The following is a 230,686-nucleotide window of genomic DNA, read 5'->3' as shown; positions in this document are numbered from 1 at the left end:
GCCCAATAATCCCCATCAATAGTGAGAGCAACTAAATCTATACCGGTGTCGCCACTACCTAAATCATTTTTTCCGGGAAATTCATCCCACATCCAAACTTTTTTGAATCTGTAAGCATATTGAGGGTCGGTTAAAAGATAGGCTTGCATTAATCTTTCAAAACGAGCTCCTTTATCACGTTCGGAAAATGAAATTTTACGATATTTTTCTAGTATTTTATTAAAGCTCATTTGATTTTTTTATATGTAGGAAAATGATTTGCCGAAGGTAATATTAAATTAGGGGAAAATAAATTTGTAAGATCTGTTTTTCCTTGGTTAATATAATCTAATGATGATTTAGCCGTTTTGTTTGAGCATAGAACTGACTTAAATAAATTAAAATTAAGTATTGGGGAAAATTACCCTAATGTAAACAAGTTTATGGACTTGGTTTCGAATCTACTAACATAGCTCCATATTAATAAAAATAAGAGAGGGTGTTGTTTTAAGAGATTTTTCTATCTGCTATTTAATTATATTTGTAGAAAATGAGTACTAATATATGGATGATATTCTAATAATCGAGCAGAAGGTTAACTATACAGGATTAATAAACAGCATTGATATTAAACCGGATGAATATTTATTGCCTCTTCACGAAGTTATTGTAAATTCTATCCAAAGTATTGAAGACAGGACTAATCCCACTGATTCTGGATCGATTATTATTAAAATTCATAGAATTTCTCAAGAAAAATTAGACTTAGATGATGCTGATGATTATCAACCTATTACTGGTTTTACCGTAACCGATAATGGTGTAGGCTTTACCAACAAAAGAGAAACGGCTTTCAGTACGCCATTTACAAATTTCAATTATGAGAAGGGCGGTAAAGGAATGGGTAGGTATACTGTTCTAGCCTGTTTTGGTAATATGGAAATAGAAAGCTCTTTTACCGATGGAAAAAGTGTTTATAATAAGAAATATAAATTTGATAACTTAACAGGTCTTCAAAAATATCCTGATAGTTTTGAAAGTTTTAGTGATGATTTTAAAAATAAAACTATTGTTAAATTAAATAATTACCGTCCCGAATATTTCAACTTTGCTAATAAATTAAAAATAAGTATAAAAGATATTGCGGATGATATAATACAGCATTGCCTACTTTTTTTTATTGGTTCAGCGGATATACCTACAATAAGAATATTATATGATAATGAAAAAATTGAAGATGCAATAGTTTTAAATGATATATATAAAACTGTAATTGAAGTAGAAAAGAACGAGCTTAACTTGAAGTTTTCAGATATTGAGCAAGATTTTAATTTAAGATATATTAGAAACTACAACGGAGTCCATTCGCACTCTATACATTTATGTGCAAATAAAAGAGAGGTTGGAAAAAAACAATCTCTTACTAATTATTTACCTTCTTTTAAAGAACTTTACAACGAAGACAAAAAATATTATTTATCAATATATGTTGAAAGTAAATTTCTCGATGACAATAATCACCCTCAAAGAAATAGATTTACTTTTCCTGAGGCTTCAAATAAAAAAAGTGACTACGATTTATTCTCGTTGGAAGAATTATTTACTCATGTATCTGATAATGTAAGACTCAATTTTTCAGGACACATACAAGAGGCAGAAAAGGAGAAAAATAAAAGAATCGAAAATTATATTTTAAATCCTCAGAAGCCTAGATTAAGGTATCGCCACTTATTAAGTGTTGACAATGCCTTTTTAGATATCCCAATTAATGCATCAGATGAAACTTTAGAGGCGAAACTTCACGAAAAGGAGTTTAAATTAGAGCAAAAAAGAAGCAAAGCATTTGAAAAAGTATTTAAAAAAAATGAATATGATAAAGAAGCTTTTGGTGAAATAGTCCATAAAATATTAAATGAAGAGGCAGCATTTTCAAAGGATAAATTAGCCGATTTAATGATTAAAAGAAAATCGGTTATTAAATTGTTTCAGAAGTATTTACAATGGCGTACCGACGAAAATTTTATGCTCGAAAAAGATTTACATAATATTATCTTTACGATGGGTTCTGAGACTAATATTATACCCATTGATTATCATAATTTGTGGCTTTTAGACGAAAGATTTACTTTTCATTCTCACACTTCTTCAGATGTTAAAACAAAATCGGTTAAAAATGTCCTAAGTGATGGAATAAAGGAAGCAGATTTGTTAATATATGATGTTCCTTGTGCATATTCAGATAATTTAGATAAAATTAATTCGCTTGTAGTTTTCGAATTTAAGAAGCCGGGAAGAGAAATAAGCGGCAGTAGTAATTTAGATGATTTGGTTTTGAAGTATTTTAGAGATCTTATGAAGAGTAAGGCTCGAAGTAATAAAGGGAAAATTCTAAATATTGAAGATAATACCCCTAAATTTGGTTATATAATTTGCGAATTAAACAAGGATAACATTGAGCATAATATAAAGTGGAATGGCTTTAAGAAAAGTGCTCATGGTCATTTATATAAAATTAATCCTGAATTAAATCTTCACATTGAAGTTATGTCTTATGAACAGATGTTAGATTTTTCAGAAAAAAGACATGAGGCGTTTTTTAAAGCCCTTGGAATAGATAATGTGTAAAAGGACTTGAATGTTATTAGATACTTCTGCTCTAATTGCACAACTTTATTTAAGTAAAATAAATTTTATTCCAAAATAGCTTGCTCTAAAAGTTTACGGTTATAGAGTATTCAACTTTTGCTTTAACAAATGTTTGTCAGGTAGCTGAATTTTATATTCAGCAACCATAGTAGGGGAAAGACTTCTACTTAAAGCATATTCTACCACTGCATGGTCTTGGTCTTTACATAATAAAATACCAATACTTGGGTTTTCATTCTCCTTTTTTACATCTCGATCCAGAGCTTCCAAGTAAAAATTTAACTGACCCAAATGTTCCGGTTTAAACTTATCTGACTTTAATTCAAATGCTACCAAACATTGTAAGCCTCTATGATAAAAAACCAGATCAATATAAAAATCACTATGCCCCACCTGAACTTTATACTCTTCCCCTATAAATAAAAAATCCTTGCCTAATTCAAGTATGAAATTTTTCATCTGATCAATCAAGCCCTTTTGCAAATCACTCTCGGTGTAGGTATCTGAAAGGTTTAAAAAATCAAATATATAGCTGTCCTTAAATGTGTTTGTTATATCGGGATGTAATTCTCTCATCACTGATGAGACTTTTGTATTTCCAATAATGGTTCTTTCAAAAACACCACTATTTATTTGCCTTTCTAATTCCCTTGAACTAAATTTCTCCTGAATTGAAAGGCGCAAATAAAATTCCTGTTCTTCGATTGACTTGGTTCTGCTTAAAATGATAAGATTGTTTGTCCAGCTAATTTCTCTCAGCAGTGCTGAGAGTTTTGGAGAAGCTTTGTATGTCTGGTAAAACTGTTTCATTCTCCAAAGATTCTTATCCGAAAATCCTTTTAAATCAGGCTCGCTTCTTTGCAAAAAATCAGCCAGTTCTTTTACTACTGATTTCCCCCACTGTGCTGTTTCGATACGATTGTAAATGTATTGTCCAATATTCCAGTACAGATTGATCATTTCAGTATTAACTGCTTTAATAGCTCTTGATCTGGATTGTTTTATTAGTTGAATAATATCGGTAAATTGTTCCTGTATCATTGTTTCTGAGTTTAATTTTTTATCATTACTTCTTAATAACTAAATGGCTTAGTTCAATATCATTTAATAGCCTTTCCTTCTCTGCATAAATAATATCCTTGATGTCCTTTTTTATCTGTAGATAATTGCGCTGTACCATCGAATTATCAACTTTGCGAATGACAGGAATATCGATGTAATTATCCTGTTCTTTTTTTAATGCTTCGTGGTTATTTACTATTTCAGAATGAAAGGTTTTAAGTTCTATTTTACAATCAGGGTCATCCGCTACCATACCCACGAATTCACCGGAACTAAGTCCTGAAATTTTGGATGGAGGCACTGCGGATTCCAATTGTTTGGACCGGCTTATAGAAGTATCACCGCTATTAATGGAAAGGCTTTCCCTGTCCTGCATGATTTTTCCAAAACGCTCCGATAATTGTTTGGCTGTATCACCTGTGACCTGTCCGCTGACTATGTTTCCAACAATATTCATAATCACGTCCGCCTGTTCTCGTCCATAATCTTTACGCAGCTGGCTAAAATCCTGAATACCTAAACACGTTGCTACTTTATTGCTCCGAGCTGTAGCAATTAAGCTGTCCATATTGTTGAGGTAAATAGTTGGAAATTCATCGAATATCAGACTGCTTTTATGTTTGTTTTTTTGGTTCACCTGCTTTACCAGTCGGTTTACGTAAAGTGACAATACAGCTCCATATATCTGGATTTTCTGTGGATTATTGCCCATACATACAATCTTAGGATCGTCCGGATTATTGATGTCCAATGTGAAGTCACTACCCGATAAAACATAATACAATTGTGGAGAGGAAAGCCGTGCCATGGCAATTTTTGCAGAAGCAATTTGCCCCTCCAATTGGTCCATAACATTATTTAGGTAGGCATTAACAAAGGGATTAATAAGTACTTCGATTTCTTTTTCAGTCCTAAGCAGGGTAAAGAGACTATCATAATCTTCCTGCATGAGTTCAATTACATGGGGAAGGGTGCAGAATTCGCCGTCTTTATATTTTCGTAAATACCATATTATGGCTGATAGAAAATTAATCGGTGATTCCACAAAAAAATCACCTTGTCTTTTGATCCATTCCCTGTTGAGTCCCAGCAAAATGGTGCGTGCTGATTCTGAAGCATCCGTAATATCACTCATACCTGATGGCTCTAAAGGATTACACCGATTGGTCCGGGTCAGATCATCAAAATTAATGACATAAAACTGAGGTAATTTTGGATAGAGATGTTTGTATTTAAGCCAGCTATTATAGACAATTCTGGTCAGGTCATCAAACTTGAAATCATAGACAAACATGGTGAATTGTTTACGGATGTGCTGGGTAATGACATGGCGTATGACGAAATAAGATTTCCCAGATCCTGGTGTGCCGGAAACAAGCAATCCCCGAAAGGGATTAATTATGTTTATCCAACTGTCCTTTATCTTATCCTTTAAGTGATAGCGGGCCGGAAGGTTGATGGAATATTCATTATCTAAGAATCTTTCTTCCTGGGGGAAAGTTTCATTTTCTTTATTAAAAACATCCTTGCTGTTGAGCCTGTTTTTTATAATACGCGATAATAATGTACCGCCGGAAAGCATCAGAAGAAAGCCACTGGAAGTTAGGATCATATAGGCAATTGCTGCCAACATTAATTCTATTTTCAGGTATAGTGAAAGACAACTTATAAAGTAAATCAGAATCCCCGTAATGATGTAAGCAAAAGCTGTTTTGTAATTCAGTTTTTCATCTTTTCTTCCTTTTGCACCAATTAAAGAAATGATTAAAAATCCCAGTGCAAAGAGTTTGGATTTATGAAAATTATTGAATAATCCCGTATGATAAATATTGCCCATAATTTTATCACTAAAGCTGCTGACAAGATGCCACTGCTGAAAGGCAGCATAGCAGTAATAATAAAAATGGATTACTAAAATAATGATGCTTATAAGTCTTGTCATATCCAAGATCTTTCTAAGCGCCTGTTCGTTTTCTCCTGTCTGCATAGCCATGATGTCAAGTTTTATCGATTATTAGATTGTCCTTTTCTTTTTTTCTTTTTGTTTCTCAGCTCATACGGAAGATAATTAGCCGTTTGTTCTGATTGCATGAGCATCTCTGCTAATTGCCCCATTATAGTGCTGGATCCTATGTATTTGTTATCCCTAAAATCATCACCAAACAGTGCTACAATTATTTCCGATTTCGGTGTTTCAAATGTGATTTCGTGTAATTTTTCACTAACCAAATTTGTCGTTTTTTGTTCGGCTGGATTAACGTACGCGCAACGTTCCTGTATCGTTTTAGCACTGTATTGTTTACCAAGTGTACTTCCATTAAAAACACATTTTGTGGTATGGTCAACGTAGGTAATTCCATAAAGCAATCCTTCTGCGTTTTTTCTAAAAACAGTATTGATTCCATCTTTTTGCAATACTTGAACCAGTTCTGCGAGTGATATTTGAGTTTTAAAGAATGCCATATCAATGGCATTTTTTACCCTTCTTATATCTGAGATTTCATTTGTTTTATTAGACGCAAATTTTTCTTCTAAAAATTTCATTGTTGGCTTGTTGTAAAACAGACTGGCTTTTATGGGGACTCCGATAGGTTTACCGTCATCATCAAGTATTCTATACATCAATCCTTTTGCTTTAAACATTTTTGAATCTTCATTGCCCCGGTCTGCTAAAACATTGTATTGTTTAAGCACAGCATTGAGTTCTGGAAAGCTGGCATATTTATAAGATGAAAGTACCTGACCCAGTACATTTGCAATAGCCTTTTTCGATTCGCTTCGCCCGTATTGAATCTTTTGTGAGATGATTGGCTTAAGCGTAAAATCAGTACTGTTTTTATTCCCTTGCGCCTTAACAAGTCCAAAGCGTTCTTCGATTTCTTTTCTTGCCGGTTCAGATCGGTTTTTGCCAATGTTTTGCATGTCAATACGTCTACCATCTCTCTGAATATTTATGGAGACCAGATGGATATGTTCATGCCCGGAATCATGATGCTGATACACGAGATAAGGCTGCTGGCCAAATCCGATTTTTTCCATATAAGTATCCGCGATAGCCATTAATTTTTCTTTGGAATGATTTTCTGAAGGATCAAAATTGATCGAAATATGTACAGTGTTTCGCTTTACATTTTCATTTAGTTCCAGCTGTTTTAAAAACCGGTTTAGTTTTACGTCACCCCTCATTTTATCTACATCAATCGGATAATTTCCGGCTCCAATACATTCTGCAACAGCCTCTTTTACTTTGTTTTCATTGTAATAGAAAACCTTGTGTATAGCGTATCCTGTTTTTATGATCGCAACCATCTTTCCGAGATTTTCCGGATGTAATTTTTGATTTCATCAATCTTGTCAAAAAGGTTTTTTTTATCGAGTTCAGCACTCAAAATCCATACTTTAAATTCCGGAATTTGATTTAGTGTATGTAGTTTTTTTACTGCCTGATTGAAGTTGTTTCCAATACCATTTAATTGCTTGAACAACTGGGTCATTTCATGGATCATATCATCTAAAGACTGATTCCTGTAAGTGGTATTTATAGATTTCTCAAATAGGTGTTTGCGAATGTAATCGCTCAGCTTGCGGCAAGTACTGGCTTTCCATTTTTTCTCAATTTTCGCATACTCTTCGGGTGTAAACCTTAACCCAACAATGCGTGTTCTGTTTGAATTTTCTCTTTTCATTTTCTCTCTTTTTCATTGTTATCAAACCTTAATTTATGCTTTCAGTATCACTGCTCACGAGTTCCGAGTATAGAGTAGCAAGAAGGCTGTTGTTTAACAACAGGACATCTTGCCGATTGCAGGAACGTTGCAATCCTGCTGATACTTTAAATGTCTTTCTGATATTCCTATGTTTCCAAAATACTCAAAACTTAAATTTCTCTTTTACAGACTTCTTTTATACTATTTGCTGTACTTATTGTAGTATTCCGGAAATTCAAAGCTGTATTCATTAAGTCATTAAAATTTCAATATCCTTTTATAAAATCTGTTTCATTTTATTTTGGAACTCAAGGAAAGTGCACACTGCATAAAATTCAGAACTATTATAACTGGGTAGCAATTATGCCAATTTATCTTCCGAATCTTAGATTGAAAAATGTGCTCTTTCAAAGCAATAAACCAACTTTAAAACAGCAAAATCCTGACTGTTTTAGGGAAGGTTTTTGGTTGCTCATTTTAACCTTTCCTTTTTATTTCAGAGACAAAATTAAGTAAGCGAAATGGATTTTACCTATGATGGACATATTATGTCCATGACACTTTAAGACTGGCTTTATACCTTTGTAGAAATAAATTATTAATTAAAACCGTGAAGATTATGACAACAAATGATGTGGCCAAGGTTTTTGATACTGTACTCAGTATTCCAAGCATGAATGATGTAGTAAAGCTTGATTTGAAAATTTCACGAAAAAATGTATTATTATTGAACCATGTTATTGAACGTGGATTATCTGCTAAGGACAATGACAAACCCTCAATTCTCTTGATGAGTATCCCAGACGAAAATCTTCAGGATTTAAGATTCTTTGGAGATGAATGTTTACAAAAAGCCGGACTGATTGAACTTAGTGAAAAACTAAATATGTTGAGTGAAACGGGTAAGTAATTTTCTTTGAATTGAATTATTTAATCAAGGCATTGCTAAACAAAATAGTTTAGTAATGTCTTTTTTTATTTTTTTAACTATGATTGATTGTTTTTGAAAAATCTTGGCTTGTTTTCGGTAACAGTTTATTGCAGAGGTCACTGTAATTTTGTCTTATCAAATTCTTATTAGTAAAACTTCAAGTTAAGATATCCTTTCTAGAATTTGAAACAGGAATGATTTTCAAAATCTATGAAGATGAAAAAATTAAATTTACATAGTAAAATAGCAATTGCGGAGATCATTTGTCTCTTGTATACAATTCTTTTTGTTTATGCAGCAGTAAGTAAATTATTGGATTTTGAGAATTTTGAAGTGCAGCTTGGTCAGTCTCCATTATTAAGTATATATGCCTCGTGGATTTCGTGGCTGGTAATTAGTATTGAACTATTAATCGCTGCAGCACTGCTAGTACCCAAATTGCAATCAATAGGTTTGTATGCTGCACTGGGTTTGATGACAATGTTTTCTGCTTATATTTTTATAATTCTAAATTTCAGTTCTTTTATTCCCTGTTCCTGCGGAGGGATTTTAGAGAAAATGAGCTGGAATATGCACTTGATTTTCAATTGTATATTTATTGTCCTGGCCCTTTTTGCAATTGTGCTAGAAAAACAAACCAACATTAATGCTACTGCATCTATAACAGGCAACAGAACGGTTAAATTAACAGTTGGAATTATTGTTGGCAGTATACTGATTGTGTTTGCTTTATTTCTTTCCTCTGAAAATATCATACATCATAACAACCCTTTTATAAGAACATATCCAAATCATCCAGCTGAGTTTTCAAATACAATAGATTTAAAACATCATTCATATTATATTGCCGGTTTTGCAAATAACCGGATCTATCTTGGAAACTATCAATATCCAATGTATGTACTTTCATTGGACCAAAATCTAAAGAACAAAAAATTAGATAAACTGCATTTCGATGCAAAAAAAATCCCCTTCCAATCAATTACGATAAGTGTCAGAGAACCCTATTTTTATTTATCGGATGGGAATGTTCCTGTGCTCCTTAGAGGAGATATGAAAAACTGGACCATCACTAGAGAATTAAACTCAGTTCCTTACTTTACAAGGATAGTCCCAATTGACAGCAGCATGGCGGTATTCAGATCAAACAATTCAAAAAAACTGGCAAATGTTTTGGGGATTTATAATGCTGACGCCGAACAAAAAACAACATATAGCAGAGAACTTCTGCAGAGCCGCAATGATGGCATTTTTGATACTGATGGAACGCTTCTGTACAGTGAAGCGGCAAAGAAAATTGTCTACCTATACTATTACCGCAATGAATTTATGACCGCTGAAAAAAACGGAAAACTTATCACCAGAGGACATACCATTGATACTATAAGCCATCCAAATTTAAAGGTTTCGCTCCTCAGGGATGGAAAACAATATGCAATGTCCACGCCATCATTCGTAGTAAATGCAAATGCCGCAGTAGTCGGCAATCTTCTCTTCGTGCATTCCAGGGTAAAGGGCAGGTATGAGAATAAAAAGTTATGGGATAAATCTTTTATTATAGATGTATACAATCTAAAAAAAAATACATATTTGCTCAGTTTTCCTCTCTTTCACACTTCGAGCAAAGTCCTTAATTCTTTTGTGATAACCGAAACGCATTTGTATGCTATAATTGGGAATGACCTTGTGGTTTATGAACTAAAAAAAATAATTAAGAATGAAATTAAATAAATTAAAAATTTACCAGCGCTGGTGACAGGAAACAGATCGAAACCTGTAGAAAAAGTAGATCAAATTATAATTTTAAATTTAATATTATGAAAAGTTTATTTTTAAAAAATGGAATGCCTGTGGCTGCCGTATTATTGGCAATGGCAGGAGCTTTTGCAACTACCTCCATGCAGAGTTCGCCAAAAGCAGATACCCTTGCCATTCGACCAGGATACTTTCCTGATTCAAATGGAGACTGTACTGAAGAAGAACCAATAGATTGCTCTAACATTCAAAAGCCGCAGCTATGTCGTCTTAACGTAACATCAGGTCCTGTTGCTTATGAAAAAGATGACCAAAACAATTGTGTTCAACCTTTATATCGTGTTGTAAATGGTCAGTAATTTTCGTTTTCATGGAAGAATGCAGTCCCATTTGGGACTGCATTTTTATATAAATTTCTATTGTACTCCTTTGTTAATCCAAGAATAGGAATGATCATCCTTCAAGAAGTAATTAAACCATTCTATCATGCGTATCGTAATGTCTTTTTGATTGTCTGGTTTTGTAAAAACATGACCTTCATCAGCATATAAAAGCATGATGCTTTTTTTCTTTAATCGGCGCATTGCCAGGTAAAATTCCAGGCTCTGGTGTATGTCTACCTGCTTGTCATTTTTACCACTCCACAGCAGTAGAGGTGATTGAATATTTACAGCATTTGGAAGAGGTGAATTAGCATGATAGCTTGATGGTATATCATGTGGAGATCCACCCATATTCCATTGTTCGCCCTCAAAGCGCCACATTTCCGGATTTCCAGATCTGCCGACAGAATAATAAAGGCTTACCAGGTCCGTTATCGCCCCACTGGCAATTGCAGCAGCAAACATAGGGGTCTGTGTAATAGTAAAAGCGGTCTCATATCCGCCGAAAGAATGTCCCATAAGCCCGGTAAACTCTACTCTTTCGTGCTGGATTATAATGAAGATTTCCCGCAACTGAATCTTACATTGAATAAAACTAAGCCAGATGGACAGGGAATTTATTTTTCAGATGAAATTATTAATGATCAGGATATTGAGGAATATTCAAAGTTAGCGCTATACGACAAAAAAAAGCTGCGAGGCCAGAAGGAAAGTAAATACGATATTGATTTGAGGCTGAACGGAATTTTTATTCGTGACGAGGTTATGTATTACAGGATAAAAGTAACCAACCATTCTAAAATCAATTATGAGATCGATCAGCTTCGTTTTTTTATTCGCGACACTAAAAAAATAAAACGTACTGCTTCACAGGAAATTGAAATTACGCCCATTTATGTCCTGAATGATATTGATAAAATTGAAGCTGAAGCAGAAAACATCTTTGTATTTGCGCTACCAAAATTTACAATTCCGGAAAAAAAATACTTAGCCATCCAGCTAATGGAGAAAAATGGCGGCAGACATTTAGAAGAACATGTCAAGAATACAAAACTGGTACAGGTTACTGTACTTCCAAAATTATAAACTATTTAATAATTAAAAAATTGAAATCATGAACGAGAAAAATTTTGAATACTTACGCGACCAGTTAAAGTACACTGGTTTTGGAGATGCATTAGAATCTGAATTAAAAGAAAAAATGCAGAAAGAAGAACCTAATTTTACTTTGACACATAATACGCAATATGGTAATGATACTGCTGCAGCTACATTAAATTTCAATAAGTCAAAAGAAAGCGATATGTATTTCTTTAATTCTTATAAAGTGGAATTGCAAAAAGAGAATTCCAAAGAAAATTTGGAGCAAACCTTTTATATCAATAAAGGCAGCAACATCACCATGAAAGAGGCTTACAATCTTATGGAAGGCAGATCGGTAAATAAAGATCTCACCAGTAAAGAGGGGGAAGTTTATAATTCTTGGGTTCAAATGGACTTCAAACAATCCGAATCTAATGGAAACTTTAAACTAAACCATTACCACCAAAATTACGGTTATGATTTAGAAGTAGCACTGTCCAAACATACGATTAAAGAACTGGAAACCCCGAAATACAAAGAAGACTTGATAAATTCTTTGAAAAAAGGAAATCTGCAGAGCGCTACTTTTTTAAAAGAAGGTAATGAAATCAAGCAGTATATTGAAGCCAGCCCGCAATTCAAAACAATTAATATCTATGATAATAATATGAAAAGGATTGACAATCGTAAAGCTCAGGAAGAAAAGCAATCCGAAACCCAGCAAGCTTCTGAAAAGCAAGGCAGTAAAAAGCAAAACCAAACTGCTGATGATGATGGACCAGAAGTGCCAAAGGAAGCTAAGAAGAAAAAGAAAAGTCAATCCATGTAATTAGTAATCATGAACCAACAACTTCCCATAAACAGAGTAGAGATGGAATTGAACCAGTGGCGCTCCAGGGAAGAGCGTTTTAGTAAACTGTTTAATTTCAGTCTTTCCAACAATAGGTCACTGATTAAAGAAAAGCTGCATCATTACGAGCGAATTGGAACAAAGTATAAGGGAACAAAAAATTTGGAAGAACGTTTCGCTTTGCAGATGCTCAAGCAGGAAAAGAACAAGATTCTAAAACAGCTTTATCCTAATTTATTGGTAAGACTCATTCGTAAACTGATCATTGCACCACTGGTAGACCAAATTGCAGTGCGTAAGGATGTAAAAGAAGAGCAGAAGAATAACCAAGCGCTGTGCGATCAAGTGCAGCGTATTGGTTTTAGAGATTTGTCAAATCAAATTGATCAACAAATCAAACAAGGTCATGAGCAGTTTACTATTCCGGTTTCCTATTACGTCAACGAAAAAGAACGACTGGATCATGAGTTGTCCTTTGTTAAAGACCAAAGCGGACAGTATCAATTTGAGGGTTATAAAGCTAGTCTGCATAATGAGTTAAAACCTGAAGAAAACAGGAATCAGTACTTCAAAGTTGAGCAAGAAAATTCTGTTGACACAACACAGGCTTATAATTTGTTGGCAGGGCGAGCGGTTCAAAAGGAAAAAACTTGGATCCAACTAGATCTTAACGACAAAGATGCTAGTGGCAATCATAGAATCAAAGAATTTCATTCCGGGTATGGTTACGATCTTGAAAAAGCTGTACAACAACTTCCTTTAAAGGAATTATCAAATAAAACTCAAGCCGATAAATTAAAGAATGATTTAAAACAAGGAAATCGGCTGCCTGTAACCTTGATTAAAAATGGAAATGAACATCGGTTTTACATTGAAGCAAATCCTCAGTTTAAATCGGTAAATATTTATGATGAGCATTCGAGAAAAATAACGCTCTCAACTGCATTGGGTAATAAAACAATGGAAACTGTAAAGCAAATTCAAAAAACGAGTGAGAGCCAGCAGGAGAAATATTCGAAAAGGAATAGCATGCGTATAAGCTGATAAACTTAAATAGAATGAAAACACTAAAACCTTTATCTGATTTCTTTAAGGCAATCGAAAAAGATTACCGTATCAGTGTTACCCATATTGGTATATATGCCGCATTACTTCAATTTAGGACGCAAAAGGGATTTGTAAACCCTATTGAAGTCTATAGGTCTGAAATTATGAAGTTAGCTAAGATAACCGGGCCTGTAACATACCATAAATGCATGCGTGAACTAAATGAGTATGGTTATATAAGTTATCTTCCAAAACGCAATAGAAACCAAAGGAGTACGATTTATTTCAATTCATAGTGACATTGATAAAGAAATAAAATGGCAAAAAAAGTTTATGTTATGAAGAAGTTTGCTTTTGAAGAACTTCCCGATGCGGTTTCAAAATTGTATGGGAGGATGCAAGAAATAGAAAGGTTTTTAGAAAAAAATAATCCTAACCTCGGTAAAAGGAATTCGTCACTTAATGCCTTAACAAGAGAGAAGTGCAGTTCTAATTTCAACAAGAGCGATTTGGCACAACTTTTTTATATTCTTATGGATGAGAAAATTTTATTTTTTGATGATCGAAATCAAAAGTGCAATAGAAGCAAAATTCAGCTTTTTATAGAAAATAATTTTACATATATAGGAGATTCAGGGCTTCAAACAAACATAGATACAATAAGTAAACAGTTTTCTGAGTCAAAAGGATTTACCTATAAAGACAAGCAAATAAGATTTCTTGAGAATATTATTGTTATACTTGAAAAACGGAGAGAAAAATTAATTTGCTGGTAATCTGTATCATTTATAATACTAAAAATTAACTATTATGTCTAAAGAAGGTAATAAAACTAAAATGTCCTATATAGTAGCAATCAAACAATTGCTAGATCCTTTATATGCCAGACTAGAAAAAATAGATTCAAAAATAAAAGGAAACAATACAAAAGACAGTTTGCGATATTATAGAAATGAAGATTTAAAGAAAATATTTGGACTCTCAAATAATACAATCATAAAATACCGTCAAACGGGTATACTTCCTTATACTAAGCTAGGAGATATTTATTTGTATGAATCAAGCAAAATAGAAAAAATACTTAGCGAAAATGAGCCGTGATTATTATTGATTGTACATCTGCAAACAAAATAATATACGACGTTAACACAAAGGCAAAAGGATTCAATTGTGAATTCTTTTGCCTTTTTTGATAGTAGTCAATGTCTAATTGGCTAATTGTTCAAGTATACTTTTGTTTTAATTTTGACATATCTTCCATAATATTTTTATCCAGTACCTTAGCATAATGCTGTGTCTGTTTAATATTAGTATGTCCCATCATAGCAGAAACATTCTCTATTCTTATTCCATTACCTAAAGTCACGGTTGTTGCAAACGTATGTCTCGCTACATACCAAGTGAGGTGTTTATCAATACCGCACAAATCAGCAATTTCCTTTAGATAGGCGTTCATTTTTTGATTAGATAACTTTGGAATCAGTCCAATTTGCATGTTCCTGTATTTATTAATAATCGCCAAGGTGGGAGGAAGAATAGGGACATTTGCCCTAATTGCTGTTTTTGCCCTATTGGTCATAATCCAAAGATTATCATTTCCATCCGAAGATATATTATTGGATGTAAGATTAGCGGCATCTACAGGTGCATATCCCGTATAACAGCTAAACAGAAAGACATCTTTAACCTTTTCTAGGCGTTTAACTGAAAATTTCTTGTTTTCAATTAAATTTAATTCTTCCTGAGTAAGAAATGTAGCATCTGTGACATGCAGTTTACCATCATATACATTAAAAGGGTCTTTGTCTATTATTCCCATTCTGATACTGTATTTACATGCTGTTTTGTACATGCGCATGTATTTGACTACCGAGTTATTTTGAATGCCTGTTTTGCCTTTAAAACTGCTGTCATATTTAAGAAAAGCCTCAAGACTGTAAACATAGGCACTGTTCACTTCTGGCAAAGAAATATCTTGTATTCCATACTGTTTTGTCATAAATGTGATAAGCAAATCTTTTGCACGTTCATATTTCTGGTAGGAAGCCTTTGATCGCTCTCCGGCATCGACCTTTCTTTTAAAGAACTCATTATGCCTCTTCATAATTTCGATTAGGCTTACACAATCTTCCTTTACGGCTGTTTCTCCTTTAAATTCATCTTTAAGTAATTGCAATGAAAAATCCTGATCGATTTTAAGAAGTTCATTGAACTTCTTCTCCATACCAAGAAGAAAAAGATCCAGGGCATTCTTAATTACCTTTTCTTTTTCAAGTTTTAGAACACTTCTTAGGTTGTCAGTAAATTGCCATCTTTCTTTTAAGATCGATTTACCCGCCGCCATCGTTATGGATTGCTTCTTGTATGAAATACGGGCATAAATTGGAGATTCTCCACTTTTGTTGAATTTACCTGCTTTGAGATAAAAAATTACTTTTAACATAACTCACAATTTTAAATTAATAATCAAATTGATTTAAAATCGCTGAAAGTTTCTAGTGTTTTCAAGGAATTCCCGGGCAATTCACTTTTTTTAGTGACCCTTTTTTTGCTTTTTTTTGCGAAAAAAAATAGGGGTCACTCATAGGGTCACCGTACTTTGATAATATATGTGTTTTTTGACAAGTGACAAAAAACGAAAAAGCCTTTAAATACTTGTATTTAAAGGCTTTTGACTTTTAAAGTTTCTTCTGAAACTTCTACTGGCGGAGAAAGAGGGATTCGAACCCCCGGACCTGTTACAGTCAACAGTTTTCAAGACTGCCGCATTCGACCGCTCTGCCATTTCTCCAGTATGTTGCTATCATTTGCTGATTGCGAGTGCAAATATAAGACGCTTTTTCGATTATAAAAACTTTTTTTGAACCAATTATTTAGAATAACTGCATTTTATTATTACTCGGATTCCTTAGATATTGGTTTGCTGTGATCTAGCGCTAAACGGAACAACTTTTATATCTCATAATAGTATTTTCGGGACACTATAGAAAGCAATAACAGGTAATTTTATAATTTATTATTTTTAATTAGTCTAAATTAGGTTATATTTGCAACTTTTAATCGCCTTTCTGTTATATATTTTATAGCTGCCGCCACAAATACAATGCAATGACTTCTTATAATAGTCTCACAATACTACTTAGTAAAAGGATTAAATTCATCATTCTTTTAGTGCTCTTCTTAGTTTCTAATATTGTTTTTACTCAAAATGTTGATAAAGTAACTCCTCAGCTTATTGTTAAGGATGCGGAAAGTAAATTACCTATAAAAGGAGTTCTGGTAACTGTGGAAGGAGTATTTCAGCAATATGAGATACAGTCAGATGATTTTGGTGTTGTCTTTCTAAAATCCATTCCAAATGGTAAATTCAAGATAAAACTATCCCATAAAGGTTATGAAGTTCTTGAAAAGACGCTGGAACTTACAACGGGTCAGCATCTGACTTTGGAATTGATTCCTTTAAGTATTGAGTTAAACGAAGTTGTTATTACAGCAGTCGAATCACGCGGTATGACCAGTACTTCTATTATTGACAAAAAAGCAATGCAGCATTTGCAACCGTCAAGTTTTACAGATTTATTGGAATTGCTGCCCGGTGGACGATCAAAGGATCCTGTATTTAATGCTTCAAATCATATCAAATTAAGAGAAGTTGGAACTGCCGATTCTAATTATGATATTTCTTCTCTCGGAACTTCTTTTGTAGTTGACGGAATTCCCATTAACACAGATTCGAACTTGCAATTTACAACCGGACCTACTATGCAGATTACACCAGGTTCAGGTTATGCCAATACGCGCAGAAATATAACATCAAAAGGAGTAGATATGCGTTCTATTTCGACAGATCAAATTGAGAAAGTAGAAATTGTCAGAGGGATTCCTTCTGTCGAATATGGTGATTTAACAAGTGGACTTATTAAAATTCAGCGGAAAAGAGGCCGTAGTAATTGGGAATCAAGGTTTAAAGCAGACGAATTCAGTAAATTATATTATGTTGGAAAAGGTTTTGAATCGCAAGAAAAACGATTCGTTTTAAATGTTGGTCTTGATTATTTAGATGCAAAACCGGATCCTAGAAATAGTTTTGAGAATTACAAAAGAATCACAACATCGATTCGGACACAAAAAACATGGGAGAACGATTCTCAGTTGTTTCAATGGGATTCGAGTTTAGATTACAGCGGTTCAATGGATAATGAAAAAACCGATCCGGATATTGGTTATGCAAAAGTAGACCGCTATAGTTCAGATTTTAATCGGTTTTCGTTTGCGAATTCTTTGGATATAAATTTCAAAAGATCGCGTTTCTTGAAATCGATTCATACCTCCGCATCGGTTGGACAGCAATTTGATAAGATTAGGCAGACCAAGTGGGTACAGGTTTCTAGTGCAACTGCAATTCCGAATAACACGGAACAAGGAGAATCAGATGGTATTTTTTTAACGCCGCAGTACATTTCAAATCTTGAAGTAGACGGAAAACCATTCGATGCTTTTTTAAAAGTAATGGGTGATTTTGAAATTCCTTTATTTGGAATGCAACAGACTTTAAAAATGGGTTCAGAATGGACGTATTCTAAAAATAACGGGAAAGGTCAGGTTTATGATACCAATCATCCGCCATCGCCTGAAATGACAACACGTCCAAGATCTTACAAAGATATTCCGGCAAGCACAGATATTTCTTTTTTTGCGGAAGATGCCGTTAAAATTCCGATTGCAGCTCATGAATTGAATGTTGCGGCAGGGCTTAGGGCTACGTCATTATTAAATATATCATCCGCTTATGCAATTCAAGGTAAGTATTATTTTGATCCGCGAATCAACGCACAATGGGTATTTCCGTCTTTCAAAATAGGGAATCGGGCACTGAGAGCTGAATTAACTGCCGGAATCGGACAGTATACTAAGTTTCCAACTTTGGCTCAGCTTTATCCTGATTTTGTTTATAATGATTTAGTACAATTGAACTATTATCATAATACACTCGAATACAGAAGAATCAATTTAATGACTTATAAAACGTCTGCTGTTAATTATGATTTGGCACCGGCGGTGAATAAAAAATGGGAGGTTAGGGCTGATTTTTCGTATGACAATAATCGATTTTCGGCTACTTTTTTTAAGGAAAACTTAAACTCCGGATTTCGAAACAGTTCCCGATATCAGGCTCTTTCGTATAAAAAATACGATAGCAGCTCTATTGATCCAAATACATTAACCTCACAGCCTGATCTTGCTCAAATGAGTTTTGTGATGGATACTTTATTAACGGCCTACAACAGTACTAATAATGGTAGTAAGTTGCTGAAGAGTGGGGTTGAGTTTCAATTTTCGTCAAAACGTTTTACTTCGATTAATACAAGATTTACCGTAAATGGTGCCTGGTTTAAGACTACTTATACCAATAGCAGCCCTGTTTATAAAAGCGGACAGAAAGAGATCATTATCGACGGAAAGAGACTTCCTTACATAGGTCTTTATCAATGGGATGACGGTTCTGAAAAACAACAGTTAAATGCAAACTTGATTGTGGATACCTATGTTCCTTCACTGGGGTTAGAGTTTTCGAGTTCGTTTCAATTTATGTGTTTTAGAAGTGATCAGGCTTTACCAATGAACGGGACACCTGTTGCTTATATTGATCCTTCCGGAAAACAGCATCCTTATCTCGAGGGGGATAAATCAGATCCGATTTTGCAATGGTTGGATATCAAATACAATGATGCCTTATTTCAAAAAAGAACCATCCCCATGTCGATGAATATGAACCTGAAAGTCTCGAAAGATTTTTATAAGAGAATTAGAATTTCCATGTTCGTTAACCGACTATTCAGCTACTATCAAAATTATGAAATCAATGGCCAGAAGATAGAGCGAAGAGGGCTAACGTCTCCTTATTTCGGAATGGAATTAAACTTGAATTTTTAACAACAAATAATAAACAATCATGAAAATTAAATTACTCCCCGTTTATCTAACAATAGCCGTAATGGCCCTATTACAATCCTGTTCAAAAGAGGATGATACTTATAGCGATAAACAGACCAATATAGCTTTAACGCTTGTTAATCCTGAGGATTTAAGCGGTGTTTCATTTTCTGATCTTTCGATTTCTTTTAAAGAATTGAATACCGGTAAAGTAACTCAAAGCACTTCATTTGTCAATAATAAACTTGCTATCACATTGAGTGAAGGGTCTTATGAAATTGCTGTTGATGGAAAAATTCGTTACGCGGCGGACGGAAGTACTGCCGAAGCTTCTGTTAGCGGTTACAATAAATCGGTTGTTATTACCGGTCAGACCGCGGCGGTTTCTTTAAATCTTTTCTTGAAAACAACACAATCTGATTTTATCATCGAAGAAGTATTTTTTACAGGAACCAAAACTCCTGAAGGGAAACAATATTGGGGAGATAAATACTTTAAGATTTACAACAATACAGACAAAGTATTATACGCCGATGGATTAATGATTGCACAGTCAGAATTTATGACGACTGACAAACAAGCTTATACTCCAAATATTATGGCACAGTCATTTGCGGCATCCAATATTGCTATCGTTCCGGGTAAGGGGACAACTTATCCAATTGCTCCGGGTGAATTTTTTATTATTGCTGAAGATGCGATCAATCATAAAGAATACAATTCAGCTTCGATTGATATGAGAACTGCTGCTTTCGAGTTTTATACAGAAGATGCAGATGATGTAGATAATCCGGCTGTTCCAAATATGGAGAATTTATTCTCCTCAATGGTTATTCACAACAGAGGTTTTAAAAGTTTTGTTATCGCGCGTTTACCCATAACTAAAGACGCTTTTCTGGCTAATAATACGTACGACTATGAATATAATCTGGTAATTGGTGGTGAAAGTTATCCAATGGGAGAGAGCGTTTATTCAATACCAAATACCTGGATTATCGATGCTGTAAATTTAAGTGTTCAATCAGAATTTCAATGGATTGTTACTGCTCCGACTTTAGATATGGGATGGACCTATTGCGGAAAAGTTGATGCAGATCAAAGCCGTTATGGTAAAAGTGTTCGTCGTAAAGTGCTTTCAAGCGCTTCAAACGGAAAAAAAATATTGAAGGATACCAATAATTCTACCTTAGATTTTAGCCCTGAGGTTAAACCTTCTTTAATGAATTAATACAATAATCATGAGTTTTCGTTCCCTTTTTCTATTTGTTCTTTTTGGTTCAGGTATTATGTACGCGCAAGACAGCACTTCGGTACTGATTCGTATTCGTGAAAATTTAGCTCCCCCAAGCAATTTTTCTAATGTATTTTCCAGTAATCCGGCGAACCAACAATTTGCGTACCGATATTCTTTATCTGAATTCGGTGCTAGTTATAGCACGGCCTCTCAGCAAGCCAATTTAGAACAGCTAGGAAATGGTATTCGTCAGTTTCTTATTAAGGCACAATCGTATTATAAGATTGATTCTGAAAACACCGTTTTTGGAAATGCGTCCTATAAGAATGGCCGACGTAAAAATGTCCAATGGAACGAAAGCTCAGATTATCAAATCATATATCCTTATGTAACGGCCGATTCTATTGGAGGGGATCTTTCGTATGAAGAATATTCTTTTAAAGGAGGTTATGCTAAAGCTTTCCGAAAAATGACTCTTGGAATTGCAGCAGAATACCGCGCCTTACTGGAATACCGCGATATAGATCCCAGACCCAAAAATACAGTTTCGGATCTAAAAGTAGTGGCCGGGATTTCAGGAAATATTGGAGATCATTATGCGATTGGAACGTCTTTTAATGTCCAAAAATACACGCAGTCTAATAATTTGAAATTCTTTAGCGAGTTAGGTGCTCCGGCAGTGTATCATATGACAGGGCTTGGCGTATACAATAATTTGCTTACGGGAAATAAATTGAGTTCTTTTTATGATGGAAAGGGGTATGGAGCAAATGTACAGTTCTTCCCAAAAGATCGAAATGGTTTTGCGCTATCAATAGGATACAATCATTTTGATTATGAAAAGATAATGACCGAATTTCAAAATCTTATTGCATCGGGTATTGCAGAGCAGCGTTTTGAAGGAGAGGCTTCTTATTTGAAAAAAACAGAAGAGCAGGTTTGGGGTGCAAAAATTGGTGTTTCGTATACAGATCGTGCAGGAACAGAAAATATATTTGACAACCAAACCACAACATCCTATGTCAAAATATCGGAATATACTAAATATACAAATGAAGTTGCATCGGTTGTGTTTTCGGGATTGTATTATGTTCCGAATCCTGAAGTATCATGGTCTGTTGCACCAAGTTTTAATTTGAAAAATACGGCAGAAAAATACATCGATCCGCTCAGAACTATCGATATTCAGCAAGGTATAGGTAAATTGGATTTTTCAATATCAAAACTTTTGGCACAATCCCTAATCAGTGTATCAAGTTCCTTTGAATACAGTTGGGCTTTGGATGCAAAAATGAAATTAACGGATCGCACAAAAACAAATCAGATTTTTGAAATGCTGGATCATAATTTCGCTTATTTATCGGCTGCTTACACCAAAATAAACGGTACAGTACGATGGGATTATAAATATCAGGCAGATCTTAACTTTTTTATCAAAGCAGATCTGGATTATTATAATTATTCTAAAAACATAAACAATACTTATGGTCAAATGTCATTGGGTTTGACATTTTAGCCGATAGTACAAATTTTCTATTACTTTATAATGAAGTCTATTTCACTAAAACTATTTTTATTTATTTTCTCTATTGGTATTGTGTACTCACTATTGAGTTTCGGTGTCAGGCTTAGTGAAACAATTACAAGTTCGAGCTGGCGTGAACTGTATAGTAAACCGGTAAAGGAATGGCCAAAACCGAATGTCGATAAGGATGTTCTTTGGCAGGAATTTGAATCGCTGGCTGTTGATACCAATTATTACGAAACCAGAGACGATCCTAAAGTTGTTTTAGGTCAGATGCTTTTTTTTGATCCAAAACTCTCCGGTTCCAATCAAATTTCCTGTAGTAGTTGTCATGATCCTGAGCTAGCTTGGGGTGATGCAAGAGAAGTGTCACTTGGTAATGATCATTTGCGTGGGAAAAGAAATACGCCTTCTTTGTACAACATTGGAGCCAGAAAATCTTTCTTTTGGGATGGCAGGGCTACTACTTTAGAAGAGCAGGCGCAAGGCCCGATTACAGCCCACCATGAGATGAATATGGAATCTAAAAGTCTGGCTAAAAAGCTGGCAAAAGTTAAGGGTTATGCTGTTTTATTTCAAAAGGCATACGGCAGTAGTACGATTACCTACGACAAAATTCTGCATGCATTGGCCGATTTTCAAAAAACAATACAAAGTAAAAGAAGCCGTTTTGATGCTTTTATAGATGGCGACTACAGTCAGTTATCGGATCAGGAAATCGAGGGACTACACCTTTTTCGTACCAAGGCACGTTGTATGAATTGTCATTCGGGGAAGTATTTTACGGATGAATCCTTTCATAATATAGGACTTACGTATTACAAAAGGGAGTATGAAGATTTAGGACTCTTTGCTATTACCAAAAAAGCAGAAGATGTTGGGAAATTCAGAACCCCTTCTCTGCGGGATGTCATGTATACGGGCCCGTGGATGCATAACGGTTTGTTTGATAATATCACGGGAGTTGTGAATATGTACAATAGCGGAATGCACATGATTGATCCCGATGAAAATGAAAAAGCAGCAGATCCTTTTTTTCCAAAAACCGATGTGTTGATGCAGCCCCTGAATCTGACGGATGATGAAATCGTTTCCCTGGTTTCGTTTATTAAAACCTTATCGGGCAGACAATACAAAATGGAACGCCCCGAAATACCGAGATAAAGAAATAGATTAAAAAGGTATGTTTTTTTTCACGCAGATCTGGCAGATTGAGCAGATTTTTTTTAGCAGTGTTTTTGCAAAAATCCGCCAAATCTGCTAAATCTGCGTGCTATTTTATTTTAGCATTATTTACAGGCCTATGAGCAAAGAAAGCCACAGATTAAAGGATTAAAAGGATTTACAAAATCTGTGTAAATCATTTTAATCAGTGGCAAAAAAATAATTCGTGCCAATTGGTGAAATTCGTGGTAAAATTATGAAGTAGGTCATGAAAACGAGGAATCTAAACAGCTTGTTTTTAATAACTTAAAAATAGTTAGATAGAATTAAATGGATTTTTTTCTTTGAACTGGGGAATATTGGTGTTTGATTTTCTTAAAAAACATATTTGCGAATAGCTTAAAAAACGGCAATTTTACCGGTTTGTGTTTGGCCTGAATTGGTTACTATTTTGTAGATATAAATTCCTGAAGCCGTATTTTTCAGATTGAAGCTATTGGTTTTAGAAAGTAATGAGGAAGTAAAAGTATTTTGTCCACTCATATTATACAAATAAAAAGTGGCGGTTTCCTCTTTTTTGGCTTCAATATTTAATTCTTCATTTTTTCTTAGCAGTGTGGGGTGGACAAAAAACGAATCATTGCCTAGATAATTAGTATCAAGAATTAGGGAACTTATTACCGTATTGTTTTCTAAAATTATATTTATTTTATACTTATTGCTGCCTTTTATTGGAGCGCCATCTAAAAAAGAGAATGTTTTCGAGTTGATATCATCTAGTGTACTAATAATACTTTCAGCAGTATTATTTAGTTTTACCAACTCTATTCTTTTGATATTGTACAAACTAAAAAGACTGGCACTAATTTTAACTTTGTCTTCTTCAAAAACTTCCGCCAAAGTCAATTCAAAATAACAATTGGAGTTTTTAGCATACTGTAGGGTTGACTCACTTTTTATTCCTTCGCTATTGTCAAATACAGGAATAATGGTGTGAATTTTTTCATCCGTATAAACATAACTGGTTTTTGTTGTTTGTTCTTTAAATTCCAATTGATCACCTGCCAGTTGGTAAATATTAAATGTAGTAACATTGGCAGGTTTGTCCCAATTAATTTCGGTTGTGCCATCACAAACTAGACTGGTACTGATATTTAAATCATAAGAGATTGTAAAGGTATCCGAAATGTAGTCGGTAGTGTTAATGGTCATTTTTAATTTTGCTTTTGAGAATTTTTGTTCTGTTGGAGTAAAAGTAAATTGTTCACTAGCCAGATTTATACCATTTGCGATTATTTCCCAAGTCTGTCCATTATCGTAACTAATTGACAATTGACCGGGGCTACCGGAAAAAGAAGAATTCCATTTGAAAGGGGAAATAGTTTTTCCATCATAAGGAAAATTATCATTGTTGACCGGGTAATTCCATTCAAATTGATTTTGTAATTCATATTCGTAGGCAATGCTATAATCCTGAGACGTATTGGAGATGTATGCACCATTAACAGTAATAGTGTAGAGGCCTGCTGCGGGGTTTTCAACAGTCACTTGTTCTACGTTATTGAGTTTGTCTTTTCCTCTTGTAGCGAGTTGTTGAGGAGCATCGGGATTAAGAATCCAGGGTAAAAAAGTAGTGTTGTCGGCCGAAATAACTGCTAGGTCTAAATCATTTACCAAACTGATGTTAGTATTGATGGAAGCTGCCAAATCGTTCCAGACTACTGTGATTTTTAAGTTTTTTGCATTTAATGGAAGCGTGATGTTGTGCGAATTGGTCTGACCTGATGTTAAATTACCCGAAATAATTCTATTTTCGCTGATCGTTTTCAGACATTTATCAGCGTTGATATTGCCGTAACCATAGGTGAAATCCGGACCCACATTGCCTAAATCTTTTGCACTGTTAATTATGATTGCTTTTGTTAGTGTATTCGTCAGAGCGGTATTGTTTATGGTTTTATAATGTTGTTTCATAAGCGTAATAATTCCTGTCGCCACTGCTGTTGAATTTGAAGTTCCTTGTGTGCTAAAGGCTACGAGTTCCGGTTTTATTCGGCCATCATAAGCCGGGCCTTTTGACGAGAACGACATAATTATCTCGTTTTGATCAATACAACCCAACATGATACTATTTTTGGATTGCTTGAAATTACCCGTAATAGATTTATATCCTTCGAGCCCACTATTGCCGGAGGAAAAACAATGCGTCAAATTAGTATTTGCGAATAATTGAGCGTCATAAGCATTAGCGAGTGAACCATAAAAATTCTCAATCACGGTCCCATACGAGTGATTTTGAGTGGTAACACCTTGTAAAGTAGTTATTTCATCAGGATAGATATTCAAAAAATCTGACGATTGTATCTTCGCTTTTTGAGCGACTCCTTTTCCTAAGGCAGAACTATTTCCCAATCCCGAAACGATAGTGGCCATGGCAGTTGCGTGGCTTGATACCGTGGCAGATTGTGTTGAGGAAGGAACGTGTTTACTTAATAGATCAACATCATTTACATCAAAAAAATCATCTTTGATTCCTACAATTTGATTTTCGCCAGTTAAAAGAGGGAAATTAGCATTGGCTTTATTGATAGAATTGATGCTGAAATTTTGATCTGTTATTTTAGATTCGCCTTTTGGTTGTAACGATTCTTGCGAAATGGAAGACACACTGTTTAAATCGATAATCTCCTCAATAATTTTTTTGGAATCACTTTTTATGATGACCAGATTGGTATCCAGTATTTTGACATCAGAAATGTGCCTTGATTTCAAATCAGCAAGCAGCGATTCGATGGTATCAGTCGCTATAATGTACGGTTTGTCTTTTTTATGATTTGAAAAATTGGAAGGTAATTTCCATAAATTAGTAACTGGAAGTGTTTTTTTTAAAGACGGATTAGATTTTAAATTTTCATTTTCAACAATACAAAAAGCGCTATCCAGTTTTTTTACAATCTTGTATTTGTTCTGCTGTGCATTTTCTAAAGTTGTAAAGTAATATTTCTCAAATTTTATTTCCTTTTCTTTTTTGATGTAGTGTTTCCATTTCTCAGGACTTTGAGCGAAACAAATTGTTGTTATCATAAAAAGGAGGAAGGTAATTTGTGTCTTCATTTACTGTAGTTGTTTGGGGAGTTTTAGTCATTTTTATCCGTGTTAGACAAAAAATCGACTACTGTGACCGCTCATCACCTCTTAATTTAGATAAAGCAAAAATAAAATTGGTTCTTAACGATTTCTATTTGAAATGTTTATCTCTTGTTGATAAGTCAAAGTTATTAAAATATTTGTAAAATTTTTATGAGTTTTTATTTCGTCAAGAATCTTCCAAATTTGTAAGAGTAAAATACTCTTTTTAGTACCCTTTTTTCATTTTAAATGGAATAAAAAATTGCAAAATCATTTTTAGGACTCAATTTAACAAAATTGAAGATGGATGCCAGTGTGTACTATTTTTTATTGTAACGCGCTGATTTATATTTAATTATTGGTTTTACTGGGCTTGCGGGAATAATCAGATAAATATTATTAAAAATAATAACAAAATAATTTAACAAAAAGTATTAATTTTGTTAAATTATTGTTTTTATGAGTATTTTAATAGTAAAATTATATAGATTTGGCAGTAAATAGTACGAATATTTTGTAAAAACCCCTATAATATTAGCTTATTTTACTAACCAAAACCCCTTTTAAATGAAAAAAATAAAAACAATTTTAGCCTTATCGTTTATAGCGTTAACGCTGTTCTCTTGTAACAAAGAAGATGAGACAAAACAAGCAAATCAAGAATCTCTTAAAGTAACACCAGAAGTGTTGAAAAAAATTAGTGCACTTGCATTAAACAATACAGATGTTCAGGCGATTAAGAATACGAAGTTAGATGGTACAACTGAAGATGCATTCTTGGTCGAAGGAGATATTGTTATAACACAAGATCAATTAAACAAAATGGATATTCACGGTGGTATTACAACAGAACAATACCGCACGACTAATTTAGTATCTGCTCCAAGAACTATTAAAGTTGTTGGATTGTCAGGAACAGGCACAACTGCTCTGACTACAAACATGCGCGCTGGATTACAAGCGGCTATAAACAGATACAATAATTTAGGATTGTCTATTAACTTTACACTAACTTTTAGCTCAAGTACTTCAGGTGCAAACATTGTTGTAAGAAGACAAGTTGGAGGTGCCGGTGGAGTAGCTGGTTTCCCTTCAGGAGGAGCACCTTTTAATTCTGTTACTTTATATTCAGGATTAGAAAGTTATTCTACAAATGTTAATGCACACGTAGCTGCGCACGAAATTGGTCACTGTATTGGTTTACGTCATACGGACTATTTTAGCCGTCAAAGCTGTGGACAGAATTCAAATGAAGGAACAGCTGGTGTTGGAGCAATTCATATTCCGGGAACTCCTACAGGATATGATTCAACTTCTTATATGAGAGCTTGTTTCGGTTCAAATGAGACCGGAGCTTTCAATAGTAACGACGTTACAGCTCTGAATTATTTATATTAAAAATTAAATTAGGGCTCTTTTTACAGAATATAAAAGGCTGTTTCATTAATTTGAAACAGCCTTTTTTTTGTATCTGTTTCTAAAATTGGAATCAGTTTCAAGAGTCGAGGAGTAATTTGTGTAAATCTGCTCTGTTATTAGATTTAACAGCTATTGAGGTTTGTTTTGTTGTCGATTTTCAAAGTGTTATTTCTCGCAAAGACGCAGGGTCGCCAAGTTTTTATTCTGATTTTTTAACTTTGCGACTCTGCGTCTTTGCGAGATTTTTTTTATCCGCAACCTTCGAACTTGATTATAAAATGGCTTGTTTTTTTTAGAATCAGGTTCAGGTTGTTGGTAGCTGCAATGCAGTAGCTTATACCATTTTAGCTAAATTTCCAAGTTGTTTTAATTTTAATTTCAAATCTTCAGTCCACGGCAAACCCATACAAAGGCGCATACAATTTTGAAATTGATTTTGTAAAGAAAACATCCTTCCCGGTGCAATGCTTATTTTATTCTTTAAGGCATGATTATAAAGTTCTGTGGTGTCAATTTCTTCCGGAAACTCAATCCATAAGGTAAGACCGCCTTGTGGCCTGCTTATCTTTGTTCCTAAGGGAAAATATTCAACGATAGCAAGCGCATAATGTTGATAATTTTGCTGTAAAATCTTTCGCAAACGACGAAGATGATTATCATGTCTGCCTGTCATTAAAAAATTCCCAACCGCTTCGTGGATTATAGCGGAGGAAGATATGGAGTGTATAAGTTTTAATTTTATTATTTGGTCTTTGTATTTACCCGGTGCGACCCAACCGGCACGATAACCGGGTGCCAGGGTTTTAGAAACAGAACTACACCATAAAACATTCCCGGTTGTATCAAAAGATTTGCAACATTTAGGCCTTTCAGTACCAAAATAAAGGTCACCGTAAGTATCATCTTCAATAAGCGGAATGTTATATTTTTCAAGAAGGGTTACAATTCTTTTTTTGTTCTCATCAGACATACAATACCCCAAAGGAGTATTAAAATTTGGAACCAGCAAGCAAATGTTTATTTCAGGTAATAACTGTTCAAATGCATCAATATCTATTCCCAAAACAGGATGTGTTGCAACTTCTAATACTTTCAAACCCATACTCACCGCAAGCTGCAATATGCCAGGGTAACAAGGACTTTCTAATGCGATGGTATCACCCGGTTTAGTCAATGCCATCAGACATAAAGCTATCGAATTCATGCAGCCGTTGGTGGTTATTAAATCCGTTTCTTTTAATGCTCCGCCCCAAGCCAGTGAGCGGACAGCAATCATTCTTCTCAGTTTTAGATTACCCAACAAAGATTCATATTCGGTTCCGCCATCTTTTAGTGACTTTGTTGCGAGTACAATTTCTTTTTTCAATTTTGCCAAAGGTAAAAGATTGCCAGAAGGTACGCCGATTGAAAAAAGAGTTAATTCATGGTTGCCCATATTCGAGTAAACACGATCAATAAGTTCATTAGGCTCTCTGTTATCAGCAACAAGACTAGGTTTACTTGTTTCAGGCAATGGCAATTTTAAATAATGTAACGGACTTACAAAATAGCCCGACTGCGGTTTCGACTGTATTAACGATTGAGATTCTAATTCAAGAAAAACTTTTTTGGAAGTATTAATACTTATTCCATGCTCTTTACTCAGTATTCTTACCGACGGTAATTTTTCACCGGCCTTCAAAACTCCGGTCTTAATTTTGTTGGCAATATTTTGAGCGATTCGGTTATATAAAAAATCTTCTTTCATAATGCAAATCTAACTGTGTCTATTGATATATCAAAAACTGTGACTGTTTTTATCGTTGCTGTTTGTCGAACTTTGCTTCACAATAATAGACAACAAAAGAAAAACGGATGCAAAAAATAAAATATAATAAATCGCAAGGATGGTTTAACGGTTTCATCGGTGTAGTATTGTTTAGCGGGTCGTTACCGGCAACAAGAATAGCGGTTTTGGAATTTAATCCAATATTCTTAACAACTGCGAGAGCTACAATTGCAGGAATATTGGCTCTTGTTGTTTTGCTGTTCTTTAAGGCAAAAATACCAACGAAGAAACAGATTTTACCTCTGGCTATTATTGCCGTTGGTGTTGTGGTAGGGTTTCCTTTGTTAGCTGCATTGGCATTACAACATATTACTTCAGCGCATTCATTGGTTTTTATAGGGCTACTGCCTATTGCAACAGCTGTTTTTGGTATTATTCGTGGCGGTGAACGTCCACTGCCTATATTCTGGCTTTTCTCCATCATGGGCAGTTTGCTTGTTATAGGTTATGCAGCAGCTCAAGGACTTACAACTTCTCTCTTAGGTGATTTGCTTATGGTTGCCGCTATTATTCTTTGTGCATTGGGGTATGCAGAGGGAGCTAAACTCACAAAAGCACTAGGCGGGTGGCAGGTAATATCCTGGGCATTATTACTTTCATTACCCGTTATGGTACCGTTACTGTTTTTCTATATACCGTCATCGTATGAGGGGATTAGCGGGAGTGCCTGGTTAAGTCTGGGGTACGTATCGGTATTTAGTATGTTTGTTGGCTTCGTTTTTTGGTATCGCGGTTTGGCTCAGGGAGGTACCGCAACGGTAGGACAATTGCAGTTACTACAACCTTTTTTGGGTCTGACATTGGCCGCTTCATTGCTTAACGAAAAAGTAAGCATGAGTATGCTTGGAGTTACGCTGGGGATAATCTTGTGTGTTGCGGGCACCAAGAAATTTGTAAAATAAAAGTAGAAACATTTTTTAAAATAAATAAACAGGAATATGAAAATTGCAATAGTAGGGTACAAAAAACAAGAAAAATTTGCTCAAGGGGTCACTAATGACGAGGATGCGGAATTAATTGATTTCTTAGTAAAAAAGGGATTGAATGTGGTACCAACCATATGGAATGATGAAAATGTTGATTGGACCAGTTTTGATGTGGCGGCTATTAAATCACCTTGGGACTATCATAACCATTTGTCTGAATTTTTAAATTGGTTGGATGAAATTACCAAATTAAATGTAAAAGTCCTTAATCCGGTAGAAATTATCAAATGGAACAGTCATAAAGGCTATCTTAAGGATATAGCAAAGAAAGGACTTCGTGTAATTCCTGCCGAATATATAGAAAAGGGACATGTATTCAGCGATCATTTTTTTAGTCAGTTTAATACCGATAAATTAGTTGTAAAACCTTGTGTAAGTGCAGGAGCACAAAACACTTTAATAGTAGATCAAAAAAACTATGATGAGAGGTTATTTGAAATTAATGAACTCTTGAAAGAACAAGATTATATCGTACAACCGTTCGTCGATGAAATCAAAAATGGAGAGTGGTCATTCCTTTTTTTTAATGGTAAGTACAGTCATTCTTCACTAAAAACACCTAAAAAAGGAGATTTTAGGGTGCAACATTATCATGGTGGTAACATCAGTTATCCAGTACCCAATACATTACATATAGAACAAGCAGCAGTATATGTGAATAGCCTTCCACAGCATGTACTCTACGCAAGAGTGGACGGAGTTATAAGAAATAACAATTTCGAATTAATGGAAATAGAGTTAATAGAACCTTATCTGTTTTTTAATGCAGATGAAAAACTATTAGAAAATTATTATCAAGCTTTAATTGCTTTGATTTCATGAAAACCGGTTCCTAGAACCTAAAGAATAGAGTGCTGTCGCGGCTGCAAGTTAACCGCATTCCTTTTGAATCTTTGATTTAAGCTTTTTAGCTGGGTAGATGCGACAGAGCTAATCTTGATACTGAACAACAATTACTCTTTTTATAGTTGTATAATTAATTCAAATTGGGAATTAATTATTCTTTTTGAGTCAGGTGCTATTTGATTTTAGGCTAATAGGATTAAGTTAAGGACTATCAAAAAAAGTCTAACACAGATTTTAGCGGATTCAAATAAAAAAAATCCGCAGAATCTGCAGAATCTGCGTGAAAACATATCATTAAGTAAGGATTATCAAAAAAAGTCTCACGCAGATTTCGCAGATTTTGGCGGATTGAAATGAAAAAAAATCCGCAGAATCTGCAGAATCTGCGTGAAAACATATCACTAAGTTAAGGATTATCAAAAAAAGTCTCACACAGATTTTAGCGATTGAAATAAAAAAAATCCGCAGAATCCGCGTGAAAACATATCACTAAGTTAAGGATTATCAAAAAAAGTCTCACACAGTTTTTAGCGGATTGAAATAAAAAAATCCGCGGAATCAGTAAAATCCGCACAATCCGCGTAAAAAAAAACATCTTAACCTAATCTCATCAGGCCAAAGCAGAAGGCTATTCAAAATGAACCTTTTAATATTAAAAAATATTTGCACTATCGTAATTCAGAAAATAAGCTGAAATCCGTTTGATTTTGAGGGATAAGAGAATTAGCAACGTGAACAAATTAGTCCTGATAATCTTTAGGGCAAGTCTTAAAATGTTTTTTAAAGGCATTGGAGAAATGAGTAGCATTTTTGTACCCAATCCGATCTGCGATTTCATAAACCGGCAAAGAAGTTTTAGTGACAAGATCTTTGGCCAGAATCATTTTTTTTGATTTGATGTATTTCGCTACCGATTTTCCCGTAAATCTTGAAAATTCTTTGTTTAAAATGAAATTACTAATTCCGGTGCTTTTGTTTAATTCGTCTAAAGTATGATTGAGATGTAAGTTTTTGTCGATGTATTTTTTAATATCATAGACATATTTTAGATAGAGGTTTTGGTTTTGTGTGGTCGATTCATCTCTTGTAAAACTTTCAATTAAACTCGACAATAAAGAGATACATTTTGACTCAATGTACAGATGGAAACACAGCTTTTTTTTGGTGATCGTTCCTAATTCAATAATCGACCTTATAATTTCTTGCGGGATCGTATTATTAAATATAGTTTGTGCATTATTGTATAAGAAAACAGGATTGTACTTTTTCATATATTCTTCCGAAAAGACGATTTGTACGATATAAATAGACTCTTCTTTTCCAAATTTAGCAATTGCATTAGAATCATTTGTCATTTGAAGATATTGCATAAAAGGTCTGTACAACGTTTCGGTTTTATTGTTTTTAAACCTGAACAAACAGTAACCATTTACAATATAAGTGGCTAAAAGAGAATTCATACTACAGTTGAATTCGATATCTACACATTTGTTTAATTTAATATCTATAATGTGCAGAAAAATGCCATTGGTTTCAAAAGTGTACATTTTCCCACATCCATAAGATGGATTTACAGATGATGATGTTGTGTTTATCGACTGTAATTTAGATTGTTTTATATCAATCCCTATTTTATTGTTTAATTCTTGTACTAGTGAGATAGTTTTCTGATTAGAGACCATTTCTTTTTAGCTATTTGTTTAAAATCTATTCCCATTCTAGAGCACAAAGTTATTGTTTTTACTTAGAATGAATAAAAATAAATATCGAATTGAGAAAGCTTAGGCATAATAGCAGTAGTGTTGCTAGTATCACAATTTTTTAACTTTTTAATTTTTGATAGCGCCAAAATAGTCTTCTAAATTAAACGTGAATAGCTGTATCCAGCTACTTTTTTTATTCAATTGCGCTTCGATCGAGATAGTTTAATGATTTCAGGATAGTGTTATTTCGCGTCTTTTTTTTAAATAAACACGTTCTTTTTTAAATATTTATAGGTGATAACTTTGCAATTATTAATTAGATTAAATAAAAATAAAGTAATGATACGTAAAGTTTTTTTAAAATTAATTATTGCCCAAGCGCTGATTCTGGGTTCGTGCTCTAATGATGAAACAGAAGAAAAAATAATAGAAACACCAAAAGGGCAAGTAGAAACCTATACGGTAACCAATCTGCTAAGCAATTCGGGATCTGATTCTTACACCGATATAGCCGACCCTATATATTATAATCTGGATGAAAATAAGGTTGTTGACAAAGCTTTAGTCCAAACGTCACAATGGGATATAGAATTGTCGGGAGCTTTTAATACCTCTATAAAAGCAAACAACAAGCTGGATAAGAAATCCTCAGGCTATCAGGGAGCAGGTACATCACAAATATTCTTGTACAAAAGCGCTAAGATCGAAGCAGACTACTTTGATCCAATTGAAATGATGCCCAAACGTGCACCGGAAAGAAGTTTATTTGACAAGGCGTTGGAGGAATTAACAGAAATACCAGCCGAAAAAGAAATGACAGCAATGTCTGAAATTGGATTAAACCTGTTTATGGGAGGACAAGAGGGCTGGTGCTTTTACGACATGGGAGGTGGGTTGTTTCCGAACGCAGGTCGTGATAAGGAGCATGTTATTTATGCACTTCCAAGAATTATTGTGATAAAAACCAATAAAGGAAATTACGTAAAACTAAGTATACAAAGCATCTATAAAAACAATCCTGAGGATCCGAACCGTAGCCATAAGCCGGGGCATATCAGTTTTAAATATACCATTCAGAAAAACGGAACAAAAAAATTCACCAAATAAATAAAATAATTGAATATGAAAAAGTTTGCATTTTTACTTGCACTAGGAACCCTTTTATTATCATGCTCCAGCGACGAGGACACCATACCAGCGGAGTCTTATCAAAAAAGTATAACCTCTTTTAAAGTAATAAATACCCCTGAACAAATAACTGCTGTAGTAAGCGAAGTCGATAAAAAGATCGTTTTAACCCTGCCGTATTATTTAGGAGCTACTGCGATTGAACTTGATATTCAATTAGCGACAGGATATACGTTAGTTGATAGACCCGAAAATAAATTGATACAAGACGTAAGTGATTATTTATTAAACAAAAAAGAAGCGCTTGTTTACACCTTAAAAAATGAAAAAGGGGAATTAAAAAAATACGCCTTAGAGATTGTAACCTATCAGCCGGATATTGTAGTGAAAGAATTGTATAACGAAGGCGCAAAGGCTAAAGAATATCCGAGAACAGCAACTTTAGATTGGGGAGAAGGACCTACGGTAATAGAAAACAGTATCCGAATTGCCTCTGATCAAATCATAAAAAGAGTAAACGGAATCGAAATCACAAAAGTGTTCTTTATAGATGCGACAGGAAAAGAAACAGAGTTGAAAAAGATATCCACCAGCAAAACGGGTATAAATGCTTATTTCCCCGAGAATATGGCTGTAGGAGAATATCAGGTAAGAGTTGAGAATTACTCAAGGTCAGTCTTGCTAAAAAGACCGGTTAAGTTAATCAAAATGCAAGGAGAAAAATAATTAAGAATTTAATAATAAAGTATATACAATGAAACTATTTTTTAAAATACAAACCATTAGCTTAATTCTAATGATGGTTTTGAGTTCTTGTTCCAATGATGAAAATTCTGATGGGCTACCATACAATAATATAAATGAGTTTAAAGTAGAACATGAAGGAAAACAGATTTACGGTAAGATTGAGGGCGCAACAATTGAATTAAATTGGCCTTACAATGCACAACTTCCTGCGATATTAAAACCATCTATTGTACTGTCAGAGAAAGCATCAGTGCTGCCGTTGTCCGGAGCAGAAATCGACCCGGTTAAAGTAACAACCTATAAAGTAAAAGCGGAAGACGGTTCTGAGAAAACCTACACCTTAAAAATTAACTATCTCCAGCCAATAATCAATGTAGAAGGTGTAGAGACTCCGATAGAAGCAAGTTTTAGACATGATTATACAATTTTTGGTGAAGGTTTTTCTAAAAACAAAAACGAAAATAAAGTTTCTTTAGTTACTGAAGACGGTTCTAAAGAGTATCCTTTAAGTATTGATGAAGCCCAAGTGTTAAATGACAACGGCTACGCTGACAGACTAAAAATAGTAATGCCTAAAAAAGAGGATATGCCGGCAGGAAGCTACAAACTAAAAGTAGTTTATGGAAACCGTTCGGTTACAACCAAAAAAGTATATTTTAATGTAAAAGATTTAAAACTACCTTATATAACCATACCGGAAAGTATGATTTCAGAAATAGAGGGAACAAGATGTATTGTCCTTAACAGTAATGAAAAGCATGAGCTAAAAGGAGAGAATTTTGAAGCATTCGGAGGAGCCTCACAAATTTTCTTCACCTGGAGAACTCCAACCAGTCAAGGATCTGACTCTTCTGAACTTACGGTTGTAAATAGCAACAGCATCCAATTTGAAAAATCGGATTGGGTAGATGCTAACAAATTGTATCAAAGAGCCTACATTGATTACAGAGGCGAAAAAAATGTTAGAATTTCAGTTTACCTCAGAGATAACGCCGGCAATCTGGTTGGTGTGTATTTTAAGTAAAATAGTTAGATTGATAAATAAGAACCCCTTACTGTTGTGAAAAATGGTAAGGGGTTTTGTGTTGTTTCTAAAAATTGTAGTGTTGAGAATTAATTGATTGAGATTTCATTTTTATCTGAAGTGATAAAAAAGAAGTATTTTATGTTAATTAGAGAGCGGGTAGGAAGGTTTTAGGATCTAAAAGGAGTTTCTTTGACAAACCAATCGATAATTTTCTCTCCAATTTTATCATTTAAAGTCTCGTTATCTTCTTTGAAAATTGAAATTTGTCCTAAACCACACGTATGCTTTGAATGGTCCCCTTCAAATTTTTTAAATCCTTTAAAATCTGTTTTATTTGAGGGATAAAGTAACATTGCTTTTGTAGATTCCCAATAGTCATTGTAGACATACATTTGTCGTAAATCATGTGTTGATGGTTGATTGTGTAAGATGTTTTTCCATTTTGTATCAATAATAAACTTACTAAACTCGTATTCAATTACAATATCAGGTCTTATCGAAATGTCATTCCAAAAACGAGTAGACTGTTGCCCACGAATAGCTATCTTTCTATCTGACTGTTTTAATCTTGCTAATATATATTCTTCCCACAATGAATTCATGTCAAAAAGTAATGCAAGCATATTTTCTGAGCCACTGGAAATATTAGGAGCAAAATTTAATATAATAAACTTTGAAATTTCCAAAGCAGTTTCATAGGGAGCTGTTTTTCTGCTTTTTGAAACTCTTAAAAATGTGTCTTCTGTAACTGAAATGTTTTTTACTTCAGGAAAATCTAATTGTACTGTTTTACATTTAGAATAAAGATAATTGCCTTTAGTGCATTTTTCTACTATATCTAAAGCTTTAAATAGAATTTGATGCACCAAATGATCTTTATCGTAAATCTGATGGGTGGTGTAAAAACGCTCTTTATGAACTAGATTTTTATTAATGTGTGCAGCAAATTCTAATTTTCCTTTTAAAGCTTTTACATTACCTGTTTCCTTATAATATTGTTTTATTAAACCTTGATGAATTAAGCTTTGAACCTCATTTAAAAACCATTCAAAATAGAGATCCAGTAAATGAATATTTTGCTTATTTACATTCGCTTGGTTCACATTTTGAACTTTAAGCTTTTTTGTAATTCGAAGCATTTCTATTAAAGTTTTTTGCCATAGATTTTCATCAGTTTCACAATTGTCAACTTTTGGAAGAATTTCAATTGTTAGTCCAGCTACAGAAATAACTCCAACATATTGTTTAAATTTAATTCCTTTGTTGATTATTGTAAAATACTCATTATTATGAAGTTCATTTAATTTTACAAGGGCTGTAAAATGTTTTTCTTCAAATAATACACCATTAAATTCGCTCCCATAGTGTAGAGAGTTATGTTCAAAGACTTGAATTATTTTATTACGGCTAAACATTATTTATTTAATAATAAGTTAATAGCATTTTCAATATTTGCAATTTCTTTTTTGAGAATAAAACGAGGAACTAATTCAGGGCTATTAATGTTATTTGAAGACCATTTTGCAAATGTTTTATTATCATTTTTAGGTTCAATACATTCAATAAATCCTTCTCCTAAAATCAAAGCAATTTTCTCATAATCATGATAGAAATATTCTTGTAAGAGCGGGATAATCTTATTGGTAAAAATATTCTCCAAAGCTTTGTCGTCATTTGATTTAACATTTATGAAGAAAGAATGCCCAATTGTATGATCTCGATCCAATAAAATTTCAATTCGCTTATTTATAGTTTTTAAGACATCTTTTAAGTTGAAGCTATTAAATTCAATTTTTTCTAAATCATTGTATTTAGGCATCATTTCGGTAAAATTAAAGCGTCTTCTTAGTGCAGTATCTATTGATTCTACGCTTCTATCAGCTGTATTCATAGTGCCAATAATATATACATTTGAAGGTACACTAAATTTTTTCTTGCTATATGGTAAAGTTATTTCTAATTTTTCATTTTTTCCTGCGCGCTTATCTTCTTCAATTAAAGTAATTAACTCACCAAAAATTTGAGAAACATTTCCTCTGTTAATTTCATCAATGATTAAAACGTGTGGTAATAATTTAGGCTCATCTTCTATATTAGTAACTTTGGAACTTTGGCTTATTTTATTATTGATGTAATTTAAGACAGACCAATAAGCTGTTGAATTAGAACCCCCTATAACAGCTCTAAATTCTTTATCAATATTTTTAATGATAGATAAATCAGGAAACACTTCTTGTAGTTTTTTAGCCCTGTCATAAGAAACAATATATGTTTTTGCTTTTTCAGAATAAATTGGTTTCAATTTTAGATTACCTCTTTCAGTAATTTCAACGACTCCTAATCCCAGATTTGGAGTTTGGATGGTTAGAGTTAGTGATTTGTTATTTTCTATTAGCTTTTCTGATTCATTGTATAAATCGTCCCATGCATCATCAAAACTATATTTTTCTATAATTTCTTTACTTGTCGTTCTTGTTTTTTTTGCACTTTCAACAATTTGTTTGAAAACACCATCTTCTATTTCATAAATTACCTGTTTGTTTTCTTCAGAGTCTTCAATGATTTTCGGTTTTATTCCTTCAATAAAATCTTCATAACTCATACTTTGATGAAAAGTAGTAAATACGATCTGACCAGTTTTTATATATTCATCAAATCTAGTCTTTAAGACTTCTCTTTTCTCAGAATTAATTTCTTTCTCCGTCTTAGATTCAATAATTGATAAGGCTTTATTAATAGTGTTATACGTTTTTCCCGTTCCAGGAGGGCCATATAATATTTGATTTAAAGGAAAATCCATATTTTTAGAAGAGATTAAATTTATAATTGAATTATCTATTATTGTATTTCTTACTTCATCATTCCAGATTGCCTCAATATCTGATTTTTTGGAAACTTCTTTAATGGTTTGCATATATCCGCCAAAATCAACTTCAAAAGGTTTAAAGTCTTCTTCCCATTGTATTTCTAGAGTTTGACCATCGTTTAGATTTCGTATCACAATTCCCCTAGCTTTTATTGCCATAACAGCTTTTGTCTTTTCTCGAACAAATGCTGATTTAATAGCTATATTACTTCCTGCAGGAACACCATTTACCTCCTTAATAAATTTGTCTGTGTATCCGTTAGTCCAGATGCTTTCTTTTATGAAACGAGCTGTTTGATCCTGCGGATTTTCAGTATCCCAAAATGCTCCAACAAGAAAGTACTTCTCATTATTTTTATATTCACAAAAAAAAGTATCGTAAAAACGTCGTAATCCAATTTCTTTATGGTTAATTGTAGTTGGTAGATTACTAGAAGCTTTAAAGAAAAAATCTAAAACAGGATCTTTTAACTTAGCACCATTTCCTCTTTTATCTAGATTATCAATAAATTGTTCTTTAATTGAGCTATCTATAAAATTATTATCGACTAATTTTAATTTGTTGTTTTCAAAAGTTAATTGAATATCATCTGAATCTTCAACAATGTTTTCACTTTTGACAATTTTAATTAATCTGTATAATTCAGGGTTTTTATAGAATTGAGAATCTGATAAATCAGTTAAAGGAATCTCTTTTAAAGTTTCTAATTTAAAAAAAGCTTTGTTTCTCGCAGATCGAGAGGTTAAAACTGCTAATGCTTTAGTTAAGCGCAAATATTTTAAAGCAATTAATTGTGAAACGTTAATTCCTAAATCAGGATTTAATATATCAAATTTTAAAATATCCTTGCCGTTTTTAATATCCCATTCTAGGGCTTTCCAAAACTGTATTTTATCTCCGCCAATTAAATAAACAAAATCACCTATTTTCAAATCACTAAACCATGATGATCCTCTAGGGGCAATATAATATCCTTCGTTTATTTGGTTTGGATCTATTTTTTGTGAAATTTTACCGAAAAATATATTCATATAGTGATTTTTAGGTTGGGAAATTATCTCTAATCATTGCTGCAAATTCTTTGTTTTTCATTTTATGTTCTTCTAGTAAAGCAATATTTTCTAATATTTCAACATTACTAATAATACCATTATTAAGAGGTAATTTTGCTATTTTATAAACAGATCTTATTGGCCCGATTTTTTCCAACCTTTTTTCAAATAATTCACTGAATGTTCCATCTGATTTTCTATTTAATCCAATTGAATCAATTGTTTTTTTTCCTCTTCCATTTTTATCTTTTCCTTTAGCTACATTATCTTCAAAATAGATTAAATTTCGAGGATTCTCTTCATATGGATTAATAAAAAAAGATTTTTCTTTAGAAAGGTTTTCACCATTTGTATTAGCTCTATGGTCAATTCTTCTGATCGGAAAGAAATTTTTTTTGTTTTTTTGATTACAATTTGTACAACATAACATTAAATTTTTGAAATCATATGCAAGTTTAAAATATCCTGGAAAATTAATTTTTTCATCCTTTTGTACATAACCACCTTTTGGTCTAAAGTGTTCAACATCACCATAATCTAGAGAAAGAATATGTTGTTCGCATAATGCACATTTACCGCTTTGTTGCTTTATTAATTGTTTTTTTATATCATCGTGCGAGTAAATATCTCTGTCAAATTCAAATTTCAGAATGCCTTGGTTATAAAGTTCTGGAAATAAGGTGTATAGTTTTTCTAATTCATTATTAGCTTCCGTAATTTTACAATTTCCATATCGATCTACAACCTTTGGAAAAATTTTAAATCTTTTTAATTGTATCATATTCCATCAAACTTATCAGTGATTTTATTAATTGTAATTAATGTTTTAATATCTGTCAATGTTTCACCGGTAGGCAATACATTAAAATCATTCTCGTGTTTTTTTAATTCGATAACATCTTCTTCGCTAAGTTCCCGTTTTTCAATAATCTCCAAACGTTTAAACATAAAATCATCTAAATATCTTGGTCTAGCATTAGGTAATTCGAAATATTCACTTAATAGAACTTGATCTATTCTCCAGTTTATTATTTTATGATTGTCAGTGTCTATTATAATTTGATCTGCTTCTTTTCTAAAAAGGAATAAATCATTATCTTCATACGATTGAACAATTAATGGACTATGTGTAGCCACAAAAACATGAGAGTGATTTCCGTTAAAATTGAATTCCTTAATTATATCAACGAAAATTCTTTGCCATTTAGGGTTAATATGGGTATCAGGTTCATCAAATAAAAACAAACAGTCTTTGTTTCCGGTAATTAATATTAAACCTATTACTGTTATTAGTTGTAGTTGTCCCTCACTTAATCCTGAAAAATTTACGGAATTTGATTCATTTCCAACGTAAATCTCTATATCGGTTAAAACATCCATTACTTGAGCTGATTCTAGTGCGTCAAAAAAGTCTAATGGTCTTTCAAATTTATCACAGATATATTCTTGAAAAATTTGAATATCTATTTTTTCCAACTCCATTATTTCACGAATATGTCTTCCTCTGTATTCATTTTCATTTAAATAAGTTGAAACTTTGTTTTCATTCATTCCATAATCATAAAAAACACTTAAAAGTGTATGGAGTTTACCTTTAAGATTCCAAAATGGATTTTTATCATCATCTCTATCTGAATAAAATTTATTTGGAAATTCTTCAATTCCTTTTTCTAAAAAAATGTAGCCTTTTGATTTAGGGTTGTTAAATACAATCTTAAAATTATTAACTTCATTTATGTTTAGATATTCATTGAATAATTTGGAAATTATTTTGCCATACTGTAAGTGATTTTTATAAAGTGCTAGAGTTAGAAGAATTAATTTTCCATGTTGACTTTCTGCAAAGAAAATTTTTCGTAATTCTTGATTTGGTTTGGTTTTCCTTCTAAAATAATTAATTTGATTATTTTTCTCTTTTCGTTCATGCGTTTCAACAATTTTTTTTATTCTCTTGTTTTCACCTGAATAATAACCAATAATGAATTTGGGAAGAACCTGATTCTTATGTTTAAAAAATTTTTTAAAATCAAACAATGTCACTTCATTACTAGTAATACTGCGTGATTTTATTTCATAAAAATCATCTTTTACAGTGATATTTATATCATTATCATTGCACTCATAGTTTATTGAATACTCAAAGTGATTATCAATTAATTTTCGGGACCAATTAATTATCTCTTCTTCTGTTTTAAAAAGATCAATACTTTGGAATATAGTTCCAAAAATTTCAATCAAATTAGATTTCCCAAGACCATTTTGTCCAACTAGCAAGGTTATTAAGTCAGAATTGAATTTTAAATCAATATTTTTCAAATTCTTGTATTCTGAGACCCATAGAGATTTAATTTTCATATGATGATCCCTTTTGATTTTTAGATTTGATGCTATTATTTTTGAGTATTTCAATTTCCTTTAATAAGTCTTTAGCATCCCCATCACTATCCAATTGCTTTACTAATTCTCCCTTAAACGCTTTATGCAAAATAGCTTGTGGTAAAATATCTATTTTTTGTTTCAGGGTTTCGTATTGTTTTTCTATGGCATCGGCTTTGGTAAACAAACTTTCTATTCGGGAAACGATTTCTTGTTGTTCTTTTTCTGATGGAATAGGAATACTAAAATCTCTACATTGTGAGAGTGAAATGTTTACTTGACCTACAACTCCTTTCGTTTCATTTACTAAGCTTTTTACCGATCTTCCTTCACAAAAAAAGTAATATAAAAACTTGTTCGATAAGTATTTTTTTACTCTGAAAAGGGTAATTGCTTGATTTAGATTCCACTCAGGATAATTATTCGGAATAATTGCAGTTTTATTTAAAGGTGGACCAACAATATTCATTATTACATCACCTGGATAGGTAATGGATTTTTTTATCTGGCTATTTTGAATTTCTTCCGATACATATTGTGGATTGTATTCAAAATCAATTTTATTATTCACAATATTATAAACTTTCAAAAAAGGAATTCCTGACATTGCAAAATTACTTCCTTTCGGAGTTCCTCCGCTTTGTACTTTTGCACAACAATCTTTTGCAAATTCATATTTCCATTCCTCCAACTCCTTCCCAACTCTCCAACTCTCTGTTAACTTCCCAGTAACTGCTTGTGTCAAAACTTGCTGTCTGAAGTTTTTAAGCAAAACAGGAATTTTTACCATACTGGTTTTTATGGTCTCCAGTTGGACAAAAAGATTATCTAGTTTGGCTACAATTCGGTTTTGCTCGGATAATGGTGGGAGGGGAATTAAAATAGTTTCATACTCTTTAAATTTTAAATTTCTTAGATTATTACTTCCTCCTTGATACTTAGTAATTTCTCCAGAATTGTAGAAATATTGTAAATAATGATTTATGAATTCACTATTTAAATTTTCATGCATTCTAAGTAAACGCAAAAAATTCGTACAGACTTTTGGAGTTTCAGATTCGAATTTTAAAACTTCTTCATCAATGAAAACAGTTCTTCCAACTGGTTGATCTGGCCCACCTCCTGAAATCTCAACCAATATGTCACCAAATTTTAATTTTCTATTTTCTAAGCTGTTCTTTTTTATCTTTCTTAAAGATGCTGTATTTCCTTTATTTACCGTCCAATTTTTTATTTCGCTTCCTCTAATGCATAGAACCTCTTTATAATCATTATCATTGATTGATTCAGGATCTTTTCCCCAGTCACCTCCAATAACATAAAATATAATTTCTTTAAGTTCCTTTTCGACCCAATTCTTTGGCAATTGATTTTCCATTAACTTAATTCTTTTATCATTACATTTAATTGCTCGGTAATACTTTGCAATTCTAGAAGAGCTTCTCTAGCAATATCAATAGGTTCACCTAAATCATCAGAGTTTGTTAAAGAACTATCTGCAATTAGGCCTAAATCTAAATTGAAATTCTTTTTTTCAATTTCAGCACGAGAAATACTTTGCCATCTTTCGTTTTTAATAGTTTTTCTTTTTGTATCAGAAACTAATCCATCATAATCTTTTTCTACTTTGTCAAAAGGTATTCCACCTGTATATGCCATAACGAAATCTTCAAAGGCTTTTTCGGTAAAAGGGGTGCGCTTGCCATAGCTCGGAGCGTTAGTACGCATATCATAAAACCAAACGTTTTGAGTATTGTTGGTTTCGGTTTTTTCTCTGGTGAAAAAGAGTACATTGGTTTTTACTCCAGCTGCATAAAAAATCCCTGTTGGTAAACGTAAAATAGTATGTAAGTTACATTTATCCATTAAGTCACGGCGTATTTTTTGTCCGTCACCATCTTCAAATAATACGTTATCAGGTAATACAACCGCTGCACGAGCTTTTCCGTCTTTTTTTAAACTACGGTAAATGTGTTGCAAGAAATTCAATTGTTTGTTACTTGTAGGAAACGTAAAATCATCGCGTGTTGGGCGTTCGCCTCCTTGTTTTGTTCCAAATGGAGGATTAGCTAACACACCGTCAAAATCTTTTAGGTTTTTACCAAATTCAGTTAGTGTATCATTTAGATAGATTGTACTTTCCATTCCATGTAAACGCGCATTCATCAAAGCCAAACGATGTGCATCTGGAACTAGTTCTATTCCAGAGAAAGCTTGATTTGTCTGAAAGTTTCTGTCTTTTTCGGATAAATGGTAATAGTTATCGTATTTACTTCTCAAATAATGATCAGCTGAGATCATGAAACCAAAAGTTCCTGCTGCTGGGTCAGTCCAACGTTCACCCAATTTGGGAGCCATTAGATCGACCATAATATTAATTAGTGGGCGAGGAGTAAAATATTGTCCTGCACCACTTTTCTTTTCGCCTGCATTTTTCTCTAATAAACTCTCGTAAATATCTCCCATGACGTCACGGTCGTTTTCTTCGTACCAATCTAGTTTATCTATAGCAGTTACAATAGAGCGAAAGTTTACAGGTTTACGTAAACTTGTTGAAGCATTGCTGTAGATTTCTTTTATACTTTGGCTTTGTGTTTTATTACTTACGGTTGCCAAGAATTCACGATATTTTGCAAAAGCTTCATTATTATCATGTTCTTTTACAAAATATTGCCATTGGTATTCTGCTGGAATATGCTCGTCAAATCCTTTTACTTCACTTAGTTTTAAAAAAAGAATATAGGTCAACTCATTTAAGTATTCGTGATAGGTAACACCATCGTCACGTAATACATTACAAAGATTCCAGAGTTTGTTGGCTATTTCTTGTGCGCTCATTGTTTATTTATTGCGAGGAGATCCCTCAAATTATTTATTATGGTATTGTATTTTGTTTTCTTTTAGAAAGAGAATAATTTTATGCAGTGTATAAATTTTCATTTAAAACAACTAAGATGCTTTCTAAGTCATTTTCGAATATTTTATTTAAACGGGTAAATCCTCCATCAAGACTAAATGGTTTTGCATCTAAATCAGATTTGGTTAAAACTGTCTCTTTAAGTAGCTGTGCTTCAAAACGATCAAGCCATTTCAATTGTGTTACGTTCCATGAACGGCTCTTTTTTACTTTATTAATAGCGTTTTTAATTCGATCTTCATGACTTACTAAGTCAGTATCTAATGCTAGTGTTCTAATAAAAGAAATAATATCGGCAGCTAAATCTTCATTTTTAGCAGTTTTCCAAGCAGTGGCTAGTGTAATTTCATTATAACCTTTCTGATCTAATAAAAGTTTTAATTCTTTTAGTGACTTTCTGTCAAGCTCAGCTGGTTTTGTACAGATAGTTTTTAAAGCCAATATTTGATTTCGATTCTCTTCAATAAATTTTTTAAATCCCTGAATATAATCTTCTGGTTTTTCGGCTTTTCCATAACCGCGTTGTATTTCAGTAACTTCATCCAGATGCTCCGAAACTAATTGTATTTTTGGTTGGTATATTTTCTTGTCAAGAAAACCCCAGAGACTGGTATAATTAGCTAACACTTTTTGGATGTTATTATCCTCAATTTGTAAAAGGTTTTCAATAAATTCTTCAGGTGAATCGCCTTTTGCTAAATACATAAACTGTTCAAGCTGACCTTGATTAATTTGCTTCTTTTTCCGTTGTAACTTAGCAACAATTTGTTCCAATTGTTTTTTAGCACGTTCAGGGGTGTCAATATATTCTAATTCTTCAATCAATTTTTGAAAAGAAATAGAAGGATTTGAAACTGTTTTCATTTGAGTATAATCTTCTAAGGCTTCATAGACTCTAACAGCATCATAAATTTTAAAGAATTGTTTATCAATCTCAGGACATAATCTTGTAGCTCTACCAAGCATTTGCTCAAAAAGAATACGAGAACGCACTCTACGAATAAATACTAAATTTACTATTTGTGGTACATCAATTCCTGTAGTTAGTAAATCTACAGTAACTACAATATTGGGAAACTTTTCGTTTTTAAAACGTTTGGTTAAGTTTTCTACTTCGTATACTTTACCAGTAAGCTTTTGTATTGAATCTTGTGGGACTTCGACTCCTATAGCTTCAAATTCTTCAAAAAGTAATTGTACAATTAAATCGGCATGACTATCACGAACAGCAAAGATCAATGTTTTTTCATCACCTTCAGGATCTAATCTTTGAACGAGCTCTTTAATTACAGCACGATTAAAAGATTCTGTAATTACTAATTTATTAAATTGTTCAATTTCTATGTGTAATTCATCTTCTAACTCCGCCAATTCTTCTATCTGATTAGTTTCAGAATTTAATATTTTTGGTTTTTCTCCCTTTTCCCATAATATTCCTTCTTCACTTAGTTTTGTTTTTATAATATAAGGAGGTTCATGATCTGTTAGAAATCCGTCAATGACTGCTTCACGATAAGAATAATTGTGTACAGGTTTTCCGAAAATTTCAGTTGTATGTAAGGCAGGTGTTGCTGTTAAGCCAACAATATAAGCATTAAAATATTCGATTACTCTTTTATACTGTCCAATATAATCATTTTCATCTTTAAACGTTAAATCCTCTTCATTGATTTCTTTATCTAAATTATAACCCCTATGCGCTTCGTCAATAATAATACAGTCGTAAGTGTCTATAGGAAGAATTTCGTTTTCAGAATAAAATAATCGTTTCACCATGCTTTGAACGGTAGCAAAATGTAAACGTGTATCAGCTTCTGGAATAATATTTTTCATTTCCTCCATTTTATAGATATTGGAAAAAGTGTTAATATCTTCAACCTTATTGTCCTTAAAATTGCCTAAAGCCTGAAGAGCTAATAATCTGCGATCAGTTAAAAATAGAATTCTTTTAAATCGGTCTGATTTAATCATTCTGTAAACAAATCCGATTGTTGTTCTCGTTTTACCTGTTCCAGTTGCCATAACCAAAAGTGAACGCTTATCATCAGGATTATTAATAATCTTATCTTCAACTGCTTTTATTGCATCAATTTGATAATAGCGTAATCCTAATCCGTTAGGATTTTGTAAATAATCATAGTCACTTTCTTCTAATCGAATGTTTGCTTTTTCAACATCCCTTGAGAATTGTTCAACAATTCCTTCTGGTGAAAACCATCCTCTTAAAGGATAAGCCTTATTACGCTCCTTTCTCACATCTAAAAACCAAATGCCACTTTTGGTTTTTAGTTGCTCAATGTAGGTTTTTCCGTTTGTAGAAAATAGAAATGGTACTTTAAATGAATCCCATTCTCCTAAGGTTTTAAAATTTGAAGAGGTATCCAGGCATTGTGCATATATCTTTGATTGGTGTAAATCAGTTGAAATATCAGTTGAATATTTTTTAGCCTCAACAATACCGTATAATTCTGTTCCAACAAAAAGAGCATAATCTGCCCATTTTCCATTACATGGCCACTCTGCAATAGCTTTGTTTTTACCTTTTTCAGGAAGTGTTTTGTTATTTTTATAATTAATTGTAAGAGAGTCACATTCCCAGCCAGCACTAGCAAGTTGTTTGTCAATTAATAATAATCTGGTGTCTGCTTCATTGAGATCAATATTTCTGGCGTTTTGATTTGATTTTTCTTTTCGCTTAGATATAACATTTGTTGAAGCATTTAATGATTCAATTTTAGTTTGGTAATCTATAACTTCTTTTGAAAGTTTACTTAGTTCATTATTAAGTGTTTCGACGGTTTTTACATGATCATTTTCAGGAATTATGTAATCTTCTGTTTCTAAAAAAGTACTTTCATAAGTTTCATAAAACCATCGAGATAAATGATAACATTTTTTAAGTACAAATAAAGCTTCTGTATTTGAACTATTTCCATCATGACTTGCTCTATTTCCTGATTTTCTAATAGCATGAAATATATCTTTGACGACTTCAGGGATAGCATTGTTGTAAAATAATTGATTTATACGCTCTATTTGATTGCCATCAAAAGAGTTTAAGTTTTCAAATTGCCAAATTAATGTTGTCATTTTTTCAGCAAATAGACGAGATTTAGTTAAAGAAGAATTTGGATCAACATAATATAATTTTTCCGCTATTTCACTAATTGCAAATAGCTCCGTATAGTTATTTTGTAAAAATATGAATTTTGATGCCATCTCTTTTTATAGTTTTTGCATTGGAAAGGAAGTTGTTTTATTCTTACAAAAGTACGATCATACAAACATAATGAAATGATTTGGAATCTAATTAAGGAAAACCATAACAGCTCAAAAATCTTTGAAGAATCATATTGCGATTAGATTTTATAAATCAATCGAAATATTCTAAAAACAAAAAAACCTTCAACAAAAGTTGAAGGTTTCAAATTTCAGCGGAGAAAGAGGTTCCGCTGATTTTATGTCAATTCCAGCAAAGACAAGGATTGTGATATATTATTTAATCAAGGGTCACCTATAGGGTCACTTAACTTACAGCGTATTAAATTATTACGATGTAAATATATGGAATATCTTTTAAATGAGTATTCCAATATCTGTTTTATAAAGATTTGTTAGTATTAATGATGCTTAACTGATATTTAGAAATTAGGTGTATCAACTTTGTTTTGGGTGTACACTACATTCGGTACTTCATAACCCATTTAGTATAAAATAAATATCAATCGTCTAATAAATAAACTACTAACAGTTTAACTATAAGATTTGAACGTAATAAAGTCAAGTAACTATTTATTACTAAAAAGTGATTATTCATTTCATAACTGCAACTTTATATGAAGAAGAAACAATGGAACTAAGAGAAATATAATTGGTTCAATTTTTCCAGAAAAGCTCACTTCTGAAGGAATGGAACGTTGAATCACCTAAATAAATGAAGCTCTTCGATTACAGCTGTTATTTTATTAGACTCTAGATAGTAAAAAAAAGGATAAATCAGATGCTTTCTGACTTGTACCAAGATGTGAACTCCTTGGTACAAAATTCGAACCTTTTATTTGAAGATTTTCAAGTTTTAAGCGAGTTGACAGAGGTTTAAGAATGAAATTATTTGATTGCCGGAGTTTATAAAAAGTTTCAACTAGCCTACATGGGGTTGATACAAAGCACATCTAATTGTATGGAATATAAATCCCCTTGAGTTTAAGGATATCTAGTAAATAACTAAAATTTAAAATTATGAAACAGTTACCTGATTTAGAAGCATTCGAAAAAATTCTCATAGACAAAGGCTTTAATGGTTACTTTCAAACACAAGTAGCCTATCCGGGAAAGTTGAAAGAAAGCATTACCGAATATATGGAAGCCTGTAACAATGGTAAAGAAAGATCTGATAGAGACGGAAACTTTTTACTATCGACTTATCTACAATGGTCAGGAGATGATAATCCGAGTATTGTATGCAATTTTTGGGTAAGACAAGAAAACGACGGTTTTGATATACAAAAAATGGAAATTACAAGTAAAGACCGATACGGACAACTTTTGAAAAAATCGGAACTAAAAAACCCTTCAATAAGTTCAATTCCGACATTAAAGGAAGCCATTGCTCAGGTTTCAGTATTTTCTCAACAAAAACTTTCTTCTCAAAAAAGAGGATTTAGAATGTAACAACTATAAAATAATTATCACATAAAAAACAAAAGACAGTACCTTTATTTGTCTTTATGTGGAGAAAGAGGGTTCGATGACTTTATGAATTATCCAGTAAATACAAGGTTAAGTAACGGTCGCCTATAGGAACACTTAACTTCAAAGGTATGAAATTAACACAATATCACAGATAAGAAGTAAATAAATGTGTGTCAATTATTGACCGAGAAATTACCCATATAAATATTTACTGAATTATTGATTAATAAGTTAAAGGATAAAGTATACTGTGAATACTTTGGTGAAAATTCAAACCTTTTATTTCAAAATTTCCATATTTTAAGCAAGCTCACAGAGGTTTAGAAGTAAAAGCATTTGATTTTTCAACGTTTGACAGTAAGGCTTAAATATACTGATTTATATTCATTCAATTTAAAACTCGCACCACTGGTGCGAGTTTTAGAGGCTCGTTTAAGTTCTTTCTAATGAGAATGGATATTACTTTTTTATAGCTAAAAGAAGATTATATAAACTAACAGCATTGAATTTTATTTCTTAAGTTATTCCAATGAGTTCTTGTTTTTGGAATACATAAAAGCAAGTGCACCAGAGCAATCAAAATTGCACCAGGCAAAAGATTAATAACGATAGTATGGAATATTTTATAGTTTTGATATTGAACAATATTAGATAAAATTGCCATTTGATTATTTTCATAGTGTAGTTTAATAGACAGGAAAACTGCAATTGATGCAAAATGAAATCCATTGACAAAAAGATGAAGAATATATTCCCATCGTGGCAGCCCGCCCATAAATTTTCTACTGTCTTTTTCTATGAAGGCATCGATCGCCATAACTAGAATATCAAGAGTTACAATGATTAGACCTATTACAAAACTTATATTACAGTCTTGATTTGAGAATAAAAAGTACAAAATTAAAGGAAAGAATATTGCCCTAATTGTATGTGTGTAATGCTCTGTTTTACTTTCGGAATTGTTATGAAGCTTATATTTTAATATGTGAAGATAAAATCCGTCGTAGAGAGCCAGAACTGAAAAGAGTAAAAGTAAAACTGTGGTAATGATAATTGCTGTTTCCATTTGTTTAATTAATTTTAAAGCAAAAGTAGCAGCTGGTAATTATCATTAAAAGGACAAATGTCCTCAATTTACAGTAATTTCTTTTCGAATCCGGCTAAGTGTCCTGCGGGTTACTCCTAGATAAGTGGCAATATCATTTATGGATCCTTTGTTTAGAATTGATGGATGTTCTTTTAGCAGTCGTAAATATTTTTCTTTTGCGGTTTCATTGCACAAAACACTGGCATACTGTTCCATTACCATGTATTGTCTTTCTGCAATTACTCTTCCTATATTCTGCCAAAAATTACTTTGCCTATACAGATTTTGTAGATCCGCGTAGGTAATAACCAAAAGCTCAGTATCTTCAATAGCCTGAATTGATAGGTCTGAAGGCTGCTGGGAAACAAAACTTTTATATGATGTTGTTAAGTTATTTTCCGTACAGAAACAAGAGGTTATTTCCTCGGATTTTTCATTAGTATAATAAGTTCTTAATGTTCCTTTCTTTATAAAAGCTACCTCTTGACATATTTTACCCTGCAATGCAAAATAGCTGTTTTTGGGTAAACGATGGCTTTTAAAATATTGGCTGTAATTTTCAAATTCCTGATTGCTTATAGGAGTAATACTATTTAAAAAAAAATTAAAACTTTCCATAAATGATTTTATTATGACAACTCTTAATATGCTTTTCTAAGCATAAGTGCGTAAACGTTTGGCAGTGGACTTTCTTCAATGGCTTGGGCTGTTTTTTCGATATCATAGCCAACTCTGATAAAATCGACTTTTACACCATCTTTTCTTGAGAAATTACTGCTTTTGTCGATAGTTATTACCGCATAACAGCATTTGGGATTTCCATCTTTAGGCTTGCCTACTGATCCCGCGTTTATAGCATGGAAATAACTGCCTTTCTTATTAGGGTTTTCCATAATACGATGATACGGCTTGTGCGAATGTCCGCAGATAATTATGTCAACACAACAGTCAAGGAAGATATTAGTATAATCATTTTCTTTTTTATCCTCAAGTAGATATTCCTTATTACTATAGGGACTGCCATGTACCATTAAAATCTTGATTAGCTTATCAGCTGCTTGATATTCCAATTTAATATGATCAGGCAGAGCAGAAAGATATTTTATCTGCTCTTTACCAACAATTTGATAAGCATAACTTTCTGACTCGTTGTATCCTTCATTGTCTATATCTACAGCTTTTACATCATGGTTTCCCGCAAGTGTAGGAATATGTCTTTTACGGATTTCATTGATTACCGCATTGGGACATAGATTGTAACCTACTAAATCTCCTAAACAGTAAACAGCGTCAATATTCTGCTCTTCAATGCTTTTCAAAGTTTGTTCTAATGCCGGAAAATTGGCATGTATATCTGATATTATTGCAATTCTCATATGCACTATTAAAACAATTATTAGCTGGTAACTGGTTTTTTATAATACTTTTTTCTGAACCAGAAAGCAACATTAACTAATGCAATAAGTGCAGGCACTTCAACTAAAGGCCCTATAACTCCCGCAAATGCCTGACCGCTGTTTATTCCAAATACACCAATTGCTACTGCAATGGCTAGCTCAAAGTTATTTCCAGTAGCGGTAAAAGCTATAGCAGTAGCTTTTGAATAATCAGCACCAAAATATTTTCCAACGAAAAAGCTTATAATAAACATTAAAGTAAAGTAAATTACTAGTGGAACAGCGATGCGTACAACATCCATAGGGATTTGAACAATCAGCTCGCCTTTAAGACTGAACATTACTATAATTGTAAAGAGCAATGAAATAAGTGTAATTGGTGAAATAAAAGGTACGTATTTAGTTTCAAACCATTCTGAACCTCTTAGTGCAATTAGAACATATCGGCTGATTATTCCTAATGCAAAAGGAATTCCCAAATATATCCCAACACTCTCGGCAATCTGAGCAATACTTATGTTAACTTCAAACCCATTGTAACCAAAATATGGAGGCAGAACGGTAATAAAGAGATAAGCGTAGACACTGTAGAGTAAAACCTGAAAAATACTATTAAGTGCAATAAGACCTGCTGCATATTCTCTGTTTCCATCTGCCAAATCATTCCAAACTACTACCATGGCAATACAGCGCGCCAATCCAATTAGAATGACACCGATCATATATTCTGGATAACCATTTAAAAAAAGCAGGGCTAAAGAAAACATTAAAATTGGTCCAACAATCCAATTTAGAAACAATGAAGCACCTAAAATTTTAGTGTTTCTAAAAACCTGTCCCATTTGCTCGTATTTTACTTTTGCCAAGGGGGGATACATCATAAGAATAAGTCCAATAGCCAAGGGAATGTTTGTTGTTCCACTTGAAAAGGAGTTGATGAAATTTCCACTAGACGGAATAAAATAACCTATTACTACACCAAGAGCCATAGCGAGGAAAATCCACAGGGTTAAAAATCTATTAAGGAAACCTAATTTCTTTCGCTCCGCAACGGGGGCACAGTTATTTGCTGACATTTTTATTGTTTGATTTGTGAGAATACATAAAACATTTCAGTTCCGATTTGAAGACTACGCTCTTGATATACTTGTTTTTGTTGTGGAGTATTATCGGATACTTTTGGATCTTCAAAAGTAATTGGTATGCGTTTTTCTGCGCCTGCAATAAATGGACATCCTCCATCGGCTTGTGAACAGGTCATAATAGCAACAAATTCGCTCTCAGGATTAAAATCGTCATCATAAGCTTTAGAAAACCCGATTACAGGAAGTTCATTCGATGAGTATTTTATTGAATAAACGGGATTTTTACCCTCTGAAAGACTTTTTACTTTAAATCCTGAATGCTGCAGAGTTTCGGCAATCATAGGAAATAAGGCAGTAGCTTCAGTACCTCCCGAATAGCATGAAACATTTTTTATATCATAGTTTGCAGCGGCAGTCTGTGCCCAGACTTGAGATAAATGACTTCTTCTGGAATTGTGTGTACAGATTAAATTAAGTCTAATCTCTTGTTTATTTTCTGCTTTGTTTTGGATGTAATCCACTAATGGCTGCAGGATAGTTTTACGTTCTGCGGAGATTTGATTAAAATCAAATGAATTAATCGTGTTTTTTATTTCTGTAAATAACATAGTTTTTCTGTATTGAAAATAAATATTTAGATTATAGTTTAAAAATTAACAACAGCCTGCGCTAGGTGTGCATGAATTTGTACTGTCAGCATTTAATTCGGATAATTTTATCTTAGATTTATCTGATGGGATTCCGCATTGATCCTGAGCCAGACACGCCGTCTGTTTATTTAATAAAATGAAATTCTTACCATTAAAATCTAAATCGTATTTGCCAATTGTGGTGTCCTGATATTCTACTTCAATCTCATGATCTTCAATCCCTAAAACCTTTTCAGAAAGTTCAATGATGTGAATTAATTTTTGAGGTTTTAGTCTGTGTTCATAATCATTGGCATCCCAAAGCTGAAAATTCACAACCGTTTCTTTTCTGACTACCCCACCGCAGTCAATAAAATTTTTAGTGATCAAACCAACTTCTGTTACGTGAAAATATTCCGGCACAAAAGTTCCGTTTGGCAGTTCAAAATTTACAGCCTCAACTGTATTAAGTACTTTTTTAATTTCTGAAAGTTTCATAATTTATGTATTTTAAAAATTTGTATCTTTTATCCTTATATAGCAAAAGCATGAGCAAAAATTGATTTATCTATGCTTTTATATTATTTGTAATTATTTAATCAATTCGCTTCGTCTTTCCAGAAGTACAGTATCTCTCCAGATTCCATTTTGTTTCCCTATTTTTTCGCGAATGCCTAATATTCTAAATCCAGCTTTCTCATGGATGCGCAGACTTGCTGCGTTTTCAGGAAATATACCGGCCTGTAAAGTCCATATACCTTCGGCTTCACTCAGATGAACAAGCTCATTTAAAAGTGCAAGACCTATTCCATTGCCGGAATGTTCAGTGTCAACGTATACGCTTACCTCGGCTACACCCGCATAAACACATCGTGAAGAAACAGGAGTAAGTGCTGCCCAACCTGTAAGCAAATCATCACTTTCAGCAACAATTCTACAAGTAGCAAGATGCGAATTATTCCAGTCTTCCCAAGTTGGTGTAGTGGTCTGAAAAGTAGCGTTTCCGGTATTTATGCCTTTTTCATAAATTAATCTAACCTGCTGCCAATCGGTATCCAATAGTTTTCTGATTTTCATATTTATGAGATTAGCAACATTCGTTTCTCTTTTTTTCAAGATGAGCTGTAATATGTTCGAAAAAGCCTTTTATTTTTTCTAATCCTGGTTCATTAATACAGTAACAAATAGAGTTACCATCAATACTTCCTTTTATTAAGCCAGCATTTTTAAGTTCCTTAAGATGTTGTGAAACCGTTGGCTGAGAGAGAGGTAATTCGTTAACTATATCTCCGCAAATGCAAGTGTCTACCTTTAACAGATATTCCATAATTGCTATACGTGCAGGATGTCCTAAAGCTTTAGCTAAAATTGCTAATTCGTTTTGATTATCTGTAAAGTGATCTGTTTTTGTAGCTCCCATCGTTTTATATTTATATTGCAATATTACGATATATATTTAAAATAATAAGCCTTTATAGTATTTTTTATTTTAGGTCAATTTGTTTTAATAGTCTAAAATAAAGCAATTGTTTGTAGAAACTCTAGCAAAAAGAGATAAAGAGCAGCTCAAAGCGGTTTTCGATAATTATTTCCTATTGAAAGATGCACTGGTAAAAACAGATGGTAAAGCTGCCGCGTCAGCCTCAAAAGAATTATTGACCGCAATATCTTCCGTAAAAATGGAAACGCTAAAAACAGAAGAACATATGGTCTGGATGAAAGTATCCAAAGATATGAGTCAACAAGCTAATAGTATTTCAGCTACACAGGATATTAAAAAGCACCGTGAATTTTTCAATCCTTTGTCTAAAAATATGTATACCCTGATAAAAACTTCAGAAGCCGTTTATTACCAATACTGCCCGATGCAAAAGACAAACTGGCTGAGCAAAGAGAACACAATTAAAAATCCTTACTACGGTTCCCAAATGCTGGGTTGTGGTAAAACTGTAGAAATAATTAAATAGAAAAAAAGATGAAAGCAATACTTATCATATTAAATGCATTTTTTGCATTTAATTTAACCGCAACAGCACAAACAGCTGCAAAAAATGAGGAGCAAAAAATAGTTTATATCTGCCCTTCACATCCTGAGGCGATGAACCCAAGTTCTGGATTATGTCCAAAATGTGGCATGAAATTAACAAAAACGACTCAAAAGATAGATACTAATGCTCAAAAAGGAAGTCAGCCTATGAGCAAAACGGTGACAAAATATGTGTGTCCCATGGACGGTTCAACTTCTGATCAAACAGGGGACTGCTCTAAATGTGCCATGAAGATGGTAAAAGTTACCGAAAAAATAGACACCCATGCTCAAAAAGGAAGCCAGCCTATGAGTAAAACCGTGACAAAATATGTCTGCGCGAAGGATGGGGCAACTTCAGACCAACCCGGTGTATGTTCCAAATGCGGAATGGAAATGGTAAAAGTCACTGAAAAAATAGATACCCATGCCCAAAAAGGAAGTCAGGCTATGAGTAAAACGGTGACAAAATATGTTTGTCCTATGGACGGATCGGTTTCTGAAACTCAAGGGAAATGTACAAAATGCGGAATGGAAATGATTGAAAAAGGATCGGATAAAAAATAGGAATCTAATAACGAAAATGCTGTCAATGGCAGCAATAAAGGATTACTGCCCTATGGCAAACGAGCTCTATGGATCAGTGAAATAAAAGAGATCACAAAACCCTATTATAGATCAAAAAAGAGCAACTGCGGATCAATAAAAAAAACATTCTATAATGAAACAATTCATCAGAAAGATTCTTTTTATTGGGTTAATTATCTTTCTGCTGATGCAATTCTATTAGCCTGTCCTAAATTCCGATTACGGACAGGTTTTATCAATCCATATTTCTAAAGTCTATCAAATTCCTGTAAATATCGAATCAATCTTGCAGACTTCCTGCTATTACTGCCATAGCAATAACACCCAGTATCCGCGGTATTTCTACATTCAGCCTGCACGACTTTTCATGGAAAGCCATATTCCCCAGGGGAAGAAGGATTTGAATTTTAGTGAGTGGGAGATTATTAGAAACGAAAACAAGGAAATAAATTAGACTGAATTATAAAGCAGGTAAAAGTGAACAAAATACCTTTAAATCTACAGGCTTTTTATTTAATTATGTACAGCTTAAAAATAAGTTGATATTCCCATATTAAACCCATCCGTAATGGATGGCGGATTAGAAAAAATGTCCCTTTGTTTTAAATAGCGATAGTTTAGGCGGATTACGGTCTGAGAGGTGGGCCTAAAACTAATGGCGGGCATTATACTCCATAGATCTTCACCAATATTGCCTGCGGTTTCTTTAAATTTTCCCACATTCCAATCCACGTATTCCAATCTGCAGGCGATGCTTACGGTTGCTTTTTCCCATCCCAGCATTGTTTTTCTCAGGATGGGCTGTACAATATCTATAAAGCCCCCCCTTTGTTTGTTTCCAAATTGCTGGGAGTAGGTCTGGGGTACATCAACATAAATCCAGGCAAATTCTGTAGTGATAAAGGTTTTGATTTTTGGCAGTGTCGTGTTAAAATCCAGGGCGAAAACAGCTACCCGTCTTTTTTGGTCAACAACAATTCCGTCATCCTGAAATTTGTTATAAATCCCTCCCATATATGAAATTCCCAGTTCGCCTATTTTACTGTTTCGAAGGGCTATTTTTCCAGTAAATAAGGGCTCACCGCTATTTATTTCCTCAAATCTTTCGGGGTTGTTTTTTGCCGCGGGCAGGAAAGTTTTATTCTGGGTGTTCTCAATTATAGAATTATCGAAACTCCCTGATAAATAGGCTTCATAGCCAAACATCCAGTTTTTTGTGTATTTTTTCCCAAAAAGCCCCACTCCGGCATTACTAAAGGTGGCGGGCAGCATCTGGGTAGATGAAATTGGGCGGTCGGTAAATTCCCATTTAGGCCCGTCATGATTTTGATTGAAGGAGCCAATCGGATTCAAAATTATTCCGGCCCTTAAATTGACCAGAGGATCAAATTCAACATCTACAGATGCAAATTCGATTGCAATCTCTTTGCCTCCATCTTCAAATTCAATTTCACTTAAAAACTTTACTCTTTTGCTAATAGCTGATGAGATGAAAACAGACAGTCTTCTGGCTTGAAACTGATGGCCTTCCGATACTCCGTCCGTGGTCAGTTTCTGCCAGTTTATTTCAAGATACCCACCAATAGAAATTGGTGTTTTGTTTGCATTCAATGCCGGTCTGTTGTACAGGGCATCCATGTTTAAGATGTTTTTTACAGTATCTTTAGGTATTCTTTTAAGTAAACTGGGATCAATTTGCGCAAAAGAAGTTAAATTAAAAAGAAGTGTAAAAAGGAATATATAAGTTGGTTTTATTCTCATTTCAGGGATATTTTCAGGAAGTTGTTTTCAATTGCTATTGGAAATTTTCTAAGATCTCTCTCAGCAGGCCCATTTTCTAAAACCCCTCTGCTGCTAAACTCGCTTCCATGCGCAGGGCATTGGAGTTTATCTCCAAAAACCTGTAATTCTGCGCCCTGATGCGTGCACAGCATAAACATGGCGCAATAATCCTCTGCACTAAATCGATACACGCAAATCGGGGCTTTTAATATTTCATTTTGAATGATGATGTATTTTTTGAATTCTGTTTTTGTTCCCTTTTGTATTATAAAATCAGAAACGGGAACTAAAAGATCAGAGTCTTTGATCTCTCTTGATAGAATCTGGGAAGAAGCACAGCTTTGTAATAAAGTTGCTCCGGTTAATGCTGCCAGGCATCCAAAACCGCATGTTTTTAAAAATTGTTTTCGATCCATTGATTATAATGATTTTATAAATTTCAGTAAAGCTTCTTTGTCTTGTGTGGAAAGTTTTTCAAATGCATTTCTGCTTTGCTGCGCCTCGCCGCCATGCAATGTTATGGCCTGCTCAATGGTTTTTGCACGGCCGTCATGCATCAGAAATAAGTTTCCTCCCTGTGAATTTTCTGAAAGGCCGATTCCCCAAAGTGGCGGTGTCCGCCATTCGTAGGTTTTGGCGCTTCCTTCTGTATAACCATCGTCTAATGCACTTCCCATATCATGCAAAAGCAAGTCAGTGTAAGGGGCAAAAGTTTTATAAGAAAGGGAGTTTACAGGAGCATAACTTGTCTTGAGCTCACTTTTATGACAAGCCGCACAATTAATTTGAGCAAATATGTTTTTACCGCGGATAACACCGGCATCATTCTGATTGCGCTGAATTGGGGCTTTTAAGGTACTTAGGTAAAAAACAACATCGTTGACTTTGGAAGTTGGAATCTCAGGATCAATCTCTAAATTAGAATAATGGTCTATGGGATTGTAAAAGGATGCTATTCCCATGTCCTGATTGTAGGCGTTAACTGTCTGATGCAGCAAATCAAAGGCGGATGCTTTTTTTCCGTATCTCCCAATGTATTTACCGTTTTGGATTATTGCCGTGGGGGCTGGAATGGAATAATTGGGTATAGTAATCCAATTTACAGCCCCTGAAATGCCATCACCATCACTATCGTCAGGATCTGCCATTGCTACGAGATCCGCATCTGAAACATATTGCAGAAAACCCAGTCCTGTAAATGCCGGCGGGGTAAATTTGGAGAATGTTGCCCCGGCTGGAATTTGTTCGGGTAAAAAACCCGGAAGTGCCCTGTTTTGGAGCTGTGGGGCTCCTTGATTTAAAAACAGATTTCCAGTCTCATTGATTTGTCCAAAGCGGGTAAGGGTGGTAAATAAATGTCCTTTTCCATCACCCGCATGGCAAATTATACAGCTCGTTCCAACAAATGTTGGTCCCAGGCCTGTTTCGCGTGTAAAAACTTCGTTTACAGCTGCATCACCTCTTAAGAACTGCGCAGCTTCAGAATAAGACAAACCATCGACTGGACCGTCCAGTAGTTGGTCATCAGCGGGTATTTCAACATAAGTTGTATCACAAGATAATAGTGAGAAACATAAGATTAGCAGCAAGAAAGATTTTCTTAAAAAAATATTTAAATAACACATGGTTTAATTTTTAGACAAAGCTAAAAAAATATTTAGAATAATATTGTTTTTCTTAAAATATTTTAAGGCACAATATTTTATATTTTGTAAATAATAAAAGTCAAATGACAAAACCACATATATAAAAATAAAAAAAGAAAAAATTGCCGCAGAAACCTTTGTCTGCTGATCTTATTTACGTGCGATAATGAAAAGGATAATGTAATGTTTTAGTATTCATCTTGAATAATTATCAGGGATTTAAAAAAAAAACTTACTTTTGCAAAGTTGAAACTTACAAATACCATATTATCAATTATCTTGTTAGTACTTTCGTGTATGCCATGTGCAGATATGAAAGCAGCTGTTTCGCGTACTGTAACAGAATCCAGTTTCAGCCATGATGATGATCATTCTCATAACAATAAGCTTGATTTATGTTCGCCGTTTTGTATCTGCAGCTGCTGCGGCTTGCAAATGGTAAATTTGTCGCAGGTACTTATTGACTTTCCAATACCTTTTAAAAGAATTAACATACAATTGCCTACCTATAAATCAATTTTTACTTCCAATTTCTTCGGAAGTATTTGGCAGCCTCCTCAGATAGTATAATAAAGTCCGTCCCGACACTTCGAGATCCGGGTCAGATTGTGATTGCTCACAAATAAAAGCAAAGCTACTTTAGCTGATTTTTAATTCATTGTAATATTTCCAGCCTTTGGCAAAATTTAATATTGAGCTTTATCAAGAAGCTTATATATTTTTATTTGCCTTAATTCTATTTTGCCTTATGCAGTATTGCAATTGAAGGTAAAATTATTGCGTGAATACCAGCACTTGTTTTTAAGTTATTGAACAGCAGTTTTACGATTATTAATTTTTAAATAATAGTAAAAATCACAAATCTTGAAAATTTTAATGCTATTGTCCTTTGTACCGGTCATTACAAAGGAAATGCATCTCAAATAATCAAAAATATACCTTTCAAAAATCCCCTAAACTAAGAGATAAAATAGGAAAAGAAAAAAAACTCTGAAAGGTTTAATTTAAATAATTCTACTGTAAATTATGTTCTATAAAATCAATATATCACCGCGTTACAATTTACTTTTTGCATTTTTATTTTGGTTCCTTGCATTCTCGTTCATTATGCGCATAGTACTCATTATTTGGCAGTACGACGAGGTTTCTCTTAATTTGTTTGTAATTATTCGAACATTGTTAACTGGATTGTTTTATGACATAGGCACTATTAGCTATGTTTTAATTCCTTCACTGCTCTATTACTTTATTGTTCCTAATAAATGGATTGGATCATGGCTTGATAAAACCTTAGTTTGGTTTTTCACTTCTCTAATAATTTTTATATTAGTTTTTACTTTTTTTGCTGAGATTACCTTTTGGGATGAATTCAAAACAAGGTTTAACTTTATCGCTGTAGATTATTTGATTTACACTCATGAAGTAGTTGCCAATATACAGGAATCATATCCATTACCAATGCTTGTTTCTGGTGTTTTAATGATAACTTCAATCATACTTTTTGTTTTTTACAAATTAAATATTATTAAAAGCACATTCCAATCCAGGGTAAGTATTAAAGACAGAATTATTACCTTATCCGCTGGAATTGCTATAGCATTATTTTTTACATTTTTCATTACAAATGAGCAGGCAGAATGGTCTAAAAACCGATATAATTCTGAAATTTCAAAATCGGGTATTTATTCTTTTTTTGCAGCGTTTAGAAACAATCAAATGGCATATAATGAATTCTATACTTCAGTCAAAAATGTAGAGGCTTTTAATGTTGTCAGAAATAAATTAAAAGATAAGTATAGTAAATACGAAATAGAAGGATTATCCATTCATAGAACAATAACAGACACTACCAACAAAGAGCCAAGTAAGAAGAATGTAGTTTTTATTCTGGTAGAAAGCTTAAGTGGAAGTTTTATGAAAGAGTTTGGCAACACAGAAAATATAACACCATTTTTAGACAGTTTAGCACAAAAAAGCATCTTCTTCGAAAATTTATATGCCACAGGAACCAGAACTGTCCGCGGTATGGAAGCAGTGACGCTCTGTATTCCTCCAACACCGGGGCAAAGTATTGTCAAACGTCCTGAGAATCAAAACTTATACACCATTTCAAATGTTTTTAAAACAAAAGGATATAGCACTAATTTCTTTTATGGAGGCGACGGTTATTTTGATAATATGAACTCCTATTTTGGAGGAAATGGCTTTACAATTTACGATCGTGGCCGCGGCAGTGTATTGAGTGATAAAATCAGGACAATACGAAATAACATTGACGATGATGAAGTAACATTCGAAAACGCTTGGGGAATTTGTGATCAGGACATCTATTCTAAAATGATTAGAGTAGCTGATGGACATTACAGGAGAAATAAACCATTTTTCAATTTTGTAATGACAACTTCGAACCACAGGCCATTTACCTATCCGGACAATACTATAGATATTCCATCGGGAACCGGCCGAGAAGGAGCTGTGAAATATACTGATTATTCCATAAAAAAAATGTTTGAGGAGGCTAAAAAGAAACCCTGGTTCAAAAATACTGTCTTTATAATCATTGCGGACCATTGCGCCAGCAGTGCCGGAAAAGATGAAATAGATGTGGCCAATTACCATATTCCGGCTTTTATAGTAAATTTTCCAAAAGAACTGAATCAAAAAGTGAATAAGCAATGTTCTCAAATAGATTTTTTTCCAACTTTTTTTGCAATGATGAATTGGAGCTATGAAAGCAACTTCTTTGGTAAAAATGTATTGAAATCAAATTTTGAACAACGGGCCCTGATAGGAACATATAGAAAACTAGCCTTAATGAAAAAAGATAAAGTAATGATTTTATCCGATCAGAAAAAGCAGACTTTTTATAAATGGAACAAAACCGATAATAGTCTAAAAACACTACCAATGGATAAAGCTTTTCTTAATGAAACAATTTCATGGTATCAGACTGCCGATTATTTATTTACCAACAAACTCCTAAAATAATGATATCCATTCATTTTATTCTCAATCCAATATCAGGTACGGGAAAACACAACTTCGGAAAAACCGAATTAGAAAAATATTTTCCAAAGAGCATTTATAAGATTGAAGTAGATTATTCAAATTATAAAAGACACGCCATAGTACTGACCCAAAATGCAATTGTCAAAAAGCCCCACTATGTTGTAGCATGCGGCGGGGACGGCACTATAAACGAAGTCGCATCTTGTCTGATCAATACTGAAATTAAGTTTGGAATTATTCCGGTTGGTTCTGGAAATGGTCTGGCTTCAAATCTAAGTATTTCAAGATCACTGGAAAAAACAGCCGAAATTATACGCAGGGGCAGAACAAGATTTATTGATGTTGGAAAAATAAACGGGCACTATTTTTTCAGCAACGCTGGTGTTGGAATTGATGCATTAATCATAAAGAAATATGAGAGATACAATAAGAGAACTTTGATTTCTTATCTCCGGGCTGCAATAGCATCCAGCATTGAGTTTAAGCCAATTCAGGCAACACTCTCATTTAACGGTAAAATTATCGATACAAATGCCTTTATGCTTTTTATTTCTAATTCAAATCAAATGGGATATGGAATGACCCTTACACCTGATGCAAATTTAAATGACGGTCTTTTGGATTTAGTGGTTGTCCCAAAACTAAGTTTTCTCGATAAGATACTTTTTGGTCTGTGCGTGCTAACCAATAAAATTGAAAAATTCAAAAAAGCAAGACACATATTAATCGAGAAATTACATATAGAGATGCCGGAGAAAATTTTCCTGGACATACAAATTGACGGCGAATCACACAACTTAAAAACCAATAAAATTGAAATAGCAGTAATAAAAAGCGGTCTGGAGGTTCTGGCGCATTAAGCTTTAAAAGAAATAAGAAATAACAAGTAAAATGATATTTAGGTATTTTGCACGATTAACCTGGATTGCTGATAAAGCCTGTAAAATTCAGCATCTGATATGGTAAAAACAAAGAAAATAATTCTGCTGAAATTAATCCCTGTATTTTCTTGGATTTTAAATTAATTACACATTTCAACATGGCAAAACAAAGAACAAAAAAACAGAACAAACCAAAATATCAACCCAAAACTAAATCTAAAAAGCCAATTACAGCATACGCTGTGATTCGTGTTTTAATGATAATTTTAGTGTGCTTAATATTGTTAATAGGAATAGTAGCAAAGGTTATTCACTATTTTGAGTTTCACTGGAAATAATTAGTTATAATAAATAAAAAATTATTACTTTTATAGCTTGAAATTTACAATCTTCATATTATCAATTGTTTTACTTCTACTTTCGTGTATGCCTTGTGCAGATATAAAAGTAGATAGTTCAGTGTATGGTAAAACAGAAGTAGCTTCAAACCACGAAAAACATTCTCACGATAAAGAAAATGATTTATGTTCACCGTTTTGTGTTTGCAGTTGTTGTGGTTCACAAATGACAACTTTTTTGCAATCTATAATTATTGACTTTCCAATACCTTCTAATGGTATTAAAACACAATTACCTACATACAAATCAATTTTTACTTCCAATTTCTTCGGAAGTATTTGGCAACCACCTCAAATAGCATAATGATGCCCCGTCTTTTTGGACGGGGTTAGAATCTTGTGACCTTTTCACAAATAATAGCAGATAATTTATTTGCTAATTTCTAATTCATTATAATATTTTCAATGTTAGACAAAATCATACAATTTAGTATAAAGAACAAGTTTATTATACTTTTATTTACCCTTGTGCTTATAGCCTGGGGGAGTTATTCTCTTAAAAACTTACCTCTGGATGCTCTGCCAGATGTAACCAATAATCAAGTACAAATTATTACTACTGCCCCCACATTGGCAAGTCAGGAAATAGAGCAATTAATTACCTATCCTCTTGAACAATCTGTAAAAACAATTCCCAAAGTAATCGAATTGCGAAGCATTTCTCGTTTCGGATTATCGGTAGTAACCGTAGTTTTCAAGGACGATGTAGATATTTATTGGGCCAGAGCACAAGTTTCACAACGGCTAAAAGTAGCCGAAGAAAACATACCGGCATATGCAGGAAAACCAGATTTAGGCCCTATTTCTACAGGTTTGGGCGAAATCTACCAATATGATGTTTATGCCAAAAAAGGCTATGAAGACAAATACGATGCCGTAAAATTGCGAACCATTCAGGATTGGATTATCATTCCTCAATTACAGGGAGTTGAAGGCGTAGCTGAAGTAAGTACATGGGGTGGAAAATTAAAACAATATGAAGTAGCGGTAAATCCAAATACCTTAAATAGTCTTGGAGTAACCATCACAGAAATATTTGATGCTTTAGAACAAAACAACCAAAATACAGGTGGTGCTTATATCGAAAAAGACCAATATTCTTATTTTATTCGTGGTGTTGGTATGGCTACCGGCATCAAAGATTTAGAAAATGTAGTAGTCAAAAATAGAAATGGTTCACCTGTTTTAGTACGTGATGTAGCAGAAGTAAGAGAAGGAATTTCCTTGCGTTATGGAGCTTCTACAAAAGACGGGAAAGGCGAAATTGTTTGTGGTATGGCCCTTATGCTGAAAGGTGAAAATTCAAAAGCCGTAACCGAAAGGGTAAAAGAAAGAATGGTTCAGATTAACAAAAGCCTGCCCGAGGGAGTTGTTGCCGAAGCCTTTATTGATAGAAGTAAATTAGTCGATAATGCCATTGGAACGGTAACGAAAAATTTACTTGAAGGAGCATTAATCGTAATTTTTGTACTGATTTTATTTCTTGGTAATCTTCGTGCGGGATTAATCGTTGCTTCCGTAATTCCGCTTTCGATGCTGGTTGCCGTTATACTTATGAACGCTTTTGGCGTCAGCGGAAACCTGATGAGTCTTGGAGCAATCGATTTTGGAATTATTGTCGATGGCGCAGTCATAATTGTCGAAGCCACTATGCATCATTTGCAGAAACTCAAAAGAAAAAAAGATTTAACCCAATCTGAAATGGATGAAGAAGTATATCAATCTGCTTCAAAAATTAGAAATAGTGCTGCTTTTGGGGAAATCATTATCTTAATTGTCTATTTGCCAATTCTGGCATTAGTAGGAACAGAAGGTAAAATGTTCAAACCTATGGCAATGACGGTAGGATTTGCTGTAATCGGAGCCTTTATTCTTTCTTTGACTTATGTTCCTATGATGAGTGCCATGTTCTTATCCAAAAATACAGAACACAAATCTAATTTCAGTGACCGTATGATGGCTTGGTTAGAGGGTATATATACCCCATTTCTTGAAAAAGCATTACTTTTCAAAAAAACCGTTCTGGCAATCTCATTAGGATTATTTGTCCTGGCAATCGTAATTTTTCAAAATATGGGTGGCGAGTTTATTCCAACAATTGAGGAAGGGGATTTAGCTATTAATGCTACTATTATGACAGGAAGTTCGCTTTCGCAAATGGTAAAAACGACTACAGAATACGAAAAAATTCTAAAAGCAAAATTCCCCGAAATAAAAACGATTGTGACTAAAATAGGCAGCGGCGAAATACCAACCGATCCAATGCCAATTGAAAGTGGAGATATGATTATTGTATTGAAAGACAAAAGTGAATGGACTGGCGATTATGACAACTGGGAAGATTTAGCCAATGCAATGAAAGAAGAAATGGAAGCCATTCCAGGTGCCAATATAGAAGTATCGCAACCCATCCAAATGCGATTCAACGAATTAATGACAGGAAGCCGAAGTGATATTGCCATTAAAATATTTGGTGATGATTTAGAAACTTTAGGAAACAAAGCTACCGAGTTAATAAGCAAAATCAATAAAATTGAAGGTGTGGGCGATTTAAAAGCCGATAAAGTAACCGGATTGCCGCAAATTACTGTAAAATACGACTATAATAAAATAGCATTATACGGTTTGAATATTACTGATATCAATCAAATTATCCGTTCCTCATTTGCAGGAGAAAGTGCCGGTAAAATCTATGAAGAAAGCAAACGATTTGATGTAGTAGTAAGAATGAATGCTACTAATAGAAGTGATATTACTGATGTAAGTAACCTTTTTATTCCTCTGCCTAATGGTCAACAAGTGCCGCTTTCACAAGTAGCAACGGTTTCGTATGAACAAGGTCCTGTTCAGGTTTCCCGTGAAAATGGTAGACGTAGAATTACTGTTGGATTAAACGTTCGTGGTCGTGATATTAAAAGTGTTGTCGAAGAGATTCAGCAAAAATTAGACAAAGATTTTAAACTTCCAGCAGGTTATTACGTAACCTATGGCGGACAGTTTGAAAATTTAATTGAAGCTACTAAAAGACTTTCGGTAGCGGTGCCAATTGCATTAGGATTAATAATGGTTCTTTTATTTTTTACATTCAATAGTATGAAGCAGGCGGGATTAATATTTACCGCTATTCCACTATCAGCTATTGGTGGTGTTTTTGCCTTGTGGATGCGAGGAATGCCTTTTAGTATTTCGGCAGGAATTGGATTTATAGCCCTTTTCGGAATTGCAGTGCTAAATGGAATTGTATTGATTTCCTATTTCAACCAGCTAAAAACCGAAGGAATAACCGATCCATTGCAACGAGTTTTAATGGGTACAAAAACACGATTACGTCCTGTTTTAATGACAGCTGCTGTAGCCTCTTTAGGTTTTATGCCAATGGCATTATCAACAAGCGGTGGTGCCGAAGTACAAAAACCATTGGCAACCGTAGTTATTGGCGGATTATTATCAGCCACGTTATTGACATTGATTGTTTTACCAATTTTATATTTACTCTTTGAGAAAGGAATTAAAGGAAGAAGAAAAAAAATAAAAACTTCATTCGTTACCTCAATTGTTTTATTGATAAGTAGTTTTTCTTTTGCTCAAAACAGTCAGCCTATTTCACTTCAAAAAGCAATAGAAATGGCAAAAACAAACAATATCGATTTAAAAATTGCCGATAAGGAAATTGAAAAACAAACGGTGCTGAAAAAGACTGCCTTTCAGGCAGATCCTTTGCAAATACAGTACCAGGGCGGGCAATTTAATAGTAAGTATTATGACAGTAATGTTTCTATACAACAATATTTCCCAATAGGAAGAATTACAAAAGCCAACCGACAATTGCAGGAAGAATTGGTAAAGCTAGCAGAAAAGCGAAAAGCATTATCCGAATTTGAAATTGAAAAAGCGGTATCAATCGCTTACTATCAATATTTATACGGCGTTACTATTCAAAAGCTAAATACAGATTTATTGGATATTTATTCTAAATTTCTGAAGAATGCAGAACTTCGTTTTGAAACAGGCGAAAGTGGAAAAATTGAAGTAATCAGTGCCAAAGCAAAATCGAAAGAAATTGAAACCCAGCAAGCACAACTCGAATTTGATTTGGCAATTTATCAAAAGCAATTGCAGTTTTTTATTCAAACCGAAGATAATATTGTACCGGATAGTGCAACACCAATGAAGTTTTCAATGCTGTCGGATGAAAACCAATCTAAAGCAGCAACTTTAGTAAGTGATTATTATACACAACAAATTTCGGTGTATCAAAAAGAAGCCAATACGTTTAAAGCAATGCGAACTCCAAAATTAGGATTGGGTTATTTTGCACAAACCATTGATACCAAATCTTATTTTCAAGGATTTACCGCAGGTTTGCAAATTCCTCTATTTGGTGGTGTAAATTCAGCTAAAGCCAAAGCATCAGCCATTAGTATTTCGCAATCCCAATTAGAATTGGATAAAAATAAATTGGCTTTGAAGTTAAAAATGCAGGAATTGAAAAATGATTTCGAAAAACAACAAAAAGCATTAGAATACTATCAAAAAGAAGGTCTGCAATATGCAGAACAGATTATTGCAACAGCGCAAAAAAGTTATGCTAATGGCGATATGAGTTATTGGATGTACATTAGTTTTTTGAATCAGGCTATCGACATCAAAAAACAAAATGCCGAAGCTACCAATGCTTACAATCAAAGTGCCATTCAATTACAATTCCCATCCATTTCTAACAATTAATAATTTCTACAATGAAAAATATAAAGATAAATACAATTTCAAATATCAAGATTAAAACCACACTCTTACTACTTACTTCTTGCCTCTTACTTCTTACTTCTTGTGGAGAAAAGAAAACAGAAGAAGCAGCTCACGAAGAAGAAAAATCAGAAAATGAAGTAGCATTAACTGCTATACAATACAAAACTGTTGGAATTCAAACAGGTTCTGTAGAAAATAGAAATTTGAATTTAGTGATTAAAGCCAATGGATACACTACAGTTCCACCACAAAATATGGCAAATGTTTCTACTTTAATTGGTGGAACGGTTAAAGATATTTTAGTTCTTGAAGGTACTTATGTAAACAAAGGAAAAGTATTGGCTACCATTCAAAACCTGGAAGTAGTTGAAATGCAGGAAAATTATAATTCGGCTATTGCCAATATTGAATACCTGCAATTAGAATACAATCGTCAGAAAACATTAAGCGACCAAGATGTAAATCCTAGAAAATTGCTACAGGAAGTAAAAGCAAAATTAGCAATTGAAAAAGCAAGAGCTAAAGCATCTAAAGATAAATTACAGGCTTTGAATATGAGTACTAAAGGATCAAGTGTGGTACCAATAGTTTCGCCGATATCAGGTTATATTGGGAAAATTAATATTGCCAAAGGCGCATTTGCCGAAACAGGAATTACACTTTTTGAAGTAGTTGATAATAGCCAAATGCACTTGGATTTGAATGTCTATGAAAAAGATTTAGGATCTATTGCCGTAGGACAAACGATAGACTTCATCTTAACAAATCAAGGAAATAAATCTATAAAAGGAAAAATATTTGGGATCAATAAATCATTTTCAAACGAAAGTAAAACCGTAGCCGTTCACGCCAAAATTAATCCGGCTGATTCCAAGGATTTAATTTCGGGAATGTATGTTTCTGCCAATATCAGTATTAAAAATGCCACTGTTCCTGCCCTGCCAAAAGATGCTGTAGTAAAAAATGGCGATAAATATTTTGTTTACATTCAGGAAGAACACGAAGAAAAGGCTACAGCTAAAAAACCTGAAGCTCATGCGCATAAAGAAGGCGAAGCACATTCTGAAGAAACAGCAGGCGAAGAAGAAGGACACAACGAAATTCATTTCAAAGCAATTGAAGTTGTACCTGGAACTACGGATTTAGGTTATACCGAAGTGAAATTTGTGGAAGAAATCCCTGCCGATGCAAAAATTGTAACCAAAGGTGCTTTCTATTTACTATCCGCATCGAAAGGTGGTGGAGAACACGAACATTAGTAATTGTATTATGGAAAATAAAAAATCACATTGGGAAAATGTTTTCACAACAAAAAAACAAACGAAGTGAGTTGGACACAAAAGTATCCCAAAATCTCAATGGATTTTTTAGAAAGTTTAAACCTATCAAAAACCGCCAATATCATTGATATTGGCGGTGGCGATAGTAATTTCGTAGATGCATTATTAGAAAAAGGCTATCAAAACATTTGGGTTTTGGATATTTCAGCAGTAGCATTAGAAAAAGCTAAAAATAGATTAGGAGAAAAAGCCAACTTGGTGCATTGGATTGTTTCAGACATAACCGAATTCAAATTCGATATAAAATTTGATTTTTGGCACGACAGAGCTGTTTTTCATTTCTTGACCGATGAAATAAGTAGTAGCAAATATGTAGCTTTAGTTGAAAATGCAATCGCTCCGAATGGAAATTTCTTACTAGGCACTTTTTCTGAAAATGGACCTTTGAAATGTAGCGGATTAGAAATAAAGCAATATTCTGAAAATTCGATGAAAAATACTTTTAAAGAAAACTTTGAAGTTATAAAATGCTTTACTGAAAATCATATTACACCGTTTGATACCATTCAAAATTTTCAATTTTGTGGATTTAAAAAAACGATATGATTTCTGCTATAAAAATCACAGCCTATTTTATTCTTGCAGGTCTATGTGAAATTAGCGGAGGTTATCTTGTTTGGCTTTGGCTGAAAGAAGAAAAATCCGTTTGGTATGGTGTTACAGGAGCAATAATTCTTGCTTTATATGGATACGTAATGACTTTGTAAACTACCTCTTTTGGAAAATATTATGTTGTATATGGAGGTGTTTTCATTGTTATGGCGCTGTTGTGGGCATGGAAGATTGATAATTTCAAACCCGACAAATACGATTGGATAGGAACTGCAATAATACTCATTGGTATAGCGGTGATTTTATTTATGCCAAGAAAATAACAAAATAAGAATATAAAACTAACGTTAAATACTGATAAATTGTAAGAAATAAGACTTTTCCCTTATTTGCTTTCGAGGGATTAGTAATTGGACTTGGAAATTAAACTTCACGGAAATTGTATAACAACTTATTAAAAAAAATTATGAAAAACGTATTAAAATCAACTGTTTTATTAGCACTAACTCTTTTTTTATTCTCTCAAAATTGTTTTGCCCATTCGTATTGGCTTGAAGTAAAAGGCAATGGCAAAGTAAATGATACAGCCACGGTATATTTATATTTTGGGGAATTTGAAAAGGGATTGAGAGAAAGCAAAGAACATTTCTTTAAAAATATGGAATCGTTTACTGCCTATTATTTGGACTCAAAAGGAGTAAAACAAGATTTGATTTTGCAAAGAGACAGCAATTGTTACAAAGCAAGTTTTGTTCCAACTAGCGATGGAATTTACACTATAATGATGAAAGAAAATTCAAGAGCAGTTCAAGATTGGACAAAACACGGCTTGGGAATTATTAGACCTTTTGAAAACTTAAAAGCAAATTATAATGTTGGAAATATAAAAAATTCACAACTCGCAAATTTTGAAACAAGAAAAATAGATATTATCGTTAAAAAAGAAAAATTCCAATTAGTTCTCGATAATAAAGAATTTGCAAATAAATCAATATCAATTACTAATGACAAAGGTAAATCGGAGGAAGTAAAAACAGATAAAAATGGTTTTTTTACTATCCCAAATTCAAAAGGTATGTTTATTATAGATGTAGATTATAAAGATGGTATTAAAGGAGAATACAACGGTAAACCCTTTGATAACAGCAGATATAAATATGCGTTAACTCTATATGTACACTAAATATTTCACTGATTCACTTTAACATAAAACAAAATAACTGTTATGACACATCAACACAAATACGATGCAAACGGCAAACAGCTTTGTTGCACACAGGAAGAAAAGATAAATAATAAAAGTGGTTGTTGTTCTAACTTATAATAAAAAAGGAAAATATTCAGACCATGATGATAACAACCATTAATAAGAGGACATAGTAAATGTGTACTGTTTAGTATTAGTTCATTTGCGTTTTAATTTTTTGTTCAAAAAAATAAGACAATGAGAAACAATGTATATCTGTTTAAAGTAACCACTTCAATAATATTATTGTTGTTGCTGAATTTTGCAAATGCACAGAATTCAGATATTGATTTTTTAAGAAATATCAATCTAAACCGAAACAAATCACAAGATCAAGCATTAAAAGTAGTCACAAATAGTCTAACTCCTGTAAGCATTGCGACTCCTGTTATTATGTACTCTGTTGGATTGATTATGAAAGACAGTACAGTCAAAAAGAAGGCGATCTTTGTTGGGGAAACTTTGCTCGTTTCAAGATTTATTACATTGGCTTTAAAAAAAACAGTAAATAGAGACAGACCTTTTGAAACTTACTCTGATATTGAGCAAGCAACCACAGCAACTGGTTCTTCCTTTCCTTCAGGGCACGCTTCTTTAGCTTTTGCAACTGCCACATCCTTGAGTATGGCGTATCCAAAATGGTACATTATTGCTCCTTCGTTTGCCTGGGCAAGTGCAGTTAGCTATTCTCGTATGGCATTGGGTGTTCATTATCCAAGTGACGTGTTAGCTGGCGCAATCATAGGAAGCGGATCAGCTTATCTTTGCTATAAATTGAATAAATGGATTAATAAAAAACATAGTAAAAAAATCCCACAGCTCTGGGAATAATTATAATTTAGATTATTAGCAGACTTTAAGTTTATTTTTTATTATAATCTATTTGAAATAAAACATCAACACAAATATGATCTAAACGGCAAATAGCTTTGTTTGTAAACTCAAATAAAAATTAATCATAAAATTCATGACAACGGACAATAAAGCAATACACATTTAAAAATTAAACTAATTAATAGAAATAAATTTATGGACATAAATGCCGAATTAATTATTGTATCTAAATTGATTGCTTCTTTTTTGTTAGGGGCTTTTATTGGTTTAGACAGAGAAAAGCACGGTCATGATGCAGGAATAAGAACCTATGCAGCAGTTTGTATTGGCGCAACATTATTTACATCAATAACTGCACATTTGGTAAATAATCCAGTGGACACTTCAAGAGTAATTGCAAATATTGTAACGGGTGTTGGTTTTCTTGGTGCAGGAATTATTTATCGTAATTCTAGTGCAGGAACATCGCATGGCTTAACAACTGCAGCAACAGTATGGTGTACTTCAGCTGTTGGAGTTGCTATAGGGCTAAATATGTTTATTATAGCAATAATTGGTTCTGTAGCATTGTACTTTTTACTTTCATTACACCATTTGAAATGGTACATTAAATGGAAAGAAAAAATGATTAAAAAACATGGAGAAGAGCACGAGAACAACTGATAAATAAGGCCTTAAAAAAACACAACATCAACTTGGGAATGAATTTAACAAATCTATAAAGATTTTATTTTCCATATAATTAACCTACTTATGCTGATAAAAAACAACTATAAAGCCATTCTTTTTTTTCTAAAAGGGCTCAAATGGCAAATTGTGTTGATCATATCCTATGCAATAATTGCAAGTTTATTTGATCACAGCCCTGTTGGGGTTTTAATAAATATCCCAATTACTATTTCAACGGTTATAGCCACAATGATATCATTATTATTGGCATTCAGAATTGCTCAATCGTATGATAGATGGTGGGAAGCCAGAAAAGTATGGGGCGAAATTGTTAATGATTCCAGAACCTTGATTAGGCAAATAATGCTCTTTATACCTAATCCTAATAGTGAAGAACGAAAATCTGAAATTAAAATATTTGCAGAGAGACAAATAATATGGTGCTACACACTTTCAGAATCTTTGAGAGTACAAAAAACTTCTAGTAAAGTGCAGCAATATTTAACGGCACATAATTTACAAGCAGATAATATCCCACTGCTTTTAATACAAAAGCATTCTGAAAACTTGCATTTTATCACAGAAAAATATACACTAAATTCAAATCAACAAGTACAAATAGATACAACGATAGCTAGATTAACGGATGCTATGGGTAAGTGCGAAAGAATAAAAAATACAGTTTTCCCAAAAAATTATAGCTATTTAATTCATTGTCTAATTTACTTATTTGTGACCTTATTACCTTTTGGTTTAAGTGAAATAGATATTATTACTGAAATTTTGTTAACCTCTTTAATTCCTTTAATGTTTATCGCATTTGAAAAAACAGCTATAATAATGCAAGATCCATTTGAAAATATACCTACTGATATTCCTATGACAACAATTTGTAATACCATAGAAAATAATATCAATCAAATTATAGGAGAAGTAAATTATCAAAAAGAAAATATGCGATTCGAAAAATATTATAAAAATTAAATTTATAGCAAACAAATAATCAAAAAATAGGATTTGAAAAACAGTTAAAAAACTAAAACATTTAGCATTTCTATTTAAACTTTTAAAGTACGCTTTTATGATTACAAATTTAGTTAAGTAGCTCAAAAATAATTTTCAAAAAAATCAAAAATGAATATTTTTTAAGGATTTTGATTAGTAGATTTTAGAGTATTTTACAATAGTTGCCTTTGTTCACTTTTAAATATTCCTTTTAACAGGAAAGATAATTTAATTTAAAATGGAAAATAAAATAAAATATCACTGGATTGAAAAAATTTCTGGAGTTACTAGATTAATTATTTCTATACTATTTGCATTAATTGTATATTTTATATTATTCACTTTTAAAATTGACAACCAAAGTAAAATTATATTGAGTTGGGATACTTTTTGTATGACTAGTTTGTTTTTTTGTTGGATACTTTTTTTCTCAACTAATGAAAATGAATTATGTCACATTGTTGCTAAACAAGACGAAAACCTCAAAACTATTTTTAGTATTGTAATTATTGCTATTGTATTAAGTCTTTTTGGAACTTTGTCACTTATTAATCAGACTAGTAATATAACCGAAAACAAACTATTTCATTCTATTATATCCTTATCACCAGTAGTATTTTCTTGGTTACTTTTGCATACCACTTTCACAATTCGTTATGCCCATTTATACCACGATCATAACGAACTCAACACAGGTTCTAGCATTGGAGGAATCAAATTTCCGGGTAAGACAAAACCTGATTATCTAGATTTTGCTTACTTTTCTTTTGTAATTGGTATGACCTTTCAGGTATCTGACGTTATTATAACTTCAAAAACTATTAGAAGATTTGCTTTAATGCATAGCCTAATATCATTTCTATTTAACACAATTATAGTGGCACTCACTATAAGTGCAATTTCTAATTTAAAATAACAAATTAAAAAAATAAAATTATGAAAAATACAGACTCAAATCATATACACAAATATGATGCAAAAGGCAGACAAATTTGCTGTACGCAAGAAGAAAAAATAAATCATCTGGCAGATAAAAATATCAAAGTCAAAACTAAAAAAGACAGTTGCTGTGCTGATGAAAAACCAGTAAAAGCCGCACACAGCAATAACGATGGTCACAACCATGACAAACATTCAGATGATGACGGTCACGACCACTCTAGTGGTGACCAAACGGCGTTTCAAATGTTTTTACCAGCTGTAATAAGTTTTGCATTGTTGCTTATTGCTATTGGTTTTGATAACTATTTTCCACAAACTTGGTTTACAGGCTGGGTGCGTGTTGTTTGGTATTTAGTTGCCTATGCACCGGTAGGTTTCCCTGTAATTAAAGAAGCTTTTGAAAGCATTCGTAAGGGCGATATTTTTTCAGAGTTTTTGTTAATGTCCATTGCAACTATTGGCGCATTCATTATTGCAGAATATCCGGAAGGGGTGGCAGTAATGTTATTTTATGCAGTTGGCGAAGTATTTCAGACACTGGCAGTACAAAGAGCAAAAATGAACATTAAATTATTATTGGATCAAAGACCAGATACCGCTACGGTAATTGAAGGGGCAAATAGTATTTCTAAAAAAGCGTCCGAAATAACTATTGGAGAAATTATCCAATTGCGCCCGGGAGAAAAAGTAGCTCTTGATGGAAAATTACTTTCAGACACGGCTTCTTTGAATACAGCTGCTTTAACAGGAGAAAGTAAACCTGACACGAAACAAAAAGGAGAAACAATTCTTGCAGGAATGATTAATCTAAATACTGTTGTTCAAATTGAAGTCACTACAGCCTACAACGATAGTAAATTATCCAAAATTCTTGAAATGGTGCAGGACGCAACAGCTAAAAAAGCACCAACAGAATTGTTTATTAGAAAATTCGCTAAAATTTACACGCCTATTGTTGTGTTTTTAGCAATTGGAATTTGTTTGCTTCCAATGCTTTTTATTGATAATTATGTATTTAGAGACTGGTTGTACAGAGCATTAGTTTTCTTGGTTATTTCTTGTCCTTGTGCGTTAGTAATTTCAATTCCATTAGGATATTTTGGAGGAATTGGCGCAGCAAGTAAAAACGGAATATTATTTAAAGGATCTAGTTTTCTCGACATAATGGCAGCTATTCAAGCAGTAGTAATGGATAAAACAGGAACGCTGACCAAAGGTGTTTTCAAAGTTCAAAAAGTAATAGCCGTTGGTGTTCCCGAAGCTGATTTAATTAAATACACATCAGCACTCGAAACCAAATCAACACACCCTGTTGGAACAGCAATTATAGAATATGCTAAAGGTGCTGAAAAAAATGTGAATGTCACCGATGTGGAAGAAATTGCAGGACACGGACTAAAAGGAAAAGTGGATGGAAACGAAATCCTGGCAGGAAATGTAAAATTGATGAAAAAATTCAATATCAGCTATGATGCCGAAATTGATAATACACCGTTTACAATTATTGTTGTTGCCATCAATCAAAAATATGCCGGCTATTTTCTAATTGCAGACGAAATCAAGGAAGATGCAAAACAAGCAATTCAAAGTCTGCACAGCATAAATGTAAAAACAGTAATGCTGTCGGGCGATAAACAAGTAGTTGTAGAAGCTGTTGCCAAAGAATTAAATATAGATCAGGCTTATGGCGATTTGCTGCCTGAAAATAAGGTCGAAAAAGTAGAGGAACTTAAATCTCAAAATTTAAAAATTGCTTTTGTCGGCGATGGTGTAAATGATGCACCTGTTGTGGCTTTAGCAGATGCCGGAATTGCAATGGGCGGTTTAGGCAGTGATGCTACTATTGAAACGGCTGATATTGTAATTCAAAACGACCAGCCTATTAAAATATACACAGCTATAAACATCGGTAAAAAGACCAAACAGATTGTCTATCAGAATATTGGTCTGGCATTTGCCGTAAAAGCGGTCGTTTTAATTCTGGGTGCCGGCGGGCTGGCTACCATGTGGGAAGCCGTATTTGCAGATGTAGGTGTGGCACTATTGGCAATACTTAACGCAGTAAGGATTCAGAGGATGAAATTCTAGAACATCAGGAAATCTATTTTCAAAACAATCCGTGTCATTTACTTATGGCACGGATTGTTTTATTTTATCCGCTGGGCAATAAATCAGAAAAACATTCAAGAAAGGCAGAAATGCTGTCCAAAAAAGAAAAAGAAGATACCTGCCAAAACAGTACTCATGGAGTTTGACAAGTTCAGTAGGTTTGGTAGTATAGATTTTTATTGATGATTCGGCAAATCTTCAGTCCCTTTATTTCTATTGATTTTTCTGCCTATGATCGGGTAAAGTTATTTTAATGTTGTTGTTTTCTTTCTGTAAAAAAAGTTATTAATTTAAAATCGATAATTGCCTTAAATCAAAATAAAAGATTATTTTCACAGCACAATACGGCAATGATGTCTGCCTTGAACCGCCCACCAATATTATTGGAGCTGATGACGTCTAGTAATTGCTTATGCCACTAGATATGTATTCATTTTATTCAAGAGAATATGACCCAACAAAATTTCTCCCGCCGTATTATTTCAATACAACAAATTCCTTATCTTTTTTTTCTTTTCAAATGGATTTTCTTTGCTGCTGTAATTAGTATATGCGTAGGATCTGCCTCTGCTTTTTTTCTTGTCAGTTTAGATTTCGTTACCAATTATCGTGAAAATCATCTCTGGATTATGGCGCTGCTTCCTTTAGGAGGTCTTATTATCGGATTTACTTATCATTATTTGGGCACCAGTGTAGTAAAAGGGAACAACCAGCTGCTGGAAGAATTTTACAATCTCAGTCCAGATATATGTTTCTGCCGTCTGGGATATGAAACTGATCGTCAGAAATGAATGATGAAAGAATGAAAATCATTGTAAAAGGAGTAATTGACTTTCCAGCCGCTAAGCTCAGAAATCTTTTTTATGATGGAGAGCCCAAGTCCATTGCCCTTGGAAGGGGATCCACTGTTAAAGAAGCGATTAAATAGTTTTTCAATAGGAAACGGCTTATCATCACCTGTATTTAAGACAAGCAGTTCATTTTTTATTATTCTTATGATTATGGTGCCGTTACTTCGATTATGTCTTATAGCGTTATGTACAAGGTTGTTAATTAAAATTTCAGTAAGGATTGGATTTCCGCTGATCTGTAGTTTTTCGGAAGTCTGCAGATTTATTGCTATATTTTTAAGATCTGCCTGTTCGGTAAAAAATTCAAGGTGTTTTTCAATATGATCGTTAATCGAAATTATATTTTTTTCCAGATAAATTTCGTGTTCAATTTTGGAAAGCAGCAGCAGGTTCTTGTTCAATCGGTTTAACTTGGCCACATCCCTGCTTAACGATCCCAAGACCTGTGTCTGTTCCTTATTGAGTTCCATCTGAAATAAAACATCGATTTTGTTTTGAAACAAAGCAAGAGGTGTCTGGGGCTCATGTGCAGCATTCTCAACAAATTTGGAAAAAACGGTCAAATTGACCATAGATTTTCAGTTTAAAATGATCACCCGATTCGGAGCAAACTGATCACCTAATTTCAATTTAAACTGACCACCTATTTTCGGTGCAAAGTGACCACCAAAAAACTACTTCTTTTTCATGTTGTTTAACCATGGATCTGTAATAAAACTACAGACTATGGCAAATAATACAATAAACATGAATAAAATTAGAAAAGTAATTAAATTACATTGTGGCGGTAAGAGCAAATTGTTTATTAGCAAGTATTTATCTCTTTCCAGAAATACCGTAAAGAAATACATCTCTTTATTTGAAGTACTTGGATTAAGTCTTGAATCGATTAATCAAAAAACAGATGCAGAATTAGATACTCTTTTTTCTCAAAGCACAGAAGAGATTACCACTCCAAGGATGCAAAAGGTCTATGAGTTCTTTCCACAAATGGAACGGGAATTAAAGAAAACAGGCGTAACCATGTATGGCATGTGGGAGCGTTATCTCTCTTTAAATCCGGATGGATTTAGAATCTCTCAATTTAGATTCCATTACTTCAAATGGAGTAATAAAGTCAATCCTGTGATGCATATGATTCACAAAGCTGGAGATAAAATGTATGTGGATTATGCCGGAAAGACACTCTCAATTATTGACAAATCAACATCTGAAGTCAAGGAAGTACAGTTTTTTGTAGCTATTCTTGGTGCAAGTCAATATACTTATGCTGAAGCTTCTATGAGCCAGCAAAAAGAAGATTTTGTTGCTTCAGTAGAAAATGCGATACGCTTTTTTGAAGGTACTCCTGCTGCAATTGTGCCAGACAATTTAAAATCTGCCGTAATCAAAAGCAGTCGCTTTGAACCCACCATTAACGAAACTCTTGCAGATTTAGCAGAACAATATGAAACCACTATTCTGCCTGCTAGAGCCTATAGGCCAAGGGATAAGTCTCTGGTTGAAGGAGCAGTTAAAATACTCTATAGAAGAATTTATGCAAATTTAAAGGACATAGAATTCTTTAGCATAGAAGAGTTAAATCAAACTATATGGTACTTACTTGATGATCATAATAACAGAAAACTTACAGGGCGTCCATACTCCCGTTTTGAGCTATTTATTGAAGACGAGAAGCATGAATTACAGCCACTCCCTCAGGAACGCTTTGAAATTAAATATCATTCAATGGCAACAGTTATGCAAAACGGACACGTCCAATTAAGCCAGGACAAAAACTACTATAGTGTACCTTATCAATATTTAAAGAAAAAAGTAAAGCTGTTGTACACAAAATCAACAGTTGAAATTTACTTCAAATACAATCGTATAGCTACTCACAGCAGAAATCCTAAACCCTATATCTATACTACAAATCCTGAACATCTTGCAAGTACACATCAATTTGTATCAGAATGGAGTGCCTTTAGATTTATTGAATGGGCCAACAGCATTGATCCGGCAGTAGGAGAATATATTATGCATATATTCGATAGCAGAAGCCATCCTGAACAGGCATATAAAAGCTGTTTAGGAATATTATCTTTTGAAAAAAAGGTAGGCAAAGAAAGATTAATAAATGCCTGTAAACGCGCACTGGACTTTAAAATTTACAATTTTAAAACTATAAACAACATCTTAGAGAACAGTCTGGATAAAATACCATTTGAACAGGAAAAAGAGCAGGATCTTCCTGAGCACAATAACATTAGAGGAAAACATTATTTTAACTAAAATCAATATACAATGAATGAATCTACTGTAACAAAAATGAAGCAAATGAAGCTTCATGGAATGCATAATGCATTTAAAACAGCCCTTGAAAGTGGTAAAACTGATCATTACACACTCGATCAGTTTATATCAATGATGATAGATGCCGAATGGGATGAAAGACATAACAGACGCATTGAACGAAGTATTGCAAATGCACGTTTCCACTACAAATCCAATATTGAGAGTATTAATTTTGATGAGTCACGCAATATTGACAGAAACCTTATACTTCGTCTTGCAGAGTGCAGTTTTGTTGAAAAGAACGAAAATGTCTTAATAACCGGAAGTACTGGTGTAGGCAAAAGTTTTTTAGGAACAGCTCTGGGTTATCAGGCCTGTATAGAAGGATATAAAGTAAGTTATTTTAATACTTCAAAACTGTTTGCAAAGTTAAAAATGGCAAAAGCAGACGGCACTTACTTAAGAGAACTTGCTAAAATACAAAGACAGGATGTTATAATACTTGATGATTTTGGACTGCAAGCGCTCGACAATCATAACAGAATTACACTCTTAGAGATCATTGAAGACAGGCATAATAACGGTTCTATCATAGTAACATCACAAATACCAGTTCAGGGATGGTATGATATCATTGGGGAGAAAACCATAGCAGATGCGATCTTAGACCGGTTAATACATCAATCGCACAGGGTTGAATTGCACGGAGAATCTATGAGGAAGAAAAAAAGCATAAATAAGGGATAGTTATTTATCTATATTTGAATATAAATTAACAAATGAAAAAAGTAGTTTTTTGAAATAAATAGAGGTGCTCACTTTGCACCGAAATTAGGTGGTCAATTTAAACTGAAACTTGGTGGTCACTTTAAATTGAAAATAGGTGGTCAATATCACTGGTTTTTACAGCCTAAATAAGGATTATGAACTTTTTTGGTGGAACTGATCCATGATGCGCCCTATCATTTGGAGCCATGGGACAAAACTCTGTATACAGCTCTCGGTCGGCCTGTCTATAGGACAATATCTGGTCTTAAAGAGTTCTAAGAGAAGTAACGTTCTATTGTATTTGAAAATATTTTTATGACAATATACTTGCAGTTAAAAAATGTATTTAGTTATAAAAAGAGACCAGCCCTTTTAAGGCTGGTCAAGTAAAGTTGTTTGCTATTTTTTTTAGTTGAAAAGTTTAATAATTTAAAATAAAACCTGCACCAAAGCCCATATCACTATCATAATGCGAGGATAGGGAACCCCATCTGGTAACTATATAGCGTAGTCCTGCCATATATTCCTTGTCAGTATTCCACATTAAATTCATTCTAAGTCTTTTAGAAACAGGGATGTCCTTACGTTCAAACTGTAATCTGACTTTACCATCAGTAAAAACTTCAGCTTGCGCAACTATTAACATAGGAAGGGTGTAGTTAACACCCAGACTTACTACTGCACGTTTATCTTTTGTATTGTTTTGTCCGAAGAGATTTCTTTCCTGTACATCTTCTCCCATTCTTCGATATCTCCAGTCAAATCCAATAAAAGGCATTAACCATTGCATTTTTCCAATATAGCGTCCAATATGTGTTTCAGTTTCATAACCATGCATGTCATTGTATCCTAATCTCCATTCTGTTCCAATATTCCAACGCGTGCTTTGATACATTGCTTCACCATCATTTCCATTGGTTGCAAAATCATTCTCTGCCATAAAATGAAATTTCCTGTCGTCTGCAAAAAGTTTTCGTTGTGCTAATTTTGGGTTTGGTATTTCAGGGTTGGCGGGTTGATTTTCGTAAGTAAAAACCCTTCCCATTCCGCTCATCATATGATATAAAATATGGCAGTGAAAAAACCAGTCCCCATCTACGTTAGCATTAAATTCCAGCGTATCTGTTTCCATTGGCATTATATCAATCACATTTTTTAACGGTGCATATTCTCCTTGGCCATTAAGGACTCTGAAGTCATGTCCATGTAAGTGCATGGGATGGCGCATCATAGAATTATTATGTAAAACGATGCGTACATTTTCGCCTTTTTTAATTAATATTTTATCGGATTCAGAAACCACCTTATTGTCCAGACTCCATACATATCGATTCATGTTCCCTGTAAGTTCAAATTTTAGTTCTTTAACAGGGGCATTCTCAGGGAGTGTTGTTTTTTTTGGCGATTTTAGCATTGCATAATTCAGGGTTGTAATATCTGAAAGTGCATTGGCATTGTATTGCTCAGCATCCATTTTCATACCATCTATTTTTGTAGTGGTTTTAGGCTTGGTTTCACCAGTGATTTCGGGGTACATTACTACATTCATATCCATTTTATTGAGGCTCATACTCATTCCCATATCATCCAGATCTCCATTCATTTTCATCATACCGTTCATCATCTTCATTCCTTCAAAATATTTAAGCTTTGGCAAAGGCGACGTTAATTGCTTAACACCACTGCCAATATACAGGGAGGTAGATTTTGTACGGTCTTCCGGTGTTGCCAAAAATTCATAAGCAGTTTTATCAGATGGAACCGTTACAATTATGTCATAGGTTTCAGAAACAGCAATAATTAACCGATCGACCTCAACGGGTTCTACATCATTTCCATCATTGGCCACAACGGTAATTTTTCCGCCGGCATAGGTTAACCAAAAGTAGGTTGATGCACCTCCATTGGAAACGCGTAATCGGACTTTATCACCTGCTTTAAATTGAGAAAGCTGATTTTCATTTTTCCCATTGATTAAAAATTTATCATAATAAACATCACTAACGTCCATGGCATTCATGCGCTTCCATTCATTTTTAATTTTGTCTTTAAAATACCCTTGTCTTACGGCTTCTGCATAACTTTGTGTGGTTCCCTTTTTAATAGCAAACCAGTCTGATGCATTGTGCAGTAGTCGGTGTACATTTTCAGGTTTCATATCTGTCCATTCACTCAGTACTATTGGAACAGATGGCAAATCGTCTATTCCTTTGCGGAAAGTTGGATCATCCGTTTTTTTATTCATAATAAAAGAGCCGTACATGCCTATTTGTTCTTGTAGTTCCGTATGACTATGATACCAGTGCGTACCATTTTGAATAATAGGGAAAGTATATAAATGGGTGGTATGAGGTTTAATTGGCATTTGAGTTAGATTTGGCACGCCATCGTATTGGTTAGGCAAGAATAAGCCATGCCAATGAAGAGAAGTGTCTTCATCAAGCTCATTGTGGACGTAAATTTCAGCAGTATCACCTTCTGTAAAAGTAAGGGTAGGCATGGGTATTTGCCCATTAACAGCAATAGCCCTTTTGGGTTTTCCTGTGAAATTTACAATTGTATCTCTTATATAGAGATCATATCGGACTACACGGGGTTGCGATTTATTCTCTGCAACTTTTTTTTGAGTGTTCGTACCATTGCTGCTGTCCTGTGCTGATGTGTGCTCTTGGTCCATTTGATTTTTAGAAACCTGTTCTGGCTTGTCTCTGTGAGATGATATTGTTTTTTCCGGAACTAGTTTCATCCCACACTTTGGACAATTTCCCGGTTTGGATTCGTGAATTTCAGGATGCATCGGACAGGTGTAGGTTGTGGGTCTTGACTCTTCTTTGGATTGTTTTTTATCCATCACCATTCCTTTCATATCCTGAGCCTGAATTAGGGATGGGAGCATCATAACTACGAGTATTGTCAGTATATTTTTCATTTTGCTTTTTTTAGAGAATATCGTTCTATTTTTTTTTCATTTCATTCAACTTGGCTTTCATTTGTACAATTTCCGCCTGCTGTGCTTTAATAATGTCCTGAGCCAGTTGTTTTATTTCAGGATCTCGAAGAGAAGCCTCTTGAGCCATGAGAATTGCTGCAGCATGATGAGGTATCATTGATTTTAAGAACCGTTTATCTCCAACAGCAGCTTGTAAGCCTGATGCAGGTAAAAAAAATGATTGTGGCAACCCCGCCTGCAATAAGTAAGACTATGTTCTTCTTTTTATTCATATACATGCTGCCCATAACAATAATCTCAATTATGAGCATTGGGATAGTCATTATTGCTACCATGTAAAACTGGTTTACATTGGGAATTACATTAGCAAAAACATCAACCATCGAATACATTAGTATATACATAGAAAAAAATGATAATACTATCATAAGGGCTAATTTTTTGTACATTTTGGAGTTTGACTCTTTTGAATGATGCAGTGTCGGGTGTTCCGTTTTCATGATTTTTTTATTTAAAAGTTACTTAAATTCATCGATCTCCCTGAGCAAAGCAAGTCTAATACATACAACACGATAGCTGCTTAAAATTGTACGGGGTTATTATTTATGCTTTTGCATTTTAATATGATATTGTTATAAATTATTATCGTTATTTATTTTTAAGTAATAACTCCAACTCTGCAATCTGGTTTTTCAATTTCTCTACATTTTTCATTTTTTTCTGTTCTGCAATCGCTAGTGCTTTTTTTGCAGCTCCAATGGCTCCTGGATAGTCCTTGAGCTCTATCGATATTTTTTGTCTTAAAGCCGGATAATAAAAATTTTCAGGCTCCAACTTTTCAGCATCCACTAACCAGGATATTGCTTGGTTATTTGCTCTGCCGGTACTAGAATAATAATTTGCCGCCTGAAACAATAAAGTAGCATTTTGACTTTTCTCTTTAACGATATATTTGTCTATTAAGGCTAATATTTCTTGGTCAGCTTTACTTTTGATTGGGATTTTAACCATGGTATTTTCCCAAGTTATTTTCAGGAAACCTTCTCCTTTGCTATTAATGTCATTTAGCTCTATGGTAAATGTTTCATAGAAGTTAGGTGCCTTTTCTGAGGGAACTGTAAAACGCATAACGTCTTTTTTCTCATCATAGCCAGTTTCTCCATGTAAAGCAGTATCAGTATTTATAATGATAGTCCACTCATTTTCTGATGGGATTGAGAATATAGAATAAGTGCCTGTTTTTAAAATATTATTTCCAAAGGCAATATCTTCATTGGTAGTTATAGTCGTACAGTCGCTCGCACCTGTGCGCCAGAGTTTGCCAAATGGCACCAGTTCCCCAAATATTTTTCGTCCTCTTACTAAGGGTCTGCTATAGGCCATTTTTATTGTTGAGCTTCCAATTTCTTGTTGAAATGATGCTGAAGGGCTTGCAGAAGTAAGCTTAATTTGAACTTTTTCCTGTGCCCAAATTGATAACGATTGTATAATAATGAAGCTTAATACAATTATTTTTTTCATAGTTTTAATTTTAAATTGATTTTGATATTTTTTCCATTACCGAATGGTCGGTTCCAAATTTACAGATAGCATCACAATTAGCTCTTAATTCAGAAAACAGGATATATTTTATATTCATTTTCGAGTTTTTTATAACGGGCCTATTTAGCTGAAGCACTACATCCTTTTCTCTGTTATTGGGAATAATAATATAAAAAACTTCCTGTCCGCTTGAAATACTAAAGTACAGGTCAGACAAGCGCAGTATGCCGGAGTAGATACTAGTGCTCTTTTCTACTTCAAAGGCACCTATAATTTTGTTTGTGCCTTTTTCAAACCAGAGCACATCAATAAGCTTAATGGTATTTTGAGTGTCCTTGTCGGTAGGCAACTCAGGGAATTTTACCAGTGAAATAAATGAGAAATTTTGTCCATTAAATGATTTGGTTTTATCATTGCTTGCCGGGGTAACATCGAAACCGAGAGAAATACCTATTTTTAGCAGATGGTATTGCATCTCACTATGCAGATTTTCCTCCAGTTTTTCTTCGAGTATTTCTTTTTGACGCTTGTGTACGTTTTTTTCGAATCTTGAACGTTCTGCCTCGCTTAAATACTCATCGTTACCGATTAGCATTTTCTGAGTTCCAATTTCAAAACACAATCCTGCAATGGCACCCAAATCATTTGACAGCTGAGATTTATGCAAAGTGTTAGTTTCCATCAAAGTTTCTCTTATTTTAAGGTATTCTGTCCAACTTCCCAATTTTTTTTTGTCTTTAAAAAGAAAATTAAAACCATTGAGAATAGCAGTGTTGAATGGCGGGAACCAGGTTGGGTGTATAAAATATAAAATACTGGCAACCGCAGGTCCTAATCCTTTAATTTTTAATTCATCGAGTTTTATGATTTCTTTTACAACCTGTTCTTCAGACTTGGCATTGATACAATTTTCAAGGAATTGACCGAAAGCCAATTTATTGTTTTGATTTTCATAGATATCGGGAATGCGCAATTTGGGTTTCCAATAAAACGGATGGGAAACCCCTGCAAAGACTTGTTTTTGTTCAGCAATGCAACTCAGAACAAATTCTAAGCTGCTTTCTTTAAAATCATTAGGAAAGGTTTTCTTTTTAATATCCTCAATGACTTGTAAAACACCTCGTCTTATAGTCCGAAATGCCTTTAACCGTTGGTTGTTATCTATAAACCAGGTATTATAGACACTTTCGTTATCGTTTTTATACTGCAGAATAATTTGTCCTAGATTGGTCATTTGTTTTTATAATAAATTATTATTCTTTAGAGTTTTAAGCTTCTCAATCGCAATGCATTGACAATAACAGATACCGAGCTAAAACTCATTGCCAGGGCAGCAATCATAGGAGAAAGTAATATTCCGAAAAACGGATATAAAACTCCCGCAGCAACTGGTACGCCTAAGACATTATAAATAAAAGCAAAGAATAGGTTTTGCTTGATGTTGCGCATTACAGCGTGGCTCAAATTTTTTGCTTTTACAATTCCTTGCAAATCTCCTTTTACCAAAGTAATCTTGGCACTTTCTATCGCAACATCTGTTCCTGTTCCCATCGCAATGCCAATGTCCGATTGTGCCAAAGCTGGCGCATCGTTTATACCATCTCCTGCCATAGCAACAACTTTTCCTTCAGCTTGTAATTTTTCTATTACTTTTAATTTGTCTTCTGGTAAACAACCTGCTTGGAAAGAGGTTAAATGCAAATCTTCGGCAACAGCTTTGGCAGTATTTGCATTATCTCCCGTCAGCATGATCACTTCAACTCCTTGACGCATTAATTCTTTTATAGCAGCAGCACTGGTTTCTTTTATAGCATCGGTTATCGTTACAAATCCCACTACGTTCTTATCTACAGCGATATAAGAAACTGTTTTTCCTAGTTTTTGTTCGGCAATAATTTTCTCTTCAATTGTGGCAGAAATAGATGCGCCTACTTGCTCCATTAATTTTTTATTCCCTAATGCGATCTTTTTATCAATAGCAGTTCCAATAACTCCTTTTCCTGCAATATTTTCAAAATCATCGACTTTCGTTAAAGAGACATTTTTAGCTTTTGCAAATTTCACCACGGCTTGTGCCAAAGGGTGTTCGCTATACTGATTTAAAGATGCAATGTATTGCAGCAGTTCATCTTCTGAATATTGTAATGCAACAATTTTTTCCACCGAAGGTTTCCCTTCTGTAATTGTTCCTGTTTTATCAGTAATCAGAACATTTACCTTATCCATTTTTTCTAAAGCTTCGGCATTTTTTATCAGAATTCCCGATTGAGCGCCTTTTCCAACTCCTACCATTACAGACATAGGGGTTGCCAGTCCTAAAGCACAAGGACAGGCAATAATTAGTACCGCAATGGCATTTATAAAACCATAGACCAATGCCGGTTCGGGACCAAATTTTGCCCAAATGAAAAAGGTAAGAATGGAAATTACAACAACAATTGGTACAAAATATTTAGCAATACTATCGGCTAATTTCTGAATTGGTGCTCTGGAACGACTTGCATTATTAACCATCTGTATAATTTGCGAAAGCAAGGTTTCCGAACCAACTTTTTCGGCAATCATTATAAATGATTTGTTTCCGTTTATAGTTCCTGAAGACACCATATCGCCTATTTTTTTATCTACAGGAATTGGTTCACCAGTAATCATCGATTCGTCTATTGTACTTTCACCATCGGTTATTTTCCCATCCACAGGAATTTTATCTCCGGGTTTTACCCGTAATAAATTACCTTTTTTTATATCATGGATTGAGATTACTTTATCACCGCCATCAATTACCAAAGTAGCTTCGGTAGGAGCCAATTTTAATAATTCTTTTATAGCACCACTGGTTTGACTGTGCGCTCTGGCTTCAAGCAATTGTCCTAATAAAACCAAAGTCAGAATAACAGTTGTGGCCTCGAAGTACAATAGTACTGTTCCGTGCTGGGTCTTAAATTCACTTGGAAAAATGTCTGGAAAAAACATTCCAACTAAACTAAATAAAAATGCCACTCCTGTACCAATTCCGATAAGGGTAAACATATTTAAATTCCATGTGATTATTGATTTCCATGCTCGTACAAAAAATACCCAGCAGGCATAAAAGACAACAGGAAGTGATAAAATAAGCTGTACCCAATTCCATTTAGCCGCATCCATTAGCCCGAGTAAAGGATTGTTGTGTGCCATTTCTATCATGGCAATGGCGAAAACAGGAACTGTAAATACAACCGCTATTTTCATTTTCTTAACCAAACCCTTATAAATCCTTTGTTCTTCGCTTTCGCTTGGTTCCATTGGTACTAGATCCATCCCGCAAATAGGACATGATCCTGGCGCATTGGTTATAATTTCCGGATGCATAGAGCATGTGTATTGCTGAACCTGAACAGCGGCTGGTTCTTGTACCAAATGCATTCCGCATACAGGACAATCTCCCGGTTTATCATACATTTTATCGCCTTCACAATGCATCGGGCAATAGTATTTTCCACCCGCATCATTATGAGGCGCAGCTAACTTTTTATGATCACGATCGTTAGCAGTACTACAGCATGGTTTCTCAGCTGTTTTTTCTTGCAAATGAGTTGTGTGTGTCATTTCAATGGTGTACTTTCCAACCGCAGCTAATGCCTCTTGGAGTTCTTCGGTCGCAATATGTTTTTCCATTGTAATGGTTGCCAATGGAGGATCTAAGGTGACATTTGCCTTTATTCCCTCCACAGCATTTAGTGTTTTTTCTACTTTCGTACGACATCCATCGCAAGTCATTCCCGATATTGTATAGGTATGTGTCATAAAGTTATTTTTTAAGGATTTGATGTGTTATTTGTTTAATATATAGAAAGTTACTGATTTTTTTTTGAAGCCAATCTGTATTTTAAACTTACTTCAAATGGCTAGTTTTTCATCAGCTGTTTCAACCGATTGTTTAACACTAAAAAATAATTGCAAACAGTCTTCAATCTTAGATTCTGATTATTTAATTGTTTCTTTCACCTCACCACACTTGAGCATTTTTTCTCCAAAGTAAGGGTTACGCACTTCTTTGGTAGAACTAATCCATACAGCTCCTTTATTGTCGAAAGCCATTGGACAATATTCCACGTATAGCTCAGCCTGAGCCATTCCTGCTTTTTTTAGCAAGCCCACCATTTCATTACTTAGATTAGAATAAGCAGCTCGCTGCTTTTCGATATTTGGAGCTGAAACGATTGCTGCTGCGCTTGCTGCAAGATTGCTGTTGTTGCTGATTTCTCGTGCTCCGGCCTCAATCGCATTGGCCGCCAGTTTTGCTTCTGCGACATTATCTTGGGTAAGGGCAACTGTTAAATGGGCATACTGGCTGTATATTGCGTTTAAAATATCGTCATTTATCTTCACTACGGATTCCTTTGGAATTACGATAGAAGTTTTATTTTTCTGCGGAATCTCTTTCTTTTTGTTTTCATTATTACCGCAGGCAATAAGTAAGAAAATTACTGATATTGGAATTCCTGTTTTGATTAATTTTTTCATTGTCTGTGTGATTGATTATTACATTTTCATTCCTGACATTGGGTTTTTGCCTTTTTTTAATATAAACTCACTGTACAAGAGATAGGCGCCAGATGCAACAACAATATCTCCTTTTTTTAAGCCAGTAGTAATTTCGACTTCATCGAAAGTTTCCGAACCAAGAGCCACCATTCTTGGCTGATATTTGCCTTTTTCAATTTCAATCCACACATGTGTACCGCTGCCGTCTCTTATTACAGCATCTACAGGTATCGTCAATTTCATTTTTTGTTCTGATGAAGGCAGTAAAACAATTGCCTGCTGACCTGCCTGCCATTGATTGTTCGGATTGGCAATAGCACCGCGCAGCTGTATTATCTGCTTGCTTGTTTGCAGGGCAGGATTTATAAAATCTACGGTCATTGTTTGGGGCTGATCTTCATAACCAGTGACTATAACTTTTACTTTTTGTCCCGGTTTAATTTTACCAGCATCTGCCGGATAGACATCGGCTTCGACCCATAAACGATTGTAATCTTCCAGTTTCATAATAGAGGCTCCTTCTGCTACATATTGGCCTTCCGTTATGGAAAGTTCCGCAACTATTCCTGAATTTGGTGCGTAATAAACAACATAAGGAGAAGCTTTTTGTTTTTTTAATAATTCATTAAGCTGTGCTTCAGATTGTCCATATAATAATAGTTTTTGTTTTGCAGCACTTTTTATTTGGCCAAAGCGTTTATCCTCAGTAAAGCTTGCGGCCTGTGCTGTGGCAAGAAGGTATTCCTGCTGCAGGGCTGAAAGCTGTTCTGAATATATTCTGTATAAAGGCTGACCTTTTCGAACGGGGACACCGGTTTCTTTTACATACAACTCTTCAATCCTTCCTGCCACGCGACTTGAGATGTAAATAGTTTGCTCAGGGTCAGTAACCAAACGTCCGTTGAGACGGGAAGAATTTGAAAATTCATTTTCCCCAGCAGTTATTGTAGTCAAATTGGCTAGTGCTTGCTGGCTTGGCCCCAAAGTTAGAAAGTCCTGTGCGTTGTTTTTTTCGAAGGGTACTAAATCCATTCCACAAATTGGGCATGAACCTGGACCGTCTTTTACAATTTGCGGATGCATGGGGCAGGTATATGTTTGAGTTTTTTCCTGGCTGGCTTTTTTTTCTTCTTTTTGGGTACATGCTGCAAATAGAAGTGGAAAAACCATAGCAATGAGCAAAATAGTACGAAGTATTGATTTATTGTTCATGGTTTAATTTTTTAATTTATGTTCTGAAGATATTTTGATAAAACTCTCACTATCTATCATATAGGCTGCATTGCTGGCAATATTCCAATCACTGATGTCTTGATCTATGAGCACCATGCCATCAGCATTGTTCTTCGTTTTAACTTCTCGGGGAACAAATACATCCTGTTCTTTTTTGAAAACGATGGATTTATTTCCTAGATTGAGAACGGCACTTTGCGGTAGCCACCAGCCTTTACTGACAATAGGAATAATTGCAGTCACCAATTTTCCTGTCTGAAATTTATTATCCTGCAAATAAATTCGCGCTATGGTAAAATTGCTTCCCTCTTTAAAGACGGGCTGAATGAGTCCTATATTACCAGTATACACGGTTTGCTTATCTGAGGGTTCATAAAACACCAATTTTTGCCCTTTTTTAATCTGTGGTGATACCGATGGATCAAAAGCAAATTCAGCAATAAGGTTTTTGTTGGTATAGATTGTAAAAAGTGTTTGTCCTGCTCCAATATACTGTCCTTCTCTTAGCATAATAGCAGAGGCAGCAGGGGTAGATGCACTACTATTTGATGCTGTATTGCCGCTTGAGCCCATAGCGCCCATACCATCATCTGACGCTGCGCTTTGAGGAGAAGCCGCTGGAGCTGATGCAGACACGTTTGCTACTGCAGTGTTGTCCAAGATGTATCCGGAGGCATTACTGTAAACAGGGATGCGATAGGAAATTTTACCTGTTTTTAATACCTGTTGGATTTGTTTCTGCTGCATGCCTAACAGAGACAGCCTTTCTTTTGCTTTTTGAAGCATTGGATTGTTTGGGTCAGATTGATAAATAAATAACAATTCTCTTTGCGCGGCAGCCAGATCAGGTGAATAGATTTCCATGATTAGCTGTCCTTTTTTTACGGGCTGATAATTGTACTTAATCAGCAGACGCTCAATCCTGCCGCTTACCCTGCTGGAAATACTGGTCTGGTCACGGGTGTCGTAGGTAATAATTCCTTGTACCTCCATGGAGAATATTTTAGTACCTGCGTCAGGTTTTATGACAGATATATTAGAAACGACCTGTTCGTTGACTGGTTTTAAAAGGTGTTTTAAACTGCTGTCTATAGCTGTTTCCGTACCAGATGTGTGTCTTGGAACCAATTCCATACCGCATATAGGGCAGCTGCCGGGCTTATCCTGGATAACTTCGGGATGCATTGGACAGGTATATTCCTGATTTGTACTATGCTGATGTGCTGGCTTATTGTTATGCTCGGTTTTCTTGTTACAGGCTGTCAATACTAGTATCGAAACGAATAACAATCCGACTAACTTAGCGATAGAGTTCTTTTTCATAATCGACAATCATTTGATATAGTTTTAATTTTTCATCTAATAAGTTATTCTGCAGCATATTTAAAGCTTCCCAGGAATCAATTACTACAGGAATCTGAAGTTTGTTTTCCTGATAGTTCAGAAAGTTTACATCCAAGGACTTTTGCATAGAAGGGATTATTTTGGTTTCGAGTCCCTGAATCCTTTTTTGCATGGTCAGTATTTCATATTGCATTCCATATAACATACCTTGGGTTTCCTGCAGCATGGCGGATTTCTCTTTCTCCATTGCCTGTACATTATATTGCATTGCTTTGACATCTGATTTATACATTTTTGAGGACCACGGAGCAATAGGAATAGACATCATTGCCATTACCGAATAGGCTTTGGGCATCATTTTATCAAAAGAATTCATATGGTCAAACTGGATTTTAAAAGAAGGATTTTTCTCTGCTTTCATCGCTTGAATACTGAGCTGCATCGATTCAATTCCCGCATCCATCTTTTTAATATCTCCTCGCACAGCTGCAAGACTTGTGGTGTCGTGCAAAGCCGGGTTGAAGACAGGGATAATACTTGTGTCGATTGAAAAATCAGCATTGCCGGGCTGGTTCATCAAGCTGTTGAGCCATGCTCTTGCTTTTGCGATTTCACCTTCCTGCATGCGGATCATATTTTTGTTTTCTTCAATCCTTGCATCAATCTTGTATACATTACCCAACTGCGACTGGTTGTAAGGATAGCGTACTTCCTCAATCTTTTTCATGGTCAGCATTATCTTTTCGTTCTGATCCAAAACTTTCATTCGCTGTTCGGCTACCATCCAGCTGTAGTAGAGCTGCTTGGCCTGAGCTTTATAGTCGTTAAGTGTAACGGTCCGCGTAGCGTTCTCAATGTTTCCTTGGGACTGGATAAATTTTTTCTTCTTGTTTAGCTTTCCTATATTAGGGATGTCTTGTTCAATTCTGAACATTAAAGATCCCTTGTCGCGGTCATCCATAACTTCCTGAAAAGGATAGGGGGTCATAAAGGTTCCCACACCCACCATTGGTGCCATCCATGCCGTTGCGGCATCGGCACTATATTTATATCCTTCTGCCTTTAGGCTATAGCTTTGCAGGAGCACGTTTTTTTTATCAATCCTTTGAAGGATTGTATCAAGAGACAAGACCTGTTTGGTCTGGCTCAATAGCTGTAATGGCAGTAAAAGCAATAGTACTGCCAGTATTTTAATGTTTGACATCATGTACTTCGAGTTTACCATATTTTCGTAATTCATATTCTTTAGACATTAGGAAAATAAGCGGGGTTACTAATAAGATATGTACGGCAGAAGTAAATACGCCGCCAATCATAGGCAAGACAATTGGTTTCATTACATCCATACCAACACCATTGGACCAAAGGACAGGCACTAATCCAAATAATGAGACGCAAACGGTCATTAGTTTTGGGCGCAATCGTTTTGCGGCGCCGTGCACCACATACTCCCTAAGGTCCTCTTTAGTTATTGTTTCTCTTGAATTCCCTTTGGCCTTGATAAGCTGTTCCATGGCATCATTGAGATAAATAACCATTACTATTCCGGTTTCCACTGCAATTCCAAACAGGGCAATAAATCCAACTGCTACGGCCACTGATAGATTGACATCCCAGAAAAAGATTATATAGGCACCGCCAATCAAAGCAAAAGGCACTGTTATAAGGCTTAAGAAGGCTTCTCTGAGGGAGTTAAAAGCAAAATAGAGGGAGAAGAAAATAATAAGCAATACTATCGGTGCAATGATCTTAAGGGTCTTTTCTCCGCTGATCAGGTTCTCATATTGTCCGCTCCATTCTATAAAGTACCCTTCGGGAAGTATATTTTTGGCACTTTCTAATTTTTTCATGGCTTCCTGCACAGTTCCCCCCATATCACGGTCGCGTATATTGAACATGACTGCTCCACGAAGAAGCGCATTTTCTGAACTGATCATTGGAGGGCCGTCTACGAATTTAATATCAGCAACAGAAGACAGGGGCACTTCTCCAAAGGTTGGGGATTGCAAGGGAATGCGTTTAATGCGTTCGACACTATTTCTATAGTCCTGAGCCATACGCACACTTATTGAAAAACGTCTTCGTCCTTCAACCGTATTACCAATGGACGCCCCTCCTAAAGCAAATTCCACGGTTTGATTTACATCATCTACAGTTAGTCCATATCGTGCCAGTTCTGCACGATTGACATCAACATCCAGATATTTGCCGCCAGTAATGGGATCTACAAATAAGTCGGACACTCCGGGTGTTCCTTCTAAAGCCATTTTCACTCTTTCCGATACACGTGCAATGGTATCCAGGTTCTGCCCGTAAACTTTAATACCCACATCGGTACGAATTCCTGTAGCGAGCATATTAATACGATTGATAATAGGCTGTGTCCATCCATTTACTACACCAGGTATCTGCAGTTTGGTATCAAGTTCCTTAATAATGTCTTTTTTATTTATTCCTTCACGCCATTGTGATTTTGGTTTAAGCATTATAATGGTCTCAATCATGCTCATTGGGGAATTATCAGTAGCAGTATTGGCTCTTCCGGCTTTACCCAAAACACTTTCTACTTCAGGAACTGATTTTATTATTTTATCCTGTACCTGTAAAATGCGTTTGATTTCTCCATTGGATACATCAGGCAGGGTAACAGGCATAAATAAAATGCTCTGCTCATCCAGTGGAGGCATGAACTCCGTTCCGAGCCGCATCAATAATGGAATAGAAATCAATAACGCCAAAATATTAACTGTAAGGGTTGTTTTTCTCCATTTCAGAACCCAGCGTATGATTGGCTCATAACCCCTTTCTAAAAAACGATTTACCGGATGTGAATCGGTTGGACGGAATTTCCCTTTCATAAAAAAAGAAATCAGTACCGGAGCTAATGTAAGTACCAATAGGGCGTCCACAATCATTATGAATGTTTTTGTATAGGCCAAAGGATGGAATAGTTTTCCTTCCTGTCCGGTAAGCATAAACACAGGCAAGAAAGAAGTAATTATAATTACAGTGGCAAAGAATACGCCACGAGAAACCTGCTTGCTGCTTTTCTCAATTATTTTGAGTCTTTCCTCTTCGGATATCCACTGTGGTTTTTTGCGAAATATATTTTTAATTCTTTTCATCAGAGTTTGTTTCATTTTTTTGTTCAGATTCCCATTGTGCATACCGTTGCGAGAGATGCTGGTAGGCGTTTTCACTCATAATAATACCGTTGTCAACTATTACTCCAATGGCAAGTGCTATACCGGTAAGGGACATAATATTGGAGGATATGTCAAAGGCATTGAGCAGTATGAAACTTGCTGCAATGGTAATTGGTATCTGGATGATAATACTCAGTGCACTGCGCCAGTGAAAAAGAAAAATAATAACGATAAGCGACACTACAAGCATTTCTTCAATTAAGGTACGCTTAACCGAATCAATAGATTCTTTAATCAGATGTCCCCGGTCATATACAATATTGAATTTTACCCCTTTTGGGAGCCCTTTAGCAACTTCCTTCATCTTTTCTTTCACATTATCAATTACAGCATCTGCGTTTTCACCATAACGCATCACTACTATACCTCCAACGACTTCGCCTGTGCCATTATGATCAAAGATTCCCAATCGGGTTTCCCCGCTCATCTGGACAGTTCCTATATCGCTGACTTTTATAGGAATTCCATTTTGGTTTTTCAGCGGAATATCCTCAATCTCTTTGATGGATTTCAGATAACCGGATGTCTTAATGATATAACCAATATCACTCATGTCGAATTTTCTTCCGCCGCTTTCATTATTATTGGCACGTACAGCACTTATAACCTCCGGGACAGACAGCTTATAATATAGCAGTTTGTTTGGATCAATGGTAACCTGGTATTCTTTTTGAAATCCTCCAAAAGAAGCAATTTCACTTACTCCGGGAACATTTTGCAAAGCAAACTTGACGTACCAGTCCTGTAGGGCTCTTTGTTCGCCAAGGTCAACACCGGGTGCCTCCAAAGTATACCAGAGTATATGCCCAACCCCAGTTCCATCGGGTCCTAATTGCGGGGCAACTCCTTTGGGCAAGGTGCTGCTAATAGTACTGAGCCTTTCCAGTACTCTTGATCTTGCCCAGTATACATCAACATCATCTTCAAAAATGACATAAATAAAACTCATACCAAACATGGAAGCAGCTCTTACATATTTAATTTTGGGCAATCCCTGAAGGTTGGTAACCAAGGGATAGGTGATCTGGTCTTCAACGAGCTGTGGAGCACGTCCCATCCATTCTGTAAAAACGATTACCTGATTTTCAGATAAATCGGGAATAGCATCAATAGGATTTTTTTGAATAGAGATGATACCCCATACAAATATTCCTGCTGATAATAGTAAAACGATATAACGGTTGCGCAGCGACCATTCTATTAATTTGTGTACCATAGATTTAATTTATTTGTGCAAGACTATCGCTTACTTTTTCAATCCAATTGAGCAGTTGTTCTTTCTGAACAGTATTCAGCACTGCATTTTTATGGATCAGCGTATAGGAAGCCAAAGGCATTTCGTTAGCTTTTATCTGCTTGGCAATTCGGTCTAATTTATTTTCCTGTTTTCGTTTGGAATAACTTCCCCATTGGCTAAAATTCAAATTTTCTTTACCCTTAGTAATATGCCCCTCCATGAAAGTACGTGCCGGCTGTATGTAGGAGTACCATGGATATTGCGTGTTGCTGCTGTGACAATCATAACAGGAAGTCTGAAGAATCGTTTGTACATTTTTGGGAATGGGATAGACTCTCGAAATGTGAATTGGTAAAACCTGCCCGTAATCGGAATTTCGGGCAGGCTGATACAATTGCATCAGTAGAAAAATAATTAACCCAATAAAAAGAATCTTTCTGATGAATCGTTTCATTTTACAATTGTTTTTTCATTGAGCCGCAGGTTAGCATTTTAGAACCATAGTAAGGATTTTTTATCTCTTTTGTTTCACTGATCCAGATAGCCCCTTTCCCTGCATCATACATAGGGCAGAAGTCCTGATACAATTTTTGTTCTGACTTGAAAGATTTTATCAAATCATTCATGTCTTTACTGAGCATGGCGAAATGCTCTCTTTGGTGCTCAATATTTCCACCATTAGCTCCAATATGTTGGGCGTGTTCTTTGGCATCATCAGCTATATCAAGATATTCTGTCTTTAATTTCGCATCGATTGAATTGGGATTTACACTATTAAAAATTGTGTATAATGTATTTGCGGCATTTGCGGCACCTTTTGTATCATCTTTGGTTAATGCATTTTTTAGAGACAGGTAATTATTAACGATTTCGTTAATAGAAAATGTTGCCTGAGCAGCCTGGGTTGTTTTTGCTTCTGCGTTTTTTTCAGTAGTTTCCTTTACTGGCTCGGTTAATTCCATTCCGCATTTGGAACATTTGTCTCCTTTTTTTCCTGTAACTTCAGGATGCATGGAACAGGCATACAATTGTGAATCATTCTGAGCGGTCCCAGAAGCAGCTTCAGGCGTTGTAGTTTCTTTGTTTTTTGAATTACAGGCTATAAGTACAATTGCCATTACAAGGGTTGAGAAAATTATTTTTTTCATTTTTTTAGTTTTTGATCTCTTATAAATGTTGTTTTGTCCAACATTCTTTTATTTGAGTGTTATACGAATTATTCTTTTTTTGATTGTGCAAATTCAATCTCCTGTTGGCATTTTGAATACCTTTTTAAGCTAAAAATGTAAATCCTAACTTTTCCATTCATGTCCATTTGAGGCACCCAAATTTCTAAACCATTTGGACTGTAGATCGTGTTATGGTTCATCATTGGCAGGTTAATATTTTTTACAGTTGTCCCATGGACGGCATCAATTACTAGGAGTTTACCTGTCATTCCTTCCATGCCGACAGTATGACCGGCAGAGAAGTCCATTCCGGGCACGCCAATGGTCACATGATTAGAATGTAAAGAAATGTGGTAAGGCCACATGATCATATCAGTTCCGGTCCCCATAAGGCTGACGGTCTCTGTAACTTTATTGGTTGCCAATTTGATTACTGAAATTGTGCCGTCCTGGGCATTGACCACATATGCGGCAGGATAGTTTATGTTCAATTTTGGATCGGACATATTCATATCATCTGATTTACTGCAAGAAGACAGCCATAGGGTTCCTAAGATTAATGCTCCAAGGATTGAAGTACCTGTAATTATATTTTTAATTTTATGATTTGGGATTATTTGATTGTTTCTATAGTTGATCCACAGCTTAGCATCTGGGAACCGTAATACGGATTCTTGATACCGCTTTCTTTGCTGAGCCAATTCGCATCAACCATTGGGCAATGGTTATAATAAACCGGTTGTGGCGGATTGGTAGTTTTTATAAGATCGTAAGTGTTTTTAGATAAGCTTTTAAAGGATTCTCTTTGTTTCTTAATATCTTGGGTTTCAGAAATGTTCTTTGCATCCATAGCTAAACTTTTCATTAAATTCATCCATGCAGTATGTTCTTTAGATTTTAGGTTTTCCATTTTAATGGCATTGATTGCAGTAAGAAGCTCTTTAGATTTGATTGCAGTAGTCTTGGCATCTGTTTTCACCAAAGCATCTTTTACCTCAAAGTAGTTGTCGAAAATTATTTTAAATGGACTCTCTTGTTCTGCATCTGGAAGAACTGCGGTTGTATGCTGGGAATGATCCATTTTCTCCATATCCATTTTTGATTCTTTCATTGGGACAGCCATCTTATTTGTTCTTTCGTATTGGCAGCATTTTGGAAGTTTTGCATATGCATCGGCAGGAGATAAGAATTGCTCACTGTCATATCCCGCTAAGGCAATTCGTTTTAGAATCTCATCCTGATTTGTTTTCTTCTGGTCGTAGGTAATGGCCGCAATTTTGGTATTCTCATCCCAGTTTACCGAAGCGATATTTTCGATGTTTCCTGCTTTTTCAATAGCAGTTTTGCACATTAGACAATTACCATAAATTTTTGTGTTTACGGTTTTGGCATTTTTTATAGGTGCGCCATACACTATGACTGATAGCAATATTGTAATTGCCATCAATCCTTTTTGAATTGATTTCATTTTAAAATGTATTAGAAGTGAATGTAGCCTTATGAGAAATAATTGTATATACGAGGTGTATAGACTATTATTCTCTAAAGCGAAAAATTAAAATAATGAAAAGCAAATGCCTTCCTTTTTTGACACACGTATGGCTGTCAAAAAAGGGTTTTAGCTTATTTTAGGTATAAGCCAGATAGAAGAGAAACCAGTTAAAATTGCGGTTTCTGAATTGTAGAATTTTTGTTTTTCAGAAAAAAAACTCAAGGTAATGTTTTTGAATTCAAGCTGGTTTACAAACGTAATTCCTCCGTTGCAAATTGAAGCACACCCGCACATTGAATGCCCACATTTTCCGCCACATCCATCATGATTTTTCTCACCTGAATGATTCGTTTTAGAACAGCAATCATCTTTATCAGATTGCGAAGTCTCTTTTGTACAAGAATGATTTACCACAATTTTTTCACAGGCAAAAGTGTCTGTTGGCATTAGGAATAAGCCAAGTAAAACAAGTACTATGATGTGAAATCGATTCATGTGAAAAAATAATAGAAACAAACTTACTTATATTTTTTCGGTTTTTTCAAAAAAAAATGTTAAAACCATTTATACAATAAAAAGGTTGCCTAAAAAGCAAAATCAATTACTTTAAATTTCTTTTACTACGGTCTTAGTTTATAATCTATGGTGACGATTTAATAATTAGCTATTTGCCAATTAATATATAATAATGTTTCTCATTTTACTATGAATGTTAAAATAAGGAGAATGGTTTATAGGGGATTTAGATGTCATTTCATATAAAATTAATTTAACGATTTATCAGGGTTAGAAACATTACCATGATGGCTGTCAGTATATTAATTATTCTAGTAAAAATTAAAAATTAGTAGTTTAGGGTACTTATTGCATTTTGAAAATAAAACACTAAACACACAAACATCATTAGCTATATTGCGATTGTGTAATGAGCAATATAGCTAATGATGTTGTTCCGTTTTAAAGCGCCCCGCAATTGCCCGACCAATTGCGGGGCGGCGGGCATTAGCCTACCGCTATAGGTTCTAACCTAAAAGTGCCAAGATTCAGAAAAAATCCTCTTTGGGCAGTCATGCCTTCACGAAATAATTTCCATAGTAGTGATGCCCCCATACAGGCAAGTGTCGCATTAATAAATAAATCCTGTTTTTCGAGTGCCTCGGCAAGGGAACAGCTCGGCTCATTGTTATCTGTCTGCGCCATTAGTAATTCCTTAAATTCATCGGTTAGCATCGGAAGACTGGGTACAGTCCTGTATAGTTTGGAATCAGGCTGTTTGATTTCGCTGATTGTTGAGAGTATCGCCTGACCTGTATTTTGGGCGTTGCCGAGGTCGAGCCAATAAAGGGATTTGTTGCGTTCAAAATCATTATTTCCATTACAGTTCTTTAAGAAATCTGCTATATCAAAACGTGCCGATACGGTATCGACACAACTAATGTAAATATTTGCTCTGCCACGATTGGGCAGGGACTTCAGATTAGCTGTTGAAAATTGCTCTGTTACGGCTTTCCAATTCGTTCCAAAAAAGCGATTAATACGATTTATAAGTGCTACTGCTTTGGGAAGCCCAACCTCAGCATCTGCAAAAAGCTGTCGTCCCTGATTGGCATTAGTGACTACATCATCATCGAACAAATTAACCTGTAGTCCAGGATGTCCCAAGGCTATAAGGCTGTGGTTCATTCTTGCGAGTTCAGTGAGCATCCTGCTTCCTGTTCCTCCTGCGCCAATAAGATTTACCGTTATGGGATTGGCTGGGTTTATCAGGTAATTGTGTGAGTAATGCATGGCGCTTTGTGTATTCATGATAGTAATTTTTTAAGTGTTAAACCATTTTTGATTAGGGATTTTATGGGAAACGGTTTACCGCTACCCACCAATTTCTGCCAAAGCTGTATGATGTTTCCTTTTACAGGACTTGTATTTCCAATCAGATGACTGAAATAGCTTTTAAAGAAATACTGCTCCCAAGATTGCATGAAATCTTGTAAATGACAATCTGCTTTTATATCAACTTTCACTGTACCCATGCATACCCTTCCATCATTATATAAATTAAAAAAGGGTGCATGATACAGTGCTGTCTGTTCGTTTATTATTTTATCTGCAACCATTGCATAGATATACAGGGTGTTTTTGGAGGCTTTCCATAACAAGGGCGGTACAAATGCTTCTGCGTTTGGGATTGCTAAACCCTCCACAAAAAACAAACTGACTTTTTGGGCAGGGGTGTACCAAATAGCATAACCATCATGCTCGGGATTCAAATGCAGTACATTTTTTGGAAGCAGTCCTGATGGTTTTAGAAATTTACGTGTGAGTTCTTCTGAAGTATCAAGGGCACTGGCAAGCTGTGTGCTTTCTTTAAGGCTTAAGGGATGGGCGTTTATGGGACAGCCATTTTTATCCATATCATAGGCTTCCACATAAATGGATTTTTCAGCGGAGTTTTTCTGATAGACCACAAAGGCTTTTACAGGATTGTACAATGTTCCGAATGCGGAGGTTATATCTTTCATGGCATATTATTTAAAAGGGTGCATAAATCATTTAAAAGAGGAAACAGCCTGCACTCGAAATCGAGCGCTTTATGGGTTAACTCGTTTTGGGCATCATAGATTTGCAGAAGCGTCGGCTCTTCTATTTCGGAGCATTCGTTCAATTCATCATTGATTACCCGTGCAATATTCTCATAGAGTTGCCCATCAGTCTCTGCTATAAAGGAAATGTACTGTTCTGCCCTGATAATTCCTTCCTCGCTTTCAAACACCTCATTGGAGGTATTTTGAAAAATAGTGTTCGCAGGATATTCAAGCATTAATGTCAATGCCTGTTTGGCAACGTTTAGACAATCCTTTTCGAAACTGTTATTGAATTTATAACTGCCTATACGTTTTTCAAAGACACTCAGATGATAGGGATTGTACATTTTACGGTGCATAACATCCCCATAGTATGAAGCCGTGTTTAATTCTGAAATCATGCTGTTTCCATCTTCGGACTCTTCATCTTCCAACTCATCAATGATCCATTCTTCCATACATTCATAGTGATAAAACAGACAACTGATGTCTTCCCTGTAATACGGAATCCCTGCAATATGGTACAGATAAGCAAAAACAGAGAGCAGTAATTCTGCAGTTTTTTTCTGTTTCCTGTTTTGTAATAGTCGGTACAAAGGCAGTACAGGAATATAGTACAGCGTATTGCACGTGTTATAAATATGCTTGGTTGCTAATTTTACGCTACTATTTTGTTCCTGCATAATTGACAATTCAATATCACGCCCCAAACTGTTGAGCTGTTTCTGAATGTCTTCGTGTGCCAATAAGATATTATATGGATAGGGTTTGTCTTTTGTGCCCATAACCCGAAAACCATACAGCCCAGACAGGAGAGCAAGTGAGGCGAAAAAATTCTTTTCCACCTGAAATTGGTCGGGTACTTTTTTGCCCATTTCGAATAAGGGCAGAAAGGAATGCCTTAGAAAACCATCGGTAAAAGGCCGAGCGGAACCGAACTGTTTGGGTTCTTTTTTACTTCCTGCGCATCGGGAAGCCTGTTTGTGTTTTCTGTGAATTCCCCTAACTGTCTGTATAGTCTGCATAGCTTTTTATTTTTAGGCAGTTTGATACTGCCTGTTATTGTTTGTGTTTTCATGGTTTATCCTTTTGTGCCAATCTGAGCTACAAATTTGTACTGCACGGCATCATCATTTATAACAGGTCCCTCTATGGATGCCGTAGTTAAAATCGGATAGGTCTGCGCATAAAAATTGAGTACCGCTTCGGGGCTGAAGGATGTTGATGGGTCAGCGAGTTTAATCTCCTGCTCTTTATCCCTGAAGATAAAGATGCGCTCTAAGGTGGTGGCTGTTAACATGGCTGTTCGGTTTTGAGGTCATTGAAAAGGTCTATGGGGAACTTATCGGAAAGCTCTGCTTTTCGGGCATGAATAATGTCCTTATATTCAGGATACAGGTCAGCGGGAGGGACTTTCATCCATGCTTCTTTAAATTTACCTGCCGTTTGGAGTTCGTCTGCTTTTTTCATGGCTGATTCGTATTGTTTCTGCAATTCGGATTTCTCCTTATCTCTTTTCAGAATGTTGTCTTTTTCCATCTGTGAATTCACTTTTGCCTGTTCCTTTTCTTTGAGGAACTGTTCCATATTGGCAAAAAGCTTTGCGGTATCTTTTACAGGCTCTGTAATCGCCTGAAAAAATCCGTTGTCGAGTTCCTCCGCCGTGCCTTTTAGCAAAATAGGCGGTACTTTTTTGCGGGCATCATCGCCAACGGTATCATTAAAAAACAATACCGATACGATTAGTTTGTCTGCTTCTTCTTTGACTATGTTTATTTTCCAGTTCCCTGCTACCTGCAAGGCGAGGATTGATTTAAAAAAATTGGTTTCCATTGCTTTACTGTTTAGTTTGTTTTACCTCTAAATCACTAATTGCTACTAACTTTTCGTACAGGTCTTGCCAATAGGCTTGCCGTTTTTTATCAAAGTTTTCAAAGAGTTTGTCTTCATGGGCAAAATTCCTGAAGTAGTCTGCCTGTTTTATTGCCTCTGCTAAATTTAGAACTTCAATATTCTCTCCATTTCTATCTTCTATTTGTATCATGATTTCAGGGTTTAAAAGGACAGGCAGATTATGCCTGTCCCGATTAGCTAATTCAGAATCAAGGCGTCCGAGCCTTTATTTGCAAAATCCACGCAGAGGTTAAAAGCAGACTGTGTGCGAATCTGTCCTGTACCCCCCATCAAAAGCGAAGTTAATTTAGCCTCTTCATCTTTGTAATTTCTAACATTCTGAAAATATCCTGTGATTGCATTGTAAGCCCCAAAAACAGTCCCTTTGGTGGTGTCCATCAGTTGTGTAGGGTTGCTCATGGCATATTCAAATGCGCTATCGACTATATTGGTAAAACAAGTAGATAATTCGTCTTCCCTGCCATTTTGTATAGTTTTGAGCACTTCTTTACTCGGAACAAGGGCGGACTGTATTAGTTTTTTCACTTCATTGTCCGTTATTCGGATTTTTGTCCAATGGTTAAAAATGGATTCCATTTGCGAAGACAGCATATCTGATATACCCATTACTTTGTGTGCCTGTTCCAAACGCTGTTTGGCATTTGAGGTATGGCGAATACGCACGGTATTGGTCTTATTGTTCATAGCGGCATTCAGGGTATTGTTGCATACGATACGTATAGGGGTGAATGCTGCGGTTATGCTTCCGCTTCCGTCATGGGAAGTGGTCAGGAAAAGATATTTTTCAATCAAATCATCGTTACCAACCCTGATATAATCGGGCAGTTTTGCCGTTATAAAGATGCGTTCCCCTTTTCCGAGTGCCCCTGCGGTTTCGTATAGGATACCGTCACCACCTACGATGCTGTCAAAAAAAGAAAAGGCATCCCTGTTTTGTACAATTTGGTAATCTTTGCCTACCACACCGAGTACAGCATCATTATCGGTTCGCACCGTACTGTAGTAATTCGGGACTTCTATTTTATTGTGAATGATTTCATTATCCAAAATAATGTCGGCAGAACTGGCTGTAAATAACTTCCGTTTTTCTATTTCATAATCCAAACCTGCGTGCTGAATTGCCTGTGCGCTTGTGGGGTAATCGGTAATAATCTGCCCCAAATTGTGCCATGCTTTTTGCTTAGTGCTGAAAAAACTGTGTTTTCCTGTGTGCTCGTTGTAATTTATATTGTGTGCCATGATATTAATATTTTAAGTGATTGTGATAGAATTAAAAAGGTACGTCCTGTGCTTTTTTCGATTTCTTTTCCTTTACTGCTGAATTGGCCTGGGCAGTATCTTCTTTTTTGGGAAAAACCAAAATTTTAATATTATTGGTGTGAAAAGTCAGCGTGCCTACTGCTTCGCCTTCGCTGTTATTGTAAACATTCATGCCAATACGCCCAAAGAGCTGTACAAGTGTCCCTTTTTTAAGCCACTGTGCTGTAGCAGTATTTAACCAATAAGAGCAATTGATATAGGTTGTTACTTCCTTTACTTCGGTACTGCCTTTAGGTTTGTAATTGTCATTGATGGCAATACTGAAATTGACCACTTGTTTGTCATTGTTCACTTTTTGAACTACTGCATCTGCTGTTAATCGTCCTGTGATTTCCATAATTTTAAAATTTAAAGATTACTACTGTTTTAGTTTCTCTCTAATCCTGCTCCCTCAAAAATTGTTTTCAAAACGAAAAAACGGGAAAAAAGAAAGCAAGATGTAAGTGGCTTAAGGATGGGTAAGTGCTATAAGTCCCGAAGGGTGGCAAGGGAAGCGCCGCCATTATGCGCACGGGGCATGCTTAAGTCACTATCTTAGCTGCCCTTTTAGTCCGTTTAGAGTGAAAATCTACTATAACTCAATAAAGAACTAAGGCATAACTATACAAACTAAATTAGGTAGTGAAGTTCTAACTGCAGAAAGACAAAAAACATTCTATTTATCTATTCAGAATATTGAAGGAGATAATATTTAGAATTCTTGTGAATTAAAACGTTATTGTTTAAACGATGAAAAAATGTAATCTAAATATTGTTATATTTGTTAGTAAACGAAAATATAAAGATGAATAAATTGGATTTTTCAAAAATTGGATTTGATTATGGATTGAGGCCTCACTTAATGTTAGTTAGCGATCCTGAATTCTCAATTTTATTTAAAGCAGCAAAATGTATCGGTTTAAGTTATGAGTTTTCAAAGGGTGAAAAGGATTTAACCAAGCCAGAATCACTTTCATTTATGTTTGAAAATGAAAAACCCGCAGAAGACTTTTTTAATATATTATTAAACTGGATTGATAAATCAAATGGAGATGGAGATGCTGTAGCTTTGGATTTTATTGAAACAAATGAAGGTGGTTATGCACTGGGAATTTCCCCTGATATGAAAAGATTTATTGATCGTATGGTTCCAAAGAGCCATAAAGAGAAAGTTTCCCCGATTGCTATAATTTGTACTCAATTCAAGGAAATTCCAACTTTAAGTAAAAACTACCTTGCTTTTAAAAATAATATAAAAAGTATAGACCAATTTTCTATCGGATATGTTATTGTCGAGAAAGAAAAAATCATCAAAAAAGGTGAAAAACATTTTATTAAATCAGAGTTTAGCTTTTTTGAAGAAAATAGTATTCCTGAAGACCATATTATAGTCTCATATCGTGCAGTAAAAAAACAATCTGATTTTGTACAAAAGTCTACGATAAAACGTCCAAAACTACCAGTAAAAGAAATTGGGGAACGAAGACTTTTAGAAATGAAGTCATACCTTCCATTAACTTTAAATAGATTACAAAATAAATGGCTGGAAAGCATTATAGAAAAATTACAGAAAGAATATGAAAATGATCAAATAGTTCAGGCTATTTGTAACCTGACAATATTTGAAAGACTAAGGCAAAATCCTGATCTTACTTCTAATTTTACAGGTCAAGGATGTCTAAATAATATTTTAGATTACCTTTTATTTACGTTTGAATCATTTGACAGTTATTATCCTGATGATGATTTTTATACGGAAGATAAAATTATGCAACAAATCCAAAATGATAAAAACGAACTAGAACAATATTTTAATAAACCTTAAAACTATGCTTACAATTTTTTCTGCCGTGAGTGCTTTTGTATTGGCTTATAAGGCTGATATCGCCACTAAAGTTATAGCCAGTGCTACCTATGATGTTTTAAAAAACACAATTGATTTTTCGTCCTTAAAAGAAAGAATTAGGAAATTCTTTAAAAATGACACGGAGGTTGATACCTATTTAGAAACCATATGCAGCCAAGAATCAATAAATACTTCAAAACCAGAAAGAGACATTGAAGATGTATTTGAATCAGTAACAGGGGAAAAATATAATGACGAAATGTTTACAGAGATTAAAGGATGGATTAAAGAAAATGAATCTGTCCTAACACAGGTGTCCACAATGGAATTTAGTAATACCAACGGCTTTAATATTGGAGTTCAGAAAGCCAAAAAAAATATTATAAATATCTCTGGAGATTATAAACCCAACCAGAAATAATTTATGAAAATTGATATACCCTCACAGAGCGCCCATACTATATATAATGTAGCGGGAGGCTTGCATATAAATAATTCTCCTGAAATGCTTGAACTTCTCAATAAGCAAAAACAGGAGAAGCTTCAGGAATTATACTCCACACCTTATTTTGAAGCATTGTCCGAGGGACTATCAAAAAAAAAACTTATTGAAAGAAAAGACAAAGTTTCAAAAATTCAAGATGTTTTAGAAAAACATAATCAATTGATCTTTTACGGAGAGCCCGGTATGGGAAAGACAACCATATTGTATCAGTTTGCAAACGACCTTGAAAAGGTTATCTATATTTCTGTTAAAGATAAATCTCCTATAAGTATCTTTTCGTATTTGATAAACAAAATTCGCCAGCTAAACGGCGAAGACTTGCTTGAAGTGGTTGATGTTGATCAAGCCGTTGAATGGCTTCAAAGTAGTCTACAAAAAACGAGCGCTACGATAATCATTGATGATTGTGAGCAGCTGCCGGATACCGTAGCGAAAATTATACCTCTGGAAAAATTCAATAATCAATTTTTGTATGCAACCCGAAACAAAATTTTTTTTTCACAAGCGGGTGTAGTAACTTATGAGTGCGAAGCTTTTACCGATTCGGAAATAAAAACTTTTTTGAACTCTCATGGTAAGATAGTTGGTGCTTTAGAATTCAATAAAATTCGAAAAGCATCGAAAGGTAATCCTTTATATCTCTTCTATTTAACTAATTTTGAAGTCATTTCATTGCCTAAAAGTTTAATAGCTTTTCAAGAAGCAATTTGGAGCAAATTAAATACATCTGAGCAAGAAATCTTAATACTAATTTCAGCTCCTCATTTTAGTATAAATACTATTCAATTATCAGAAGTTCTTTCGTTTGCATCACCGTTGGAGTTTTCTAAAGTAATTGAAAATTTATCTACATTGGTCAATAGTGTAACTGGCTTATTGCATATTTTTCATCCTACCTTTAAAGAGTTTGTTTTAGATAAGATAAAAGATAAAGGACTACTTGAACATTATTTGATAAAACTTGGGGATTACTTTTTATCCAAGAATGAAATAATACAAGCAACTTATCTCTTAATTGACATAGCTCCCGAAAAAGTGGATAAATATTTATTTGATGTTTTTCCAAGATTACTAGATTGGGGAGAACTTCCTTTTGCTGTAAAAGTTATAAAAAGAACTCTTAGTAAGGTTAAGAAAAATATTGAGAAAGGATATTTATACTATCATTTAAGCCATGCAAATCATCTACTTGGAAATAAGGAAGAATCACGTTCGGAATTAGATCATTCAATTTTTTATCTTGAAAAAGTAAAAAATAAAAAAATGCTAGCAGCTGCATTGATATTTAAAGCAGCGGATTTAGTAGAACAGGGATGTATTTCTGAAGCAACTGAAATGGCTGATAAAATTTTTTCTGATCTGAAAGAAGAAAATAAAGAAGTAAAAGCACCATTACTAGTTACTCTGGCCAAAATTTATGTAGATATGTCAGAAACAACGAAGGCTGCAATGGTTAGTAAGGAAGCTTTTGGAATTTTCGAAGAGCTTGGAGACAGAAGAGGAATGATAAGCAGTTTAGCTAATTTAGTTTCAAGTCTTGCTCATGATGATCTGTATCATAATGATGCAGAAAAATATGGTTTACAATTATTGGAAATTATAAAAGGTGACGATACTGAATTCTCTATTGAAGTAATTGTTTTAAATGCACTAACGTCAATTTATCGAAAAAAGAAGAAATTTGAGAAAGCAAAAATACATTGCAAAAAAGCAATAGAACTTTATCAAAGATATGAGATGAAGGACAGGGCAATTTTGAATTTAATTAATTTTGGTAATATCTTAAGGGATGAGAAAAATATTGAAGGAGCCAAGGCGATTTATAACGAGGCATTAGTTTATACTGTTCAGTATAACATCAAAAAAGATGAAGGCCGGGTTTATTGGATTTTGGCTAGTGTTGAAGCAGCGGATGGAAATTTAGAAATTGGTCTTGAATATGCTGAAAAATCTTTTACCGCATGTTCCGTAGTAAATTATTATTACGGTATCGCTAATGCATTAAATGAAAAGGCAGAAATATTAGAATTACTTGGAGAAAATACAAAAGCAGCTCAGGCGTACGAAGATTGTGCTAATTATTATGCTAAAATTAAACAATACAACCAAAATTATAGAAGCAATACAGCTAAAGCTATAAATCTGTATAAATCTGCCGGAGCAAAAAAAGAAGCCAATATTTTGACTACAAAATTAATCGAAAATGCATTTGTTGATGAAGATTTTGATGGTATTGAAGAGGTAATCAGCAATGATCCCTCAGATGAGTCTGTTGTAGAGAATTTTAGAATTTTATTTCAAAAGTATTTTTCTCATTCAGATAATCATAATAATATAATTCAGCAATTTTTATCTTTTGTTGAATTTTGTAAAAAGCAGAATAAAGAAAAGGGCAAGTTGCTTTTTAAAGAATTTCTAAATATCATTATTTATAGCGGTTTTAAAGCTAAATATTCATATAGTATCCTAGGATTAGCAATAGAACAATCTGAAGATCTATTATCAGATGAAGATTTAAATTTTATTTTCTCTCTACTTGAGAATTGTTTGCCTTTTTTATCATGCAGAACTATCGATGAGGAATTTCAAATATTGGTAAGTATAGCTGGTAAAATTAATTTGGAAATTAAAGTAATTGCGGATGAACTTATTTGCAAAAAGCTTGCTTTATCTTTATTAATGCTACTTCATGAAAAACCAGATCTAATTGTTAATGAAGATACTATGGAAGAAAAAAGATGTGGAATCTTTTTTTTAATGCATAACCCAGAAATGGAAAAGATCTTAAAAAATGAAATTCCAGCAAAAAGTAAAATTTTTACAGAACATTCACAGTCTGTTCATATGGGAAAAGCAGATTATTCTATACTTGAAATGATAATAATAAGTCCTGAATTTGAAACACATTGTAATCTATCAAAGAATCCTGATGGTAAGGGGTCAATGTATTTTTATGTAAATACCGTTATAGGCATAAAAGAACATTTTTATCATAGTAAAATTAGAGATGATACGAATAAACGTAAACCTATTGTTCACACAATTGCAGGTCTTCTTGGTTATACTGATTTAGAATATAAAAACCATAAGGTTGATAATTTTTCTCTTGATTTAAGTAAAGTTTCGGGATTAGCTACATTACAAAAAAAATAAAATTTTACTATTATGGAATTATTATCCTTATTGCATAATCCTATTACCAACGTACCAATTCATTATGACAGTGAAGGTTTTAGGAAAGCAGTCGCTTCAAAATTGATCGATTTTAAAACCTTAGTAGATAACTCAGAAATCATATCGTCACATCCCGACTTGAATTATCGTGATGTAAATGAATATAAAAAAAAGATTGGAGTTCTAATTAACGGGCTCCTCAGGACAATTGATAATTTTTATAAAGGTAAACCGGCTCAGGCTTATATAACTTTCAGGAATACAATGAAAGCTATAAATATAACTGAATATCTTGATAAGAATTCAAGACTTCCGGCAGCAAATAATCTTTATCGTATTAGAACTACTAGTGGAAATTATCCTTTGAGCAAAGACGAATTGTTTCATATTCCATTTGAGAAGCGTGGAATAGTAAAATCACAAAGATTTAGTATTCCTGGGCTTCCATCACTTTACACGGCAAATTCAATATATGTAGCTTGGGAAGAAATGCGCAGACCAAATATAGATTCAATTCAGGCTATAAGGTTAGTTAATCAGCGCGATCTTAGATTACTAGATTTAACTTCAGATATATATAATTCTAATTTAAAAAATGATACCATAAGAACAGATGTAAATACTTCTTTATATAAAGTTTTAACCTGGCCATTAGTCGCTTGCTGTTCAATTAAAGTTAAAAATTCAGAAGACACATTTAAGCCTGAGTACATTATTCCACAGCTTTTATTGCAATGGGTTTCTGAAAATCTTGATGGTATTAAGTATTCGTCAACACATATTGACTTAAACAAAGTAAGACATACCGGAACATTTCATAATGTAGTTCTGCCTGTCAAAACCTTTAATTTGGATTATGGGTATTGTAATCGTTTAAAAACATTGTTTAAAGGAACTGATGTCTTGCCTATGCAACTAAGACAATTTGCAACCTATAACGATCGCTTTAACCATCAGGCAAGTATAAGAACGGATGTTAACCTAAATGTTAGTGAATTGGAACTTATAGAGGGAACTTCCCAGTATTATTCTCAAACATTATTTGGGGTTTTAGAACACGGTTTAAATGGTCTTGAAATCCATGATTTGTAGTGATTTTTATTATTCATTAAGAGAGTGACAGTAAAATTTAAAAAGTTAATTAAGAATGAAAAATACTAACGATAAAATTATATCTAATCTTACAATAAGACTTACAAATAGAGTAACAGGTAACTGCATAGGATCAGGAATTGTATATTATAACGACCAATTAAAGGACTTGGTATATATTTTGACCGCTGCACATTGCTTATTCCAAGACGGAGATGGGTTTCAAGAACCTTTAGAAGAAATAAATATTGATTTTTACAATTCCAAAAATAACTCGTATTACAGTACAACCAAAACAATCGATAACCGATTAGTTTTTAAAGATGCTGATAAAGATGTTGCTGTACTTGTTTTTGATAAGAGTGAATTAGAATCCTATATAGGGCTAATACCTAAGATATTATGTGTAAACCATAGACAGTCCTTTAATCAATTTGCTGTTAAAGGATTTCCAAATGCTACTCAGGGTAAAGAATTAGATGTGATTTTCCCGACTTGGAAACAAGAGATGACGGAAGTTCATAAATTTCAATTACAGCTGCATGAAGATTATAACTCATGGGCAACAGAAGGTTTTTCAGGTAGTGGAGTTTTTCTAGAAGCAAACGATGAAATATATCTTTTTGGGATTTTTACTCGTTTTAGACCCGAGGATATGGGAAAAGTTATTTATTGTCAATATTTGGATACTCTTAATGAACTTCTTAATAACTGTTATTTTCCACCGATCACATTTTCATTTATGGGAGGACAAGGGTTGACACCTTCATTTTTCAAGCAAAAAGTAGAATTAGCTATTGAAAATTTAGGTCCTAGATTTAATGAAAAACTAAATTTCAGATTACCTATAGCACTCAAATTTAATGACATTTCAAAAGATCAGAATTTCAAATCAAGAACATTCAAAATTTTCGACGACTGGATTAGTGAAAAAAGTTACCATACTCTATTTGAAAATGAGCATGTAGGCGAAATAGAAAAAAAACTTGTAGCATTTCGTCAGAAAGTTAAACAATGGCTATCGGACATTGAATTCAAAGCAGATGAAATCTTTGATCCAGAATGGATTCTTATTGAAATCAATACATTTAATGAACTAACAAATGACAAAACAGATCAGTTGTATCAACTTAGAAGACAAAAAGAAAGTGAAATAAAAAATATAAAAAAAGAATACAATTATCGAGAACCATATAGTGCTGAAATTGAAAGACTGTGGGAAATGCGTAGGGATAATAATACTTTTTTAGGACGGTTAGAGAATGATATCGATATCAGACTTGCAAACAACCCTTTTCTTATTATAAAAGGTGAAGCAGGTTGTGGTAAATCGCATCTATTGGGAGATGTAGCAAATGAGAGGATAAAAAAAGATATCCCAACAATTCTATTACTGGGACAGAATTTTACTAGTACTAAAAGCATATCTGCGAATATTCTTGAAAAGCTTGATCTTCAGTGCAGTTTTAAAGATTTTTTAACCAGTCTTAATGATATCGGTGCTCAGATAAATTCCCGAGTTCTTATCCTTATTGATGCTGTGAACGAAAGTAAAACATCTGATTTATGGACAGATAATCTTGCAGGATTTATAAAAGAAATTTCTACCTACCCTTTTATAGGACTTGTATTAACAGTCCGCTCAACCTATTTTAAATTTGTAATACCGGAAAGTACTCGTAAAAACGAAGAAATAACATTTCTAACACATGAGGGTTTTAGAGGTAATGAATATGCAGCCTTAAAATTATTTTGCAACTTCTTTGGGCTCAAACAGCCAACATTTCCAATTCTTGCTCCAGAATTTACCAATCCTCTGTTTCTACAGCTAGTCTGTATTGGCGTAAAAGAGTCAGCAGATAAAGCTTTTCCGTTAGGATTTCATGGAATAAAAGAGGTATTTGATATGTATATTACATCAATAAATATCAAATTACTAGCAAAAATTGAATATGCTAACCGTACAACTCTTGTTAGAGAAGCGATTAACAAAATAGCTGCCCTGTGTTTTGAAAAAGGAAAAAGAATTCTCTTCTTACAAGAAGCTGTAGAATTTTTTGATAAAGAATTTTCAAGGTTTCCTAATTTATTACATGATTTAATCCAAGAAAATGTACTTACAAAGAATATGAATTATAACTCTGTAAGAGATAAACATGAAGAGACAATCTATTTTGCCTATGAAAGATTTGGAGATTTTTATATTGCGGAAGAATTATTAAAACCTTACAAATCAAAAGAACAAATAGTTCCAGCATTTGAAAAAAATACTCCTCTTGCCATACTATTTGATAAGTACTATAATAATGGAATCATCGAGGCTATAGCAGTTTTACTCCCCGAAAAATATGAAATTGAGATTTTTGAAGTTTTTAACTGGATGATTGATGAAGAAAAACAACTTGATACTTATCGTAATCATACCCACATGATAAGTAATTATTTTCTTAAAAGTCTCACTTGGAGAGCAATTGATAGTATTAATTCTGAAAAATTAAACTATTGGTTATCAAGTGACGATTTTTTGGTAGATAATGATGATTGGATTCATAAATTACTAGAGTTCACTGCCATCCCTGGGCATCCATTAAATAGTGACCGCTTGCACCATGGTCTAAAAAAGTATACAATGTCAGAACGGGATAGTTTCTGGCAATCATATCTTTTGGGTTTCGGAGGTAATGACGATTATGGTAGTGCTTTTCCTATTAGACGCTTAATTGACTGGGCTTGGACAAAAAATATTTCTCCAAATTTGGATTATGAAACAACACGACTTACAGCTCAAAGCTTATCCTGGGTTTTAGCAAGTACCTGTGTGGAACTTCGCGATAAAACAACGAAGGCCATGGTCAATCTTCTAGAGAATCAACCGCAAGCATTAATTTCTACATTAAAAGTATTTAGGCGAACTAACGATATGTATATACTGGAAAGACTTTATGCTGTTGCTTACGGCTGTATACTCCGGACGGCGCAAAAGGAATCGATTTCAGAAATATCAAAATATACCTATTCTTCTATTTTTAAAAATGGCAAACCGCCCAGAAATATATTACTCCTTGATTATGCAAGAAACATATGTGAGTATGCTTTTTATAGAAAAACAAACTTAAATTTTGATATGACATTAGTACGTCCGCCGTATCAGAGTAATGTTCCATTTTTCCCAACCAAGAAAGAAACTCAAAAATATGAGATTCCGTACAATAAGAAGACTGAAAAAATCCAGTACAAGAATTCTTTTAATCAAATTTATCATTCAGTGATAAGCGGTGATTTCGGTAATAAAATTGTGAATACAGCTTTAAGTTCATTTTCCCCTTTAAAAAAGAATGCAGATGAAGAAATGAAAAATTTTTCTAAATCGCTAAATAAAAGTGAAAAAAAAATACTTAAAATGATTTCACAAAATATCGAATTAATTTTTTTCTGTAGTGAAAAACGCGATAGAAATTTTACTTCTGAATTTTCTGAAAGTGAAAAAGAATTAGCTGAAAAAATTAAATTTTTGGAAGATTTTCAAGAGAATGCCCTTGGTACTTTTGCTACAGAACAAAGAATATGGTTAGATAGAATAGGAATTCCATACATGCAAATTAAAATAAAAATAAAGTATAGGAACATGTCTTTATTTTCTACAGCTCCTATCAAATATTGGATTGTGCAACGAGTATTTAAGCTAGGCTATAAAAAAGATTTACATGGTGAGTTTGACTCTGGAGCCGGTAGTTATAATAATCGACATAACAATAAAGTTGAACGTATTGGTAAAAAATACCAATGGATTGCTTTTTATGAAATTCTTTCAATTATAGTGGATAATTATGAAATGAAAAAAAGATGGGGTTCTAGAAAACCTAATTATTATAACGGAGCCTGGCAGCTTTATATCCGAAATATAGATCCTGCTTATACAAGCTTAAACATCAATGAGGATAATATAGAAGATGACCTTGGGATTATTTACAATGAGAAAAAGTGGTGGGGAGAACCTACATACACGCATTGGAACGTTCCTTCTAATATATGGGCATTCCAAATTGAAGACTTGCCAATGGGTAAAGATGTCATTGTCAAAAAAGATCCTGAGGGTGTTGAGTGGTTACATTTAGAGCATTATATTGGATGGAGACAACCCAAGAGCCTAGGAGAAGATAAATATTTTTCTCCCCACAAACATATAGAATATTTGATTCAGGCATATTTGGTAAAAAAGAAAGATAAACGAGAAATCGTAACATACTTGTCGGATAAAAATTTTTTCGGACTTTGGATGCCTGAAAATCATGGTACAATAAGCCGTTTAATCAATCGAGAAAAGTTTTGGTCGCCAGCTTATTTTGATGAAGGACAAGAGCCTAAATGGGAATTTATTCGGGACACTGACTATAAAGTTATTGTTGCTACAACATCAGCAAAAGGAAGCATGGAAAATGATAAATCTGATGCAAATTTTGAATACAACATTCCATGTCAAACTTTATTTGAAGGATTAGGATTGCAGTACGCATCCAACGATGGAGATTTTATAGATTCAAATGGAGATTTAGTTGTGACAAACATCAATCCTAAAGGGGTTCTGATTCGCAAAGATAAACTTGTTGAATTTCTAAGTAAAAACAATCTTGAAATAATCTGGACCATACTTGGCGAAAAAATTTCGGATTTGGGAAATCAGGATTATGATTTCGGAGTTCCATGCGGTGTTTTCTCACTTGAAAACGGTACTGTTAAAGGAGAAATGCTAATGTATGAAAGAGACTAAAATGAAAATATATTTTTACCAAGCAGAGTGCGGAGATGCTTCACGAATTACTTTTAAAGGAGATGATAACCAAAATCATAATATTTTTATTGACTCTGGATATGAACGAACCTTTAACCATATTCTCTCTAATGAAATCAAAGAACTTATTACCAATAAAGAAATCATTGATATGTGGCTCATTTCTCATATTCATGATGATCATATTGGAGGCGTAATAAAATATCTTACTACAATTAAAAGAGGAGAATTTACTGATATTGTTCAAGAATGGTATTATAACCCCCCGAGAATATATCCTGCTTTAAAAGTCGTTTCTGATGAAAAAAAAATTAGTGAAATAAAAAGTATTGATCAGGGTGACCAACTCTATAATTATTTGAATCAGAAAGGAAAAATTAAAAACTTTGACATAACATCTGAAATTACCCTTCCCATTATTTTTGGCATGGAATTTAAGGTGCTCACACCATCAGTTGGAAAAATTAATAAACTTCGGGAGAAGTATCGTTTACCAATAGTTCCACTTCAAAAAAATGAATCTAGCGAAATCAGTGAGGCCAAGAAACCTAAAGAATATGACTATAATATGAGGTTAGACGATTTTAATCTTGATTTTTGGACTGAAGATACATCTGTTGAAAATGGTAGTAGTATTAGTGTCTTGACTATTTTTAAAGGAAAGAAAATTTTGTGGCTTGCGGATTCACATCCTTCAGATGTAGTAAGGAGTCTAAAAACAATGGGGTATTCTAAAAATAATAAAATTAAATGTAATTTGGTTAAAGTAACCCATCATGGAAGTAAGGCAAATAACTCTAATGAACTTTATGATCTTATTGACTGCGAGAATTATTTAATGAGTGTTAATGGAATTAACAAAGATTATTTACCTACTAAAGAATCAATGGCAAGGATAATAAGAAATAAAAATAGGTCCATAAACTCACATTATAAATTCTATTTTACATACGATAATGAAATACTGCGTGGAATATTTAAATCAGATGAAGATAGTGTTTTTGAAAAATGGAATTTTGATGTCCATTATCTTACAGAGGGAGAGTATTATGAGTTTGAATTATAGCAGTTTATAATACGGTTGTTAAAAATTAATTAAAGATCGGTCAGCTTTTGTGTTAATAGTTTTTTGTCTGGCAGTTGAATTTTATATTCCGCAACCATCGTTGGAGATAGACTTCTGCTTAAAGCGTATTCTACAACGGTATGATCCTGATCTTTGCATAATAAAATACCAATACTTGGGTTTTCATTCTGCTTTTTCACATCCCGATCCAATGCTTCGAGATAAAAATTCAACTGTCCGAGATGTTCAGGTTTAAACTTATCTGATTTTAATTCAAATGCTACCAAACACTGTAAGCCTCTATGATAAAAAACCAGATCAATATAAAAATCACTATGACCTACCTGAACTTTATATTCTTCTTCTATAAATAAAAAATCTTTGCCTAACTCAAGTATAAAATTTTTCATTTGATTGATCAATCCCTTTTGTAAATCACTCTCGCTATAGGATTCAGAAAGGTTTAAAAAATCAAATATATAGCTGTCCTTAAAAGTATTTTTGATATCGGGATGTAATTCTCTCATCATTGATGAGACTTTTGAATTTCCAATAATTGTTCTTTCAAAAACGCCACTGTTTATCTGCCTTTCTAATTCTCTTGAACTAAATTTCTCCTGACTTGAAAGCCGCAAATAAAATTCCTGTTCTTCGATTGATTTGGTCCTGCTTAAAATGATAAGATTGTTAGTCCAGCTGATTTCTCTCAGCAGTGCTGAGAGTTTTGGAAAAGCTTTGTATGTTTGATAAAACTGTTTCATTCTCCAAAGATTCTTGTCCGAAAATCCTTTTAAATCAGGTTCACTTTTCTGTAAAAAATCAGCCAGTTCTTTTACAACTGATTTTCCCCAATCTGCTGTTTCAATACGATTGTGAATGTACTGCCCAATATTCCAGTAAAGATTAATCATTTCAGTATTAACTACTGTAATAGCATTTGATCTGGATTGCTTTATTAATTGAATAATATCGGTAAATTGTTTCTGTGTCATTATTTCTAAGTTTAATTTTTATCACTTCTTAATCACTAAATTCATCAATTCAGGATCATTTAATAGTCGTTCTTTTTCAGCATAAATGATATCCTTGATGTCTTTTTTTATTTGCAGATAATTGCGCAGCACCATTGAATTGTCGACTTTTCGAATGACAGGGATATCGATGTAATCATCCTTTTCTTTTTTCAATGCTTCATGGTCATTTACTATTTCAGAATGAAAGGTTTTAAGTTCTATTTTACAATCAGGATCATCGGCTACCATACCAACAAACTCACCGGAACTAAGTCCGGAAATTTTGGACGGAGGTACAGCAGATTCCAATTGTTTGGACCGGCTTATAGAAGTATCTCCGCTATTGATGGAAAGGCTTTCCCTATCCTGCATAATTTTTCCAAAACGCTCTGATAATTGTTTAGCTGTATCACCTGTAACCTGTCCGCTGACTACGTTCCCAACAATATTCATAATAACATCCGCCTGTTCTCGTCCATAATCTTTACGCAGCTGGCTAAAATCTTGGATACCCAGACAAGTTGCTACTTTGTTGCTTCTAGCAGTAGCGATCAAACTGTCCATATTGTTGAGGTAGATAGTTGGAAATTCATCGAATATCAGACTGCTTTTCTGCTTGTTTTTTTTGTTCACTTGTTTTACCAATCGGTTAACATATAATGATAATACAGCTCCATATATCTGGATTTTCTGCGGATTATTGCCCATGCAGACAATCTTCGGTTCATCCGGATTATTGATATCCAATGTAAAATCGCTACCAGATAAAACATAATACAATTGTGGAGAGGAAAGCCGTGCCATGGCAATTTTTGCCGAAGCAATTTGCCCCTCCAACTGGTCCATAACATTATTTAGGTAGGCATTCACAAAAGGATTAATAAGTACTTCTATTTCTTTTTCGGTTCTGAGCAGGGTAAAGAGACTATCGTAATCTTCCTGCATTAGTTCAATTACATGGGGAAGCGTACAGAATTCGCCGTCTTTGTATTTTCGTAAATACCATATTATAGCTGATAGAAAATTAATCGGAGATTCTACAAAAAAATCGCCCTGTCTTTTGATCCATTCCCTGTTGAGTCCGAGCAAAATAGTACGCGCTGATTCTGAAGCATCCGTAATGTCACTCATACCAGATGGCTCTAAAGGATTACAACGATTTGTCCGGGTCAGGTCATCAAAATTAATGACATAGAACTGAGGCAAAACCGGATAGAGATGCTTGTATTTAAGCCAGGTATTATAGACAATTCTGGTCAGATCATCAAACTTGAAATCATAGACAAACATGGTGAATTGTTTACGGATGTGCTGGGTAATGACATGGCGTATGACGAAATAAGATTTCCCAGATCCTGGTGTGCCGGAAACCAGCAGTCCCCGAAAAGGATTAATAATGTTTATCCAACTGTCCCTTATCTTATCCTTTAAATGGTATCGAGCGGGAAGGTTGATGGAATATTCATTTTCCAAGAACCTTTCTTCCTGGGGGAAAGTTTCATTTTCGTTGTTAAAAATATCCTTGCTGTTTAACCTGTTTTTTATAATACGCGATAATAATGTACCGCCGGAAAGCATCAGAAGAAAGCCACTGGAAGTTATGGCCATGTAGACAATAGCTGCCAACATTAATTCTATTTTCAGGTATAGTGAAAGATAACTTATAAAGTAAATCAGAATCCCGGTAATTATATAAGCAAAAGCTGTTTTGTAATTCAGTTTTTCATCTTTTCTCCCTTTAACTCCAAGCAGTGAGATTATTAAAAATCCCAGTGCAAAGAGTTTGGACTTATGAAAATTACTAAATAGTCCTGTATTGTAAATATTACCTATAATTTTATCACTGAACCCACTGACCAGATGCCACTCCCGAAACGCTGCATAACAGTAATAATAAAAATGGATTACTAAAATAATAATACTGATGAGTCTTGTCATATCCAAGATCTTTCTCAGTGCCTGTTCGTTTTCTCCTGTCTGCATAGCCATAATTTTAAGTTTTATCGATTATTAGACTGTCCTCTTCTTTTTTTCTTTTTGTTTTTCAGCTCGTATGGAAGGTAATTAGATGTCTGTTCAGCTTGTGTGAGCATCTCTGCTAATTGGCCCATTATAGTACTGGATCCTACATACTTGTTATCCCTGAAATCATCTCCAAACAGTGCTGCAACTATTTCCGATTTCGGTGTTTCAAATTTGATTTCGTGTAATTTTTCACCAACCAAATTTGGCATTTTTTGTTCTTCCTGATTAATTGACGTACATCTTTCCTGTATTGCTTTGGCACTATATTGTTTACCGAGTGTACTTCCATTAAAAACACATTTTGTGGTATGGTCAACGTAGGTAATACCGTAAAGTAAACCTTCTGCGTTTTTTCTAAAAACAGTATTGATACCCTCTTTTTCCAGTAGTTGAACTAATTCTCTTATTGATATTTTTGTTCTTAAAAATGCCATATCAATGGCGTTTTTCACCCTTCTTATATCTGAGACTTGATTTTTGGTATTGGATGCGAATTTTTCTTCTAAAAATTTCAGTGTAGGCTTGTTGTAAAAAAGACTGGCTTTTATGGGTACACCAATAGGTTTTCCATTTTCATCGAGTATCCTGTACATTAATCCTTTTGCCTTAAACATTCTTGAATCTTCATTCCCTGGGTCTGCTAAAACATTGTATTGTTTGAGTACGGCATTGAGCTGTGGAAGGCTGGTATATTTGTACGATGAAAGCACCTGATCCAGTACATTTGTAATAGCCTTTTTTGATTCGCTTCTACCGTATTGAACCTTTCCTGAAATGATTGGCTTCAGGTGAAAATCCGGACTATTTTTATTCCCTTGAGCCTTAACAAGTCCAAAGCGTTCTTCGATTTCTTTTCTTGCCGGTTCAGATCGGTTTTTACCAATATTTTGCATATCAATTCGTGTACCATCCCTCTGAACATTTATGGAGACCAGATGGATGTGCGCATGCCCGGAATCGTGATGCTGATATACGAGATAAGGCTGCTCACCAAAACCGATTTTTTCCATATACGAATCAGCGATAGCCATTAATTTTTCCTTGGAATAATTTTCTGACGGATCAAAGTTGATCGAAATATGAACACTGTTTCGCTTTACATTTTCATTTAGTTGCAGCTGTTTTAAAAATCGGTTCAGTTTTACAGTAGGTCCCATTTTATCAACATCAATCGGATAATTTCCGGCGCCTATACATTCTGCCACACGCTCTTTTACTTTGTTTTCATTGTAATAAAAAACCTTATGAAGGGAATGTCCGGTCTTTATGATCGCAACCATCTTTCCGAGATTTTCTGGATGTAATTTTTGATTTCATCCATCTTGTCAAAAAGGATTTTTTTATCCAGTTCAGCGCTTATAATCCATACCTTGAATTCCGGAATCTGATTTAGTGTATGCAGTTTTTTTACTGCCTGATTGAAGTTGTTTCCAATCCCATTTAATTGCCTGAACAACTGGGTCATTTCATGGATCATATCATCCAAAGACTGATTCCTGTAAGTGGTGTTTATAGATTTGCCAAATAGGTGCCTGCGAATGTAATCGCTAAGCTTGCGGCAAGTACTCGCTTTCCATTTTTTCTCAATTTTTTCATACTCTTCGGGTGTAAACCGTAACCCGACAATGCGTGTTCTGTTTGAATTTTCTCTTTTCATCATCTCTCTTTTTCATTATTATCAAGCTCTTTTTATTCTTCCAGTATCACTGCTAACGAGTCCCGAGTGTAGAGCAGCAAGAAGGCTGTTGTTTAACAACAGGACATCTTGCCGATTGCAGGAACGTTGCAATCCTGCTGATAGTTTAAATGTCTTTCGGATATTCCTATGTTTCCAAAATACTCAAAACTTAAATTTCTCTTTTACAGACTTCTTTTATACTATTTGCTGTACTTATTGTGGTATTCCGTAAATTCAATGCTGTATTCATTAAGTCATTAAAATTTCAATATCTTTTTATAAAATCTGTTTCATTTTATTTTAGAACTCAAGGAAAGTGCACACTGCATAAAATTCAGAACTATTATAACTGGGTAGCAATTGTGCCAATTTGTGGTCCGAATCTTAGATTGAAAAACGTGCTCTTTCAAAGCAATAAACCAATTTTAAAACAGCAAAATCCTGACTGTTTTAGGGAAGGTTTTTGGTTGCTCAATTTTAACCTTTCCTTTTTATTTCAGAGACAAAATTAAGTAAGCGAAATGGATTTTACCTATGATGGACATATTATGTCCATGACACTTTAAGACTGGCTTTATACCTTTGTAGAAATAAATTATTAATTAAAACCGTGAAGATTATGACAACAAATGATGTGGCCAAGGTTTTTGATACTGTACTTAGTATCCCAGGCATGAATGATGTAGTGAAGATTGATTTGAAAATTTCACGAAAAAATGTATTATTATTAAACCATGTTATTGAACGTGGATTATCTGCTAAGGATAATGACAAACCCTCAATTCTCTTGATGAGTATCCCAGATGAAAATCTTCAGGATTTAAGATTCTTTGGAGATGAATGTTTACAAAAAGCCGGACTGATTGAACTTAGTGAAAAACTAAACACGTTGAGTGAAACGGGTAAGTAATTTTCTTTGAATTGCATTATTTAATCAAGGCATTGCTAAACAAAATAGTTTAGTAATGTCTTTTTTTATTTTTTTAACTATAATTGATTGTTTTTGAAAAATCTTGGCTTGTTTTCGGTAACAGTTTATTGCAGAGGTCACTGTAATTTTGTCTTATCAAATTCTAATTAGTAAAACTTCAAGTTAAGATATCCTTTCTAGAATTTGAAACAGGAATGATTTTCAAAATCTGTAAAGATGAAAAAATTAAATTTACATAGTAAAAAAGTAATTGCGGAGATCATTTGTCTCTTGTATACAATTCTTTTTGTTTATGCAGCAGTAAGTAAATTATTGAATTTTGAGAATTTTGAAGTGCAGCTTGGTCAGTCTCCATTATTAAGTATATATGCCTCGTGGATTTCGTGGCTGGTAATTAGTATTGAACTATTAATCGCTGCAGCACTGCTAGTACCCAAATTGCAATCAATAGGTTTGTATGCTGCAATGGGTTTGATGACAATGTTTTCTGCTTATATTTTTATAATTCTAAATTTCAGTTCTTTTATTCCCTGTTCCTGCGGAGGGATTTTAGAGAAAATGAGCTGGAATATGCACTTGATTTTCAATTGTATATTTATTGTCCTGGCCCTTTTTGCAATTGTGCTAGAAAAACAAACCAACATTAATGCTACTGCATCTACAACAGGCACCAGAACGGTTAAATTAACAATTGGAATTATTGTTGGCAGTATACTGATTGTGTTTATTTTATTTCTTTCCTCTGAAAATATCATACATCATAACAACCCTTTTATAAGAACATATCCAAATCATCCAGCTGAGTTTTCAAATACAATAGATTTAAAACATCATTCATATTATATTGCCGGTTTTGCAAATAACAGGATCTATCTTGGAAACTATCAATATCCAATGTATGTACTTTCAATGGACCAAAATCTAAAGAACAAAAAATTAGATAAACTGTATTTCGATGTAAAAAAAATCCCCTTCCAATCAATTACGATAAGTGTCAGAGAACCCTATTTTTATTTATCGGATGGGAATGTTCCTGTGCTCCTTAGAGGAGATATGAAAAACTGGACCATCACTAGAGAATTAAACTCAGTTCCTTACTTTACAAGGATAGTCCCAATTGACAGCAGCATGGCGGTATTCAGATCAAACAATTCAAAAAAACTGGCAAATGTTTTGGGGATTTATAATGCTGACGCCGAACAAAAAACAACATATAGCAGAGAACTTCTGCAGAGCCGCAATGATGGCATTTTTGATACTGATGGAACGCTTCTGTACAGTGAAGCGGCAAAGAAAATTGTCTACCTATACTATTACCGCAATGAATTTATGACCGCTGAAAAAAACGGAAAACTTATCACCAGAGGACATACCATTGATACTATAAGCCATCCAAATTTAAAGGTTTCACTCCTCAGGGATGGAAAACAATATGCAATGTCCACGCCATCATTCGTAGTAAATGCTAATGCCGCAGTAGTCGGCAATCTGCTCTTCGTGCATTCCAGGGTAAAGGGCAGGTATGAGAATAAAAAGTTATGGGATAAATCCTTTATTATAGACGTATACAATCTAAAAAACAATACATATCTGCTCAGTTTTCCTATCTTCCATACTTCGAGCAAAGTCCTTAATTCTTTTGCAGCAACTGATACGCATTTGTATGCTATAATTGGGAATGATCTTGTGGTTTATGAACTAAAAAAAATAATTAAGAATGAAATTCAATAATTAAAAATTTACCAGCGCTGTTGACAGGAAACAGATCGAAACCTGTAGAAAAAGTAGATCAAATTATAATTTTAAATTTTAATATTATGAAAAGTTTATTTTTAAAAAATGGAATGCCTGTGGCTGCCGTATTATTGGCAATGGCAGGCGCTTTTGCAACTACCTCCATGCAGAGTTCGCCAAAAGCAGATACCCTTGCCATCCGACCAGGATACTTTCCTGATTCAAATGGAGACTGTACTGAAGAAGAACCAATAGATTGCTCTAACATTCAAAAGCCGCAGCTATGTCGTCTTAACGTAACATCAGGTCCTGTTGCTTATGAAAAAGATGACCAAAACAATTGTGTTCAACCTTTATATCGTGTTGTAAATGGTCAGTAATTTTCGTTTTCATGGAAGAATGCAGTCCCATTTGGGACTGCATTCCTATTTAAATTTCTATTGTACTCCTTTGTTAATCCAAGAATAGGAATGATCATCCTTCAAGAAGTAATTAAACCATTCCATCATGCGTATCGTAATGTCTTTTTGATTGTCTGGTTTTGTAAAAACATGACCTTCATCAGCATATAAAAGCATGATGCTTTTTTTCTTTAATCGGCGCATTGCCAGGTAAAATTCTAAACTCTGGTGTATGTCTACCTGCTTGTCATTTTTACCACTCCACAGCAGTAGAGGTGATTGAATATTTACAGCATTTGGAAGAGGTGAATTAGCATGATAGCTTGATGGTATATCATGTGGAGATCCACCCATATTCCATTGTTCGCTCTCAAAGCGCCACATTTCCGGATTTCCAGATCTGCCGACAGAATAATAAAGGCTTATCAGGTCCGTTATCGCCCCACTGGCAATTGCAGCAGCAAACATAGGGGTCTGTGTAATAGTAAAAGCGGTCTCATATCCGCCGAAAGAATGTCCCATAAGCCCAGGTGACTGTACTTCCCAAACTATAAACTATTTAATAATTAAAAATTGAAATCATGAACGAGAAAAATTTTGAATACTTAAGAGATCAGATTAAGTATACGGGATTCGGTGAAATGCTTGAATCTGAATTAAAAGAAAAAATGCAGAAAGAAGAACCTAATTTCACTTTGACACATAATACGCAATATGGTAATGATACTGCTGCAGCTACATTAAATTTCAATAAGTCAAAAGAAAGCGATATGTATTTCTTTAATTCTTATAAAGTGGAATTGCAAAAAGAGAATTCCAAAGAAAATTTGGAGCAAACCTTTTATATCAATAAAGGCAGCAACATCACCATGAAAGAAGCTTACAATCTTATGGAAGGCAGATCAGTAAACAAAGATCTTACCAACAAGGAGGGAGAAATTTACAACGTTTGGCTTCAAATCGATTTTAAACAGTCCGAATCTAATGGAAACTTTAAGCTAAACCATTACCATCAGAATTACGGCTATGATTTAGAAGCAACACTCTCCAAACATCCGATTAAAGAACTGGAAACCCCAAAATATAAAGAAGACTTGATAAATTCTTTGAAAAAGGGAAACCTGCAATCCGCTACTTTCCAAAAAGAAGGAAATGAGATTAAGCAGTATATTGAAGCCAGCCCACAATTCAAGACAATTAATGTATATGACAGCAATTTGCAGCGCATTGATAATCGTAAGTCTAAAGAAGAAAAGCAATCCGAAAGCCAGCAAACTTCTGAAAAACAAGGCAGTAAAAAGCAAAACCAAACTACTGATGATGATGGACCAGAAGTGCCAAAGGAAGCTAAGAAGAAAAAGAAAAGTCAATCCATGTAATCAATAATGATGAACGAACAACTTCCCGTAAACAGAGTAGAGATGGAATTGAACCAGTGGCGCTCCAGGGAAGAGCGTTTTAGTAAACTGTTTAATTTTAATCTTTCCAATAATAGGTCACTGATCAAAGAAAAGCTGCATCATTACGAGCGAATTGGAACAAAGTATAAGGGCAGCAAAAATATTGAGGAACGTTTTGCTTTGCAGATGCTCAAGCAGGAAAAGGACAAGATTCTAAAACAGCTTTATCCTAATTTATTGGTAAGACTCATTCGTAAACTAGTTGTCGCACCGCTTATAGATCAAATTGCAGTGCGTAAGGATGTAAAAGAAGAGCAGAAGAATAACCAAGCGCTGTGCAATCAAGTGCAGCGTATTGGTTTTATAGATTTATCAAATCAAATTGATCAGCAAATCAAACAAGGTCACCAGCAATTTACTATTCCGGTTTCCTATTACGTCAACGAAAAAGAACGACTGGATCATGAGTTGTCCTTTGTTAAAGACCAAAGCGGACAGTATCAATTTGAGGGTTATAAAGCTAGTTTGCATAATGAGTTAAAACCTGAAGAAAACAGGAATCAGTACTTCAAAGTTGAGCAAGAAAATTCTGTTGACACAACACAGGCTTATAATTTATTGGCAGGGCGAGCGGTTCAAAAGGAAAAAACTTGGATACAACTAGATCTTAACGACAAAGATGCTAGTGGCAATCATAGAATCAAAGAATTTCATTCCGGGTATGGTTACGATCTTGAAAAAGCCGTACAACAACTTCCTTTAAAGGAATTATCAAATAAAACTCAAGCAGATAAATTAAAGGATGCTTTAAAACAAGGAAACAGGCTGCCTGTAACCTTGATTAAAAATGGAAATGAACATCGGTTTTATATTGAAGCCAATCCTCAATTTAAATCGATAAATATTTATGACGAGCACTCAAGAAAAATTACGCTATCAACGGCATTGGGGAATAAAACAATGGAAACAGTAAAACAGCAGCAAAAGACAAATGAGAGTCAACAGGTGAACCATTCCACAAGAAATGGTATGCGTGTAAGCTGATAATCTAGGAAATAATGAAAACATTAAAACCTTTATCTGATTTCTTTAAGGCAATAGAAAAAGATTACCGTATTAGTATCACTCATATTGGTATATATGCGGCATTGCTTCAATTTAGGACGCAAAAGGGTTTTGTTAATCCTATTGAGGTCTATAGGTATGAAATCATGAAGTTAGCGAAGATAACCGGGCCTGTAACATACCATAAATGCATGCGTGAACTAAATGAGTATGGTTATATAAGTTATCTTCCAAAACGCAATAGAAACCAAAGGAGTACGATTTATTTCAATTCTTAGTGACATTGATATAGAAGTAAAATTGCAAAAAAAGTTTATGTTATGAAGAAGTTTGCTTTTGAAGAACTTCCCGATGCGGTTTCAAAATTGTATGGGAGGATGCAAGAAATAGAAAGGTTTTTAGAAAAAAATAAACCTAACCTTAGTAAAAGGAATTCGTCACTTAATGCCTTAGCACAAGAGAAGTGCAGTTCTAATTTCAACAAGAGCGATTTGGCACAACTTTTTTATATTCTTATGGATGAGAAAATTTTATTTTTTGATGACCTTAATCAGAAGTGTAATAGAAGCAAAATTCAGCTTTTTATAGAAAATAATTTTACATATATAGGAGATTCAGGGCTTCAAACAAACATAGATACTATAAGTAAACAGTTTTCTGAGTCAAAAGGATTTACCTATAAAGACAAGCAAATAAGATTTCTTGAGACTATTATTGTTATACTTGAAAAACGGAGAGAAAAATTAATTTGCTGGTAATCTGTATCACTTAAAATGCAATACTAAAAATTAACTATTATGTCTAAAGAAGATAACAAAACTAAAATGTCCTATATAGTAGCAATCAAACAATTGCTAGATCCTTTATATGCCAGACTAGAAAAAATCGATTCAAAAATAAAAGGAAACAATACAAAAGACAGTTTACGATATTATAGAAATGAAGATTTAAAGAAAATATTCGGACTCTCAAATAATACAATTATAAAATACCGTCAAACGGGTATACTTCCTTATACTAAATTAGGTGATATTTACTTGTATGAATCAAGCAAAATAGAAAAAATACTTAGCGAAAACGAACCGTGATTATTATTGATTGTACTTCTACAAGTAAGATAAGATTCTATTTCAATACAAAGGCAAAAGGATTCAATTGTGAATTCTTTTGCCTTTGTAATAGTAGTCTAGTCAGTGTTTAACTGGCTAATTGTTCAGGTGTACTTTTGTTTTAATTTTGACATATCTTCCATGATATTCATATCCAGTACCTTAGCATAATGCTGGGTCTGTTTAATATTAGTATGTCCCATCATTGCTGAAACATTCTCTATTCTTATTCCATTACCTAAAGTCACGGTTGTTGCAAACGTATGTCTCGCTACATACCAAGTGAGGTGTTTATCGATACCGCACAAATCAGCAATTTCCTTTAGATAAGCATTCATTTTTTGATTAGATAAATTTGGGATCAGTCCAATTTGCATGTTTCTGTATTTATTAATAATCGCCAAGGTGGGAGGAAGGATAGGGACATTTGCCCTAATTGCTGTTTTTGCCCTATTGGTCATAATCCAAAGGTTATCATTTCCATCCGAAGATATGTTATTGGATGTAAGGTTAGCGGCATCTACAGGTGCATATCCCGTATAACAGCTAAACAGAAAAACATCTTTAACCTTTTCTAGGCGTTTAACTGAAAACTTCTTGTTTTCAATTAAGTTTAATTCTTCCTGAGTAAGAAATACAGCATCTGTGACATGCAGTTTACCATCATAAACATTAAAAGGGTCTTTGTCTATTATACCCATTCTGATGCTGTATTTACATGCTGTTTTGTACATACGCATGTATTTGACTACCGAGTTATTTTGAATGCCTGTTTTGCCTTTAAAGCTGCTGTCATATTTAAGAAATGCCTCAAGATTGTAAACATAGGCACTGTTCACTTCTGGCAAAGAAATATCTTGTATTCCATACTGTTTTGTCATAAATGTGACAAGCAAATCTTTTGCACGTTCATATTTCTGGTAGGAAGCCTTTGATCGCTCTCCGGCATCAACCTTTCTTTTAAAGAACTCATTATGCCTGTTCATAATTTCGATTATGCTTACACAATCTTCTTTTACTGCTGTTTCTCCTTTAAATTCATCTTTGAGTAATTGCAATGAAAAATCCTGATCAATTTTAAGAAGTTCATTGAACTTCTTCTCCATACCAAGAAGAAAAAGATCCAGGGCATTCTTAATAACCTTTTCTTTTTCAAGTTTTAGAACACTTCTTAGGTTGTCAGTAAATTGCCATCTTTCTTTTAAGATCGATTTACCCGCCGCCATCGTTATGGATTGCTTCTTGTACGAAATGCGGGCATAAATTGGAGATTCTCCATTTTTGTTGAATTTACCTGCTTTGAGATAAAAAATTACTTTTAACATAACTCACAATTTTAAATTAATAATCAAATTGATTTAAAATAGCTGAAAGTTTGTAGTGTTTTCAGGGAATTCCCGGGCAATTCACTTTTTTTAGTGACCCTTTTTTTGCTTTTTTTTGCAAAAAAAAATAGGGGTCACTCATAGGGTCACTGTACTTAGATAATATATGTGTTTTTTGACAAGTGACAAAAAACGAAAAAGCCTTTAAATACTTGTATTTAAAGGCTTTTGACTTTTAAAGTTTCTTTTGAAACTTCTACTGGCGGAGAAAGAGGGATTCGAACCCCCGGACCTGTTACAGTCAACAGTTTTCAAGACTGCCGCATTCGACCGCTCTGCCATTTCTCCAGTATGTCGCTTTCATTAGCTGATTGCGAGTGCAAATATAGTGTGCTTTTTCGATTATAAAAACTTTTGAAGCACTTTTTTTAAACTTTTTTTTACTGTTATTTTAAGTGTTTAAGTATCAGTATTTACGAAAAGATAATTTTTACTTTTTTTATGCCAGGTGGTCTAAAATAGCTACCGGTTTTTTGTTTTCATCAACCGCAACAAACGAAAATGTTCCTGAAACAACACTTTCGCGGAGCTCTGAATACATTTGTTCCATGAAAATATCCACGTGAATTTTACAACTTGTTGTTCCGACACTAATTACTTTGGCAACCAATTCGATTAAAGTTCCGGCCGGGATTGCTTTTTTGAAGTCAATTTGACCTGTGGAGATCGTTACTACTTTTTTTCGACTAAAACGAGTGGCACAAATAAACGAAACTTCATCCATGAGCTGCAGGGCAGTGCCTCCAAATAAAGTGTCATAATGATTCGTCGTACTAGGAAAAACGGCTTTAAAAATATGAGTTTCCGATTTTGCAATTCTTTCTTCTAATGTCCCCATATATTAATAGCTTACGTATTCGGTGATTTCAAGACCATAACCAATCATTCCGACACGTTTGGTTTGTTCGGTATTCGATACCAATCTAATTTTAGAAATGTCAATATCATGAAGAATTTGAGCTCCAATTCCGTAATCTTTACTGTCGATAATTACTTTTGGCGCTTTCATTGTTCCTTCAGCCTGTAGTGTCTTAAGCTCTTGAATTCTGTTCAATAAATTTACGGCCTGCATATCCTGATTGATAAAGATAACCGCACCTTTTTCGTTTTCATTGATCACTTTAAACATATCGTCTAACTGTTGCTCAGCATTGTTAGTGAGCGTACCAAGTAAGTCATTGTTAACTTGTGAAGAATTTATTCTGGTCAGAATCGTTTCTCCAAGATTCCAGGTTCCTTTGGTTAAAGCAATATGAATTTGTTTGTTTGTGGTTTGCTCGTAAGCTCTTAATCTAAAAGTTCCAAAACGAGTCTCAATGTCAAAATCTTCTTTTTTAACGATCAGACTGTCGTGTTGCATTCTGTAGGCGACTAGATCTTCAATTGAAACTAATTTCAAATCGAATTTTTTAGCCACTTTTATTAGTTGAGGTAAACGGGCCATTGTTCCGTCCTCGTTTAAGATTTCGCAGATAACACCGGCAGATTTAAAACCCGCAAGTCTTGCAAAGTCAATTGCAGCTTCCGTATGTCCGGTTCTTCTTAAAACACCACCTTGTTTGGCTACTAATGGAAAAATATGGCCAGGGCGCGCAAGTTCGTGTGGTTTGGTGTTAGGATCAACCAAGGCTTGAACGGTTTTAGATCGGTCGGCGGCAGAAATTCCTGTGGTAACGCCATTTCCTTTTAAATCGACAGAAACCGTAAAAGCAGTTTCCATATGATCGGTATTGTTGCTAACCATGGCGCGCAAATCAAGTTCTTTGCAACGGCTTTCCGTAAGAGGCGTACAAATTAATCCACGTCCGTGAGTTGCCATAAAATTGATCATTTCCGGAGTTACTTTTTCGGCTGCAGCCAAAAAATCACCTTCGTTCTCACGATCTTCATCATCGACTACAATGATTACTTTACCTTGACGAATATCTTCTATAGCTTCTTCAATGGTATTCAATTGTATTTTAGTTGTTGACATAGTTATTGTTTATTTTGAACAGGGAAAAACCGTTCAGAAATTTTTTGAAATAGTTGTGAAATAGGAGTTGTAATTGCGTCAAAATTGATTAATCCATTGTCATTTGTCGCACGGTAGGTAAGCAGTACGGCCAACGGCAATAAGATGAATGATGACATCCATGAACCAACAAACGGAGTCATTCCGCCTTCTTGAGACAGTCTTTTTCCAAAGGTGTTGATAAAGTGAAAGGTGATAAAAATCAAAACGGCAAATACAATTGGCAGACCAAGTCCACCTTTTCGGATAATGGCACCTAAAGGAGCGCCAATAAAAAACATTAAGAAGCAGGCAAAAGCAATGACAAACTTTTCATATAAAGCAGTCATGTGTTTGTTGATATCTCTTTGTTTGTCTTTTAAATCTTTTTGAGTCGAGTCGATAGCGTAAATATTGCTCGTCACATTACTGGCAGCCATTTTTAGAATGTCTGATTTCTCTTTATTGGTATATAAAGACAAAAGATTGTTCGGTAATGGTTTTTTCTTTTTTTCCGCTTTTAACGGTTTAGGAGACGTTTTGATCCCTACACGTTGATTGATGTTTTCTGAAAAAGAGATGATTTCATTGTTTAGATTCTTGTTCAGGGAGTCTAAAGTATAGCTTAATTCATTAACGTTCAGCATGCCGTAGGTGCTTCCCACGTTTTCCTGATCGTCATCCGTTTTGTTCAGTTCGGATAAGTCTATATTGATGATTTGCTTTTTAAATTTTCCCTTAATGAAAGGTAATTTCGCACGGTCTTCGTAATCTTTTGGCGTTACATCCTGATAGTAATAACCGTCATTTAAGACGAGTTTTAATATACTGGATTTTTCGTTACTGATTAGTTCACCGTCTTTTGCTTTAATTACAGTTTTGTTTTCACCATAATTATTGGTTTTTTCGTGAATAGTAACTCCGGTCAAAATGTTGCCATTTTCACCGGATTTTTTATTTACTTTAATATTGTACGTTCCAACATCATTAAACTGACCTTCGGCAATTGCCATGGCCGGTTTGGCCTGAGCGATGTTTTTTCGGAAATTGACAAATTTATATTCCGCATAAGGGATCACACTGTTGGCGAACCAAAACGCAATAATACTTAGGAAACAGATGAAAATTATCAAAACCCGCATGGCTCTTTGTAAGGATATCCCTGAGGATTTCATAGCAGCAAACTCGTAATTCTCTGCCAGGTTACCAAAAGTCATAATGGATGCCAATAAAACCGATAGCGGTAAAACCAATGGTATTATTCGAGGCATCGAGAAAAGAAGGAATTTCACAACCAATATCAAGTCCAAGTCTTTACCGGCAAGTTCCGAAATAAAGAGCCAGACCGTTTGGAGAATGAATATGAAAAAAAGAATTACAAATACCGTAGTAAATGTAACTAAGAATGTTTTTAGTAAGTATTTGTCTAAAATTTTCAACCTTGTAATTAGTCTAATTTGTTGATGTAGTATTTTGGATATTTGCTCGCTACAAATGTAAATTGATTTTTTGATAAAGGTTGGTTGGTTTTAAAAGAATTAACGGTCAAAGTGGTTTTTGTTCCATTTTTTCCGGTTTCAATTAAATTGTAGATGTGTTTTGTTTGCACATCAATCCCTAAAAGAATCTCTTTTCTTTGATCTTTTGTATTAGTTGGAGCTAATTTTACGTATTGAATTTTTCTGCCTTTAACATTCTGAACAATATCCATGTTGTATTTATAACCTGAATTAAAGAAAGTAAGCATTTTTGACGGTGTAATTGCATTATCGTCTTTTTCGTTTACTTTAGAAATGGTCACTTCTTCATCTTCCGGAACAATAGTGTACGTTTTTTGCCCGTCAAAGATTTTAGTAACACCCATGAAGTTTAATACATATTGATTGCCTTTCATGATTACATTTCCTTTACTGTCCTGATTGATGTTTTCTTTTGCGTTGTTCAAAGAATATTTAAAATCAATAGCAATATTGTTGTAGCTTTTTATTTTAGCCGTCACCTGATTCAATAAATCTTTGGCTTTTTTATCCTGAGCCTGCATAGAAGTGAAGCTCAAAAGCAATATAAATGCCATTTGAAAATACTTTTTAGTCGTGCTTTTGATAGAGTTGTTGTGGATTTCCTGAATTTTAGTTTTCATGATGGGGTTAATTTTGTTCATTATTAAAAAATTGATCAAGAGCACTTAAATCTGAGATGTTTACGCTTCGTGCTTTACTGCCTTCAAAAGGTCCAACAATACCGGCTGCTTCCAGCTGGTCGATTAAACGACCCGCTCTGTTGTAACCTAGTTTTAGTTTTCTTTGCAATAAGGAAGCGGAACCTTGCTGAGCATTAACAATAATCTCAGCAGCTTCTCTGAATAAAGTGTCTCTTTCGGAGATATCCATATCAAGATTAATGCCATTTTCTTCCCCAATGAACTCAGGAAGTAAATAAGCAGTGGCATACGCTTTTTGTCCACCAATAAAATCAGTGATTTTTTCAACCTCTGGAGTGTCGATGAAAGCACATTGAACACGTACCACATCATTTCCGTTAGTATACAATAAATCTCCTCGTCCAATTAATTGATCTGCACCCTGAGTGTCAAGAATTGTTCTCGAGTCAATTTTAGAAGTTACTCTAAAAGCGATTCTTGCAGGGAAGTTGGCTTTAATTAAACCTGTAATAACGTTAACAGATGGTCTTTGTGTGGCGATAATTAAGTGAATACCAATAGCACGTGCCAGCTGTGCCAAACGCGCAATCGGAATTTCGACTTCTTTTCCGGCAGTCATAATCAAATCGGCAAACTCATCCACCACCAAAACGATGTACGGTAAAAAGCGGTGTCCTGCTTCCGGATTTAATTTTCGGGCTTTAAACTTATCGTTGTATTCCTTAATATTACGAACCATCGCATCTTTTAATAACGAATAACGATTGTCCATCTCAACACAAAGAGAGTTTAAAGTGTTGACTACTTTTGCATTGTCAGTGATAATAGCGTCTTCGGTATCAGGAAGTTTGGCTAAATAATGTCTTTCGATTTTATTGAATAAAGTAAGTTCTACTTTTTTCGGATCGACCAAAACAAATTTTACTTCAGCCGGATGTTTTTTGTATAAAAGAGAAGTCAATACTGCATTCAGTCCAACCGATTTTCCTTGTCCTGTAGCTCCTGCCATCAATAAGTGAGGCATTTTCGCTAAATCGACAACAAAAGTTTCGTTAGAAATGGTTTTTCCTAAAGCAATTGGCAATTCCATTTCAGCTTCCTGAAATTTAGCAGAACCAATTACACTTTTCATCGATACAGTTGTAGGGTTTTTGTTCGGAACCTCAATACCGATAGTTCCTTTTCCTGGAATTGGTGCAATAATACGGATTCCTAATGCAGACAGAGACAAGGCAATATCATCTTCTAAACTTTTGATTTTAGAGATTCTGATTCCGGCCTCCGGTACAATTTCGTATAAAGTTACCGATGGGCCAACCGTTGCTTTGATCTGAGCAATTTCAATTTTGTAGTTACGAAGGGTGTCTACAATTTTGTTTTTATTTTCTTCTAATTCTTCCTGATTAATGGTAATTCCGCCTGTCGAATATTCTTTTAATAAATCGATAGTTGGGAATTTATAATTAGACAAATCTAAAGTAGGGTCAAATAAACCAAAATCAGCTACCAGACGGGAAGCCAGATTTTCTTCGATTATGTCTTCTTCTTCGGGAGTTTCAATAACAAATTCTTCGGCATGTACCGGTGTTTCTGTTGTTGGGTTGATGTTCATTTGAAGCGGTTTCACAACCGGGTTCAAATCAATTTCAGAAGAATTTGAAATGGTTGGTTTTAACGCTTCTTTGTTAATTTCAAATTGAGACTCATTTGTTTTTAAATGAATGGTATCTAATTCTTCATCAGGTTCTTCAACAGCAAATTCCTCCAGATTGTAGGCGTTTTCCGTTTTAGGCTGAGTTTTAAGAGCATTTAATTCAGATTTGATTTCATTTTTTGTAGAATCAAAATAAGACTGAATCTTTTCCGGAGACAGTTTTATTTTGAAAATCAGGTATATAATTAATCCAAAAAGCAAGGCGAGTAAAGTACCTGTTTTTCCGATATAATCTTGTGAAAATAAATTCAACTCATAGCCAATAGTTCCACCCAATTCGGGTGCAGAAGTAGCAAAGAATCCAAATAAAACAGAAACAATAATGATGGCAAACAAATCCCAGAACCAAATGTTTTTTAGTTTTTTCAAAGATAATTCTAAGGCTAAAAACATTCCGGTCAGGAAAAAGAGTCGTACAAAAATAAAAGCGGCTAATCCAAATCCTTTGTAAACGATGATGTCGGATAAAAAGGCTCCAAATTTCCCCAGCCAGTTTTGCACTACCTCAGAGCGGTCGCCGAGTTCACTAACGGCACTTTGGTCCGATTGTCCATTAATATAAAAGGAAATAAATGCAACTAGTAATGCAATAGAAAACAAGACCAGAAGGCAGCCTATAACAAACCGTTGTTGTTTGTTTGGTCTCCAGTGTCTTGAAGTCTCAGCCTTTGGCTCGTTTTTTTTATCTAAAGTTTCTTTTTTTGTTGTTCTTGCCATTCTTGCGTTTCCTGTTGCCTATATGAATTTTGGGATGTAAATGATCAGTCCTATTGCGATCGCTGTCATTGCGGCAAAAAATACCGCTCCGGCAGCAATATCTTTAATAAAACCGATTCTTTCGTGGTAATTTGGGTGAATAAAATCAGCTACTTTTTCTACAGCAGTGTTTAAACCTTCTACGCTTAATACAAGACCAATTGCTAAGGTCTGAAAAAGCCATTCTTCATGAGAAATATGAAAATAAAAACCGGCAATAGTCATTAGTATTCCTAATGAAAATTGTACCATAACACTGTGTTCGGTAGTGATTAATTTTAAGGCGCCTTTAAAAGCGTAAGTTACGCTTTTAAGTCGGCCTTTAACAAATGTATTGTCTTTTTGGAATTCCATTCTGTGATTTATAGTGCTGCTAAAGCGGCTTCGTAATTTGGTTCGTTTGCAATTTCAGCAACCTGTTCTGTGTGCGTAATTTTTCCATCAGCATCTACAACGATAATGGCTCTTGAGTGTAAACCGGCTAATGGTCCGTCAACGATTTCTAAACCATTGCTTTTACCAAAATCACCTGCTTGAAAATCAGATAAGTTAACCACATTTTCTAATCCTTCAGCACCACAAAAACGTTTTTGAGCAAATGGTAAATCTCTTGAAATACATAAAACGGTAGTATTTTCTAAAGTACTGGCGCTTTCGTTGAATTTTCTAACAGAAGTCGCACAAGTTCCTGTATCTACACTAGGAAAAATATTTAAAACCAATTTTTTACCAGCAAAAGTGCTCAAAGAAGCTACTGATAAATCGTTTTGTACTAATTTAAAATCAGCTAGTTGTGAACCAACTGCTGGTAATTCGCCTGAAGTATGAACCGGATTTCCTCCTAATGTTATTGAAGCCATGATTTTTGTTTAAATTAATGAGGTTCAAAAGTAAGGATTAATATTTGAATGTAAAAGTATTTGTTATGGGTTGTGGGAACAATAAAATGAGCCCTTCGACTTCGCTCAGGGGGACAAACGGGAGATTTTAGTTTTTCGGAATGTCAGTCTGAGCGAAGTCGAAGACCTTTTAAGTGATAAAGCCCTTCGACTCCGCTCAGGAGGACAATGATGGTGTTTTAGATTTTATGTGTGTCAGTCTGAGCGAAGTCGAAGACCTGTTAAGTGATAAAGCCCTTCGACTTCGCTCAGGAGGACAATGATGGTGTTTTAGATTTTATGTGTGTCAGTCTGAGCGAAGTCGAAGACCTGTTAAGTGATAAATCCCTCGACTCCGATCAAGGAGACATCGGTTGTGAATTAACTGCAAAACAATGTTATTAGATTAAGATTGTAGACGAGGACTAAACTGTGACTGACTACTGAAACTGAATACTAAAAAAAGAGGGCATAAAAAAAAAGTGCTCCCTAAATTAAGAAAGCACTTTTCAGTCATGTTTTTTGTTTTTTTTGAGAGAGGCCGACTATTTGTCGATAGAACCCAGGACACGTTTCATGAACGCGTTTAGAGCTTCTTTTTTATCTGTTCCCTGAACTACCATTTTATGTACTTCTAACGCACCATACATGTTAGAAATTAGTTCGCCAATTACATCTAATTCTTCATCTTTTAGGGATGGAATTTCGGTCATGGCCTCAAGAACTTCAATCGTTTCGATGATGTAATCCTGATCATTTTCTTCTATAAACTGCGTTAATTGTTTTATTACGGGTAATTTCATGTTTTGTCTGTTTATTCGTTAAATCGATTGTTTGTTAAATCAATTAAACAATTTCGTTCACTAATTCGATTAAAACTTCTTGTTTGTTGGTTTGTGTTTCGTTTACCAATTTACCGTTTACAAAAGTGGCAAAGGTTGGTAAGTTACTCACATTAGCCAATTTTCTGGATTCCGGAGAATTCTCAGCATCAACCAAAACAAAAGTGATAGCGTCATTTTCTGTTGCTAATTTTTTGAATTTTGGTTTCATAATACGGCAGTTTCCACACCATGATGCTGAATATTGTACTACTACCTTTTCGTTTTTAGCAACTAAATCTGCTAACGTATCTTCGTTTAAGTCGATTAACATATTGTTTTTTTTAAATTCCAATGTTTTAAATTCCAAATTCCAAATTTTTAGGGGGGAACTTTGAACTTTGATTATTGAAATTGTTATTGAATTTTTGTGAAGGGAAATCTGTGGATTTAAAACCCAAATTCCAATTTACTATAAAACTGATTTATATCCGTTGGAATTTGGAATTTTAAAAAATTTAGAATTTAATATTCTTAGTTTGCGCTTAAGTATTCAGCAGTACTAAGTCTGTCAGCACTCATAGCTTCTTTTCCGGCTTCCCAGTTTGCAGGACAAACTTCACCTTTAACTTGAATGTGAGTATAAGCGTCAACCATACGTAAATATTCGTTTACGTTACGTCCTAATGGCATATCGTTAACACTTTCGTGGAAGATTTTTCCAGTTTCGTCAATTAGGTAAGTAGCTCTGAAAGTTACGTTTGAACCTTCGATGATTACTGAATCAGTTTCTTCGCTGTATTCTGTAGCATCGATATCTAAAATACCTAAAATGTTAGATAAGTTACGGTTTGTATCAGCTAAGATTGGGTAAGTTACACCTTCGATTCCACCGTTGTTTTTTGGAGTGTTTAACCAAGCAAAGTGTACTTCGTTTGTATCACATGAAGCTCCAATTACGATAGTATTTCTTTTTTCAAATTCTGGTAAAGCAGCTTGAAAAGCGTGTAATTCAGTTGGACATACAAAAGTGAAATCTTTTGGGTACCAAAACAAAAGTACTTTTTTGTTGTTGTTTACTGCTTCTTCAAAAATGTTGATTTTTAAATTATCACCCATTTCTGAGATAGCATCTACTGCAATACTTGGGAATTTCTTTCCTACTAAAGACATATTTTTCGTTTTAAATTAAAAATTTATTTCGGTGCAAAAGTAGGGTATAAGTAAGAGTGTTTGCAATAATATGTAATTATTAATATTTATTAAGTGATAGGTTTTTGTTATTGTTTGAATTGGGTGCTTTGTAAGTTATTGAATGTCAATATTTACGGGTAAGGTTCCATTGCAAGCGCCGTTTTCAAGAATTTGCAATCCTGCGATTTTTTGAAATTCTTCAAAATCCTGATACGCCTGAACAAGTCCTGAAGCTTTCGAAAGATTAGGAATAACAGGCAAAACATACGGATTACCGAAAACATAAAGAATACATTTTTTGGTTTGAAGCAAATCGGAAAGTAAAACGATTACTTCGTCATTTATTTCGAAATTGTTCATTGGTTTTGCTTTCGGAACAAATAAAGAAATAAGTATGGTTTCAAAACCTTCCAGTTCTTTTTTAATCGAAGCGGTATTAGAATCTTCTGAATTTTCAAAAGCAAATTCGGGAGAAGCTAATTTTGAATTTAGGGTTTTAAAAAAGCTGTTTTCTGTATTTTTATACAAACTCAATTTGGCTAATTGGTTGTTTTTCTTTGATTCGAAAACCTGTTCCGTATTCGAGGTATCGATGATTTTGGTCAGGCAATTTGCTGCAATTTTGGTATTCAAAACAGCTGCTTTTTCGAAATCTAATTCACCGTGAGCAAATTCTTTTTCAGATAAGATTCCAACCTTCTCTTTACATTTCAAGATTCGGTTATAACTTTCTTCGATGCGTTCCGGACTAGCTTTTTTTAAGATTTCCTGAATTCCTTCGGGAACATTTTCAGCAAAACACAAAACATCGTTTCCGGCGTTAAAAGCTTCCCATTCCAGTTCGCCTTTTGTTTCATATAGTTTTGAAACGCTGTGCATATTTAAGGCATCCGAAATGACTAATCCGTCGTAACCCAATCGATCGCGCAAAAGCGTTTCGATAATAGGTTTTGATAAAGTGGCCGAAGTATCTTTTCCGTCATTTAAACTAGGAACAGCCAGATGTCCAATCATGATGGAGTCGACATTGTTTTCGATTCCTTTGATAAAAGGGTATAATTCGTTTTCCAGTAATTCTTCTAAACTCTCCTTTAAAACTGGTAATCCTAAATGCGAATCTACATTGGTGTTTCCATGTCCCGGGAAGTGTTTCAGACAACCTAGAATTCCAACATCCGACATTCCTCTTAAATATTCCAGCGCAAAATGGGCCACTTTTTCTTTGTTTTCACCAAAAGAGCGGTAGCCAATGACCGGATTATTCGGATTGTTGTTGATGTCTGCCAAAGGCGATAAATTATAATGAATTCCGGCAGCTTTAAGGTCTAACCCAATTTGTCTTCCAACTTCATAAACCAGCTCTGATTTGTTTTCAGGCAAAGCACCTAACGTAATCGCATAGGGGTATTGAGGTGTTTTTTCGATGCGCATGGCCAAACCCCATTCGGCATCAATACTGATTAAAAGTGGAGTAGGAGCGCATTTTTGATACCGTACAATTAAGGCTTTAATTTTTTCGTAGCTGTCGTCGTTAAAAACAACCTTTTTCTTGCTTTCATAATTCGTTGCAGCACTGGCACGACTGTGAAAAAAAGTCAGTCCTCCAATGTTGTGTTCTTTTATTAAACGTTCGGTTTCCTGAATGTTTTCTTCGGTATCGTTTATAAAAACGGCAGGGAAAAAGAATTGTCCCACTTTTTGTTTTAAGGCTTCAGCTGTTGTTTTCATTGTTATAAAGTCTTTTTCATGCAAACACTATTCTCCATTTTCTCGTACGGCGGATAATTTGGAGTTATCGTATATTTTTGTTTTTGATATAAGGCAATTGCTTCAGGCTGGTTTTTGCCTGTTTCCAGAATGGTGTACTTGTATTGTACTTCGGCAGCCCAAGTCTCCAATTCTTTTAAAATGATAGAAGCAATACCTTTTTTTCGATGTTCAAAATGCACATACATGCGTTTGATTTCCACGGTATCATTGGTTTTTTCTCTAAAAGCGCCACAAGCTACGGCAACACCATTTTCATAATAAACGATAGCATGTTTTATGGTATCGGTTTTATTAAATTGATTGTAAAAAGCATGGTCTTCTCCATCTCTTATTTTTAAATCCTGATCTAATAAAACGACCAGTTTTAAGAAATCAGCATCATCTGAATCGGTCCTTTTTAAGCTATTCATGATATAAGTACTGTGAAATTTATTCTTACTTTAGCTTGCTTTTCTTTTGTTTGGCAAGCTGCGTTTTGGTATGTACTGCTTTTTCTAATCGGTTTTTAAATCGAAAGAGTTTTGGCAAACCTTCTAATCGGTCTTCGATGGTGATTTCTTCAAAAACAATAATTGCTTTTTCTAAAATCCGAATTTCGTTTTCAATGTCATTTTGGTTTTTGTAGATCGTGGCCAATCGATCGTAAGGATGATTTCCTTTAAAGCCTTCCGCAACATTTTCTTCGTATAACTCAACTGCTTTTTCAAGATTTCCTGTTTTCTCGAACTCAGCTCCTTTTAGATTGCGTTCGGACTGCAAATTCGCATTGGTTTCCATAGGTAAGATGTTTGATTTGGGATTAAACTTCTTCAGCTTTTTTCCCAAAGTCTTTCGGGAAAATTAAAAAACGTGATAAAATAAGACCTGGAATAGTGGCGATAAAAACCCAAATAAAGAAGTTTTGATAGCCTAAAAATTGTTGTATATAACCGCTTAGCATTCCCGGAAGCATCATTCCTAATGCCATAAAACCGGTCGCAATTGCATAATGTGAAGTTTTAGATTCGCCCTCAGCAACATGAATTAGATACATCATGAAACCGGTGAAACCAAAGCCGTAACCAAATTGTTCCAATACAACTGTAATGCAGGTATAGAGATTTAGAGGGGAGTTTATTTCAAAAAAGTAGGCGTTTATATGCAGGTGAAAAAGTTCTTCGGGTTGAAAATGTGCTAATCCGATAAAACCAAGTATCGGCAAATGCATGGCCAGAAACATCGGAAGCATCCATTTGGTGAGGCCGTGTTTAGAAATGGCAATTCCACCTAAAATTCCACCTATTGTTAAAGCAAGAATTCCTAATGTTCCATATATAATTCCAACAGATTCGGTATTCAAGGCCATTCCGCCTAATTTTTTTTCATCTAATAAAAAAGGACTTAACATTTTAAGGAGTTGTGACTCGCCTAAACGAAATACGAGAATAAAGGTCAGTACCAGTCCGATTTGTTTTTTCTTAAAGAAACTGGCAAATACAGAACCGAAGCTTTTTTCGTGTGCTTCTTTAGCCGTTCCTGCCGTATTTACTTCACTATTTGGTGTAAAAATAAAATTGTATGCTGTAATAAAAGCCATTAACAAACCTACTGCAATCATGGTATACGACCACGCTTTAGTATTGTCGCCGTATTTATTTTCCAGATGCCCCGCAAATAATACGATTAAACCGTTTCCGGCTAACATGGAGAGTCTGTAAAAAGTACTTCTGATTCCGAGGAAAAATGACTGTTGTTCTTTTGGTAGCACCAACAAATAGAATCCATCGCTGGCTACATCATTCGAAGCAGAAGCAAAAGCTGCAACCCAGAAAATAGCCAAACTCATCAGAAAGAAGTGATTTAACGGAATGATAAAACCAACCAATAAAAAGGCAAGTGAAATAACAAATTGCATGGCTAAAAACCATTTTCGTTTTGTTCCGTGCAGGTCGATAAAAGGGCTCCATAAAGGTTTGATTACCCAAGGCAGGTATAATAAACTGGTATAAAGACCAATATCTTCATTGCTGATCCCTAAGTTTTTGTACATCAGTACCGAAACAGAGATAATTACAGCGTAAGGCAAGCCCGACGCAAAATTAAGAAGTGGAATCCAAAACCAGGGTTTATTATCTGTTTTCATTTGGTTGAGCTGGGGAATAGATTTTAAATGTCTTTTTTAAGTCGATTGTGGTTGGGGTACTTTCGTTTGCAAAATAATCAATAAATGTCACAGCACAAGCTTTATACTGATTCATTTTTTGAGCCAGTACAGAGAATGTAATTTGATTATCAATTTCATGAACCGTTATTTTATCCACAATTTGAGTGGCATCATTGGTATTGATTTTCGAAATATGATCGGCTCCGTAAAGCACCATATAACGGACTTTTGTGTTGAGTGGCGATTTGATAGAAAACGTATAAAAAGAGCTGTCTTTTACAAATTCAGTCACAACCGGAATATCGATTACAATTCGTTTTAAATTCGGAACAGCCGGTGGAAGTGCCGGATATTTGTATTGATTTTCTTCTAATAGACGTACGATGTCAAAGTTTTTACTAGTGAACCATTTGGCGCTGAAATAGGCACTTCCGGTTACGTTTTTGTAGCTTCTGGCAAAATTAATCTGAGTTGGAATTTCATTGGCAAAATTCCAGCTTTTATCAGCATCGCCTCTGATTTTATAAGACGCGTGACCAATATAAATCGCTGTATTGTTAGAGTTTTCAGACCACCATTTTACTAATTTTGAGTAAGAAGCTCTCGAGTTATTCATACTCCAATACAATTGCGGCATGATGTAATCGATCCATTTTTGATCCATCCATAAAACAGGATCAGCGTACAAATCATCGTAATTAGAGGTCGATTGCGTATCGGAACCTTTTGGATCCTGAGATTTGTTTCGCCAAACCCCAAACGGACTAATTCCGAATTGAACCCACGGTTTGCTTTCTTTAATTGTGGTAGAAATGGTGTGCACAAAATTGCTCACATTGGCACGACGCCAATCGCTAAGACTTAAACCTGCGCCATATTTTTTGTACGATGCGGCATCGTTAAATGTTTTTCCGGGAACGGTGTACGGGTAGAAATAATCATCAAAATGAATGGCATCAATATCATATTTATCAACCACTTCTTTCACGACTTTAGTCAAATGTGACTGCACTTCAGGCAATGCAGGGTCATAATAGATTTTTCCTGCGTATTCAATCATCCATTCCGGGTGTTTGAAGACGTCGTGCGTTGGACTTAAAAGTTTTTTGTTTAAGTCGAAAGTAGCACGATAGGGATTCAGCCAGGCGTGAAATTCAAAACCTCTCTTATGCGCCTCTTCAATCATCCAGGCCAAAGTATCGTAATACGGGCTTGGTGTAACACCTTCTTTACCTGTTAAAAAACGCGACCAAGGAGCCAGTTCTGAAGGGTAAAAAGCATCACCAACGCTTCTGATTTGTACAATTACGGCATTGAAATTTAGTTTTTTATAAGTGTCTAAAATTTCAAGATAATCTGCTTTTTCTTTCTCAACATTGTCCGTATTTGTTTTCGGCCAGTCAATGTTTACCACGGTTGCAATCCAGACTCCTCTAAATTCGTTTTTGGGGTGCATTGTTTTTTCTTGAGAATTCATCGTTCCTCCAAAGAACAATAAAAACAAAATAGAGTATATGAAGTGCTGGTTTTTATGCATTTTAATCTTTTTTAAACAGGTACCAAAAATAGTTTTTTTAGATGAGTATAAGAAATTATAATTAGAGGATATTTATCGGGTGTTTTTTGTTGTTTTTTATACTTTTAATATTCTTTTGCACTTGTCAAAAACATACAAAATTCAAAATCAAGAATTGAATGTTGCTTTTATTTGACGGAACAATGGAATGAGTTTTTAGTTTCTATTTTAAATTAATCGCGGTCGGAGCACTTTCGTTTGCGGCATAATCGATAAACGTCACAGCACAAGCTTTATACGGTTTCATTTTTTTGGCAGGTATCGAAAATGTGATTTCGTTATTAACTACATGAACCGCTATTTTGTCAATAATTTGGCTGGCATCATTAGTATTGATTTTTGAAACGTGTTTGGCTCCGTAAACTACCATATAACGAACTTTAGTATCCAACGGCGATTGAATTGAAAACGTATAAGCAGCGCTGTTTTTCGCAAATTTATTTACAGTCGGAACAACAGTGATGCTTCTTTTTAAATTCGGAACAGCAGCCGGAAGTGCAGGATATTTGTATTGGTTTTCTTCTAAAAGACGGGTGACATCGTAGTTTTTACCGTTGAATGATTTTGCGCTGAAATAGGCACTGCCATTTATATTTTTGAATTCTCTTAAAAAATCAATCTGAGTTGGGATTTCAGTAGGAATGTCCCAGCTTTTATCAGCATCGGCTTTAATTTTATAAGCCGCATGACCAATGTAAATAGGGGTTTTGTTCGAATTTTCTGCCCACCATTGCACTAGTTTCGAATAAGAAGCTCTCGGATTGTCCATACTCCAATACAATTGAGGCGCGATATAATCGATCCAATTTTGATTCATCCATAAAACAGGATCGGCATATAAATCATCGTAATTGGTTGAAGTCGTTTGTGTATCAGAACCTTTCGGATCGACTGATTTATTGCGCCAAACCCCAAAAGGACTAATGCCGAATTGCACCCAAGGTTTGCTCGCTTTTATGGTGGTGGAAATCGTGTGTATAAAATCGCTCACATTCTTACGGCGCCAATCGTCAAGAGTCAAGCCCGATCCGTATTTGTTAAAAGAATCGGTATCGTTGAAAACTTTTCCGGGAACGGCGTATGGGTAGAAATAATCATCAAAATGAATGGCATCAATATCATAGGTATCGACCACTTCTTTTACGATTTTGGTTAAATGCTCCTGAACTTCAGGTAATGCTGGATTGTAGTAGATTTTATCGCCGTATTCAATCATCCATTCGGGATGTTGGAAAATGTCATGAGTAGGACTCAAAATTTCTTTGTTTAAGTCGAAAGTAGCACGATAGGGATTCATCCAGGCGTGAAATTCAAAACCTCTGTTATGCGCTTCTTCGATCATCCAGGCCAATGCATCATAATACGGGTCTGGGGGAACACCTTCTTTACCGGTTAAAAAACGTGACCAAGGAGCCAGTTCGGTCGGATATAAAGCATCACCAACACTTCTGATTTGCACAATTACGGCATTAAAATTTAGTTTTTTATACGTCTCTAAAAGTTCAAGATAATCTGCTTTTTCTTTTTCGACATTGTCGGTGTTGGTTTTGGGCCAGTCAATGTTTACAACGGTTGCGATCCAAACACCTCTAAATTCGTTTTTAGGGTGGCTTGTTTTTTCTTGTGAATTCATTGTTCCTGCGAACAACAACAAAGAGAAAATTGAAAATAGAAGGTGCTGTTTCTTATTCATTTTACTGTTTTTAGGGAGCTATATTAAACTATAGTATTACGGTATTAAAAGTATAATTTTCATTCAGTATTATACTTTTAATATTTTTTTGTTTTTGTAAAAAAGATATAAAATACCGTGCCAGATTAAAACATAGATCAAAGCTCCGGCGAGAGATGCCATCATAGGGTTGGAGAAAAATGGTGCGATCCAAAATTCGTATAAGTAACGTTGAAGATTAATTGTTTCGCCAACGAGTTTTGGATTTGGAAATTGAATCATGGCCAAGGAGCGCGGAATAATACCTGATGCAAAAAACACCAGCATTGGATTAACGCCCCACATCAGGAAAGGTTTAGTTCCTTTTTGTATTTTTTTGATGTCGATAATGTAGTATAAAATCGTGAGGAACAAAGTAGCGAGACCCGCAGTAAATAAAACATAAGAGCTGGTCCATAATGATTTGTTAAGCGGAAAAACAAGAGACCAGAGTAATCCTGAAACGATTAAAAGGAAACTAATAAGGCCCATTTTTTTAGCTTTTTCATTTTGAGATACAGAACTGCCGAGAGTTTGCCCAATTACAACACCCAATAAACCGGTGGCGATGGCTGGAAGTGTACTTAAAATTCCCTCAGGATCCCAGGTTTTAGTAGCGATGTACATGTGATTTTCGAGAAAGAGAGTATCAATCCAAGTTGCTAAATTGGTTCCGGCGTTCAGATTGGGATGACCCATTCCGGGTACGGGAACGAGTGTCATAAGAGCCCAGTATCCTAAAAGAAGTAGAGCAATAATACTAAACTGTGTTCTCGTTGAAGTTTTCAAATAGAGTATTGTAGCGAAAAAATATACAATTCCAATACGTTGTAATACCCCCGGAAGTCTTACTTGGGCAAAAGAAGTTATACCGCTATAAGCTAAAATCAAAAAGGAGCTGAAAAGAACCAAAGCGAGAATCAGTTTTACTTTTGCAGAGAAATTGCCCATTAAAGCATAACCCACGGCAAAAGTCAGCACTAGTCGGACTACTAACAACGAAATTCCGGTAAGTCCCAAGAATTCGATACTATTGAAAAAATTTAAAAACAATCCCAAACAAATGATTCGTAAGGAACGGGTCAGGATTTTTTCGAACATTTCTCCATCGAATTTCTTCATTGGAATCGCTAACGGAATCGCTGCTCCCATTATAAAAACAAAAAAAGGAAAAACGAGATCGGTCGGTGTACAACCGTTCCATTCGGCGTGCAATAATGGCGGGAAAACAGTAGACCAGCTCCCCGGATTATTGACAATGGTCATCATTAATACGGTGAGTCCTCTTAATACATCAATCGAAATTAGGCGTTCTTTCATTAGAATATTTTTTTACTGCTTATTGTTTACTCACTGGCTGTGATTATTTTTTTAACACATAGACTCATAGTTTTACATAGCTTTAAAAAAGAGCTATGTCTCTATGTGTTAAAAAATTATATGCAATAGCGAATCCGTACAAACCATCCCTAATCAGGAAATGAAATCTTCCCCATAGTAACAGAAGGAATTCCTTCCTTAGTCCCGAAATCGAAAGCTTTCCCCGAAACCGTTTCATTAGCCAAAACAGCAAACAAAACCGCCTCTTTAGCATCACTCGGAATTCCTAATTCATCGCTTTTATGAAACTGACAAGGCAATAATTCTTTCAACCATTTCACTAATAACGGATTATTAGCTCCTCCGCCGGAAATATAAATTTTAAAATCCTGAATTTTATGAGTCGTATTTTTTACTGAGATTTGAATAGCTTCAGCAATAGTTTCAGCACTAAAACGAGTTAAAGTAGCTAATAAATCCGGCACGGTAATCTGATTTTGACCACTTTTGGACAAAGCCATTTCAACATAATGATAACCAAAAAGTTCAGGGCCAATTGTTTTTGGAAATTCCTGACGGAAGAATTCGTTGTCTTTTAAATGAACTAAAAGGATCTGGTTTACGGTTCCTTGTTGGGCAATTTCGGCATCCTTGTCGTAACTTTTTTCAGGATAATTATGCTTTACAAAAAGGTCGATTAAAGTATTTCCGGTTCCGGTATCGGTTACAAAAGCTTCGTCGGCATTTAGAGAGGCGGGCAGGTACGTAAAATTGGCAATGCCGCCCATGTTGAGCATAATACGATTTTCACCCTTTTCCCCAAATAAAAAGTAATCCCCATAGACAGCCAATGGCGCACCTTCTCCGCCTGCTGCTATATGTTTTTGTCTAAAGTCAGAAAGTGTTATGATTCCTGTTTTGACAGCTATGTGATCCCCATCGCCAATTTGTAAAGTGGCATTGGTGAATTTTTCTTGTCGGTGCAGGAATTTCGGAGCATGCAAAACCGTCTGTCCGTGTGAGGCGATCAAATCAACGGCACTTGAAGCAATGTTCCATTTTTTTAAGGAATCGTTGATCATTTGAGCATGTAAAATGCCGATCCATTCATTCAGTAAAATCAGGTGTTCAAAATCGATTGTTTTTTTAGCAAAAACTTTTCGGATTTCAATTTTTATATCCTCGGTATAATCTACCGTTACAAATTCACGCAACTTAACAACAGTCTCTTTTCCGCTTCCTGAAATTTTGCATAAAGCAATATCGAGCCCGTCCAGAGATGTTCCGGACATTAATCCGATAATGGTACGCGTTTCTTTCTGTGCAATTTGGTAGAGATTACTGATGTTCTGATTCATTACAATTAAATTTAAGGGAGCTGTTTTTGGGTTGAATTTGCAAGGACTAAAATTAGATTATTTTGCTGTTAATTGGTCTAAAAGTATATTTTTTCGCTTGATTTTTTACTGGTGAAATAAAGTCCGACATAAGTGATTAGAGCATTTACGATTATCAATTCATTATCAAAAACATAACCGAAAAGGGCTTTAGAGTTTTCACTTAATAAATACGTCAAGATTGGAGCCAGTATACAGAACCAAGGCACTAATTTGTCGTTTACGATTCTGTTTTTTTGCAATAATCCAAAGGCATACAAACCTAATAATGGGCCGTAAGTATAAGAAGCAGCTTTGAAAACTAAGGCTACAACCGAGCTGTCATTAAAAGAATTCAATACAATAATGACCAAAAAGAATAAAAACGCAAAAGTCAGGTGAACCAAATGTCTGCGTTTTACATTTTTAGGATTTGAAATGTTTTCAGATTTGTCCATTCCTAAAAAGTCAACGCAAAAAGAAGTAGTTAAAGCGGTTAAAGCAGAATCCGTTGTAGCAAAAGTGGCCGCAACAATTCCTAATAGAAATACGAAAGCGGGAACTATTGACAGATGATTCAGTGCAATTTCAGGGAAAAGCAGATCCGTTCTGGGTTTGTTTGTCACCAAATCCAGCGGTACTGTAATGCCGTTTTTGTCCGCGTACATATACAATAAAGCTCCCAAACTTAAAAAAAGAAGGCTGATCGTAACAAAAATAACCGTAAACGTGTACATATTTTTTTGTGCCTCACCGATGTTTTTGCAACTGATGTTTTTTTGCATTAAATCCTGATCAAGCCCAACCATAGCAATCATTATAAACAATCCACCTAAAAATTGTTTGGCAAAATGATATTTGTTTGTCAGGAAATCATCAAAGAAAAATGTTTTGGAATAATTACTGTTTCGAATGGCGGAAATCGATTCAAAGGCTGTTAAATCCAAACTGTTTAAAACAAAATAAATGGTAATAAAAACAGAAGAGACAAGGAAGAACGTTTGCAAGGTATCGGTGATAATGATGGTTTTCAGACCGCTTCTGTAGGTGTATAAAAAAACAAAAGCTAAACCTGAAAAAACAGTAACCGGAAACGGAATGTGATAGTAGTCAAAAACATAGCGTTGCAATACAAGGATAACCAAATAAAAACGCAAAGCAGAACCAACGGTACGACTTACCAAAAAAATGGAAGCTGCGGTTTTGTAACTGTTTGGTCCCATTCTCTTTTCGATATAACTGTAAATCGAAGTAAGGTTCATTCGATAGTATAACGGAAGCAATACTTTGGCGATAATGATAAGACCAACGGCTTGCCCCATTATAAACTGAAAATATTTGAATTGTTCTCCGTTTGGCGATCCAACTTCACCGGGAACAGAAATAAAAGTAAGTCCCGAGAGCGAAGTCCCGATCATTCCAAAAGCCACTAAGTACCATTTGGAGTTTTTATTCGCTTTAAAAAAAGAGTCATTGTCTTGTCCTTTTTTACTAATGGTATGCGATATAAAAAACAAAAGACCAAAATAGACTACGATAAAAATTAGAATTGTACCTGATGACATCTTTTAGGGGGTGTTTGTGAGATTGTTATATTTTGTTGTTTGCTAATAAAACGGCTCGTACACTTTTGTGTTCTTGAAGTAATGTCGCAGCCAAATCATATTCGATGTTTAGCTCCTCCATGATCATTTTGATGGCTCTTTTTACCAGTTTTTCGTTAGACAATTGCATGTCTACCATTTTGTTTCCTTTTACCTTTCCTAATTTAATCATGACCGAAGTTGAGATCATATTAAGAGCTAATTTCTGAGCTGTTCCGGCTTTCATTCGGGTGCTGCCTGTAAGGAATTCCGGTCCTGTAACAAGTTCAATCGGGTAATCGGCTTCGCGGGCAATAAGTCCCGTGCTAGTGCAGGAAATGCTTCCCGTTTTGACCTTGTTTTCTTTTGCTTTTTTAAGACCGCCCAATACGTAAGGAGTGTTTCCCGAAGCAGCAATTCCGATAATAAAATCCAAACTCGAAATCTGATATTTTTCCAGATCTTTCCAGGCCTGATTTACATCATCTTCCGCATTTTCAACCGCTGTTCGAATAGCGGTATCACCACCGGCAATAATACCAATGATCATGTCGGGCGGAACACCAAAAGTAGGAGGGCACTCAGAAGCATCTAAAACACCAATCCTGCCCGAAGTTCCGGCGCCTATATAAAACAATCTTCCGCCAAGTTGCATTTTTTTAACAATGGCTTTTACCAATTTTTCAATCTTCGGAATTTGTTGTTCTACAATTTGAGGTACTTTCCGATCTTCCGTATTAATGTTCGTAAGCAGTTCCAGAACACTCATTTGATCTAAATCTTGATATAATGATTCTCGTTCCGTTTCAGGGTTTTTATCTTTCATACTAAATGAATTAAATTTAGGGAATAAAAGCCAAGGGAATTCGTTTGAAATGCCTTGGCTTTTTGAGTATTATATTGCCGGATCAGCAGGAGTGTTGGTATTGTTGTTTCTTTCCGAATCCGGATAAGGATACCAATTACGATTTCTTTCGGCTCCGGTAAGGCCGGCTCCCGTACGATTGAATCTTCTGCTGTCTTCCAATTTTAAACTTGACATGTACATTTCGATACAACGGTTTCTGTAGATTTGTTCCAAAACTGCGTCTTTGGTAACCGCTCCGGCATAAGGAGGTAAGTTGGCTCCAATTCCGTAAGCATCTGTTGCGGTGGTTTTTGTCAAAACTTTATTTAATTCGATAATGGCTTGAGGGACATTGTCTTTTCTTGCGTAGGCTTCCGCTTTTAGAAGCATCATTTCTCCGGGTAAATACACCGGAATCGCTTTTGTATTAGTATCAAAGAATCCTGTAGCCACCGTAGGATTGGAACCCGGTTTGATGTAAAAGTTTAATCTTTCGTCTGAAGCATTAGGGGTCAGACTAGCCGGTAATCCTAATGTTAAATTAACCGGTTGAAAAACATTGTTAGTCGTAATTGAAATAAAAGCAATCGGATTGTTGCTGATGACATCAAATCCGAAAACCGATTTTACGTTTAAGTCAACCAATCCGGCATATTTTAAAGCATTATCATTATCGCCTGTCATCATATACATTCTGGCCAAAAGCGCATAAACGGTATTTTTATAATTGATTGTATTGACCAAACCTGCAAAACCTGTTGCTTTGTCTAAGGAAGGTTCTGTAGCTTTTAAATAGGCAATTGCTGCATTTAAGACTTCGGTTCTGGTGTTGAAAGCCGCATTTTTTTCGGTTCTCAAAGGAACGTTCTGAAAATACTGTACCAAGGTAGAAAGTGCTAAAGCTTTAAAAATAGAAGCATGCACCAAGACACTTGCTCTTTCTGTTTCTGAAGTCAGCACATTCAAGTTGTCGAGTATTTTTTGCGATTCAGAGTTTATGATGAGACATTGTGACCAAAGGTTATTTACAACCGTGTTTTTGGTTGATAAAACTTCGCCACCGATAGAAAGTTCTCCTTCATCAACATTTCCGGCATTTAGTAATCGCAATTCCAATGTAGTGAATCCGTTGCCTGTTACGGTATTGTACACAGGGCTTATTCTGTCAATTGTCCAAAGTTGTTGTAAGCCATTTGAGGCGCCGATAATTCCGTCTCGGGTACTTAAAACCATGTTTTGTGATGGTTTTGTCGGGTCTAAATACTCTTCGTTGCAACTCGTAAAAAGCAGGGTAAGACTTAATATAGGGATGAATATCTTTTTCATGATGTTTTCTTTTTTAATTAAAATTGAAATTTCAATGCTACTGAATAACTGCTCGGAATTGGCACCGTACCAAAGTTGTACTTCGCTACAGAAGACTGTCCGCCGGAGTTGGTTTCCGGATCAAAACTGGTAAAATTATCCCAGGAGATTAAGTTTCTTCCACTTGCAGTTACCGTCAAATCATCAAAAAAGCTATTCAGTTTTCCAAATGAATAATTAAGCGAAACCTCTCTTAGTTTCAGATAGCTTCCATCAACAACTCTGAATTCTTCAATATTATAAACCGACCAGATATAGCCACGAGGCAATTCGCCATTAAGTTCTTGTGCTACAATGGTTCCTGATCCTACACCTTGTCTGGTTCTGTAATCGGCATCAAATACATCACCTCCCTGAACCCCATCAAAAAGAATCGAAAAACCGAATTTTTTGTAGTTTAAATTCGCTCCAAACGAAATGATATAATCCGGATTCGGATCTCCGATTTCTTTGTTTAAAATTGTCCCCTTTGGTTGTCCTGAAGGATCACGCTGTGGTGTTCCGGTATTTACATCTCCTTTTTCGGTTTGTGGATAGCCGGTTGGTGTAAGTAATAAACTTCCGTCCGGATTTCTGGCAAAATAAGTGCCGTAGAAAATACCAATTGGTCTGTTCATTTCAACAAAAACAGGCGCTCCGGCAAGGTTGCTGTCCAGTTTAAAACGCTGTTGAGGTAATCCGGTTACCTTGTTGCGGTTCGTGCTATAATTAACGAATACGCCAACAGTCAGGTGTTCTTTTTTGATAACATCGTATCTAAGATTTAATTCAAAACCTTTATTGTTCATTTGACCAATGTTCTGAATTGTATTGGTTGCTCCTTGTGAAGCCGCCAGTTGCACCGGTAAAAGTAAATCTTCGATATCGGCATTATAGTAGCTAAAAGATAAGTTTAAACGATCTTTTAAGAAACCAAAATCCCCGCCGACTTCATAAGTAGCACTTCTTTCCGGTTTCAAATCCAGGTTTCCTTGTTTGAAGCCTTCGAGTGTAAAGGTGGTGTTACCAAGAAGTGTTCCTGTAGAATAGTTCGTAAAACGCGCATAAGGTCTGATCGCGGTTAAACTTCCCGATTTTCCCCATGAAGCTCTCAAACGGGCCGTACTCAGTACGTTGTCTATGTGCTGCATAAAAGGCTCGTCAGAAAGGACATAACTCAAACTCGCTTTTGGATAAAACTGAGACCTGTTGTCTTTAGAGAAAATAGTCGAAGCATCTTGTCTTCCTGCCAAAGTAAGGTACAGTTTTTCTTTGTATCCAATTGTTTCCTGTAAATAGTAACCCCATAAATTGTATTTGGACTGACTGGCGCTTGGTGAACCTGCGATTAAAGTGTTAAAAGCATTAATGGATTCAACAAAAGGTTTTAAGTTTCGACCTTCAATAGCAGCGAAGTTGTCTCTGTAAGTTTGAATGTTGTAACCTCCAAAAGTGGTTGCTTTCCAGTTCGAATTAACGTTCCAAACATATCTTAAGTTCAAATCATTATTAAACTGAACCACTCTGTTAGTAGCTTCCGAAACATAACCATCGTTGTAATAAGCAGGATTGACCACATAAGGGTATCTTGGGATGTACACATTTCCTCTCTGATTGTAATTGTCAATACCAAAAATCAAATCGGCATTGAAGTTTTTAAAAGGAACATAGTTCAATTGCAAATCAGAAATAATACGATCTGTATTTTGTTTGATTTTAAAAGTCTCTATAATTGACAAAGGATTAATTCTGTTTGGATCTACAGCCAATAAGTCCCCGTTGTTGTCTCTCTGATTGATATCATAGGTGTTGTTTGTAATATTTATGGAGTTTATTGGACTCCAAAAAACGTTTCCATCCGGTTTTTCATTCGAAGCCGAATTCACATAATTTAAACCCATTGTAGCCGATAGTTTAGAATTAAAGTCATGTTTTAATCTAATCTTGGCGCCACCTCTTTTAAAATCAGTGTTTTTTACGATTCCTTCGTTTGTCAGATAGCCTAACGAAGCAAAGAATTTCGTTTTTTCGTCACCACCCTGAGCAGAGAAATAAGTATCTGTACCAATTCCGGTGGTGAAAATATCATCTTGGTAATCGTAACGTTGTACGTCTATCGTTCTGGTCTCTAAATTTCTGCTCAGTACATTTACGGTAGTTGGACTTGCCGGATTTCCCTGAATTGGGAACAGGGCAGGAGAGGCGTTTACGAATTGTTTGTTAGATAGATTTACGTCTACTTTTTTGCGTATGGTATTAGAAGTTAAACTGGTTGAAAAAGTATATCTCGTTTCTCCTGCAACTCCCTTTTTGGTCGTGATAAGAACCACTCCATTTGCCGCTCTTGACCCATAAATGGCTGCCGCAGCACCACCGTTTAAAACTTCAATGCTCTGAATGTCGTTCGGATTAATATCTGCCGATCTGTTTTGACCAATTTGCATGTTCGAGTTACCTGTCGTAACATTTAGATTGGTAACGTTTGTTGTGGCATTGTTTAATACCACACCATCAATAACATATAAAGGATCTGAAGAGCCTAAGATAGAAGACGTTCCTCTCAGTTTGATGCTAAATCCTCCCGCAGGATCTCCCGAGTTTTGAGAAACCTGGGCTCCGGCAATTTTACCTTGCAGGGCAGTAGATAAACCTCCGGGTTGTGCCTTTACTAAATCTTCTGCTTTGATACTGGTTACGGCATTTCCAAGTTCTTTTCGGGTTGCACGTACGGTTGATCCTAAAACTACAACTTCAGAAAGTGTGTTGAGTTCCTCTTTCATTTTGATGTTTAACGAAGTAGTGGCTGAGGTAACTTTAATTGTTCTTGAAGCAAAGCCAATAAAACTGAAAATCAAATTGTCATTTTCGTTTGCCGCAATGCTAAATTTTCCGTCTAAATCGGTGACTGCACTTTTGGAAGTTCCTTCAATAAGGACCGTCACGCCGGGTAAAGGAAGGTTGTCGGTTGTACTTATAATAGTACCGGTTACCGTTTTCGTCTGTGCAAAAAGTGGCTGCGCAAACAAAAGAACTCCAAATAAAATAAATAGTAGTTTTTTCATTTTAAGGTTTTTTGGATTGGTTAGAGGATTGAAATGTATAAATTATTTCGGTAAATTGCAAATTTATGCGTGAAATTTTGTTTTTGTGTAAGATAATGCATAATAATGCAAACAGTTTGTGATTTTTTTATATCTTTACATTCCCTTTTTGATTTAAAAGAGACTTTTCTTTTAAGAGGATTCTAATAGACTAAGTTTTATATTTGAAAAAAAATCAGAGTACATGTTGAAACGAGAAAGACATCAGTATATCATGGATAAATTTCAGGAGACTGAAAAAATTAATACCATCGACCTTGCCATTGAACTTCATATTTCTGAGGACACCATCCGAAGAGATTTTAATGAACTTCATAATAAAGGATTGATTAACAAAGTATATGGTGGCGCTTTTCTGGTGAAATGCAACTCCAAAAACGTTTTTGACATTGCCATAATCAACGAAGAAAAGAAAATAGTTGTAGGCCAAAAAGCCTTGCCTTTTTTAAAAGAAGGACAAGTAATCATCATGAGTGGTGGAACTACAAATCTGTCTTTTTGCAAATTAATTCCAATAGATTTTTCGGCTACCATATATACATACAGTCTCCCAATCGCGATGCAATTGTCGCAGCACCCCAATATTGAACTGATTTTTATCGGTGGAAAACTGCAGAAAAACGCAATGGTAACCATTGGTATCGATGTGGTACACGTTTTGTCTAAAATCAAAGCTGATATTTGCTTTCTGGGCGTCAGCAGTATTGATGAAAATCAAGGACTTACCGAAATGGGCTATGAAGTATCAGTAGTTAAAAAAGAAATGATCAGAGTTTCTGAAAAAGTGATTGCCATGGCAACCTCCGATAAAATTAACGGAAAAATGATGCACAAAGTCTGCGGCTTAGAACAACTGCATGCCGTAATTACCGATTTGAATCCCAAAAGCCCTAAGGTTAAAAACTTTGTTGAGGCCGGGGTTACTGTTTTGTAGGTTTTTATGGTGCTGAGGTGTAGAGGGGCAAAGTTTTTTTAACGTAAAATAAAGCAAGTGTGCAGCTTGGAAACTTGGTTTTGCGCGTTAAAAATTTGTTTTTAATGAAAAAAACTCAGAACCTCAAAAAGAAGTATTTTTGTAGTTTAGAATAGATAATAAATCAAGATTTTATGTCAATACATAAGGAGTTGCAGCAATTAGCAGAATCATTAGAAGGTACACTTTTATACGATGATCTTCATAAAACGCTTTATTCGACCGATGCTTCGGTGTATAGAATGAGACCAAAAGCGGTGGCATTACCTAAAACCAATGAAGATATAAGTAAGCTGATTCGGTTTGCGGCGCGACATAATGTTTCGATTACGCCCAGAACTGCCGGAACTTCTTTGGCAGGACAAACGGTTGGTGACGGAATTGTGGTAGATGTTTCTAAGAATTTCACGAAGATTCTGGCTTTTGATCCGATTAAAAAAACGGTTACCGTACAGCCAGGTGTGATTCGGGATGAATTGAATTTATTTCTAAAACCTCACGGTGTATTTTTTGGTCCCAATACTTCGACTTCAAACCGATGTATGATTGGCGGAATGGTTGGGAATAATTCGTCCGGAACAACTTCGATTCGATATGGGGTAACCCGTGATAAAATTGTAACTATTAGCGCAATTTTGAGTGATGGTTCCGAAGTGGTTTTTAATGAAATTACCTCCGCAGAATTTATCGAAAAGACCAAAGGTGATACGTTAGAAAATAAAATATACAAAAATATTTTCGAAGAACTCTCCGATAAAGCGGCACAGCAGGAAATTATAAATGAATTTCCGAAACCTGAAATTCACAGAAGAAATACGGGCTATGCAGTCGATCTTTTATTGAAATCGGATTTGTTTGGAGGAACAGAACCAACTATTAATCTGGGAAAACTGCTTTGCGGAAGTGAAGGAACTTTAGCTTTTACCACGCAAGTCACGCTAAAAGTAGATGATTTACCGCCAACGCAGAATATTATGGTGGTAGCGCATTATCACAGCATTCAGGAATCTCTGGAATCTGTTGTAGTGGCAATGAAACACCATTTGTACACTTGCGAAATGATTGATGATATTATTTTAGAGTGTACCAAAACAAATAGAGAGCAAGCTAAAAACAGGTTTTTTCTGGTGGGAGAACCAAAAGCGATTATGATGTTTGAGTTGGCTTCTCACAGTATGGAAGATGCAGAACTACAAGCAGAGGCACTAATTGCCGATCTGGCGAAGAATAATTTTGGTTATGCTTCTGTGAAAATTTATGGCGCAGATATAGATAAAGTTGTTGATTTACGAAAAGCAGGTCTTGGTCTTCTAGGAAGTATTGTTGGTGATGATAAAGCAGCCGATTCTATTGAAGATACAGCGGTAGAATTGAGCGATTTGCCCAATTATATAGCCGATTTTACGGCCATGATGGAGAGATATGGACAAAAAGCAATTTATTATGCACATGCCGGAGCCGGAGAATTGCATTTGCGTCCTGAGCTTAATTTAAAGAAAAAAGAAGACTTGGTTCTTTTTAGAACGATTGCAACCGAAGTAGCTATTTTGGTAAAGAAATATCGTGGTTCCTTGAGTGGTGAGCATGGCGATGGTATGGTGCGAGGAGAGTTTATTCCATTTATGGTGGGAGAAAAAAATTATGAGTTGTTGAAAAGGCTCAAATTGGCTTTCGACCCCAATTCAGTTTTGAATATCGGGAAGATTGTAAACGCTCCTAAAATGGATGAAAATCATCGTGTAATTTCAGGCAGAGTAGAACCGGATATTAAAACGTTTCAGGATTTCTCAGACAGTTTGGGGATTTTGCGTGCTGCCGAAAAATGTAACGGTTCCGGAGACTGTCGAAAATTACCATCGGCAGGAGGAGCAATGTGTCCGAGTTATCGCGCCACAAAAAATGAAAAAGAAACCACACGTGCCCGAGCCAATGCACTGAGAGAATATTTGACGTATTCTGAAAAAGAAAACAAATTCGATCAAAAAGAATTATACGAAGTTTTTGAGTTGTGTGTGAGCTGTAAAGCCTGCGCCAGTGAATGTCCAAGTAATGTTGACGTGGCAACCTTGAAAGCAGAATTTTTATACCAATACCAAAAAGCCAACGGATTTTCGACCCGAAATAAGATTTTTGCCCACAATGCAAAATTGAATAAAATGGGAAGTGTCTTTCCGTCGATTACGAATTTTATTTCGAATCAATCTTTGGTCAAAAAAAGCATGGGTATTGCTCCCGAAAGACAAGTCCCATTATTAGCAAAAAAAACGTTCAGGAGATGGTACGACAGTCAGAAATCAAAAGGCAATGATTTTCCGAATGGGAAAGTGTATTTGTTTAATGATGAATTTACTAATTATTACGACGTTAATATCGGAATCGATGCTTTTGAGCTCTTAACAAAATTAGGGTATGAAGTTCTGGTTGTAGCTCATGAAGAAAGTGGCAGAACGTATCTGTCTAAAGGTTTCCTCGAAGAAGCCAAAAAGATCGCCAATATAAATGTTGGGATTTTTAAAGAGTTAGTTTCAGAGAATACACCGTTAATCGGAATCGAACCTTCGGCAATTTTGACTTTTAGAGACGAATATTTACGTCTGGCAGATGATAAAGAAAGTGCTGCTAAAGTGTCCCAAAATGCATTTACAATTGAGGAATTCTTTAAAAAAGAAATTCTAAAAGGGAAAATTACAGCCGATTCCTTTTCGGAAGAGAAAAAAGAAATCAAGATTCACGGGCACTGTCATCAAAAATCATTGAGTTCAATAGAGGCAACTTTTGCGATGCTGAATCTGCCGAAAAACAATCTGGTTACGATTTATAATTCGGGTTGTTGTGGTATGGCGGGATCTTTTGGTTACGAAAAAGAACATTATAAAGTAAGCATGCAAATGGGAGAAGACACGCTATTCCCAAAAGTACGCTCAACGGCCGAAAATGTAAAAATAGCCGCTGCAGGAACAAGTTGTCGCCATCAAATCTACGACGGAACAAACCGGGAAGCACAACATCCGGTGAGTATTTTGAAGAGTTGTCTGAAGTAAAAAAGTTAGACACGAATTGAACGAATTTACACGAATTAAAATTTTTTAAATTCGTGATGAGAAAATATTTTGCCACAGATTTAAAGGATTAAAAAGATTAAATAATCTGTGTGAATCATTTTAATCAGTGGCCAAAAAAGTTAGACACGAATTACACGAATTTACACGAATTAAAATTTTTTAAATTCGTGATGAGAAAATATTTTGCCACAGATGCAAAGGATTAAAAAGATTAAATAATCTGTGGAAAAAAAATAATTCGTGAAGATTAATACAATTTGTGGCGAGAAAGAATCCTAAATCAGTTCGGATCATTTCAATAAGTGGCAAAAAAAACAATTAGTGGAAATTCGTGCAATTTGTGTTCAAAAAAAGAATCACGAAACCCAAATAAAATAAAATCGTTTTATATATTTGATTTCAGGATAAAATTTGCATTATTTGTAAAATAAAAGCATAAAGTCCGAAATATATTAATTTTTAATCGTAAAACCTTATATGGCATTTTCAAGTTTATTTCGAAAAAAAACAGTACAGGAAATTCTAAAACAAGTTGCAAAAAATGATGCAGACGGTCATAATGCATTAGGCAAACACTTGACTGCTCGTGACTTAACCGCTTTTGGTATAGCTGCAATTGTTGGAGCAGGAATTTTTAGTACAATCGGTAAAGCCAGTGCCGATGGAGGACCAGCAGTAATTTTTCTATTCCTTTTTACAGCAGTTGCCTGTAGCTTTGCCGCTTTTGCTTATGCAGAGTTTGCATCGATGGTACCGGTTTCTGGAAGTGCTTATACGTATTCTTATGTTGCTTTTGGAGAAATTATAGCCTGGATAATTGGCTGGGCGTTAATTATGGAATATTCGGTCGGGAATATAACCGTCGCCATATCGTGGAGTGATTATTTTACAGGACTCCTCGCCAGCGGAGGCATTCATCTCCCGCAATGGGTTCAAATGGATTATTTGACCGCTTCAAACGGATTTAATAACGCAACAGCTTTAATGCACAGCGGAAAAACATTCGAGAACTTAGAACCGGCTTTACAATCGGCTTATACGGCCTGGAATACCTCTCCAGTCTTATTTGGTTCTTTTCACTTTGTTGCCGATCTTCCGGCTTTGTTGATTATTATTTTAATTACAGCATTGATTTACCGCGGAATGAAAGAATCCCGTAATGCGAGTAATATCATGGTTGTTGTAAAACTTTGTATCGTGCTTCTGGTTATTGCAGTTGGTATATTTTATGTAGATACAACCAATTGGCATCCGTTTGCACCAAATGGAGTAAGTGGAGTGCTAAAAGGAGTGTCAGCGGTATTTTTTGCTTATATCGGTTTTGATGCCATTTCTACAACTGCGGAAGAATGTAAAGACCCACAAAGAGATTTACCACGCGGAATGATGTGGGCGATTATCATCTGTACCTTATTGTACATTGCAATTGCTTTGGTTTTGACCGGAATGGTGCGTTATAACGAATTAAATGTTGGTGATCCGTTAGCATTTGTGTTCGAGAAATTAGATTTAAAATGGATGTCAGGAATTATTGCCGTAAGTGCGGTAGTAGCAATGGCGAGTGTTTTATTGGTTTTTCAAATGGGACAACCACGTATCTGGATGAGTATGAGTCGTGACGGATTGTTGCCAAAACGTTTCTCAAAAGTACACCCAAAATTCAAAACGCCTTCTTACGCTACTATTGTTACCGGTTTTGTGGTGGCAGTTCCAGCTTTGTTTCTGAATCTTACTATGGTAACAGATTTATGTAGTATTGGAACCTTATTTGCATTCGTTTTGGTTTGTGCCGGAGTTTTGGTTTTGCAAAACAAACCGGAGATACCGAGAGGGAAATTCAAAACGCCTTATGTCAATTCACAATATATAATGCCGGCTTTTTTAGCGATCGGATTGATTTTTGCTTTTGGATATAATAAAAAAGCAACAATGAGTTTTATTACAAATGAAACTCAAATCAATAGTTCGGCTGATATTATTACGTCACTAGATAAAAATGATTCCGAAAAAGTTTTCAATTATCTGAAAAGTATAGATGTTCAGAATAAAACTTCAGAAACATCCGATTTAGAGCATTTATTGAGTCAATACCAAGATGATGAAGTAAAATATGCTGAGGTTGTAAAAGGTTTGCCAATCAATGATTCCTTAAAATACGAAAGTGGATTAAGTTTATTCAAACACAAAATCCCGATGTGGATTTTCTTATTGGTTTTAGGTGGATTAACGGTATGGGCATTCAGACAAAAACTATCATTGATCCCGCTTTTAGGTTTAATCTGTTGTTTGTATATGATGGCCGAATTGAGTGTTTGGAACTGGATTTATTTCACTGTTTGGTTGCTTATTGGTCTTTGTATTTACTTTGGCTTTAGTAGAAAAAACAGTAAATTGAATTTGGTAGAAAAAGTGTAATAGATCATTAATTCTAAGCTATAAATGAAAGCCGTTCTGATTGTTCAGAACGGTTTTTTTTTGTTGCCACGAATGGCGCGAATTTGCATGAATTAATTTTTGCCACAGATTAAAAAGATTGGCGCAGATTATTTTATATGGAATCTGTTTAAATCTGCTAGATCTTCGTGCGGTAAAAATGACTAAGTATTTTTTCACGCAGATTTAGCAGATTTCATTTTGCCACGAATTGCCCGAATTTGCCCGAATTGTTTTTTTGCCACAGATTAAAATGATTAGCGTAGATTATTTTATATGGAATCTGTTTAAATCTGCTAGATCTGCGTGCGGTAAAAATGACTAAGTATTTTTTCACGCAGATTTAGCAGATTTCATTTTGCCACGAATTACCCGAATTTGCCCGAATTATTTTTTAGCCACAGATTAAAAAGATTCGCACAGATTATTTTATCATTAAGTTGAAAAATTAAATCTGCTCAAATCTGCTCAATCAGCGTGCAATAAAAAATCATTTTAATCCTTTTAATCTGTGGCAAAATATTTTCAAGCAGATTCATTTCCAAAGCAAACAGCAAGAATTTATTAAATCTTAATTCGTGAAAATTCGCGCCATTCGTGGCAACAAAAAAAATCCGCTAAAAGAAGAATCTCCAGCGGATTTAAACAAACTAAAAAAAAATCTTGCAAATTTATTTATAAAGAATTGTTTTGCTTTTATAAGATACCAAGCTCGACCATGCAAGCTTTCATCATTTCGTAAGTTCTCTGAATATCGTTATCTAAACCAATTGAAAAACGAATTAACCCATCCGTTAATCCCATTTCCGCTTGCTCTTCTAACGGAATTTCACTGGAAGTTGAAGTTCCCGGTGCACTGAAAAGTGTTTTGTAAAAACCTAAACTTACTGCCAGGTATCCTAAATTTCTGGTTTGCATTAATTCCATCAGTTCATTGGCTTTTTCTAAGGTTCCGACATCAATGGTCATCATACCTCCAAAACCATATTCCGGATTGATCATTGTTTTGTATAGCGCATGACTCGGGTGACTTTTTAGCCCCGGATAAACTGTTTTTAAGCCGTCTTTTTCAAACTGATCCGCTAAAAAATGAGCGTTATGACTGTGTTGTTTGATACGGATATGAAGCGTTCTAAGATTTTTCATTACACTGGCAGAGCGTAAGCTGTCCATTGTTGGTCCCAAAAGCATGCTGGCTCCACTGTTTACATTTTTCAAAGCGTTAATAAACTCTTTAGAAGCACAAGTGACGCCACCAACAGTATCACTACTTCCGTTAATGTATTTTGTTAAACTATGAATTACAATATCGGCACCCAATTTTGCAGGTGAAACAGATAGTGGTGAGAATGTATTGTCAACAACTAATTTTAAATTGTGTTTTTTAGCAATTTTTGCCAAACCAGCAATATCAGCCACTTCAAGTAATGGATTGCTCACGGTCTCACAATACAAAACTTTTGTATTTGAGGTGATGGCAGCTTCTACAATATCTAATTTTGTGATGTCTACAAAACTCGTTTCAATGCCAAAACGAGGTGTGAAGTTTTTAAGGAAAGCATAGGTTCCGCCATAGATGGTACGGCTGGAAACGATATGGTCTCCCGCACCACATAATTGCAGTAGAGTAGGTGTAATGGCGCCCATTCCGGAAGCTGAGACATTTGCTGTTTCTGTGCCTTCCATAGCAGCCAAAGCCTGGTCCAGATACAAATTACTTGGCGATGAATGACGGGAATATAAATAACAGCCTTCCATGTTGCCTTCAAAAGTATCAAACATGGTTTTAGCGGAAAGAAAAGTATAGGTAGAAGAATCTGAAATGGACGGATTGACACCACCAAATTCACCAAAATATTGTAAATCCTGAATTTTGTCTGCCGGATTAAAATCGTTCATTAGAGTTGTTTTTAAGTTAGTTTTATTTTTTCAAATTGATATCTGTCATTGACATTGATCTTTGAAATTGATTCCTACGATTGGAATTATTTTTCAAAATAAATCTATATTAGAAAATAAGTCAATGCTTGTTGTTATAATTAGATTTTAAAACTATAATTATGATTATTTGTAGATTATTTGTTTAAATTTGGTTAATAAATGAAGTTGCAATAGATTTTCTTTCATTCCTAAAAACCTACAAAAAATGACTTTAGACGCTACAGACAAAAAGCTATTGGTTTTGTTACAAACCGATAGTAAAAAGACAACCAAAGAATTGTCCTTAAAGCTCAATCTTTCGGTAACTGCGGTTTATGAACGCATCAAGAAGTTAGAGCGCGAAGGGATTATTAAAAATTATGTGGCTTTGGTCGATAAATCCAGAATCGAAAAAGGGTTTGTAGTTTTTTGTCATTTGAAACTGATTCAACACACCAAAGAGTTTTTAACCAAATTCGAAAGTGAAGTTATTCAGCTCAACGAAGTTTTAGAATGCCATCACGTAAGCGGTGATTATGATTACATCTTGAAAGTACTTGTAAAAGACATGGAGGCCTATCGGGAGTTTTTGGTAACCAAACTGACTTCACTACAGCACATTGGAAGTACGCAGAGTATGTTTATGATTAGTGAGGTGAAGAATTCTACGGTGATTTCTTTTTAGAAGTTGCTGAGGTTCTGAGTTGCTGAGGTTCTAAGATTTAGGGGTAAAGGGTCAGAGGTTTAAAGGTTTTTTAAGTTGCTAAGATTTCGAGTTGTTGATATCGCAGGGCTTTATTTATGAATTGCCTCCAGCTTTAGCTGGAGATTTAAATTAGGACATGGAAAAGGCTTTAGCCAAATTTTGTTTCTGCGTTAAAAGTAAATGCCTATGAATTTTTTAGATTGGTATAGACAGTATTTATCAAGATAATAATATACAGATTATGGAAGAGTGGGAGCCAATATCATTTAATGAACTTAGTGGTGAAATTCAAAAATCAGAACCTGATTTGAGTGAAGAGTTGTCGAATTTTTGGCAATCAATTAAACTTGATCCAATAAAATGGTCTGAGAAAGATTATGGTGATGAAGGAGGAGGTTTTTGGGTAGTAGCCCTCTGTGGGGATAAAATTATTTGGTATAATGATATTGAAGAAGGATTTAATATCTCAAATTATAATAAACTGGGTGAAATCAAGGATTACTGTTGTAATCAAGATGAGCTTAGTTGGGCAGTGGAAAAATTATTTAATTTTATAAAATTTGGAAAATCGTTGATTCAACGGACTAGAGCCTAAAAATCTTGATATAATTGTTTTTAATTAGTTTATGAATAAGTGTGAGGTTCTACGTTTTTGGGTGCAAAGCAACAAAGGTTCAAAGAGGCAAAGTCTTTTAAGATTCTAAGGTTTTAGACTTTTATTGTAAAACACAAAGTTTAAAAACCTGAAACTTGAAACCTGAAACCTGAAACTTGAAACCTGAAACCTGAAACCCGAAACAAAAAAAAACACACCACCCCTCCACATAACTCCTAGCGCCCCTTGCAGTTAATCATCCCTCAAATTTCACACAAAAAACATTGTAATTTAAACTTCAGACAAAACTTAATTCCTTAATTTTGTAACCGCTAAAAAAATTTAAATCAAATACTATGAGTTCATTTGACGTAGTCATTATAGGTTCAGGTCCCGGAGGATATGTTTCAGCAATTCGTTGCGCACAATTAGGTTTCAAAACAGCAATCGTAGAAAAGTATACTTCTTTAGGAGGAACTTGCCTTAACGTGGGTTGTATTCCATCAAAAGCATTATTATCTTCTTCGCATCATTATGCAGAGATTGCTCATTTTGCAGATCACGGGATTGAAGTTTCGGGAGATGTAAAAGTTAATTTAGAAAAAATGATCGCTCGTAAACAAGGAGTTGTAGATCAAACCGTAGGTGGAATCAACTACCTAATGGATAAAAATAAAATTACTGTTTTTAATGGTTTAGGTTCATTCGTTGATGCAACACACATTGCGGTTGCTAAAGCTGATGGAACTTCTGAAACTATTGAAGCAAAATATACTGTTATTGCAACAGGTTCTAAACCGTCTTCTTTGCCATTCATTAAAATTGATAAAGAAAGAATCATCACTTCTACTGAAGCTTTGGCTTTAAAAGAAGTTCCAAAACACTTAGTGATTATTGGTGGTGGAGTTATCGGTATCGAATTAGGACAGGTTTATTTACGTTTAGGAGCGCAGGTTTCTGTAGTAGAATTCATGGACAGAATTATTCCGGGTATGGATGGTGCTTTGTCTAAAGAATTGACTAAAGTATTGAAAAAACAAGGAATGAAATTCTACGTTTCTCACAAAGTAAAATCAGTAGAAAGAAACGGCGATGCTGTTGTGGTTCAGGCTGAAAATGCAAAAGGAGAGACTATTACACTTGAAGGAGATTATTCATTAGTTTCTGTTGGTCGTCGTCCGTACACAGATGGATTAAACGCAGACAAAGCCGGAGTAAAAATTTCAGACAGAGGACAAGTTGAAGTAAACGATCATTTACAAACAAATGTTCCAAATATTTATGCAATCGGAGATGTTGTTCGTGGAGCGATGTTGGCGCACAAAGCGGAAGAAGAAGGTGTTATGGTTGCTGAAATCTTAGCAGGTCAAAAACCGCATATTGATTATAACTTAATTCCTGGTGTTGTTTACACTTGGCCGGAAGTTGCTGCTGTTGGACAAACAGAAGAGCAAGTTAAAGCTTCAGGAACAGCATATAAAGTGGGAAGTTTTCCATTTAAAGCTTTAGGACGTGCAAGAGCAAGTGGAGATTTGGACGGTTTCGTAAAAATCATTGCTGATGCCAAAACAGATGAAGTTTTAGGAGTTCACATGATTGGAGCCCGTACAGCTGATTTAATTGCTGAAGCAGTTACTGCAATGGAATTTAAAGCATCTGCTGAAGACATTTCAAGAATGAGTCACGCACACCCAACTTTTGCTGAGGCAATCAAAGAAGCAGCATTAGCGGCTACAGATAACAGAGCATTACACGTATAATTTAGTACGAAATTATATTTGACCGTCAGAATTTACATTCTGGCGGTTTTTTTTGTTTTTTAAAATATTGATTCGTAACTTTATAAGAGAAAATTATTCTTTTGCTTGGTACAATCTTTATTCAAATAAGGATTTTGGAAACTTCAATAGAGCGAAATTAAATATCCGGAAAATAACCAGATTTCTTGGATTTGATTTTTGACAGAGAAAAAATAAAATTATTATAACTGCAGAATTCGTTACAGCATATACAATAAAAGAAGATAACAGGGACTATGATGTCAAAAAAGACAAGTGGGAACAAAGTATCGGGAAAGCCAAATTTGTCAAAAAAGACGATGTTGGGGTGCTAAGAGTCTCATTTTTTGGTCCTTTTTACTAAGGTAGTAAAAAATAAACCCGACAGGTTTTTGAAACCTGTCGGGTTTATTTTTTAGTTTGGTAATAAATTAAGGAGTAAAAACAGTTTTGTAGTTATCCCAATATCTGTAGATCAAAAATAAATTGGCTAAGAATAATAGTCCTGCTATCGGCAAACCTTCGGGAGCCATGAAATAATTAATAAACAAAATATTGATTGTAATTGGCAAGATTAGAATATTAGCCAATGTTACAAAACGACCCGTTAAAAAAGCAATTCCACAAAGCAACTCTACTGATTTTGCCAATGGCAATAAATAAGTTGAGGCCACTAAGCCCATATTAAAAGCTTTAAAATTTCCTGTAACTTCCGGTTCAGGAGCCAGCTTAAAGAAAAAACTGATTGAAGCAAAGAGCAATAAAAGGCCAATCAAAACTCGAATAATAATAGTAGCAATTTTCATAATACTTAGGATTTTTAAGAGGTTGAAAAAAATAATTATGTGCTTGATATAATTTGAATTCTCGTATAAAATGAAAATCAATTTTAAACCTTATTTTACTGAGGATTTTACAATCAAAACAATCTATTTTAAGATTAATAGAATGCTATATCAAATATAACGAATTTTTTCTTATAAAATTGTCGCTTAATTAACAGTTTTTAGCTTATTTCTTTACGTATTTTTTATAGAGGAAGAAGCCACCAAAACCCATCAGAATAAAAGGCCATAGATTAAGAATAAAGACAAATATGGCTTCAAGAATGTACCAGCCATTTTTTAAAGAATCAATGATTTGAATGCCTAAGTTTGGCTTGTAAGCGTTACTGTCTTTATCGCTGGCTGTAATTTCCTGTTTTGTCGTTTCCTTTTGATAAAGCTGTAGCGTAATGGTGCTAAAGTTGATTTGATCTTCCATCGACAGTTGGTCAATTATAGTATTGTCTTTTGCTTCTTTTTGGGTGGCTAAAGCATTTTCGGCCTGCATGATATCGGTCATTTTTTTGCCTTTGGTATCAATTGCTTTTGCGACTCTTTTTTCGGTTACCACATTTCTTTTCTGTGCCAGTTGATTGGATAACAATTTTAAAGAAACATCATCCGCTTTAATGACTCTCGAGTCCAGAAAATCAATTTGTTTGGCTATGGTCTTGATTACGGTATCCAATTGCGTATTTGGTACACGAATCGTAACATTGTTTTCAACCGTATATTTTGTAGTTTCTAAAGTGCTGTCCTGACTAATTTTGGTTTTAATCTGTTCCTGAATATTACTTTGTAAGTTGGTATAGGTGACAAAACCTCCAAATTTCTGAACTGTATTTTCAATCGCATAAGTTGATTTAGCAACATTTTTGACTTTAAATTTAATATCGGCGGTTCTGATGAACTTTTGCTTACTGTCTTTTTTTTCTACTGCGGCGGAAGAAGAGACTGTGGCGCTGTCTGCAACTGCAGTTGCATAATCTGCGGTCTGATCGTTGAGTGATGCATCATCTGCTTTTTTGCAGGAATATAGCAATGTAACAGTTGCCAGTGTAGTTAAACTTACTTTTGTAATTGTTTTCATAAAGGATTAAAAGATTAAAAGAGGATTAGTTATGGATTTACACGATGTAAACCGTTTTTATTATTAGAAACAGCTTTAAGGATTGGTATTAATCTCGTATACTAAAAAGCATGCCAATATTTTTTCCGGTATTATTTTATTGAAGGATTTTTTTTGTCGTAATTTTGAAGTCTAAATTATACCACTTTTGAGAGTTACAATTCATAAACCTATTGCCAATCCGGAGCAACTTAAACAACAGCTTTTAATTTGGTCGCAACAATTCCGTGAGGTTATTTTTTTGGACAGTAATTCCTATCCACAAGAATATTCAAGCTTTGATTGTCTGCTTGCTGTAGATGCTTTTACTTCTGTGAAAACAGATTTTCATAACGCTTTCGATGATTTGAAACAATATCAATCGACCACGAAAGATTGGCTTTTTGGATATTTAGCTTACGATTTAAAAAATAATATTGAGAGATTAAAGTCGTCCAATTTTGATGGATTGAATTTTCCGGATTTGTTTTTTTTTCAACCTAAAAAAATATTTTTATTGAAAGGAAATCAGCTTGAAATTCAATACCTGTTTCTTTGTGATGATGAGGTTGAATTTGATTTTGAAGAAATTACGAACAGTCATTCTCAATCATTTGAGACACTGGGCGCAATCGAAGTACAGCAACGAATTTCAAAAGAATCTTATGTCGAAAAAGTGACAAAAATGCTGGAGCACATTCACGTAGGTGATATGTACGAAGCTAATTTTTGCATGGAATTTTTTGCTGAGAATGCCATTATAAATCCTATAGAGAAATTTCAAAAGTTGAATGAGATTTCGCAAGCGCCTTTTTCGGTTTTCTTTAAAAACGATAAGCAGTTTTTGCTTTCTGCATCACCTGAACGGTATCTGAAAAAAGTTGGAGATACATTATTATCTCAACCCATAAAAGGAACTTCAAGACGCTTTTCAGATTTTACAGAAGACGAAAAATCAAAGGAGTACCTTAGGAAAGATGCAAAAGAGCGTGCCGAAAATATCATGATTACCGATTTGGTTCGAAATGATTTGTCGCATACTGCCCAGAAAGGTTCCGTTGAAGTTACAGAGCTTTGTGCTATTTATTCGTTTTTACAAGTGCATCAGATGATTTCGACTATAACATCAAAACTAGATGCCCAATATACCCCAATTGATGTCTTAAAAACCACTTTTCCAATGGGAAGTATGACGGGAGCGCCAAAGATTTCTGTAATGAAAATTATTGAAAATCTGGAAGAAACCAAGCGTGGTTTGTACAGTGGTGCCGTTGGATATTTTACACCTTCGGGTGATTTTGATTTTAATGTCGTTATTAGAAGTATTTTGTACAATCAGGAAAATAAGTATGTTTCGTTTTCTGTTGGAAGTGCTATTACGTCACAATCCGTTCCAGAGAAAGAATATGAGGAATGTTTGCTGAAAGCTAAGGCGATGCATGAGGTTTTGCAATAAAAATGAGTTGCCACGAATTACACTAATTTTCACTAATTAATGTTTTGTTGTTTGCTAATTTAAAAAAAAATGATTCGTGCCAATTCGTGAAATTCGTGACTAGAAAAATATAGCCACAGATTAAGAGGATTAAAAAGATTAAAAATGAGTGTGAATCTTTTTAATCAGTGGCAAAAAAATGATTCGTACCAATTCGTGGAATTCGTTGCCAGAAAAATATAGCCACAGATTAAAGGATTAGGAGATTAAAAATCAGTGTGAATCTCTTTAATCAGTGGCAGAAAAAATAATTCGTGCCAATTCGTGAAATTCGTGTCAAAAAATATAGCCAAAGATTAGGAGGATTAAAAAGATTAAAAAAATCAGTGTAAATCTATTTAATCTGTGGCAAAAAAAACTAATCTGTGTAAAAAGTAATTCTTATAGCTTGCTTCACCTGTTTTTTTATCTGTCGTTTGAACGAAAGTAAATATTTTTATCGCGCTTAACATTTCATTTGAAAATTAATAAAATTTTAATCTTTATCTTTATCGAATGCTTTCAAAGTTTCAAAATCATGTCGCTTCCAGATTTTCTTTTTTAGAAAATAAAAAGCTCTTTCTTGCCGTTAGTGGAGGTTTAGACAGTATGGTTTTACTGCATTTGCTCAAACAATTACCATATGAAATTGCGGTTTTGCATTGTAATTTCCAACTTCGTGGCTTAGAAAGTTTTGGCGATCAGAATTTCATTCAGGAGTATTGCGACACAAATAAAATCCCTATTTTTATAACACAGTTTGATACGGAGGCTTTTGCGAAAGACTATAAACTTTCGACTCAGGTTGCGGCTCGTGAGTTGCGCTACAGTTGGTTTTATGAGCTTTTAGAAACCGAAAATTTCGATTATATTCTAACAGCGCACCATGCCGATGATAATCTGGAGACTTTTATTATCAACTTAGCAAGAGGTACGGGATTGGATGGATTAACCGGAATACCGGAAGAAAATGATAAAATTATTCGTCCGCTTTTGCCTTTTTCAAGAGAGGAAATCTTGAAGTATGCTCAGGAAAATAATATCCAATGGAGAGAAGACAGCAGTAATGCCTCTAATAAATACCTCAGAAATAAAATTCGCCATGATTTAGTTCCGATTTTAAAAGAAATCAATCCTAATTTTTTGAATGCTTTTCAAAAAACACAGTCTTATTTGCAGGAAGCACAGGTGATGGTTGAAGACGCTTCGATCATGATTTACCAACAGGTGGCCAAAGAAATGGAGGATGATATTCATTTTGATTTAGTTCAGCTTAAAAAGTTGCCCAATTATAAATCGTATCTGTACCAATGGTTGAATGAATTTGGATTTGTTGCCTGGAATGATATTTACGACTTAGTTGACGGTCAATCCGGAAAGCAAGTTTTTGCAGCGGAATTTCGCTTGTTGAAAAACAGAAACACATTGATTTTATCCCCGATTTTAGAAGAGGATGAAAATGAGGAATATATAATTAATGAAACAGATACAGACGTTAATTTTCCCTTAAAATTAAGGCTTTGTCAGGTAGATGACATTACTATAGATTCAAATAAGGCTATATTTGTTGCTGTCGAAAAAATCCGGTTTCCTTTGATTTTACGTAAATGGAATGAGGGAGATCTTTTCTATCCTTTTGGAATGCAGGGTAAATCTAAGAAAGTGAGTAAGCTCTTTAAAGATGAAAAATTGTCTCTGCTTGAAAAAGAAAAAACATGGATTTTGTGTTCTGACAACCAGATTGTCTGGGTGGTTGGAATCCGCCAGGACGAACGATTTAAAATTGAAAACACAACTACTAAAATACTTAAAATAGAATTACAATAATGAACTCAAATCAATCTTATCAGACGATTATCTCAAAAAATGGTTGGCATAAAACCATTGTATTTTTGTTATTTTTCATTTTTGCTTTTGCAAAAGGCAATGCTCAAATTTTAGAACCGGTAAAATGGACGGCTAAAATTGAAAAGAAATCAGGAAGTAATGCGGTTTTGATTTTTGATGGTGTGATAGAAAAAGAGTGGCATATGTATTCGCAATTTACGCCAGATGGAGGCCCGCTTCCGTTGGAAATTGCGTTTAAAAATCAAAAAGGGAATTATACTTTAGTTGGGAAAGCCAAAGAGGGTAAAACCAAAACGGCTTTTAATGATATTTTTGGTGTGAATGAAACTTTCTTTGAAGGGAAGGCACATATCGAACAGGAAATCACAATTACAAATCCGGATTTAAAGACCGTTGATGTTGACTTTGACTTTCAGGTTTGTAAAGAAGTTTGTATCAATTCCAGTAAAAAGTTCTCAATTGTAATTCCGGCATCCTTTAAAATGGAGGCAGTTGCGACAGTATCGGAATCAAAATTGGATGAAACTAAAAACGCGGGATTGGCTGTTGATACCTTAACAAAAGAGGTAGTGGCACCTGCAACAGAAAACGTAAAAACAGAAGTTACTTCAATAACAGAAAAAGCAGAAATGCCAGCTCCGGCTTCGAAAAGAAGTTTGTGGTCTATCTTTTTCATCGCATTTTTATCAGGTTTCGCAGCATTGTTAACGCCTTGTGTTTTTCCAATGATTCCGATGACAGTGAGTTTCTTTACAAAACAGAGTAAAAGTAGAGCAAAAGGGATTCGAAATGCTATTATTTACGGTATTTCAATTATTGCGATCTATGTTATTTTAGGTTTAATTGTAACTAAAATATTTGGAGCTGATGCATTAAATGCGTTGTCTACAGATGTTTGGTTTAATTTGATATTCTTCGTTATCCTTATTGTATTTGCTACTTCTTTCTTAGGAGCTTTTGAAATTATGTTGCCAAATTCATGGGCAAATAAAGCCGATCAGCAAGCCGACAGAGGAGGATTAATCGGAATATTGTTCATGGCATTGGCTCTGGCAATTGTTTCTTTTTCTTGTACAGGACCAATTGTTGGGACCTTATTAGTAGAAGCAGCTTCAAATGGAGGAATTGCTCCAATTGTCGGGATGTTAGGATTTTCGTTAGCTTTAGCGTTACCTTTTATGCTTTTTGCGATGTTCCCGGGTTGGTTAAATTCATTGCCAAAATCGGGTGGATGGTTGAATACGGTAAAAGTGGTTTTAGGATTTTTAGAATTGGCTTTGGCTTTTAAGTTTTTATCAAATGCCGATTTAGTTTTACAGCTGCATTTCTTGGAAAGAGAAGTTTTTATCGCAATCTGGATCGCCATTTTTGGAGCATTGACTTTGTATTTGTTTGGAAAAATTACTTTACCTCACGATAGTCCATTACAGCATATTTCAGTAGGAAGATTGTATTTAGGATTGCTTACCTTGGTATTTACATTTTATTTAATTCCGGGTCTTTGGGGTGCGCCTTTAAAATTAATTAGTGCGTTTCCACCACCTCCACAGTATAGTGAAAGTCCATTTGGTGTTGGAGGATCAGCAGGTTCTAATGCAGGATCGGAAGAAGGATTACCGGAAGGAGCCGAATTGGGACCTCATGGCATCATGGTTTTTCACGATTACGAGGATGGATTGGCGTTTGCAAAATCGGTTAACAAACCTATAATGCTTGATTTCACCGGTTATGCTTGTGTAAATTGCCGAAAAATGGAAAACAATGTTTGGTCTGATGAAAGAATTTTGCCAATCTTAAAAAATGATGTCGTTCTGATCTCTCTTTATGTTGATGATAAAAGAGAATTACCGAAAGAAGAACAGTTTACAACAGCTTCAGGTGATGAAATCATTACAGTTGGTGATAAATGGACCGATTTTATGATCTCAAAGTATAAAACCAATACACAGCCATTATATATTATTACAGATTTAAATGGTAAAAATTTACATAATGATAAACCAACTATTAGTTATGTGGGGGCCGATGAGTATCTGAATTGGTTAAAAGAAGGAATCGCTAATTTTAAATAAGAGTTTGTTTGTTCTGAGAACAGGAAAATATAGTATTAGGTTGAATTAATTCAAAATAAAAATCCCTCTGGTTTAAAACCTAGAGGGATTTTTTGTTTAGGAAAATGAAGGGATTAATTGTTATAAAAATTCTCCGTGTTGAGAGATGTCCAAACCTAGTTCTTCTTTTTCTTCTGTAACTCTTAGCGGAGTGATTTTATTTACAACGAAAAATAGTACATATGAACCTACAAAAGCAAAAAGCGAAACTACTATTAAAGCAGTTAATTGGTTTATGAACAAGGTAGGTGAACCGAAAATTAAGCCCTGATTATCTCCAACAGCAGGGTTGATGGCTTTAGAAGCAAAAACTCCGGTTAGCAACATTCCTACCATACCACCTACACCGTGGCAGGCAAAAACATCCAGTGCATCATCGATTTTACCTTTAGGAAATTTGCTGACAACAAGGTTACTCACAATAGCAGCAAAAAGACCAATAAAGATAGCATGCGGAATGCTTACAAAACCGGCAGCAGGTGTAATGGCAACAAGTCCTACCACAGCTCCGATACAAGCTCCTAAAGCAGATAATTTATGACCCAGAATTTTGTCAAGGAAAACCCAAGCCATTGCGGCAGCAGCAGCAGCGACAGTTGTGGTTCCTAAAGCCTGTACTGCTAACCCGTTTGCACCTAAAGCAGAACCGGCATTAAAACCAAACCATCCAAACCACAATAAACCGGTCCCTAATAATACATAGGTAATTCTTGCAGGATTTACTTTTTGAATTTTTCTTTTGCCTAAAAAGATAGCTCCGGCCAATGCAGCCCAACCGGCACTCATATGTACAACTGTTCCTCCGGCGAAATCTAATACGCCCATCTTAAAGAAAATACCTTCCGGGTGCCAAGTCATGTGGCACAATGGGGCATATATAAGTAATATGAATAAAACCATGAATAATAAGTAAGCCCAGAAACGTACGCGTTCTGCAAAAGCACCTGTAATTAAAGCAGGGGTTATGATGGCAAACTTAGCCTGAAATAATGCGAATAACATAAAAGGAATCGTAGGAGCAAGACTCCATGCGGTATTAGTACCAACCCCCTGAAAGAATAAATTAGGCATTGGATCACCGATAATTCCTCCAATAGTTGGCCCAAATGCCAGTCCAAAAGCAACGAATACCCATAGGAGAGTAACAATAACCATGGCCATAAAACTTTGTAGCATGGTGCTGATTACGTTTTTCTTACCGACCATACCTCCGTAGAAAAATCCTAATCCCGGTGTCATAAGCAATACAAAGGCAGTTGCTACAATCATCCAGGCTGTATCTCCTGTATCAAACTTTACAGCTTCAGCAGGAATTGGGTTATCTGATAGAATAAAATTCGAGACAAAGGTTAGTACTAAAATAGTGATAAGAATCACACTTAAAATAATTTTTCGCATAGTTAATTCGTTTTAAATTTTTTATAAAAATATAAAATGATTCAATACCCGTATAAAAAATAGGGTCATGCTCTTTATTTTTGCTAATTTTTTATTTTGACCCCCTGTTTTTTAGTGTATAATCTTTATGAGGTGGTTAAATTTTCAATTTGTTAATTTGAAAGCTGCGAAATGAGGTATATTGAGGTGATCTTAACATAAAATGAGAGAAATAATCTGACTATAAATCTTTTTGCGTAGAAATCTTTAATAGTTTTTCTGTAAAAATGATTTTTTTTAAATAAAGTATTAGATAAAACACATCAAAGATATATAACAGGTAAAACAGTTGCAAATAAAGGATTTACAATTGTTTTTCGTTTTTTGGTATTGCAGTTAAAAGCAGGAAGATGTAAGGAATTGGAACTGTTTCGGCAGTTTTATCGCAATTTCCCAATTACGAATACACTGTATTCGCAATTGAGTTGGAGCCAATATAAATTACTCATAAGGATTGATAATCAAGATAAAATAGCTTTTTATATTGCCGAAACGGTAAAGAATAATTGGACAGTAAGGCAGTTGGAAAGGCAAATTTATAGCAGTTTGTATGAGCGCCTTTTATTGAGTAATGATAAAGAAAATGTATTGGCAGTAGCCCAAAATGAAAAACAACCTTCCGATGCTAAAGAAATTATTAAAGACCCGATGTATTTGGAGTTTTTGGGGTTAAAAAGAGAAGCGTCATACTACGAAAAGGACTTGGAAAGTGCCATTATTACACATTTGCAAGACTTTTTATTGGAATTGGGTAACGGGTTTTCTTTTGTAGCAAGGCAGAAAAGAATACATATTGATGGCGATGAGTTTTTTGTAGACTTGGTATTTTACAATCGCCTTTTGCAATGTTTTGTAATTATTGAAATCAAAACACATAAACTAACGCATCAAGATATTGGTCAATTGCAGATGTATGTGAATTATTATGACCGCATAGAAATATTACCTCACGAAAACCCAACCATTGGTATTTTACTCTGCGCAAATAAAAACGATGCAGTAGTGAAATTCACACTACCAGAAGAGCAAAAACAAATTATTACCAAGCCAGTATACACTTTACCTGCCAACTGAAAAACAGCTTTTGGATGAGGTAAATAAAGAGCTGGAGAGTTTTGAAGAGAAGGATAGCGATTAAAATGAATTAAAAAGACATTTAAATATATTAATACTCACGACCCATCAGAATATTTCAGAGGGATTTAGCAAATATTGGTAATAAAACGGACATTGAAGAAATTATAAAAATCATTAACGAAGTAATCTTAAAACAACATTACGGCTTGACAAATCTTGACAAATAAAGGAAATAGAGTTAGCTCACAGCATTTGGAGAAAACTGTCGAGACCCAACCAAGATTTAGAAGAGTAGTAGATAAACCACAAAGAAGAAAATTAGTAATGATGAATGAGTTTACTCCCAACGACATCAATCAGTTCCGTTCCTTATTCAAAGGTAGTGAAGACGTATTTTCCATTCGTTGGGAAAAATCAGGTTATATGCCTGCCTATCAATACGGCTTTTTACCGAAAACTTTTAATTAAAAAAAGCGCCAACTGATTTCTCAATTGGCGCCTAAACTGATTAGAGTTAATCTAATTATTTCTGATTGAATTTCGCTTTAAATTTATCATTCAATTTGGTTTGAAACGTTTCCAAATTAATTGTTCTTCCCTGAATAAAAGCAGCTGTCAGTTTGTTTGTTCTCATATCTAAAGCATCACCTTCAGAAATAAATAACGTTGCATCTTTACCTGTTTCTAGAGTGCCACAGGTAGATTCAATGCCTAATAACTTGGCTGTATTTGAAGTTATCAACTGTAAAGCTTTCTCTTTATCTAAACCAAAAGCAGCACAGGTTCCTGCCAGGAAAGGCAGATTTCGTACACTCATACGTTCGTGATCACCGCTGTTTTCAAGACCAACAATAATGCCTTTGTCTGTTAGGATCTTAGCCATTTTATAAGGCAGGTTTACATCCTGATCGTCGTTTGTCGGCATGTCATGAACACGTCTTAGTAATACACCAACATTATGTTTTTTCAATAAATCGGCTGATTTATAAGCTTCAAATCCACCCACAATAACAATCTTGTTAATTTGGTTGTTAAGGGCAAGTTGTATGGCGTCTATAATTTGTTTCTCTTCATCCGCATGTATGTAAAGCGTTTGTGTACCCTCAAAAAGAGCTTTGGTAGCTTCTAAAACTACATTTCTTTCTTTTGCAGCAGTTTGATTGTAAGCTTTAGCATTGACCAAAAAAGCATTTATCTCTTCAACTTGTTTTGGATAGTCTTTGTTAGGTTCAATTACGCCCGGTTCAAACCAGGATCCCGATCTTTTAAAACTGAAAGGGAAATTAAGATGGATTCCGTCATTTTCTTTTAGAATAGCATCTTGCCAACTCCATGCGTCTAATTGAACAACAGAAGAAGTACCTGATATGGTACCTCCTCGTGGCGTTATCTGCGCTATTAAAACACCGTTTGGACGTACGGTTTCAACCACTTTTGATTCTGAATTATAAGCAATAATACTTCTTACATTCGGGTTAAAACTTCCAATTTCTTCCATATCATCGGAAGATTTTACCGCATCAATTTCTACTAAACCCAAAGTAGAGTTTGGAGCGATAAAGCCCGGATAGATATGTTTGCCACTGGCATCGATCGTAGTGTCGTAGGCATCAGCAGCCAATCGTATCGTGGTGGCATCTGCTACTAAAGTGATTTTGCCGTCTTTAAATCCAACAGCGCTGTTTTGAATCACGGTTCCGTCACCCAAGTGTGCTGTTGCGTTTAAAATTAAAATTGATTTTGTTTGTTTTGGTGCCGGTATTTGCTGTGCTTTTATTTGAAATGATGCACAAAATAAGAGCAGCAATATATAGATGTTTTTATTTTTCATTTTATCTGTTTTTAACTTTACAAGTTTTTTAAAGGTGCTTTGATTATTGTTCTAAAGTGTCACAGTGATACTCTATCTTCTCTTTTTTAGTAGGCTTCTGAGTATTTGCTCCTTTGTTTTTTTCTTGTAACATCTGACCGATCAGGATGTTTCTTTCTTTAGTGATTGCAAGTTGTTTGTCGGCATCTTTTTCAATATCAAAATAAACAACTCCTTCGATAATTGTTTTTTCTGCTTTAGCATAAATAGATAAAGGATTATCACTCCATAAGACCACATCGGCATCTTTACCAACTTTAAGACTTCCTACTTTATCATCTATATGCAATAATTTTGCTGGATTAAGAGTAACAAATTTCCAAGCATCTTCTTCAGAAATATTTCCGTATTTTACTGCTTTTGCTGCTTCCTGATTTAATCTTCGGGACATTTCGGCATCATCAGAGTTATAAGCAACTACGACACCTTGGTTGTGCATGATTGGACCATTGAATGGAATGGCATCATTAACCTCAAACTTGTAAGCCCACCAGTCTGAGAATGTCGAAGCTCCAACGCCATGTTCTTTCATTTTATCAGACACTTTATAGCCTTCAAGAATATGAGTGAACGTGTTGACACGGAAGTTGAATTTCTCCGCAACATTCATCAACATCAAAATTTCCGATTCAACATAAGAGTGGCAAGTAATAAAACGGTCTTTATTAATGATTTCGGCTAAAGTCTGTAATTCAAGATCAACTCTTGGTGCTTTTCCTTTTTTAGAACCGGAATTAAAAGTCTTCCAGCTTTCGTCATATTCTTTGGCACGTTGAAAGTAATCAGTGAAAACCTGCTCAACTCCCATTCTGGTTTGTGGGAAACGAGTAGGGTTCTGAATGCCCCAATTGGCTTGTTTTACGTTTTCTCCTAAAGCAAATTTGATAAATTTAGGCTGGTTTTTATACAACATTTCTTCTGGTGAAGAACCCCATTTCCATTTTACGATAGCAGAACGTCCTCCAATTGGATTTGCAGATCCGTGTAATAATTGTGAAATCGTAACTCCTCCGGCTAAATCTCTGTAGATATTAATGTCTTCCGAATTTACAACATCCTGAATCGTAACTTCTGCAGTCGAATTGTGTCCGCTTTCGTTTACCCCTTTTGAGATAGCGATATGCGAATGCTCGTCAATAATACCACTGGTGATATGTTTTCCTTTGGCATCGATAGTAACCGCAGCTGCATCAGAAAGATTTTTACCAACGGCAGCAATTTTTCCGTTTTTGATTAAGACGTCGGTCTCCGTTAAAATTCCTTCTTTTTCATTCGTCCAAACCGTAGCGTTTTTGAAAAGCAGGGTTTGAGCCGTTAATTTTTTTGAGTCACCAAAAGCAACGTTAGGGTAGGTGGTCGGAATAATTACATTTGGTTTTTCTACTTTGGAAGAGTCTTTTACAGCAGTAAAAGGACTTGTTCTTTTTGCGTTCCAAATCAATTCATTTCCGTTTGAAAGGACTGCTTTTCCGGATAGATTTTCCGTGTTTTCTACAAATCCGGTTAAACGGGTGTAGTTAGATTTCGTTGTATCACTTGGTTTAAGGACAAGAGAAATCCAATTTTTAGAAACGTTAAAAGTACTGTTTACTTTGGCAGCAGCAGCTGTAGTAACTTCAGATTTTGGAGTAGTTTCAGTTCCTGCAATTTTCCATTTGTAGGTATCGTTTCCAATGGTTAAATCGTAGTTGCCACGAATATCTTTTGCATTGATGTCATTAACGATGTATTTAGTTCCTTGAACCCAGTTTTCATACAAAATTGTTTTTTCATCAAAAATTTCACCCGATGTAATTACAAAATTGGCATAAGTACCTGTTTTTAAACTTCCAATTTCATTGCTTTTTCCTAGAATAGCAGCAGGAATTGTCGTTAATGATTCTAAAGCTTTTGTTTTATCAAAGCCCAATTTTATGGCTTTTAATAAATTAGTTTTAAAGTCTTCCGTTTTCTTTAGTTTGTCTGTTGTCAAAGCAAAAACGACTCCATTGTCTGAAAGGACTTTAAGGTTGGTCGGTGCCTGATTCCAAAAACGCATGTCTGTTAATTCTACCTGATTCGATAAATAAGGGTTAGAAACATCATAAGCTTCCGGGAAACTAATTGGAATAATAAATTTAGCATTCGTGTTTTTAATTTCCTGAATTCTTTCAAATTCATTTCCGCTTCCTTTCAAAACGTAGTTCAATCCAAATTCTTTTGCAATTTTAGAAGCTCTCAAACTATTTAGTTTGTCTTCTGCAGCAAATATTTGAATTAGTTTTTCATTAGCAGCCAATGCTTCTAAGGATAAATCTTTGGTTTCAGAATTTCCTTTTTTGTACCAATCCAAATCTAAATACATCTGGCGCAACAAGGCCATCGAACCCATTAAAGAACTAGGGTAGGCTTGGTTGGTCACGTTACTTTTGGTAAAAGCAAAGTGATTGGTAATTTTATCTGCTATAATTTGTTTGCTGTTTTCGGTATTGTTCAAAGCAACTAATACTCCGGTTCCCTGTGCGATTCCATCAGGTATATGAGTACCGACAACACCAAAACCGGCTTTTAATAATTCCTCTGCTTTTGCAGTATCGTATTTAAAAGTTTCGGAACCGTTTAATTCAGAGCGAACACTTTCATTCCAGTAGTAGCCGACTCTTTTGGTGTCATATAACGGGCTACGGTCGCCTCCGGAGCTTAGATTTCTTTTTGGTTTTTCAATTCCAAAACTGGTATAAATATCAATAAAGGAAGGGTAGATGGTTTTACCTTCAAGATTAACAACGATGCTGTTTTTAGGAATCGAAACAGCATTACCTACCGCAACGACTTTACCGTCCTGAACAAGTAAAGTTCCTTTTTCGATTTTTTGAGTTGGGGTAACATAAATGGTAGCATTAGTAAAAACCGTGTAGTTTTTATTTTTGTTTTGTACACTTTCGTTAACGGGGAAATAGCTTTGTGCCTGTGTTTTTGTTAAAAAAACAGTCAAAAAGAACAGTAGTAAGGTTTTTTTCATGGATAATTAGTATAATTTTTAATAAAAATAACAAATATTAATATTTGAACAAGTTTTAAATTAAAAATTATACTAATTATGGCATTAGAAGCTACTGAGCGAGGTACTGGCTTTTTTGGCTTGTCGTTTTAGAATGTTTTTGGACTGTTTTATTCTAAGTTTTGTTTTTTATTTTAAAATGCTTTCATAACGGTTTTTTAATCCTTCCAGATAAGGCGCTTTGATTTCTGTTGCGACTTCTACTGCTTTTTTTAAGACAGCTGTTGCGTCGCTTTTTTTTCCGTTTTGCTCCAAAAGATCACCATATTTTAAAAAGGCAATAGGAGATTTTGGATGTAGTTCGGCATTGCTTTTTAAAATGGATTCTGCAATATATGGTTTTGTCTTGGTGTAGTCAGCTGATAAAACATCGATGTCACCCTCATTAAATAAATCAGATTCGGTCATTTTTTTTATCACCTGGAATAGTTGTTGATCCATTTTAGCCAAATCACCTTCGTTGAGTGGTTTTGTTTGTTGGTCAATAGAGGTCTGTAGTTCCTGATACAGTTTTTTCGATTCCGCTGCGTTTTTGGTTCTGTAGTTTTCGGCTGCTTTAGTGGCTAATTCTAAAGTTTTATCGTAGGCCATGTCTTTGGTTGTTTTGTATTCCGGGATTACACCAATTCCTTCCCAGTTTGTTTTTGTAATGGGGTTAATACCAGTTCCGGTAGGAATGAATATTTCTAACAGGGAATTAATTTCAAATGACTCAGCGGGATTGGCACCACCACCAGTTGTTTCACCGACTAATGTTGCTCTTTTTTGAGTTTGCATATTGTAACTGAATTCTTCAGCTCCCGAAAAGGTTTTTGCGCCGGTAATAATAAACAAAGGAACATCAAGTCTCTTTTTTCCGTTTACCTCTTTTACCCAAAATTCTTCTGTATAGTTGTCTTTTCTAAAATATAATGTATTTAATAGTAAAGGGGCTTTAAGAAAATAACTGCATAAATATTGAACCGTTTTTGGGCTTCCGCCGCCATTGGTTCTTAAATCAATAATGATGGCGTCCGTTTTTTCTAGTAAATAAAGATAGGAATCAATGGTTTGATTCGTTTCGTGTATGAAAAAATTAAAATTAAGATACCCGATATTGCCATCGATTATTTTGACTTCTCTAAAACCATTTGCAAGCTTACGATTATCGGTTAAGTTATGAAGGTAAATTTCATAAGAATCCTGGTTTGATTCTGTTTTCTCCTTTGTGGGAACAAATATTGGCTTGATTCCCAAATGTTTGTCGTCGTTAATGAATCTTACCTCTTTTGTCAGTGCTGTTGAAAAAGAATCTAACAGTTCGTATTTTTTAAATTTACCGTCTTTGTACGCCCCTTTTAAATGGGCTCCGATCAATTTTGCCTTTTCAGGAAAGATATAGTTTTTTTGAAGAAGGGAATCTATCTTTAAAACAGTTTCCTTTTTAAATTTTTCAGTTATTTTCTTTTGCTGGCCGTTTACTTGCAGGACAATACCAAAAGATAGAAGTAGCATAAAAACAAGCTGCCGACTAAAAGAAAAAGCTTTGTTTTGAATTGGTTTTGAGGTGTGATTCATAGTGGTTTTTGGATTTTTTAGGATAGCGCTAATATAGAATTTTATTACAAATTTTTGATGAAAAAATAGCAGAGTAAGCTGTTATTTAGTGATTTAACGAATGTTTTTGTTAAGCCAGCTTGCGAATATACATGACGGATGTTCGTAGATAAGAGGTAATAGAAGAATGATTTCGGATATAACAGAACAATTGAGATTTGCATGAGTTTGTAGAAAATGCAGAGGTTAAAGTTAAATGTAAAGTATTTCGAATATTTATTTGTAATAAAATAACTACAATTAAATTGTTTTTAATTAGCTTTAAAAACATTTAATGAATATGGTTTATAGAAAAAGTATCTGCATTAATAAGTCAAATAAACTTAAATAAAGGTATAGTAAATTCATATTAATAATGTGAATTTATTATACAAAATGTATAATTATTTTTAGTATATTTGAATGACGGACTAATGAATGTGAGAATATTAAGAATTAGCAAAAATGACTTAGTTGACGCTAAGATTTTAAATGCAAAATCAACAAAATTAAATTTGCCTTCTATAAGTGACGGCTGGAGATTTAATTTTAAAAAACAGGCAAAAGAGTATAATCATGAAGCTTATATTTTAGTGTCGGATGAAACGCCTGATGTAATTGAAGGTTGTTTGATTTTTGAAATGAAAGGCAAAGTAGAACCCTATATGGCTTTTATTGAAGTAGCACCTCATAATAAAGATTCTATTAAAAGATATGAAAGAATTGCCGGTTGTTTGATTGCATTTGCTTGCAGGTTAAGTTTTATTAAAGCGAATGAGCCGTACAAAGGCTATTTGGTATTTGATGTTTTAGAGGAGAATAAAGAAGATGAAGTTAAATTAATGGCATTATATTCAATCAAATACAACGCACTAAGATACGGTGAAACAACTATGATAATAGTTCCCGAAGGAGGAGAGAAATTAATTACCGAGTTTTTAAATTAAAGGATATGAGAAATAAAGAAATTCAAATCAATGACATTTGGAATGATAAAAAGAAAGATGATTTAAAGAAAATTATAGTATCTCATTCTTCTAAACAATCAAAAGAGCAGGTATTAAAGAATGAATTACTTTCTATTCAATACAAATTAGAAGACTATATTCAGAATGAAAATGATACAGAGATTTTAAAAATCCTTGATTTTGTTAAGATGTATTTGAAAGTACTTAATCTTTCGAAAAAAAGATTGGCAACTTACTTTGATATGAAAGACAGTAATCTACATAAATATCTTATAGGGGAAAGAAAATTAAATGCAAAGTTAGTATTAAAGCTTAGTACATTTTCTCATACTAAACCCGAACAATGGTATAAGGTTCAACTAAAAAATGAAATGATGGAGTTAAATAAGGAAAAGGCTAATACTAAAGAGTATGAAAAGTACGATTATCGTCATTTAGTCGATTCAATTTAAAAATTTGGTATCATCATATACAAAAGCTCTGATTACAGGGCTTTTTTTTTAAAATTGTTTGAGACCTTATTTTTTAAGATGAAATCAAATCGCAAATTTCAAAAAAAATAAATACGTAATAAAAAAGCTACAATTAAATTGTTTTCATTAGCTTTAAAAACATTTAATGAAAAGCGTTTATGTTAGTAAAAGTTTACGGAAGTGCCGTTTTTGGAGTAGAAGCTACAACAATTACGGTCGAAGTTCATATGGATAAAGGAATCGGGTATCATTTGGTTGGCTTACCTGATAATGCCATAAAAGAAAGCAGTTATCGCATTGCGGCGGCTTTAAAGAACAATGCATATACTTTTCCGGGTAAAAAAATCACTATTAATATGGCACCGGCCGATTTACGAAAAGAGGGTTCCGCCTATGATCTGACACTCGCGATTGGGATTTTGGCAGCATCACATCAGATAAAAGCACTTGATGTGGATCAATATATAATTATGGGAGAACTTTCGCTTGACGGAAGCTTGCAATCCATAAACGGAGCTTTACCAATTGCCATAAAAGCCAAAGAAGAAGGATATAAAGGTTTTTTTCTGCCAAAACAAAATGTAAAAGAGGCTGCAATTGTAGCAGGTTTAGATGTTTATGGTGTTGAAAACCTGCAAGAAGTAATTGACTTCTTTGAAGGAAAAGGCACGCTTGAACCCACCACAATTGATACCAGAGCTGAATTTTATAAAACACTCGATTTTCCTGAATTTGATTTCTCAGACGTCCGTGGACAGGAAAGCATAAAACGATGTATGGAAATTGCAGCTTCAGGCGGACATAATATTATTTTGATCGGCCCGCCCGGTGCAGGAAAAACAATGTTGGCCAAAAGATTGCCCAGCATTCTACCACCCATGACTTTGCGTGAAGCTTTAGAAACGACTAAAATTCATAGTGTTGCAGGAAAATTAAAAGAAGTGGGGTTAATGAATCAGCGTCCCTTCAGAAGTCCGCATCATACTATTTCTAATGTGGCTTTAGTTGGAGGAGGGAGTTATCCGCAGCCCGGTGAAATTTCGATGGCGCACAATGGTGTTTTATTTCTTGATGAATTACCTGAATTCAAACGGGACGTTCTCGAGGTCATGCGTCAACCGTTGGAAGATCGTGAAGTAACTATTTCAAGGGCTAAGTTTACTGTAACTTACCCTTCGTCGTTTATGCTGGTGGCGAGTATGAACCCGAGTCCAAGTGGTTTTTTCAACGATCCAAGTGTTCCAAATACTTCGTCACCGCATGAAATGCAACGGTATCTGAGTAAGATTTCAGGTCCTCTATTAGATCGGATTGACATTCATATAGAAGTAACTCCTGTTCCTTTTGAAAAATTATCAGACGACAGAAAAGCAGAAAGCAGTGTCGAAATTCGAAAACGTGTGACCGCAGCCCGTGAACTGCAATCCATTCGTTTTGATCAGCTGCCTAATATTCATTACAATGCTCAAATGAACACCAAGCAAATCAGAGAATTTTGCGCACTCGACGAACAATCAAAACTATTATTAAAAACAGCGATGGAACGGCTTAACCTCTCTGCCCGTGCCTATGACAGGATCCTGAAAGTAGCACGCACAATCGCCGATTTAGAAGCCGCACCAACCGTAATTTCGTCCCACATAGCCGAAGCAATTCAGTACCGAAGTCTGGATAGGGAAGGCTGGCTGGGGTAGGGTTTTAGATTGCAGATTTTAGATTGCAGATTTTAGATTGTAGACTTTAGATTGTAGACTTTAGATTGTAGATTTTGGACTTTAGATTTTTTTATTTAAATCTAGGTCAAACCTTTGCGAACTCGTATGTTTGCCTAGTTAAACATAGGAGTTCGCAAGGTTGTTTTTTGAAATACTTTGTGAATATTTTAAGTTCGAAAAAAGGCTTTACATTACAAAAAGACAACTATTTAGTATCAATTAAAACAAAGTTTTAGCTTTGTGCCCCCAACAGTTAACCCCAACATTGGAATTTGGAATTTAAAAAATTTGGAATTTGCATTTCTTTGTTATTCGAATTTAAGAGAATCATTCTTTGACATGAGATAGGAGGTTAGCCTTTTTATTTTTCCCTTTTCCATTTCAAAAACATCGCAAAAAACAGCATCTAGTATATTTCCGTTTTTCATCATGCCCTGTACGGCGCCTTCTGCAATTACGATATTGTTTTCTTCAATCAGTTTTAAAATCTGAATCGTTGGACTGCCGATAAAGTTTTCATTTTCAATTTCTTTATCAAATGCTTCTTTGCCAACATGTTGATAAATACCGGGCATTTCCCAGACAACATCGTCTGTTAGACAAGCAAGAACTCTCTCGTGATCACTCACCTTGAAGGCGTTTATGTATTCTTCTATGGTTTCTTTATTTACACTCATCTTCAAAATAGTTTAGGTTAATTTCGGCTAATTCATGCTAATTTAAAAATTAAATACGAGTTCTTTGGTGGTCAAGATCAATTGTCTTTTGAATGTTTATTTGTTCTAAAAAAGAGTCATCATGTGAGATCGCAATCAAAGTTCCCTGATATTCATTAACGGCAGCGGTAAGAATTTCGATATTCTGAATATCTAAATTATTGGTCGGTTCGTCCAGAATAATAAGATCAGGCGATTGATTGTTTATCGTCAGACAACAAAGCAGTAAGCGCATTTTTTCTCCTCCACTTAGTACGCTGCAAGGCTTGTCTAATTCATTTTGAGAAAATAAAAAACGATTAAGTCTCATCCTGATATCGTGTTGCTGCAAACCGGAAGTATTGAATTTCTCGGCCATTTCATAAACTAAAAGGCGATTGTCAATTAAAGAATAATCTTGATCAATATAAACGGATTTGCATTCCGCCCTGTAAATGCTTCCTTGCTGCGGAATCAACATTCCGGTGATTATTTTAATTAAAGTTGTTTTACCCGAGCCATTTGCCCCTTTCAAAGCAATTCGTTCACCACTTAGAAGCTGAAAGCTGAGATCTTTATTCCAAAGATACCGATCCTTAAAAGTATAATTAATGTCGATTGCGGTAAATAATGTTTTGCCATTATGCAAATTAGTGGTATCAAATCCGAATTTCATTTTATCGATTTCGGCTACCCCTGAACGCAATTCCTGTAACTCCCGGGAAATACCACTGACTTTTTCGGCATGACAGTTTTTGACTTTCGAAGTACTGTTTTCAGCATTGTCCCGTAAGGTATTCATCATGATACGGGAAACTCCGGCTTTTTCCTGTTTCTTTTTTCCACGTGCATCGAGTTTTTGCTGACGTTCCAAAGTTTCACGTTCTTTTTCTTTTGCCTTTCGTAATGCTTTTTCTTTGCTGTGAATATCCTGATTTAAGGCATTGTTTTCGATCTGTTTTTGTTCGGCATAAAAATCATAATTACCTCCGTAAACCGTAATGCCGCGTTTGGTTAATTCATAAACCATGTCCAGAAGATTCAATAACTTTCTATCATGACTTACCGCAATTAAGGTGCATGAGGTATTCTGAATGAAATTATATAACAATGTTCGTCCTGCTAAATCTAAATGATTACTTGGCTCATCCAGCAGTACAAGTTCGGGATTGTGAATTGAAATTCCAGCAAGGAAAATTTTAGTTTTTTGACCGCCACTTAAATGCTCCAGTTTTTGATTTAGATCTAAGTTTTGTAATTGCCAGTAATGAAGCGCTTCGGCGCAACGCTCTTCAATGGTCCAGTCATCACCAAGAATGTTTAGATGGGTTTCGGTTACATTTCCTTGAAGAATTTCGTTGAGAGCATTTAGTTTATCGTCAATTTGTAAGGCCTGAGCAACGGAAAGATGATTAAATTGCCCAAAAATCTGCGGAACGTAATAGGGCTTTAAATCAGATTTCAATATGCCTTCTGAAGCTTGTAATTCACCTGAAATAATTTTCAATAAGGTAGATTTTCCACTGCCGTTATTGCCGATTAAAGCAATTTTGTCCTGACGGTTGGCTGTAAAACTAATTTTATCGAACAGTAAGTCCTTGTTCGTATGTAGGTATGAAATGTTTTGTAAAGTAAGCATAATTTCTTCTTTAGGGGTGAATAATCATAGCGAACCGCATTGGGTTTTCTATCTATTTTTTCCGGAAGAAATTATTTTTCACATAAGAATTACCTTTTTAGTTTAATTGTTGCAAAGATACAAATGTTTTTCTGAAATCTGAAAAGCACCATGCTGTTGCGTTGACAATACGTTATTTTTTGGCAATAGCAACACGATAAAATTCATAGCCCTTTTCATTTCGATTGGGCAGATATTTTTCGCGATATTCTTTTGCACCTAAATCTTCGATGAGGTTCAGATTAAATTGTTTTAAGTAATCGGGCAGTTCAGACGGAAGAAAACCAAATGTCCAATGCTCTTCCAGTTTTTCTAAATCTTTTAAAAGTTTTTCGCCTCCTAAAAAAGAAGAGGGGTTGGTAAGGATTTCCTGGTGTACATAAGTAAAGATAATAGAGCTGCCTTTTGGAAATTTAGAAATAAAAGCAAATGTATTGCTTACGGCTTCTGCCGTTAAATAATTGGTAACGCCTTCCCAAATCAGGGTTGTCGGTTTTGTAAAATCAAAATGATATTGTACTGCCAATTCAGCAAGACTTTGTTTATTGAAATCAATTTGGCAGTAGGTGATGTTCTCCAGCGGTTTTCCAATTCGTTTTTTGAAGGTGCCAATTTTAAAATTTGAGGTGTTGGGGTGATCGATTTCTATAACAGAGACGGATTTTAGAAAATCAAGACGTAAAGCTCTCGTGTCAAAACCAGCACCTAAAATGAAGACTTGTGTAACACCTCCCAAAATAGTAGATTGAAGTAAATCATCAATATATTTTGTCCGCGCCAATCCCGACGAAAAGGCACCCGGAATTTTATTCTGAATCGTAGTGCTGATATATTTACTAACCTGTTTGTTTTTAGATAAATGTACAGTTAGTCTAAGTTTAGGATCCAAAAAATGAATGGCATAAGGATCAGAAAATAGTCTGTCATTTAAATTACGCTGACTTTCTAACGCTCTGAACAGTGCCATATATTGTGCAGTTCGGCTTGTTTTGTTGGTTTTCATGATTTAGTTTTAAGGGATCAGTAATCAAAAAAAACGGAAACATTTTTATCTGTTTGCAATTGCAGTATCAAGCTCCAGATACTTTTCTTTAAGTAAACTCAATGCAAAACAGGCGGCGGCACCGGTAAAAACCGAATAATCAAGAGGTGCTTTTATTCCGACAGAAAATACCATTGATAATCCGAAAAGCAATAGCAAATACCCGCTCAGTTTGGCAAACAATTCGGTTTTAAAACCAATTAAAAGAAAAACCGGAAAAATGATTTCAAGTGCAGTGGCAATAACTCCGACAGGTGATAACAAGCTATCTGGAATCAGTGGATTCAATATTTTTGTGTAAGCAAGAAAGTTTTCCCAATTTCCCCAAACCGAATTTTCTTTGCTCCATAATCCAAATCGATCCGCAACAGCAGAAAGAAATCCTGCCGAGATCGCAAGACGTAAAAAGAGTTTGACTAGTTTTGAATTCATATTACGTTTTTTTTAAAATTAGTAACGTAAACGAATTTAAGAAAAACAAAGCTTCTATGTACAAAACTGTTGGAACTTATTTAACGATATTCCACAAATTTATTTTACAGTAGAGATGCACTGCTGTGCATCTCTACTGCTGTGCATCTCCACGGATTGCATGTGCAATTATTTTTTTGCTTCAAAGATTTTATCTAAATTCTCAAGAATACTTGTAAATCCTTCTTTGAAACCCATTGCAATATACTTTTCTATATCTGATAATTGTTTGTGTTTAATAACCACATCAACAATTGTAATATCACCTTGTTGAGAAAAGGAGACACTCCAGTTAGAACGAGGAAAATCAGGATTGATATTCCCTTCACTATCACAAAATGCTCCGAGAGTTTTAAAATTGCTTTTTGGCGAAATCGAAATATAATCAACCAAAGCCCAACCTTCTTTGCCCTCCTGGTCTACCATTGCATATAGTCTATGGCCTCCAACTTTAAAATCCATGCTTTTTGTTTTGGATTTGTATGGAGCAGGTGCCCACCATTGATCCAGGATTTCAGCTTCTGTCCAGGCAGACCAAACGTTTGCAATTGAAGCATTAAATTCACGTTTTACGTTTACCGTACAATTTTCTTTGTCAACGGTAAAATCCATTAAAAGATTAGTTTTCATTTTCTTTAGCTTTTAAATTCATTAATACTTGATCCAGTTGATTGAAACGATTTTCCCAGATCTCTTTAAATTGTTCTAACCATTTATCTATTTCCTTCATTTTGTCAATTTTAAGCTGATAATAGATTTCTCTTCCCATTTTCTTTTCCTCCAATAATTCGCATTCATTAAGGATTTTAATGTGTTTAGAAACGGCTTGTCTTGTAGTATTAAATTGTTCTGCAATTGCATTTGGGGTTAATGCACTGGAAGAAATTAATACTAATATAGCTCTTCGGGTTGGGTCGGCAATGGCCTGAAAAACATCTCGTTTCATTTTTATTTGTTTAAATACGCAATCAATCAGTTGCAAATATATGCAACTTTTTGGTTTCGCGTTATTTTTTTAACTTTTTTTTTAATCGCTAAAGAGTTTTGATATGAATTTGATGATGACAATTGTGAATTAATACCTTATCTTTAGGCCATTTTTAGGCAAAAAAACAAGATGATTAAAAATGAGTTTTTATATAGACAAGGGTTCCTTCTAATTATCTTAGGTGGATTTTTATTGTTATTTCTTCCGTTTACGATGGATTTCCTTTTTGCTTCCGATCAGATCGGAAATGTAAATAATGCCGACAATAATTCAGTTTCTTTTTCCGTTAATTATTTTCAGGATTGTTACAATTTTATTAGCAATTTCAAGCCTCCCTATCGATTTCCGTATATAGAAGTTTTGGGTATTCTTATCGTTTTGGCACTACCGGTTTCTATTTTATTGCAGTTTGTTTACTTTTATAAATACCGCTATAAAAAGGTGTTTTTTTTATGTGTTATAGCTTTAGCATCTCTTTTTGAGTTTACCTATTCCTACTTCGAATACTTGCAATACGGCTGTTATCTGTTGACGTTGCAACAGTTGTTTTTGATTCTAAATTTAGGATTAAATAAGAAGTTGAGATCAAAAAAAACCTTTAACCGGATTTATTGAAGAGTAGTAGGATAAGATAATAGAGAATAGAAAATAGAGCTATTTGGAATGGAATTTTGGTGCGAAAAACACAATAAAAAATCCCATTTGCTTTGAACAAATGGGATCGGAATGTTGTTTTTAACGGATTATCTGAATCTGTTTCGGACAATGATATTTTTGAATTTGGCTTTTAGATCTTCTCCGGTATCAAACACCATTTGTTCATTGTTAGGAAACGGCACGGCACGTTTGTTAAAATAGCCTAAATAATTTTCGTCACAGGCATTTCTGTCACCGCGATAGGTCGAATAAATGTTCTCAAAAACAAACTCACTAGTAATAGGAAAGGATTGCATAAGTTGATTGGTTTTTAAATCAACATAATCTACTTTCGCCGTTACCTCACAAGACTTAAATTGTCTGTATTCGTAGATGTTAACTTTGAGTGTTTTAAAATTATCTACTTTTATGGCACGTCCTAAACTGTCTTTTACGGGTCTTCCTCTACTGTCTAAAAGCGGTTTAAGACCGTCTTTAATTTGTCTTTCTTTAATAAATTCCTTCTCTTTAATCTGTTCAGGTGAAATGAATATCTCTCTGAAATTTAAGATCAGACCATAATCATACGTCACATTTTTTTGTTTGATACTATGGTAAACCGTCCATTTGTCGTTTAAGCCGTAAGTACTGAAATCTAATAAATCATTCTGCAATTGTATCGGAATGATCATATTCGTTTCGTTTGTAGCGTAAACGTTTACAAAATCAGTTCCTTTAAATTGTGCATCGTCCATTAATTTTTTCGCATTCTTGTAATTTGGATTGATACTTTCGATAAAAGCCAAATCATCATAAGCTTTTCTGGAATCTAGTTTGTTTTTTGATTTTAGAAGAATTTGCGCATTATCATACAAGTATTTTGACAAAGCGATTTTACTGCTTGCAATTTGAGTGGAATAATTGTCAAATGGAAAACTAGCATTTCTACCTTGCTTTAATAAAGGAAGCGGTAATAAAGGTCTGATTTTCTCCTGACGATTGTTTAATTGTACATAAGTATTGTAGATACGCTCTAAGTTGGCGGAATTTTTCTCTTTATCCATCATTTCAAGATTGCGTAAATCCCGGTCTTTGGCTTTCGCATAAGCTTCTTCGAGTAAATACACATAATCCTGCTTTCCTTTAGAATCCTTTTTGGTTCTTAACGCGTCGACAGCACGATTTATAGCACCATCATAATCCCCGTCACTGATAAGCGATTGTGTCGTTTTTACGCCACAAGAGAACGCCAGAAATAAAATAGAAACAAGTAATGTAATTTTTTGCATGGGTGTAACTTTTGAAGGTGTAAAGATATCTCTTTTAACTTTCAACAACTATGCCTTTTTTTGGAAATTAATTTTTGATTTTTCTCAAATTTCAGAAGCAGAAATTTTTATTTTCAAAATGACCCGCAGTCCCGCTTTCGCCTTTATCTCTGCGTTTCACTTCGAGGATACCGGCTCTATCGGGGCTAGATTAGAAATTTATTTTTCATCAGAAAATTTGATGAAATACCTTTTTTCGGAGATTAAAATTCGTTCCGTAATGGTACTTATTCGATATTTATTAAGCTGAATTTTTTGATCGAGGGATTAAATTCATCGTAGAGACGCACAGCAGTGCGTCTCTACGATTGTTTTCTACGCTTTATCTGGTAAACAATTTCCCAAAATAAAATTGAAAAAAGGGCATTGGCCATTAATGCGGTTTTGATCCCATAAGCATCATATTTTCTAAACAGGTGCAAATCTCCAACCCTTAACGCCAAGTATAGCGCCAAAGCTGCAATTAAAATGGAAGAGACTATATTTAATAAAGGACTCCATTTTAATACAAAAAATGAAAAAATGAGATTTATAAGAAGGAAACCGCAGCCTAAAGTTATAAATCTGTGATCCTTTAGTTTTTCGCCTAGTTCGAGTAATAACGAAGTCGAAAAGCTATAAGTGAAGAATAATAGAGAATAAATTAGGATTCGTATTTGTGGTTTCATTTTTATGTTTTTTAAGTTGTCGAAATTACAAATTAAAGATGAAGCTAAGATTAGGATATTGTTTTTTTCAGTCTGCCATTTTTTACAATTTTATCATTTTCGATGAAAGAGAGCGGCACCGGTAAAATATATAATACTATCGAACTGTTGTATGTGATTTCCCTTTAATCGAAATTGTAATAGTTAATGGTTATGTGATTTGATCGACTGTGGCCTTTTATGCCGGCACGAGTGGCGGTTTTATTGATTATTGTAAAAGAGTCTCTACTTTGGTTTCCGATTTTTCCTTAATTGGACTGTCAGAATGAAAACTCCAAATGATTAAAAATTTTCCTTTTGCAAGATACTCTTCCGGATGTTCCTCTGTTGGTTCACCGTCTTTTCTCCACAACATTCCTTGCAGGAACCTGTCACCTTTGAATACTTGTTCAAATTCGAAATACATAATAGACCCACTGTCTGTTTTACTTTTAAAACTTTGAATTTGTTTGCTCTTTAATTTTCCAACAATGTTGCTGTAAGTTTCAATATCATTATAAAAAGTACAAGCCTGAGGAGAAATACAAACATTGCCTTGGTTTACGATATAACTTTTGGGAATTTCTTTGTTTTTTAGTTTTAAGTCTTCAATCGTCTGACTGAATAAATTGGTAGTAAGTAAAAGGAATAGTGCCGACAGGGAAATCGTAAGTTTCATGGTTTTTAGGTTTGATTTGGTAAGCTAAAGTAGGTTTTTTATTTGATTTATGTAATGAAATTTTCGCAACGAATTGCACGAATTTTCGCGAATTGACAGATTAGCGTGATAGTACACGGTTTAGACAAACGACAATGTATTTCCATTTCAATTACCCGTAATCTTGTCTTTTCGACGAAGGAGAAATCACACACGCTGAGCACGCACTGTTATGGAATATAGAATGCGATTTCTCCTTCGTCGAAAGGACACAAAAATGGGGCTTCGACTTCGCACAGCCTGACAAAAAAGGGTAGAAGAAAAGATCAGTGAAAATCTGTTTAATCTGCTTAATCTGCGTGCTTATATGTAAAGAGATTTTCGCAACGAATTACACGAATTTCCACGAATTGACAGATTAGCGTGATAGTACACGGTTTAGGCAAACGACAGTGTATTTCCATTTCAATTGTCCGCAATCTTGTCCTTTCGACGAAGGAGAAATCTTCACAAGTAGCTCCACAAAGAAAGTACCAGATTGTAGATTCAGCAAAAGAAGATTTCTCCTTCGTCGTAAGGGCGCAAAAATGGGGCTTCGACTTCGCTCAGCCTGACAAAAGAGGGTAGAAGAAAAGATCAGTGAAAATCTGTTTAATCTGCTTAATCTGCGTGCTTATATGTAAAGTAATCGCAAAGAATTGAACGAATTTCCACGAATCGACAGATTAGCGTGATAGTATACGGTTTAAACAAACGATAGTGTATTTCTATTTCAATTGTCCGCAATCTTGTCCTTTCGACGAAGGAGAAATCTTCACAAGTAGCTCCACAAAGAAAGTATCAGATTGTAGATTCAGCAAACGAAGATTTCTCCTTCGTCGAAAGGACACAAAAATGGGGCTTCGACTTCGCTCAGCCTGACAAAAAAGGGTAAAAGAATAGATCAGTGAAAATCTGTTTAATCTGCTTAATCTGCGTGCTTATATGTAAAGTAATCGCAAAGAATTGAACGAATTTCCACGAATCGACAGATTAGCGTGATAGTACACGGTTTAGACAAACGACAATGTATTTCCATTTCAATTGTCCGCAATCTTGTCCTTTCGACGAAGGAGAAATCTTCACAAGTAGCTCCACAAAAAAAGTATCAGATTGTAGATTCAGCAAACGAAGATTTCTCCTTCGTCGAAAGGACACAAAAATGGGGCTTCGACTTCGCTCAGCCTGACAAAAGAGGGTAGAAGAAAAGATCAGTGAAAATCTGTTTAATCTGCTTAATCTGCGTACTTATATGTAAAGTAATCGCAAAGAATTGAACGAATTTCCACGAATTGACAGATTAGCGTGGTAGTACGCAGTTTAGAGAAACGACAGTACTTTTCCATTTCAATTGTCCGCAATCTTGTCCTTTCGACGAAGGAGAAATCTTTACAAGTAGCTCCACAAAGAAAGTATCAGATTGTAGATTCAGCAAACGAAGATTTCTCCTTCGTCGAAAGGACACAAAAATGGGGCTTCGACTTCGCTCAGCCTGACAAAAGAGGGTAGAAGAAAAGATCAGTGAAAATCTGCTTAATCTGCATGCTTATATGTAAAGTAATCGCAAAGAATTGAACGAATTTCCACGAATCGACAGATTAGCGTGATAGTATACGGTTTAGACAAACGATAGTGCGTTTCTATTTCAATTGTCCGCAACCTTGTCCTTTCGACGAAGGAGAAATCTTCACAAGTAGCTCCACAAAGAAAGTATCAGATTGTAGATTCAGTAAACGAAGATTTCTCCTTCGTCGAAAGGACACAAAAAAAGGGGGCTTCGACTTCGCTCAGCCTGACAAAAGAGGGGAGAAGAAAAGATCAGTGAAAATCTGTTTAATCTGCTTAATCTGCGTGCTTATATGTAAAGAGATTTTCGCAACGAATTGCACGAATTGACGTGGAGGGCTTCGACTTCGCTCAGCCTGACAGACGGTTATAAATCTAAAATCTGAACTCTAAAATCTACAATAAAAAAATCCCGTCTCAATTAAGAAACGGGATTTTTAGCATGATATTTTTTTATTTTAAGCCGTTACCGCGGCTTCTTGTGGTAACGAAATTTGATTTTTAAGCAAATCTTCGAAGGTTTCGCGCTCACGGATTAAGATTCCCTGACCGTTCATCCACAATACCTCAGCAGGTTTGTATCTGGAGTTGTAGTTGGAAGCCATTGAGAAACAATAAGCTCCTGCGTTTCTGAAAGCAAGAATATCACCTTCGGTAATTTCGTGGATTCTGCGGTTGTTTGCAAAAGTATCGGTCTCGCAAATGTATCCTACTACAGAGTAGAAACGTTCTTTCCCTTTTGTGTTGGAGATGTTCTCAATATGATGTGAAGAACCATAAAACATTGGACGAATTAAGTGATTGAAACCACTATCGATTCCGGCGAAAACGGTTGACGTTGTTTGTTTTACTACGTTAACTTTGGCCAGGAAGAATCCGGCTTCACTCACTAAGAATTTACCAGGTTCAAAAATCAAGGTTAAATCTTTGCCATATTCAGCACAGAAAGTGTTGAATCTTTTGGATAATTTTTTACCTAATTCTTCGATGTCTGTTTCGATATCGTCTTTTTTGTAAGGTACTTTGAAACCGCTTCCGAAGTCTAAGAACTCTAATTCTTTGAAGTGTTTTGCAGTATCGAACAAAATTTCGGCAGCATACAAGAATACTTCGATATCTAAAATATCAGAACCGGTGTGCATGTGAATACCCACAATATGCATTTTTGTATTTTCAACAATTCGCAATATATGGGGTATCTGATGTACAGAAATCCCGAATTTACTATCAATGTGTCCTACAGAAATATTAGCATTTCCTCCCGCCATTACGTGTGGATTGATACGAATACATACTGGTATATGAGGATGTTTTGTTCCGAATTGCTCCAGAATAGATAAATTGTCGATATTGATTTGTACACCCATTGCGGCAACTTCTTCGATTTCTTCCAAAGAAACTCCGTTTGGTGTAAAAAAGATTTTTTCAGGGTCATAACCGGCATGAAGCCCTAATAAAACCTCTTGAATGGATACGGTATCCAAGCCAGATCCCATGTTTTTTAATAACTGGAGAATGGCAACGTTAGACAATGCTTTCATAGCATAATTAACTCTTAAGTTTTCTACCTTAGAGAAAGCTTTAGTTAATCGATTGTACTGAGACTGAATCTTCTCGGCATCATAAACGTATAATGGACTTCCAAATTGGTCTGCTAACTGCAGTAGATCTTTTGCTTGCATTTGTAAACTATTTTTGGCAAACTTATTACTCTTTTGGGGATTGACAAATTTTAAAATGAAAAATAACAAATCATAACAATTTGTTATAAAACCAACAATTGAATAAAATGTAACTTTTCGATATAAATACTTCTTATTTAGAATAAATAAAGATTATATTTGCCCAAAAATTGCATTTTAATCATTATTTATGAAAAAAATTACTACATTTTGCCTATTAAACCTTATAGTTTCAATAGGATTTGCTCAAGAAAAGACGAAAGACAGTTTAGCGACAAATAATTTAGATGATATTATTGTAACGGCAAGCCGGAAAAAAGAGAGCATAAAAGAAGTTGTTTCTTCGATTACTATAGTAGGAGAGAAGAAAATTCAAAGCCAGACTATAATTAATTCAAATATTAGTAATATTCTACAATATACGGTTCCAAGTTTAGCTACTGCCGGAAATCAAACTTCAAACTACGGGCAGACTTTAAGAGGAAGACCTTTTTTGGTTATGATTGACGGAGTGCCTCAATCTACGCCACTGCGAAACGGAGGAAGAGATTTACAGGTCATTGATCCTTTTTCTGTTGAAAGAGTCGAAGTAATTAAAGGAGCAACATCCATTTACGGTAATGGAGCCGATGGAGGGATTATCAATTATATTACAAAGAAAAACCATAAGGAAAGGCCTTTTTCAGGTTCTGTACAATTAGGTCTTATATCACAACCCAAAACGTTTGCAGAATCATTTGGGTACAGAGGATCGGCTTCTTTTACCGGAAAGATAGAGCGATTTGATTATGTTGTCGGGTTTACTAAAGAAAGAACAGGAGTAATAAAAGATGCTAATTCGGTTAATACTTCTCCTTTTTACAGTTTATCAAATTTAGACACCTATAATGGTTTATTAAAAATAGGCTATCAATTAACCGACAAACAAAGATTCGAGTTTTCGTATATTGGGTATGCTTCCAGATCTTTTTTAGATCAGGATGTTAAGATTGGTAAGTGGGGCGAGATTCCTACTATTGGCGTTGAGTCTGAAAGGAGATTGGGAACTCCGGAGGGAACGCCGAGAAATCATAATTTTAGACTTTCTTATACCAATTCAGAGATTTGGAACAATACAGCTTTAAACGTAAACATCTATTCACAGGATTTCAGAACGGTTTACGGGTATGACAGAGATCAGTTTTTAAATGGTGGACAGTCCAATGTGGCTTCAAAGAAATTAGGACTTAGGATGAATTTTGATTCTCGTCTTTTTTCAAATGATACTTATAAAGCAGATTTGATTTATGGAGTAGATATTCTTCAGGATGAGACTGTTCAAAAATTAGAGGATGGGCGTTTCTGGACTCCACAAATGAAAATGCAAAATACGGCACCATTCGTCTTAATTAAATTTGATGCTTGGGAAAAATTTACTTTGAAAGCGGGAGCGCGATACGAAAACATCAAAGTTAAAGCAGATGATTTTTATACATTGCCAGTACTTAATGCTAAAAACAATACCTACAACAATAGTATTTTTGTACAAGGGGGTGATTTAGAATATAATGCTTTTGTGAGCAATATTGGTTTACGATATAATATTATGCCGGAGGTAAATGTCTTTACCAGTTACTCTCAGTCTTTTTCGATCAATGAAGTAGGGCGTATTTTGAGAACTTCTACAGAAAGTGTTATTTCAAAATTACCAACTGATCCGATCATTGTAAATAATTACGAAATGGGTGTGGCGGGAACTATTAAAAAGTGGATCAACTATGAGCTAACGAGTTTTTGGAGTACTTCAAAACTGGGAGCGACCTCTGTTCAGTTGCCAAATGGTTCTTTTGCGATGCAGCGTGCTCCGGAGAATATTTGGGGATATGAGGCAGTCTTAAATTTAAAACCGTTGGAGGTTTTAAGTTTCGGAGGAGCCTTCGCTTGGTTGGAAGGTAAAGTGGATAATGATAATAACGGAACATACGAAAAGTACATTAACGGTTCTCGTATAATGGCTCCAAAACTTACAACTTATATTCAAGTACGTCCAACAAAAAAATTAGATGTAGAATTAAGCAGTCTGCATAATTTTGAAAGAAACCGATTTGATCCTAACCCAACAACAAATTTGTATAGTGTTAACGAAGGACCTGTAAAAAAATATACTGTTTTTAATTTAAGCAGTTCTTATCTTATTGGCAAAGCATTAAAGTTAGGATTAGGGGTTGAGAATTTATTTAATAAAGATTATTCTCCAAATATGGCATGGTGGCAAGCGAGAGACAAAGACTTTGTTAACGCCCCGGGAAGACGTGCTACCGTACAAGTTCAATACAACTTTTAATTTCTTTCAGGTTTAATCTTCAAAATACTGTTTTGAATCAGGACTGTTTGAAAACCTGAGATTTTACCAATACAATAAACAACTTTTTAGACTTACTACCTCGGAACTCAGTTCCGGGGTAGTTTCTTACTGTCTTTTTTGAAAAAATAACAGGATTTTTTAAGAAAATAAAGATAAATACAGATTGAAATTCATAGCATAAAAACTAAGGTCTGTAAAATTTATAATACCCTATAATTACGAATACAAATTAAACACAACTAAAACTAAAGAATGAAAAAATTGCTAAAAACAATAATTGGAGCCTGCTTCATGACCTCATTTATGATCGCATCGGCGGCAGAAAATGAAAATGAAGGAGGAAATGAAAAAGATAAAGGCACACTAAGCGGTCACATAACAACAAGCGACGGAGCGCCAGCGGGCTCAGTTTCGGTCTATATTAATGAGTTAAAGAAACATCGTATTACGGATGGAGATGGTTTTTATCAGTTTGAAAATTTAGAAGAAGGGGAGTATACTTTACATGTTTCGATGTTAAACTATAAAATCGTTACACACAAGTTTCAAATTAAGAAAAACGAAACCACAACGTTAGATCTGCAATTGAGTGTAGAAGCAAAAAAATTGAAAGAAGTCGTTGTTACAGGATCAAAAAAAACATCAGGGAGTATAGAAATAGGGAAAAACGAAATCAATAGAAACAGAGGTACTGCCAATGGAGATGTTTTGAACGGTATTCCGGGTATTTCCGTAAACAATATACGAAACGAAGCCGGTGCTTTGGATATTGGTATCCGTGGTTTGCAAGGAGATGGAAGGGTGCCTATTATGGTAGATGGAAGTTTACAATCTGCACAGACCTTCAGAGGGTATATGGGGTCTAGCGACAGAACGTATATCGATATGGATTTGGTTAAAAAAATCAAAGTAGACAAAGGCTCAAGTACTAATCCTAACGCCATTGGTGCTACCGGCGGATTTGTTGAAATGGAAACAATCGACGCTGAAGATGTAGTATCGGGCAATAAGAAGTTTGGAGTATATATAAAAGGGAATATTTTTAATAACAGCCAGCTTCCTACTATTCCAAAGGATGAGGATGATCAGGTATATTATATTTTGCAGGACAATTCTAAACGTGACCGAATTAATAACGGAAGTGCTACAGCTGCAATAGCTTTCAAGGACAAAAAATTTGACGCACTTGTTGCTTATAATGTGCATACACAAGGGAATTATTTTGCAGGAGAAAACGGTGCTGACCGATATGGCTACGATCCAATTTACTACGATACTTTTGACCCTGAAAATAGTGATAAATATAAAAAACCGGTAATACAACCCGGAGAAGAGGTAGTAAATACCAGTTACCAAAGTCAGTCGGCTCTAGCGAAATTGGGCTGGAATATTGCACCACACCACCGTGTGGAGTTTAATTACCGTTACCACAAGCAAAAAGCAGGTGAAGTATTAGCGGCTTATTGGTATAAAAACAACAATGACAAAAATTTTAAGGATCTTCCGGATGATGTAGAAAGTGTGCCGCAATGGGCATTGGGTACTGCTGAATTGAATAACTATACCGTAAATTACACCTTTAACCCTAATGATTTGGTTCATTTAAATGTTTCGGTATTTGCTAATGAAGCTAATTTTTTTCAACGTAACGGTTTAATTCAAACGCCGGGTGCGGGCAATGGGGATCAGTATTTACATCGTTTTACAAATGATAGAAAAGGGGCATTGATTTCAAATCAAACCAAGTTTTCCGGAATTCCACTTACGCTGCAATACGGGATCAATACACAGATAGAAAAAATCGTTCCAAAAGATGTACCTGAGGGCAGAACGGGATCTTCCCGTAATGGTAAGAGAGAGGAATACAGCGCATTTGTAGCAGGAGACTTAGTAGTAAATAAGTTTTTGTTTCAGGCCAATATGAGAGTGCATGAAACAAAAGTATCCGATTACAATGCCGATAGAGATTTGAAATACGATGCCAAATTGAACATTGGCGGAAAAGTGGTTTATACCCCAATCCAACAACTTAATCTATTCGCAAAAGCGTCTAATACGTACCGTAACCCAAGTTTGTATGAATCGACAGAATCAATTCAGACTTTTAGTTATAATGAAAAATACCCTTTAAGAGCTGAAGGAACAACCACTATTGAGCTTGGGTTTGATAGCAATTTTGACAACCTGCTTTTGGAGGATGATCACTTTAATTTTGGTGCCACTGTTTTTCAGAATAATACAAGAGGATATATCTCGGCGGCAACTATGATGCCGGATTATGATTTTATATTTTTAAACTATGATCGTTTTAAATTAAAAGGATTGGAATTGGCAATGGGGTATATTTCCCGTCAGTTCTTTTTTAATGCTTCTGCTATTTTGTATAGAGATGCAGTAGTAACTTCTAATATTTTGGGTGCTCAGGATGGAACAAATCCAACTAATTCACTTGGTTTTGCTTGGAGTCTTTTACCGGCAAGAATCCCGCCGAAACAATCTTTTATGGCTGAAATTGGAGGAAGTACAGAGGATAAAAAACTAACCGTTGGAAGTAGATTAAGATGGCACAGTTTGAAAGAAAATCCAAAAGACTGGTTAGAAGGTACAGGTGCTTCTTCTGTTGCTACGACCATTCCGGCAGATTATATTTTGGATGTGTACGGAATGTATCGTTTTAATGATAATTTTATTATGAATTTGAACATAGGCAATGTAACTGACCGTTATACTTATGATGTAGGTACAGTTATCACAATGCCGGTACCTGGAAGAACAATCCGTTTAGGTATGGAAGTTAAGTTCTAAGTAGCGTCACAGCTTAGAAACAGCCTATTTTTTAGGATCAATTTCCGATATTAAATAACAAACCCCCTTTTTTAATTTTGAAAAAGGGGGTTTCGTTTTATAAAATAGATTCGTTTATGATTTATAAACTTGGTAAATCGCCATTTCCTTTGGTTGGTAAATTAGTAGAACCCATTAGGAATAAATCTACCTCTCTTGCTGCTTCACGACCTTCAGAAATAGCCCAAACAATTAAAGATTGTCCGCGACGCATGTCTCCGGCAGTGAAAATATGAGGAACATTGGTTTGATAATTTTTAGCTTTATAATTGCTTCTCATGTCAATTTCAAGCCCTAATTGTTCACTTAATGTTTTCTCCGGACCTGTAAAACCTAAGGCCAATAAAGCCAAATCGCAAGGCCATATTTTTTCTGAACCTTCTTTTTCGATTAATTCAGGTCTTTGTCCCGGCGTCATTTTCCATTGTACTTCGACTGTTTTTAATCCAACCAATTCTCCTTTTTCGTTTGCTAAGAATTCTTTGGTGTTGATTAACCAGTTTCTGTTACAACCTTCTTCGTGAGAAGAGGAAGTTTTTAATTGCAACGGCCAGAAAGGCCAAGGGGTTGTTTCGCTTCTTCCAACGGGTGGTTTTGGCAAAATTTCGAAATTGGTAACCGATTTGGCACCGTGTCGGTTAGAAGTTCCAATACAATCTGAACCGGTGTCTCCACCACCAATCACGATAACATCTTTACCGGTAGCCATTACCTGATCCGGAATTGATTCTCCGAACAATACTTTGGTTTGCTGTGTCAGGAAATCCATTGCCTGAACAACGCCTTTGCTTTCGATTCCTTTAGTAGGCAAACTTCTTCTTTCGGTTGCTCCGCCGCATAATACGATAGAATCAAAAGCATTTAGTTCGTCTACACTAAAGTTTACGCCAACATTAACATTGGTTTTAAAAGTGATTCCTTCTGCTTCAAGGATCGCTACACGTCTGTCGATGATTCCTTTTTCTAATTTAAAATTCGGAATCCCGTAACGCAATAAACCTCCAATGGCATTGTCTCTTTCAAAAACAGTTACCGCATGCCCGGCTCTGTTTAATTGTTGTGCTGCTGCCAAACCTGCAGGACCCGAACCAATAACGGCTACCGTTTTTCCTGTTCTTTTTTTAGGAGTTTGTGGTTTGATCCAGCCTTCTGCGAAACCTCTTTCGATGATGTTTTTTTCAATGTTTTCGATCGCAACAGGCTCTTTTATGATTCCCAATACACATGATTTCTCACACGGAGCAGGGCATAAACGACCTGTAAATTCCGGAAAGTTATTAGTGGACTGTAAAATGTCTAAAGCACTTTGCCATTCCTCTTGGTGTACCATGTCATTAAAATCAGGAATTAAATTTCCTAACGGACAGGCACTGTGGCAAAAAGGAATGCCACAATCCATGCATCTCGAACCTTGTTCTTTTATTTGCTCTTTGGCTAACGGAATCGTAAATTCATTATAGTTGCTAACACGTTCTATAACTTCAATATTACTTTCGTCGGCTCTTCTATATTCTTTAAATCCGCCTATTTTACCCATGACTTTTTCTTTAAATTCCAATTTTTTGAATTCCAAATTCCAATTTTTTAAATTCCAAATTCCAAACTTTTTAACCGCAAGACTAGCAAAGCGGTACGGTCAAATTTGAAATAATCTAAAATCTAAAATCTGAATTCTAAAATCATCTAATCTGCTATTAATTCTTCTATTTTCTTTTCTTCTGCAATTCTTTGTAATGCTTTTTTGTAATCAGTTGGCATTACTTTTACGAAGTGGTTTTGTTGATTCTCCCAATCTGCTAAAATTCTTTTGGCTAATGGACTGTTGGTGTACAAAGAATGGTTTTTAATTAGTCGTCTTAGTTTTGTAATGTCGGCATCTTCGATTGGGTCAAAAGCGACCATTTCCATGTTGCAGGATTTCGAATCAAATTGCTGCTTCGGATCGTAAACATAAGCCACACCGCCGCTCATACCTGCTGCGAAGTTTCTTCCTGTTTTTCCTAAAACTACGACTGTACCACCCGTCATATACTCGCATCCGTGATCTCCAATTCCTTCTACAACCGCAGTTGCTCCGGAATTTCTCACGCAAAAACGCTCTCCGGCCATACCATTGATGTAAGCCTCTCCGGTAATAGCGCCATAAAGGGCAACGTTACCAATAATGATATTCTCTTCAGGTTTGAAAGTCGCAGTAGGAGGTACTTTGATAATTAGTTTTCCTCCCGAAAGTCCTTTTCCTAAATAATCATTACAGTTTCCGTGAATTTTAAATGACAATCCGTTTGTTGCAAATGCACCAAAACTTTGTCCGGCAGAACCTTCAAAATCAACTAAAATAGTGTCGTCGGGTAAACCTTGTGCGCCATATATTTTTGAGATTTCATTACTCAAAATGGCACCTACAGAACGGTCTGTATTTTTAATTTTAAAGGTAACTCTTGTTTTTTCTTTTCTGTAAATAGACGGAATTGCCTCTTTGATGATTTCGAAATCCAATACGTTTTCAAGGTTGTGATCTTGTTCTGTCGTATTGTGATTTGGAACCGTTTTGGCTTTTTCCGGTTTGTATAGAATAGAAGATAAGTCTAAACCATTTGCTTTATAGTGTTTGATCGCTTTATTGACATTTAATTTTTGCGACTGCCCTACCATTTCTTTTAAGGTTCTGAAACCTAATTGTGCCATGATTTCTCTTAATTCCTCAGCAATAAAATACATGAAGTTGATTACGTGCTCCGGAGTTCCTTTGAAATTTTTTCTCAATTCAGGATCCTGAGTGGCAATACCAACCGGACAAGTATTTAAGTGACAAGCTCTCATCATGATACAACCGGAGGCTACTAATGGAGCGGTAGCAAAACCAAACTCTTCGGCACCTAATAATGCTGCGATAGCGACGTCACGACCTGTTTTTAATTGTCCGTCACATTCTAAAACCACACGGCTTCTTAAGTCATTTAAGATTAAAGTCTGTTGCGCTTCGGCCAAACCAAGTTCCCACGGAATACCGGTATGTTGTAAAGAAGTCAATGGTGCTGCACCTGTTCCTCCGTCGTAACCTGAGATTAAAATAACGTCAGCTTTGGCTTTGGCAACACCGGCAGCGATGGTCCCAACACCTACTTCAGAAACTAGTTTTACGTTGATACGAGCTTCACGATTGGCATTTTTTAAGTCATAAATCAATTGCGATAAATCTTCAATAGAATAAATATCGTGGTGCGGCGGTGGCGAAATCAGACCTACATAAGGGGTAGAGTTTCTGGTTTCAGCAATCCATGGCACTACTTTTTCTCCCGGTAACTGTCCACCTTCACCAGGTTTAGCACCCTGAGCCATTTTAATTTGGATTTCTTTAGCGTTTGTCAAATAGTTGATCGAAACACCAAATCTTCCTGAAGCGACTTGTTTGATCGCACTGTTTCTGGAATCACCGTTGATTTCTTTTTGGAAGCGTTTTGGATCTTCTCCACCTTCTCCAGAATTACTTTTTCCGCCAATTCGGTTCATTGCAATCGCTAAGTTCTCATGCGCTTCTCTACTGATCGATCCGTAAGACATTGCTCCGGTTTTGAACTTTTTTACAATTTCGGTCCAAGGTTCTACTTCGTCAATAGAAATCGGATCTAAATTATTGAATTCGAATAAACCTCTGATGGTCATTAAGTTTTCACTTTGCTCGTTGACCATGTCGGAGTATTCTTTATAACTTTCCGGACTGTTCAAACGAACGGCTTGCTGTAATTTAGAAATCGTAGTCGGATTGAACATGTGTTTCTCTCCTGATCTTCTCCATCTGTAAATACCTCCAATTTCTAAAGGCAATAAGTTGGCGATTTTTGAATTTGGAAATGCTTTCTGGAATCTTTTCTTTACTTCTTTTTCAATTTCCATCAGACCAATTCCTTCAATTCTGGAAGGAGTGTAAGGGAAATATTTCGTAGAGAATGTTTTATTTAAACCTAAAATTTCAAAAATCTGAGCCGCTCTGTACGAATGTAAAGTAGAGATCCCAATTTTATTCATGATTTTTAAAATCCCTTTTGCAATCGCTTTGTTGTAGTTGATAATCGCGTAATCAGCTTTAACTTTGGTAATAAATCCTTGGTTTACCTGATCGTGAATAATCTCATTCACCATGTACGGATTGATTGCGCTGGCACCATACCCAAACAATAAAGCAAAATGATGTGGTTCGCGTGGTTCTGCAGATTCGATTATGATTCCGAATTTAGAACGAACTTTCAAAATGTTTAAAGAATGGTGAATGTAAGAGCAAGCCAGCAACATCGGGATCGGGGCTAATTGCTCGCTAACACCTCTGTCAGAAAGAATAATGATGTTATGGCCTTCAGAAACCGCTTTGTAAGTAGCCTGAACGCATTTTTCTAAAGCACGCTCTAAACCGTTAACTCCTTTTTCGATCTTATATAAGGTAGAAATAGTCGACGATTTGAAATCTTCGTGATCTATATTTTTAATTTTATCTAAATCCTCGTTAGAGATAACAGGATTTTGGATTTTTAATTTTTTGCATTGTTTTGCTTCAATATCAAAAATATTAAAATCACCACCAATGGCTAGACTAATATCGGTAATAATCTCCTCACGAATACCATCCAAAGGCGGGTTGGTAACCTGAGCAAACAATTGTTTAAAATAGTTGTATAATAATTGTGGCTGATCTGATAAAACCGCCAGTGGAGTATCGTTACCCATAGAACTGATTGCTTCAGCGCCATCTGATCCCATTGGATTGATAATTGTTTTTAAATCCTCGATCGTATAACCAAACAAACGTTGTCTGGTCTGGAAATCCAATTTCTCTACCGGAGTAGGGTTGTTGGTATAAGGAACTTTAGACAAAGGAAGCAAGTTGGCCTCAACCCATTCTTTGTAAGGACGTTTGGTTACGATGGCTTTTTTGATCTCTTCATCTTCAATGATACGACCTTCGTTCATGTCAACCAGGAACATTTTTCCCGGTTCTAAACGACCGTGCTGAATTACGTCTTCCGCCTCGATATCAAGAACACCAATTTCTGATGACATGATTACGAAACCACTTTTTGTCAAAGTATATCGGGAAGGACGCAAACCATTTCTGTCCAATAATGCTCCAATTACATTTCCATCCGTAAACGGAATAGAAGCAGGACCGTCCCAAGGTTCCATGATACAAGCGTTGTATTCGTAGAAAGCTTTCTTTTCCTCCGACATGGACTGGTGTTTTTCCCAAGCTTCAGGAACGACCATCATCATGGCTTCTGGTAAGGAACGACCGGTCATTAATAAAAGCTCAACAACCATATCCATTGAAGCAGAATCTGATTTTCCTTCTAAGATAATTGGGAATAATTTTTTGATATCATCACCAAAAATTTTGCTTTCCATTAGTTCTTCACGGGCACGCATTCTGCTGACATTTCCGCGAAGGGTATTGATTTCCCCGTTATGACACATGTATCTGAAGGGTTGTGCCAAATCCCAGGAAGGAAAAGTATTGGTAGAGAAACGTTGGTGTACTAACGCTAAACGTGTCACCAAGTCGGGATCTTTCAAATCAATATAATAGCGACTGATGTCTTCCGGCATCAAGAGACCTTTATATATTATAGTAGTGGTCGATAGGCTAGTAAAATAAAACATATGACTTTCGGAGGTTTTAGAGCCTCTTATCGCATGTTCAGCAATTTTTCTAGCTGCAAAAAGTTTTGCATTAAATTCTTGTTCCGTTAAATCCTGATTGTTTTTGCTAACAAAAACCTGTTTAACGGTTGGTTCTTTTTCTGCGGCAATCTGCCCTAAATTTTCAACGTCAACTGGTACATCTCTCCAACCTAAGATCTTTAAATTTTGATCTTTAATAGTTGCTTCGAACGCATTCATACAAAAAGAAACCTGGTTTTTACTTTTTGGCAAAAAAACCATTCCTACTGCATACTCACGTGTTTCAGGGATTTCAAAATCACATACTTTCTTAAAAAAATCATGTGGGATGTCAAATAAAATTCCGGCTCCGTCTCCGGTTCTTCCATCAGAACTAACGGCACCACGGTGTTCTAATTTTATTAAGATATCCAATGCTTTGTGAATGATGTCATTAGATTTAATACCATTCAAATTACAAATAAATCCTGCACCACAATTGTCGTGTTCAAATTCAGGCAAATAAAGCCCTTGTTCTTTAACTCTCATTCTTGATATTTTTTCTACAAAAATAAAGATTTCGTTAAATATAATTCATTGAATTAGTTGTTTGACTTACATTTTTGTTGTAATATTAGAAAAAGGGTTCTAAAATGTCAATATTATTATTTAAAGCATTGCGAATTATCAAAATCATAATCGGCTTTAAGATATTTTAAGAAAAATCGTCGCTAAGCTATTGATACCGTTGGTATTTTTGTTAAAACTCAAACGATATAGTATTTTTCTCTTCACAATTTATAAGCAATTGTTTAACGATTAATTTGCTTTGAAAAGGAATAACTCCTTAATATAAATTTGAGACATTTTTAATTGAAAAAGATTTTACTATTCAGTTGAATTTTGCTATTTTTGTCGCACTTTTATTCTGAAATAAATTCAGAACCAGACAAATTCTATATTATGAACATACACGAATATCAAGGAAAAGAAATTTTAGCGAGTTACGGAGTACGCATTCAACGCGGAATTGTGGCTAACAATGCAGTTGAAGCTGTAGCTGCTGCAAAACAATTAACTGCCGAAACTGGTACAGGATGGCACGTGATTAAAGCGCAAATTCACGCAGGTGGCCGTGGAAAAGGTGGTGGAGTGAAACTAGCTAAGAACTTACAACAAGTTGAAGAGATTGCAGAACAAATTATCGGAATGCAATTGATTACACCTCAAACTTCTGCTGAAGGTAAAAAAGTAAACAAAATTTTAGTAGCAGAAGATGTATACTATCCTGGTGAAAGTGAAACGTCTGAATTTTATGTTTCTGTTTTATTAAATAGAGCTACAGGTCGTAACATGATTATGTATTCTACTGAAGGTGGAATGGATATTGAAGAAGTTGCTGAGCACACACCTCACTTAATCTTTACTGAAGAAGTTGATCCTAATGTTGGATTACAAGGTTTTCAAGCAAGAAGAATTGCCTTTAATTTAGGTCTTTCTGGAAATGCTTTTAAAGAAATGATTAAATTCATCGATGCTTTATACAATGCTTACATTGGTTCTGATGCTTCTATGTTTGAAATCAACCCGGTTTTAAAAACATCTGACAACAAAATTATGGCTGTTGATGCTAAAGTAAATATCGATGATAATGCTTTATACAGACAACCTAAATATGCTGAAATGCGTGATATCCGTGAGGAGAATCCAATTGAAGTAGAAGCTAAAGAAGTAGGTTTAAGTTACGTAGATCTTGACGGTACAGTTGGATGTATGGTAAACGGAGCTGGTCTTGCAATGGCAACTATGGATTTAATTAAATACGCTGGATTTGAGCCTGCTAACTTCTTAGACGTTGGTGGAACTGCTGATGCAAAACGTGTTGAAACTGCTTTCCGTATTATCTTAAAAGATCCAAACGTAAAAGCAATTTTGATCAATATTTTTGGTGGAATCGTTCGTTGTGACCGTGTGGCGCAAGGAGTTGTTGACGCTTACAAAAATATGGGTGATGCTATCAATGTGCCAATTATCGTTCGTTTGCAAGGAACAAATGCTGAAATTGCAAAAGAATTAATTGACAATTCAGGTATGCCAATCTTATCAGCTGTTCAATTCCAAGAAGCTGCTGACCAAGTTAAAGCTGCATTATCTAAATAATACAATATCGTCCGTTGTAGAGATGCACAGCAGTGCATCTCAACGGTAACAATATCGATAAAATTAGAAAAACCATTCGTTCTGCGAATGGTTTTTTTTATGCCATATATGTAATGTAGAGATGCACAGCAGTGCATCTCCACGGCAACAATATCGATAAAAACAGGAAAACCATTGGTTCTGCGAATGTTTTTTTTTATGTTATATATGTAATGTTGAGATGCACAGCAGTGCATCTCTACTGCATCTCTACGATAAAAACGCAAGGCCCACAAAGCCATGATGATTGATATAGCCTTGCGAACCTTGCGTTCAAAATAAAAATAAAATCCTTGCGCACTTTGCGGTTAAAAGCCCCCGCTGTCTGTTATTTCAGAATCGTAGCCAGTTCTACAATTTCAAAATTAGGGTCGTATTTTATAAACTCGCGAATCATTGCAGTATGCCCCGCTCCAAGTAAGACCATTATCTTATCATCTTTACTTTCTGTTAGTTTTTGAATTAAGGAATACATATAAAGATTTCTTTTATACCATTCAGAAACCAAAAAGGCGCCTACGAAATTATCGTTTTTCCCGGCCCTGTTTGCGGTGCCAAGATACCATTCCACATTTTCTTTGTTTGATTGGTTTGAATTATAGTCTATTAAAAGTTCCGTTAGATTATATTTTTTCATTTTTTCGTTTTGCGATTGCTCGAAAAGTTTCATTTCCTCGTCATTGCTTTTTAATAAATTCAGTTGATTGGCTTCTTTCATACCTTTGGTTAAACTATCGTAAGGAAAACGAGTTTGATTATAATCAATGGCAAATAATTTTTTATGACCTAGTTTTTTAGCTGCTCTTAAGGCTAGTTGTACTCTTTCATCCGCTTTTTTATGAAGTAAACTGTCCGTGTTTAGAGCATAGAATTTATCCAGTTTGTCCTGTTTTTGATAACCCCATTCGACGAAAATTTTATCCGGACCAAATTCTTTAATTTTATTGGTGATGTTTTCCAATTCCTTTTGACTTTTTTCGCTCATTACATCGAAAGTATTGATTTTAGCTACATCAAGACCCGGGTTTTCAAAATGAAAGGTTCCGATTAATAAGATTTGTTTCTTTTTTGGTTGAGCCGTAATAAGATTCAATGAAAGAAAAATGGCTAATAAAATGATTTTTTGCATGATGATATGGTTTAAATTCTATGCAAAAGTAGGCGGGAAGTACAGCTTGTTTTTTAATTTTTGATGAACACGTTCTTCTGAATTACCAACTAGTCGAATTGAGGTCACAAAAAAGTCATATAACGTTTTTAGAGGTTCGTCATTAGAAATGGCAGTTTCATATAAATAATAACTTCGTTAAAAGGTATAATTGTATTTTTGGAGCTATTAAAAAGTCGTTATGAAACTAAAAGTCCCTTTCTATTATCATATTGTTTTGTTTTTGGGTTTGTTTTTCACTTTTTACCTCTGGGATATTGGTGTCGGCAAGAAATACGAAACTTTTATATTTGATAAGATGCTTTTCTTATTCTCGTTCAGTCACTTGTTGGCTGTTTTTGCCATTTATACTTTAAATTTCTATATTTTTTGTCCTTGGCTTTTAAATAAAAAAAGATTCTTTTTTTATTTGTTGACCATTCCGGTTTCCTTGCTTCTTTTTTCAGGAGTTCGATATGTGTTTGAGGAAATAATTATTTTTGAAATTACCGGGATTCATAATTATGTAGAAGAATCAAGAGAAGTAGGGTTTTACATCAGAGACAATTTTTTCTTTGGTTCACCGGCAGTGATTTTAAGTTTTTTTAGTTATTTGTTCTGGCAGTTTCAGGAGACACAGAAACAAAACCAGGAATTACTTTTGGAAAATAAAAAAGCCGAATTTCAAATACTGAAATCCCAAATTAGCCCGCATTTTTTGTTTAATACCCTAAATTCGTTTTACAGCCAGTTAATCGGAAAAGATGACGAAATGGCTTCAGATGTTTTGGTGTTGTCGGATTTGCTTCGTTATGTTATCACAGAGACAGATAAAGAAGAAGTTTTGCTTTCAAAAGAAGTGCAGTTCATTAAAAATTACATTCATTTACAGCAAAAAAGATTTGAAGATCAGTTGTATTTGAAATTCTCTGTCAATGGTGAATATACAATTGAGAAGATTTTACCATCTGTGTTAATTCATTTTATTGAAAATGTTTTCAAGCATGGGAAATTAAATGATCCCGAGAAAAGCGCGATAATTTCGATTGCAATAAAAGAAGATTTTTTAGAAATTGAAACCTTTAATTATAGCATTGAAGGAGAAAATTACTATTCTACCGGAATTGGATTTGATAATCTGATGAAACGGTTAGAATATGCTTATAAAGACAAATTTATACTCGAAAAAACAGTAAATAATGATACCTTTAAAGTGTATCTGAAAATCCCTTTAAAAAAATAGTTATGGCTTTTAAGTGTATAATTGTTGATGATGAACCGCCTGCAACACGAATTCTTAAAAATTATGTGGAGAAAGTTTCTTTTTTGGAAGAAGTAGGAATTTTTAATGACTCTTTAAAAGCATTAGAATTTCTGAATTCCAATAAAGTAGATGTTATTTTTCTGGATATTCAAATGCCTCAACTCACTGGATTGCAGCTTTCCAAAATTATTTCCAAGGAGGTGAAGGTTATTTTTACAACCGCATATCCCGATTTTGCATTAGAAGGTTTTGAATTAAACGCCGTAGATTATTTACTGAAACCAATCGCTTTTGAACGTTTTTATCAAGCCGTTTCAAAACTCAATGCTGAGGTTAAAACAGAAATTGTACCTAATAATCAGAAAGAATTTATATTTGTAAAAACTGATGGAAAAAATAAGTTCCAAAAAGTACTTCTGAACGATATTTTATATGTCGAAAGTTTGCAGAATTACGTTTGTATTCATACTTCGAAGGAACAGATTATTACCCACTCATCTTTAAAAAATGTAGTGGAATCACTACCCGGAAATGACTTTATTCAAATCCATAAATCCTATGTCGTAGCTTTAAAACACATTGAATCTACCGATAGTTTTTCGGTTTTCATGAATGGTAAAGAACTACCAATTGGAGCGACTTTTAAAGAGGCCTTTTTTGAGAAAATAGAAGAAAATAAAATATAAAAAAAATCCATTCGCTGAACGAATGGATTTTTTTTGAAATCATCTGTAAAACGCAAAAAGAAACACATTTCACAGCTCACAAACCTAAGAATTTTTATTCTTCCCGTTTTTGTAAATTACTTTCTCTACCACCTGTACTTTAGGAGCAGTTTTGGTATTGTTTTTCTTGAAAGGCTTTTTAGCAGCTCCGGTTTTTGAAGGTTTTTGATCACCTCTTGCTCTTTCACTGTCTTTCGGGGCAGCCTTAAATTCAGGTCTGTCTTTAGTATTTTCTTTCTTTGGAATTTCAGCTTTATGTTTCGCTAAAACGTCGTTTGGATTTTTCGGATTTTCTTTCGTTCCTCTTAAATGAATTACCAATCCGTTTAAGAAGTTACGCAAAACCTGATCACCACATTCCATGTAATTCTCATGATCTTCGGCTCTAAAAAAAGCACCTAATTCTGATTTTGAAATTCTAAAATCTACTAATTCTAAAATTTCAACTATTTGGTCATCACGCAGCATTAAAGCTACACGAAGTTTTTTTAGGATATCGTTGTTCGTCATCGTTTAATTTTTTACAAAGGTACGTTTTAAAAACAATCAGATTGCAATTTATTGAATTGGGCTTATGATTTTTTGACACGAATTGCACAAATTACACGAATTATCACGAATTAAATTTTAAGCGCAACGCAATTAGTGAAAATTAGTGTAATTCGTGTTAGATTTTTTTACTTTGAATCTGAATTGTAGTCGTTTAAAACGTTAATTATTTGATCTGCGCTATTGAATTAGACTTATTATTTTTTTGCCACAAATTACACGAATTAGCACGAATTAAATTTTAGCGCAAAGCAATTAGTGAAAATTAGTGCAATTCGTGTCAAACTCTTTTTTACTTTGAATAAGAGTTATAGTCATTTAAAACATTAATTATCCGGTCTAAGTCTGATCTCAAATGATTCGCTGTAATCACAATGCGATTGATATCTTTGGCGTTTTCCTGATATTTGAAATTGGCAATAATAATTTTATTTTCCTTAAGTATTTCCGTTATCCTGTCAATTTCGATGTATAATAAAGGATAGGTTTTGTTGAACTTTATCGTTTCGTTTTTAAGGAGTTTGGAATCAATATAACTCAGATTGTCTAAAAGTTTTTGATGCTGACCTTGATAAATTGCAGCAGCTTCCGCTAGCGTCTGTACAAAAGCAGGATTCATTCCGGCGGCTGAAATAAAAGTGTCTAGTTTTTTTATTTGATTGATGAACGATAAATCACCTGCAATAACGCCTCCCGTCAAGCCAAAAGCCTTTCCTAAAGAGGAGACTAAAATTTTGCGTTTAATCGGAAGTTGTATTTCAGAATAAATTCCCGAGCCATTTTTACCTAAAATGCCGAGAGAATGTGATTCATCGACAACCAAAGTAATGGCTTTATGATTCGGGATTTCCTTTAAAATCGATAAATCAATCGCTTTTGTCTGATAAGAAGGAACTGCATCCGTAAGAATCGTAATGCGCTCCGGCGTTGCATCTACTAATCTCGGATTGATTTTAGCATCAATAAAAACAGGAAGGCTGTTATGGGCTTTAATCGCAGGGTGTGCATCCGGGAAATGAAAATAACAATCCGTTTCTTTATTCAATTCATCGATTACAATTTTTCCGGCCAGCATTCCGGAAGAGACTGTTACGGTAGCTTCAGCTTTAATATGTTTCGCCAAGAAAAGTTCACCATTATCATAAGCGGTGAGTTTAACGTTTGCATTTCTGGAACTTCCGTAAGTAGTTCCCCATTTCAGAATGTTTTTAATTACCAAGTCCTGAAAAGCTTTGTGGACAGATAAACCCAGATAAGCTGTTCCGCCAAAATACAAATAGGATTCTCGGTCTATCTCAATAATTCGATCCGGAAATTGATTGACTTTCATTAAACTTTATATTTTAGTTGATTTCTTGGGCGATTTAGTGAAAAAAACATACTTCTTTCGAACATACAGCTATGTGTCTTCCAAACAAGTGAAACGCCTTTTTATAAATTCATAAAATCTATGTGTCTATGTGTTAGGTAATTCTGTTCAATGAATTAACTTTACACCAGTTCCATTGAGCTCAGAATAATGAATAACACCCTCTTTTATAGTTACTCCCGTAGCAATATCTTGTGCTAAAAGCAATGCCCCATCCATGTCAACATAATCCAATTGCGGCAATAAATGAGCAATGGCCGAAATTCCGACAGTAGATTCGGTCATGCAGCCTACCATTGTTTTTAGACCTAGTCTTTTGGCTTCTTCAATCATACGTTTTCCCGGAGTTAGTCCGCCGCATTTTACCAATTTGACATTTACTCCGTGAAAATGATGGTGACATTTTGCTACATCTTCTTCAAGGATACAGCTTTCATCTGCAATTACGGGCAAGGCTGAGTGTTTGAAAATCTCTCGGTGGCCCTCCCAATTATCGGCTTTTATGGGTTGTTCGAGAAATTCAACGCCTAATTTTTTTAATTCGATCGAATTATTGATTGTTTCGTCAACTTCCCAATCGCAGTTGGCATCGATTCTGAAAATGGCATCGGTGTGTTTTCTCAGCTCTTTTACGATGGCAATATCTTCTTTAGTTCCCAGTTTAATTTTATAAATTGGCCATGGAAGTTCTTGCATTTTGGCGACCATTTTTTCGATAGAAGCAATCCCTATTGTGTAATCTGTCATTGGGTTTTTGTCGATAGAATAGCCCCATAAGTCATACAGTTTTTTGCCTTTTTTACGGGCATACAAATCTGTATAAGCCAAATCTAAAGCACATAAGGCAAACATATCCTGTTTTAGATAAGGATATATTTTTGCCCAAAATACTTCGGGAGTTTCGTTTTCTGTGGCTTCGATAACAGGTCTTATTTTTTCTAAATCCGCTATCATTACAGGAACTGTCGTTTTGTAATACGGATTCGAAGTTGCTTCTCCAAAACCCGAAAAACCATCACTTTTTAGTTCGACGATTAATGAAGGCTGAAAATCAATTGACTCTCTGGAGATGGTAAAGGTGTGTTTTAGTTTTAGATCGTATGCTCTTAAAATCAATTCCATATGCTGTGTTTTTTTAATTCAACCATAAAAAAGCGGTCACAAAATTATCCCGCCAGAGTTTTTCATTATGCTGGCCGCCTTTCACAATTTTTGATCGCGTAAGATGCAGACAGTAGCAACGGTTTTTGTCCAATAACCGCTCCATTTTAGTCATGTATTTTACCATATCTTCATCTTCGTTGTCACCGCATAAAAAGTAAAATTTGGTCTTTATTTTTGGTGCTTTTTCTGTTAAAGTGTAGATGTCGTTCGAAAACCAAAAGGAAGGTGAAAAAACGCCTACTTTCCCAAACACCTTCGGATATTGGAATGCCGCATAATACGAAACCAATCCACCAAGGGAGCTTCCCATAATAGTGGTGTTTTTAGCATCGGGCTTGGTTCTGTACTCTTTATCGATATACGGTTTTAGGGTTTTAACGATGAATTCAAGGTAATTATCGGCATTTCCGCCTCCATACTTTTCATTTTTATAAGGCGTTAGCTCGTCTGTTCGTTTGTCATTTCCATGTTCAATTCCAACAACAATCACTTGAGCTTTTAGGCTGTCCAGTTTTTCGTCGACATTCCATTCTCCTGCGTAGGAAGTTTTGGAGTCAAACAAATTTTGAGCATCATGCATGTAGAGTACAGGATATTTTTTCTTTATTGAAGTGGAATAATTTTCAGGTAAGTAAATCCATATTTTTTTGGTGGCTTTTAGTTGAGGAGCTTCAATAGTGAAAGTCGAAACATTTTTTGATGCCGTGCTTTCTTGCGCAGTACTGCTAAAGATTGTCCCAAGGAAAACGAAAAAGAAGAATAGCCGAATCATGTGTTTTTTTGTGTTTTAGATTTAAAAACAATAATTTAGCTAAAAATAATAAATTGATGAATACCGAAGAACAAAAGAGAAGTTTACTTTTAGAAATGATTGCTTTCTCAACAGTTGATGGTCAGTTGCACAAACGCGAATTGGAGTTTTTGTGGCTGGTAGCGCAGGAATTGAATATCGATAAAAAAGAATTTCAGGATTTATTTCATCAGGAAACTTCACCGTTAGCTATAAAATCGGAGTTTCAGCGTATTCAGCAATTTTACAGACTGGCTTTGATTATGCATTGTGATGGAGTTTTGCACGAAAAGGAAGCATCAGCAATACAACAGATCGCAATTGAGATGGGTTTGAATCCAATTGCAACAAAACGAATTTTAGATCTGATGCAAAAAGCACCAAACGCTTTGATTGATCCTAAAGTGTTGCTAAAAGTTTTTCAGGAACAACACAATTAAGGCAATTGTTCCTGTAGTTTTTTGATATCGTCACGCAATTTGGCAGCTTGTAAAAAGTCCAGATCTTTGGCTGCTTTTTCCATTGATTTTCGTTTCTCGCGAATCATTTTTTCCAAATCAGCCTTAGACATATAAGCCGTATTAGGTTCTGCTGCAGTAGTCAGAGTATGCCCCAATTCATATTCAACCAATGGATTTTTCGTAAAAGCACTTTCGATTTTTTTCTTTAAGGCCTGTGGTATAATGTTATTTTCAGTATTAAAATTGATCTGTTTGGTTCTTCGATAGTTGGTTTCGTCAATTGTTTTTTGCATACTGGCTGTAATTTTATCCGCATACATAATGGCCTTACCATTTAGATTTCTTGCCGCACGACCAATAGTTTGTGTCAACGATCTGTGGCTTCGCAGAAATCCTTCTTTATCAGCGTCAAGGATGGCAACCAAGGAAACTTCCGGTAAATCCAATCCTTCACGAAGTAAGTTGACTCCAATTAAAACATCAAAAATACCTTTTCGCAAATCCTGCATGATTTCGATACGTTCCAAAGTGTCAACATCGGAGTGAATGTAGCGACAACGAATATTCACTTTGGTTAAATATTTGGCCAATTCTTCGGCCATTCTTTTGGTTAAAGTAGTGACCAAAACTCTTTCGTCTAATTCACAACGCACCTGAATTTCTTCGATTAAATCATCAATCTGGTTCAAACTTGGACGAATTTCTATAATAGGATCCAACAATCCTGTCGGACGAATAACCTGTTCTACATAAACACCATCACATTTTTGTAATTCATAATCGGCCGGAGTTGCAGAAACATAAATGACTTGATTTTGCATGGCTTCAAATTCTTCAAATTTCAAAGGCCTGTTGTCCATTGCAGCTGGTAATCGGAAACCGTATTCTACCAGATTTTCTTTACGGCTTCTGTCGCCTCCGTACATGGCATGAACTTGCGAAACCGTTACGTGACTTTCGTCCACAACCATCAGATAGTCGTCTGGAAAATAATCCAGTAAGCAGAAAGGTCTTGTTCCGGCATCTCTTCCGTCAAGATAGCGCGAATAATTCTCAATTCCGGAGCAATAACCCAATTCCCGAATCATTTCTAAGTCAAAATTGGTACGTTCTTCTAAACGTTTTGCTTCCAGATGTTTTCCGATTTCCTTAAAATAATCGACTTGTTTTACTAAATCTTGTTGAATTTCCCAAATGGCACCTTGTAAAACATCCGGAGAAGTCACAAACATGTTGGCGGGATAAATCGTCAGTTTATTGAATTTCTCTATTACTTGAGAAGTCTTGGCATCGAAAGATTCTATTTCTTCGATTTCGTCTCCGAAAAAGTGAATTCTAAAAGCATCATCGGCATAACTCGGATAAACTTCAACAGTGTCACCTTTAATTCTGAAAGTTCCGGGTGTAAAATCGGCTTCAGTTCTGGCATATAAACTCTGAACCAGGCTGTGCAATAACTTGGTACGGGAAATGACCTGATCTTTTTCTATTGCAATTACGTTTTTCTGGAATTCAACCGGATTTCCGATACCGTATAAACAAGAAACGGATGCCACAACCAAAATATCTCGTCGACCTGAAAGTAGGGAAGAAGTGGTGCTCAAACGCATTTTTTCCAGTTCTTCATTGATAGATAAATCTTTTTCAATGAAAACTCCGGTCACCGGCATAAAAGCTTCGGGTTGGTAATAGTCGTAGTAGGAAACGAAATATTCAACCGCATTATCAGGGAAAAATTGCTTGAATTCGGAATACAACTGAGCTGCCAAAGTTTTGTTATGTGCTAAAACCAAAGTAGGTCTTTGCACTTCCTGAATAACATTGGCTACAGTAAACGTTTTTCCTGAACCTGTAACTCCTAATAAAGTTTGATATTTTTCGCCATCAACAACTCCTTGTGTGAGTTTTTGAATGGCTTGCGGCTGATCGCCTTTTGGACTATAATCGGAAACTACTTTAAAATCCATTTCGTATAATAAAAGTTCTTATTTACAAATATACGAGTTTGATTTCTTTTTTTGGCTCAAAGTAGAATTCAAAAAAAAGCCGTTAACAAACTAATGTTAACGACTTTTCTGAATAAGTAAAAAATCAGGAATGATTTAGAAACTAAAGCTTAATCTTGCAAAAACAAAGCGTCCGTTTTGACCAAACTGCGATACATTTCTGGAATACACAAATTGATTTTGATTGGATAAATCGATAGAAGTCGGAGCTGCTGCATAGGTTACATTTCCATTTGCATCAACACCACTAGCTCTTCTTGCCGTTTGTGGGCCCAGGTTTTTGTCCGGATAAATATCAAAAACATTGTTTGCACCAATTATAATTTTAGTAATAGGACTAATTTTAAAACCTACTGACATATCAGTAATCACTCTTCCTCCCCAAACCGGGTGTTCGTTTTCTACTGCTTTACCATTTACGATAGTGGCACCTACCAAGCCATCACCGTTTACATCAGCAACGTTTGGATCTGTTACTTCTCCAAAATACACGTTTCTTAAAAAGAAATCGAATTTTTTGTAGGTTAGACTGTTCGTCAAGTTTACTTTTACTCTTGGTACTGCTTCTTCCAAATAAACTCTTGAAGACTCTGAAAAATAAGTATTTACCTGTCCTGCAGCTTCTAGTATTGGTGATGCATTGATGTTTCCTACTTTGCGTGTTTTTGAAAAAGTACCTGATAAATCATTTTTTAAAGTTAGATTTTCATTTAAATTTAGTTTGTTGGTAATTACTACATCAATTCCTTTGGATTCGGTGTCAATTGCATTGGCAAAAAAAGTTGCCGCATTCGCACCTGCTGTATCGTACAAAGATTGGGTGAGAGGTGTTGGGGTAAATTGATCGGTAAGTACCACCCTGTCATCAATTTTTATATAGTAAGCATCTGCCGTTATTGTAATGTTGGCTGATGGAATTTTGGCAGTAAATCCGGCACTTACACTGGTTGACTCTTCTTGTTTTAGTTTCGGAATTCCAAGTAATTGTGCTATTCTGGAATCGTTGCTAAAAGTTCCTACTTCAAAAGGAACTCCACCTGTAAATTGCGTTGCAGTCGATTCGTAATAAATCTGATGTAAAGATGGAGCTCTAAATCCTGTTGAGAAAGCACCACGTAAATTGATGTTGTCTGTAAGTTTATAACGGGTTGCGATTTTAAAATTAGTAGTGTTTCCAAAATCGGAATAATTTTCAAAACGAACAGCTCCGTTCAACAACCATTTTTCGGTTACATCTAGCTCTAAATCGGTATAAACAGCAACACTGTTTCTTTTTTCGTCTTTTGCATTTTCTGCTCTGTATCCAGGAAAAACCTGCGCTCCACCAGGTCTGGCTGCGCCATAGAAATCGGTAACTCTTATGTTAGCAGGTGTCGTACCGGTTACTACGTTTCCATTAATATCGTATTGACTATAAGAATCAGGAACTCCGGCATTGATACCGTACAGTTCGTAGCGATACTCGGCACCAAAAGCGACGTTTAGGGTATTGATTTTTTTACTCATATCAAAGTTTGTCGTGTTTTGAGCAAAACGTAAGCCTCCCGCATCAAATTCAGTAGGAGAGCCTTCTCTTAGTGTAGCATTTACCGTATTTTCTATATTATAATCAAAAGCATTTCGACCGTAGGTGTTACTCAAATCAAAATGCCAATCTTTAAAAATGGTACCTCTAAGTCCCGTCGCGGCAGAAATATCATTAATGGTAGAATGAATTTCGGGTAAGAAACCATTTAAGTATAAGCCTGTGTACGATCTGGACTGATTCGGTCTTCTGAAAAAACCGGCAGATTCTCCTTCTCTGTAACTGGTTCCTCCAAAAACATAAACTTCCAATTTATCATTAATAGGGTAAGCAGCATTCAAAAAGAACTGAACACTTTTAAATGCAGATTGGCCTACTCTCATGTTAAAGTTTTTTCTCTCAAGCTTTCGGTAAGCCAGCTCTCCGTCTGTGGCATCAAAATTTAATGCCGTTTGCAATTGCGAAATTGTTGTCGCATTAGTGATAGCAGTTTGTTGTGTTGGAGTAAAATAACTTACCTCTGGAGCATAACCTTTTATTAAATTTATAATCTGAGCAGAATTTGGGGTATTGGTAATATTTCCAAACATAGAATTTATGTTTATTCCGTCTTCAGAAGCTCTTTGTTCAATCGCATTATAAGCATTGTAGATCGTACCTGCGGCATCATCAGCTCTGCTTGTAGCATCTCTTAGTTGTAAGCTTCCAGTCAGGTTAATAAAACTTTTTTCTTTGCCTAAATTAGTTCCGTAATTAAGGTCCATTTGGTAATGGTTTCCATCATTTCCACCTCTGTGATCGTTTGCATTTCTTGAAAAATTACTTCCTGAAAAGAGATTGACATCTAATTTTTTGGTATCTTTTTTTATGTTAAGGTTAATTACTCCCGCAATAGCGTCTGAACCATATTGAGCGGAAGCCCCATCTCGAAGTACTTCTATTTTTTCGAGAGCGAAAGCCGGAATTGCATTCAAATCAGTTCCAACAGACCCTCTTCCCGGTGTTCCGTTTATGTTGACTAAAGAGGAGGTATGTCTTCTTTTACCGTTTACTAAAACCAATACCTGATCGGGGCCTAAACCTCTTAATTGAGCCGGATCAAGGTGATCCGTTCCGTCGGCTACTGTTTGGGTATTGGAGGTAAAGGAAGGCGCCACCATGTTCAAAATCTGATTCAGATTGGTTTGTGCACCTTGTGTAGCAATATCTTTCATTGCAATAACATCTATAGGAACGGCAGATTCTGTAACAGTTCGGGTAGGATTACGTGATCCAATAATAACGATATTCTCCAACGTTTCACCACTACCTCCCGATAGCGTAACATTTACAGTTTGTCCGTCAACTGTTACGGTTTTGGTTTGTAAACCTACGTACGAAAATTGTAGGACGTCACCAACTTTGGCCTCAATAGTATAGTTTCCGTCAATATCTGTAACGGCTCCTTTTTTGGTACCTACTACCAATACCGTAACTCCCGGTAAAGATGATCCTGTGTCATCAACAACTTTTCCTCTGACCAGATCAATCTCTTTGTTTTGATTTGTTAGAATGGTGTTTTTTCCGTTTTTCGAAGTCTCACTAGCGTTAAGATTGTTGCTGTTTGCTAAAATAATAGCGAGTACAAATGGTGTAAGCGACGCTTTTTTGAGTCGTAAAAACAGTTGGTTTTTGAATAAATTCTTTTTCATAATCTTGGTTTATATTAGTTTGGTTAATTAATATGAAAGCAAAAAAATAATTTTAAATAGAAGATGGGACTACTATAAATTATTTTTGGATTTGAATTTGTTTTGGAATTTTTATTCAATAAGTCTCTGACCTAATATTGTAATTGTCACTTTTCTAATTCGTGACTGATTTAATCTACAGCAGATTGAGGTGGTATACTTCGCTCTATTTAGCGAACTTCTAAAAAGTTTATACTGTATTTGTAAAAGTATGTAATTTCGTATTGAAATTCTTGCTTAGTATAAGAAAACGATTGATTTTTAGACTATTGACACATATTTCTATTTTATGTTGCTAAAAATATTTTTTTTTAGAGATTTGAAGTAGGTTTTTTATCATTTAAAAAGTCAGTAACAGCCTCATTTACAACTTTAGGCTGATCAGTACTTAAGAAATGTCCGGCATCTTTGATGATTTTAGTCTTGCTATTAACTAAATATTTCTGTGCACGTTTTAAACTTTCATCAGAATTGATAACGTCATGATCTCCAATTAAAACTAAAACCGGATTTTGAATCGACTTCAATTCGTCATCCGAAAAAGGTCGCATATTGAGCATATTTGAATTCGATTTGGCATATTTATTCGCCAGATAAAATTGTCTTTTATAAGCAGGATTTATGTTTTCGGGATGTGTAGCAAAGGTGTTTAGTGTTTTAGTGAATCTTTTTTCGTTTGGGAACAGCTTAAGCAGTAAGGCAGAAGTCGTTTTTCTCATTTTATCAATAGATTTAAACGTTTGTGCAGGACTTAGTAAAACTATTTTATCAATTGAATTTTCTTTTTGAGTAGCTAATAATGTTGCCGTCCAGCCCCCACGTGAAGCGGCGACAATATCGAAGTTTTTTAATTTATAATAAGTGAAAATCTGATTGTACCAAATCACTATCTCTTCTGATGAAAGCGCTTTTGTCGTTAAAGTTGATTTGCCGGGTTCCATCAGAAAGTCGATGGCATAGACACGATGTGTTTTTGCTAAAGCTTTTATATTTGGATACCACATGGTAGAACTGGCATCCATGCCGTGTAGCAAAACTAAATTTTTTCCATTTTTGGGTCCGGCTACTATAATATGAGCCATTCCAAAATCAGTTTGAATATTTTCTTCTGTATGCGGGACATCCCAAAGTTTTAAAGCTTTGTCGTAGGAGTTGATGTAAGCACCCTTTTCCGTTTTTGTTTGAAAAATATAATCATCAAATTTTACTTTTTTGGAAGAAGCACAGCCGATCAATAAAAATAATAACGCAAATTGTAGAGATAATTTTAGCATAATGAAAAATTCAATATCCTATAAAGTTACGCTGAAGGAATGGATTATCGTATTAGAATTTTGTTTTAAACTATCATAATTATAAGGTTTTACAATTGCGATTATACTTTTTTATGCTTTGAGTGTTTTAGTTCAAAAAAGAGTTTTTTCTCTAAAAATCGTTCTTTGGGAAAATTTATTAATTGCTCATAAGAACTGGATTCATTATCCTCATGTTTTCGCCAAATAAAATTAGCGTACCAATCTGCAAGCCAAATCATTTTATTCTTGCTGCTTTCTAAAAATTCACATGTGATATTCATATTATGGCCTTGTCCCCAAATTTCTGTTTTTATATAATCCGGAAAACTTTCACCCTGACTGACTTTTATAGTTCTCCGATCCAGTATAATTTCAATATTGTTATGCTGAATAATTTCGGGTTTTAATAATAATCCAAGAACATAGTTGTAAAATATGTTTTTATCTTTTTGTAGTGATTCGTATATGTTTGTTTTATTTACGGTAATCGAGATTATTTTAAACGAAGTGCTTTTGTTGATTATTTTGGTAGTTAATTGAGAAGTGATATAAGAGGAGTGTTCGGGGATAAAATTGGCTCCTTTTTTTTCGATGTTAGGTGTTAAGTTGTATTTTTTATAAATATCATTGATGAAACGCGAAATATATTTTTCCTCATTAGCAGAAATAAGAATTCCGGTAATTGTAATGTACTTACTTGAACCTCCATGTCTATTTGGTTTATCAAGAGTCCATCCCAAATCACCACTTTCATCTATGTATATTTTCATCTGTATAAAAAAAAGGGCCTAAGCCCTTTTAGATATTTTTGTTAAAAAATAGCCCCTGTGAACGATGTATTAATAATACATTTATGGTAGATGTTTCACCGCCACGTTTGAACAGGTATTACCTATTTGAATACAAAGATATAATAAAAATCAAAGCAAAAGTTATTTTGTAAGAATTTTATTTAAATTTTCCAGTTTTTCCTTTGTTCCTCAGTCAAAAAAGTCCATGCTATAATACGACTTGTTTTTTGGCCTTGAGCCATATCTATTGTTTTTATAGCAGCGGCATTTACCTTGTTTAAAGTTCTGTAAATACTGGAAAGATTGTCTCTTTTAGAAACCAAAGTAGTAAACCATAAACACTGCATTGGATATTTGGCACTCTCATAAATCATCTGCGTGACAAAACCTATTTCGCCGCCATCGCACCATAATTCTGCATTTTGACCTCCAAAGTTTAAAACAGGATTTGTTTTCTTCTTTTCTTTCGGATTTAGATTTGAAACTTTTCTAACGGTGCTTTGATTGGCATCTTCGGCAGAAGCATGAAAAGGAGGATTGCAAATGGTAAATGTAAAACGATCTTCCGGTGTGACGATGTTTTTGAATATAAATCTGGATTCCGTTTGTTGCTGTAAACTTATCGCGTCAATAAGTTTTGGATTGGCTTCGATAATTTTACTGCAGTTTTGAATTGCTTTTAGGTCAATGTCGGTACCCACAAAACTCCAATCGTAAATAGCGTTCCCTAATATCGGATAGATGCAATTTGCTCCCGTTCCGATATCTAAGCCTAAAACAGAATTTCCTTCAGGAATGATTCCGTTATTTGTTTCTGCTAACAAATCAGCCAGATAGTGAATGTAATCGGTACGTCCCGGAATTGGAGGACAAAGATAATCAGAAGGAATGTCCCAATTCTGAATGTCGTAGTAGGTTTGTAATAATGCTTTATTAAGCGCTTTTACAGCCTTTGGATCACTGAAATCAATAGTTTCTACTCCGTGAACATTTACGGCCACGTACTTTTTTAATTCCGGACAATTGGTAATAAGAAGTTCGAAATCGTATCGGGAGCGATGCAGATTTCTAGGATGTAAATTGTTTTTTTCGGAATTGTCTATTGCTTTCATTTTGTGAATTTGGGTGCAAAGATAGTCATTCCTTTTTTGTGAAGATGCTCTTATGAAAAGGATTGTCCTAGCCTTGACAGAATAGTGTCAGTTTTGTGAAAAGGTTTTCTTTATAATGGCGTAGAGAGCCACTTTTTAAAGCTTTTCGGGCCATTTGTTTTCTCTTTGCAGGGCTTGTGGTTAGAAAATTTAACCGCAAGGTTCGCAAAGAATTTTTATTGCTGTTTTATTTAAAAGTAAAGAGTTCGCAAAGCTATAACTAAACTTTGGAATTAAAATAAAGTAAAGGTTCACAAAGGTTTTCTTTTGCACGCAGATTTGCTTCGCCAGTTCGCTATCGCTCGGGTAGCAGATTAGGCTGATCCTTGCCTCTTATAAAAAAAATCTGCGCAATCTGCTAAATCTTCGAGCAAAAAAAATTAGGCCTAAATTAAAAAGGAGTCATAATGTTATAATTAAACTTTGCGAGCCTTGCGGTTAATTAGCACAGTAACATAAGCAATGCAATTTAAAGGAAATTAATCCATACATTCCATTAGCAATAAATCACCGTCGGAATGTGTAATCGTAACCAACCCGTCTTTTGCAACAGAATTACTGCTGCCGGTTCTGTAACCAATTGTAAGTATATCGTTTTCTAATGGATATTTCAGATTAGTGGAGAAAATACCATTTACAACTCCAATCGGAATTAATGAAATGGGGGTTTTGGCTGTATACCATTTTTCAAATTTATTCGGAAGCAGAAATATCTTAGAATGATCGTCGAGAATGACGATTTTAAGCAAATTTCGATAGCGAACAATATTGGTTAAGTTGGTTATCGTATGATCGGCACGTTTTCCGGTAGCCCAAACAACATTTGCCGCAGGGATTTTTCGATCAATTAAATAGTCAAAAGCTTTTTCTAAATCGGTTTTGTTTTGATCGGGGGTGTGTACAATCTCAATCGGATATTGAGTGGTTTTGTAAATTTCAGGATCAAAACCACGATCAAAATCGCCTAAAAGGACATCGACTTTTATGCCTAATTCAATCACTCTTTCGATGGCAGAATCCAGCACGATAACCAATGGAGACCATTCGAGCAGTTGTCCTAATAATTCCGGATGGCAAGCTGCTCCGTTAGCAATGATTAAAGCCGGTTCCTGGTCGTCGCGTACGATATGGTGTGAAGACATTTAGCGTTTTGATTTGAAATGTGCTGCAAATGTACGAAAGTTATAGGCTTTGACTGGGTACCAATTTATTTTATTGGTTGGAAAGCAACGGCATCTACTTCAATTAACATTCCGTCAATTGCCAGTTTGGTGACGGGAATTAGGGTACTGGCAGGAAAGGGTTTGTTTTTCCATGTTTGGCGAATTTCTTCTTCCCATA

General features: G+C 34.9%; 188 protein-coding genes, 2 tRNA genes, 1 pseudogene and 1 riboswitch (2 of these 192 running past the window's edge). Of the genes and pseudogenes, 77 read left to right on the top strand and 114 right to left on the bottom strand.

Going from position 1 to position 230,686, the window contains the following annotated elements; translation table 11 throughout:
* Positions 1–230, bottom strand: partial view of a DEAD/DEAH box helicase gene (locus tag ACHRV3_RS05715; RefSeq protein WP_395433602.1) — the start only. It extends 4,642 nt beyond the left edge of the window; 230 of the gene's 4,872 nt are visible here — the first part of the coding sequence; its start codon is at positions 228–230; its stop codon lies off the left edge, out of view.
* Positions 231–543: 313 nt separating this feature from the next.
* On the opposite strand from ACHRV3_RS05715, the gene ACHRV3_RS05710 reads away from it, so the two are divergent.
* Positions 544–2,604 (top strand): hypothetical protein, encoded by a 2,061-nt coding sequence (locus tag ACHRV3_RS05710; protein WP_073409942.1) that lies wholly within the window; start codon positions 544–546, stop codon positions 2,602–2,604.
* A 99-nt stretch (positions 2,605–2,703) separates the two neighbouring features.
* Here ACHRV3_RS05710 and ACHRV3_RS05705 read toward each other — a convergent pair whose 3' ends face one another.
* From ACHRV3_RS05705 to ACHRV3_RS05690, 4 genes are read right to left on the bottom strand one after another with little or no spacing between them, the layout of a single operon-like run.
* Entirely contained in the window at positions 2,704–3,666 is a 963-nt protein-coding gene (locus tag ACHRV3_RS05705) for a YhcG family protein (RefSeq protein WP_395433601.1), read from the bottom strand.
* 25 nt (positions 3,667–3,691) lie between these two features.
* Positions 3,692–5,674: a conjugal transfer protein MobC gene (mobC, locus tag ACHRV3_RS05700; protein ID WP_395433697.1), complete on the bottom strand. Its 1,983-nt coding sequence runs from the start codon at positions 5,672–5,674 to the stop codon at positions 3,692–3,694.
* A 17-nt stretch (positions 5,675–5,691) separates the two neighbouring features.
* Positions 5,692–6,996, bottom strand: a complete 1,305-nt coding sequence (locus tag ACHRV3_RS05695) for a relaxase/mobilization nuclease domain-containing protein (protein ID WP_395433600.1) — start codon at positions 6,994–6,996, stop codon at positions 5,692–5,694.
* Entirely contained in the window at positions 6,981–7,373 is a 393-nt protein-coding gene (locus tag ACHRV3_RS05690) for a plasmid mobilization protein (RefSeq protein WP_395433599.1), read from the bottom strand. The genes ACHRV3_RS05695 and ACHRV3_RS05690 overlap by 16 nt, the downstream gene beginning before the upstream one ends.
* A gap of 640 nt (positions 7,374–8,013) precedes the next feature.
* Between ACHRV3_RS05690 and ACHRV3_RS05685 the strand changes: the two genes are divergently transcribed.
* The 3 genes from ACHRV3_RS05685 to ACHRV3_RS05675 all read left to right on the top strand — a co-directional run bounded on the left by ACHRV3_RS05685 (position 8,014) and on the right by ACHRV3_RS05675 (position 10,439).
* Complete coding sequence (locus tag ACHRV3_RS05685) at positions 8,014–8,304, top strand: hypothetical protein (protein WP_395433598.1); 291 nt, start codon at positions 8,014–8,016, stop codon at positions 8,302–8,304.
* Positions 8,305–8,541: 237 nt separating this feature from the next.
* Positions 8,542–10,056 (top strand): MauE/DoxX family redox-associated membrane protein, encoded by a 1,515-nt coding sequence (locus tag ACHRV3_RS05680; protein ID WP_395433597.1) that lies wholly within the window; start codon positions 8,542–8,544, stop codon positions 10,054–10,056.
* Between the two features lie 86 nt (positions 10,057–10,142).
* Positions 10,143–10,439 (top strand): DUF6520 family protein, encoded by a 297-nt coding sequence (locus ACHRV3_RS05675; protein ID WP_072974240.1) that lies wholly within the window; start codon positions 10,143–10,145, stop codon positions 10,437–10,439.
* A 57-nt stretch (positions 10,440–10,496) separates the two neighbouring features.
* Here the strand turns inward: ACHRV3_RS05675 and ACHRV3_RS05670 are convergent, their stop codons facing one another.
* On the bottom strand, positions 10,497–10,982 hold the full coding sequence (locus ACHRV3_RS05670; protein WP_395433596.1) for an alpha/beta hydrolase family protein: 486 nt from the start codon (positions 10,980–10,982) through the stop codon (positions 10,497–10,499).
* Between ACHRV3_RS05670 and traN the strand changes: the two genes are divergently transcribed.
* From traN to ACHRV3_RS05640, 6 genes are read left to right on the top strand one after another with little or no spacing between them, the layout of a single operon-like run.
* The gene (traN, locus tag ACHRV3_RS05665; RefSeq protein ID WP_395433595.1) at positions 10,974–11,549 is read left to right on the top strand and encodes a conjugative transposon protein TraN; all 576 of its coding nucleotides are present in this window, start codon (positions 10,974–10,976) and stop codon (positions 11,547–11,549) included. The genes ACHRV3_RS05670 and traN overlap by 9 nt on opposite strands.
* 28 nt (positions 11,550–11,577) lie before the next feature.
* Entirely contained in the window at positions 11,578–12,375 is a 798-nt protein-coding gene (locus ACHRV3_RS05660) for a hypothetical protein (RefSeq protein WP_395433594.1), read from the top strand.
* A 9-nt stretch (positions 12,376–12,384) separates the two neighbouring features.
* Complete coding sequence (locus ACHRV3_RS05655) at positions 12,385–13,440, top strand: hypothetical protein (protein ID WP_395433593.1); 1,056 nt, start codon at positions 12,385–12,387, stop codon at positions 13,438–13,440.
* 14 nt (positions 13,441–13,454) lie between these two features.
* Complete coding sequence (locus ACHRV3_RS05650) at positions 13,455–13,739, top strand: hypothetical protein (RefSeq protein WP_073409904.1); 285 nt, start codon at positions 13,455–13,457, stop codon at positions 13,737–13,739.
* 21 nt (positions 13,740–13,760) lie between these two features.
* Complete coding sequence (locus ACHRV3_RS05645; protein ID WP_395433592.1) at positions 13,761–14,219, top strand: hypothetical protein; 459 nt, start codon at positions 13,761–13,763, stop codon at positions 14,217–14,219.
* Between the two features lie 34 nt (positions 14,220–14,253).
* Complete coding sequence (locus ACHRV3_RS05640) at positions 14,254–14,544, top strand: helix-turn-helix domain-containing protein (RefSeq protein WP_315246572.1); 291 nt, start codon at positions 14,254–14,256, stop codon at positions 14,542–14,544.
* A 121-nt stretch (positions 14,545–14,665) separates the two neighbouring features.
* Here ACHRV3_RS05640 and ACHRV3_RS05635 read toward each other — a convergent pair whose 3' ends face one another.
* Complete coding sequence (locus ACHRV3_RS05635) at positions 14,666–15,886, bottom strand: phage integrase SAM-like domain-containing protein (RefSeq protein ID WP_395433591.1); 1,221 nt, start codon at positions 15,884–15,886, stop codon at positions 14,666–14,668.
* Between the two features lie 260 nt (positions 15,887–16,146).
* Positions 16,147–16,234, bottom strand: a tRNA-Ser gene (locus ACHRV3_RS05630).
* A 317-nt stretch (positions 16,235–16,551) separates the two neighbouring features.
* Between ACHRV3_RS05630 and ACHRV3_RS05625 the strand changes: the two genes are divergently transcribed.
* Genes ACHRV3_RS05625 through ACHRV3_RS05610 form a run of 4 tightly spaced genes read left to right on the top strand, consistent with a single transcriptional unit; the run spans position 16,552 to position 23,300 of the window.
* Positions 16,552–19,377, top strand: a complete 2,826-nt coding sequence (locus ACHRV3_RS05625; RefSeq protein WP_395433590.1) for a TonB-dependent receptor plug domain-containing protein — start codon at positions 16,552–16,554, stop codon at positions 19,375–19,377.
* 19 nt (positions 19,378–19,396) lie between these two features.
* Complete coding sequence (locus tag ACHRV3_RS05620) at positions 19,397–20,605, top strand: DUF4876 domain-containing protein (protein WP_395426803.1); 1,209 nt, start codon at positions 19,397–19,399, stop codon at positions 20,603–20,605.
* Positions 20,606–20,615: 10 nt separating this feature from the next.
* Entirely contained in the window at positions 20,616–22,127 is a 1,512-nt protein-coding gene (locus ACHRV3_RS05615) for a DUF6850 family outer membrane beta-barrel protein (protein ID WP_395433589.1), read from the top strand.
* 30 nt (positions 22,128–22,157) lie between these two features.
* Entirely contained in the window at positions 22,158–23,300 is a 1,143-nt protein-coding gene (locus tag ACHRV3_RS05610) for a cytochrome-c peroxidase (RefSeq protein ID WP_395433588.1), read from the top strand.
* Positions 23,301–23,699: 399 nt separating this feature from the next.
* Here ACHRV3_RS05610 and ACHRV3_RS05605 read toward each other — a convergent pair whose 3' ends face one another.
* Positions 23,700–26,414, bottom strand: coding sequence for a S8 family peptidase (locus ACHRV3_RS05605; protein WP_395433587.1), 2,715 nt, complete (start codon positions 26,412–26,414; stop codon positions 23,700–23,702).
* Positions 26,415–26,996: 582 nt separating this feature from the next.
* On the opposite strand from ACHRV3_RS05605, the gene ACHRV3_RS05600 reads away from it, so the two are divergent.
* A complete protein-coding gene (locus ACHRV3_RS05600) occupies positions 26,997–27,827 on the top strand; it encodes a M57 family metalloprotease (RefSeq protein WP_047778167.1) in 831 nt (276 codons plus the stop codon).
* Positions 27,828–28,182: 355 nt separating this feature from the next.
* Here the strand turns inward: ACHRV3_RS05600 and ACHRV3_RS05595 are convergent, their stop codons facing one another.
* Entirely contained in the window at positions 28,183–29,595 is a 1,413-nt protein-coding gene (locus ACHRV3_RS05595) for a PLP-dependent aminotransferase family protein (RefSeq protein ID WP_395433586.1), read from the bottom strand.
* 107 nt (positions 29,596–29,702) lie between these two features.
* Here ACHRV3_RS05595 and ACHRV3_RS05590 point away from each other — a divergent pair, with 107 nt between their 5' ends.
* Positions 29,703–30,578 carry a DMT family transporter gene (locus ACHRV3_RS05590; protein ID WP_395433585.1) on the top strand — a complete coding sequence of 292 codons (876 nt, stop codon included), beginning with the start codon at positions 29,703–29,705 and terminating at the stop codon, positions 30,576–30,578.
* A 36-nt stretch (positions 30,579–30,614) separates the two neighbouring features.
* Entirely contained in the window at positions 30,615–31,484 is an 870-nt protein-coding gene (locus ACHRV3_RS05585; protein ID WP_395433584.1) for a RimK family alpha-L-glutamate ligase, read from the top strand.
* Between the two features lie 764 nt (positions 31,485–32,248).
* On the opposite strand, the gene ACHRV3_RS05580 is transcribed toward ACHRV3_RS05585, so the two are convergent.
* Positions 32,249–33,190: a helix-turn-helix domain-containing protein gene (locus ACHRV3_RS05580; RefSeq protein WP_395433583.1), complete on the bottom strand. Its 942-nt coding sequence runs from the start codon at positions 33,188–33,190 to the stop codon at positions 32,249–32,251.
* 360 nt (positions 33,191–33,550) lie between these two features.
* Here ACHRV3_RS05580 and ACHRV3_RS05575 point away from each other — a divergent pair, with 360 nt between their 5' ends.
* The 3 genes from ACHRV3_RS05575 to ACHRV3_RS05565 are packed head-to-tail and all read left to right on the top strand — an operon-like array spanning position 33,551 to position 36,110.
* Entirely contained in the window at positions 33,551–34,318 is a 768-nt protein-coding gene (locus tag ACHRV3_RS05575; RefSeq protein WP_047778175.1) for an HmuY family protein, read from the top strand.
* A gap of 15 nt (positions 34,319–34,333) precedes the next feature.
* Positions 34,334–35,065 carry a hypothetical protein gene (locus ACHRV3_RS05570; RefSeq protein ID WP_395433581.1) on the top strand — a complete coding sequence of 244 codons (732 nt, stop codon included), beginning with the start codon at positions 34,334–34,336 and terminating at the stop codon, positions 35,063–35,065.
* 28 nt (positions 35,066–35,093) lie between these two features.
* Positions 35,094–36,110 carry a hypothetical protein gene (locus ACHRV3_RS05565; protein ID WP_395433579.1) on the top strand — a complete coding sequence of 339 codons (1,017 nt, stop codon included), beginning with the start codon at positions 35,094–35,096 and terminating at the stop codon, positions 36,108–36,110.
* Positions 36,111–36,280: 170 nt separating this feature from the next.
* Here ACHRV3_RS05565 and ACHRV3_RS05560 read toward each other — a convergent pair whose 3' ends face one another.
* From ACHRV3_RS05560 to hsdR, 7 genes are all read right to left on the bottom strand, one after another.
* A complete protein-coding gene (locus ACHRV3_RS05560) occupies positions 36,281–37,528 on the bottom strand; it encodes an McrC family protein (RefSeq protein WP_395433578.1) in 1,248 nt (415 codons plus the stop codon).
* A complete protein-coding gene (locus ACHRV3_RS05555; protein WP_395433577.1) occupies positions 37,528–40,011 on the bottom strand; it encodes an McrB family protein in 2,484 nt (827 codons plus the stop codon). Before ACHRV3_RS05555 ends, ACHRV3_RS05560 begins: the two co-directional genes overlap by 1 nt.
* Before the next feature lie 10 nt (positions 40,012–40,021).
* On the bottom strand, positions 40,022–40,813 hold the full coding sequence (locus ACHRV3_RS05550; protein ID WP_395433576.1) for a hypothetical protein: 792 nt from the start codon (positions 40,811–40,813) through the stop codon (positions 40,022–40,024).
* Entirely contained in the window at positions 40,810–42,387 is a 1,578-nt protein-coding gene (locus ACHRV3_RS05545) for an AAA family ATPase (RefSeq protein WP_395433575.1), read from the bottom strand. The genes ACHRV3_RS05550 and ACHRV3_RS05545 overlap by 4 nt, the downstream gene beginning before the upstream one ends.
* Positions 42,377–43,786, bottom strand: a complete 1,410-nt coding sequence (locus ACHRV3_RS05540; RefSeq protein ID WP_395433574.1) for a restriction endonuclease subunit S — start codon at positions 43,784–43,786, stop codon at positions 42,377–42,379. The genes ACHRV3_RS05545 and ACHRV3_RS05540 overlap by 11 nt, the downstream gene beginning before the upstream one ends.
* Positions 43,786–45,246 carry an N-6 DNA methylase gene (locus ACHRV3_RS05535; protein WP_395433573.1) on the bottom strand — a complete coding sequence of 487 codons (1,461 nt, stop codon included), beginning with the start codon at positions 45,244–45,246 and terminating at the stop codon, positions 43,786–43,788. Before ACHRV3_RS05535 ends, ACHRV3_RS05540 begins: the two co-directional genes overlap by 1 nt.
* A gap of 79 nt (positions 45,247–45,325) precedes the next feature.
* Positions 45,326–48,544, bottom strand: coding sequence for a type I restriction-modification system endonuclease (hsdR, locus tag ACHRV3_RS05530; RefSeq protein ID WP_395433572.1), 3,219 nt, complete (start codon positions 48,542–48,544; stop codon positions 45,326–45,328).
* A 1,020-nt stretch (positions 48,545–49,564) separates the two neighbouring features.
* On the opposite strand from hsdR, the gene ACHRV3_RS05525 reads away from it, so the two are divergent.
* Positions 49,565–49,996, top strand: coding sequence for a hypothetical protein (locus ACHRV3_RS05525; RefSeq protein ID WP_291286653.1), 432 nt, complete (start codon positions 49,565–49,567; stop codon positions 49,994–49,996).
* Positions 49,997–50,510: 514 nt separating this feature from the next.
* Here ACHRV3_RS05525 and ACHRV3_RS05520 read toward each other — a convergent pair.
* The 8 genes from ACHRV3_RS05520 to ACHRV3_RS05485 form a co-directional block, all read right to left on the bottom strand.
* Complete coding sequence (locus ACHRV3_RS05520; RefSeq protein ID WP_291286654.1) at positions 50,511–51,083, bottom strand: hypothetical protein; 573 nt, start codon at positions 51,081–51,083, stop codon at positions 50,511–50,513.
* 63 nt (positions 51,084–51,146) lie between these two features.
* On the bottom strand, positions 51,147–51,722 hold the full coding sequence (locus tag ACHRV3_RS05515) for a Crp/Fnr family transcriptional regulator (protein WP_291286655.1): 576 nt from the start codon (positions 51,720–51,722) through the stop codon (positions 51,147–51,149).
* A gap of 23 nt (positions 51,723–51,745) precedes the next feature.
* A complete protein-coding gene (locus tag ACHRV3_RS05510) occupies positions 51,746–52,480 on the bottom strand; it encodes a metallophosphoesterase (protein WP_291286656.1) in 735 nt (244 codons plus the stop codon).
* A gap of 20 nt (positions 52,481–52,500) precedes the next feature.
* Complete coding sequence (arsB, locus tag ACHRV3_RS05505) at positions 52,501–53,577, bottom strand: ACR3 family arsenite efflux transporter (RefSeq protein ID WP_291286657.1); 1,077 nt, start codon at positions 53,575–53,577, stop codon at positions 52,501–52,503.
* Positions 53,578–53,579: 2 nt separating this feature from the next.
* Positions 53,580–54,194, bottom strand: a complete 615-nt coding sequence (locus ACHRV3_RS05500; RefSeq protein WP_291286658.1) for a low molecular weight phosphatase family protein — start codon at positions 54,192–54,194, stop codon at positions 53,580–53,582.
* Between the two features lie 45 nt (positions 54,195–54,239).
* A complete protein-coding gene (locus ACHRV3_RS05495) occupies positions 54,240–54,713 on the bottom strand; it encodes a DUF6428 family protein (RefSeq protein WP_291286659.1) in 474 nt (157 codons plus the stop codon).
* 93 nt (positions 54,714–54,806) lie between these two features.
* On the bottom strand, positions 54,807–55,292 hold the full coding sequence (locus tag ACHRV3_RS05490; protein ID WP_291286660.1) for a GNAT family N-acetyltransferase: 486 nt from the start codon (positions 55,290–55,292) through the stop codon (positions 54,807–54,809).
* A 10-nt stretch (positions 55,293–55,302) separates the two neighbouring features.
* Positions 55,303–55,635, bottom strand: a complete 333-nt coding sequence (locus ACHRV3_RS05485) for a helix-turn-helix transcriptional regulator (protein ID WP_291286661.1) — start codon at positions 55,633–55,635, stop codon at positions 55,303–55,305.
* 106 nt (positions 55,636–55,741) lie between these two features.
* On the opposite strand from ACHRV3_RS05485, the gene ACHRV3_RS05480 reads away from it, so the two are divergent.
* From ACHRV3_RS05480 to ACHRV3_RS05470, 3 genes are all read left to right on the top strand, one after another.
* Positions 55,742–56,182, top strand: coding sequence for a DUF3347 domain-containing protein (locus ACHRV3_RS05480; RefSeq protein ID WP_291286662.1), 441 nt, complete (start codon positions 55,742–55,744; stop codon positions 56,180–56,182).
* Positions 56,183–56,190: 8 nt separating this feature from the next.
* Complete coding sequence (locus ACHRV3_RS05475) at positions 56,191–56,808, top strand: heavy metal-binding domain-containing protein (protein WP_291286663.1); 618 nt, start codon at positions 56,191–56,193, stop codon at positions 56,806–56,808.
* A gap of 307 nt (positions 56,809–57,115) precedes the next feature.
* Positions 57,116–57,283 (top strand): heme-binding domain-containing protein, encoded by a 168-nt coding sequence (locus ACHRV3_RS05470; RefSeq protein WP_291286664.1) that lies wholly within the window; start codon positions 57,116–57,118, stop codon positions 57,281–57,283.
* Between the two features lie 74 nt (positions 57,284–57,357).
* Here the strand turns inward: ACHRV3_RS05470 and ACHRV3_RS05465 are convergent, their stop codons facing one another.
* Genes ACHRV3_RS05465 through ACHRV3_RS05455 form a run of 3 tightly spaced genes read right to left on the bottom strand, consistent with a single transcriptional unit; the run spans position 57,358 to position 60,200 of the window.
* Positions 57,358–58,590: a hypothetical protein gene (locus tag ACHRV3_RS05465; protein WP_291286665.1), complete on the bottom strand. Its 1,233-nt coding sequence runs from the start codon at positions 58,588–58,590 to the stop codon at positions 57,358–57,360.
* Positions 58,587–59,027, bottom strand: a complete 441-nt coding sequence (locus tag ACHRV3_RS05460) for a Rieske (2Fe-2S) protein (RefSeq protein ID WP_291286666.1) — start codon at positions 59,025–59,027, stop codon at positions 58,587–58,589. Before ACHRV3_RS05460 ends, ACHRV3_RS05465 begins: the two co-directional genes overlap by 4 nt.
* Positions 59,028–59,030: 3 nt before the next feature.
* On the bottom strand, positions 59,031–60,200 hold the full coding sequence (locus ACHRV3_RS05455) for a di-heme oxidoredictase family protein (protein ID WP_395433569.1): 1,170 nt from the start codon (positions 60,198–60,200) through the stop codon (positions 59,031–59,033).
* A gap of 303 nt (positions 60,201–60,503) precedes the next feature.
* Between ACHRV3_RS05455 and ACHRV3_RS05450 the strand changes: the two genes are divergently transcribed.
* The 15 genes and pseudogenes from ACHRV3_RS05450 (at position 60,504) to ACHRV3_RS05380 (ending at position 78,782) form a co-directional block, all read left to right on the top strand.
* Positions 60,504–60,827, top strand: coding sequence for a DUF6660 family protein (locus tag ACHRV3_RS05450; protein ID WP_366046699.1), 324 nt, complete (start codon positions 60,504–60,506; stop codon positions 60,825–60,827).
* Positions 60,828–61,364: 537 nt separating this feature from the next.
* Positions 61,365–63,245, top strand: coding sequence for an LTA synthase family protein (locus ACHRV3_RS05445; RefSeq protein ID WP_291286669.1), 1,881 nt, complete (start codon positions 61,365–61,367; stop codon positions 63,243–63,245).
* Entirely contained in the window at positions 63,245–64,126 is an 882-nt protein-coding gene (locus tag ACHRV3_RS05440) for a diacylglycerol kinase family protein (protein ID WP_291286670.1), read from the top strand. Before ACHRV3_RS05445 ends, ACHRV3_RS05440 begins: the two co-directional genes overlap by 1 nt.
* Positions 64,127–64,522: 396 nt before the next feature.
* The gene (locus ACHRV3_RS05435) at positions 64,523–64,849 is read left to right on the top strand and encodes a DUF6660 family protein (RefSeq protein ID WP_366046701.1); all 327 of its coding nucleotides are present in this window, start codon (positions 64,523–64,525) and stop codon (positions 64,847–64,849) included.
* Between the two features lie 101 nt (positions 64,850–64,950).
* Positions 64,951–69,273, top strand: a complete 4,323-nt coding sequence (locus ACHRV3_RS05430) for a CusA/CzcA family heavy metal efflux RND transporter (protein ID WP_291286671.1) — start codon at positions 64,951–64,953, stop codon at positions 69,271–69,273.
* A gap of 11 nt (positions 69,274–69,284) precedes the next feature.
* Positions 69,285–70,553: an efflux RND transporter periplasmic adaptor subunit gene (locus ACHRV3_RS05425; RefSeq protein ID WP_291286672.1), complete on the top strand. Its 1,269-nt coding sequence runs from the start codon at positions 69,285–69,287 to the stop codon at positions 70,551–70,553.
* 99 nt (positions 70,554–70,652) lie between these two features.
* Positions 70,653–71,180: a class I SAM-dependent methyltransferase gene (locus tag ACHRV3_RS05420; RefSeq protein WP_366046704.1), complete on the top strand. Its 528-nt coding sequence runs from the start codon at positions 70,653–70,655 to the stop codon at positions 71,178–71,180.
* A pseudogene (locus ACHRV3_RS05415) lies at positions 71,177–71,509 on the top strand (YnfA family protein). The gene ACHRV3_RS05420 and the pseudogene ACHRV3_RS05415 overlap by 4 nt, the downstream one beginning before the upstream one ends.
* 143 nt (positions 71,510–71,652) lie before the next feature.
* Positions 71,653–72,369 (top strand): hypothetical protein, encoded by a 717-nt coding sequence (locus ACHRV3_RS05410; protein WP_291286673.1) that lies wholly within the window; start codon positions 71,653–71,655, stop codon positions 72,367–72,369.
* 261 nt (positions 72,370–72,630) lie between these two features.
* Positions 72,631–73,263 (top strand): phosphatase PAP2 family protein, encoded by a 633-nt coding sequence (locus ACHRV3_RS05405; protein ID WP_291286674.1) that lies wholly within the window; start codon positions 72,631–72,633, stop codon positions 73,261–73,263.
* A gap of 198 nt (positions 73,264–73,461) precedes the next feature.
* The gene (locus tag ACHRV3_RS05400; protein WP_291286675.1) at positions 73,462–73,929 is read left to right on the top strand and encodes an MgtC/SapB family protein; all 468 of its coding nucleotides are present in this window, start codon (positions 73,462–73,464) and stop codon (positions 73,927–73,929) included.
* Positions 73,930–74,019: 90 nt separating this feature from the next.
* Complete coding sequence (locus tag ACHRV3_RS05395) at positions 74,020–74,919, top strand: bestrophin family protein (RefSeq protein ID WP_291286676.1); 900 nt, start codon at positions 74,020–74,022, stop codon at positions 74,917–74,919.
* Between the two features lie 259 nt (positions 74,920–75,178).
* Positions 75,179–75,856 carry a DUF1345 domain-containing protein gene (locus ACHRV3_RS05390; protein WP_291286677.1) on the top strand — a complete coding sequence of 226 codons (678 nt, stop codon included), beginning with the start codon at positions 75,179–75,181 and terminating at the stop codon, positions 75,854–75,856.
* A 20-nt stretch (positions 75,857–75,876) separates the two neighbouring features.
* Positions 75,877–77,970 (top strand): heavy metal translocating P-type ATPase, encoded by a 2,094-nt coding sequence (locus tag ACHRV3_RS05385; protein WP_291286678.1) that lies wholly within the window; start codon positions 75,877–75,879, stop codon positions 77,968–77,970.
* Between the two features lie 358 nt (positions 77,971–78,328).
* A riboswitch (Fluoride riboswitch) is annotated at positions 78,329–78,400 on the top strand.
* A gap of 40 nt (positions 78,401–78,440) precedes the next feature.
* Positions 78,441–78,782 carry a hypothetical protein gene (locus tag ACHRV3_RS05380; protein WP_291286679.1) on the top strand — a complete coding sequence of 114 codons (342 nt, stop codon included), beginning with the start codon at positions 78,441–78,443 and terminating at the stop codon, positions 78,780–78,782.
* Here ACHRV3_RS05380 and ACHRV3_RS05375 read toward each other — a convergent pair.
* Complete coding sequence (locus ACHRV3_RS05375) at positions 78,773–79,414, bottom strand: HAMP domain-containing sensor histidine kinase (RefSeq protein WP_291286680.1); 642 nt, start codon at positions 79,412–79,414, stop codon at positions 78,773–78,775. The two genes, ACHRV3_RS05380 and ACHRV3_RS05375, sit on opposite strands and share 10 nt — an antisense overlap.
* A 154-nt stretch (positions 79,415–79,568) precedes the next feature.
* Between ACHRV3_RS05375 and istA the strand changes: the two genes are divergently transcribed.
* Both istA and istB read left to right on the top strand, forming a co-directional pair.
* Positions 79,569–81,116, top strand: a complete 1,548-nt coding sequence (gene istA / locus ACHRV3_RS05370; RefSeq protein WP_291286681.1) for an IS21 family transposase — start codon at positions 79,569–79,571, stop codon at positions 81,114–81,116.
* A 12-nt stretch (positions 81,117–81,128) separates the two neighbouring features.
* Positions 81,129–81,866 (top strand): IS21-like element helper ATPase IstB, encoded by a 738-nt coding sequence (istB, locus tag ACHRV3_RS05365; protein WP_291286682.1) that lies wholly within the window; start codon positions 81,129–81,131, stop codon positions 81,864–81,866.
* A 442-nt stretch (positions 81,867–82,308) separates the two neighbouring features.
* On the opposite strand, the gene ACHRV3_RS05360 is transcribed toward istB, so the two are convergent.
* The 24 genes from ACHRV3_RS05360 to ACHRV3_RS05245 all read right to left on the bottom strand — a co-directional run bounded on the left by ACHRV3_RS05360 (position 82,309) and on the right by ACHRV3_RS05245 (position 106,740).
* The gene (locus tag ACHRV3_RS05360; protein ID WP_291286683.1) at positions 82,309–84,816 is read right to left on the bottom strand and encodes a multicopper oxidase domain-containing protein; all 2,508 of its coding nucleotides are present in this window, start codon (positions 84,814–84,816) and stop codon (positions 82,309–82,311) included.
* 25 nt (positions 84,817–84,841) lie between these two features.
* On the bottom strand, positions 84,842–85,066 hold the full coding sequence (locus ACHRV3_RS05355; RefSeq protein ID WP_291286684.1) for a DUF305 domain-containing protein: 225 nt from the start codon (positions 85,064–85,066) through the stop codon (positions 84,842–84,844).
* A gap of 419 nt (positions 85,067–85,485) precedes the next feature.
* A complete protein-coding gene (locus ACHRV3_RS05350; RefSeq protein ID WP_291286685.1) occupies positions 85,486–86,358 on the bottom strand; it encodes a DUF2911 domain-containing protein in 873 nt (290 codons plus the stop codon).
* 10 nt (positions 86,359–86,368) lie between these two features.
* Entirely contained in the window at positions 86,369–87,613 is a 1,245-nt protein-coding gene (locus tag ACHRV3_RS05345) for a hypothetical protein (protein WP_291286686.1), read from the bottom strand.
* A gap of 26 nt (positions 87,614–87,639) precedes the next feature.
* The gene (locus tag ACHRV3_RS05340) at positions 87,640–90,165 is read right to left on the bottom strand and encodes a heavy metal translocating P-type ATPase (protein ID WP_291286687.1); all 2,526 of its coding nucleotides are present in this window, start codon (positions 90,163–90,165) and stop codon (positions 87,640–87,642) included.
* Between the two features lie 180 nt (positions 90,166–90,345).
* Positions 90,346–90,885, bottom strand: a complete 540-nt coding sequence (locus ACHRV3_RS05335) for a DUF3347 domain-containing protein (RefSeq protein ID WP_291286688.1) — start codon at positions 90,883–90,885, stop codon at positions 90,346–90,348.
* Positions 90,886–90,903: 18 nt separating this feature from the next.
* Entirely contained in the window at positions 90,904–92,118 is a 1,215-nt protein-coding gene (locus ACHRV3_RS05330; RefSeq protein ID WP_291286689.1) for an efflux RND transporter periplasmic adaptor subunit, read from the bottom strand.
* A 3-nt stretch (positions 92,119–92,121) separates the two neighbouring features.
* Positions 92,122–93,462, bottom strand: a complete 1,341-nt coding sequence (locus ACHRV3_RS05325) for an efflux RND transporter periplasmic adaptor subunit (protein WP_291286690.1) — start codon at positions 93,460–93,462, stop codon at positions 92,122–92,124.
* Complete coding sequence (locus ACHRV3_RS05320; RefSeq protein WP_395433564.1) at positions 93,440–94,690, bottom strand: TolC family protein; 1,251 nt, start codon at positions 94,688–94,690, stop codon at positions 93,440–93,442. Before ACHRV3_RS05320 ends, ACHRV3_RS05325 begins: the two co-directional genes overlap by 23 nt.
* Positions 94,674–96,623 (bottom strand): efflux RND transporter permease subunit, encoded by a 1,950-nt coding sequence (locus ACHRV3_RS05315; RefSeq protein WP_395433563.1) that lies wholly within the window; start codon positions 96,621–96,623, stop codon positions 94,674–94,676. Before ACHRV3_RS05315 ends, ACHRV3_RS05320 begins: the two co-directional genes overlap by 17 nt.
* A complete protein-coding gene (locus tag ACHRV3_RS05310) occupies positions 96,595–97,905 on the bottom strand; it encodes an efflux RND transporter permease subunit (RefSeq protein WP_035650031.1) in 1,311 nt (436 codons plus the stop codon). The genes ACHRV3_RS05315 and ACHRV3_RS05310 overlap by 29 nt, the downstream gene beginning before the upstream one ends.
* A gap of 4 nt (positions 97,906–97,909) precedes the next feature.
* Complete coding sequence (locus tag ACHRV3_RS05305; protein ID WP_035650032.1) at positions 97,910–98,380, bottom strand: heme-binding domain-containing protein; 471 nt, start codon at positions 98,378–98,380, stop codon at positions 97,910–97,912.
* A gap of 1 nt (position 98,381) precedes the next feature.
* Positions 98,382–99,074 carry a DUF3347 domain-containing protein gene (locus ACHRV3_RS05300; RefSeq protein WP_291285320.1) on the bottom strand — a complete coding sequence of 231 codons (693 nt, stop codon included), beginning with the start codon at positions 99,072–99,074 and terminating at the stop codon, positions 98,382–98,384.
* Between the two features lie 68 nt (positions 99,075–99,142).
* Entirely contained in the window at positions 99,143–99,607 is a 465-nt protein-coding gene (locus ACHRV3_RS05295; protein WP_291285319.1) for a YncE family protein, read from the bottom strand.
* 101 nt (positions 99,608–99,708) lie between these two features.
* Entirely contained in the window at positions 99,709–100,563 is an 855-nt protein-coding gene (locus ACHRV3_RS05290; protein WP_291285318.1) for a DUF3347 domain-containing protein, read from the bottom strand.
* A gap of 150 nt (positions 100,564–100,713) precedes the next feature.
* Positions 100,714–101,082 (bottom strand): hypothetical protein, encoded by a 369-nt coding sequence (locus ACHRV3_RS05285; RefSeq protein ID WP_291285317.1) that lies wholly within the window; start codon positions 101,080–101,082, stop codon positions 100,714–100,716.
* Between the two features lie 507 nt (positions 101,083–101,589).
* A complete protein-coding gene (locus ACHRV3_RS05280; RefSeq protein ID WP_291285316.1) occupies positions 101,590–102,393 on the bottom strand; it encodes a PRTRC system ThiF family protein in 804 nt (267 codons plus the stop codon).
* Positions 102,390–103,106: a PRTRC system protein B gene (locus tag ACHRV3_RS05275; RefSeq protein WP_291285315.1), complete on the bottom strand. Its 717-nt coding sequence runs from the start codon at positions 103,104–103,106 to the stop codon at positions 102,390–102,392. The genes ACHRV3_RS05280 and ACHRV3_RS05275 overlap by 4 nt, the downstream gene beginning before the upstream one ends.
* Positions 103,103–104,194 (bottom strand): hypothetical protein, encoded by a 1,092-nt coding sequence (locus ACHRV3_RS05270; RefSeq protein ID WP_291285314.1) that lies wholly within the window; start codon positions 104,192–104,194, stop codon positions 103,103–103,105. Before ACHRV3_RS05270 ends, ACHRV3_RS05275 begins: the two co-directional genes overlap by 4 nt.
* A gap of 56 nt (positions 104,195–104,250) precedes the next feature.
* Positions 104,251–104,469, bottom strand: coding sequence for a PRTRC system protein C (locus tag ACHRV3_RS05265; RefSeq protein ID WP_291285313.1), 219 nt, complete (start codon positions 104,467–104,469; stop codon positions 104,251–104,253).
* Entirely contained in the window at positions 104,463–105,002 is a 540-nt protein-coding gene (locus ACHRV3_RS05260) for a prtrc system protein e (RefSeq protein WP_291285312.1), read from the bottom strand. The genes ACHRV3_RS05265 and ACHRV3_RS05260 overlap by 7 nt, the downstream gene beginning before the upstream one ends.
* A 4-nt stretch (positions 105,003–105,006) precedes the next feature.
* Complete coding sequence (locus ACHRV3_RS05255) at positions 105,007–105,213, bottom strand: hypothetical protein (RefSeq protein WP_083558606.1); 207 nt, start codon at positions 105,211–105,213, stop codon at positions 105,007–105,009.
* Positions 105,214–105,260: 47 nt separating this feature from the next.
* Entirely contained in the window at positions 105,261–106,322 is a 1,062-nt protein-coding gene (locus ACHRV3_RS05250) for a DUF932 domain-containing protein (RefSeq protein ID WP_291285311.1), read from the bottom strand.
* Positions 106,323–106,353: 31 nt separating this feature from the next.
* The gene (locus ACHRV3_RS05245; protein WP_291285310.1) at positions 106,354–106,740 is read right to left on the bottom strand and encodes a single-stranded DNA-binding protein; all 387 of its coding nucleotides are present in this window, start codon (positions 106,738–106,740) and stop codon (positions 106,354–106,356) included.
* 423 nt (positions 106,741–107,163) lie between these two features.
* On the opposite strand from ACHRV3_RS05245, the gene ACHRV3_RS05240 reads away from it, so the two are divergent.
* Genes ACHRV3_RS05240 through ACHRV3_RS05215 form a run of 6 tightly spaced genes read left to right on the top strand, consistent with a single transcriptional unit; the run spans position 107,164 to position 118,854 of the window.
* Positions 107,164–108,207, top strand: a complete 1,044-nt coding sequence (locus tag ACHRV3_RS05240; RefSeq protein WP_395442777.1) for a hypothetical protein — start codon at positions 107,164–107,166, stop codon at positions 108,205–108,207.
* Between the two features lie 4 nt (positions 108,208–108,211).
* On the top strand, positions 108,212–108,649 hold the full coding sequence (locus ACHRV3_RS05235) for a hypothetical protein (RefSeq protein ID WP_291285308.1): 438 nt from the start codon (positions 108,212–108,214) through the stop codon (positions 108,647–108,649).
* Between the two features lie 3 nt (positions 108,650–108,652).
* Positions 108,653–111,886 (top strand): ATP-binding protein, encoded by a 3,234-nt coding sequence (locus ACHRV3_RS05230; protein ID WP_291285307.1) that lies wholly within the window; start codon positions 108,653–108,655, stop codon positions 111,884–111,886.
* 12 nt (positions 111,887–111,898) lie between these two features.
* Positions 111,899–112,999 (top strand): RES family NAD+ phosphorylase, encoded by a 1,101-nt coding sequence (locus ACHRV3_RS05225; protein WP_291285306.1) that lies wholly within the window; start codon positions 111,899–111,901, stop codon positions 112,997–112,999.
* Positions 113,000–113,054: 55 nt separating this feature from the next.
* Positions 113,055–117,767 carry an AVAST type 2 anti-phage system protein Avs2 gene (gene avs2, locus ACHRV3_RS05220; RefSeq protein ID WP_291285305.1) on the top strand — a complete coding sequence of 1,571 codons (4,713 nt, stop codon included), beginning with the start codon at positions 113,055–113,057 and terminating at the stop codon, positions 117,765–117,767.
* A complete protein-coding gene (locus ACHRV3_RS05215) occupies positions 117,754–118,854 on the top strand; it encodes a hypothetical protein (protein WP_291285304.1) in 1,101 nt (366 codons plus the stop codon). Before avs2 ends, ACHRV3_RS05215 begins: the two co-directional genes overlap by 14 nt.
* A 29-nt stretch (positions 118,855–118,883) precedes the next feature.
* Here ACHRV3_RS05215 and ACHRV3_RS05210 read toward each other — a convergent pair whose 3' ends face one another.
* From ACHRV3_RS05210 to ACHRV3_RS05195, 4 genes are read right to left on the bottom strand one after another with little or no spacing between them, the layout of a single operon-like run.
* On the bottom strand, positions 118,884–119,846 hold the full coding sequence (locus tag ACHRV3_RS05210; RefSeq protein ID WP_291285303.1) for a YhcG family protein: 963 nt from the start codon (positions 119,844–119,846) through the stop codon (positions 118,884–118,886).
* 21 nt (positions 119,847–119,867) lie between these two features.
* Entirely contained in the window at positions 119,868–121,850 is a 1,983-nt protein-coding gene (gene mobC / locus ACHRV3_RS05205; RefSeq protein ID WP_291285302.1) for a conjugal transfer protein MobC, read from the bottom strand.
* Positions 121,851–121,867: 17 nt separating this feature from the next.
* Positions 121,868–123,172 carry a relaxase/mobilization nuclease domain-containing protein gene (locus ACHRV3_RS05200; RefSeq protein WP_395433557.1) on the bottom strand — a complete coding sequence of 435 codons (1,305 nt, stop codon included), beginning with the start codon at positions 123,170–123,172 and terminating at the stop codon, positions 121,868–121,870.
* Positions 123,157–123,552: a plasmid mobilization protein gene (locus ACHRV3_RS05195; protein ID WP_291285301.1), complete on the bottom strand. Its 396-nt coding sequence runs from the start codon at positions 123,550–123,552 to the stop codon at positions 123,157–123,159. Before ACHRV3_RS05195 ends, ACHRV3_RS05200 begins: the two co-directional genes overlap by 16 nt.
* A 637-nt stretch (positions 123,553–124,189) precedes the next feature.
* On the opposite strand from ACHRV3_RS05195, the gene ACHRV3_RS05190 reads away from it, so the two are divergent.
* From ACHRV3_RS05190 to ACHRV3_RS05180, 3 genes are all read left to right on the top strand, one after another.
* Positions 124,190–124,480 (top strand): hypothetical protein, encoded by a 291-nt coding sequence (locus ACHRV3_RS05190; protein WP_366045962.1) that lies wholly within the window; start codon positions 124,190–124,192, stop codon positions 124,478–124,480.
* A gap of 237 nt (positions 124,481–124,717) precedes the next feature.
* On the top strand, positions 124,718–126,232 hold the full coding sequence (locus ACHRV3_RS05185; RefSeq protein WP_291285300.1) for a MauE/DoxX family redox-associated membrane protein: 1,515 nt from the start codon (positions 124,718–124,720) through the stop codon (positions 126,230–126,232).
* 86 nt (positions 126,233–126,318) lie between these two features.
* Positions 126,319–126,615, top strand: coding sequence for a DUF6520 family protein (locus tag ACHRV3_RS05180; protein ID WP_072974240.1), 297 nt, complete (start codon positions 126,319–126,321; stop codon positions 126,613–126,615).
* A gap of 57 nt (positions 126,616–126,672) precedes the next feature.
* On the opposite strand, the gene ACHRV3_RS05175 is transcribed toward ACHRV3_RS05180, so the two are convergent.
* Positions 126,673–127,158 (bottom strand): alpha/beta hydrolase family protein, encoded by a 486-nt coding sequence (locus ACHRV3_RS05175; protein ID WP_395433556.1) that lies wholly within the window; start codon positions 127,156–127,158, stop codon positions 126,673–126,675.
* Positions 127,159–127,217: 59 nt separating this feature from the next.
* Between ACHRV3_RS05175 and ACHRV3_RS05170 the strand changes: the two genes are divergently transcribed.
* From ACHRV3_RS05170 to ACHRV3_RS05150, 5 genes are read left to right on the top strand one after another with little or no spacing between them, the layout of a single operon-like run.
* A complete protein-coding gene (locus ACHRV3_RS05170) occupies positions 127,218–128,015 on the top strand; it encodes a hypothetical protein (protein WP_291285258.1) in 798 nt (265 codons plus the stop codon).
* 6 nt (positions 128,016–128,021) lie between these two features.
* The gene (locus tag ACHRV3_RS05165) at positions 128,022–129,080 is read left to right on the top strand and encodes a hypothetical protein (protein WP_291285257.1); all 1,059 of its coding nucleotides are present in this window, start codon (positions 128,022–128,024) and stop codon (positions 129,078–129,080) included.
* 14 nt (positions 129,081–129,094) lie between these two features.
* Entirely contained in the window at positions 129,095–129,379 is a 285-nt protein-coding gene (locus ACHRV3_RS05160) for a hypothetical protein (RefSeq protein WP_291285256.1), read from the top strand.
* Positions 129,380–129,421: 42 nt separating this feature from the next.
* Positions 129,422–129,859 carry a hypothetical protein gene (locus ACHRV3_RS05155; RefSeq protein ID WP_291285255.1) on the top strand — a complete coding sequence of 146 codons (438 nt, stop codon included), beginning with the start codon at positions 129,422–129,424 and terminating at the stop codon, positions 129,857–129,859.
* A 39-nt stretch (positions 129,860–129,898) separates the two neighbouring features.
* On the top strand, positions 129,899–130,189 hold the full coding sequence (locus tag ACHRV3_RS05150) for a helix-turn-helix domain-containing protein (protein ID WP_065450762.1): 291 nt from the start codon (positions 129,899–129,901) through the stop codon (positions 130,187–130,189).
* A 125-nt stretch (positions 130,190–130,314) separates the two neighbouring features.
* Here ACHRV3_RS05150 and ACHRV3_RS05145 read toward each other — a convergent pair whose 3' ends face one another.
* The 9 genes from ACHRV3_RS05145 to tpx all read right to left on the bottom strand — a co-directional run bounded on the left by ACHRV3_RS05145 (position 130,315) and on the right by tpx (position 139,079).
* Positions 130,315–131,535, bottom strand: a complete 1,221-nt coding sequence (locus tag ACHRV3_RS05145) for a site-specific integrase (protein WP_291285254.1) — start codon at positions 131,533–131,535, stop codon at positions 130,315–130,317.
* A 260-nt stretch (positions 131,536–131,795) separates the two neighbouring features.
* A tRNA-Ser gene (locus ACHRV3_RS05140) sits at positions 131,796–131,883 on the bottom strand.
* Between the two features lie 151 nt (positions 131,884–132,034).
* Positions 132,035–132,433, bottom strand: a complete 399-nt coding sequence (locus tag ACHRV3_RS05135; protein ID WP_047778199.1) for an acyl-CoA thioesterase — start codon at positions 132,431–132,433, stop codon at positions 132,035–132,037.
* A 3-nt stretch (positions 132,434–132,436) separates the two neighbouring features.
* On the bottom strand, positions 132,437–133,570 hold the full coding sequence (gene ribB, locus ACHRV3_RS05130) for a 3,4-dihydroxy-2-butanone-4-phosphate synthase (protein WP_047778201.1): 1,134 nt from the start codon (positions 133,568–133,570) through the stop codon (positions 132,437–132,439).
* Between the two features lie 2 nt (positions 133,571–133,572).
* Positions 133,573–135,027, bottom strand: coding sequence for an LptF/LptG family permease (locus tag ACHRV3_RS05125; RefSeq protein ID WP_395433554.1), 1,455 nt, complete (start codon positions 135,025–135,027; stop codon positions 133,573–133,575).
* 8 nt (positions 135,028–135,035) lie between these two features.
* Positions 135,036–135,728, bottom strand: a complete 693-nt coding sequence (locus tag ACHRV3_RS05120) for an outer membrane lipoprotein carrier protein LolA (RefSeq protein ID WP_395433553.1) — start codon at positions 135,726–135,728, stop codon at positions 135,036–135,038.
* Between the two features lie 7 nt (positions 135,729–135,735).
* Positions 135,736–138,180, bottom strand: coding sequence for a DNA translocase FtsK (locus ACHRV3_RS05115; protein ID WP_395433552.1), 2,445 nt, complete (start codon positions 138,178–138,180; stop codon positions 135,736–135,738).
* Positions 138,181–138,198: 18 nt separating this feature from the next.
* Positions 138,199–138,573 carry a diacylglycerol kinase family protein gene (locus ACHRV3_RS05110; RefSeq protein ID WP_047778207.1) on the bottom strand — a complete coding sequence of 125 codons (375 nt, stop codon included), beginning with the start codon at positions 138,571–138,573 and terminating at the stop codon, positions 138,199–138,201.
* A gap of 8 nt (positions 138,574–138,581) precedes the next feature.
* On the bottom strand, positions 138,582–139,079 hold the full coding sequence (gene tpx, locus ACHRV3_RS05105; protein ID WP_047778209.1) for a thiol peroxidase: 498 nt from the start codon (positions 139,077–139,079) through the stop codon (positions 138,582–138,584).
* A gap of 264 nt (positions 139,080–139,343) precedes the next feature.
* On the opposite strand from tpx, the gene ACHRV3_RS05100 reads away from it, so the two are divergent.
* Positions 139,344–139,502, top strand: a complete 159-nt coding sequence (locus ACHRV3_RS05100; protein WP_395433551.1) for a hypothetical protein — start codon at positions 139,344–139,346, stop codon at positions 139,500–139,502.
* Positions 139,503–139,642: 140 nt separating this feature from the next.
* Here the strand turns inward: ACHRV3_RS05100 and ACHRV3_RS05095 are convergent, their stop codons facing one another.
* The 15 genes from ACHRV3_RS05095 to ACHRV3_RS05025 all read right to left on the bottom strand — a co-directional run bounded on the left by ACHRV3_RS05095 (position 139,643) and on the right by ACHRV3_RS05025 (position 157,844).
* A complete protein-coding gene (locus tag ACHRV3_RS05095; RefSeq protein ID WP_017495510.1) occupies positions 139,643–139,900 on the bottom strand; it encodes a DUF6952 family protein in 258 nt (85 codons plus the stop codon).
* A 43-nt stretch (positions 139,901–139,943) separates the two neighbouring features.
* Positions 139,944–140,252 (bottom strand): co-chaperone YbbN, encoded by a 309-nt coding sequence (locus ACHRV3_RS05090; protein WP_047778212.1) that lies wholly within the window; start codon positions 140,250–140,252, stop codon positions 139,944–139,946.
* Positions 140,253–140,452: 200 nt separating this feature from the next.
* Positions 140,453–141,091 (bottom strand): peroxiredoxin, encoded by a 639-nt coding sequence (locus ACHRV3_RS05085; RefSeq protein ID WP_047778213.1) that lies wholly within the window; start codon positions 141,089–141,091, stop codon positions 140,453–140,455.
* 135 nt (positions 141,092–141,226) lie between these two features.
* A complete protein-coding gene (locus tag ACHRV3_RS05080) occupies positions 141,227–142,840 on the bottom strand; it encodes a glycoside hydrolase family 3 protein (protein WP_395433550.1) in 1,614 nt (537 codons plus the stop codon).
* A gap of 2 nt (positions 142,841–142,842) precedes the next feature.
* Positions 142,843–143,292 (bottom strand): GNAT family N-acetyltransferase, encoded by a 450-nt coding sequence (locus ACHRV3_RS05075; RefSeq protein ID WP_395433549.1) that lies wholly within the window; start codon positions 143,290–143,292, stop codon positions 142,843–142,845.
* A 25-nt stretch (positions 143,293–143,317) separates the two neighbouring features.
* Positions 143,318–143,659 carry a hypothetical protein gene (locus ACHRV3_RS05070; RefSeq protein ID WP_230004925.1) on the bottom strand — a complete coding sequence of 114 codons (342 nt, stop codon included), beginning with the start codon at positions 143,657–143,659 and terminating at the stop codon, positions 143,318–143,320.
* 22 nt (positions 143,660–143,681) lie between these two features.
* Positions 143,682–145,004: an MFS transporter gene (locus ACHRV3_RS05065; protein WP_395426811.1), complete on the bottom strand. Its 1,323-nt coding sequence runs from the start codon at positions 145,002–145,004 to the stop codon at positions 143,682–143,684.
* The gene (locus tag ACHRV3_RS05060; protein ID WP_047778220.1) at positions 144,991–146,562 is read right to left on the bottom strand and encodes a glycoside hydrolase family 10 protein; all 1,572 of its coding nucleotides are present in this window, start codon (positions 146,560–146,562) and stop codon (positions 144,991–144,993) included. The genes ACHRV3_RS05065 and ACHRV3_RS05060 overlap by 14 nt, the downstream gene beginning before the upstream one ends.
* Positions 146,563–146,764: 202 nt before the next feature.
* Complete coding sequence (locus ACHRV3_RS05055) at positions 146,765–148,294, bottom strand: glycoside hydrolase family 10 protein (RefSeq protein WP_395433548.1); 1,530 nt, start codon at positions 148,292–148,294, stop codon at positions 146,765–146,767.
* A 69-nt stretch (positions 148,295–148,363) separates the two neighbouring features.
* Positions 148,364–149,632: an acyltransferase family protein gene (locus tag ACHRV3_RS05050; RefSeq protein ID WP_395433547.1), complete on the bottom strand. Its 1,269-nt coding sequence runs from the start codon at positions 149,630–149,632 to the stop codon at positions 148,364–148,366.
* A gap of 149 nt (positions 149,633–149,781) precedes the next feature.
* Entirely contained in the window at positions 149,782–150,990 is a 1,209-nt protein-coding gene (locus tag ACHRV3_RS05045; protein WP_395433546.1) for an anhydro-N-acetylmuramic acid kinase, read from the bottom strand.
* 77 nt (positions 150,991–151,067) lie between these two features.
* Positions 151,068–152,573 carry a sodium:solute symporter gene (locus tag ACHRV3_RS05040; RefSeq protein WP_395433545.1) on the bottom strand — a complete coding sequence of 502 codons (1,506 nt, stop codon included), beginning with the start codon at positions 152,571–152,573 and terminating at the stop codon, positions 151,068–151,070.
* Between the two features lie 25 nt (positions 152,574–152,598).
* Complete coding sequence (gene murQ / locus ACHRV3_RS05035) at positions 152,599–153,417, bottom strand: N-acetylmuramic acid 6-phosphate etherase (protein WP_230004931.1); 819 nt, start codon at positions 153,415–153,417, stop codon at positions 152,599–152,601.
* 69 nt (positions 153,418–153,486) lie between these two features.
* Positions 153,487–154,764, bottom strand: coding sequence for a RagB/SusD family nutrient uptake outer membrane protein (locus ACHRV3_RS05030; RefSeq protein ID WP_395433544.1), 1,278 nt, complete (start codon positions 154,762–154,764; stop codon positions 153,487–153,489).
* Between the two features lie 17 nt (positions 154,765–154,781).
* Positions 154,782–157,844, bottom strand: a complete 3,063-nt coding sequence (locus ACHRV3_RS05025) for a SusC/RagA family TonB-linked outer membrane protein (RefSeq protein WP_395433543.1) — start codon at positions 157,842–157,844, stop codon at positions 154,782–154,784.
* 223 nt (positions 157,845–158,067) lie between these two features.
* Here ACHRV3_RS05025 and ACHRV3_RS05020 point away from each other — a divergent pair, with 223 nt between their 5' ends.
* The 3 genes from ACHRV3_RS05020 (at position 158,068) to ACHRV3_RS05010 (ending at position 164,333) form a co-directional block, all read left to right on the top strand.
* Complete coding sequence (locus ACHRV3_RS05020) at positions 158,068–158,817, top strand: DeoR/GlpR family DNA-binding transcription regulator (RefSeq protein ID WP_395433542.1); 750 nt, start codon at positions 158,068–158,070, stop codon at positions 158,815–158,817.
* 173 nt (positions 158,818–158,990) lie between these two features.
* Positions 158,991–161,897: an FAD-binding and (Fe-S)-binding domain-containing protein gene (locus tag ACHRV3_RS05015; protein ID WP_395433541.1), complete on the top strand. Its 2,907-nt coding sequence runs from the start codon at positions 158,991–158,993 to the stop codon at positions 161,895–161,897.
* A gap of 498 nt (positions 161,898–162,395) precedes the next feature.
* Positions 162,396–164,333 carry an amino acid permease gene (locus tag ACHRV3_RS05010; RefSeq protein ID WP_047778234.1) on the top strand — a complete coding sequence of 646 codons (1,938 nt, stop codon included), beginning with the start codon at positions 162,396–162,398 and terminating at the stop codon, positions 164,331–164,333.
* 714 nt (positions 164,334–165,047) lie between these two features.
* Here the strand turns inward: ACHRV3_RS05010 and ACHRV3_RS05005 are convergent.
* A complete protein-coding gene (locus ACHRV3_RS05005; RefSeq protein ID WP_395433540.1) occupies positions 165,048–166,250 on the bottom strand; it encodes an aminotransferase class I/II-fold pyridoxal phosphate-dependent enzyme in 1,203 nt (400 codons plus the stop codon).
* Between the two features lie 247 nt (positions 166,251–166,497).
* Between ACHRV3_RS05005 and ACHRV3_RS05000 the strand changes: the two genes are divergently transcribed.
* From ACHRV3_RS05000 to lpdA, 3 genes are all read left to right on the top strand, one after another.
* Positions 166,498–166,956, top strand: coding sequence for an Lrp/AsnC family transcriptional regulator (locus tag ACHRV3_RS05000; RefSeq protein WP_047778239.1), 459 nt, complete (start codon positions 166,498–166,500; stop codon positions 166,954–166,956).
* A gap of 262 nt (positions 166,957–167,218) precedes the next feature.
* Positions 167,219–167,572 carry a hypothetical protein gene (locus ACHRV3_RS04995; RefSeq protein WP_395433539.1) on the top strand — a complete coding sequence of 118 codons (354 nt, stop codon included), beginning with the start codon at positions 167,219–167,221 and terminating at the stop codon, positions 167,570–167,572.
* A gap of 356 nt (positions 167,573–167,928) precedes the next feature.
* On the top strand, positions 167,929–169,332 hold the full coding sequence (gene lpdA, locus ACHRV3_RS04990) for a dihydrolipoyl dehydrogenase (RefSeq protein WP_047778247.1): 1,404 nt from the start codon (positions 167,929–167,931) through the stop codon (positions 169,330–169,332).
* A 449-nt stretch (positions 169,333–169,781) separates the two neighbouring features.
* On the opposite strand, the gene ACHRV3_RS04985 is transcribed toward lpdA, so the two are convergent.
* A complete protein-coding gene (locus tag ACHRV3_RS04985) occupies positions 169,782–170,156 on the bottom strand; it encodes a DoxX family membrane protein (protein WP_047778248.1) in 375 nt (124 codons plus the stop codon).
* Between the two features lie 205 nt (positions 170,157–170,361).
* Entirely contained in the window at positions 170,362–171,264 is a 903-nt protein-coding gene (locus ACHRV3_RS04980; RefSeq protein ID WP_395433537.1) for a DUF4349 domain-containing protein, read from the bottom strand.
* 187 nt (positions 171,265–171,451) lie between these two features.
* On the opposite strand from ACHRV3_RS04980, the gene ACHRV3_RS04975 reads away from it, so the two are divergent.
* The 3 genes from ACHRV3_RS04975 to ACHRV3_RS04965 all read left to right on the top strand — a co-directional run bounded on the left by ACHRV3_RS04975 (position 171,452) and on the right by ACHRV3_RS04965 (position 176,676).
* Positions 171,452–172,738 carry an anthranilate synthase component I family protein gene (locus tag ACHRV3_RS04975; RefSeq protein WP_395433535.1) on the top strand — a complete coding sequence of 429 codons (1,287 nt, stop codon included), beginning with the start codon at positions 171,452–171,454 and terminating at the stop codon, positions 172,736–172,738.
* Between the two features lie 534 nt (positions 172,739–173,272).
* Positions 173,273–174,583 (top strand): tRNA lysidine(34) synthetase TilS, encoded by a 1,311-nt coding sequence (tilS, locus tag ACHRV3_RS04970; protein WP_395433533.1) that lies wholly within the window; start codon positions 173,273–173,275, stop codon positions 174,581–174,583.
* Positions 174,583–176,676: a cytochrome c biogenesis protein CcdA gene (locus ACHRV3_RS04965; RefSeq protein ID WP_395433532.1), complete on the top strand. Its 2,094-nt coding sequence runs from the start codon at positions 174,583–174,585 to the stop codon at positions 176,674–176,676. Before tilS ends, ACHRV3_RS04965 begins: the two co-directional genes overlap by 1 nt.
* 120 nt (positions 176,677–176,796) lie before the next feature.
* On the opposite strand, the gene ACHRV3_RS04960 is transcribed toward ACHRV3_RS04965, so the two are convergent.
* Entirely contained in the window at positions 176,797–178,113 is a 1,317-nt protein-coding gene (locus tag ACHRV3_RS04960; protein ID WP_395433531.1) for an ammonium transporter, read from the bottom strand.
* 363 nt (positions 178,114–178,476) lie between these two features.
* Between ACHRV3_RS04960 and ACHRV3_RS04955 the strand changes: the two genes are divergently transcribed.
* Together ACHRV3_RS04955 and ACHRV3_RS04950 are read left to right on the top strand one after the other, a co-directional pair.
* Positions 178,477–179,226, top strand: a complete 750-nt coding sequence (locus ACHRV3_RS04955) for a YhcG family protein (protein ID WP_395433530.1) — start codon at positions 178,477–178,479, stop codon at positions 179,224–179,226.
* A gap of 255 nt (positions 179,227–179,481) precedes the next feature.
* Positions 179,482–179,697 carry a TOTE conflict system archaeo-eukaryotic primase domain-containing protein gene (locus ACHRV3_RS04950; protein WP_395433529.1) on the top strand — a complete coding sequence of 72 codons (216 nt, stop codon included), beginning with the start codon at positions 179,482–179,484 and terminating at the stop codon, positions 179,695–179,697.
* A 55-nt stretch (positions 179,698–179,752) separates the two neighbouring features.
* On the opposite strand, the gene ACHRV3_RS04945 is transcribed toward ACHRV3_RS04950, so the two are convergent.
* The 3 genes from ACHRV3_RS04945 to ACHRV3_RS04935 form a co-directional block, all read right to left on the bottom strand.
* Positions 179,753–181,060 carry an amidohydrolase family protein gene (locus tag ACHRV3_RS04945; RefSeq protein ID WP_395433528.1) on the bottom strand — a complete coding sequence of 436 codons (1,308 nt, stop codon included), beginning with the start codon at positions 181,058–181,060 and terminating at the stop codon, positions 179,753–179,755.
* Between the two features lie 43 nt (positions 181,061–181,103).
* On the bottom strand, positions 181,104–184,100 hold the full coding sequence (locus tag ACHRV3_RS04940; protein WP_395433527.1) for an amidohydrolase family protein: 2,997 nt from the start codon (positions 184,098–184,100) through the stop codon (positions 181,104–181,106).
* A gap of 168 nt (positions 184,101–184,268) precedes the next feature.
* Positions 184,269–185,696, bottom strand: a complete 1,428-nt coding sequence (locus tag ACHRV3_RS04935) for a S41 family peptidase (protein ID WP_395433525.1) — start codon at positions 185,694–185,696, stop codon at positions 184,269–184,271.
* Positions 185,697–186,148: 452 nt separating this feature from the next.
* Here ACHRV3_RS04935 and ACHRV3_RS04930 point away from each other — a divergent pair, with 452 nt between their 5' ends.
* From ACHRV3_RS04930 to ACHRV3_RS04920, 3 genes are all read left to right on the top strand, one after another.
* Positions 186,149–186,661 (top strand): hypothetical protein, encoded by a 513-nt coding sequence (locus tag ACHRV3_RS04930; protein WP_395433524.1) that lies wholly within the window; start codon positions 186,149–186,151, stop codon positions 186,659–186,661.
* 5 nt (positions 186,662–186,666) lie between these two features.
* Positions 186,667–187,134 carry a transcriptional regulator gene (locus tag ACHRV3_RS04925; protein ID WP_230004949.1) on the top strand — a complete coding sequence of 156 codons (468 nt, stop codon included), beginning with the start codon at positions 186,667–186,669 and terminating at the stop codon, positions 187,132–187,134.
* A 179-nt stretch (positions 187,135–187,313) separates the two neighbouring features.
* Positions 187,314–188,849, top strand: coding sequence for a YifB family Mg chelatase-like AAA ATPase (locus tag ACHRV3_RS04920; RefSeq protein ID WP_395433522.1), 1,536 nt, complete (start codon positions 187,314–187,316; stop codon positions 188,847–188,849).
* 329 nt (positions 188,850–189,178) lie between these two features.
* On the opposite strand, the gene ACHRV3_RS04915 is transcribed toward ACHRV3_RS04920, so the two are convergent.
* The 6 genes from ACHRV3_RS04915 to ACHRV3_RS04890 all read right to left on the bottom strand — a co-directional run bounded on the left by ACHRV3_RS04915 (position 189,179) and on the right by ACHRV3_RS04890 (position 193,729).
* Complete coding sequence (locus ACHRV3_RS04915; RefSeq protein WP_395433521.1) at positions 189,179–189,547, bottom strand: nuclear transport factor 2 family protein; 369 nt, start codon at positions 189,545–189,547, stop codon at positions 189,179–189,181.
* Positions 189,548–189,596: 49 nt separating this feature from the next.
* Positions 189,597–191,204, bottom strand: a complete 1,608-nt coding sequence (locus ACHRV3_RS04910; RefSeq protein WP_395433520.1) for an ABC-F family ATP-binding cassette domain-containing protein — start codon at positions 191,202–191,204, stop codon at positions 189,597–189,599.
* Between the two features lie 172 nt (positions 191,205–191,376).
* A complete protein-coding gene (locus ACHRV3_RS04905; protein WP_395433519.1) occupies positions 191,377–192,246 on the bottom strand; it encodes a class I SAM-dependent methyltransferase in 870 nt (289 codons plus the stop codon).
* A 45-nt stretch (positions 192,247–192,291) separates the two neighbouring features.
* Positions 192,292–192,717, bottom strand: a complete 426-nt coding sequence (locus ACHRV3_RS04900; protein WP_230004954.1) for a DoxX family protein — start codon at positions 192,715–192,717, stop codon at positions 192,292–192,294.
* A gap of 168 nt (positions 192,718–192,885) precedes the next feature.
* Entirely contained in the window at positions 192,886–193,386 is a 501-nt protein-coding gene (locus ACHRV3_RS04895) for an SRPBCC domain-containing protein (protein WP_047778277.1), read from the bottom strand.
* Positions 193,376–193,729 (bottom strand): helix-turn-helix transcriptional regulator, encoded by a 354-nt coding sequence (locus ACHRV3_RS04890; RefSeq protein WP_255663875.1) that lies wholly within the window; start codon positions 193,727–193,729, stop codon positions 193,376–193,378. The genes ACHRV3_RS04895 and ACHRV3_RS04890 overlap by 11 nt, the downstream gene beginning before the upstream one ends.
* 144 nt (positions 193,730–193,873) lie before the next feature.
* On the opposite strand from ACHRV3_RS04890, the gene ACHRV3_RS04885 reads away from it, so the two are divergent.
* Positions 193,874–194,359 (top strand): hypothetical protein, encoded by a 486-nt coding sequence (locus ACHRV3_RS04885; protein ID WP_230004955.1) that lies wholly within the window; start codon positions 193,874–193,876, stop codon positions 194,357–194,359.
* A gap of 128 nt (positions 194,360–194,487) precedes the next feature.
* Here ACHRV3_RS04885 and ACHRV3_RS04880 read toward each other — a convergent pair whose 3' ends face one another.
* From ACHRV3_RS04880 to lysA, 4 genes are all read right to left on the bottom strand, one after another.
* A complete protein-coding gene (locus ACHRV3_RS04880) occupies positions 194,488–195,669 on the bottom strand; it encodes a hypothetical protein (protein ID WP_395433517.1) in 1,182 nt (393 codons plus the stop codon).
* A gap of 341 nt (positions 195,670–196,010) precedes the next feature.
* Positions 196,011–196,376: a hypothetical protein gene (locus ACHRV3_RS04875; protein WP_395433516.1), complete on the bottom strand. Its 366-nt coding sequence runs from the start codon at positions 196,374–196,376 to the stop codon at positions 196,011–196,013.
* 247 nt (positions 196,377–196,623) lie between these two features.
* Positions 196,624–197,073, bottom strand: coding sequence for a hypothetical protein (locus tag ACHRV3_RS04870; protein ID WP_395433515.1), 450 nt, complete (start codon positions 197,071–197,073; stop codon positions 196,624–196,626).
* Between the two features lie 2,042 nt (positions 197,074–199,115).
* Complete coding sequence (lysA, locus tag ACHRV3_RS04865) at positions 199,116–200,396, bottom strand: diaminopimelate decarboxylase (RefSeq protein ID WP_255663877.1); 1,281 nt, start codon at positions 200,394–200,396, stop codon at positions 199,116–199,118.
* Between the two features lie 133 nt (positions 200,397–200,529).
* Between lysA and ACHRV3_RS04860 the strand changes: the two genes are divergently transcribed.
* Together ACHRV3_RS04860 and ACHRV3_RS04855 are read left to right on the top strand one after the other, a co-directional pair.
* A complete protein-coding gene (locus ACHRV3_RS04860; protein ID WP_395433513.1) occupies positions 200,530–202,662 on the top strand; it encodes a TonB-dependent receptor in 2,133 nt (710 codons plus the stop codon).
* Positions 202,663–202,935: 273 nt separating this feature from the next.
* Positions 202,936–205,488 carry a carboxypeptidase-like regulatory domain-containing protein gene (locus ACHRV3_RS04855; protein ID WP_395433512.1) on the top strand — a complete coding sequence of 851 codons (2,553 nt, stop codon included), beginning with the start codon at positions 202,936–202,938 and terminating at the stop codon, positions 205,486–205,488.
* 121 nt (positions 205,489–205,609) lie between these two features.
* On the opposite strand, the gene ACHRV3_RS04850 is transcribed toward ACHRV3_RS04855, so the two are convergent.
* The gene (locus ACHRV3_RS04850; RefSeq protein WP_395433696.1) at positions 205,610–207,064 is read right to left on the bottom strand and encodes a glutamate synthase subunit beta; all 1,455 of its coding nucleotides are present in this window, start codon (positions 207,062–207,064) and stop codon (positions 205,610–205,612) included.
* A gap of 146 nt (positions 207,065–207,210) precedes the next feature.
* Positions 207,211–211,728: a glutamate synthase large subunit gene (gene gltB, locus ACHRV3_RS04845; RefSeq protein ID WP_395433511.1), complete on the bottom strand. Its 4,518-nt coding sequence runs from the start codon at positions 211,726–211,728 to the stop codon at positions 207,211–207,213.
* Between the two features lie 414 nt (positions 211,729–212,142).
* Between gltB and sucC the strand changes: the two genes are divergently transcribed.
* Positions 212,143–213,339, top strand: coding sequence for an ADP-forming succinate--CoA ligase subunit beta (gene sucC, locus ACHRV3_RS04840; protein WP_395433510.1), 1,197 nt, complete (start codon positions 212,143–212,145; stop codon positions 213,337–213,339).
* 367 nt (positions 213,340–213,706) lie between these two features.
* On the opposite strand, the gene ACHRV3_RS04835 is transcribed toward sucC, so the two are convergent.
* On the bottom strand, positions 213,707–214,507 hold the full coding sequence (locus tag ACHRV3_RS04835; RefSeq protein ID WP_395433509.1) for a DUF5694 domain-containing protein: 801 nt from the start codon (positions 214,505–214,507) through the stop codon (positions 213,707–213,709).
* 220 nt (positions 214,508–214,727) lie between these two features.
* Between ACHRV3_RS04835 and ACHRV3_RS04830 the strand changes: the two genes are divergently transcribed.
* Both ACHRV3_RS04830 and ACHRV3_RS04825 read left to right on the top strand, forming a co-directional pair.
* Positions 214,728–215,768 (top strand): sensor histidine kinase, encoded by a 1,041-nt coding sequence (locus tag ACHRV3_RS04830; protein WP_395433508.1) that lies wholly within the window; start codon positions 214,728–214,730, stop codon positions 215,766–215,768.
* A gap of 2 nt (positions 215,769–215,770) precedes the next feature.
* Positions 215,771–216,475 (top strand): LytR/AlgR family response regulator transcription factor, encoded by a 705-nt coding sequence (locus ACHRV3_RS04825; RefSeq protein WP_395433507.1) that lies wholly within the window; start codon positions 215,771–215,773, stop codon positions 216,473–216,475.
* An 84-nt stretch (positions 216,476–216,559) separates the two neighbouring features.
* On the opposite strand, the gene ACHRV3_RS04820 is transcribed toward ACHRV3_RS04825, so the two are convergent.
* The 4 genes from ACHRV3_RS04820 to ACHRV3_RS04805 all read right to left on the bottom strand — a co-directional run bounded on the left by ACHRV3_RS04820 (position 216,560) and on the right by ACHRV3_RS04805 (position 220,368).
* On the bottom strand, positions 216,560–217,024 hold the full coding sequence (locus tag ACHRV3_RS04820; protein WP_230004966.1) for a DUF1456 family protein: 465 nt from the start codon (positions 217,022–217,024) through the stop codon (positions 216,560–216,562).
* A gap of 331 nt (positions 217,025–217,355) precedes the next feature.
* A complete protein-coding gene (locus ACHRV3_RS04815; protein ID WP_395433506.1) occupies positions 217,356–218,393 on the bottom strand; it encodes an aminotransferase class I/II-fold pyridoxal phosphate-dependent enzyme in 1,038 nt (345 codons plus the stop codon).
* A gap of 147 nt (positions 218,394–218,540) precedes the next feature.
* The gene (locus ACHRV3_RS04810; RefSeq protein WP_395433505.1) at positions 218,541–219,554 is read right to left on the bottom strand and encodes a dipeptide epimerase; all 1,014 of its coding nucleotides are present in this window, start codon (positions 219,552–219,554) and stop codon (positions 218,541–218,543) included.
* 13 nt (positions 219,555–219,567) lie between these two features.
* A complete protein-coding gene (locus tag ACHRV3_RS04805; protein ID WP_395433504.1) occupies positions 219,568–220,368 on the bottom strand; it encodes an alpha/beta hydrolase in 801 nt (266 codons plus the stop codon).
* Between the two features lie 56 nt (positions 220,369–220,424).
* On the opposite strand from ACHRV3_RS04805, the gene ACHRV3_RS04800 reads away from it, so the two are divergent.
* Positions 220,425–220,826, top strand: coding sequence for a TerB family tellurite resistance protein (locus tag ACHRV3_RS04800; RefSeq protein ID WP_047775411.1), 402 nt, complete (start codon positions 220,425–220,427; stop codon positions 220,824–220,826).
* On the opposite strand, the gene uvrB is transcribed toward ACHRV3_RS04800, so the two are convergent.
* The 7 genes from uvrB to ACHRV3_RS04765 form a co-directional block, all read right to left on the bottom strand.
* Complete coding sequence (gene uvrB, locus ACHRV3_RS04795; RefSeq protein WP_047775413.1) at positions 220,823–222,814, bottom strand: excinuclease ABC subunit UvrB; 1,992 nt, start codon at positions 222,812–222,814, stop codon at positions 220,823–220,825. The two genes, ACHRV3_RS04800 and uvrB, sit on opposite strands and share 4 nt — an antisense overlap.
* Positions 222,815–222,949: 135 nt before the next feature.
* On the bottom strand, positions 222,950–226,069 hold the full coding sequence (locus tag ACHRV3_RS04790) for a TonB-dependent receptor domain-containing protein (RefSeq protein ID WP_395433503.1): 3,120 nt from the start codon (positions 226,067–226,069) through the stop codon (positions 222,950–222,952).
* A gap of 350 nt (positions 226,070–226,419) precedes the next feature.
* A complete protein-coding gene (locus tag ACHRV3_RS04785) occupies positions 226,420–227,382 on the bottom strand; it encodes an alpha/beta fold hydrolase (protein WP_395433502.1) in 963 nt (320 codons plus the stop codon).
* Between the two features lie 101 nt (positions 227,383–227,483).
* Positions 227,484–228,173 (bottom strand): DUF3800 domain-containing protein, encoded by a 690-nt coding sequence (locus ACHRV3_RS04780; protein WP_395433501.1) that lies wholly within the window; start codon positions 228,171–228,173, stop codon positions 227,484–227,486.
* A 182-nt stretch (positions 228,174–228,355) separates the two neighbouring features.
* Entirely contained in the window at positions 228,356–229,306 is a 951-nt protein-coding gene (gene rlmF / locus ACHRV3_RS04775; RefSeq protein WP_230004973.1) for a 23S rRNA (adenine(1618)-N(6))-methyltransferase RlmF, read from the bottom strand.
* A 518-nt stretch (positions 229,307–229,824) separates the two neighbouring features.
* Positions 229,825–230,487, bottom strand: a complete 663-nt coding sequence (locus ACHRV3_RS04770; RefSeq protein ID WP_395433499.1) for a thiamine diphosphokinase — start codon at positions 230,485–230,487, stop codon at positions 229,825–229,827.
* 65 nt (positions 230,488–230,552) lie between these two features.
* A protein-coding gene (locus tag ACHRV3_RS04765) for a RidA family protein (protein WP_395433498.1) crosses the window boundary here: on the bottom strand, positions 230,553–230,686 show its 3' portion. 325 nt of this gene lie beyond the right edge of the window; the window shows 134 of its 459 coding nt (coding positions 326–459); the start codon falls outside the window, past its right edge; its stop codon occupies positions 230,553–230,555.

Origin of the sequence: Flavobacterium sp. FlaQc-49, from assembly GCF_044005985.1 — a bacterium.
In the GTDB taxonomy this organism is placed as follows: Bacteria; Bacteroidota; Bacteroidia; order Flavobacteriales; family Flavobacteriaceae; genus Flavobacterium; species Flavobacterium cupriresistens.
The sequence above is the reverse complement of the archived record's forward strand: the minus strand, read 5'-3'. Positions and strand labels throughout refer to the sequence as shown.

Bases quoted from the DNA above. Each gene is read 5' to 3' on its own strand.
- ACHRV3_RS05710 (WP_073409942.1), top strand. From the start codon at position 544: ATGGATGATATTCTAATAATCGAGCAGAAGGTTAACTATACAGGATTA.
- ACHRV3_RS05705 (WP_395433601.1), bottom strand. From the start codon at position 3,666: ATGATACAGGAACAATTTACCGATATTATTCAACTAATAAAACAATCC.
- mobC (WP_395433697.1), bottom strand. From the start codon at position 5,674: ATGCAGACAGGAGAAAACGAACAGGCGCTTAGAAAGATCTTGGATATG.
- ACHRV3_RS05695 (WP_395433600.1), bottom strand. From the start codon at position 6,996: ATGGTTGCGATCATAAAAACAGGATACGCTATACACAAGGTTTTCTAT.
- ACHRV3_RS05690 (WP_395433599.1), bottom strand. From the start codon at position 7,373: ATGAAAAGAGAAAATTCAAACAGAACACGCATTGTTGGGTTAAGGTTT.
- ACHRV3_RS05685 (WP_395433598.1), top strand. From the start codon at position 8,014: ATGACAACAAATGATGTGGCCAAGGTTTTTGATACTGTACTCAGTATT.
- ACHRV3_RS05680 (WP_395433597.1), top strand. From the start codon at position 8,542: ATGAAAAAATTAAATTTACATAGTAAAATAGCAATTGCGGAGATCATT.
- ACHRV3_RS05675 (WP_072974240.1), top strand. From the start codon at position 10,143: ATGAAAAGTTTATTTTTAAAAAATGGAATGCCTGTGGCTGCCGTATTA.
- traN (WP_395433595.1), top strand. From the start codon at position 10,974: ATGTCCCATAAGCCCGGTAAACTCTACTCTTTCGTGCTGGATTATAAT.
- ACHRV3_RS05670 (WP_395433596.1), bottom strand. From the start codon at position 10,982: ATGGGACATTCTTTCGGCGGATATGAGACCGCTTTTACTATTACACAG.
- ACHRV3_RS05660 (WP_395433594.1), top strand. From the start codon at position 11,578: ATGAACGAGAAAAATTTTGAATACTTACGCGACCAGTTAAAGTACACT.
- ACHRV3_RS05655 (WP_395433593.1), top strand. From the start codon at position 12,385: ATGAACCAACAACTTCCCATAAACAGAGTAGAGATGGAATTGAACCAG.
- ACHRV3_RS05650 (WP_073409904.1), top strand. From the start codon at position 13,455: ATGAAAACACTAAAACCTTTATCTGATTTCTTTAAGGCAATCGAAAAA.
- ACHRV3_RS05645 (WP_395433592.1), top strand. From the start codon at position 13,761: ATGGCAAAAAAAGTTTATGTTATGAAGAAGTTTGCTTTTGAAGAACTT.
- ACHRV3_RS05640 (WP_315246572.1), top strand. From the start codon at position 14,254: ATGTCTAAAGAAGGTAATAAAACTAAAATGTCCTATATAGTAGCAATC.
- ACHRV3_RS05635 (WP_395433591.1), bottom strand. From the start codon at position 15,886: ATGTTAAAAGTAATTTTTTATCTCAAAGCAGGTAAATTCAACAAAAGT.
- ACHRV3_RS05625 (WP_395433590.1), top strand. From the start codon at position 16,552: ATGACTTCTTATAATAGTCTCACAATACTACTTAGTAAAAGGATTAAA.
- ACHRV3_RS05620 (WP_395426803.1), top strand. From the start codon at position 19,397: ATGAAAATTAAATTACTCCCCGTTTATCTAACAATAGCCGTAATGGCC.
- ACHRV3_RS05615 (WP_395433589.1), top strand. From the start codon at position 20,616: ATGAGTTTTCGTTCCCTTTTTCTATTTGTTCTTTTTGGTTCAGGTATT.
- ACHRV3_RS05610 (WP_395433588.1), top strand. From the start codon at position 22,158: ATGAAGTCTATTTCACTAAAACTATTTTTATTTATTTTCTCTATTGGT.
- ACHRV3_RS05605 (WP_395433587.1), bottom strand. From the start codon at position 26,414: ATGAAGACACAAATTACCTTCCTCCTTTTTATGATAACAACAATTTGT.
- ACHRV3_RS05600 (WP_047778167.1), top strand. From the start codon at position 26,997: ATGAAAAAAATAAAAACAATTTTAGCCTTATCGTTTATAGCGTTAACG.
- ACHRV3_RS05595 (WP_395433586.1), bottom strand. From the start codon at position 29,595: ATGAAAGAAGATTTTTTATATAACCGAATCGCTCAAAATATTGCCAAC.
- ACHRV3_RS05590 (WP_395433585.1), top strand. From the start codon at position 29,703: ATGCAAAAAATAAAATATAATAAATCGCAAGGATGGTTTAACGGTTTC.
- ACHRV3_RS05585 (WP_395433584.1), top strand. From the start codon at position 30,615: ATGAAAATTGCAATAGTAGGGTACAAAAAACAAGAAAAATTTGCTCAA.
- ACHRV3_RS05580 (WP_395433583.1), bottom strand. From the start codon at position 33,190: ATGGTCTCTAATCAGAAAACTATCTCACTAGTACAAGAATTAAACAAT.
- ACHRV3_RS05575 (WP_047778175.1), top strand. From the start codon at position 33,551: ATGATACGTAAAGTTTTTTTAAAATTAATTATTGCCCAAGCGCTGATT.
- ACHRV3_RS05570 (WP_395433581.1), top strand. From the start codon at position 34,334: ATGAAAAAGTTTGCATTTTTACTTGCACTAGGAACCCTTTTATTATCA.
- ACHRV3_RS05565 (WP_395433579.1), top strand. From the start codon at position 35,094: ATGAAACTATTTTTTAAAATACAAACCATTAGCTTAATTCTAATGATG.
- ACHRV3_RS05560 (WP_395433578.1), bottom strand. From the start codon at position 37,528: ATGTTTAGCCGTAATAAAATAATTCAAGTCTTTGAACATAACTCTCTA.
- ACHRV3_RS05555 (WP_395433577.1), bottom strand. From the start codon at position 40,011: ATGAATATATTTTTCGGTAAAATTTCACAAAAAATAGATCCAAACCAA.
- ACHRV3_RS05550 (WP_395433576.1), bottom strand. From the start codon at position 40,813: ATGATACAATTAAAAAGATTTAAAATTTTTCCAAAGGTTGTAGATCGA.
- ACHRV3_RS05545 (WP_395433575.1), bottom strand. From the start codon at position 42,387: ATGAAAATTAAATCTCTATGGGTCTCAGAATACAAGAATTTGAAAAAT.
- ACHRV3_RS05540 (WP_395433574.1), bottom strand. From the start codon at position 43,786: ATGGAAAATCAATTGCCAAAGAATTGGGTCGAAAAGGAACTTAAAGAA.
- ACHRV3_RS05535 (WP_395433573.1), bottom strand. From the start codon at position 45,246: ATGAGCGCACAAGAAATAGCCAACAAACTCTGGAATCTTTGTAATGTA.
- hsdR (WP_395433572.1), bottom strand. From the start codon at position 48,544: ATGGCATCAAAATTCATATTTTTACAAAATAACTATACGGAGCTATTT.
- ACHRV3_RS05525 (WP_291286653.1), top strand. From the start codon at position 49,565: ATGAAACAGTTACCTGATTTAGAAGCATTCGAAAAAATTCTCATAGAC.
- ACHRV3_RS05520 (WP_291286654.1), bottom strand. From the start codon at position 51,083: ATGGAAACAGCAATTATCATTACCACAGTTTTACTTTTACTCTTTTCA.
- ACHRV3_RS05515 (WP_291286655.1), bottom strand. From the start codon at position 51,722: ATGGAAAGTTTTAATTTTTTTTTAAATAGTATTACTCCTATAAGCAAT.
- ACHRV3_RS05510 (WP_291286656.1), bottom strand. From the start codon at position 52,480: ATGAGAATTGCAATAATATCAGATATACATGCCAATTTTCCGGCATTA.
- arsB (WP_291286657.1), bottom strand. From the start codon at position 53,577: ATGTCAGCAAATAACTGTGCCCCCGTTGCGGAGCGAAAGAAATTAGGT.
- ACHRV3_RS05500 (WP_291286658.1), bottom strand. From the start codon at position 54,194: ATGTTATTTACAGAAATAAAAAACACGATTAATTCATTTGATTTTAAT.
- ACHRV3_RS05495 (WP_291286659.1), bottom strand. From the start codon at position 54,713: ATGAAACTTTCAGAAATTAAAAAAGTACTTAATACAGTTGAGGCTGTA.
- ACHRV3_RS05490 (WP_291286660.1), bottom strand. From the start codon at position 55,292: ATGAAAATCAGAAAACTATTGGATACCGATTGGCAGCAGGTTAGATTA.
- ACHRV3_RS05485 (WP_291286661.1), bottom strand. From the start codon at position 55,635: ATGGGAGCTACAAAAACAGATCACTTTACAGATAATCAAAACGAATTA.
- ACHRV3_RS05475 (WP_291286663.1), top strand. From the start codon at position 56,191: ATGAAAGCAATACTTATCATATTAAATGCATTTTTTGCATTTAATTTA.
- ACHRV3_RS05465 (WP_291286665.1), bottom strand. From the start codon at position 58,590: ATGAGAATAAAACCAACTTATATATTCCTTTTTACACTTCTTTTTAAT.
- ACHRV3_RS05460 (WP_291286666.1), bottom strand. From the start codon at position 59,027: ATGGATCGAAAACAATTTTTAAAAACATGCGGTTTTGGATGCCTGGCA.
- ACHRV3_RS05445 (WP_291286669.1), top strand. From the start codon at position 61,365: ATGCGCATAGTACTCATTATTTGGCAGTACGACGAGGTTTCTCTTAAT.
- ACHRV3_RS05440 (WP_291286670.1), top strand. From the start codon at position 63,245: ATGATATCCATTCATTTTATTCTCAATCCAATATCAGGTACGGGAAAA.
- ACHRV3_RS05430 (WP_291286671.1), top strand. From the start codon at position 64,951: ATGTTAGACAAAATCATACAATTTAGTATAAAGAACAAGTTTATTATA.
- ACHRV3_RS05425 (WP_291286672.1), top strand. From the start codon at position 69,285: ATGAAAAATATAAAGATAAATACAATTTCAAATATCAAGATTAAAACC.
- ACHRV3_RS05420 (WP_366046704.1), top strand. From the start codon at position 70,653: ATGGATTTTTTAGAAAGTTTAAACCTATCAAAAACCGCCAATATCATT.
- ACHRV3_RS05410 (WP_291286673.1), top strand. From the start codon at position 71,653: ATGAAAAACGTATTAAAATCAACTGTTTTATTAGCACTAACTCTTTTT.
- ACHRV3_RS05405 (WP_291286674.1), top strand. From the start codon at position 72,631: ATGAGAAACAATGTATATCTGTTTAAAGTAACCACTTCAATAATATTA.
- ACHRV3_RS05400 (WP_291286675.1), top strand. From the start codon at position 73,462: ATGGACATAAATGCCGAATTAATTATTGTATCTAAATTGATTGCTTCT.
- ACHRV3_RS05395 (WP_291286676.1), top strand. From the start codon at position 74,020: ATGCTGATAAAAAACAACTATAAAGCCATTCTTTTTTTTCTAAAAGGG.
- ACHRV3_RS05390 (WP_291286677.1), top strand. From the start codon at position 75,179: ATGGAAAATAAAATAAAATATCACTGGATTGAAAAAATTTCTGGAGTT.
- ACHRV3_RS05385 (WP_291286678.1), top strand. From the start codon at position 75,877: ATGAAAAATACAGACTCAAATCATATACACAAATATGATGCAAAAGGC.
- ACHRV3_RS05380 (WP_291286679.1), top strand. From the start codon at position 78,441: ATGACCCAACAAAATTTCTCCCGCCGTATTATTTCAATACAACAAATT.
- ACHRV3_RS05375 (WP_291286680.1), bottom strand. From the start codon at position 79,414: ATGGTCAATTTGACCGTTTTTTCCAAATTTGTTGAGAATGCTGCACAT.
- istA (WP_291286681.1), top strand. From the start codon at position 79,569: ATGGCAAATAATACAATAAACATGAATAAAATTAGAAAAGTAATTAAA.
- istB (WP_291286682.1), top strand. From the start codon at position 81,129: ATGAATGAATCTACTGTAACAAAAATGAAGCAAATGAAGCTTCATGGA.
- ACHRV3_RS05360 (WP_291286683.1), bottom strand. From the start codon at position 84,816: ATGAAAAATATACTGACAATACTCGTAGTTATGATGCTCCCATCCCTA.
- ACHRV3_RS05350 (WP_291286685.1), bottom strand. From the start codon at position 86,358: ATGAAAAAAATAATTGTATTAAGCTTCATTATTATACAATCGTTATCA.
- ACHRV3_RS05345 (WP_291286686.1), bottom strand. From the start codon at position 87,613: ATGACCAATCTAGGACAAATTATTCTGCAGTATAAAAACGATAACGAA.
- ACHRV3_RS05340 (WP_291286687.1), bottom strand. From the start codon at position 90,165: ATGACACATACCTATACAATATCGGGAATGACTTGCGATGGATGTCGT.
- ACHRV3_RS05335 (WP_291286688.1), bottom strand. From the start codon at position 90,885: ATGAAAAAATTAATCAAAACAGGAATTCCAATATCAGTAATTTTCTTA.
- ACHRV3_RS05330 (WP_291286689.1), bottom strand. From the start codon at position 92,118: ATGAACAATAAATCAATACTTCGTACTATTTTGCTCATTGCTATGGTT.
- ACHRV3_RS05325 (WP_291286690.1), bottom strand. From the start codon at position 93,462: ATGAAAAAGAACTCTATCGCTAAGTTAGTCGGATTGTTATTCGTTTCG.
- ACHRV3_RS05320 (WP_395433564.1), bottom strand. From the start codon at position 94,690: ATGATGTCAAACATTAAAATACTGGCAGTACTATTGCTTTTACTGCCA.
- ACHRV3_RS05315 (WP_395433563.1), bottom strand. From the start codon at position 96,623: ATGAAACAAACTCTGATGAAAAGAATTAAAAATATATTTCGCAAAAAA.
- ACHRV3_RS05310 (WP_035650031.1), bottom strand. From the start codon at position 97,905: ATGGTACACAAATTAATAGAATGGTCGCTGCGCAACCGTTATATCGTT.
- ACHRV3_RS05305 (WP_035650032.1), bottom strand. From the start codon at position 98,380: ATGAAACGATTCATCAGAAAGATTCTTTTTATTGGGTTAATTATTTTT.
- ACHRV3_RS05300 (WP_291285320.1), bottom strand. From the start codon at position 99,074: ATGAAAAAAATAATTTTCTCAACCCTTGTAATGGCAATTGTACTTATA.
- ACHRV3_RS05295 (WP_291285319.1), bottom strand. From the start codon at position 99,607: ATGAATATGTCCGATCCAAAATTGAACATAAACTATCCTGCCGCATAT.
- ACHRV3_RS05290 (WP_291285318.1), bottom strand. From the start codon at position 100,563: ATGAAATCAATTCAAAAAGGATTGATGGCAATTACAATATTGCTATCA.
- ACHRV3_RS05285 (WP_291285317.1), bottom strand. From the start codon at position 101,082: ATGAATCGATTTCACATCATAGTACTTGTTTTACTTGGCTTATTCCTA.
- ACHRV3_RS05280 (WP_291285316.1), bottom strand. From the start codon at position 102,393: ATGAATACACAAAGCGCCATGCATTACTCACACAATTACCTGATAAAC.
- ACHRV3_RS05275 (WP_291285315.1), bottom strand. From the start codon at position 103,106: ATGAAAGATATAACCTCCGCATTCGGAACATTGTACAATCCTGTAAAA.
- ACHRV3_RS05270 (WP_291285314.1), bottom strand. From the start codon at position 104,194: ATGCAGACTATACAGACAGTTAGGGGAATTCACAGAAAACACAAACAG.
- ACHRV3_RS05265 (WP_291285313.1), bottom strand. From the start codon at position 104,469: ATGTTAACAGCCACCACCTTAGAGCGCATCTTTATCTTCAGGGATAAA.
- ACHRV3_RS05260 (WP_291285312.1), bottom strand. From the start codon at position 105,002: ATGGAAACCAATTTTTTTAAATCAATCCTCGCCTTGCAGGTAGCAGGG.
- ACHRV3_RS05255 (WP_083558606.1), bottom strand. From the start codon at position 105,213: ATGATACAAATAGAAGATAGAAATGGAGAGAATATTGAAGTTCTAAAT.
- ACHRV3_RS05250 (WP_291285311.1), bottom strand. From the start codon at position 106,322: ATGGCACACAATATAAATTACAACGAGCACACAGGAAAACACAGTTTT.
- ACHRV3_RS05245 (WP_291285310.1), bottom strand. From the start codon at position 106,740: ATGGAAATCACAGGACGATTAACAGCAGATGCAGTAGTTCAAAAAGTG.
- ACHRV3_RS05235 (WP_291285308.1), top strand. From the start codon at position 108,212: ATGCTTACAATTTTTTCTGCCGTGAGTGCTTTTGTATTGGCTTATAAG.
- ACHRV3_RS05230 (WP_291285307.1), top strand. From the start codon at position 108,653: ATGAAAATTGATATACCCTCACAGAGCGCCCATACTATATATAATGTA.
- ACHRV3_RS05225 (WP_291285306.1), top strand. From the start codon at position 111,899: ATGGAATTATTATCCTTATTGCATAATCCTATTACCAACGTACCAATT.
- avs2 (WP_291285305.1), top strand. From the start codon at position 113,055: ATGAAAAATACTAACGATAAAATTATATCTAATCTTACAATAAGACTT.
- ACHRV3_RS05215 (WP_291285304.1), top strand. From the start codon at position 117,754: ATGAAAGAGACTAAAATGAAAATATATTTTTACCAAGCAGAGTGCGGA.
- ACHRV3_RS05210 (WP_291285303.1), bottom strand. From the start codon at position 119,846: ATGACACAGAAACAATTTACCGATATTATTCAATTAATAAAGCAATCC.
- mobC (WP_291285302.1), bottom strand. From the start codon at position 121,850: ATGCAGACAGGAGAAAACGAACAGGCACTGAGAAAGATCTTGGATATG.
- ACHRV3_RS05200 (WP_395433557.1), bottom strand. From the start codon at position 123,172: ATGGTTGCGATCATAAAGACCGGACATTCCCTTCATAAGGTTTTTTAT.
- ACHRV3_RS05195 (WP_291285301.1), bottom strand. From the start codon at position 123,552: ATGATGAAAAGAGAAAATTCAAACAGAACACGCATTGTCGGGTTACGG.
- ACHRV3_RS05190 (WP_366045962.1), top strand. From the start codon at position 124,190: ATGACAACAAATGATGTGGCCAAGGTTTTTGATACTGTACTTAGTATC.
- ACHRV3_RS05185 (WP_291285300.1), top strand. From the start codon at position 124,718: ATGAAAAAATTAAATTTACATAGTAAAAAAGTAATTGCGGAGATCATT.
- ACHRV3_RS05180 (WP_072974240.1), top strand. From the start codon at position 126,319: ATGAAAAGTTTATTTTTAAAAAATGGAATGCCTGTGGCTGCCGTATTA.
- ACHRV3_RS05175 (WP_395433556.1), bottom strand. From the start codon at position 127,158: ATGGGACATTCTTTCGGCGGATATGAGACCGCTTTTACTATTACACAG.
- ACHRV3_RS05170 (WP_291285258.1), top strand. From the start codon at position 127,218: ATGAACGAGAAAAATTTTGAATACTTAAGAGATCAGATTAAGTATACG.
- ACHRV3_RS05165 (WP_291285257.1), top strand. From the start codon at position 128,022: ATGATGAACGAACAACTTCCCGTAAACAGAGTAGAGATGGAATTGAAC.
- ACHRV3_RS05160 (WP_291285256.1), top strand. From the start codon at position 129,095: ATGAAAACATTAAAACCTTTATCTGATTTCTTTAAGGCAATAGAAAAA.
- ACHRV3_RS05155 (WP_291285255.1), top strand. From the start codon at position 129,422: ATGAAGAAGTTTGCTTTTGAAGAACTTCCCGATGCGGTTTCAAAATTG.
- ACHRV3_RS05150 (WP_065450762.1), top strand. From the start codon at position 129,899: ATGTCTAAAGAAGATAACAAAACTAAAATGTCCTATATAGTAGCAATC.
- ACHRV3_RS05145 (WP_291285254.1), bottom strand. From the start codon at position 131,535: ATGTTAAAAGTAATTTTTTATCTCAAAGCAGGTAAATTCAACAAAAAT.
- ACHRV3_RS05135 (WP_047778199.1), bottom strand. From the start codon at position 132,433: ATGGGGACATTAGAAGAAAGAATTGCAAAATCGGAAACTCATATTTTT.
- ribB (WP_047778201.1), bottom strand. From the start codon at position 133,570: ATGTCAACAACTAAAATACAATTGAATACCATTGAAGAAGCTATAGAA.
- ACHRV3_RS05120 (WP_395433553.1), bottom strand. From the start codon at position 135,728: ATGAAAACTAAAATTCAGGAAATCCACAACAACTCTATCAAAAGCACG.
- ACHRV3_RS05115 (WP_395433552.1), bottom strand. From the start codon at position 138,180: ATGGCAAGAACAACAAAAAAAGAAACTTTAGATAAAAAAAACGAGCCA.
- ACHRV3_RS05110 (WP_047778207.1), bottom strand. From the start codon at position 138,573: ATGGAATTCCAAAAAGACAATACATTTGTTAAAGGCCGACTTAAAAGC.
- tpx (WP_047778209.1), bottom strand. From the start codon at position 139,079: ATGGCTTCAATAACATTAGGAGGAAATCCGGTTCATACTTCAGGCGAA.
- ACHRV3_RS05095 (WP_017495510.1), bottom strand. From the start codon at position 139,900: ATGAAATTACCCGTAATAAAACAATTAACGCAGTTTATAGAAGAAAAT.
- ACHRV3_RS05090 (WP_047778212.1), bottom strand. From the start codon at position 140,252: ATGTTAATCGACTTAAACGAAGATACGTTAGCAGATTTAGTTGCTAAA.
- ACHRV3_RS05085 (WP_047778213.1), bottom strand. From the start codon at position 141,091: ATGTCTTTAGTAGGAAAGAAATTCCCAAGTATTGCAGTAGATGCTATC.
- ACHRV3_RS05080 (WP_395433550.1), bottom strand. From the start codon at position 142,840: ATGAAAACAACAGCTGAAGCCTTAAAACAAAAAGTGGGACAATTCTTT.
- ACHRV3_RS05075 (WP_395433549.1), bottom strand. From the start codon at position 143,292: ATGAATAGCTTAAAAAGGACCGATTCAGATGATGCTGATTTCTTAAAA.
- ACHRV3_RS05070 (WP_230004925.1), bottom strand. From the start codon at position 143,659: ATGGAAACCAATGCGAATTTGCAGTCCGAACGCAATCTAAAAGGAGCT.
- ACHRV3_RS05065 (WP_395426811.1), bottom strand. From the start codon at position 145,004: ATGAAAACAGATAATAAACCCTGGTTTTGGATTCCACTTCTTAATTTT.
- ACHRV3_RS05060 (WP_047778220.1), bottom strand. From the start codon at position 146,562: ATGCATAAAAACCAGCACTTCATATACTCTATTTTGTTTTTATTGTTC.
- ACHRV3_RS05055 (WP_395433548.1), bottom strand. From the start codon at position 148,294: ATGAATAAGAAACAGCACCTTCTATTTTCAATTTTCTCTTTGTTGTTG.
- ACHRV3_RS05050 (WP_395433547.1), bottom strand. From the start codon at position 149,632: ATGAAAGAACGCCTAATTTCGATTGATGTATTAAGAGGACTCACCGTA.
- ACHRV3_RS05045 (WP_395433546.1), bottom strand. From the start codon at position 150,990: ATGAATCAGAACATCAGTAATCTCTACCAAATTGCACAGAAAGAAACG.
- ACHRV3_RS05040 (WP_395433545.1), bottom strand. From the start codon at position 152,573: ATGTCATCAGGTACAATTCTAATTTTTATCGTAGTCTATTTTGGTCTT.
- murQ (WP_230004931.1), bottom strand. From the start codon at position 153,417: ATGAAAGATAAAAACCCTGAAACGGAACGAGAATCATTATATCAAGAT.
- ACHRV3_RS05030 (WP_395433544.1), bottom strand. From the start codon at position 154,764: ATGAAAAAGATATTCATCCCTATATTAAGTCTTACCCTGCTTTTTACG.
- ACHRV3_RS05025 (WP_395433543.1), bottom strand. From the start codon at position 157,844: ATGAAAAAACTACTATTTATTTTATTTGGAGTTCTTTTGTTTGCGCAG.
- ACHRV3_RS05020 (WP_395433542.1), top strand. From the start codon at position 158,068: ATGTTGAAACGAGAAAGACATCAGTATATCATGGATAAATTTCAGGAG.
- ACHRV3_RS05015 (WP_395433541.1), top strand. From the start codon at position 158,991: ATGTCAATACATAAGGAGTTGCAGCAATTAGCAGAATCATTAGAAGGT.
- ACHRV3_RS05010 (WP_047778234.1), top strand. From the start codon at position 162,396: ATGGCATTTTCAAGTTTATTTCGAAAAAAAACAGTACAGGAAATTCTA.
- ACHRV3_RS05005 (WP_395433540.1), bottom strand. From the start codon at position 166,250: ATGAACGATTTTAATCCGGCAGACAAAATTCAGGATTTACAATATTTT.
- ACHRV3_RS05000 (WP_047778239.1), top strand. From the start codon at position 166,498: ATGACTTTAGACGCTACAGACAAAAAGCTATTGGTTTTGTTACAAACC.
- ACHRV3_RS04995 (WP_395433539.1), top strand. From the start codon at position 167,219: ATGGAAGAGTGGGAGCCAATATCATTTAATGAACTTAGTGGTGAAATT.
- lpdA (WP_047778247.1), top strand. From the start codon at position 167,929: ATGAGTTCATTTGACGTAGTCATTATAGGTTCAGGTCCCGGAGGATAT.
- ACHRV3_RS04985 (WP_047778248.1), bottom strand. From the start codon at position 170,156: ATGAAAATTGCTACTATTATTATTCGAGTTTTGATTGGCCTTTTATTG.
- ACHRV3_RS04980 (WP_395433537.1), bottom strand. From the start codon at position 171,264: ATGAAAACAATTACAAAAGTAAGTTTAACTACACTGGCAACTGTTACA.
- tilS (WP_395433533.1), top strand. From the start codon at position 173,273: ATGCTTTCAAAGTTTCAAAATCATGTCGCTTCCAGATTTTCTTTTTTA.
- ACHRV3_RS04965 (WP_395433532.1), top strand. From the start codon at position 174,583: ATGAACTCAAATCAATCTTATCAGACGATTATCTCAAAAAATGGTTGG.
- ACHRV3_RS04960 (WP_395433531.1), bottom strand. From the start codon at position 178,113: ATGCGAAAAATTATTTTAAGTGTGATTCTTATCACTATTTTAGTACTA.
- ACHRV3_RS04945 (WP_395433528.1), bottom strand. From the start codon at position 181,060: ATGAAAAATAAAAACATCTATATATTGCTGCTCTTATTTTGTGCATCA.
- ACHRV3_RS04940 (WP_395433527.1), bottom strand. From the start codon at position 184,100: ATGAAAAAAACCTTACTACTGTTCTTTTTGACTGTTTTTTTAACAAAA.
- ACHRV3_RS04935 (WP_395433525.1), bottom strand. From the start codon at position 185,696: ATGAATCACACCTCAAAACCAATTCAAAACAAAGCTTTTTCTTTTAGT.
- ACHRV3_RS04930 (WP_395433524.1), top strand. From the start codon at position 186,149: ATGAATGTGAGAATATTAAGAATTAGCAAAAATGACTTAGTTGACGCT.
- ACHRV3_RS04925 (WP_230004949.1), top strand. From the start codon at position 186,667: ATGAGAAATAAAGAAATTCAAATCAATGACATTTGGAATGATAAAAAG.
- ACHRV3_RS04920 (WP_395433522.1), top strand. From the start codon at position 187,314: ATGTTAGTAAAAGTTTACGGAAGTGCCGTTTTTGGAGTAGAAGCTACA.
- ACHRV3_RS04915 (WP_395433521.1), bottom strand. From the start codon at position 189,547: ATGAGTGTAAATAAAGAAACCATAGAAGAATACATAAACGCCTTCAAG.
- ACHRV3_RS04910 (WP_395433520.1), bottom strand. From the start codon at position 191,204: ATGCTTACTTTACAAAACATTTCATACCTACATACGAACAAGGACTTA.
- ACHRV3_RS04905 (WP_395433519.1), bottom strand. From the start codon at position 192,246: ATGAAAACCAACAAAACAAGCCGAACTGCACAATATATGGCACTGTTC.
- ACHRV3_RS04900 (WP_230004954.1), bottom strand. From the start codon at position 192,717: ATGAATTCAAAACTAGTCAAACTCTTTTTACGTCTTGCGATCTCGGCA.
- ACHRV3_RS04895 (WP_047778277.1), bottom strand. From the start codon at position 193,386: ATGAAAACTAATCTTTTAATGGATTTTACCGTTGACAAAGAAAATTGT.
- ACHRV3_RS04885 (WP_230004955.1), top strand. From the start codon at position 193,874: ATGATTAAAAATGAGTTTTTATATAGACAAGGGTTCCTTCTAATTATC.
- ACHRV3_RS04880 (WP_395433517.1), bottom strand. From the start codon at position 195,669: ATGCAAAAAATTACATTACTTGTTTCTATTTTATTTCTGGCGTTCTCT.
- ACHRV3_RS04875 (WP_395433516.1), bottom strand. From the start codon at position 196,376: ATGAAACCACAAATACGAATCCTAATTTATTCTCTATTATTCTTCACT.
- ACHRV3_RS04870 (WP_395433515.1), bottom strand. From the start codon at position 197,073: ATGAAACTTACGATTTCCCTGTCGGCACTATTCCTTTTACTTACTACC.
- ACHRV3_RS04860 (WP_395433513.1), top strand. From the start codon at position 200,530: ATGAAAAAAATTACTACATTTTGCCTATTAAACCTTATAGTTTCAATA.
- ACHRV3_RS04855 (WP_395433512.1), top strand. From the start codon at position 202,936: ATGAAAAAATTGCTAAAAACAATAATTGGAGCCTGCTTCATGACCTCA.
- ACHRV3_RS04850 (WP_395433696.1), bottom strand. From the start codon at position 207,064: ATGGGTAAAATAGGCGGATTTAAAGAATATAGAAGAGCCGACGAAAGT.
- gltB (WP_395433511.1), bottom strand. From the start codon at position 211,728: ATGAGAGTTAAAGAACAAGGGCTTTATTTGCCTGAATTTGAACACGAC.
- sucC (WP_395433510.1), top strand. From the start codon at position 212,143: ATGAACATACACGAATATCAAGGAAAAGAAATTTTAGCGAGTTACGGA.
- ACHRV3_RS04835 (WP_395433509.1), bottom strand. From the start codon at position 214,507: ATGCAAAAAATCATTTTATTAGCCATTTTTCTTTCATTGAATCTTATT.
- ACHRV3_RS04830 (WP_395433508.1), top strand. From the start codon at position 214,728: ATGAAACTAAAAGTCCCTTTCTATTATCATATTGTTTTGTTTTTGGGT.
- ACHRV3_RS04825 (WP_395433507.1), top strand. From the start codon at position 215,771: ATGGCTTTTAAGTGTATAATTGTTGATGATGAACCGCCTGCAACACGA.
- ACHRV3_RS04820 (WP_230004966.1), bottom strand. From the start codon at position 217,024: ATGACGAACAACGATATCCTAAAAAAACTTCGTGTAGCTTTAATGCTG.
- ACHRV3_RS04815 (WP_395433506.1), bottom strand. From the start codon at position 218,393: ATGAAAGTCAATCAATTTCCGGATCGAATTATTGAGATAGACCGAGAA.
- ACHRV3_RS04810 (WP_395433505.1), bottom strand. From the start codon at position 219,554: ATGGAATTGATTTTAAGAGCATACGATCTAAAACTAAAACACACCTTT.
- ACHRV3_RS04805 (WP_395433504.1), bottom strand. From the start codon at position 220,368: ATGATTCGGCTATTCTTCTTTTTCGTTTTCCTTGGGACAATCTTTAGC.
- ACHRV3_RS04800 (WP_047775411.1), top strand. From the start codon at position 220,425: ATGAATACCGAAGAACAAAAGAGAAGTTTACTTTTAGAAATGATTGCT.
- uvrB (WP_047775413.1), bottom strand. From the start codon at position 222,814: ATGGATTTTAAAGTAGTTTCCGATTATAGTCCAAAAGGCGATCAGCCG.
- ACHRV3_RS04790 (WP_395433503.1), bottom strand. From the start codon at position 226,069: ATGAAAAAGAATTTATTCAAAAACCAACTGTTTTTACGACTCAAAAAA.
- ACHRV3_RS04785 (WP_395433502.1), bottom strand. From the start codon at position 227,382: ATGCTAAAATTATCTCTACAATTTGCGTTATTATTTTTATTGATCGGC.
- ACHRV3_RS04780 (WP_395433501.1), bottom strand. From the start codon at position 228,173: ATGAAAATATACATAGATGAAAGTGGTGATTTGGGATGGACTCTTGAT.
- rlmF (WP_230004973.1), bottom strand. From the start codon at position 229,306: ATGAAAGCAATAGACAATTCCGAAAAAAACAATTTACATCCTAGAAAT.
- ACHRV3_RS04770 (WP_395433499.1), bottom strand. From the start codon at position 230,487: ATGTCTTCACACCATATCGTACGCGACGACCAGGAACCGGCTTTAATC.